A 209,122-nucleotide genomic window follows, 5' to 3' on the forward strand; every position below is an offset into this window, starting at 1 on the left:
CAGACAACTTTACTTCTGGTCAGTTTAACATGGCAGATTACAAAAGAAATTCTCTGGATGATCAGGAACAGGTCACGGCAAATACTCCTGCCTACAAACGGATTGACAGTGAAAAATGGAATATTCTGTTGCCAGTATCAGAGGATATGGCAGAACAGCTAAAAGATAATGAGTATATTAAAATCCGTTTCTGCAAGGATGATTTTACACTGACAGTTCCTTATTCCCTGACCAAAAAAGACGGAAGTTATTATGTAAACCTGAGTTTAAAAACGGCAATGATCCGTTATGTAAATGATCGTTTCGTCGATGTGGAACTTGTCGTATCTGAAAAAACCGGTCTGAAAATTCCGAATTCGGCCATTACAAAAAAACAGTTTTATACGGTTCCAAAAGAGTATTTTACACAGGGAGGCGATTCATCCGTTCCCGGACTTATGATAGAAAACCATGCTGGAGATACCGGTTCGGTAACACTGGTTCAGCCAACCATATACTACGAAACGGATGATTTTTACTATATTGATGATGAAACCGTTTCTGCCGGCGATGTTGTGGTAAAAAACAATTCTTCCGGGACGTATACCATCGGCAGTGATGTGGACAAGCTCACCGGTGTTTATAATATCAACAAAGGATATGCCGTATTTAAACAAATTGATATTCTTACACAAAACAATAAATATACCATCGTTGATACAGGCACTTCCTACGGAGTCGCCCTGTATGACCATATTGCCTTAGACGGCAGTAAAATAAAAGAAAACCAGCTGGTTGTAAAATAAAAGGAGTGTATACATGATGGATTTACAGGAAAACCTGCAACAGGTAGAAGCAAATATATGCAAAGCATGCGAAAACGCAGGAAGAAAACGCAGTGATGTGACATTGATCGCTGTCAGCAAAACCAAGCCAATCGAAATGCTTCAGACAGTATATGATCTGGGGCCGCGTGATTTTGGAGAGAATAAAGTTCAGGAAATGTGTGAGAAAATGGAAGTTCTTCCAAAAGATATCCGCTGGCATATGATCGGACATCTGCAGACGAACAAAGTGAAATATATCATTGGAAAGACAGAACTCATCCATTCGGTGGACAGTCTGCATCTGGCAAAAGAAATTGAAAAACAAGCTGCAAAACAAAACGTAACCGTCTCGATTCTTGTCGAGGTCAATATTGCAGAAGAGGAGAGTAAATTTGGTATTCATAAGGAAGAAACCATTTCCCTTATCCGCCAGATTGCCGCTTTGCCGCATATTCAAATCCTTGGGCTGATGACGATTGCACCATTCGTGGAAAATCCGGAAGACAACCGCACTTACTTCCGGCAGATTCGCCAATTATCTGTTGACATTGACGCACAAAACATAGATAATGTACGTATGGATATTTTGTCCATGGGAATGACCGGAGATTATATGGTTGCAATTGAAGAAGGTGCAACCATGGTTCGTGTTGGAACCGGAATTTTCGGCGAAAGACATTATCAAAAATAAGGTGGTAAAAAATGAGTATTATTGATAAATTTCTCGATGTCATGCGTTTAAATGATGATGATTACGAATTTGATAACGAAGATTACGATTACGATGAAGAAGAGGATTATGAGGTAAAAGAAAAAAAACCTTCCCGTAGAGAACGCAAAAAAGAAGAGGAACAGCAACAGACCGCAGCAACTTTTGATATTTCCGAAAAGCAGAGGCAGAAGCAGCAGAATAAAATTACACCAATCAACCGAAACCGCCGACAGGGACAACCGGGAATGGAAGTATGTGTGATCAAGCCAACTACCATTGAAGATGAGATTGAAATAACAGAAACCTTATTAAATGGACGTACCGTTGTAATCAACATGGAAGGACTCAGTGTAGATATTGCACAGCGGATCATCGATTTTACTTCCGGTGCTACCTTTGCCATGCATGGAAATCTACAGAAGATCTCCAATTACATCTTCCTTGCAACTCCAAATGGTGTTGACATTTCCGGAGATATTCAGGGACTTATGGAATCTTTTGATTTACCAGGATTAAATTAATAATATGAACGAACAGGAATTATGCCGGAAGCGTCTTTTGGATCTTTCCAGACAGGCGGACCGGAAAGGAATTGTATTATTCAGTGATTTTTTAAATTTAAATGAACAGAATATTTTTCATAGTCTGCAGAAGGAACTGTATACTACAGCAGAACTATCCGGTGGCTATGAGCAGGCAGAGCGTCAGATGGTTGCATTTATCCCTGATGCTCTTTGTTATGAATGGTCTTATCCGTTTGTTTGTATCCATGCGGTTCCCCAGTATCCAAAATATGCGGAAAAACTTACGCATCGCGATGTACTGGGGGCACTGATGCATCTTGGACTGGACCGGAGTAAAATCGGAGATATTGTTGTGCTGGAAAATGACATTTATATCTTTTGTTCAGAAACCATCTCCAGTTTTATTATGGATCAGTTTACGCAGATCCGCCATACCATGATCCGGAGTTCGATTATCGAAGATGTCAGTACCCTTAAAGTCCATCCCGTTTTTGAGGAACACGATGATATGGTTGCTTCTAACCGCATTGATGCCATTATTGCGCGGGCATATCATTTATCCCGGTCGGAAGCTGCCGCATATCTTACCGCTGAGAAAGTTTTCATTAATGGACGTTGCATTACAAACTGCAATCAATCCTGTGACAACGGAGATATTGTTTCGGTTCGCCAAAAAGGGCGTTTTGTTTTTGAAACCGACCAGTCTCTCAGCAAAAAAGGAAAACTTCGCGTCCGGTTTATGATTTATAAGTAAGGAGAGAACAATGAATCAGAGAAAGACAAAAAAATATATGGGATACAGCGGTCTGCTTGTTATTCTTTTAATTGCCATCGACCAGTTTACCAAATGGCTTGCCTATACCCATCTGTACCAGAAACCGGATGTGTCTGTGATTGATGGGGTATTCCAGTTAAAATATCTCGAGAATGACAGTGCTGCATTTAGTCTGGATCCGGTTTCTATTCTGCAGCGGATTTTTCATTTTACTTATTTTGACAGCCATCCGGAAGCTTTTTTGATGGCAAAAATGATCTTTTTTGCCGTACTGACCATCGTTGTGCTTGTTTTACTGGCTATTGTGTATCAACGAATTCCATTGAACCGCCGTTTTCTTCCGCTGAATATCATAGCCGTCGGAATCTTTGCAGGGGCGGCAGGAAACCTGATTGACCGTGTAATACATCACTATGTCATTGATTTCTTTTATTTCAGCCTGATCAATTTTCCGATTTTTAATGTCGCAGATATTTATGTAACACTTTCTGCAGTCGCATTGATCATTGCTGTGCTTTTTTATTACAAGGAAGAAGATTTTTCTTTGATTTTCACTGGAAAACTGTAAGATGAAAAGGAGTCCTAAAACCGTGCAGGAAGAATCATTTGAAGTACAGTACACACAGGAAGGGGAGCGTCTGGATAAAGTTCTTTCCGAAATTTATCCGGATTTCTCCCGTTCTTTTTTTCAAAAACTTATCAAAAACAAACAAATTCAGGTAAACGGGGCAGTTCAAAAGGCCAGTTATCCGGTACATACAGAAGATCTCATACGTGTCACCATTCCGGATGCTGTCGAAACGACCATTGAACCGGAAAACATTCCGTTGGACATTCTGTATGAAGACAATGATGTCCTGATTGTGAATAAACCCAAAGGGATGGTTGTACATCCATCGGCAGGACATTATTCCGGAACACTGGTAAATGCTATCATGTATCACTGCAAAGATTCATTAAGCGGCATCAACGGACAGATACGTCCGGGAATTGTTCATCGTATTGATATGGATACCACCGGTTCCCTGATTGTATGCAAAAATGATGAAAGCCACATAAACATTGCAGAGCAGATCAAAGAACATACCGTCAAACGCATCTATGTTGGCATAGTCTGTGGAAATGTAACCGAAGACGAGGGAACCATCGAAGGCGCAATTGGAAGGCATCCGGTTGACCGAAAAAAAATGGCCATCAATGAGAAAAACGGGAAACCGGCAATCACCCATTATAAAGTTCTTGAACGTTTTGGAAATTATACTTATATGCAGTTCCGGCTTGAAACCGGGCGAACTCACCAGATCCGTGTACATATGGCAAGCATCGGGCATCCGTTACTTGGAGATACTCTGTATTCCAGTGGCAGATCACCATTTAAACATCTGCAGGGGCAGACGCTCCACGCAAAAACAATAGGATTCGTTCATCCAAAAAGTGGAGAATATATGGAATTTTCTGCTCCGTTGCCGGAATATTTTGATAATTTACTAAAATTGTTGAAATCCAGATCCTGAATGTTGTATAATATGTATATACTTTAAGAGATTACTTAAAGAATTTATGACATCGGAGGTAACGGGTATGGGTAATCATATTTATACAATCGGAAGAGAACTTGGAAGTGGTGGATACACAGTTGCAAAACTTTTAGCAGAACGTCTTGGAATCAGGCTATATGATAAAGAGCTTTTGGCACAGGCAGCGAAAGATTCTGGCTTTTGCGAAGAAATTTTCGAAAATCATGATGAACGTCCAACCAATAGTTTTTTGTATTCCCTGGTAATGGATACATATACCGGTGGAAATTATTCTGCAGCACCGTTTTTGGATATGCCGCTTAACCACAAGGTATTTTTAGCGCAATTTGATACCATAAAAAAGATTGCATCCGAGGAGTCCTGTGTAATTGTCGGCCGCTGTGCAGATTACGCACTGGCTTCTAATCCGGACTGTCTGAGCATCTTTGTACATGCAGATATGGACGATCGTATCAGGCGTGTCAGCAAACGTGAGGATGTCACGGAATCAAAAGCCAAAGATATGATCCAGAAAAGAGATAAGCAGCGTTCCAGCTATTATAATTATTACACCTGTAAGAAATGGGGAGACTCCAGAAGCTATGATCTGACACTTAACACAAGTAAGATCACACCGGAGGCGTGTGTCGACATTATTCTGGATTTTCGAAAGAAAATGGAACAGAAGAAATAAAGCAATTCAGCTCTGAAAAAAGGAACCGGTCTTAAGGTCCGGTTCCTTTTCTTGTATACTTTAAAAATCTATTGAAAATATTAAGAGGAATTAAATCCATGCGATTTGTAATACAACGTGTCACTGAAGCAACATGTGAAGTTGATCAAGAAATTACCGGACAGATAACAAACGGCTTTTGCGTCCTGATCGGAATTGCAGAAACCGATACCAAAAACATTGCCGATAAAATGATTCGAAAACTCCTTGGGATGCGCATCTTCGGTGATGAAAACGGAAAAACAAACCTGTCTTTACATGATATCGAAGGCTCCCTGTTATTAATATCACAGTTTACATTATATGCGGACTGCCGGAAGGGAAACCGTCCATCTTTTATCAAAGCCGGAAATCCGGAACTTGCAAACAATCTCTACGAATATATTATTGCAAAATGCAAAGAAGAAATTCCGGATGTACAAACCGGAATCTTTGGTGCAGATATGAAAATTTCTCTGGTAAACGATGGGCCTTTTACCATATTGCTGGATTCTGAAGATCTTGCATAATGGCTTGCAAAGGCATACGCGGAGTGATATCCTGATTTTATCAGGAGAACTATTCGTTAAACTTAGGTTTTGCGAATAGTTGCATGGATGCCGCTATTGCCGTTTCCGCGTAAGAAATGATTTATCATAAAGCAAAGGAACCATTATATGAAATTACAACAATTATACAGTTATGTCCGTCAGGCAATCGATGATTACCAGATGATTGCAGATGGTGACCAGATTGCCGTCGGCATTTCCGGAGGAAAAGATTCTCTGACACTTTTATATGCATTATCCGGATTACGCAGATTTTACCCAAAGAAATTTGAATTGGCAGCTTTGACCGTTGATCTGGGATTTGATCATTATGATCTGTCCGAAATCCGGCAGCTTTGTAAAACGCTCGATGTCGAATATCATGTAATCAAAACCAAAATTGGCGAAATTGTTTTTGAAGAGCGAAAAGAAAGTTCTCCATGCGCGCTATGTGCAAAAATGCGAAAAGGCGCATTAAATGACTATGCGAGGCAAATTGGATGCAATAAAGTTGCCTATGCGCATCACATGGACGATATCATAGAAACCATGTTTTTATCAATGTTTTATGAAGGACAGTTTTATTCGTTTGCCCCTGTCACCCATTTAGACCGCAGCGGAATCACTGTCATCCGGCCACTGATGTATGTTCCGGAAGCAAATGTCATCGGATTTCTTCATAAATATCATCTTCCCCTTGTGAAAAATCCATGTCCGGCAGATGGGGAAACCAAACGTGAATATGTCAAACAACTTGTCCGGCAGATTAATTTAGAAAACCCCGGTGTCAAAAAACGCATTTTCCATGCAATATGCACCGGCAGAATAGAAGGGTGGAATATCAATGGAAAACAATGAAAAAGCATATTACGAAAAAGTAGATATTGATAATGAATTAAAACTGCGAAAGCAGCTTGCTGCTCTTCCACCCTACTGCAAACAGTATTTTATAGCAATCGAATCCAAAACCCAGTCACGGACAAGACTTGCCTATGCCTATGATCTTTCCTGTTTTTTCGATTATCTGCACGAAAACAACCCAATTTGCAAAAAAATGAGCATTACGGAGATTCCTCTGAGTATTCTGGAAAATCTAAAACCCATGGATCTGGAAGAATATCTGTATAATTTAAAGGTATATGAAAAGGATGGTATGGCACATACCAACGAGGAACGGGGAATCAAGCGGAAACTCTCCTCTCTCCGCTCCTTTTATAAATATCTGTACAAAAATGAGTTTATACAGTCGAATCCAGCATCCAAAGTAAGTACCCCGAAAATCCACGACAAAAATATAATCAGGTTAGATGCGGATGAAGTTGCCAATCTGCTTGACGAGGTCGAATCTGGCGAAAATTTAACCAAAAAGCAGCAAATGTTCCATGACCGCACAAAAGTACGTGATTTGGCTCTTCTGACGCTTATGCTGGGGACAGGAATCCGTGTCTCGGAATGTGTCGGTCTGGATCTGGATGATGTCGATTTAAAAAACAACGGAATCAAGATCCACCGGAAAGGTGGCGCAGAAGTTGTTGTATACTTCGGAGAGGAAGTCAGAAATGCCCTGTGCGGATATATGGAAGAACGAAAACTGATCACTCCGGTTTCCGGGGATGAAAACGCACTGTTTTTATCTATGCAGAAACGAAGAATCGGAGTCCGTGCAGTAGAAAATCTCGTAAAGAAATACGCAAAACTTGTCACAAACTTAAAGAATATTACCCCACATAAACTGCGAAGCACCTATGGCACCTCTCTTTACCGGGAAACAGGTGATATTTATCTGGTTGCAGATGTCCTTGGTCATAAAGATGTCAATACAACAAAAAAACATTATGCTGCCATTGAAGAGGACAGACGCCGCAGTGCCGCAAAATATGTTCATCTTCGTGAAGACTAAACGTAAAAATCTTTTTAAAAAGGTCAAAAAAGAGGTAAAAAATTTTTAGAAAAAATAAAATTCTATGAAAATATAAGGAGGACAAAAAGAAATGGACTTATTATGGAAAGAACGAAAAAGAATCTGGTGCGGACTTCCGCTTACCTTCACTGTGTACAGTTATGACAACGAAAGATTCTATGTAAAAAGCGGTTTTTTAAATCAGCGGCAGGATGAGGTCCGTCTGTACCGCATTCAGGATCTGACCGTGACCAGATCACTGTCTCAGCGGATTTTCGGAATGGGAACCATTCTTGTAAATTCTTCCGACAAAACCCTTGGCGATTTTGAAATTAAAAATATCAAAAATGTCATGCATGTAAAAGAACAGCTCTCTGCGCTGGTTGAAATACAGCGAGATCAAAAACGGGTATATACCAGAGAAAATATCTCCGGGAATTCCGAAGCCGATCATGATGATTATATGTAATCAGAATGTAAAATTTCCTGTATCCATTGAAAAAGGATACAGGAAATTTTTTACCTGTGTGCCTGCATTTCCTGTTGTATTTTTTCTTCAATCCGGATTTTTACCAGATCGGCAATCTCCTGCGTTTTCATTCCCTTATACTCTTCGTAACAGATCGGTTTTAAATAATGCACATATGTTGTGATCGGCCCGATATGAAAACTGTTAAACACCTTATACGAATCAATCAGTGCAATAGGAACGATCGGTGCATGTGATTTTAAAGCGATCTTAAAACTTCCTGCTTTGAAATCGCATACCTTATTTTTATTGTTAAATCGGTATCCGCCCTCTGGGAAAAGAATATACTTTTTTCCGGCAGCCACCTCTTTTGCCACCTGGTTGATAATGGTGATTCCCTGCCTCGGATTATCTTTTTCCAGGCGCTTGGCCTGCACAAGATCACAGAACTCCCGTACAAGTATCGTATGTGACTTGCGTTTGTCCATCACAAAAGAACATGGAGACTTATGGGTATACATAATACCCAGCACATCATATTTGCCCTGATGGTTCGGATACATCATGTATCCTCCCTGCTTTGGCAGGTGTTCCGCACCGGTCTCCACAGTGTTAATTTTTCCCGTCTTGTTCATCAGATAAATGGCATGCTGCACGAGCGAATAACGCTGTTCTTCCGTATAGCGCTGCGGATGATCTGCTTCTGCCCGCATTCTAGGAATCATATATGGTGCACGATGCAGATTCATAAATATAACATAAAATAATTTTAACATGGTACTTGTATCCCTTATTCGGTATTCAATCATATTTTAAAGGTTTGATATATATATATATTCTAGCAAATAATACGGATTTTCTGGTTCTGCGTGTCTTGAAATGACACAAATTTTCACTGATTTTTAGAGATTTTGCTGTATTCTCTCAAAATTGCTAAATTATTCTATAATTTCAAAAAGGAACTTAAATTGCCTGGGAGACATATTCTCAATCTAATTTCATTGATTGTGGTGAATCTAAAGTGTCAAGCTCCTTAAAATAATTGGCATCTTCATTGGTAGCATACATAGCTGACTTTATACGATATAAAATGTCATCAATAGACTTAATATCTGAAACCATATATTTCTCATTCAAAAGCTCAATTAACTCTTTCTTTTGATTTTCTGTTAATTTTAATGACTGCGCAAATGTTACTAGAGCAAAGTCGGCTGTTTGCTTACTAATGCTATCCTGCTGAATGGCAATTGAATCAATCAGCAATGAAAGCGATGAGAAAGTATCTCTACCATAACTTGTAAAACTTATCTGCTGTAGCATAGAGAAAACTTCTACCTGATCAAAGTCAAGTTTCAAATTGCTGGTATAAAGATCCCGAATATACTGGTTACAATAATCAAGAAACTGACGATCAATATCTCCTTCGCGCACAATAAAAACATCTTTACATTTAAAGCCAATAACATCTATAGGCAAGGTTTTCATTCCACGCTGAACAAACAGCTTTACGGATACATTGCCATTCTCCCTGTTTATACTACCATAACTGTCTGCAATTACGGGAACCAAGCGATCTTTAGTATTTTTAATAAGACTATTTGTTTTAGCAACTCCCCTAATATTATCTTCATGAAACGATATGATCATTTCATCACCAAAAGAATTATCAGCCTTAATATATACAGATATACGATACATATTATCAACTACACAAATAAAGGATGCTTGCTTTTCTTGATCTTTTCGTCTTTCTATCATGTATGGTTGCAAATTGGACAAATATTCCTTAATATACTCAAGTGGAGATAACCCGCAATACTTGATATATTTAAACAGATGTAAATTTAAATTATTTCGATGCATTGTTTCATCTAGTTGCAAGCGATCAAGTTTTGCTAGTTTACGTAATTTCTTGCAGACCCCGACATAAGTAAGATCTACACCAATTTTTCTTGCTTCCTCCGCAGAGATTTCCCTCATTCCAAGTTCGTTTATTATCATTGTCTTCTCCTAATCAAATCATCCCTACAGTATTATGCTACAGAAAAAGTTACTTTTCTTCTCAATCACAAAAGCAACTTTAACAACCAGTGATAGCATGGTTTAAAATTTTTTTCATGATTTTTCCGGTTTTTTCATTCTGACTTGCACGCTTATTTTTACCGGAATAACCGGAAAACCCCAAACACTTTTCCGAGAATCTTACAGTCCGGAACTATGATCGGATCCATCGCATCATTTTCCGGTTGCAGCCGGATATGCCCGTCTTCTTTGTAAAAAGTCTTGACCGTTGCGGAATCATCGACTAAAGCAACAACCATTTCTCCATTCTGTGCAGTACTGCAGCGCTCCACAATGATATTGTCCCCGTCAAAAATACCTGCATTGATCATGCTCTCGCCCTTTACCTTCAGCATAAAGGACTCTGCATTTGGCATATACTCTGCAGGAATCGGGAAATAGGCATCAATATTCTCAACGGCAAGCATCGGCTGACCGGCGGCTACCTGCCCGATCATAGGGACATTCACCACTTCACGCCGTGTCAGATTGAAGTTATCATCCACGATTTCGATTGCACGCGGCTTTGTCGGATCACGACGGATATATCCGTTTTTCTCAAGTGTCTCCAGGTGGGAATGGACGGATGATGTGGACTTTAAATGGACCGCTTCACAAATGTCACGGACTGTTGGCGGATATCCTTTGTTTAAGATTTCTTTTTTTATATATTCCAGAATTTCTCTCTGTTTATCTGAGATTTTTCCATATGCCATAATGCGTTACCTCCGGGCGTATTTCTTTATGATCTTAGTTTATCATACTACAACATAGAACGCAAACGTATATTCCGAAAATTTGTTCGTATTTTCTATTGACAAACACATGTTCGCGTATTATATTTATCTCATACAAACAAATGTTCGGTTTCGGATAAAACAGGAGGAATTTATTATGAAAAGGGTATATAATGAAAAAATCTCACCTCGTGCAAATGAAAGCCTCACCCGAAGAGAACATACCGTTCAGACCCAGAAACGTGTGATTGTTCTGGTCTGTGTTCTTGTCATCTTCGCCGTTATTCTGATTGGAAACAGTATTATTACATTTGCCGGTTCCAGAGCCGAACAGCCGGTTCATAAATATTACACAAGTGTCCAATTACAAAAGGGAGATTCTTTGTGGTCTCTTGCCGATCAATATGCTGCCTCTGACCGTACCTCCCGTGCGCAGTTTATCGATGAGGTGTGCGAACTGAACGGAATCTCGGAAGATAATACACTGCACAGCGGCGAGTATCTCGTAGTTTCCTATTACTCTCCGGAAATTCGGTAGCTACTTATCTGTTCTATTAATATTTATAACCTGCTATATTATTTTGTCACAAAAAAAGAGAATAACCTTCTTCCCTTTCATATCCGTAGGAAAGAAGTTATTCTCTCACTTTTCATTTATAATCACTCTTTATAATCAATCATGTCTGTTACACAAAATACCTGTTGGAATTACATCTCAATGATCTTTCCATCTCTCCAGATGCGTTCGAGATCATAGAACAGACGGTCTTCTTTGGAAAACAGATGCACAATGATATCCTCATAGTCCATCAGAATCCATGTCGACTTATTATTTCCTTCAATCTGCTTTGCATGCAGCCCTGCTTTGTATAATGCTTCATCTACAGCATCCTGCATTGCAGTCAGCTGATTCTGGTTGTTTCCGTTTGCAATAATAAAATAATCGGCGATAGAGGAAACTCCTGTAATATCAATAACGGTTACATCCTCTGCCTTTTTATCTCTGAGCGCTTCTACGGCGGTCTTTACGATTTCTAATGTTTCCATGGCTGATCCTTTCCATACGGTTCATAAAATTGATAGGTTAACTGGGTCGTTGGGTCTACACTGCCTTTTCTCCCGCTTAAATAATGCAGCGTATCATATAAGATTTCTGCCATACACTGATTCAGATCCGAAAAGGCAATCTGTCTTATGATCGAAAGATGGGGAGCTTCACATCTTAAAGGTTCAATATAATCGGCAATGTAGATAATCTTATCCAATGTATTCATATCCGGCTCTCCGGTTGTATGCACCTTGATGGCATGAAGGATCTGCGGGTCCTTTACTCCATATGCTTCCTCTGCCAAAACCATACCTGCTTTTGCATGGAGAAGTCCTGGATTTTCACGCTCTACTTTAGAAACCAGGATATCGTTTTTTTCACAGAGAGAAATCTTTTTCTCTGTCGGGAGGCATTTGGCGCAATCATGCAGAAGTCCTGCGATCATCGCCTTCTCATAATCATATCCATATGCCATGGCAAGGCTTCCTGCCGTATACATAACCCCAAGCGTATGCTCATAGCGGTTTTTATCCAGTTCTTTTTTCAATCTCTTTTGTATTTCTTCTCGTTCCATACATTTTGCTCCACTTCTTTACGATTGATACAGATGATGCCTGCGAATATACGCAGATACTTCTTCCGGAAACGCATGTTCCGGATGTTCTCCTCTCATCAGTGCCTGGCGGATCTTTGTGGAAGACATCAAAAAACGTTCACAGGGAACGATCCGGATATCACAGGGAAATTGTTCCTGCAACAAACGGATCTTCTTCTCCAGTGCAGCGATGGTAAAAAGATCCCTCGGGATCACCAGAATGGTAGCCAGTTTGGCAATTCGTTCCGGTTGTTTCCATTGTTCAAAATAGTCCAGAGAATCTCCACCCATAATAAAGAAGAAACGATGCATCGGAAACTGTTCCGACAATTTCTCCATGGTGCGGTATGTGTAGCTTCTCTCGGCACTGTCAAGCTCCAACCGGCTGACCGTCATCCAGGGATACGGCTGTGCGGCCAGTTTACACATTTGAAACCGGTCTTTGGCATCGGTCATCCCATGCTCATCCTTATTTGGAGAGTGTCCGGCGGGAATAAGCCATACCTGATCCAGTGCATAAGATTCGTATGCACATTTTGCCATATGAAGATGTCCGTTATGAATTGGATCAAAAGACCCTCCTAATATTCCGATATTCATGTGTCTTATTCCGGAAGTTTAATCTTTGGATTCTTCTTTGCCTTGCGGTAAAAGATCATTTTCTTTCCGATTACTTTTACGACATTGGAATGTGTACGCTCTGCAATGACAGAAGCGATCTCCTTCGGATCATCAATACAGTTTTTCAATACAGAGACTTTAATCAGTTCTCTCTTTTCCAATGCGGCATCAAGTGCTTCAATGATCTCCGGTGTCAGAGATGCTTTTCCAATCTGAAAGATCGGATCTATATTGTTGGCAAGGCTTCCCAGATAGGCGCGCTGTCTGCTGTTCATAGCGTTTCCTCCTGTTACTTATAATAATCAAATTCGTTATAATACATACGGACAGTATCTCCATCCTGTATGCCCTGTTCTTCCAGTTCCTTTAAGATGCCCTGTTCCCGAAGGAATTTCTGGAAGAATAAAAATCCTTTTTCGGAATCCATGTTTGTATATCCAAGCATTTTTTCAATCTTTGGACCCTCTACAACAAAGGCACCGTCTTCTGCACGGGTAATTGTATATGGTTCATCCTTAAAGAAGCCAAGTGCCGGATCAAATTCCTGCTCATAGACAACGGCTTCCTTCGGACATTTTGCCAGAAGTTCACGTACATGAAACAGTAATTCCCGAACACCCTGACCGCTCACCGCAGAAATCGGATACACTTTAATGCCTTCTTTTTCCTCAAATTCTGCACGAAGCGCAGAAATAATTTCGTTTTCATTGCCATAAATTGCATCAATCTTGTTTGCTGCAATTACCTGTGGTTTTTTCAACAAGTCCGGATTATATGCATCCAGTTCCCGGTTAATGGCATGAATATCCGCAATTGGATCACGTCCTTCGGTTCCGGCCGCATCCACAATATGGATAATGACTTTGGTTCTTTCGATATGCCGGAGAAATTCATGTCCCAGACCGACACCATCGGAAGCACCTTCAATCAGTCCCGGAATATCCGCAATCACAAAACCGTTTCCGTCTTCCATGTCAACAACACCCAGATTTGGCTGTAATGTCGTAAAATGGTAATTGGCGATCTTTGGCTGTGCATTGGTCACACGCGATAAAAAGGTGGATTTTCCGACATTCGGGAAACCAACCAGTCCCACATCCGCGATCACTTTAAGTTCCAGCTGAACTTCAATCTCGATGGCTTCCTGTCCCGGCTGCGCATATTTTGGAGCCTGCATGGTGGAAGTTGCAAAGTGCTGATTGCCAAGTCCTCCACGGCCGCCATGCAAAATGACAGAACGCTTATTTTCCCCTGACATATCGGCAATTACTTTTCCGGATGCCGCATCTCTTATAATTGTTCCCTCCGGAACTTTTAATATCAGATCTGCACCATTTTTTCCATGGCAGTTTTTCTTGCCACCTTCTTCGCCCGGTTCTGCTGCGAATTTTCGTCTGTGCCGATAGTCTGCAAGCGTATTGATTCCCTCGTCTACTAAGAAAATGACATCTCCGCCTTTTCCTCCATCGCCACCGTCCGGACCACCGTTCGGCACATATTTTTCACGACGGAAGGACACATGTCCGTCTCCGCCCTTTCCTGATTTGATAATAATTTTTGCACGGTCTGCAAACATAATCTCTCTCCTACATAACGATAAAACCCCGGCTCAAAAAGTCGGGGTTTTGTAAACTACTCGTTGTCTACTGGATATACAGAAGCCTGCTTCTTATCTCTTCCTACTCTCTCGAAACGAAGAACACCATCTACTTTAGCAAATAATGTGTCGTCTCCACCGATACCAACATTCACACCTGGATGAATTCTTGTACCACGCTGTCTATAGAGAATATTGCCAGCCTTTACGAACTGTCCGTCTGCTCTCTTTGCTCCTAATCTCTTGGACTCGGAATCACGGCCGTTCTTTGTAGAACCAACTCCCTTTTTATGAGCAAAAAACTGAAGGTTCATATTCAACATGTCCTACACCTCCTTGAAATCAAGAATGATATACTCATTCCCATAATCATTTTGTATTCCTTGTAAGCCCAGAACCATGGACTTCATCAGAAGCTGTGTATCATGACCGGCTTTCTGATCAAGTCTGAAATCAATCAGCCCGGATGTCTCTTCTGTATCAATATGATAAGAATCCTCTGTGAAAGTCTCTATGGAATTGATCGTATTTATCACAAGTGCCGAAACACCTGCACAGATAATATCACTTCCTGCTTCCGCATATCCGGAATGACCGATGCAGTGAAATCCCACTGCATCTTCATGATCCTGTAAAATCGTTATAGTAATCATATAACAATTCCTATCGATTATCCATTAATCTTTTCAATCTTAACCTGGGTGAACGACTGTCTGTGTCCGTTCTTCTTGTGATAACCGGTTTTTCTCTTGTACTTGTAAACGATTACTTTCTTTGCTCTGCCTTCTTTGATGACAGAAGCTTCAACAGTTGCTCCGGCTACTGTTGGGTTTCCAACCTTCATATCGTCTCCGGATACTGCTAATACCTGATCAAAAGTAACCTTCTCACCAGCATCAACTCCAAGCTTTTCAATGGTAATGATATCGCCTTCGGATACTTTGTACTGTTTACCACCTGTTGCTATAATTGCGTACATATGGCACCTCCTATTTATCATTACTCGCCAGTTACGGTGTTGCCAATAAGCAAACTTTTACCTCACTGTGCGGCATACTAGTGTATAATAGCACATGACCACCTGTTCGTCAAGCTGTTTATGATAAAATTTCACGCAAAGATTTGTATACTTTTTTCCGGGTCAGTTCCACCAGACCAAGTCTGGTAATATCGATAAAATTTGCGGGAACCGAATCTTTTTGTAATTCCTCCCGAATAACGGAAATCAGCTTCTGCTGCTGTTCTTTCTTTTTCAGATTGATGAAATCCACGAGGATCATCCCTGAAATGTTGCGCAGACGAAGCTGCCGTGCAATCTCTTTTGCCGCTTCAACATTGATCGCAAATAAAGCCTCTTCCCGGCGGGACCGGTTTTTTCCGCTGTTGACATCAATGACCGTCAGGGTTTCAAGAGATTCAATGATAATATTGGCTCCGGAATCAAGCCATACTTTGGAAGAAAGCAGTTCCTGCATATTGCCCCGCAGATGATATAAAGTCGAAAGACTGACCGCATCATCCCGGTAAAGCTGCACTTTCTTTTCTTCCACAAGATGGGGAAGGTATGCACAGATCTCCTGATACAGATCCTGACCATCCGTAAGAACCAGATCTGTTTTTTCAAAATTTTCTGCTTTTAACCGCGCCAGATAGCCGGGGAGATTCCGGTACACCAGATCTCCGGCGTTCTGATGTGTACCGGTCTTCTTTAAAGCCCGGTATTCTTTCTGCACCAGCTCGATATCTTCGCATAATTCGGTTTCCGGAACCGCCCCTGCATTGGTTCTGAATACCAGCCCGTACCCTTCTGCTTCATGATCCTTACACGTGTTCTCTAAAAGAGCCGACAGTCTTTTTGACTCCTCCTGGGATAATTTTTTAGAAACGCCAAGACAGGTATTCTCTGTCGAAAGGAAACAGTAATGTCCATGCACTACAAGCTTGGTGCTTACGACCGGATCTTTGGTTTTTACCGCATCTTTTACAACCTGCACCAGCAACTCATCCCCTTCACAGAGCGCTTCTTTTTTGGATAATTTTCTGGTATACACCGGGTTTTTCACATCATTCAGCGGAAGATAGCATTTCTGTCCATCCGCAATGCGCACAAAAGCGGCATGAATATTGGGCACAATCTTCTCTACATATCCTACATAAATATGATCCAGCAGAGTATTTTCTTCCGGTTCAAAAACCTGAAGTTCCTGCAGCTTCCGGTTCTCATCCAAAACCAGATAAGCAAGATACTCTGTCTGATGATGTTCCAGTTTTGTGACAACGATCCGATTCATTTAAACAATTTCCTCTCCCATGCCGGAAAGCCCAACCAGCTGCCCCTGTTCATCCCTCGCATAAACTTCGAGCCGGTGGATCTGGATTGCGGATTCACAGTATTCCAGTCCGCAAAGCTGATAAACCGATGAAAGTACCAGTTCCGGTTTGATATTATCCACACTGCCCGTAGAAACCTGCAGGAAAAATGCCGGGCATCCCTGCTCCTCTTCAACGGAAAACGCGTATACCAATGGTTTTAGGTCCACTTCCCGTTCACTTTTTTTCGTCTTTTTGATAATGGTAAACTGTGGGCTGTCCAAAAACCGTTCTTTGACGATTCTTTTCCATTCTTCCGTTGAAAGCGGACTTTCGTACCCTTCTTTATAGCTCAGCCGGTAATCCGCTGCTGCCACAATTGACATCGCGGTTTTCGCTTTATCCGGCAGTTTCACATAGGAAGTAACCTCCACACCATCTACCATGGTTTCATTCAGTGCAGCGACTGCCTCCTTAGATGTCATGGATTCATTGACTTCAATATCAAAATATTCGCCATCGCTTGTGATTCCGACTCCAAGCGGCGCCGCAAAGGACATAATCTGATGCGGAGAATATCCTTCTGAATAACGGATATCAATCTTTGCACGCCGGACCGCTTTCTGAAAATAGCGCATCATATCCAGGTGTCCGATGAATTTCATGACACCCCATTTTCGAAATTTAATTCTGATTTTCAAAGCAGACACCTCCTCCAAATTGTCTTGCACCACATCCGGAGCAGCGCATCCGGCAGTTTGGCGTCACCGTCTCACTGAGCGCGGTTTTCCATTCACGCAGCATAAATGCCTTTGTCACACCGACATCAATAAAATCCCACGGGAAAATTTCATCGTCGCTTCGTGCTCTCTTGGTATAAAAATCAATATCAATGCCACATGCAGCAAATGCCTCCAGCCACAGATCATAGTGAAAAAATTCCGACCACGCATCGAAAAATTCGCCGTGTTCATACACATAAAGAATAGCTTTTGAAATCTTACGGTCTCCGCGCGCAAGGATTCCTTCCAATACCGTCACATCGGCTTCATGCCAGTTGTAACGGATACTCTTGTGGTTTAACTGTTCCTTTACATGATCATTGACAATCTTTGCACGCGCCAGATAATCTGATGGGTCTAACATAGTAGCCCACTGGAACGGGGTAAAAGGTTTCGGTACAAAAAAGGAAGTACTGATCGTAATCTGGCATTTTCCGTTTCTCTGTTCCTTTGGCACGGTGTCATAATACAAAGCGGCAATCTCGTTTGCCAGTTCCGGGATCGCCCGCATATCTTCTTCTGTTTCCGTTGGAAGTCCAAGCATAAAATAAAGTTTGACCTTATTCCAGCCGCCGACAAACGCATCATGGGAACCGGTCAGAATATTGTCAACTGTCAGACCTTTATTGATGACATTTCGCAATCTCTGGGAACCTGCCTCCGGGGCAAATGTCAGACTGCTTTTTTTGATGTCCTGCACTTTCTGCATAATATCAAGGGAAAAGGCATCAATACGAAGGGATGGCAGGGAAATATTGACATGTTTTTTGTCACACTCCTCAATCAGGAAATTGATCAGTTCCTCCAGATCGGAATAATCCGATGAACTGAGAGAACTTAAGGAAATCTCTTCATAGCCGGTCGACGCAAGCATGGTTTGTGCAAGTTCTTTCAGTCGTTTTACGCCCTTTTCCCGGTTTGGCCGGTAAATCATGCCGGCCTGACAAAAACGGCATCCGCGGATACAGCCCCTCTGTATTTCAAGCACCACGCGATCCTGTGTTGCTTTGATAAATGGAACCACCGGTTTTTCCGGATAAACCGAGCCGGTCAGATCCATATCCACCTGCTTTTTGATGGTTGCCGGAATATCATCATAAACAGGAGTAAATGCCGCTATCGTGCCATCTTCTTTGTAACGGACTTCATACAGCGACGGGACATAAATGCCCTCTATTTTTGCCGCCTCATGCAGAAATGCCTTTCTTGAATACTGTCCGGATGCCCGCATCGACTTATAGAGATTTAAAAATGTATCATACTGTGTCTCCCCTTCTCCAATATAAAAACAATCAAAAAAGTCTGCAATCGGTTCCGGATTATAAGAACATGGTCCTCCACCTAAAATAATCGGGTCTTCGTCCCCACGGTCAGCCGAAAGAAGCGGAATCTGTGCCAGATCCAGAATCTGTAAAATATTGGTGTAGCACATCTCATACTGCAGAGTCAGACCGACAAAATCAAAGTTTTTGATCGGTTCCTGGGACTCAAGTCCGAACAGCGGAATATTCTGCTCCTTCATAATTTTATGCAGATCCGGCCATGGGGAATAGACACGTTCACACCAGGTGTCCTCTCTGCGGTTAAACATGTCGTATAGGATCTGAATTCCAAGATGTGACATACCAATTTCGTATACATCAGGAAAACACATCGCAAAACGAATCTGCGATGTGTCATCTTTTACTACAGAATTCAGCTCATTACCGATATAGCGTGCAGGTTTTTCAATCTGCATCAGAATCTCGTCACTTAAAGCTAGTTTTCTCATAGATACCTCTTAACATTTATTTTTTATCGCTGGGCAAGTTCATTGGCAATCTCTTCCCAGGTAATGCCTTTTTCCACCATAAGCACCATACAGTGATACAGAAAATCGGAAATCTCGTATTTGATGTTTTCCGGTTCCGGATTTTTCGCTGCAATTACAATTTCCGTACACTCTTCCCCAAGTTTCTGCAAAATTTTATCGGTTCCTTTCCCAAACAGATAATTGGTATAGGAACCATCCTGCGGATGTGCTTTACGTTCCTTGATAATATCATACACGCTCTCAAGTACCTTCAGCGGATTTTTCTCAACATACTCTTTTTGTACGATGCTATTGAAAAAACAGGTACGGTTTCCGGTGTGACAGGCAGCCCCTACCTGGGAGACTTTTGCCAGAATCGTATCAAAGTCGCAGTCAGCCGTCAGGGATTTCACATACTGGAAATGCCCGGAAGTCAGGCCTTTGGTCCAGAGTTCATCACGGCTTCTGCTCCAGTAAGTCATTTTCCCGAGATTAATTGTCGTATCAAACGCCTCTTTGTTCATGTATGCAAGCATCAGCACTTCATCTGTACGGTAATCCTGCACAATGACCGGAACCATTCCGTCCGAATTCAGTTTCAGATCCTCCCAGGACAGATCCGGTGCAAAATTATACATATTGATGCCTTCCTGAAGCAGAGAAGACTTTAACTTCATAATATCCGTTGAAGTATCATTGATGAACGGACCCGCAATTCCTCGGATTTTTTCCCGCTTCAGCAGCCTTACGATCTCGTCAAAATTATAATCCGGAAGTTCCACCACATACGGAATGTTGGTCAGATTTTCCAGTGCATCCAGAATTTCCGGATTTAACACCAGTGCTTCATGGAATGTATTTTCAATCGAATCCTGATTCTTAAAAATAAAATCCACATTGTTGATAGAGAGCAGAATCCGGTCTTTGCCAAAACGTGCACTGGCTTCCTCCGCCAGTCCGATGCTCGAAGGCTTAGAAGCATTTAAAATCACCTGCAGGCATCCCGCAAACAAAAGTTTTTTGATGTCTTCCAGACGGTTAATGTTTCCTCCTGCGCATACTTTAATATCAATGTTGCGATTGATGTTTCGAATCGTATTGACATTCTTTTCATGCTCATCATCGCTGGTAGACAGGTCAAAAATAATGATCTTGTCAACTCCACTGTCGTTGTATAACTGGCACAGTCGATAAACATTCGCATCTACCGGCGTAAAATCGGTCATGGATCTTACTGCATGACCATCTTTTAAATAAAGCGTCGCGACAATGTTTTTTTGTTTCATGTATTACAAACTTCCTTTCGTTGACAGAATTCCTTTTACTCTCGGATCATGGGAAACCGCTTCATCCAAAGCTCTGGCAAATGCCTTAAACATCGCTTCTGCCATATGATGATTATTTCCGGGGCTTAACACCTTAATGTGCAGATTCATGCCCGCACTGTAGGAGACCGCATAGAAAAATTCACGGATCATTTCGGTATCAAGTGTTCCCAGACGCTCCGTAGTAAATTCGCCGTCAAATACAAGATATGGACGTCCGGATAGATCTACCGCACACAAAACAAGTGTCTCATCCATCGGAAGGATACAGCTTCCAAATCGTTTGATTCCGCTTTTGTCCCCCAATGCCTTTTTGATCGCATCTCCAAGTACGATTCCGCAGTCTTCGATCGTATGATGGCTGTCGACCTGAAGATCTCCATCACATTCCATATGCAGATCGAAGAAACCGTGCTTGGAAAATCCCTCCAGCATATGATCAAAAAATCCAATGCCTGTCTCAATATGGGAAATACCGCTTCCATCCAGATTTAAAGTCACCTGAATGTCCGTCTCTTTTGTTTTGCGTGTTGTGCTGATCTGTCTTTTTTCCATAATCTGCTCCTTTTAGACTTTCTTTCCCATATACTACTCAAACCGAACGCGGATGGAGTTTGCATGTGCGGTCAGTTTCTCACATTCTGCAAACTGCTCAATATCTTTATGTACTTTTTCAAGCGCTTCCCGTGAGTAAGAAATAATGCTGGACTTTTTAATAAAATCATCCACGGAAAGTGCGGAAAAGAACTTGGCCGTTCCGTTTGTCGGAAGAACATGGTTTGGTCCGGCAAAGTAATCGCCAAGCGGCTCGGAGGAATACTCTCCGATAAAGATAGCACCGGCATTGCGGATCTTTGTCATTACGTGGAACGGATCTGCTGTGACGATTTCCATATGTTCGGATGCAATCGCATTTACGGTATCAATTGCTTCTTCCATATTATCTGCCACAAGAATATATCCGTAATTGTCCAGGGACTTCTGGATGATCTCTTTTCTGGAAAGTTCTGCGACAAACTGATCAATCTCTGCAGATACTTCTTCTGCAAGTTTCTGGCTTGTGGTGATCAGAATTGCAGATGCCATCTCATCATGTTCTGCCTGGGATAACAGATCCGCTGCAACATAGCGTGGATTTGCAGTCTCATCCGCAAGCACTAAAATCTCACTCGGTCCTGCAATGGAATCAATGCTGACATAACCAAACACTGCTTTTTTGGCAAGTGCGACATAAATATTTCCCGGTCCGACAATCTTGTCAACCTTTGGCACACTTTCGGTTCCAAATGCCATGGCAGCAATTGCCTGTGCTCCACCGACTTTATAGATCTCATCAACTCCGGCTTCTTTGGCTGCAACCAGAGTAGAAGGATATACTTTTCCATCTTTACCTGGTGGCGTACACATTACAATACGGTCTACTCCCGCAACTTTTGCCGGAAGAACATTCATCAGTACGGAAGAAGGATACACGGCCTTTCCGCCCGGAACATAGACACCAACCGTCGCAAGTGCGGTAACTTTCTGTCCAAGAATGATACCGTCCTCTGTCGTAAACCAGGAATTCTGTACCTGTTTTTCATGATATTTTTTGATATTTACAAGAGACTTGCGGATCACTGCAAGCAATGTCGTGTCAACCTGCTCATAGGCCTCGGCAATCTCTTCTTCTGTTACAAGAATATTGCCGGCATTAATGTCCGCACCGTCAAACTGTTTGGTATAATTAAAAACTGCCTGATCGCGGTTATTTCGCACTTCTTCAATAATGGCGTTTACACGGCCTTCAAACTCACCGTAATTATTCGGGCTTCTTTTTAAGAGATTCTGCAGAATATCTTTTCTGGTATCCTCTGTAAGTTTTAAAATTCTCATGATGTCCCTCCTAAATGACTTTTTTCAAATCGCGGATCAGTTTTGTGATTCGTTCATTTTCCATTTTCATACTTACCTGGTTTACGACCACGCGTGCAGAAAGCGGACAAACTTCCTCTAACACCGTCAGCCCGTTTTCACGCAAGGTCGTACCTGTCTCTACTATATCACAGATTACCTCTGATAGTCCAACGATCGGTGCAAGTTCGATGGAACCATTCAGCTTGATAATCTCAACCGTCTGATGTTTTTTGTTATAAAAATAATCTTTGGCAATCCGCGGATACTTGGTTGCCACACGGATCTGTTCATGATGCTGCAAAAGTTCCGCAGCACTTTCCGGTCCACAGATGCACATTTTGCATTTTCCGAATCCAAGATCCAGCACTTCATAAATATTTCTCGACTCTTCTAAAATCGTGTCTTTTCCGACAATTCCAATATCGGCTGCACCATACTCTACATATGTAGGCACATCCGGTCCCTTGGCAAGGAAAAACCGAAGTCCAAGTTCCTCATTGACAAAGATCAGTTTACGGGTATCCGGATCACGGATCTCATCACAGGTGATTCCTATTTTTTCAAACAGTTCAAGTGTCTTTTTTGCCAGACGTCCCTTTCCCAGTGCAAACGTCAGATATCTCTTTTCTTCCATGATCTCCTCCTATGCTTCCTCTATAAATTCTACTTTTGAAACGTGATCCTTCATGGCATAGCTCAGATAATCATCTTTGCTCCGGCCTTCCTGCATCTGGATCAGAGAAACCGAAATTCCCTGAGCGCGAAGTTCTTTCGCTTTTTCTACTGCTTCCGCAATCTTACTTTCCGCGTAAACGATCATCTGATTTTTCTCTTCGGACGGAAGTGTGATCTTTTGTCTGGAAAGAGCGGAAAGAAGCTGGTCCACAACAATGGCAAAACCAATGGCCGGTGCTTTTCTTCCGAAATATGTAAGCAGCCTGTCATAGCGTCCTCCCTTTACCACAGGTTCTCCTGTTCCAAACGTATATCCTGCAAAAATAATACCGGTATAATAATGGTAATTGCTGATGATTCCGAGTTCAAACGAAACGTATTTTTCAATTCCGTATAACCGCAGAAACGATCCGAGTTTTTCCAGATCAGTAATTGCGGAAAGAATGTTCGGGTAATCCGAAGCAAGAGACTTTGCCTCAGCAAGTTCTTCTACCTGTGTCTCAAAACTTCCGAGAAGGGAAAACAGTTTCTTTAACGTGTCATTTAAATGCATTCCCTCTACCATTTCTTCCACACCGAAATAATTTTTATTGGCAAGCAGTTCTCTTAATTCCTGCTGCTGTTCCTCATCAAGTCCTGCCGCCTCTGCCAGCCCGCGGAAAAACTGTGCATGTCCAACCGAGATCTGAAATTCTTTCAGTCCGCTCGAAAGAAGGGACTCCACTACCATGGCAAGTATTTCTGCGTCAGCGGCAACCGTTCCGTCTCCGATCAACTCCGCACCGCACTGTGTCGTTTCCTTTAAGCGTCCCTGATACGCGTTGGAATTGATAAACGTGTTTCCCATATAACAAAGTTTTACCGGCATATCATCCTCGGTATAGTACTTTGCAGCACTTCTTGCAATAGATGGAGTAAAATCCGGACGAAGTACCAGCGTGCTTCCGTCCTTGTCAAAAAACTTATACAGATCTTTGGATGGTGTTGTACCGATTTCTTTTCCAAAAATATTAAAAAATTCAAACGTTGGTGTCTGAATATCACGATATCCATATTGACGCAATACATCGTGTAATCTCTCCTGCAACAGTAGTTTCTGTTTGCACTCTCCGTTATAAATATCCCGGACTCCGTCCGGCGTATGTAACATCTGGTCTGTCATAATCGAACCTCTCGCTTTACTATTTTAAAGTGATACCGTGATAATTTGGTAGCACATGAAACAACGCTATTATAAGAAATATTCCAAAGATTGTCAATCCCTGTCCTCTAAATCCTTCTGGAGAACCTGAAGATAGGGAATCAGTACCCCTGATACTTTTGGCAGAAAATAGGCCGGATTCAGCTCCTCATACCGAAAGCTTTTCCGTCCACCATCCAGAGCCCGGTTCCAGAACTTCTCCAGATCGGAAAAACGCAGATAATAAAATTCCTCCCTGTGCGTAAAAGATATCAGAAGAAACGCTATTCCCTCCTGCTTTTCAAACTGCTCCATAAAAGCCACCTGATGCGGATGAACATTGGCAAGCGGAAAGGTGTCGGTGTTGCATTCTTTTGCATCGAAACACACCGGAATTCCCTGTACAGCTCCAATATAATCCACGGTACTTTTCTGTTCAAAATAGGCAAGCGTGATGTGTCTGGTTTCTTTATCAATATTAATAGGAGTAATCGGTGTCGGGATCTTCTGGATCAGCGCCAGACCGTTGTGTGCATATTTTTCGTTTGTACGGTTTAAAAGATCCTCCAGTGTCGATCCGCGCAGTCCCCTTGAATTCCAGGTCGGCATCTGCTATCCACGCTCCTTTTCCATAATTTCTTTAAATATTTCGGGCATCGGAGCAGTAAAAACTCTTCCGTCCGGAAATTCCAGACGATACGCATGAAGCAGCTGATGATCCATATGAAAGGTACCATAAAATTTGTGATTCACTGACGGGTCCCCATACTTGCGATCTCCGATAACCGGATGACCGACAGATGCCAGATGTGCACGAATCTGATGTGTTTTTCCGGTAATCAGGCAGATTTCCAACAGACTGCATGTTCCTTTCGCCTGTACGGACGTATAAGAAGTCTCAATCCGTACAGCATCTTTTTGTTCCTGTGTCAGAATCTTTACCTGATTGGTATGTTCGTCTTTGATAAGCCATCCGGACAGATGTACCGGTTTTGTAACGTTCCCGGATACAATGGCACGGTAAAATTTATGAATGGTACGTTCCCGCAGCCCCTCGGAAAGCATCTGTGCGCCGGCAAGCGTTTTGCCCATCAGAAGAAGTCCTGTCGTATTGCGGTCCAGCCGGTTGCACACTGACGGACGAAACGTGCCGAATGTCTCCAGAGAAAGTGTCCCGCTCCGGATCAGATAGCCGAGCAGATATTCATTGGCAGACAGATCCTGTTCTTTTGCTTTCTGGGAAAGCATATTGTATGGCTTATCCGCGATGAGAATATCCGTATCTTCATAAATGATGAAAAGCCCCTTCATTGGCAGACGCTGCAGCATGTGAAACTCTTCCTGCAGTTTTTTTGTATCCTGCATAAATTTATGCAGTGTTTCATCACTGAAAAACACTGCTACCTGCGCGCCTTTTTGCAGCGTCTCCTTCCCGGTCGCTTTTTTTCCGTCCAAAGTAATATTCTTTTTTCGAAGCATCTTATATAAAAAACTGACCGATGCATTGGGCAGCAGTTTTTTTAAATATTTATCAAACCGCTGGTTGGCATCATTCGTGCCGATGGTAAATGTTTTCATAACGTTTCCTACTTCTTTTTATGGATGTTGCGGATGGTTTTCTTTTTGTGTTTTGCGGTCACCATCTTTCCGGCAGCAGCCTTGCCTGCCGGTGCCTTCTTTCCCTGTCTGGATGACCGGTAGGAAGTACCCGCGTCTTTTTTCGGCCGGCGTGGACGGATCAGACATTTGGAATCAAATCCGATCAGATCCTGACGTCCTGCTTTGATTAATGCTTCATGTACCAGATCGTAATTTTTCGGGTTGCGATACTGGATCAGTGCACGCTGCATGGCTTTTTCATGCGGATTGGTTGCCACATATACAGGTTCCATCGTCCGCGGGTCCAGTCCTGTATAATACATGCAGGTAGAAATCGTTGACGGTGTCGGATAAAAATCCTGTACCTGTTCCGGCATGTAACCTAAATCCCGCAGATACTCTGCCAGTTCAACCGCTTCTTTCAGCGTCGATCCCGGATGGGAAGACATCAGATACGGCACAAGATACTGCTCTTTTCCGATTTTTTTATTCATATCTTTATACGCTTTTACAAAACTGTTATATACTTCCACACTTGGCTTTCCCAGTTTCTGTAAAACGGTATTGCTGATATGTTCCGGTGCCACCTTCAACTGCCCGCTCACATGATGCTCGCACAGTTCCCGCAAAAATGTACGATCCTTATCATACATCAGATAATCAAAACGGATACCCGAACGGATAAATACTTTTTTCACACCCGGAAGCACCCGCAGCTTTTTCAAAAGGGCAATGTAATCCTTATGGTCTACTTCCAGATTCTTACATGGTTTCGGGAACAGGCACTGTTTCGTCGGACAGGCTCCCTTCGTCATCTGCTTTTTGCATGCCGGTGCACGGAAATTCGCCGTAGGTCCCCCGACATCATGAATATACCCTTTGAAGTCCGGTTCCTGAATGATCTGTTTTGCCTCATCAATGATCGACTCGTGGCTTCTCGTCTGAATAATTCTGCCCTGATGAAACGTCAGCGCACAGAAACTGCATCCACCAAAACATCCGCGGTTGCTGATCAGGGAAAACTTAATCTCCCGGATCGCAGGAACCCCTCCGTCTTTTTCATATGACGGATGATAATTCCGCATATACGGAAGTGCATAGACTTCATCCATTTCCGTCTGTGTCAATGGCTTTGCCGGTGGATTCTGCACAACAAATGTGGTTCCACCGTAAGGCTCAAACAGGCGCTTTCCGGAAAATGGATCTGTATTACAGTACTGCTTATAAAAACTCTGCGCAAACGAACGCTTATTTTCTTTGATCTCATCATAATCCGGTAACTCGATGGCATCATAGATCAGATCACGGTTTTTTGTTTTAAATACGGTTCCGTCAATAAAGGTAATATCATGCACATCGATTCCGGCATTCAATGCATCTGCGATTTCAATGATACTGTGTTCTCCCATTCCATAAGAAATCAGATCTGCACCGGAATCAAGCAGGATCGAACGTTTCACCTTGTTGGACCAGTAATCATAATGTGCCAGACGGCGCAGGCTGGCTTCGATTCCACCGATAATGATCGGGGTCTTCTTGTATGTATGCCGGATCAGATTACAGTACACCACGGTAGCATAATCCGGTCGCTTTCCCATTACGCCTCCCGGGGTATAGGAATCGGTTGCACGACGTTTTTTGGATACCGAATAATGATTCACCATAGAATCCATATTTCCGGCAGAAACCAAAAAGCCAAGTCTTGGAACGCCAAGCACGGAAATAGAAGCATCATCCTTCCAGTCCGGCTGCGCAATGATTCCCACCGTATAGCCATGTGCCTCCAGCAGTCTGGCAATGATTGCATGACCAAAAGACGGATGATCTACATATGCGTCTCCGCACACATATACAAAATCCAGCTGTTTAATCCCGCGTTCCTGCATATCCTGTTTTGAAATCGGCAGATACCCTTCGTACATAATTTTATACTCCTGATGATTGTTTATTTTCCGCTTCTTTTTTCAGGGAAGCCAGTTCCTGTTCCGTAAGTTTACGGTAAGTTGCCTTTTCTAATGTTCCAAGTGTAAGTGTTCCCATGGAGATCCGTTTCAGATATGTCACCTTACATCCAACCGACGCAAACATACGCTTCACCTGGTGAAATCTGCCTTCCGAAATCGTAAGTTCCGCCTCACGGTCCCCAAGGATTTTGAGATCTGCCGGAAGTGTGCGCTTCTCATCGCCGATGTCCACGCCCTCTGCAAATTGTCCTGCCGTCGTATCCGGAATTTTCTGATCTACCTGTACAAAATACGTTTTTTTGACATGGTATGCCGGTGACAGCAGGCGATGCGTGAGTTCTCCGTCATTTGTAATCAGCAAAAGCCCTTCCGTATCCTTATCCAGTCTTCCGACCGGTGCAAACTCTTTTCGCATGGACTCCGGGAAGAAATCCATAACCGTCCGGTTTAACCGGTCGCATCTTGCCGTCACACAGCCCGCCGGTTTATGAAAGAGATAATAGGAATACTTCTCATAAATCACCGGACGATGATCAAACAGAATCTGATCCTGTTCCGGATCAACCTTAAGATCCGGTTTCTTTGCCACCGCATCATTTACCGTAATTCGTCCCTCGCGGATTCGTTTTTTCACATCGGTGCGTGTGCCGACGCCGGAATCCGCCAGGAATTTGTCCAGGCGAATCATACGTTTGCCTGCTGCAGAAATGCAACAAGGAAATCCCATACTCTTGCGGTAGAAGAAATGGATAAATGCTCTTTTGGCGTGTGAATGTCAAAATTGTCCGGTCCAAAAGAAACGCAGTCGAGATCCGGAATTTTTTCAGAAAGAAGGCCACACTCCAGCCCTGCATGAATCGTGGAAAATACAGGTTTTTTATGAAACAGCTCTTCGTATACTTTTTCTACCTGCGGACGCAGCGCAGAATCCATGCGATACTCCCACGCCGGATAATCACCTTCCACTTCTGCTTCTCCTCCAAGCATCTCCACAAGCATCGTAACACGTGCACACAGATCTTCTTTGCGGGTTTTTACACTGCTTCGGATCGAAGTAAGCGACGTCAAGGCATCTTCTTTTAATTCCAGAATTCCAAGATTTAAGGAAGTTTCTACCTGACCGTTTAACAGCTGGCTCATATGCTGAATTCCGTTTGGCACATTGCGCAGATAAAAAATCACACGGCTTACCGAATGATAATCTAATATTTCCGCTTCAGCATTGCCCTGTTCTTCTATCAGCACCTGCACGCCCGGATCTGTTTCCACCAGTTCTTTTTTTAATATTTCATTCAGTTCTTTTACATATTCACAGACAATCTGCGTATTTTCTGCCGGAATCAGGATTTCTGCCTCACATTCTCTTGGAATTGCATTGTCCTTTAACCCACCATGCAAAGTGAGGATTCCAAACGGGGAACGCGAAAAGATTCCATACAGCAGGCGTCCCATCAAAAGATCTGCATTTCCATGTTCTTTATCGATCTCACTGCCGGAATGTCCGCCGGAAAGCCCAGTCACAATAAGAGAAAGTTTCTTTCCCGTCTGTCTGACACGGGTTACGGGAATGGAAACATTTAATGCCATACCGCCCGCACAGCCGGTCAGGAAAATTCCCTCTTCATCACTGTCAATATTTAACATGGTATGTCCGGTCAGCATAGACAGATCCATGACAGCCGCCCCCAGCATTCCGATTTCTTCATCCACGGTAATCACAACTTCTAATTTCGGATGGGAAATTTCATCTGATTCCAAAATTGCCAGCGCATATGCCACTGCAATTCCGTCATCTCCGCCAAGCGTTGTCCCTTCTGCCTTCAGGAAATCTCCATCTACATACAGGCGCAGTCCTTCTTTATCCATGTCAAGAGCACAGTCTTTTTCTTTTTCACAGACCATATCCATGTGTCCCTGAATGATGATCGCCGGAGCCTTTTCATAACCTTTGGATGCTTCCTTGACAAGAACCACATTGTTTGCTTCATCCTGATACCAGGTCAGTGTGTGTTCTTTTGCAAATTTTACCAGGTAATCACTGATCGCTTTGGTGTTTCCCGATCCATGTGGAATTGCTGCGATCTGCTTGAAATAATAAAATACCCTTTCCGGATATAAATGCTCTAATGTACTCATATACTCCTCCTGTCTCACATAAACTGTATCATGAAAAAATTTGTATTTATTTTTCTCTGTTGCATACTGTTTTTGTTTTTTATCTGTTTCCCCCACGCAGCAGTTTCGGCATCAAAACAAGGACTGCGGCTGTGGTTTACGCAGATTCTTCCGACGCTGCTTCCTTTTTGTGTCCTCTCGTATGTCATTCTGCGCAGTGAAATTCTTCCGAAAAAATTTTCTACCTGCTACATCGTATTGTGTGGTTTTTTATTCGGATTTCCCATCGGCTGCAAACTGACTGCCGACTTTTACAGCAGTAAATATATTTCCCAGGAAAAAGCCTCTGCTCTATGCTGCTTTACAAACAACTTAAGTCCCGTATTTGTCATAACCGCCATCCAGGAAATTTTGCAGCTTCCGTTATCTCCTGTATACGTTTTTCTGATCTATGGCATTCCGTTTTTGTATGGAATGAGTATGCTGTTATTATATCACAGAACCCCTTCTTCTACACAAAAAGAAACGGCATCAAGATTTCATATGGATATGCAAATCATTGATGCCGGCATCATTCACGGATTTGAAACCCTGATCAAAATATGCGGCTATATCATCCTGTTTTCCATTTTCTGCGAAATGTTGCAGACACTGCCGTTTCCGGCGCATTGGTTTTCGCTGGCCGCCACCGGATTCTTAGAAGTTACAAACGGTGTTGCGCTGCTTTCCACCTCTGCCTGCACCAGACAGATAAAATCTCTTCTGGCAGTGTTATTCCTATCATGGGGAGGATTGTCCGGCATTTTTCAGGTCTCTTCCATCCTTCACCAGACCGGCCTCTCGCTCCGGAACTATGTATTACAGAAAATAATCCTCTTACTGTTAACCGTTGGATGCTGTATTCCTTTACTCTTCCTGGGCATCCTCATCTGAAGCTGAAATATTGGTAATCTGCGGCTCCTCTGCAGACTCTGCTGCCTGTCCGGCAGAAGCGGCTGCCTCCTCTGCTGCTTCTGTCTGTGGAAACAGCTGTGCCCGGTTCTTTGTCACTACATCAAGGAAACCCTGCAGTGAAGAAATCAGACTGTCATACCGCGCCTGAGAAGTCTCGATGGAATTAGACAAAACCTCCTCGATCTCATGCAGCTGGTCATCCGCATATCCCATGGCACTGACACGCAGACTGTTTGCCTCATTGGTAGCATTGTCTAAAATTTCCTGGGCCTGCTTGGTTGCGATCATAACAACTTCATTTGCCTGTGCATATGCCTGCTGCATAATCTGATGCTCGCTGACAAGTTCGTTGGTCTGCACCTGTGCCTGTGCAATGATCTGATCCGCCTTCGCCTGTGCATCTGCTAAAATTGCTTCCTTATTGCTGATAATCTTCTGATAACGCTTTACTTCTTCCGGTGTTTTGGCGCGAAGTTCCGCAATAAGTTCTTCTAATTCTTCTTTGTTGACAATAATCTTTGTACTTGAGAGCGGCTGGAATTTACAGCCATCAATATACTCTTCGATTTCCTCAATAATCTGTTCCATCTTACTGCTCATAGTGAAAATCTCTCCTATCTGTTCTCATATTTCTTATAAATCCGTTCAATAAAACGTTCCGGTACAAAGTTGGAAATATCTCCACCGTAGGACGCAAATTCCTTGACAATTGTCGAACTTAAATAGGAATAAGAAAGATCACTTGTCAGGAAAATGGTTTCAATATTAGAATCCTGCACATGGTTCGCCTGTGCGATCTGCAGCTCGTACTCAAAATCTGTCACTGCACGAAGCCCACGCACGATAATGGTAGCATCTATTTTATTCATAAACTCTACCAGCAGACCTTCAAAGGACGCCACCGTAACGTTTGGAATATCCTTTGTCATTTCTTCTATCATACTAACACGTTCTTCTAAAGAAAACAACGAATTTTTTGCGCTATTGTTGAGCACTCCGACGACCAGCTCATCCACAATTCTTGAAGCACGGTTGATGATGTCCATATGTCCGAATGTCAGTGGATCAAAACTTCCCGGATAAATTGCTTTTTTCATGTTTGTTATACCCTCTTCTGTTGAATAAAGACATGCATGTTTGTCTTATATTTTTTGAACTTTATCACGGAAAATCCCAGCTCATCCAGATAAGAAAAATCCGTATCCAGCGATGCTTCCACAATAATCATGGTGTCAGGTTTCAACACACTTGATTTTGAAAGGAAACGCAGCACATCTTCTTCAAGACCCTGCCGGTATGGCGGGTCCATAAAAATAATATCAAATGTATATTTTCCCTCCAGATTGCTGATTCCGCTGATCACATCCGTGGTAAGCAGTCTGGATTCCTTCGTAAATTTTGTGAATGCAATATTATCTTCAATGCATTTGGCCGCTTTCCGGTTATTCTCAATAAAAACCGCATACAAAGCTCCGCGGCTGATTGCTTCTAACCCGATCTGACCGCTGCCCGCAAACAGATCCAGGAAATAACATCCCGGCACATCATTCTGCAGCATATTGAATAATGTCTCTTTGATCTTGTCTGTTGTCGGGCGCGTTTCCAGCCCCTCAATTGTTTTCAGCGGCAGGCTGCGCGCTGTTCCTGCTATGATTCGCATAAGGTTCCTCCATATGTTTTGATGATACACCGCTCCAGAAATGCAATGGCATATGCCGCAGCCGCATGTCTTATTTCACTTCTTGTACCGGTAAAATGTTCTGTCCCGGAAAATATCTTTCCCTGCACAAAACATCCAAAACAGACCGTTCCAACCGGAGTCTTTAAAGTTCCTCCCCCGGGTCCGGCAACCCCCGTTGTAGCCACCGCACATCCCGCGTGTGCCTGTTTTGCAGCACCTTCCGCCATCTCCTGTGCGGTCTGTTCACTCACGACACCATAATTGGAAATGGTCTCCGGCAATACTCCCAGTATCTTTTCTTTTGCTTCGGGAGCATAAGTGATATATCCCTCTTTAAAATAATCGGAAATTCCCGGAATATCTACCAGTGCAGACGCTACCAGTCCTCCGGTACAGCTCTCGGCTGTCGTCACCAGCAGCTGGTGTTCTGCCAGAAGTCTGTCAATTTTCATTAGTTCTGATCCTTTAATACTTCTTTGTTTTTTGCGATATAATCAATCAGAGATACGACGGTAAGTACCAGGGAAATATAAATAAATACCGTTCCGAGTACTGTAAATACCGTATTTTGAATATTCAGTACCAGAAGAATCACGGTGACCATCTGGGATGCGGTTTTAAACTTGCCCCAGTAGCTTGCAGCGATCACTACACCATTGTCTGCAGCAATCAGACGGAATCCACTGATAATAAACTCGCGGGAAATAATCACAATAACAATCCATGCCGGAATTCTGTCAAGTGCAATCAAACAGATCAGTGCAGAGCAGACCAGAAGCTTGTCTGCCAGCGGGTCCATAAACTTTCCGAAATTTGTTACAAGATTGTACTTTCTTGCAATTTTTCCATCCAGAAAATCCGTCAGGCTTGCGACAATAAAAATAACAAGCGCAATGTAATTTCCGTATCCTTCAAAGTATGGAGCTAACAGGAAAAATACAAAAAACGGAATAAGAATCACACGGAAAGTTGTTAATTTATTTGGTAAATTCATAATTGTTCCTCCTATTTTACGATCGTAGCGATCAGGTCATATTCATACGCACCGGTAACTTCCACCTTTACAATATCTCCGGTTAAAAGTTCTTCGTCCGTATTGATAAAAATATATCCGTCTACATTTGGCGCATCCCGGTAGGTTCTGCCGACGTAGGTATTATTTTCATCCGCAACCTGTCCTTCAATAAACGCATACAAAACCGTACCTTTCATGGCTTCATTCTTGTCAAAAATCACTTCTTCCTGAAGTTCCATGACGTCTGCCTGCCATTCCTCTTTTTGTTCCTGCGGCACCTGATCCGGCATTTCCGCTGCCGGTGTTCCTTCCTCCGCGGAATAAGTAAACGCTCCGAGACGATCAAATTCCATATCATTGACAAACTGCATCAGTTCTTCGTGCTGCTCTTTTGTCTCCCCCGGGAATCCGCAGATCAAAGAGGTTCGCAAAGTGATATCCGGGACACGTTTTCTCAAATAATGGATTCTCTCGATCAGTTCTTTTTTATTTGTTTTTCTTCCCATGCGCTGCAAAATTGTATCGTTGCAGTGCTGGATCGGCATGTCCAGATAGTGACAGACCTTTTTATCCTTAATCATGGAATTGATCAGTTCCTCATAGATTTCCTCCGGATAACAGTACATAATACGAATCCAGAACAGACCGGAAATCCCGTTCAGGCGGTCTAACAATTCATGCAGGCATTTTTTCCCATACAGATCCACACCGTAAAGCGTTGTCTCCTGCGCAACAAGGATCAGTTCCTTTACGCCTCCTGCAACCAGTTCTTCTGCTGACGTAACCAGCTCGTCCATCGGAACACTGCGGTAACGTCCGCGCACAGACGGGATCACACAGTAGGTGCAGTTTTTGTTGCATCCCTCTGCAATTTTCAGATATGCATAATGTCCGCCTGTCGTAACCGTCCGTTTGGTCGACAGCTGCGGCAGTCCGCTGAGCGTATGAAAATTTTTATAAAATTTATGCTGCAGGGTCTCCTCGAGTGCCTCTACAATGGAATCATAGGAATTGGTTCCTAAAATAGCATCTACTTCCGGTATTTCTTTTTTCACTTCATCCTGATAACGCTGTGTCAGGCAGCCGGTGACAATGAGTGATTTACAGCAGCCTGTTTTTTTCTGCTCTGCCATTTCCAGAATGGTGTTAATGCTTTCTTCTTTTGCATCGCCGATAAAACAGCAGCTGTTGACAATAATGATATCCGCTTCCGTTTCATCATCCGTCAGTTCAATTCCATGACTGGTAAGCATACCGATCATGTACTCGGAATCTACCAGATTTTTGTCACATCCGAGTGAAACAAATAATAATTTCATATAACCTCTCACTTGAAAAAGGGAATGACAGTTGTCACTCCCTTTTGGTATTTCTTAGTTTTCGTCCTCTCCAGGTACAATCTTTACTTCTCCGCGGTATAACTCTTCCACGGCAATGGAAAGTGGCTTGTTGCAGACCGGATCATCAATCAGTGGTTTTGCTCCGGCAATGATCTGTCTTGCACGCTTTGCTGTGGCAAGAACAATGGAGTAACGGCTGTTTACCACCGGTTCTTCACCGATTTCGCCCTCGTCATTTACAACTTTCATTAATTCAACATAAGATGGATGTATCATATTCATTCTCCTTTCGAAAAGCTTTTGAGATTTTCTCTCATTTGATTAATAAAATCTATATTAGCAGATACCCGATACTCCTGATCCCTTCCGGTATTTTGTGACTGCTCATCACAGATCAGCTGATCAATCAAAGCCGATGCGTGATCCACCGTATCGTTTACCACTAAATAATCATAATTTTCAATTCCTTCGGATTCCTCACATGCACGTGCAAGCCGTGCCGCAATGACCTCCGGAGTCTCTGTACCGCGTCCGACCAGACGGTCACGCAGTGTCCCGGCATCCGGTGCCGTAACAAACATCAGGACAGCATCTTTTATTTTTTCTTTTACTTTTAATGCTCCCTGTATCTCAATCTCTAAAATTACATTCTTTCCGAGATTTAAATTTTCCTCCACATAAGAACGAGGAGTTCCATAAGAGTGGCTGACATATTTTGCATATTCCAGAAACTCATCCTTCTGAATCATGGAATCAAACGTTTCGTCCGTCACAAAAAAATAATCCACACCATCTTTTTCTCCCGGTCTCGGATCTCTGGTAGTTGCGGAAACCGACAGTGCATACCTGTCCGGATGTGCTGCCAGCAGTGCTTTCATCAGAGTTCCTTTGCCCGCTCCGGAAAATCCGGAAATAACAACTAACTTTCCTTTCTGTTCCATAACGCGCTTCCTTTATTCTATATTTTGGATCTGTTCGCGGATCTTTTCGATTCCGGTCTTCAGATTAATTCCCACATCTGAAATTTCAATATTATTTGCCTTTGAGAGAATCGTATTTGCTTCACGGTTCATCTCCTGTGCAATAAAATCGAGTTTGCGTCCTACCGGACCGCCCTCTGAAAGTGTCTCCTTCATCGAGGTAATATGGCTGCGCAGACGCACGGTTTCTTCATCCACACACACCTTGTCTGCATAGATCGTAACCTCTGTCGCAATTCTTCCCTCATCGATCTGGGTGTCTCCCAAAAGTTCCTGGATCTTTTCCGTCAGATGGCTGCGGTATTCCTGCATAATCTGCGGAGAACGCTCCTCAATGAAATCCACTCCGGCAAGCAGGTCATCTAACTTCTCACAGAGATCCTTCTTTAAGTTCTCGCCTTCCCGGATACGGGTCTCAACGAATTGTTCACATGCTCCGCAGATTGCCTTCTGCAATCCATTCCAGAGCTCTTCTTCGTCCATTTCCTGTTCTTCCATAACAAAGACATCCGGATAACGGGACAGTGTGCTTACCCGCACATCATTTTCCAGATGGAATGTTTCTGCCATGGCATTCAGATATTTTAAATACTCACCGGCAAGTCCCTCATTATACTTAAGTGCATAATTATCCTCCGTATAGTCCTCATAGGAAATATACAGATCCACTTTGCCTCGTTCCATATATTTTTTTAACAGACTGCGGATCGCACTCTCAAAAAAATTTAACTTTTTCGGCATCTTCATGTTTACATCAAGATACCGGTGATTTACGGATTTCAGTTCCACGGTAAATTTGCGTTTTTCATCTGCAATCTCACAGCGCCCAAATCCGGTCATGCTTTTAATCATTTTACTTTCTCCCAAATATCATGCACATATCTATGCATAGATAAATGTATTATAATGCTTCTTTGCCGTTTCGTCAAATGTTCTTGCAAAAAATGTATACAAAAGATATCCACTTTCTGCATATAGACAAAAGACGTGGAAATTACTATAATGATTCATGAGTTTGAAAAACACTATAATCATGAACAGGAGAATTTCCATGGCTTTTGACGGAATCGTAATCGCAGGTTTAGTCCATGAACTGAACCAGACGATTTTAAATACAAAAATCAGTAAAATTGCGCAGCCCGAAAATGACGAGCTGCTTTTGACATGCAAAGGAAGCAGCGGACAGTTCCGTGTATCCATTTCAGCAAACGCTTCCCTTCCTTTTTTATATCTGACGGACACCAACAAGACAAGTCCCCTGCAGGCGCCTACATTTTGTATGGTTTTACGCAAACATATCGCAAACGGGCGGATCATAAGCATTACCCAGCCCCATATGGAGCGCATCATCCATCTGAAGATTGAACACCTGAATGAAATGGGGGATATCTGTCATAAGACCCTTGTCATTGAACTGATGGGAAAACATTCCAATATTATCTTTTGCGATGAGGACGGCACCATGATCGACAGCATCAAGCATGTCTCTTCCGCCGTAAGTTCCCTGCGCGAAGTACTTCCGGGCCGCCCGTATTTTATTCCTGCCACACAGGAGGACAAATTCAATGCCATGACTATGGATGCCACACAGATCTGCGATGCCATTAAGGCAAAACCGATGTCCATCTGCAAAGCGATCTATACAACATTTACCGGTGTCAGTCCGCTTGTTGCATCCGAACTGGCATACCGGGCCGGGATGGATGCAGATCAGTCTCTTTTGGCCTGTACCGATGATGAAATCCACCATCTTGCAAACCACATTGCATGGTTTTTTGATGAAATCCGCCACAACGAATTTCATCCGGTGATTGTAAGAAAAGACAAACGGCCGATCGAATTTTCTGCAATTGAACTGACCATGTATCAGGATTATGAGATGGAACATATGGAAAGCATCTCGCAGATGCTCGAAGTTTTCTATGCAGAGCGCAATATTTACAACCGTATCCACCAGAAATCCGCAGACCTGCGAAAAATCGTCACAACTGCGTTAGAGCGCAACCAGAAAAAATACCAGTTACAGCAAAAACAGCAGAAAGATGCCGAAAAACGGGAAAAATATAAACTATACGGAGAACTGATCAATGTATACGGTTACAATCTGCAGGACCAGGCAAAAGAACTGGTCTGTGAAAATTTTTATGACAACAATAAAGAAATCCGTATCCCGTTAGATCCGCAAAAGACCGCACGTGAAAATTCCCAAAAATACTTTGATAAATACGGAAAACTGAAACGGACTTCCGAAGCTCTTGAAGTCCAGCTTGCGGAAACCAAAGCGCAGATTGACCATCTGGAGTCCATCCAGAATTCTTTGAACATTGCACTCTCCGCCGATGATCTGGTGCAGATCAAAGAGGAATTGATGGAATACGGTTTTATCAAAAAACACAAACACGGCAAAAAACAGAAAATCAAAAGCAAACCTTTCCATTATATTTCATCCGATGGCTATGACATGTACGTCGGCAAAAATAACTATCAGAATGATGAACTGACCTTTAAATTTGCAACCGGAAACGACTGGTGGTTTCACGCCAAAAAAATGCCGGGTTCCCATGTAATTGTAAAAAACAAAGGGGGAGAAATGCCGGACCGCGTATTTGAAGAGGCCGGAAAACTTGCCGGTTACTATTCCAGCGGACGTGACAGTGACAAACTTGAAATTGATTATCTTCAGAAAAAAAATGTAAAAAAACCGGCCGGAAGTGCACCCGGATTTGTCGTATACTATACGAACTACTCTCTCACGATTCATCCGGACATCAGCGGCCTGACACTGGTGGAATCATCCAATACATAAGTTTCCAGCATAGGCTTTCTGCTTAGCGCATATACTAGAATCGTACCACAAAGTACAACCGCAAAGGAGGAAGAAAAGCATGGCAAACAGAAGTACAAAAAAATCATTGGAACGTTTTAAGTATGAAGTTGCAGATGAGCTTGGAGTCCCACTTAGCAACGGATACAACGGTGATCTTACCGCAAAACAGAATGGATCTGTCGGCGGTTATATGGTCAAAAAAATGATCGAAGCACAGGAAAGACAGATGGCTGGCAAAGGAGAAAACATCCAGTAACCCACTTGTCCCAATGTACAAAAGAAAAAAGCAGGTCTCTGTCACGGAGACCTGCTTATTCTTTTGCTGGAATCTACAAATTCATTTTTGAAAGCTGTTCTTCCTGAAACTGCATCATTTTCTTTTGCAGAATGTGATGTCCGGGTTCTGTCAGTTCCGGGTCTTCCTCAAGAATTGTTTTTACTTCTTCCGAAGCCTCCTGCAGCACCGCCGCATCCTGGTAAATATCCGCCAGCGCAAATACCAGATCTCCACTCTGCCGGATACCGAAAAAATCTCCCGGTCCGCGTAATTTCAAATCCTCACTCGCAATAAAAAAGCCGTCGTTTGATTTATTTAATATTTCCAGACGTTTTTTTGCCGTCTTGGCCGAAGAGGCATTGATCATAATACAATAAGACTGTGCATCTCCTCTTCCCACACGTCCACGCAGCTGATGCAGCTGTGCTAAGCCAAATCGGTCCGCATTCTCGATCAGCATCACGGTTGCATTCGGTACATTAACCCCCACTTCCACTACCGTGGTGGATACAAGCACCTGAATTTTATTTTCCGCAAATTCCTGCATAATTTCATTTTTCTTACTGCTCTTCATCTTTCCGTGAAGCACGCCCACCTGGATGCCGGATGGCAGTTCCTCCATAAGCGTTTTCGAGTAATCAATTACATTTTCTCCCTGTGTCTCTTCGCTTGCCTCCACAAGCGGACAGATCACATATGCCTGATGTCCTTTTTTCACCTCATCTGCAACAAACGCATATGCTTTCGGCCGGTATGCCGTATTAACCACACAGTTTTTGATCGGAAGCCGTCTTGCCGGCACCTCATCCACAACCGAAATATCCATATCTCCGTAGATAATGATCGCAAGGGTTCGCGGAATCGGTGTTGCACTCATAACAAGAATATGCGGCATATCCCCTTTTTGCGCAAACTCCTCTCTCTGCCGCACGCCAAAACGATGCTGCTCATCTGTGATCACAAGCGCAAGATTTGCATATGTCGGTTTTTCCTGAATCAGCGCATGCGTTCCTACAATCAGGGCATTCTCATACAGTTCTAACCGTTCATACGCACTGCGTTTTTGTTTTGCCGTCATGGACCCCGTCAGAAGGATTACCGGAAAATGCAGTCCAAACTGCTCACAGAGTTTCTGGAATGTTTCATAATGCTGCTGTGCAAGTACTTCCGTCGGTGCCATGATGGCAGACTGATATCCATTCTGTGCGCACCACGCCATTGCCAAAAAAGCCAGAATCGTTTTACCGGAACCCACGTCTCCCTGAATCAGACGCTGCATGGCATACGGTCCCTGCATATTTTCCGTCACATCATGCAATGCTCGTCTTTGTGCTCCCGTCAGTTCATACGGAAGCTTCTGAATCAGATCTTCCACGAACTCCGGATGTTCCATCACAAACCGGTTTTCCTGTCTGGTTCTCTTTTCTTTCTGGTACTGCATGCCCATGATAAATAAAAAGAACTCATCAAAAACCAACCGCTTTCTCGCCTCGATCAAACGTTCCATCGTATCTGGAAAGTGGATCTGTTTGACCGCATAATTATACTCACACAGTTCCCTGCGCGTACGAATTTCTCCCGGAAGAAAATCCGTAAGCAGTTCTTCCTCATCCAATGCCTGCCGCATCGTTTTTATCATGAGATTGTTGGTGATCCCGCTGGTCAGCGTATACACCGGAAGAAAACAGTTTTCGATTTCCTGATAGGCCTCCGGCGTATACACCACCGGCTGTTCCATCACAAATTTGCCATCCTTAATGTGAACATTTCCGTAAAAAACAAAATATTTGCCATGTGTCAATGTATTCCGTATATAAGGCATCCGATACCAGATCAGCTGGATCTGATGTCCAGGGCTTCCAATCACAAGAAGTGTCACCTGCATATGTCTGCCACTTCTCGTTACCGGTGTACGCTCAATCCGTGCAACAATCGCAAGCTTATCCTCTGTCTGCATATGTTCCGCTGTCATCTCATCGATCGGCACCGGATGGGGATACTGTATATAATTTCTGGGAAAATGAAGGAGTATATCACCTACGGTGTATACTCCCATTTTTTCGAATAATTTTTTTGTTTTTTCACCAATGCCTTTGATTTCCGTGATTGATGAATCCTGACGCATATCTGCTCCTTATTCGTTTCTGTGCTGCATAAATAGTAACTTTTATTCTACAGAAATAACAAAATAGTAAATCGGCTGACCACCACAGTTGATCTCTACCTCAACATCCGGATACTTTTCTTCGATCATTTTTCCGATTTCCTGTGCATGCTCTTCTGTCTCATCCGCACCATAATAAATGCTGACAATTGCAGAATCCTCATCTACCATCGCATCAATCATCTTCATGGTTGTCTCTTTCAGATCCGTGCCGACCGCAAGAATTGCCTTATCGCCAATTCCCATATAGTCATTCTGTCTGATCTGCATGCCATCAATTTCAGTGTCGCGAACCGCATAGGTCACCTGACCGGTCTTTACACTATCGAGTTCTGCCAGCATGGCTTCCTTATTTTCCTCCGCAGTATAATCCGGAATATAATTTACCAGAGCCACAATTCCCTGTGGAATTGTCTTGGTCGGAAGTACAATAATATCTTTATCCTCTGTCAGCTCCGCTGCCTGATTTGCCGCCATAATGATATTTTTATTGTTTGGCAGAATAAAGATATGATCTGCATTTACATGATCAATCGCTGCAAGCATGTCTTCTGTGCTCGGATTCATGGTCTGTCCACCCTCGATCAGATAGTCTGCTCCCAGTCCGCGGAAAATCTCATTCATTCCCTCACCGATGGAAACGGCAATAAATCCCATTGGCTTGCGGGGTTCCTCTTTCTCTGCCTCCTGCTCCTTCTGCCGGGCAGCCGCTTTTTCGGCATCCTTAATCAGCTTTTCCTGATGTTCCTCACGCATATTGTCGATCTTGATCTTTGTAAGAGAACCATGGGTCAGTGCCTTTTGAATGGCAAGTCCCGGATCGTTGGTATGTACGTGAGTCTTTACAACCTCATCGTCTGCTACCACAACAATCGAATCTCCGATAGATTCCAGATAAGATTTGTATTCCTTTTCTTCTTTTTCAGACAATGGACGTGTTAATACAATAATAAACTCCGTGCAGTAACCATATTTAATCTCCTGCTCAGCCGGTTCTGAAACTTTTGCCGTGCCTGCAGATGCCGGAGTCTCCTCAATGGAATAATCAATTTCTTTTCCGAGAAGGGAATCATAGGCTCCCTTTAACACCTGAACCAGTCCCTGTCCGCCGGAATCCACTACCCCTGCCTGCTTTAAGACCGGAAGCATTTCCGGAGTCTGACTTAAAACATACTCCGCATGTTTGATCACTTCATCGCAGAAATAAACCAGATCCTCTGTCTCCTGTGCCAGATCAAGCGCTTTGTCTGCCGCACCCTTTGCAACGGTAAGAATCGTTCCCTCTTTTGGCTTCATAACTGCTTTGTATGCTGTTTCTACCGCTTTCTGGAATGCATCACATAAAACAGAAACATCTACCTCATCATACTCTTTGATAACTTTACAGAAACCGCGGAACAGCTGGGATAAAATAACGCCGGAATTACCTCTTGCCCCACGAAGGGAACCGGAAGAAATTGCTTTTGCAAGTTCTTTCATTGTCGGATTGGACAACGCACCGACTTCACGTGCTGCTGACATGATCGTCATTGACATGTTTGTACCGGTATCTCCATCCGGAACCGGGAAAACATTCAGTTCATTGATCCATTCCTTTTTTGCCTCCAGATTCTTTGCACCTGCAAGGAACATTCTGGACAAACTCTCCGTATTGATACTTGTAATCTCCAATTTCTTATCCTCCCTAGTCAATCACGCGGACGCCTTCGACGTAGATATTGATCTTATTGATCTTCATGCCCGTAAATGACTCCACTTTATACTTTACAGTCTCGATCAGGTTGTCAGAAACTGTGCAAATGCTTACGCCGTAAGCGACAATCACATGAAAATCAATATTGATCAGATTTTCATCTTCAATTGTGACACTGATACCATGTGTCAGATAATCCCTTTTCAGCAGCTTCACCAGTCCGTCTTTCATATTAACAGCTGCCATACCGACAATACCAAAACATTCTACCGCAACAGAACCTGCGTAAGTGGCAATGACATCATCTTCCACCAAAACCTTTCCATATTGGGTATCTATCTGTCCCTTCATACTTGTACCTCCAATATTCGTAAACCATCTCATAGGTATTACATCATAGTTACTCGTATTATAACCATTTTTCCTGCAAATGTAAACCAAATGTAATTTATTTCATTTTTTTATAAGTTTTTCTTGCATTTACAGAAGGAATCTGTTAATATATCTTATGTTGTGAGCTTGAAAAAGCTTAGTGAAATGCAAGGAGGTGCAAAATCATGGCAAAGTGTGCAATTTGTGAAAAGGGTGTACATTACGGAAATAATGTCAGCCATTCTCATAGAAGATCTAATAGAGTTTGGAAATCAAACATCAAACGTGTAAGTTGTAAGGTAAACGGAGTACCACAGAAGTTATATGTTTGTGCTTCCTGCCTTAGATCCGGAAAAGTTGAGAGAGCTTAGTAAGCAAATATAAGAACCGTTGTATGACGGTTCTTTTTTTGTGCCGCAATCAGCAGGAAAACAACAGATAGGAAACAAGCATGGTTCCGGCAATCAGCAGAACCCCCAGCAGCCCGCCACCTACAAAAAACATGATCAGCATTCCGATTCCCATCCAGAACAATGTATATCCCCATACCCGTTTCATTTTTCCCACCAAAAAAGCATATATCATTTCTAATATATGCTCTCCCGGTTTTATATGATTCTGTTTTTTCTATTCATTGTCCGTATCATCCGAAACAACATCGTCAATGATATCATCCGTATCTTTTCCGGATGTAAATTTATTGATAAAATCCGGAACCATGTCAAGGATCTTTGTCATTCCATCCTGATTTTTGATATTCACAAGTTTTGTTACTCCATTCTGGATGACAAGAACCGCACTCGGATTGATTTTTCCACCCATACCTCCGGCACCGTTATTTTTCTTTTCCTGTGAAAACGCTCCTGCCGCAACACCAAAAGATACATCTACCAGAGGAAGAATAATCGTATCTCCGATATGAATTGCATCTCCTACTACGGTCTTTGTTGTGATAAAGCTGTCCATTCCTTTAAATAAGGATTCTACTGTATTATTAAAACTGTTATCTGCCATGGTAAAACCTCCTTACCCATTCTACTTCATATGCTTAAATCTATTATATAGTCTCCGGCAATTCTTATCAAGAATTATTCGCAGTGCCAGAGCAAGAATCTGAACTCCGAAAATCCTGCCGTGTACTGTAAAATCTGCTTCTGCATAAAATTCTTCTGCCGTAAAATCCGGAATAATATTCCAGTGATTCCGGTATCCGACCGGAAATATTGCAAGAATACCAAGCACCTGCCCGGTAGTATCCGGCGATCCGGTAGAATATTTCAGCCAAAGCTTCAGCCGTTTCGGCAAAACTGAAACAACCAGGTGTTCCAGCTGTTTCCAGATATTAGAAAACGCTTTTTTATTTTTCTCGTCATTGAAAAAACGATACCATTTCCGGCACGTTCGCGTTCCTTTTTTCCAGAATGTCTGTATATTTCTCAAAAAATAAAGAATCTTTTGCAAAATATTCCGGATCTTTTCCGGGAACTTCCAGATAAAACCTGCAATCCTGCCCGGAAAAAACGTTTTCTTTTTTTTGTCCGGATGACAGAGAATTGTCTCCTCCGGATCTGTCAATTGCTGCGCAGATGTTTGGGATGTATTTTCCATTGCCGTAAGAGACGGTGCCACTTCAGTCTCCCGGTCTTTTGTCCCTTCCTGCGGAGAGTCTTCCTGCACCGGCTTATTAAAATCCGCGGAATCTTCTTTTTCTTTCTGCAGATGCAGTTCCTTTCGAAATCCAAAAATCCGCGCATACGTGTGGAATCCCTCTTCCGCGGTATCTGCACAGAGCCCCAGCAGACGGCCAAGCCACCAGATCCGGACCTGCAGTTGCAGATTTTTTTCATGGTAGGAACCTTTCACACGATACACGAATGGACAAAATAATGCCAAAAGAGCAATGACAACAATCAGTCCTAAAATCACCAGCAAAACAATTCCTATGATTTTCAGAATCAGAAGGAAAACACTCATACCTGTCTCCTCCGTTTCCGGCCCCGTAAATAAGATTTTACATCCACATCCCCTGTATTCTGATATACTTCCTCTATAATACTGCACACCAGCTCCAGAGCTTCCGCATAACCTTTTGCCAGACCGATGATCTGCATTTGTTTTTTCCCCGGATAAGATTTCTGCATCAGTTCCCACGCCGGTATAATATCCAGCAGATTCTGCCGGTTGGATGCAAACGCAATCACATAGATAGAGACTGTTCCTGCATGATGGTTAATCTTCCACTTTATTCGATTGGCTTTGTCCGCAATGGAATCGCCGACATAAAGATCCTCATACCATTTCATGCAGATTATCCTTTCTAAAAATACTTATGTGTTCCCCATAAGTTACTTTTTTTCAGATCCAGATACTCATTATAAGCTTTCTCCAAAATCTGTTTTTCATTCGAAAATTTCAACAAATGATATGCTTCATGGTATTTATAATACCCGGAATCTGTAAAATATTCTTCTCTTTGCGGCTTACTATAATAACTTTCGCCCATCATCAGATACCAGTGAACCGATTTCTCGACCGTATCCTCAGGAATGGTAAATGAATACTGGCTTTTTCCCACGTACTGAATAATGGTTGCAGTTGCTCCGGTTTCTTCCAAAACCTCGCGAATTGCCGTATCCTTATACTCTTCTCCCTGCTCCACAGTTCCTTTTGGCAATACCCAGCCTTCATATCTGTTTCTGTAATTCTTGTACAAAAGCAGAATCTTGCCACGAAAGATTACCACTCCGCCACAGCTTATTGCTTCAATCATTGCAATCCTCCCGTGTGCGAAAACTGCACATATATGTGCAAACATTCATTATTTTCATAGCAAGTATATCATCTGTTAAAATATACGTCAAATACGTTCTTTGCAACTGGAACCGCGTACGTACTGCCCGCACCACTGTTCTCCACAACGACTGCGATTGCGATATCTTTATAGCCATCCTTCTTTGCATATCCCACAAACCAGGCATTTGTCTGATCCGACGTGTCCGATACCTGCGCCGTTCCTGTTTTGCCGGAAGCTTCATAAGACTGTCCGGATAATTTTCTTCCCGTTCCATCTGTAACAACTGCACGCATATACTGCTGTAACAAACCGGCTTCCGTCTCCGTCATCAGTGTCGCATAAGTTTTCGGTTTATTGCTGCTTACTTCAACCCCGGAATCATTTTGTATATTATTCACCAGATACGGACGCATCAGAATTCCATCATGATCCACGGCACTTGCTATCAGCGCCATATGCAGTGGCGAAACCAGTGTTTTTCCCTGACCGATTCCCGTTTCCATCGCCATTGCATTGCTGTCATTTTTATTTAAAGAAAAACTGCTTTTCCCGGACTCAAAAGCAATCGGAAGATTTTGATTAAACAGCATGCTGTCACAGGTCTGTTTAAATTTCTCTCGGTTCAGTGACAGTGAAATATTGGCAAACGAAGAATTGCAGGAATTAGAAAAGGAACTCTTTAATGTTTCCTGACCGTGATGCTTATTTCCCGCACAGTGAATGGTCTGCCCGTCAACCGAAATAGAACCACTGCAGTCAAACGCATACTGGTCATAGGCAGAAGGATTCTCACGATAATACTCCAGGGTCGTTAAGATCTTAAACACCGATCCCGGCGCATATTTTCCCTGCGTGGCGCGATTGTAAAGCACCGTGCTTCCCTCCGCCGTCAGACTGCTCCAGTCCTTTTTTACCGTATTGGGATCATAGTCCGGTTTTGACACCATTGCAATGATTTTTCCGGTATCCGGTTCCATAACAATCACAGCTCCCTGATAATTTCCAAGAGATTTGTATGCCACCTGCTGAATCTGTGCATCCAGCGTCGTGACAACCGTATCCCCCTGTGCCTTCTTATCTGAAATATCATCTGCGATTCTCTTAAGGAAAAACTCATGGGAACGCAACAAAGAAAAATTTTCCTGGTTTTCCAGTCCCGCTTTTCCATTCACCGCATAACCAACTGCATGGGCAAACATGCGTCCCTGCGGATAGCTTCTGGTCTGTGTTCCGTCTGCGGATACTTTTGTTGTGGCAAGTACTTTGCCGTCTGCAGATACAATATCCCCACGGATCACATGATCCGAAAACAGATCCTGCAGGGAATTATACGGACTGTTGATAAACGATTCACTCTTACATACCTGAAAATAGACAAAATAAATCATCATAGACAGAAACACTGCCAGGAACAGATACATAATAACAAGAAATTCTTTATTACTTTTCTTTATCTTTTTCTTTTTTCTTCTCATTCTTTTCTGCCTCTTCTTCGTTTCTGTTCTTTTTTCTGCGTCCGGCCGTCAAACTGCATGATGTATAGTCCCTGTATAATGCCAAACACAATCATAGTCGATAACAGAGAACTGCCTCCATAGCTGACCAGTGGAAGTGTCACTCCGGTTGACGGAATAAATTTGATGACCCCGCCGATGGTCAGAAACACCTGCAAAGCATACAGTGTTCCAAGTCCGACCGCTGTCAGACGATAATAATTGTCCCGAAGTTTCATGGCAACATTCATGATCATAAAAAAGCAGCTGACACAGACCATGATCAGACACAGTGCAAAGACTCCCCCGAGTTCTTCCGAGATTGCCGCAAAAACAAAATCCTTTGTCACGACCGGTATTTTTTCCGGCAGTCCCTGTCCCAGACCAAGTCCAAACCAGCCTCCGGTACCGATTGCAAACAGAGACTGGCATACCTGATACCCCGCCCCGTCAATGACTGCAAGCGGATTCGACCATGCCTGCACACGTGCCTGTACATGGTCAAACAGCCGGTACCCAAGCAGACTCGCCACGATCATTGCCAGTATTCCACCTCCGAAATACACAAATCTGCGCGTCGCCACATAAACCATAACCAGGTAGGTAAAAAAATACAAAAGGGCTCCGCCGAGATCTTTGGATGCAACCAGCATCAGTACAAAAACAGCCGAAAAAATGCTTGTCACCATGACCTGATGAAAATCCTGACGCTGGTACAGCATGGATGCAATAAACATGACAAAAATAATTTTTACAAACTCCGAAGGCTGGATGGTCAAAGGTCCGATCGACAGCGACAGTTTTGCCCCATAGCTTGTCTGTCCGGCAACCGCAACAACACCAAGTGCACCGATGCCTATAATCACATATACCCATGTCAGTTTACGGAACAGCGTCATATTCTGCAAGACCATGGGAATCAGCAGGGAAATCACAAAACCCGCGCACACAAAGATAAACTGCCGGAATGCCTTTTCAAAAGAAATACGTGTCAGGATAACAAATCCAATCGTAAGTAACATACACATATTATTGAGAACCAGCTCGGATGCATGCTTGTAAAACAGATGATATGTTCCGATGATTGCCGCAATGATAATCACCTGCATGAGATAAAATCCGATCAGCTGAAAATTTTTTGTTGTAATATACAAAACAAGAAAGGCATCAAAATGAAAAAGAAACAACAGTGTTCTCTGCACATGGTAAATATGTTTTTGTTCTTCTTCCTCTCCCTCAAATTTAAACACATGAAAACACTCAAATGTATAAACCAGGAACAAAAAGATCATCAGATATTTTGAAGCCTGAACAATCAGATGGATCATTATTCCACTCCTCTTTTATAGTGTCCGTTGGTATAACGGTTTTCCCATTCTTTCGGATACTGTCTGCGGCTGCCGGCTGCAAACTCTTCATATAATTTCAGAATTGCTTTGGTTTCTTTTGCAGATTCCATGGTAAAATCCATCCGGAAATCACGGATGCCTGCTTTTTTTAATTCCTCTAAATTGGAAAATAATAAAACCGGCAGGGAATTATAAACAACATTATAGCAGTACGTGCAGAAATTTTTTACCGGAAACTGTACCTGATACCGGTCTTTCAGATAAGAAAGCCCCCGTTTTTTGTCACAGCCCCTGGTATTGGCATGTACGCACTGTGCACTTGTCATAAGCGGATAATATCCGTAAAGCATCATCGTACTTTCTTCGTTATATCTCCGTTTTATTTCGCTGCGGTTTAGTTCCAGCGGAACCGTATTTTTTGTCACTCCCTGCCCAGCAAATGCACGAACCGCCTGATCGTTATAGCAATACAGATTGTGATCCGTTATGATTTCACTTCCCAAAAATGTTTCCTTTGCCAATGCCATCTCTTCATAATTTCTCACAAGAACTCCGGCAAATCCCATTCTTTTTATATCCGGAAGTATCTGCCGCACCCATTCTGCCGTTCCGGCACGGAAGATACGCGGCATCGCCAGATAAACCTCTTTATCCTTTTGCATAACAGCATTTGCATCTTCTTTTAATTCTTCCATAATTGTGCTTCGGTCATAAGCTTCCATATCCAGACAGACAGAAGTGACACAGGAACTTTCCAGAACCGGTGCAAGCTGTCTGCGCTCCCCGGTCACTGCAAAAACACATTCCTTTCGTTTTTCCCGTTTCTCACATGCCTCCGGAAGTTTTTCCTCTGCCGCCTTCTGCGGATGCTCCTGTCTCTGGTAAGGTTTCAGCATCTTTTTTTGCAGTTCTGCCAATGCCTCCCTGCGCAGCTGATTGAGCGCTCCGTTTGGAAGAAACACCCCGTCTTCTATCCTTATGGATAAATCTTCCATAACAAACGGGGTATCTCCGGTCTTTTCCATACGACTTTTTACGTCTTCTGCCAGAAGTGGTTTCTTTTGCGCCTGCATAACTTCCATGCCGGAAATTTCCGCAGACACCGTTTGCGTCTTTACCCGGTAATGTGCAGCCTGTCCCTGATGCAAAACCAGCTCTCCCCGGACAGGGATTTTGGCAGCACCATTTTCATAGGTTCTTAAAATTTGCTGCTGCAGGGCTTCATTCGTTTTTTCGTAATTTGGCTTTGTAAAAGTCACCATATCAGAACCATTGTGCCTGTGGTAATATCCGTCGGTAAATCCACAGCGGTTTCCCAGCGCAAGCACTGCCCGGTAGTCTCCTTCCGAAACCTGTGTCTCCTGTCCCGATAAAAAGAGGTCAATATATTTGCGGTAATAAGAAACCACACCGGCAGCATACGGGATCTGTTTCATGCGTCCCTCAATTTTCAAGGAATAGACTCCTGCATCTGCCAGCCCACGCAGATCCTTTATTCCACACATATCCTTGAGGCTTAAGACATAAGCATCTTTTTTGTATTCCCTGTGCTTTTCATCCATCACTGCGTAAGGAAGCCTGCATGGCTGCGCACATCTGCCGCGGTTTCCGCTTCTTCCTCCAAGCATACTGCTAAACAAACACTGTCCGGAATAACAGTAACACAGCGCCCCGTGTACAAATGCTTCCAGTTCCATACCGGTCTCTTCACGGATCCGTTTCATTTCATTCAGGGAAAGTTCCCGTGCCATGACCATACGGGTCACTCCGTATCCTGAAAAAAGCCGGGCCGCCTCCACACCGGTGACTGTCATCTGCGTACTTGTATGAATCGCAAGATCCGGAAATCTCTCGTGGATCGCTGTCAGGACCCCAAAATCCTGTACAAGTACCGCATCGAGACCGTGTTCATAAAACGGCTGCAGATACGCACAGACCTGTTCGATCTCACTGTTTTTTAAAAGCGTGTTGACCGTAAGATAGACCCTGCGTCCATACAAATGTGCATAGTCCAGTGCTTCTAGTAATTCTTCATCGGAAAAATTATCTGCATATGCGCGGGCTCCAAATTTGCTTCCCCCCACGTAAACGGCATCTGCGCCGGCCGCGACAACCGCCTTAAAAATGGCTAACGATCCAGCCGGTGCAAGCAGTTCAAATGTATTTTGTTGTGTCGTATGATTGTTTTCTTTCATATTCTTTCCTTATGATGAAAAAACACAAAGGAATACCTTCCTTTGTGTTTCGAAACCTCTTATTTTTTCTTTATGTTCTCTTTTTCAGACTCTTTCGGGCTGTCTTTTCCATCCAGAAGCTTGTCCTCAAGTGCTGCCTCTAACCGCGCCTTGTTCAGGAGAAGTTCTTTATTGTCCCGTTCCAGTTTCTTCAATGATTCTTCTGCCGTCTCCGTCTTTACCTGATTAGAGATCAGATCGTGCTTTAAATCGTAAATTTCTTTTTCTTTATTTTCAAGGTCCCGTTCTAATTTTTCCACCTGATCCTTTGCTTTAAAATAATCATCCGCAATATTCAGCTGGATCAGTGTATTTTTCATATTGAGAGGAATGTGCCGGTATTCTTCAATGGAAGTAAACTCATTGATCTTTCCGTTAATATAAGAAGCTACTTTCTGGAGATATTCCTCTCCTTCATAGCCGCTTAACGTATATACCTTTCCATCAATTACCACTTCCGCACTTGTCTTTGCTGACATAACCTATCCTCCCGTTTTGGACCATCCTCTTTGCTGTCATATTTTTTATTATAATATTCCGCAGTAGGAAAAGCAACCTCTTATTCGGATTTTGGTGTTCTCCCGAAATGTTCATAGGCAAATGCCGTTGCAACGCGCCCCTTCGGTGTCCGGTTGATGAAATCATTTTTGACCAGATACGGTTCATAAACATCTTCGATGGTTCCGGAATCCTCACCAAGCGAAGCTGCCAGCGTATCCAGTCCCACCGGACCGCCGTCAAACTTGTCGATAATCGTCAAGATAATGTTCCTGTCGTTCTGATCCAGTCCCATCTTATCTACCTCAAGCAGATCCAGTGCAAACGCCGCCACCTCATAGGTAATCTTCCCGTCATACTTTACCTGGGCAAAATCACGCACCCGCTTGAGCAGACGGTTTGCCAGACGGGGAGTTCCCCTGGAACGGCGGGCAAGCTCGTAAGCGCCTTTTTCATCAATTTCCACATCCAGTACCTGTGCCGACTGCAAAATAATCGTGCGAAGTTCCTCCACCGTATAATATTCCATGTGGCTGACGACACCAAAACGGTCGCGAAGCGGTGCCGAAAGCATTCCGGCCCGTGTCGTAGCCCCGACAAGCGTAAACTTCGGAAGATTCAGCCGGATGGAACGGGCGGATTCTCCTTTTCCGATCATCACGTCAATCACATAATCTTCCATTGCCGGATACAGCACTTCCTCCACCTGACGGTTCAGCCGATGAATTTCGTCCACAAACAAAATGTCACCTTCTGCAAGGTTATTCAGGATCGCCGCCATCTCTCCCGGTTTTGCAATTGCAGGTCCCGAGGTCACTTTCAGGTGGGTACCCATCTCATTTGCAATGATCCCTGCAAGCGTTGTCTTTCCAAGTCCCGGTGGTCCATAAAACAGTACATGGTCCAAAGACTCCTGCCGGGCTTTTGCCGCCTCAATGTAGACTTTCATATTTGATTTTATTTTTTCCTGTCCAATGTAATCCTCCAGCCTCTGCGGACGAAGGGACGATTCAATCTTATAATCTTCTTCCTGCAGCTGCGTGGAAATCACGCGTTTTTCCATACCAAATCTTCTTTCTCGAAACTACAACAACGACATATGTTTCAGTGCTGCCTTCAGCACTGCTTCCACATCCATTTCTTCTGTGATCTCCACCGCGGATACAGCCTTTAAACTTTCCGCCGAGGAATATCCCAGTGCCGTAAGTGCCATAACCGCATCATTTCTGACCTGACCATTTCCGGAAATCTTTAAAGTCTGTACATGCTCACTCTTCTTTTCAAAAGCATCTTCCAAAGACATCTTATCTTTTAATTCCAAAATCACACGCTGGGCTGTCTTGGCTCCTACTCCCGGAGCTTTCGAGATTGCCTTGGAATCTCCCGACAATACTGCAAACCGCAGATCATCTGCACTGAGCGCAGAAAGAATTGCAAGTCCTCCCTTTGGACCAATTCCGCTGACAGAAATCAGAAGTTTGAAAAGCTCCAGATCGTCTTTGGTCAGAAATCCATAGAGAATCATGGCATCCTCGCGCAGATACAGATACGTATACACTTTAATCTCCTCACCGACTGCCGGAAGATACTCAAACGTCTGTCCGGAAATAAATACCTGATATCCAATTCCCCCGGTCTCTATCACAATATGATCTGGATTGGTTTCTGCAAGCTCACCTTTGATATATGCGTACATAAAACATTCTCCTCATTTTCGTTCGTTCACGATATTTATCATAACACAGCAGATACAATTATGCAAACAGATGTTCTACTCGTGATATTTTTCTGTCAGAAAACGCAGACGCACGATCAGTTCCTGTGCAAGAAGCCCGATCAGAAATCCCGTAAGAAGTCCGGCAATCAGAAGTACCGGAAAATAATACAACACATAATGGCTGGACACAACAAGCGCCGCTATAAGGATCTGCCCGATGTTATGAGCAATTCCTCCGGCCACACTGACGGAAATACAGCCTAGGTGGTTTCCTTTTTTTAAGAGTGCCATCACAAGAAAACTGAGGATTCCCCCGCCTAAGGAATACAAAATTCCGATCAGATTGCCAAACAAAATGCCGACAATGAAAATTCTTATGACAGAGACACAAAATGCCTCCTTCGTTCCAATCGAATACAGCATTAAAACAACCACAATATTCGTCAGTCCGAGTTTTACTCCCGGAATTCCAAAATCAAAGGGAATCAGCATCTCTATATAACTGCAGATCATGGCAAGTGCGAGAAACACTCCCATAAACGCCGTTTTTCTCCAAAGCTGTTTACTGTGCAAATCCATCCATCCCTTCTTTTTTCGAATTCGTTACGGTCACTACCACATGATTCGGCAGACAGACAATGCTTTCATTTTCCGCGGAAATCGCTTTCTGATGCACACACAGTTTGTCCGGACAGTCCGCTTCTTTCATATCTGCTTTTCCATCGCGGATCACCAGAACATTCGTGGTTTTTCCTTTGGAATTTTTAATTTTTACAGTCTGCGGCTGTGACAGGGAATAGGTTCCATACACTTCTCCCTCTCTCGTCACCACCACCAAAGCTCCCTGTTTCCCTCCGGCAAAATACCAGACGCCCAGTACAATAAGACAAATACCAAGAAGCACACCGATAAAAATCACATCTTTTTTGCCAAATTTTCTATGCATTCTCTGCGATCTCTCCCAGATAATAAAAACCTTTACATTCCGTAAGTTTTACCATAAACAGTTTTCCAATCATATCCGGGGTTCCCGGAAAATGCACCACCGAATTGTTTGAAAGCCGTCCGGTAATCAGGGAAGCATCCTGCGTATTCTGTTCCTCTGCCAGCACTTCCATCACTTTTCCTTCCAGTGCCATGGCTTTCTTTGCGCTGATCTGCTGTACTTCCTTTAACAACAGATCAAAATGCCGTTTCACTTCGGCCGGATCGCACTGATCTTCCATGGCTGCGGCCGGTGTGCCGGTCCGCTTGGAATATATAAACGTAAACGCACTGTCATATTCCACCTGTTTTACCACTTCAAGCGTTTCCTGGAAATCTTCTTCTGTCTCTCCAGGGAATCCGACAATAATATCGGTCGTCAGCGCAATATCCGGAATTGCCTCCCGAAGTTTCTTTACAATCGTCAGATACTGTTCTTTATCATAATGCCGGTTCATGATTTTTAAAATCCGTGAGCTTCCGGACTGCAGCGGCAGATGCATATGCTTGCATACCTTATCACATTCCTTCATGGCAAGGATCAGATCATCCGACAGATCCTTCGGATGAGAAGTCATAAACCGGATTCTCTTTAATCCCTCGATCTTGTTTACTTCCCGGAGAAGCTCTGCAAACGTAACTGGCTGCTCTAAATTTTTCCCGTAAGAATTAACATTCTGTCCAAGCAGCATGACTTCACACACACCATCTGCCACCAGTCCTTCAATCTCACGGATGATATCTTTCGGTTCCCGGCTGCGCTCGCGGCCCCTGACATAAGGAACGATACAGTAACTGCAGAAATTATTACATCCGAACATGATATTGACACCGGATTTAAAAGAAAACTTCCGCCGGATTGGAAGATCTTCCACGATTTTATCCGTATCCTTCCATATATCAATGATCATGGAATCCGATTCCATACGATTGCATAAAAGCTCCGCAAATTTATAAATATTATGTGTCCCAAATACCAGATCCACAAAACGGTAGGATTTGCGGATCTTCTCCACTACCGTCGGCTCCTGCATCATACAGCCACAGAGTGCTATCATCATATGCGGATTTTTCTTTTTAAAGTTTGACAGATACCCCAGGCGTCCATACACCTTATTGTTTGCATTTTCACGCACCGTACAGGTATTGTAAATCACAAAGTCCGCGTGCTCATCCTCTGTCTCCACATAACCGATGTCCGTCAGGATTCCTAAAAGTTTCTCCGAGTCCCTCGCATTCATCTGACACCCAAACGTATGGACACAGCAGGTCAGTTTGCGCCCCGCTTCTTTTTCCTTTTGTGCCACATACTGTCTGGCTTTTTCTATGTATTCGTACTGCCGTCTGGTTTCTTCTTCCCCGGTTAATCCATTTATTTCTAAATCTCTCATAATCCTCTTATTTTCCTGCTCTTCTTTTATGGACGTACCTGACCGTTTCCATAAATAATATATTTATAACTGGTAAGTGCCTCAAGTCCCATCGGACCTCTGGCATGTAATTTCTGTGTGCTGATTCCGATCTCTGCGCCAAGACCAAATTCATTTCCATCGGAAAAACGGGTGGATGCATTCACATAGACACAGGCGGAATCAATTTCATTTAAAAATCTCTGTGCCACATCATAATTTTTGGTTATAATTGCCTCAGAATGGGAGGTATTGTACTTATTGATATGCGCGATTGCCTCGTCCAGGCTGTCTACAATCTTTACCGACATAATATAATCCAGATACTCCGTTCCCCAGTCTTCTTCTGTCGCATCTTTTACCAGTGGCTGATCCGGTCCCAGACATTCGACGGCATAGGAATCACCGCGCATCTCCACATCATACTCTTTTAATGCTGCATACAGCTTTGGAAGAAACTCTTTTGCAATTGCCCGGTGCACCACAATGGATTCGCAGGCATTGCATACACCGATCCGCTGTGTCTTTGCATTTTTAATGATATTGACCGCCATCTCCTGATCAGCAAACTGATCCACATAAACATGACAGTTTCCGGTTCCGGTTTCAATAACCGGAATCGTCGCATTATTTACCACACTCTGGATCAATCCCCTGCCGCCTCTTGGAATCAGCAGATCCACATAATCCTTCATTTTCATAAACGCATTGGTGGTTTCCCGATCTGTGCTCTCGATCAGACTGAGTGCCCCTTTTGGAATATTCATCCTGCGAAGTGCCTCCTGCATGGCAGAAACAATCGCAATGTTCGAATGGATGGCATCACTTCCACCCTTTAAAATTGCACAGTTTCCGGACTTAAAACACAGACCGAACGCATCGGAAGTAACATTCGGGCGGGCCTCAAAGATAATGCCAACGACACCGATGGCTACACGCACTTTTCCAATGATCAGTCCATTCGGCCGTTTTCGCATGGACATCACTTCCCCGATGGGATCTTCCAGTTTCGCCACCTGCCGGAGTCCGTCTGCCATTCCAAGAAGACGGTCATGATCCAGCTTCAGGCGGTCTAAAAGTCCCTGTGGCATATTGCGCTCACGTCCCCGCTCCATATCTATTGCATTGGCCTCTAAAATTTCCTGCTCATGTGCCATAAGCGCATCCGCAGCCAGTTCGAGTGTTCTGTTTTTTGTATCGGTATCCAGCATTCCAACCCTGATCCGGTCTTCATGTGCCTGCCGGCACAGTTCCTGCAGTTTTGCATCCATTGTCATTCTCCTCCTGTTGTCCGTTTCGGACGATACCATTGTTGTTCTGTAATCACATCATCCATAGGATGATCATGTATTTCCGTTGGAATTCTTTTGACGATCTGTTCTCCAAACGCAATTCCTGTCCTGTGCAGATTTTCTTTCTGCTTCAGGTAACGATCGTAAAATCCTCCTCCGTATCCGAGCCGCATCCCCTTTTCGTCGAATGCAACACCGGGGACAAGAATCCATGCCTCCCCATTCTCTGCAAAAGAAGAAAGCGGATATTGTTTGACATCCGGTTCCGGGACAGAAAACATTCCCTTTTTTAACTGTCCGGGATTCTCAATCCGGTAAAACTCCATTTCCTTCCCGCACACCTTCGGGAAAAAAATCTGCTTTCTGTCCCGGAGTGCCTGATCGCAGAAAAGCTGCAATTCGACTTCGCTTCTAATCGCGGCATAAACCAGAATTTTCTGAAATCTGGCATACTCCGGTGCCGACAGCAGCCGCTCACAGATTTTTGCGCTCTTCTGCCGCCTCTCCTGCGGAGAAATCCGGTCTCTCTTTTCCTTCATCCGTTTACGAAGTTGTTGTTTTTGATCCATATTTTTCTCCAAGATTTTCCACAGATCCATCTGCATTCATCATGTCAATATTGTTAAGCTGATTGCGCAGATTTGCCTTTACCGAAGCGACATATTCCTGACGCAGCAGTGCCTGTTCCTTCTTTTCTTCTTCGCTCAATCCTTCTGCTTTGGATTTTTTGTATAATTCATTGATGCGTGCAATTTTTTCGTTTGTCATCAGCCTATCGTCTCCATAATATAATTTGCAAGGTTAAAGTTTGCATTTTCATTAGCCGTAAATAACGTTCCCACATAATCATTTTCGAAAATATCCTGCAGGATGCGGACATCCCCGCCATTTGCAATGATCATATCCGTTCCGGATAATGTTGCAATCTTTGCTGCGGCAAGTTTTGTTGCCATCCCGCCGGTTCCGACATTGCTGCCTGTAGATTCTTTTGCCATTCCATAAATGTTTTCATCAATAGCATCCACGACTTTAAGCAGCCTTGCCTCCGGGTTTTTGTGCGGATCATCTGTATAAAGTCCGTCAATATCGGAAAGCAGGATCAAAAGATCTGCCCCCACCATGGAAGCGACCAGTGCCGACAGCGTATCATTGTCACCAAACTGCATCTCATAGGTACTGACCGTATCGTTCTCATTCACGACCGGAATCACCCCGAGATGGAACAGTTCGTCAAATGTATTCTTTGCATTCGCACGGGATACCGGATTTACCATTGTATTTTTTGTCAGCAGAATCTGCCCTGCGGTCTGTGAATATTCCGCAAACAGTTTCTGGTAAACCATCATCAGTTTTGCCTGTCCCACAGCCGCACACGCCTGCTTTACCGATGTCTCGGACGGACGTTCCTTCACGCCCATGGCAGCCCTTCCCACGGCAATCGCACCGGAGCTTACCAGACAGACATCCATTCCCTGATTGTGCAGATCACTCAGCTGCCTGACCAGGTGTTCCATTTTGGCAAGATTTAAACGGCCGGTCTCTGCGTGCGTCAGAGAGGAAGAACCGATTTTGATCACAATACGTTTATAATTCAGTTTACTGTCCATTGTACTTTATTCCTCGATTTTCTTTACTTATGCATACCTTTAAATACTTTACCATATCTTCCGAAAAAAAACAACAAAGCTTGCCGCCTGCCATAAAATGGAGTATATTAATCTGTATAAAATTTTACGGAGAGGATTTTTATGAAACAACAAAAATACATCAGATACATTCTGTTGCCAACAACGCTTCTTTGCCTTATTGCATCACTTTTTTGTGGCTGCTCTGCCAATTCCGGGAAAATATCCAAAACGGGATTTTATTTTGATACGATGATCACGGTTACCCTCTATGGAACCCGTGATGAAAAGATATTGGATGATTGCTTTTCCCTGGCAGGAAACTATGAAAAGAAACTTTCAAACACCATCACAGACAGTGAAGTTTCAAAGATTAACGAGGCAAACGGCCAGTTTGTGACAGTCAGCAGCGATACCCTCTCCCTGATCAAAGATGGTATCCGGTATGGAAAAATCAGTGATGGAACATTTGATATTACCATCGGTACCCTCTCGGATCTGTGGAATTTTTCAGAGATTGCAGAAACCGCAAAATCCGATGAGAACGAAGTCGATGCATCGGTTGTCCCTTCCCCGGAAAAAATTGAAGCGGCACTGGCACATGTCAACTATAAAAATATTGAGATCAAAGGAAATCAGGTGCGGTTGAAAGATCCGCAAGCCAAAATTGACCTTGGCGGAATTGCGAAAGGTTTTATTGCGGATGAAATGCGAAGTTTCCTGAACAAAAAAGGAATCACCTCCGGCGTGATCAGCCTTGGGGGAAATGTCCTGACTCTTGGGAAAAAGGCAGATCACTCTTCCTATACCATTGGTATCCAGAAACCATTTTCCGAAACCGGTACGTCACTTGGCACCTTAAACGTATCCGATGCTTCGGTTGTTTCTTCCGGTATTTATGAGCGCTATTACCGGGTCAACGGCAAACTGTATCACCATATTTTAGACACCTTGACCGGATATCCGGTCGAGAACCATCTCTATCAGGTAACCATCATCAGTGACATCTCCATGGACGGGGATGCACTCAGCACAACCTGTTTTTCCCTCGGATTAAAAAAGGGAATGCAGCTGGTGGAACAGACCGATGGCGTGGAAGCCATCTTTGTCTCCGATGACGGAACAATTACATGCAGTTCCGGAATCAACCGGGATGATTCCATACAGTTTCATGCCTCCTGATTTTCGTGTTCTGAAAAACTCTGCATAAAAATACCCCATGCAGGCTGACCCTGCATGGGGTTATTTCTTGTTATAAAATAATCTTTTTCGGACACTTTTCTGCACAGATTCCGCAGCCTGTACATTTTTCCTGATCGATGTATGCAATGTTGTCTACCACATGAATCGCATCGGACGGACAGTTCTTCTCACAGAGATGACAGCCGATACATCCAACGGAACATGCACTCATGACATCCTTGCCCTTGTCTTTGGAACTGCACTGTACGAGGTGCATTGCCTCATATGGTACAAGTTCAATCAGATGCTTCGGACATGCAGCCACACATTTTCCGCAGGCCTTGCAGACCTTTGGATCGACTTTTGCAATACCATCTACGACATGGATCGCATCAAACGGACATGCTTTCACACAATTTCCAAATCCCAGACATCCATAATTGCAGGACTTTGGTCCGCCATTTGGAACAAATGCCATTGCCGCACAATCTTCCACTCCGGTATACTCGTAATCCTGTTTTGCTTTCTCACAGGTTCCGGCACACTTGACAAAAGCGACTTTTTTTACCGAAGCCCCGGCAGAAACACCCATGATCTCGCCAACCTTTGTGGCAACCGGCTCTCCACCAACCGGACACTGATTGACCGGTGCCTCTCCCTTTGCGATTGCCGCAGCAAGTCCGGAACATCCGGCATATCCACAGCCACCACAGTTATTTCCCGGGAGAACTTCTAAGATCGCATCCTCTCTCGGATCAGTCTCTACCTTGAACTTTTCTCCAGCGATTCCGAGGAAAAATCCAAGAATAATTCCTACGCAGCCGACAACAACAGCTGCGACAATAATTCCAGTTATCATACGTCTTTTCCCTCCTAAATCATTCCTGAGAATCCCATAAAGGCAATGGACATCAGGCAGGCAGTGATCAGAACAATCGCTGTACCCCTAAATGTCTTCGGGATATCATTGTACTCAATTTTTTCACGGATTCCCGCCATCAATACGATTGCGATAAAGAAACCAAATGCTGTGGAAAATCCGTAAACAACACCCTCTAAGAGATTGTAATCATAAGTAACACAGTTTAAGGCTACACCAAGTACCGCACAGTTTGTAGTAATCAGCGGCAGGTAAACACCCAGTGACTGATACAGTGATGGCATGCTCTTCTTTAAAAACATTTCTACAAACTGTACCAGTGCTGCAATAACCAGAATAAATACAATGGTCTTTAAATAGGTCAGATCAATTCCCTTTTTCACGAGAAACGGATTGGCCAGAATAAATTTATAGATCAGTCCGGTAATGAAAGAAGAGATCGTAATAACGAAAATTACGGCGCCTCCCATACCAGCAGCTGTCTCTGTTTTCTTGGATACACCAAGGAACGGACAGATACCAAGGAACTGACTCAATACTACGTTGTTTACGATCGCAGAACCTACCGCGATCAAAACCAGTTCAGCTAATGTACTCATCGTCTCTCTCCCTCCTTATGCCTGTTCCTGATCAGAAGCTCCTGCACTCTTTCCTGTACAAAGTGCGGACTGACCACAGTGTGCACAGTCTCCGGATAAACATCCTGCCGGCTCTGCAAGCGGTTTGCCCTTTGCTTCCATCTTTTTACGGATAATATTCATTCCGGCTACAAGGAATGCCAATACAAGGAATGCTCCCGGTGCCATGATGAAAATCGTGATCGGAGTAAATCCTTTGATTGCGGAAAGGAACGGAAGTCCGAAAAAGGTTCCGGCACCAAGGATCTCACGGATCAGTCCGATGATGGTCAGACCCATGGTAAATCCAAGTCCCATACCGATTCCATCAAAAATAGATTCGATTGGTCCATTCTTGGATGCATAGCTTTCTGCACGGCCAAGAATGATACAGTTTACAACGATCAGCGGAATATACACACCAAGTGCCTTGGAAAGGCTTGGAAGATATGCCTGCATCAGAAACTGTACGACCGTAACAAGTGATGCAACAATCACGATATAGGCCGGCATACGCACGCCGTTTGGAATCACCTTACGGAACAGTGAAATCAAAAGGTTGGAAAATACCAGTACCACAAGGGTAGAAAGTCCCATACCAAGTCCGTTGATCGCTGAAGATGTAACCGCAAGTGTCGGACACATACCAAGCATCAGGACAAAGGTAGGATTCTCTTTGATCACACCATTGTACAAACGTTCTACATACTTGTTCATTACTGAGCACCTCCTAACGCATTCTGGAAGTAATAGATGGCTGCATTACAGCCATTTGCCATTGCCTTTGAAGTAATGGTAGATCCGGTAATTGCCTCAATCTGATCATCCGATGCCGGTTTTTGTTTTACAACCGTAAACTTGTCTACCGTTTTGTTTTCAAACTGGCTGTAGAAATCTTCCTCTTCTGCTTTCATACCAAGTCCCGGTGTCTCGGAAATATCGGTAATCGAATATCCGTTGACGGTTCCATCATTTTTGATACCAACGGAAAATGTAATACTTCCCTGGCTTCCGTCTTTCGCGGTAACGGTAATGACATATCCCAGTGCATTGCCATCTTTATCTACGGCCTGCTCGACATCGTCAATCGTATCGTCATATCCTGCATCTGCAACCATTTTGTCTGCGGCATCCGCATCATACTCCTGCTGGTTGAACCCAGAGGCATCCGCAAACACTGCCTGATACGCTTCTTTTTTGGTCTGCTCGTTGGCTTTGTCAATCGGAGCCTTTGTAATTCCATATACCGCCCCTAAAATCACGCCGATCACAAGGGTAAAGGCTGTCAAAACCAAAGCGTCATGTATAATCTGTTTATTCATTCTTCTTTGCCTCCTTTGCCAGTCCAAAAGCTCTCGGAATTGTAAACTTCTCAATAATCGGTACTAAAATATTGCTCAGGATGATTGCAAAAGAAACACCCTCTGCATTTGCTCCGAAACAGCGGAAAATACCGGTTAACAGACCACAGCAGATACCGTAAATAATCTGACCGCCCGGTGTAATCGGTGAAGTCACATAATCGGTTGCCATAAAGAATGCACCAAGCATCAGACCACCACCGCACAGTTCTGCAACCAGATAATTGGCATTCATCGGTTCCTTGCCAAAGATCAGCATAAATACCGCAAATGTAATCAGGTAAGCAGCCGGAATCCGTAATGTGATAACGCCCAGAAGAATCAGGATCATCGCACCAATCAGGATTGCGATCACGGATGTCTCACCGATGGTTCCCGGAATCTTTCCGGTCAGCATATCCATGACATTGATGGAAGAAAGTCCTTCATTTCTGATCATGGCAAGCGGTGTTGCCCCGGAATATGCCTCAAACTTAGAACTCTTGAAATTTGTCATGTCTGCGGCAAAGGCAATCAGCAGAAAACATCTTCCACCCAGTGCCGGGTTCATGAAGTTTTGTCCCAGTCCGCCAAACATCATCTTTACAATGACAATGGCAAATACACTGCCAATCACAGCCTCCCACCATGGAAGTCCTGCCGGCAGGTTCAGTGCCAGAAGAAGTCCGGTGACAACCGCACTCAGATCCGGCAGGCTGTTTTTTTTATGTACGATCTTATCAAAAATCCATTCGGAAGCCAGACAGCTTGCGATGGTAACTAAAATCAAAAGTAATGCATGCATTCCAAAATTCCAGATACCAAACAGGGTTGCCGGCAGCAACGCGATGATCACATACAGCATAACTCTGCTTGTGGAGTCCTTGGCACGCACATGTGGTGAAGACGAAACCTGATATTTCTCACTCACAACAATCCACCTCTTTCTCTTATTTTTTCTTTCTCTTATCTGCTAATACGAGTTTCTTCATTGTCTTGACGGACTGTGCCACCTGCCTGCGGGAAGGACATACATAACTGCAGCTTCCGCACTCGATGCACTCTAATCCATGCCAGCGTTCAAACTCATCCTTTTGTCCGTGCTCACTGAACTTTGCAAGCCTGCTTGGAATCAGTTTTTCCGGACACGCTTCCACACACCGGCCACAGCTGATGCATGCGAGCGGTTCAAACTCTGCCACCTCATCTTTTCCAAGACATAACAGAGAAGAAGTCGTCTTTGTGGTAGGAACATCCAGTCCAAAAATGGCAAATCCCATCATAGGACCGCCGGATACCAGTTTCTGTGGCTGTACTTTAAATCCTCCGGCAGCTTCCACCAGCTGCTCGTATGGTGTACCCATACTGTACAAAAAGTTTGACGGGGTGGTAATTGCGTCTCCGGTGATTGTAGCAATTCGCTTCATCACAGGCACTCCATCTTTTACTGCATGCTTGATTGCAATCATGGTTTCTACGTTGTCCACGATACAGCCTGCATCTGCAGGAAGCATTTTGGAATTGATTTCGCGTCCGGTCACTGCGTAGATCAGCTGACGCTCTCCTCCCTGCGGATACTTTGTCAGCAATTCACAGACCTCCATCCGGGGCTCATCCTTAATCAGTTCCTTTAGTTTTGCAATTGCATCCGGTTTGTTATTTTCGACGCCAAACACACCTTTTGCATGGTCAAACAGCTGCAGTATGATCTTCATACCTGCAACCAGATCTTCCGGAGTTTCGATCATTCTGCGGTAATCTGCAGTCAGATATGGCTCGCATTCCGCGCAGTTTGCAATGATATACTCGATTTTTCCCGGCTCTTTCGGAGACAGTTTTACATGTGTCGGGAAACCTGCGCCTCCCATACCAACCACACCGGCCTCCTTAATCCGTTCAATGATTTTCTCCCTGGATAAGGATGTCACATCATCCACCGGTGAATACTCACACTCCGTAAACTGATCGTCACTCTCGATTACAATGGAATTCACCATATCACCGACTGCCACACGCCGTGGTTCAATTTTCTTCACTGTACCGGATACCGAAGAATAAATCGGAGAAGATACAAAGCCGCCGGCTTCTGCAATCTTCTGCCCTTTCTTTACGCTATCCCCTACAGCGACAATTGGAGTGGCTGGTGCACCAATATGCTGTGACAATGGAAAAACCAGTTCTCCTTTGGGTAGAACTTCTTTGATTGGCGCATCCTTGGCAAGTTCTTTGCCTTCATAGGGATGTACGCCGCCTATAAATGTTTTCAAACCCATCCTTGTGCCCTCTTTCCTTATTTTTTTGTCTAAACCATATAGTTTATAACATAATTCACATTAAATTATAGCACTTTTTAACCATATATGTAGTAAAATTTTTAATTTTTTCTGAATATTTTGTATTCTTTTTAATACAAAGAAACATGACGAAAAATGAGATTTATGGTATAATCCAGACACACAGACAAAATCCAAACATTATATAAAGGAGAATTTATGAAAACGTTTCATGAAGAAATCCCCGATCTCTGTCAGGACGCTCTCACCGACCAGCTTTTTGATGAACACTCTATATTTTTTGACATAGAAACTACCGGGTTTTCACCTGCAGCTTCCACACTCTATATGATTGGATGTGCCAGACGCAAAAGCAACCGGATCTGTATTGACCAGTTTTTTGCTGAAAAACCGGAAGAAGAAGCTGAAATCCTCGCCGCATTTTTTCAGATGCTGTCACCATATACCACCATCATTACGTTTAACGGTGTGGGATTCGACATTCCTTACCTGAAGGCAAAAGCAGACCATTATAAGTTTCCGGAACATTTTCGGGATTTTGAATACCTGGATATATTTAAATCGGTTTCTTCGATCAAATTTTTATTGAAACTGGAAAACTATAAGCAAAAAACCATAGAATCCTTTCTGGGTCTTAAAAGAGAAGACGAAAAGACGGGAGAGGATCTGATCCATGTATATTTCACGCATGTGAAACATCCGACAGAAGAAACGATGCATCTTCTTCGTATTCATAATTACGAAGATGTTCTGCACATGATTGATCTGCTCTCTGTTTTATCTTATCTGGAAGTATTAAACGGTCAGTACACCATCCTCTCCCACCGGATCGACCATTACCACACATATGACGGAACCGAAGGGGAGGAATGGATCATCACCATGCAAAACGACTATCCCGTTCCGCGCCAGCTTTCCTGTAAACAGGATTGTTTTTATCTGATGATCGGAAAAAACCGCACTTCTCTTCGTATTCCGGTCTACGAAGGTGAACTGCATTATTTTTATTCCAATTACAGGGATTACTATTATCTGAAAAAAGAAGATATGGCAATACACAAAAGTGTTGCCTCATTTGTAGACAAAGAATACCGGGAAAATGCAAAAGCAAGTAACTGTTATACGCGCAAATCCGGCAAATTTCTTCCGCAATACAACAATGTTATGCAACCGGAGTTCCGTAAAGAGTATAAGGATAAAATCAGTTATTTTGAGATGACGGATGATTTTTGTACCTCTGATATCATGTTGCGCCGCTATATTGATCACATCTTAAAAAATATGATGGGAAAAAAATAATAATTTAAGACTGCAAAAATGCATGTTCTTATGTTTCAGGCATAAAAACATGCATTTTTATTGGTTTAAACATTCTTTTCAAAATAAAAACTGCTGAGTCTGTCAAATCCAAGTTCTTTATAATTGGTAATCTGTTCTGTACTTCCGATAAATAAAACCCCATGACTCTTCAGTGACTGATGGAATTTTTGATAAATCATATCTTTCGCATCATCTGTAAAATAGATAACCACATTTCTGCAGAGAATCATATCAAAATCCCTTGGATACGGATCTTTTAACAGATTGTGTTCTTTAAACGTCACGCAACGCTTGATTTCATCCGAAATCTGAAATGATTTTCCGATCTGTTTAAAATACTTGCATTTAAATTCCGGCGGCACATTTGCAATGCTCTTTTCATTGTACAGACCAACCTGCGCTTTCTGAAGAACCTGCTTGTCCAGATCGGTTGCCGTAATATGAATGTTGGAAAGCGGAATATGTTTGGATAATGCCATGACAAGAGAATACGGTTCATCTCCTGTCGAACAGGCTGCACTCCACACATGCAGATTTTTTCCATGCTGTTTGATAAGTTTCGGAATAACATTCTCATCCATCAGCTTCCACTGATCCGGATTACGGTAAAACTCAGAGACATTGATTGTAAGAAAATTGACAAATGCCTCAAATTTGTCCTTGTCTGTCTTCAGCACACGAATATACTCATCATAATTGCTGCAGCCATGCTTTGTCGCAATCGTATCAATTCGTCTGCGCATCTGTTTTTCTTTGTAATAATTCAGATCGATTTTTGTCAGAGCATAGACGTCTTTTTTGAATTTTTCATAATTGTCAAACATAGACTTTTACCCCCTATAAACAATAAGAAGCTGCCCGAAGGCAACTTCTTACCTATGAAAATTTACAGTGAATTATTCCTCTGTCTCAGCATCTTCAGCCGGAGCTGCAAGAGCCTTAATGCTTAAGCTGATCTTCTTTTCTTCTTCGTTGAAGTCTACGATCTTTGCTTCAACTTCCTGACCAATCTTTAATACATCAGAAGGCTTCTCTACGTGTTCCTGGGAGATCTGTGATACGTGAAGTAATGCATCAACACCAGGAGCAAGCTCTACGAATGCACCGAAATCTGTCATACGTGCAACTTTTCCTTTTACAACGTTGCCAACGGCATACTTCTCTGCAGCACCATTCCAAGGATTCTCATCCTCAAATTTCATGCTGAGTGCAATCTTGGTATCTGTAATATTCTTGATAAATACGCGAACTTTCTGTCCAACAGTAAATACTTTCTTAGGATTCTCAACTCTGCCCCATGACATCTCTGAGATATGAAGTAATCCGTCTACTCCGCCCAGGTCGATGAATGCACCGAAATCTGTAACATTCTTTACAGTTCCTTCGATTACATCGCCGACTTTGATCTTTGCAAACAGTTCTTTCTGAAGCTCTGCCTTCTTTGCAAGTAATAAAGTCTTGCGGTTACCAATGATTCTTCTCTTTCTAGGATCAAACTCTGTGATAACAAACTCGATTTCCTGATCCTTGAACTTGCTTAAGTCTTTCTCATATGTGTCAGATACAAGGCTTGCCGGGATAAATACTCTTGTCTCATCTACATTGACACATACACCACCGGTAAGTACCTGGCTGACTTTTGCCTTTAAAATTTCCTGATTTTCGAATGCTTCCTCTAATCTCTTGTTTCCCTTCTCTGCTGCGAGACGCTTGTAAGAAAGGAGAACCTGTCCCTCACCATCGTTTACTTTTACAACTTTGGCTTCTAAGGTATCGCCGGCTTTTACGACTGTAGTAAGGTCTACATTTGGCTCGTTTGTATATTCATTACGTGTAATGATTCCATCTGATTTGTAGCCGATATTCAGGATGATTTCATCTGGCTTAACATCAATAACGGTACCCTCTACCACTTCTCCATTTCTTATTGTTTTTAAAGATTCTTCCAACATTTGTTCAAAGCTCATTTCTGACATTCTTTGAAACCTCCTCGATGATATTGTTTGGGGTTGAAGCCCCTGCGGTAATACCTACGTTATTGATGGATTGTATCTGATGATAATCCATATCTTTACTCGTTTGTATATAGTAAGTATTTGCACATTCCTTTTTAGATATTTCATACAATTTTTGCGTATTGGAGCTATGCTTGTCACCAATGACAATCATGAGATCCGACTCCGCAGCAATTTTGCGTGCTTCCGTCTGTCTTTCCTCCGTTGCATTGCAGATTGTATCTAAAACACTTATATCATAACCTTTTTTCTTTATAATTTCAACTAATTCTTGAAATTTATTGTAGTTAAATGTCGTCTGTGCCACCAGACAGACTTTTTCTCCCTCTTTTAACGGTAATTTTTCAATATCTTCCTGACTTGTGACCGTATAGGCAGGCTGTCCTTCCACCCATCCGAGAATTCCTTCCACTTCCGGGTGATGTTCGTTTCCGGCAATCACAATCCGGTACCCTTCTTTGCTGTACTTCTCCACAAGCCGGTGAATTTTCAGGACAAACGGACAGGTTGCATCCAGCACTTCAAATCCGCATGCCTTCATTGCTTCATGTTCTCTGCGGCTGATACCGTGTGAACGGATGATAATCTTTCCTTTTGGAAGATTCTCAAGTTCTTTGAGCTCCCTGACCACATGAACTCCACGCTGTTTAAGGTCTCTGACTACTTCTTCATTGTGAATGATCGGCCCATACGTGTATACCGGAACTTTTGCCTCTTCTGCTTCCTGATATACCATATTTACTGCCCGTTTCACGCCGAAGCAATACCCGGCACTTTTTGCAATCGTCAGCTTCATTTTTGTCTATTCCGCCTTCTTGATTATTTTTTTCATTTCTTCAACAACGCCGTCAATATCCAGATCCGATGAGTCTAAAAGGACAGCATCCTCCGCCTGTTTTAACGGGGAAGTTTCCCGGTGCATATCCCGGTAATCGCGCTCAATAATATCTTTTTCTATCGCATCCATATCACAGGATACACCTTTTGCTGTCAGCTCATCAAAGCGGCGCTTTGCCCGCACTTTCGAGCTTGCAGTGAGATAAATTTTCACATTGGCATCCGGAAGGACAACCGTACCGATATCTCTTCCATCCATAATCACATTTTCCTTTGCGGCAAGCTGTCTCTGCAATTCTACCAGTTTTGTACGAACCACTGGATAAACACTGGTCGCGCTGGCCATGTTGCCGACTTCCTCTTTCCGGATAACGCCGTTTACGTTCTCTTTGTTTAAGATCACCTGCTGTTCTCCGCCCGTATACTGAATGGTCACGTCTACCTTCGGGCAGGCAGCCGCAATCGCCTGCTCATCGGAAGCATCGATATGATTCTGTAAAAAATAATATGCCATCGCGCGGTACATTGCACCGGTATCCACATACACATACCCCAGATCCGCCGCAAGTTTTTTGGCGATTGTACTTTTTCCGGCTCCTGCCGGTCCATCAATTGCAATATTAAATGCCATTTTCTATTCTCCTTTGAAATAAATTATTTATCTTTGAAATTACAAAACGGATATTCCCGCCAGGTGTCCGGTGGACCAGGCAATCTGAAGATTATAGCCACCGGTAAGTGCATCCAGATCCAGCACCTCGCCGCAGAAATACAGCCCCTGCACAAGTTTTGACTCCATCGTGGAAGGATTGATATCTTTCACGGAAACACCGCCCTTTGTTATAATTGCCTCTTTAAAATCGCGAAGCCCTGTAATTGTAAGCGGCATATTTTTAAACAGATGTAACAGATTCTGTCTCTGTTCCCTGGATATTTCATTCACCTTTGTATCCGGATCAATGCCTGATAACGCAATCATAACGGGTATCATTTTTGCCGGGAGCAAATGCCCCAGAGAATTTTTAAACTGCTTATTTTTCATTTCATCAAATTCCCTTAAGATCCGGTGATCAAGCTGTTCCACATCCAGTGCCGGTTTCAGATCAATCGTCATGGAAAGCTCCTGGTCAAATGCTTTTGCCGGGATACATCCGCTTGCCGACAATACCAGCGGACCGCTGACGCCGAAATGCGTAAAAAGCATCTCTCCAAAATCCTCATACAGTTTTTTCTTTCCCCGGGTAACCGACATACGGACATTGCGCAGCGAAAGGCCCTGCAGATCCCTGACCCACGGTTCTTTCATTTCCATCGGAACCAGTGCCGGAGTCGGCGATACCATCTTATGTCCGCTCTCTTCTGCCATGCGGTAACCGTCCCCCGTTGCCCCTGTTGAAGGATAGGAAATTCCTCCGGTTGCAACAATCACTGCGTCCGCATGCATTTTTGTATGATCAGCCAGCTCAACACCGGTAACACGCTTTTCTTCATCCCTCTTTTCAAGCAGCAGACGCTTTACTTTTGTATGCAGGAAAACTTCCACATGCTGCCCCCGCAATGCGGTGGATAACGCCGCAATCACATCGGAAGAATGATCCGACACGGGAAATACCCGGTTCCCACGCTCTGTTTTTGTAGGCATTCCATGACTCTCAAAAAAAGAAATCACCTGCTCATTGTCATAGGAGTAAAAAGCACTGTATAAAAATTTACGGTTGCTGACTACATTGGCAAACAGCTGTTCCATATCACTGGCATTCGTCAGATTGCAGCGCCCTTTTCCCGTAATAAACAGCTTTTTTCCGAGTTTTTCATTCTGTTCTAAAAGCGTCACTGCATGTCCGCTCTCCGCTGCCGCATACGCAGCCATCATTCCCGCCGGTCCTCCACCGATCACGATTACTTTACTCATTATCGATATCCCCTAATTTTGCATAATGTACCTTAATCGAATCATCAATATAATTGATCTCATCGTTTTCATATACCTGATACTCATCCCAGATGTCTTCTAACATCGTCAGTGTTCCCGCCACTTCTTTCTGTTTCTTCATGCACAGAGCCACTACCAGCGCATTGATAACGGAAAGCGGTGCGACAAGGGAATCCACAATGGATGCCATATCACTGTCCGCAATGAGATTGCAGGAAGAATACAGATTCATCGGTGAATGTATGCTGTCAGTAATTGTAATTACTTTTGCACTCCGGTTATTTGCAAATTCCAATGCCTTTAATGTCCGCATGGAATATCGTGGGAAACTGATTCCGATAATAACGTCATTTTCCTCGATTCTTACCATCTGTTCAAACAGTTCACTCGAACTGTTTGTCGTAAGCAGACGCACATTATCAAACATCAGATTCAGATAAAATCCTAAAAAACTTGCAAGCGGCGCACAGCTTCTGATCCCGACAATATAAATATTTTTTGCCTCAAGGATTGTCGAGACGGCCACCTCAAACGCACTGTGATCAATTTTTTCCAGTGTCGTTTTGATCTTGTCCGCGTCTGCCGATAAAACTGTCTCTAAAATCTTCGACTGGCTGATTCTTCCGTAGGTTACCTCCATGCGCTGTACGGAGTTTAATTTATTGCGCACCAGTTCTTCTAAGGCACGCTGAAATTCCGGATATCCTTTATATCCAAGATATGTTGCGAAACGTACAACAGTCGACTCACTGACACCAACCGTTTCCCCCATTTTGGCTGCTGTTAAAAATACCGCTTTATCATAATTATCTGTAATGTAAGTTGCAAGCAGTTTCTGTCCCTTGCTCATCGAACTGTAACAATTATTAATCCGGTTTAACAGATCATTGGTATTTGACATCATATTCTCCTCTTTATCCCATAAAAGCTGTGCCACAAACAGCACTTTTGATTGTATCACTTTAACCGGAAAATGCAAGATTTCATGCAAAAAGAATTTTTCCCATCAAAAAAAGACGCACCAGATCTGATGCGTCTTTTTCGTAGAAACCGGATATGACTATACCGGATATGCTCCGTTCTTTGTATCAGCAGTCTTTGCGTCTACGCCAGTCTGCTGTGCCTCACGGTATTTGAAGAAATCAGTAGCAACCTGTGGGAACAATGCATAGGATAATACATCCTCATCCTGCTGCTTGTACTGTTTCATCTCAGCTTCAATCTTATCAAGCTCCGGCTCAAGAAGATCTGCCGGACGACAGGTGATTGCATTCTTTTTATCCTCTCCGAGAACCTTGTCAACAACTTCCGGATTGAATGGTTTAACGGTCTGGCCGTACTTACCAAGAAGAATATCCTTTGTCTCCTTTGTTGCGACTTTATAACGCTCTCCCATCAATACGTTAAATACAGCCTGTGTACCAACGATCTGGGAAGACGGAGTAACAAGCGGTGGCTCACCAAGGTCTTTACGTACACGCGGAACCTCTGCAAGCACTTCCTCGTACTTGTCCTCTTTTCCCTGCTCCTTGAGCTGGGAAATCAGGTTGGAAAGCATACCACCCGGTACCTGATAACGAAGAGTGTTGATGTTTACACCAAGTACCTTCGGGTTCATCAGACCGCTTGCAAGTGCCTCTTCACGTAACGGACGGAAGTAATCTGCGATCTCACTTAACAGATTCAGATCAAGACCGGTATCGTATGGTGTGTTCTTGAAAGCCTCTACCATAACCTCTGTTGCAGGCTGGCTGGTTCCAAGAGCAAATGGAGACATTGCAGTATCAATGATATCTACACCGGCCTCTACTGCCTTCATATATGTCATGGAAGCTACACCGGAAGTATAATGTGTATGAAGTTCTACCGGAAGAGAGGTAGAATCCTTCAGTGCCTGTACAAGCTCTGTAGCCTTAGCAGGAACTAAAAGACCTGCCATATCCTTGATACAGAGAGAATCAGCTCCCATATCCTCTACACGCTTTGCCATCTCCATCCAGTAATCCAGAGTATAAGCATCTCCAAGGGTGTAGGAAAGAGCTACCTGTGCATGACCTTTTTCCTTGTTACATGCAGTAACTGCTGTCTGCAGGTTACGGATATCATTTAAGCAGTCAAAAATACGGATGATGTCAATTCCGTTTGCAATTGACTTCTGTACAAAATACTCTACCACATCATCTGCATACGGACGATATCCTAAGATATTCTGTCCACGGAACAGCATCTGCAGTTTTGTATTTTTAAATCCGTCTCTTAATTTACGAAGACGATCCCATGGGTCCTCTTTTAAGAATCTCAGGCAGGCATCGAATGTCGCACCACCCCAGCACTCTACAGCATTGAATCCAACCTTATCCATCTTTGGGATAATCGGAAGCATCTGCTCTGTTGTCATACGTGTAGCGATCAGTGACTGATGGGCATCACGCAAAACAGTTTCTGTTATTTTTAATGGTTTTTTTACCACTTCTGACATGACTTTTCCTCCTTATTAAATTCCAAATATAGCCATGAAACATCCCGCAGCTACCGCAGTACCGATAACACCGGCAACGTTTGGTCCCATTGCATGCATGAGCAGGAAGTTTGTAGGGTCCTCCTCTGCACCAACCTTCTGGGATACACGGGCTGCCATAGGCACGGCAGATACACCGGCAGAACCAATCAGAGGGTTAATCTTGCCCTTGGTAATCCAGCATAATAACTTACCAAATAAAACTCCGGCAGCAGTACCAACCATAAATGCAACAAGACCTAATACAACGATCTTTAAGGTGCTTGCATTTAAGAAAGCTTCTGCACTGGTAGTTGCACCAACAGAGGTACCCAGTAAGATAACGACAATGTACATAAGTGCGTTACTTGCAGTCTCCTGCAGCTGACGAACAACGCCAGACTCACGGAAGAGGTTTCCAAGCATCAGCATACCAACAAGTGGTGCTGTGGTAGGAAGCAGTACGCAGACAACAACGGTAACAACGATTGGAAAGAGGATCTTCTCCAGCTTGCTGACCGGACGAAGGTTCTGCATCTTGATCGCACGTTCCTTCTTTGTTGTAAATAACTTCATGATAGGTGGCTGAATGATCGGCACAAGTGCCATATAGGAATATGCAGCCACGGCGATCGGTCCCATCAGACCGGTCTGTCCCAACTTACCAGCCAGGAAAATGGAAGTAGGTCCATCCGCTCCACCGATGATAGATACGGCAGCGGCAGCCTTGTCATTAAATCCAAGTATAATTGCAAGGAAGTATGCGCTGAAGATACCAAACTGTGCGGCAGCTCCCATAAGGAAACTGACCGGGTTTGCAATCAGCGGACCAAAGTCTGTCATTGCACCTACACCCATAAAGATCAGAGATGGTAAAATAGACCACTCATCCAATGTGTAAAAGTAATAAAGTAAACCGCCCACGCCGTTGCTGGTCTGTTCCGGGCTTGCGATGATATCCGGGTAAATATTTACCAGAAGCATACCAAATGCAATCGGAACTAACAGTAATGGCTCAAAACCTTTCTTAATCGCAAGATACAGGAAAATAAATGCCACTAAAATCATAACATAATTTCCCCAGGTCAGATTGAAAAAGGCTGTCTGATGCAGGAGGTTCGATAATGTTTCACCTACATAACTCACAGTGTTTTCCTCCTTGGATTAGTTTAATGTAGCGAGTAATGCACCAGATTCTACGGCATCACCAACTGCTACATCGATACTTGCAACAGTTCCGTCTTCCGGAGCAACGACTGGTGTCTCCATCTTCATGATCTCAAGAACCAGGACGGCATCTCCCTTCTTTACAGCATCGCCGACTTTCTTCTCAATCTTGAATACCTTTCCGGCAGCTCCTGCTTCAATCTTAATGCTTCCGGCTCCTGCTGAAGCAGCTGGTGCTGCTGGTGCTGCAGCTGGCTTTGCAGCTGTACGTCTCGGTGCTGCTGCGCCGGATGTGCTTCCGGTCTCTTCTACTGTAACATCATAAACGTTACCATTTACGGTAATTGTATAATTCTTCATGAATATGTTCCTCCTAAATTTTCTTTCTATCCTATCTACGATTGATGGAACGAACTACGAAATCACTGGTAGAAGTTCCGGTACTTGCAGCGATTGCAGCTGCAATAACTGCGATAAGTTCAGTATCATCTGTCTGTGCTGCAACAGGGGCAGGTGCCGGTGCTGCGGCTGGTGTCTCTTCCTGCTGTGGAGCCTGTCCGGCTGCTTTGGCAGCTTTCTTTTTCTCCAGATAAGGGAAGATCTTAAAGCAGGAAATAAGAAGACTGATCAGAATCAATACAGCAAATACAACTGCCATAGAAATTACAGTATTCAGTCCTGCCTTTTCCATTTTCTCACCGAGTGTATAAATCGGATCTACCGAAATGCCGGTAACATCCATGGAATAGTAATCATATACTACTTCGAAATTCACATCTTTCTTCGCGAACTTGATGGTCATATCTGTGGTAAGTGTCTTACCGGATTTGGTAACCTTAAAAGTATCGTCTTCGATCTTTTTCATTTTACCAAACTCATCCAAAGTATCCTGCCACTTTGCAGCTGCCTCAATCTGTGCCTCTGTGACACCGTAGCTTGAAGTAAGCTGATCCTTTACATCGTCCGGAAGAGTATCTGCTGTCAGTTTGTTTTCTTTGAACAACTGAGCCAGACTCTGTACCATGCCCGCATTGGTATCCATTTCAGACTGAAGATCTGAATAGGACTTTCCATTGTAATCCACGGTAGTCGGGTCTGTTCCACATGCACCAAGCATCAGAACCATCAGGATCATGCAAAGTGCAAAAGCAATTCTCTTTTTCATAAAACTTCACCTTTCTACTTGGTACCGTGTTTCTTTTCTGGCTCGCTTACATACTTTGTATAAAGCATTTCAAAAGCAGCTACAAGGTATTTTCTGGTATCTGCCGGATCAATCAGACGATCCACATATCCTCTTGCAGCAGCAGATGCGGCAGAATCCTGAAGTTTTTCATAATCAGCAGCTTTCTGCTTGATCTCATCTGCACCAGCTTCCGGATACATAATCTTTGCAGCCAGAGTAGAATCCATCGCACCGATCTTTGCTCCGCTCCATGCGTATACAAGATCTGCTCCGACAGACTTGGAATTCATAAATACATAAGCACTTCCGTAAGCCTCTCCTGTGATCAGGTTTACCTTTGCACAGGTTGCATTGGAAAATGCGTAAGTCATTCTCGCAAGTGCCTTTGCAAGTTTCTTCTCAGAGCACATGCAGTTTTTCAATCCATTCACATTTGTAATGGTAAGTACCGGGATTGAGAATGCATCACAGAACTGAACAAATTCAGCTGCCTTGTTGCATCCCTGCGCGGTCAGGGACTTGTCAAAGCTCTCTGCTTTCTTGCCTTCTGCATCATATACTTCGCTGCAGTTTGCCACAGCACCGACTGTCATTCCGTTTAACTTGATCAGTCCGGTTACCATATTCCTGGCATAATCTGCCTTTGTCTCGAAGAATACGTTATTATCTGAAATCTGGGATAACAGATATCTCGGATCTCCCTTCATATTCTCCATACTCTCGCAGGCACGATTTAAATCATCTTCACAGTCATCTGTATAGACATCTCCCTCATTGTTGCTTGGAAGCATACATACCAGCTGACGGATCTGTTCCATGATTTCATCTTCTGAACCAACGAAATCCACACATCCGTTGTTTTCACTCTGGAATGCTGCGCTGGCTGTATCACATTTTTCTGTGTTATTGCCTTCGATTGCATCCGGAGCATTTACAAACATGCGTCCTTTCTTCTCTTCAATGAACGCGAAATCGCAAAGTGCCGGGACAACGGAAAGGCCGCCGCCACAATTGCCAAATACACCACAAATCTGAGGTACAAGACCGGAAGCTGCTACTTCCTTCGCATAAATAGTTCCAAACCCATCCAATGCATCAACCGACTCCTGAAGACGAATACCGCCACAGTCAATCAGACCGATGACAGGAGCTCCCATCTTCATTGCCATGTCATACACAGACGCAATCTTCTTTGCGTGCATCTCTCCGATGGTACCGTTTAATACGGATGCATCCTGGCTGTAAATAAATACCAGATTGCCGTCGATCAGTCCATGACCGATTACAACGCCATCTGAAGGGGTCTTTGCAGCGGTAAGATTAAAATCTGTGCTACGTGCTGTTACGAGAGAACCGATTTCCATAAAACTGTTCTCATCGACCAACTTAGCAATACGCTGAATTGCCAAGTTTTCATTGTTACTACTCATTTTATGCCCTCCATCTATAAAAAATAAAAATTTCCGCTAGTTTGTATTGTATCTCATTTCCCACTTCTTTTCAACATAATTTGTTAATTTTTTCACTAATTCTTTGTGACTAATTTCCTATTTGTCCAACAGTGCCTCTTTCCACATAATTTGAAAAAACTTTTCAGGAGACCATTTTTTTACGGAAACCTCTGCTTTGATTTTTCCGGAGTAAATTTTCCTGCCGTTCATACAGTAGGAAACACGTCCAAGCGTCTGCCCTTTTTTGACCGGAAGGCTTATCGGATCAGACCATACTTTCTTTATTTCAGCGGTATCCCCGTCTTTTTTCAAAAACGTCAGTTTTGTGATATCCGTATCAACATAAACCGGCAGTTTGGCATGGGTAGCCCATTCCTCGAGTGTTTCTTTCCGACAGCCCTGCGCAATCTCTATATCCGGCAGCTCCATGGATGCTTCCGATCCCCGATACAGATGATAGGCATCCATTCCGTATTGAAACAGTGTCTTTGCATCGGACCACTTATAATTTTTGTGGTTCGGCCAGCCGCAGGCAAGAAGTGCGATTGCATAATGTCTCCCCCCTTCTTCAAGTGCAGCCACATAGCAATATCCGGCTTTGGACGTATATCCGGTTTTTCCGGTAATCACATGATCCATCATATCCAGCAGGGCATTTTTATTGGAAACAGCATATCCGGTTCCCTCCAGGCTCTGAAATGTATGTGACCGGGTCTGCGTCACTTCCAGAAACTGCTTGCTTACCGGAGACTTCCATGCGCAATAACTCATAATCCTGCACAGATCATATGCTGTGGTATGGTGTTCCCCCTGCTCATCCTTTGCATCCAGACCGTTCGGTGTCACAAAATGGCTGTCGGTGCACCCGATCTTCTTTGCTTTTTCATTCATAAGTGCTGCAAATTTTTCCGCAGATCCCGCCACATGTTCTGCTATTGCATATGCACAGTCATTATAGGATTCCAGCATCAGCCCATACCACAGATCCTGCATATAGAACTGTTCTCCTTTTTTCGCCCCGAGATGTACCTTCGGCTGTGATGCCGCTTTTGCGCTGAATGTGACCACTTCATCGGGCTTACATTGTTCCATCGCCACGATACAGGTCAGAATTTTTGTGGTACTTGCATTCGGCAGTGCTGTCTGTGCCTCTTTTCCATACAAAAGGCGCCCACTGTCACCATCCACCATGGCGCAGGATTTTGAATACAGTGTCTGCGCTTCGGGTTCTTTTTGCTTTTCTGCCAAAACCGATTCGCTCATCAGACATCCGATTACCAGCAACAGACTTACTATTTTTGTGCAGATTCTTTTTTGAAACATAAAAAAATAACCATATACATTTTTATTCTATGTATATGATTATTCCTGCTTCTTTTATACGTCCAGTTTCACATGCATCTCTTCTTCTGCTTCCTGCTTAAACTCTTCCACCTGTACCGGACTGAGTACCGGCAGATCATCGATTGAATGTACGCCGAAACTGCGTAAAAATTCTTCTGTTGTTCCGAAAAGTAACGGACGCCCCGGTGCATCAAGTCTTCCAAGTTCACACACCAGATGATATTCCACCAGTTTATTTACCGCATGATCCGATGACACGCCACGTATTTTTTCTATTTCCATCTTTGTCACCGGCTGCTTATATGCAATAATGGAAAGCGTCTCCAAAAGAACATCGGTTAAAACCCGGCGTTTGGGCTGCTTTGCAATTTTAATCAGATATTCGTAAATTTCGGGTCTGGTGCACATCTGGTAGGCTCCATCCAGTTCCGTGATGGTAACGCCGCGTTTCTGTTCTTCCCACTCGTTTCTCATTTCATCGATCAGGTCCTTTGTTTTCTTCTGATCAAGTCCAAGAGTTCCTGCAATTTTTTCCAGTTCTACGGATTCTCCCATAGAAAACAGAATTCCTTCTATAATTGCCTTGTATTTTTTTTCTTCCATATTTTCCGTCCATCCTGCAATACATGATAATCTATGCTGCAACTTTCGAATCAATCTGGATATCATCAAAAATATGTTCCTGCGAAATCCGTATCGTTCCCATTTTCATCAGCTCCAGAATCGCAAGAAACGTAACGATCACTTCCACTTTCGATGACTGTGCCGTCAAAAGTCCCCGGAAACTGAAATGTCTGTGTCCGGCCGCATATTTTTTCAAATCCTCCATCTTGTCTTCTAGCGATACCTCTTCTTTTTCAATCTTTCCGAATTTTGACCGCAGAGGATCAATTTTATCCTGCTGTTTTTTCATAATGCTCTCAAAAATTTCATGCAGGCGTGAAAGCGTAATGTCCGATATCAGTTCGTGGATATCAACCGGCGGTTCATACGCACGCACTTCCTCCGGAATCGTCGGCTTCTTATACATAACACGACCGGCATCCATCTGCCGGTCTTTTAGTTCATACGCCATACATTTGTACATCTTGTATTCCAGAAGCTGCTGTACCAGTTCCGCACGCGGATCTTCTTCTTCCTCTTCGCTGTCCGGATTCGACGGGAGAAGCATGCGTGATTTGATATCGACCAGTGTTGCAGCCATAACCAGAAACTCACTGAGCACCTCCAGATCCTGCCGTTTCATTTCCCGGATATACTCCATATACTGTTCCGTGATCTCCACAATCGGAATATCATAGATATTCACTTTATTCTTTTCGAGCAGATACAAAAGCAGATCCAGCGGTCCCTCAAATACCTGGAGTTTAACGGTCAGTTCCATCCCTCTCGTCCTTTCTGTCATAATCTATATTTTATCTTTATGTTGTAGAAAATGCAAGGACAATTTACTATATTTAGTGTTTTACAGAAGAGGGGCAAACAATTTCAATGCTCCCATAAATGTACGCACAAGAAACGATTTTCTTTGAAATTCCTCCAGGGTCACTTCGTGGCTTTCCGCAAATGTTTTTAACGCATCTTCTTTTACCTGCAAAACTGCCCGGGTACGATACATCCAGACGCCACATTCAAAATGCAGACACAGACTGCGGTAATCCATATTTACCGTTCCCACGGTTGCCTGTACATCATCCGACACAAAACATTTTGCATGGATAAAACCTGGCGTATATGTGTATATTTTCACTCCGTTTTTGATCAGATACGGGAAATTCGACTGTGTCAGGAAATACACCAGTTTCTTATCCGGAATTCCCGGTACAACCAGACGCACATCCACGCCGGATTTTGCCGCATTTACAAGTGCCGTACGCATCTCGGATCCGATGATCAGATACGGAGTAAAGATGTAAAGATATTTTTTTGCCCTGCTGATGATATTCAGATATACATTTTCGCCGACATCTTCGTGATCCAGTGGAGAATCGGTATACGGCTGGACGAATCCTTTTTCATCTGCATGGATTTTTTCCTGCAGCCTGTGTTTTTCCATGGAAGTTGCCCGATAAAATGTATAATCACTTTCTATTTTCAAAATATAATCCCACAGTTCCAAGAACATGCTTGTAAAACTCCAGACACATTCTCCGGTCAGACGGATTGCCGCATCCTTCCAATACCCAAAACGCACTCTGGCATTGATATACTCATCCGCCAGGTTCATTCCCCCGGTATAGGCAACCTTTCCGTCAATCACCGTGATCTTCCGGTGATCCCGGTTATTCTGGATAATTGACATCAGTGGGCGAAATGGCTGGAAACAGGCACATTTGATTCCCTTTTCCTGCAGATAACAATAATATTTATTCGGCAGTGTCTGGATACATCCGATTCCATCGTACATAAATCGCACATCCACACCCTCTTTTACTTTCTGTGCCAGAATTTCAACAATTGCATCCAGCATCTTTCCAGGCTCTGCAATAAAATACTCCAGAAAGATATAAGATTTTGCTGTTTTTAAATCTTCCAGAAACTGCGGATACATCTCTTCTCCGCAGCAATAATACTGTGTATCCGCCTCCCTGTACACCGGATACCCCGCATAACGGGTAAGATACTGCGCCTGCTGTCCGGCAGAATCATCCTCTGCCCTTAAAGCAGACATCACATCATCAGAAGGAGAACTGTATGCCCGTATCCTGCTGCTGACCACGTCCATCTTCATACGGGTCCGTTTTGTCAGTCCCGGACGGCCAAATAGATAGTATGCCGGAATTCCGAACAGAGGAAGTGCCAGTATCAGAAAAATCCAGGAAGTTTTATATGTGGAACGCATATCCCTGCTGGAGACAAACAATGCAAGCACAATGGATGCAATTTTAAACAATGCATCTACCATGGAACTGTATACGGTCGCACTGTACAACAGATAGACAAACCAGCTGAACTGCAATATAATAATCAATCCTCCAAGGACAAGTTTACTGAAGAGTTTATTTAATATTCGTTTCATCTGTCTCCTCCTTTGGTTCTCATAAAATGTCACCGACAGGCTTTTAGAGAGTATTTTATACCAATGCCAGCAAATTATCAACATCAAGAACGCCCCACGCCATGGACATTCCCGTTTCTTTCCGCGCCGATTCATATAATTTCAGTTTCAGTTCTTCCGGCCGCAGCTTTGGATTTTTCTGTAATGCAAGTGCCAGCGCCCCGCATACGACAGGGGTTGCCATAGAGGTACCACTTTTTCTGGAATATAGTGCTCCGTGATGATCCAGACTTACAATATTCGTCCCCGGTGCTAAAATTTCCGGCTTCATAATACAGCATCCGGTCGGACCACTGCCACTGTAGCCACCACGCCTTTCCCCCGGAGAACTCCGGTCATCACTTGCCCCCACCGTAATCACTTTTCTCGAAATACCGGGAGCCGTGACTGTCCCGGCTCCCGGTCCATTATTTCCGGCCGCTGTGACAACCGTCACGCCATCATCCCACAGCTGTTCTAAAAGTTCCATAATCTGCTTCTGCTCACGGTCGAGTGCCCCCGGAAGAAATCCTACGGAAAAATTCAGAATCCGAATTCCCAGTTCTTTATGATGTGCAAGCACCCATTGCAGGCCACGAATCACCCGCTCCGTCTGTCCTCCTCCATCCTTCCCGAGGACTTTCAGCGCAATCAGCTGTGCCTGCGGTGCCATTCCCTTCATTCTGCCATTCGCACACAAAATTCCGCCAACATGTGTTCCGTGTCCATTGTCATCATAACAGGCTCGTTTCATTGCCACAAAATCCAGAAATCCAACCACATTCTGCCGCAGATCCGGATGCAGATAAACGCCTGTGTCCAGTGTCACCACCCGGATATTTTTCCCCGTGTAACCCATACGATATACATTCTCTGCATGTACAAGCTGTTTGACACGATTCATATTTCAACTCCGAACTTTTCGAATCATCGCCTTTTTCTTTCATGGTATGAAAAAAGGGCCGCATGGTGCGGCCCCTGAAGTACATCTTTCATGGATCTTAATTCTGTACGGTATTTTATTTCTGGTCTGCCGGAACGTCCTTAATGGAAAAACTGATTCTTCCCATCTTGTCCTTTCCAAGACAGACAACTTTCACAACATCTCCAAGCGTCAGTACATCCTCGACATGCTCAATGCGTTCCTTGGCAATCTTTGAAATGTGAACCATTCCTTCCTTGCCTGGTGCAAACTCGATAAAAGCACCAAACTCTTTGATACTTACAACTGTACCGGTAAAGATCTGTCCTTCCTTAAAATCGGTTGTGATGATTTTTATCATATCAATGGCCTTTGCGATTGCCTCCTTGTCTGTTCCACAGACAGAAACCGCACCATCATCTGTAATATCAATCTTGACACCTGTACGGGCAATGATCTCATTGATTGTCTTACCCTTCTGTCCCACAACATCTCCAATTTTATTCGGATCAATGGTGATCTGTTCAATCTTCGGTGCCCACTGATTTACTTCTTTTCGTGGCTCTGCAATTGCCTTGCTCATAACTTCATCCATAATGTAGACGCGTGCCTCACGGGTACGGGCAATGGCTTCTTCTACGATTGGACGGGTCAGGCCATGGATCTTGATATCCATCTGGATTGCAGTGATACCATCATGTGTACCGGTTACCTTGAAATCCATATCTCCGAAGAAATCTTCAAGTCCCTGGATATCTGTCAGTACCAGATAATCATCATCCGTCTCTCCGGTCACAAGACCACAGGAAATACCTGCAACCATCTTTTTAATCGGAACACCTGCAGCCATCAGTGACATACAGGACGCACAGGTAGATGCCATGGAAGTAGATCCATTGGATTCAAATGTCTCGGAAACTGCACGGATTGCATACGGGAACTCCTCCACAGAAGGAAGAACCGGAAGTAATGCACGCTCTGCAAGCGCACCGTGTCCGATCTCACGACGTCCCGGACCTCTGCTTGGCTTTGTCTCTCCAACAGAATAGGACGGGAAATTGTACTGATGCATATAACGCTTGGTTGTCACGTTCTCATCAAGTCCGTCAATCTTCTGTACTTCCGAAAGCGGTGCAAGTGTAACAACATCGCAGATCTGTGTCTGTCCACGGGTAAACATGGCAGAACCATGTACACGAGGGATCAGATCTACTTCTGCAGCCAGCGGACGGATCTGATCGATCGCACGTCCGTCTGGACGCTTATGATCCTTTAAGATCATCTTACGAACAGTCTTCTTCTGATACTGGTAAACGGCCTCGTCAAGAACAGCAAGCCACTCCTCGTTCTCTGCAAAAGCCTCTGCAAATTTATCTGTGATTTCACGGATATTCTCTTCTCTCTGCTGCTTTTCATCGGTAAATACCGCTTCTTCCATCTGCTCCGGAGTGACGATTTCCCGCATAGCTGCAAACATTTCTTCCGGAATCGCACAGCTTGTATACGCATGCTTCGGTTTGCCAACCTCTTCCCGGATCTTATTGATAAATGCAATGACTGTCTGGTTGACATCATGGCACTTATAAATAGCCTCAATCATCTTTGCTTCCGGAATCTCATTGGCACCGGCCTCAATCATGATGACCTTTGTTGCTGTAGATGCAACCGTAAGCTTTAAATCTCCCTCGTCCCAGTCTTTCTGGGATGGGTTTACAATAAATTCACCATTCTTCATTCCCATCTGGGTCATGGCACATGGGCCGTCAAACGGAATATCGGAAATGGTAGTAGAAAGTGCTGCACCGATCATGGCAACCAGCTCCGGACGACACTCCGGATCTACAGACATAACCATATTATTTAAGGTTACATCATTGCGGTAATCTTTTGGAAACAGAGGTCTCATCGGACGGTCAATGACACGTGCGGTAAGAATAGAGTTCTCTGATGCTTTTCCTTCACGCTTGTTAAATCCGCCAGGAATTTTTCCAACCGAGTACATTTTTTCTTCAAATTCCACGCTCAGCGGGAAGAAATCAACGCCATCTCTCGGCTTGTCGGAAGCAGTAGCCGTAGATAATACGGTAGTCTCTCCATATTTTAATAATGCGGCACCATTTGCCTGTGCACATACTCTTCCGATATCAACGGTCAGTGTTCTGCCTGCCAGTTCCATTGAATAACTTTTGTACATGTATTCTCTCCTTCAAAATTTAATACGGTATGTCAAAACCCCGAAACTACTGAACAATACAAAACAGCGTTTTGTCCTCTTCAGTGGTCCCGGAAAAAAGTTCTGCCATACAACAAAAAGAAGAGCGGAATATAAAACTCCGCTCTTTGTTTACAATTATTTTCTGAGTCCTAAACGCTCAATTAAAGAACGATATCTTTCAATATCAATGCTCTTTAAGTATGATAATAATCCACGTCTCTGACCGATCATCTTAAGCATACCTCTTCTGGAATGATGATCCTTTGGATTCTGCTTTAAGTGCTCAGTAAGCTCCTGAATTCTTGCAGTAAGAACAGCTACCTGAACTTCTGGTGAACCAGTGTCGTTTGGTGTTCTTCCATACTCATTGATAATTGCCTGTTTCTTTTCTTTTGCGATCATTTTATGATCCTCCTTAAAATATTTTTGCACCCGATACTCAGCAAAAGGTCGGAGTGTCCATTCACCGAATATGGGTTAAACCATACTAATTTAATGTATCATAAATCCGTATCGTTGTAAACAGTTTTTTAATTTAAATACGATATGACACAGATTGGTGTCCGGTAATAGGCACTGGAAATTTTAATTCCGGTACGTGCATTGCTGGCATGCACAATCTGACCGTTTCCGATATAAATTCCCACATGGCTGATGCTGCTTCCGCTTCCATAGAAAAAGAGATCTCCCGGTTTTGCCTCAGATGCACTGATTCGATTTCCGTATGCCGGCTGACTTGCCGCATGATGCGGGAGGCCGACTCCGTATCTCGCATATACCTGCATCGTAAATCCGGAACAATCAATTCCATTTGTCAGGCTTGTTCCACCCCAGACATAACGGTTTCCTACAAACTGTAATGCAAACTGTACTAAAGAAACGCGGGAATCCGTGTATCCCTCTCCGTATTCCAGTTCTTTTACCGTCGATGCTGTCGGAAGTTTTTCTGTTACCTCTACATAATCTCCGGAAATATATCCTTTCTGATCATCCACTTCCACTTTATACCAGCCGTCTTTTGTATCTTCCACAACAAGATCCTCTCCCTCTCCAACCAGAGAAAGTATTGCAGAATCTTCAGAAGCCTTTTCTCTTACACGAAGGGTTGTGGTATTTACTGTAACAACTTTTGTAATTTCTTTCTTTGCTACATTTTTTGCCGCATCTCCTGTCAGAAGATACTCTGTCTTTACATAACCTTCCACCTTGCCGGAGGTGATCTTTGCCCAATCTCCCTTGACCGAGACAATCTCACAGGCATCTTTATCCGTCATTTTTCCAACAACTTTACTGTCTGTGGATGCCTTTTTTCGCACATTCAGGCTTCCCTGCACCTGCGCGATTCCAAGATTTTTATACCCACAGATGCTGGTATCCTCCGTGGTATTTTCCGAAACCGCTTCTTTTGTCTGCGTATCTTCGATTCCCTGTGCAACCATCTGCTTTTCATTCGCAGCCACCGCAACATCTGTTTTATCATACAGCTGACTAGTTACTCCTGCCGTCACATCCAGCGCCTCCACTTCGCTTGCATTCAAAGATGCGGAAACACCGGCTGTGAGCGATCCGGCCGCCTCTGTTTTATCTGTATTTCCCTGCTGTATCCCGATATAGGCTGCCGCACCGGTCAGTGTCAGAGAAAAAGCAAGTACCATTCCAACTCTCTTTTTTGTCATACGATTCATTTCACAGATTCCTCCCTCATGTCTCATGAAATCTCATAACAAAACGAGTATAACAACAAATAATTACAATGTCAACATATTTTTGTAATATTTATGTAATATGTTTACATGTCGCCGTTTATCGACATCATACGACTGCGGCTCGTTTCAATGTCTCTTTCCATCTGTTCTTTTAACATCTCTACAGACGAGAATCTCTGTTCCGGACGTATAAAAGAATAAAAGCTGACCTTTAGTTCATATCCGTACAGATCACCGGAAAAATCCAGTATATGCGTCTCCACATTTACTTTATTGGAGTGATTGACGGTCGGTTTGCATCCGACATTTGTCACACCTGTGTAACATTTTCCACCAATCTCTACCGCAGTTGCATATACACCTTTCGGTGGAAGAAGTTTTTCGGCCACAAGTTCCATATTGATCGTCGGAATTCCAAGTGTCCTTCCAAGCTGTCTTCCATGAATCACTTCACTCTTTACAAAAAACGGATATCCAAGCAGATCATTTGCCTTTTCCATATTGCCTTTTATGATCTGTTCCCGCACAAACGTACTGCTGATGTCCCGTCCCTCATACTGGATCTTGTCTACCACCCTAAGGGTATAGCCATATGTCGCGGACAATTTTTCCAGCAGAATATGATCCCCTTTCCGGTTATGGCCAAACCGGAAATCCGATCCGACTACCATGCTCTTTACATGCAGACTTTTTACAATCCATGCAACAAAAGCCTCCGGCTCCATGCACATGACTTCTTTGGTAAACGGACATTCCAACAGGTAATCAATTCCACGCTCTTTGAGAATTTCCTGCTTTTCTTTATTGGTCGAAAGGACACGGTAATTATTATTCTCCGTAAGTTTTTTCGGTGGAATATCAAACGTAAAAACAACGGCCTTTAACCCTTCTTTCTTCTTTTCCAGAAGGTGTTCAATCAGTGCTTCGTGTCCACGGTGTACTCCGTCAAATTTTCCCAGCGACAATGCCGTTGGTTCTTCTATATGAAAATCTTCTATCTTATTCCAGCAAATCATATTTATGCACCAAACATTTTCCGGACTTTATAGTCCTTTGTTTCTCTCTCATACTGATATACAGCGTAAAAATGTCCCATCGGATCATAAACCAGTACCTGCTCACCATCCGCAATTTTTTCCGGAACATCCGTAAAATTTCCATCGTTTAAACGGTTTCCATTCTGAAGAAAACGAAACGCTTCCGGTACAACCGTCAGTTTCGTCTTTCCCTCAAACACGCGGTCCACCGGAAGAATCAGTTCTTCCAGCGTTCCTTCATCCCTTATCTTTTCAATTTCTGCCAACGTGTGTGCCTCTTCCAGAGGAAAAACACTCACTCTTGTCCGGACCAGGGATTCCATACACGCGCCTACGCCAAGCGCCTCTCCGATATCCGCACACAGCGTACGGATATAAGTTCCCTTGGAACAGTGCACCTGCATCGTCACATAAGGAAGATTGATTTTTTCAATTTCTATGGAAAAAATTTTAACCGTGCGGGCTTTCCGCTCTACCTCAATTCCGGCGCGGGCCAGATCACATAACTTCTTTCCGTTGACTTTGAGTGCCGAGTACATTGGCGGAATCTGCTCATAATCTCCAACGAACTGCAAAATAGCCGCTTCCACGGTCTGTTCTTTCAGCAATGCAGCCTCTCTGGAACGATCTTCTTTCACCGTTCCGGTCATATCCTGTGTATCGGTTGTAATGCCAAGATGCATCACCGTACGATACACTTTATCCTTATCCGTCAGAAGTTCACATACCTTTGTTGCATTTCCGATGCATATGGGAAGTACTCCGGTCGCTTCCGGATCGAGCGTTCCGGTATGTCCGATTTTACGCTCATGTAAAATGCCGCGGAGCTTTGCTACCACGTCAAAGGAAGTAAAGCCCCGCTCTTTATAAACATTTATAATTCCGTTTATCATATTATAATCTCTTCTCAACCTCGGCAAGAATACGCTCAATTGCCTCTTCTGCCGGTCCTTCCACGGTACATCCGGCAGCCTTGACATGTCCGCCGCCGCCAAAATGCATCGCAAGCGATGCCGCATCAAACGCACCGTTTACACGAAAACTTACTTTAAACGTATGATCCTCATTCTCATAAAGGAATACTGCAAGTTCCACATCTTTGGTATTGCGCATCTGCTCCACGATTCCTTCCATATGTTTCGGAAGAACTTCGAGTGCATGCATCTCTTCGAGCGTCAGAAAAGAAGTCACTACTCTGCCACCCAGACGAAGTCTGCTGGAAAGCAGTGCCTGTCCCATGGCACGATTCTGGTTGTATGTTTTCTGATTAAAAGCTTCATCCACAATTTTTGTGAAATCAATTCCTTTATCCATCAGCATGCCCGCCATATTCATCGTGGAGGAAGACGTGCAGGAATACTGAAACACTCCAGTATCGGTAACCATTCCGGTATACAGACATTCCGCGATTTCTTTTGTGATCTTCTCCGTATCTAACAGTTCACAGATCAGCTCACAAGTGGAACTTGCATCCGGGAAAATATAATTTTCCTCTGCAAAACTCTGGTTACTGACATGGTGGTCAATACAGGCTGTATGCTTTGCTTCCTGAAAATAACGTGCAGCATTCCCCAGACGTTTCTCATCTCCGCAGTCCATGGCGATAAACAGATCAAACACCACGGATTCCTCATAGTCACTGCGGATTTCCGATGAAAAATTCAGGAATTTAAAGATATTGGGAATCGGCTCAAGATACAATCGCACATCCACATCCGGATAATATTTCCGGATATAGTTGTAAACTCCGAGTGTGGAGCCCACACAATCCCCATCCGGGCGTACATGTCCGGCAAGACCTACCGATTTTTTCCCTGCAAGAATCTCATCAAGCTTCTTCATCCGGTTTCTCCTTTATATCTTTGGTCACTTCATCAATCATTTTTGACATATGGATTCCATATTCAATCGACTGATCCAATACAAATTTGATCTCCGGTGTGTTGCGCAGATTTACGGACTTTGCCAGGCTTCTGCGAATAAATCCTTCCGCAGAGCGAAGACCTGCAATCGTATCCTGCTGTGACTTTTCATCCCCCAGCACACTGATATAGGCTTTTGCCGTTTTCAGATCCGGAGCAACTTCCACTGCAACCACGCTGGTCATCGGATTGATCCGCGGGTCTTTGATTTCCCCGCGGATAATATTGGAAAGTTCACGCATCACTTCCTCATTGATCCGAATATTTTTAATACTGTTTTTTCTCATATTCTATCCTATCTTGGTACTTCTACCATCTTATAAGCTTCTACCTGATCAAGTTCCTGAATGTCATTAAAGCCGTCGAATACAAGACCACACTCAAATCCTGCCTTAACTTCCTTGACATCATCCTTGAAACGTTTCAGGGATCCTAAATCTCCTTCGAAGATCTGCTCGCCTTCTCTGGAAATACGAACTTTACATCCACGTTCCATCACGCCGTCAAGTACATAAGAACCGGCAATATTACCGACACCGGATGCCTTAAAGATCTGACGGATTTCTGCATGACCGATAACTTTCTCCTCAAATACAGGATCAAGCATACCCTTCATGGCAGCCTCTACATCCTCGATCGCATTGTAAATAACCTTGTACAGACGGATATCTACACCCTCATTGTCTGCGGTAACTTTTGCAATCGGGTCCGGACGGACATTAAATCCGATGATGATCGCATTGGATGCGGAAGCAAGAATAACATCAGATTCGTTGATTGCGCCGACACCACCATGGATCACTTTTACAACCACTTCTTCATTGGACAGTTTCACAAGTGACTGTTTCACTGCCTCAACAGAACCCTGTACATCCGCTTTTACAATAATATCAAGTTCCTTCATATTTCCGGACTGGATCTGGGAGAACAGATCATCCAGTGACATCTTTGCCTTGGTATCTTCGATCAGGCGGTTCTTTTCCTCTGAAATATAAGTATCTGCAAATGATTTTGCTTCCTTATCGGAATCGCAGACAACAAATGTCTCTCCAGCTGCCGGTACACTGTTTAATCCGAGGATCTCTACCGGTGTGGAAGGAGTTGCCTTCTTCACGCGCTGTCCCTTGTCGTCGATCATGGCACGGACTTTACCGTAGCTGCTTCCACAGGCAATGGAATCTCCGACATGAAGTGTTCCTTTCTGAACCAGAACCGTTGCTACCGCACCACGTCCCTTATCCAGCTGTGCCTCAATGACCAGACCTCTTGCATTACGGTTTGGATTTGCTTTCAGTTCCATCACTTCTGCAGTCAGAAGGATCATTTCCAGAAGATTGTCGATACCTTCCTTAGTATGTGCAGAAACCGGACAGAAAATCGTACTTCCACCCCAGTCTTCCGGAATCAGTTCGTATTCGGAAAGCTCCTGCTTTACTTTTTCAATGTTTGCACTCGGCTTATCAATCTTGTTGACAGCAACGATGATTTCTACACCGGCAGCCTTTGCATGGTTGATTGCCTCGATGGTCTGTGGCATAACACCATCATCTGCAGCGACAACCAGGATTGCAATATCGGTAGAATTTGCACCACGCATACGCATTGCGGTAAATGCCTCATGACCAGGAGTATCCAGGAACGTGATCTTCTGTCCATTGATGGACACCACAGATGCACCGATATGCTGGGTAATACCACCGGCCTCGCGGTCTGTCACACGTGTGGAACGGATCGCGTCCAGCAGGGATGTTTTACCATGATCGACATGACCCATAACACAGACAACCGGTGGACGTGGGACCAGATTCTTCGGATCTTCTTCATCCTCTTTTAAGAGTTCCGCGATGACATCAATCTTCTCCTCCGGCTCGCAGATAAAGTTAAACTCCAGTGCGATTTCTTCCGCTGTCTCAAAATCTACTTCCTGATTTACCGTTACCATTTCACCCTTCATAAAGAGTTTCTTTACAATGGCAGATGGCTGCAGTTTCATCTTGTCTGCCAGATCACGGATTGTCATCTTTTCCGGAAGTGTGATCGTCTTGATTACATTTTCATCTTCCTTCGGCTTCGGCTGCTGCTGTGGTTTCTTTCTGCCGCCGTGCTTCTCAAGGTTTACATAATTTTCCTGTTTCTTTCCGCCGAGTTTATCATGATCTTTCCGATGATTATTGTTGTTATTGCGGCGGTCATTATTTCCACGGGAGTCCTTTCCGCGGATTTCTTCCGGTGCTGCAACTGCTGCCGGCTCTTTACTGAAACGGTTCTTCCTGCCGTTATTGTTTCTGTCGTTCTGTGGACGGCTGTTGTTTCTGTCTCCGTTCGGACGATTGTTATTGTTTCTATCTCCCTGATGACGGTTATTATTTCTCTCCCCGCCTCTGTCATTGTTTCTGTCATTCTGCGGTCTGTTGTTTCTCTCGCCACCGGAATGATTATTGTTTCCACGGTTTTCCTGGCTGTTGCGGGTATTTGTGTTTTCTGCCGGTTTATTGTTTGCCGGCTTACTTACTTCAAGATCCGCTGTCGGCGAAGGCGTACGCTCACTGATCGGACGCATTGCACGCTCCCCGACCGGACGCGGACGAATGATGCTGTGCTGTGCCGGACGCTTATTGTCCTCCCGTCTTCTGTTATTACCGTTTCCATTTCCGTTTCCACGGTTGTTGTTATTTCCGTTTGCCGGCTTTCTGGACTGTTTGCTGTACTGTGCATTAAATACGGCTGTGATGCTGGATTTCTTCTTTGGACGTTCTTTTCCATCCGCAGTTTTTGTTGCACCTGCCTTTGCAACTTCTGTTTTTTTCACATCTGCTGCCGGTTTTGCTTCTTTCGAAAAAGCACCGCGGACCAGTGCCTGTGCTTCTTCTTCCATATTGCTGGAAGCACTTTTTCCGTCAAACTTTGTATTTTTTAATTTATCTAAAATATCCTGTGATTTTATATTTAACTCTTTCGCGAGTTCATGAACTCTCATTTTTGCCATAAATGAATTTACCTCCGTTATTCAGTTTTATATTTTTATACGGTGTGCTCTTTGAGCTTCTTTTCTACGGCCTTCGCCAGATTTTCATCTGTCACGGCAAGTGATGCACGGAATTCTTTTCCGATGCAGCGTCCAAGTGCTTCCTTACTTCCGTAACAATAGCATGGCACATGGTAAAAATCCGTCATATTACAAAAACTCTTTTTTGTGTTCCCGGATGCCTCTGCAGAGACAATCACGAGATAGGCATGACCTGTTTTTACTGCTTTTTCTGTAGAAAACTCACCGCTTACAACATTTCCCGACTTTGCGGCTATGGAAAGCATGGATAATACGCTATCATGCAAGTGTACTCATCTCCTTTTCCAGACTCTCATACACTTCCTGTGGAATTGCAGTCTTTAAGGAGCGCTCAAGTCCCTTGTTTTTTCTTGCCAGGCGAAGACACCCAGGATCTGCACAGATGTATGCTCCACGGCCGTTTTTACGACCGGTGGCATCCAGCATAATCTCATTTTCCGGTGTCTTAATTACCCGGATCATTTCTTTTTTTTCCTTCATTTCATTACAGGCGACACACTTGCGCAATGGAATTTTTTTATTTGCCATAATTACTCCTCAAAAGAAGTCTCATCTGCTGATGTTTCTTCTACCGGCGCTTCTTCTGTTGATGCTTCTGCTTCGGTAGGAATTTCTTCTGTGGCATCCGGATCTTTGTAATATCCTTCCTCATCATACTCATAATTATCATCATACTCATCGTCTTCATAATCATTTTCGTAATCAAGGAAATCTCCGGACTCTCTTGCCTGCGTCTCACTCTTGATATCAATCTTAAATCCAGTCAGGCGGGCTGCCAGACGGGCATTTTGTCCTTCCTTACCAATAGCAAGCGATAACTGGTAATCCGGAACCACAACTTTTGCTGCTTTCTCGTCAGCGTCCGCAATAACGGAAATAACCTTTGCAGGACTTAATGCATTCTGAATCAAAATTGCAGGATTCTCATCCCATGTAATGATATCAATTTTTTCTCCGCGCAGCTCATTAACGATCGCATTGACACGTGCTCCGTTCATTCCGACACATGCGCCAACCGGATCTACATCCGGATCGTTCGACCATACCGCGATTTTTGTACGGCTTCCTGCCTCACGTGAGATTGCTTTAATTTCAACGATACCATCCCGCACTTCGGAAACCTCTGACTCAAAAAGTCTCTTGACAAGCTCCGGATGTGTTCTGGAAACAAGAATCTTCGGTCCCTTTGAGGTTGCCTTCACTTCCAGAATATATACCTTAATGCGTTCGGTTGGCTGGAAGGTTTCCCCCTTGATCTGCTCACTTTCAGTCAGGAGTGCATCTGCTTTTCCCAGATTAATGCTGACATTGCGTCCGACATAACGCTGAACAACACCTGTTACGACTTCTTTTTCCATGCTGAAATACTCATCGTAAATCACTTTTCGTTCTTCTTCACGAATCTTCTGTAAGATCACGTTCTTGGCATTCTGTGTTGCAATACGGCCAAATTCCTTGGATTTTACTTCTACCTGAACGATATCGCCCAATGTATATTTTCCATTGATCATCTGGGCATTCTGCAAAGAGATCTGCTCAATCGGATCTTCCACGGTCTCTACCACTGTTTTTTCCTGATAACAATGATATTCGCAGGTATCCGGATCAATCACAACTTTTACGTTGTCAGCCTTTCCAAAGTGATTTTTGCAGGCAGTTAAAAGGGAATTTTCAATTGCCTCCAGCAGCGTTTCTTTACTGATGTTTTTCTCCTTCTCCAGTATCGTTAACGCATCCAATAACTCATTATTCATGATTTTTATCCTCCATATATATTGATCGTATTTTTAAGTCATTGTTCTAAAAATCAATTGCCTGTCGGATCAGTGCAATATCTGTTTTCAAAAAGGTGGTCTCTTTGTCGTTCTCATCCGCAATTGTTACCGATGTATCATCATATGCTTTCAAAATCCCTGTAAACTCTTTGCACCGGTCGATCGCGCGATAGGTACGGATTTCAATTTTCTTCCCCATATTGCGCACATAATCTTTTTCTTTTTTGAGCGGTCTGCCAAGTCCCGGAGAACTTACCTCAAACGTATACGAATCTGAAATAAAATCTTCCTGATCCAGCAGTTCATTCATCTCACGTGCTACCGCTTCACAATCATTGATTGTAATGCCGCCTTCCTTATCAATATACGCCCGCAGATAATACGTGCTGCCTTCCTTGACATATTCTACATCTACCAGTTCAAACTGCATCCTCTCCAAAATTGGAAGGATCAACTGTTCTGTCTTTGCTTCATAAGTACTTGCTTTTGACATGTTACCACCTCTTTTCTTCATCATCGCATTTTTCACAAAAATTTGAGAGAGGACATCTGCCCTCTCTCAACCTTAGTTTCTATGCTACTTTTGTTATCATATCACTCTTTTCCCCTGATTTCAAGGGATTTTATATTTTTATTTTATAAAACAAAAAAGTTCCTACCATATCTGGTAAGAACTTCAGCAGTCCGTACGGGAATCGAACCCGTGTTTCCGCCGTGAGAGGGCGGCGTCTTAACCGCTTGACCAACGAACCGTGTATTATACTATCATAGCACAGGCCATGCGTCAAGTACTTTTTTCAGAAGCCTGGTTATTGTTCCCCTGCAAGCAGTAACAAGACTTGTACTTTCTTTCCCATATGTATATAATTTGTATAAAAGCAACTCAGGAGGACATCAGAAATGAAACTTATCTCATGGAACGTTAACGGGCTGCGCGCCTGTGTACAAAAAGGATTTCTCGATTATTTTCATGCCGCAGATGCCGATTTTTTCTGCATTCAGGAATCCAAGCTGCAGGAAGGACAGATCGCACTTGATCTGCCGGGCTACCACCAGTACTGGAATTACGCCGAGAAAAAAGGCTACTCCGGCACGGCAATCTTTGCAAAACACGAACCTCTTCAGGTCACACGCGGCATCGGCACCGCAATCTGCGATACCGAAGGCCGGGTGATCACCCTCGAATATGACAGCTTCTATCTTGTTACCTGCTACACTCCAAACTCCCAGAATGAACTGGCACGGCTTTCCTACCGCATGGAATGGGAAGATGCTTTCCGCGCTTATCTTCTTCAGCTTGACAGCAAAAAGCCGGTCATTCTCTGCGGCGATTTAAATGTTGCACACACGGAGATCGATCTGAAAAATCCAAAGACCAACCGCAAAAATGCCGGTTTTTCCGATGAAGAACGGGAAAAAATGACCGAACTTTTAAGCGCCGGTTTTACGGATACCTTCCGTTACTTTTATCCGGATGCCGAGGGCATTTATTCCTGGTGGTCCTACCGCTTTAAAGCCCGCGAGAAAAACGCCGGATGGCGGATCGATTATTTCATCACTTCCAGACGGCTGGATTCCAGTCTCACCGGAGCAGCTATCCATACCGATGTATTCGGTTCAGATCACTGTCCTGTGGAACTGACCATTGAATTGTAAAGAAGTTTATTTCGTAAAAATCCAGTGTTTTCACGGATGATTCCATGAAAACACTGGATTTTTCATTATGCGTACATCAATTTTCCTTTTGGCACTGGAATTTCCCGCCCAATAGCCTTTGCCGTCTCTATCCATTCGGAAATAACTGTTTCCACATTTTCCAAAGCCTCTGCCGCCGTTTCTCCATCATAAACTTTATTTCCGCGAGGATGCGCAGCTCGCGGAGCGTTATTTAATCATAGGAAGGAATTTCCTATGATTAAATAAAAAAAATGCTGTCATACGACAACATTTTTTCGGGTTGGGCTATTATATTTATAATAGTAACAGTCCGTACGGGAATCGAACCCGTGTTTCCGCCGTGAGAGGGCGGCGTCTTAACCGCTTGACCAACGAACCGTGTATTATACTATCATACACAATACTCTTTGTCAAATACTTTTTTCATATTTTTATCTTTATATTTCCAGAGTTAGAAGAACTTGCCTTCGACTTAGGCGATATCGTGCCATCCTTTATCGTTCTGGCCTCTTTCTTGTTATTTCTTTATTTTTGCAAGTGTCTTATAAAATGGCTTGAATATCTTGTTAAGTTGCGTTCCATTCTTTGGATATTGCTTTGTGATTTTAGCACTCATAGACTTCTTATCGCCTACTATGTTATTTGATAGATACCCTGAAAACGATTCTGGAACATCAATATTAGCTGTATTCGTGTGAATCAAGATAAGTTCAATAAATTTCTTTAGTTTAGTATCTTTCTTCCATCGAACCGCAGGTGCTTCGAATTTCTCTTTTTTCAAAGCCTTGTAAATATTCTCACCATTTTTGTTGCCATAAAAGTGTACAAGCGCAAGATGGATATATGATGGTTCATTTTTCCAACACAGTTTATAATGGTATAGAGCTCATTTTTTATCTACACCACTTATCTTTTCTGTCACTTTTACTGATGAAGAGTTGACAACATTCTCTTCAACAGATACAGGCACTTTCTATAGGTTTGAGTTTGATATATTAGAGCGCGGTACTCTACTTCGGTACGTTTTCTATCAATTTCCTGCTCACGATTCTTAAATCTCTTGATGATATCAGTGATATCATTTTCAGACACAACAGCTCTCTTATCATCAAGACTGAAGCCATCAGCCTTCATATCATAGAACCACACATTATCCGTTCCACCATGCTCTGTTTTAGTAAATACCAGAATAGCGGTAGATACACCGGCATATGGTTTAAACACACCGGAAGGCATGGAAATAACAGCCTCCAATCTCTGATTTTCTACAATCTCTGTTCTGATATCCTTATGCGCTTTAGAAGATCCAAAAAGCACTCCATCCGGTACAATACAAGCACATCTTCCACCAATCTTTAAGATACGAAGGAACAAGGTAAGGAATAATAATTCTGTTTTCTTTGTCTTACATACCTTAAGCAAATCTCCGGAAACTGACTCTGCATCCAGACTTCCCTTAAAAGGTGGATTGGCAAGTACCAACGAATACTTGTCCTTATCCTGATTTTGATCAGACAGACTGTCTCTATATTCGATAGATATTTCCATCTATTATAATAATTCCTGTTCTATACTAAAGACATCTGGAAAAATCAGCTTTGCGCCCTTTCTCTGCAACACTAATACTTTCCCTGCCTTATCCTTCAATTCCTTTTCCAATCTACCATCAACACGAACTGGTATATTGGCAGCAGAGTCCAAATACTCATTTTTCATATATTTTTCTGTAATCGGACACATATTTTGAATCAAAAAAGCCTTCTCATGACCAAGTACTTCTCCAAAAACAATTGTATCGCACCTATGGTACTTTTGCATTTTCTTATTATAAATCCCCTTAAATTTAGAAACCTGTGACGAAAACGGAATCATCCAAAATAGCTGAGTATTACTATCCTGGAATGCGTAAAAACATGGTCTGTCATGCAACTGTCCATTTACTTTTTCCTTATTCTGCATCAAATAAGGATCTGGAAAATCCTTAAAGTACTGATCATCAATATAATAAAAATGTCCTATTTCCATTTCTTCTCCTATCGTTAAAAAGAGGCCCCATCCTCTCGAATGGAACCTCAAAACATTTGAACTCGACCTTTTCTAAGTCGCATATCGAGTAGCGACAAACATTTGAACTCGACCTTGTTTGAGTTGCATATCGAGTAGCAACAAACATTTGCAGTAATCTCTTACTGTACTTAAAATATACATCCAAATGAGCCGCTTGTCAATGTCAAAATAAGTTCAAATCGCAGCTTATGGCTGCATTAATATTATATGTTCATATCCAATTAGATATTCATTTTACACGATACTGCTGAACATTTCAACGATTGCACACTATATAACGATAGCCCTTACATTCTAACGATTGCTACTACCGTTAAAATTTGTACTTCTACATCGGCTTGTTTGCATTCCCTCATTCGTAGTATTACCGTAGTCCCTTACTACTACACTTGCCACGATATACCCAAGTAATGCCCCCTAAAGCCTTGATTTTACTGACTTTCCATAGCCCTGCCGTGGCATACGAATAAAACACGAATTGATGTCATAATATACCTCCTGCTGACAAGAAATGCCCTGTTTTGCAAGGTTTCTTGGGTATTTTGTGAATTACTCTGAAAATGCAGAAGGATCTTTCATCCAATCGTAGAATCGTTTGCGAATTTTTTTCAATTCTTCTTTAGCACCAGGAATCTCTTCCAATTTTACTAAGTGCATAACTTTTATCCCCATCATCTCATAGGTAATCTTGTTTCGACATTCTAACCCGACGTTTCGGTTTCATATATGACCATATAAGAAAACAAAAAATCCAGTGCCTACAACAGCTTCCTAAGAATCTGTATAAACACTGGATTTATATCTCAGCAGTCCGTACGGGAATCGAACCCGTGTTTCCGCCGTGAGAGGGCGGCGTCTTAACCGCTTGACCAACGAACCGTGTATTATAATAGCATACACTCCACGCTTCGTCAAGCATATTTTTCATATTTTTCAAAAATATTCAAACAAATTCGAAAATAAGACTTTTCCCTCTTTTTTAATTAATCCTCATAACCGTTTGGATTGTTCTTCTGCCATCTCCAGGAATCCGCACACATTTCCTTAATTCCGTACTGCGCTTTCCAGCCAAGTTCACGTTCTGCCTTGCCCGGGTCACAGTAACAGGTTGCAATATCGCCAGGACGGCGAGGCTTGATGCTGTATGGAATCTTAATGCCGTTTGCTTCCTCAAAATTCTTTACGATATCAAGCACGCTGTAGCCGTGTCCGGTACCAAGGTTGTAAATGCAAAGTCCGGCGTTCTCTTCGATCTTCTTTAATGCCTTTACATGTCCGTTTGCCAGATCAACAACGTGGATATAATCGCGCACACCGGTTCCATCCGGAGTATCATAATCGTTTCCGAATACACCGAGTTCTTTTAACTTGCCAACTGCGACCTGTGTAATGTAAGGCATCAGGTTGTTCGGGATGCCGTTTGGATTCTCCCCCATGGTTCCGCTTGGATGTGCTCCGATTGGATTGAAGTAGCGAAGCAGGATCACATTCCACTCATTATCTGCCTTGTAGATATCTGATAAAATCTGCTCCAGCATGGACTTTGTCCATCCGTAAGGATTGGTACACTGTCCCTTCGGGCAGTTCTCGGTAATCGGAATTTCTGCCGGATCGCCGTATACGGTTGCAGATGAAGAGAAAATGATGTTCTTGCATCCGTTCTGACGCATCACATCAACCAGTGTTAAAGTTCCTGCAATGTTGTTATTGTAATACTCCCAAGGCTTTGCCACAGACTCTCCGACAGCCTTCAGTCCTGCAAAATGAATACAGCTGTCAATCTTCTGCTCTGCAAAAATTTTATTTAAGATGTCACGGTCAAGGATATCTCCTTTATAAAATGTAACTTTCTTTCCGGTCAGTGCCTCCACACGATCCAGTGACTTTTCTGAAGCGTTTGACAGATTATCCAGAACAACGACATCATATCCTGCATTCTGCAGTTCCACACAGGTATGACTTCCGATATAGCCTGCTCCACCAGTAACTAAAATTGCCATAATTCCACTCTCCCTTTCTGTTCTTTTGTTTTCTTCTGATACCCCTATTCTATCGCTCCCGGCTCTTAATGTACAGAACCAAATGTAGAAAAAACATGTAAAAATGTTGCATGTGCATAAAAAAACGTATAAACTCAATACTAGAATCGTGTAAGGAGCATTTCCAATGAATGATCAATATAAAAATTCCTACAAAGCAACTGCAAAAGAACTCGTTTCCCTGTCGGTCTATAATGTCGGATACCAACTATGCGATGCCGGCTATCAGTGGGGTCCCGGAATCCGCGACCACTACCTGATTCACTATGTGATCTCGGGAAAAGGCACATACGAAGTCAACAACGAAACCCATTTTCTTTCTGCCGAAGATGCCTTTCTTGTGTATCCGAATACGGAGATCATCTACCGTGCCGATGCAAAAACGCCATGGGAATATGCATGGGTCGGATTTACCGGAAGTGACGCTGCCACAATTCTGCAGGCAACCGATTTTTCCCGCAAACATCCATGTATTCATGCAGTTCCCAACGGCGAAGAAGTCAAACGTCAGCTTCTGCATATCTATGATGCCAGAGGAAACGGATTTGAACATGCCGTTGAAATGACCGGCCGGCTCTATACCACGCTGGCGCTCTTTCTAAAATCTTCCACCCAAAAAGAAACGCAGCTGACAGCCGCAACCTACGTCCAGAAAAGTATCGAATATATCAGCGCCAATTACTCCTACCCGATCACAGTGGAAGATATTGCCGCCTACGTCGGTTTAAGCCGCAGCCATCTGTTCCGTTCCTTTGAACTGGTGCTGCAGCAGTCCCCAAAAGAATACCTCACGGATTTTCGCATGAAACAGGCATGCTATCTGTTGGAACACTCAAATCTTTCGATCACCGCCATTGCAAATTCCGTCGGATTTGATAATGGGCTGTATTTTTCAAAAACCTTTCATAAGAAAAAAGGGGCCTCTCCCAAAGCTTATCGCATAAAAATAAGAGGGACAGAATAATTTTTGCCCCTCTTTTCTTCTAATGCCACGGAAACGTGAACATTCCATAAATATAAATAAATAAAATCCCTACAGGCACAAAATAACAGAACAGCGGTTTCATCCATGCCTTGATTTTTAAGCCTTTTCCCGCATTGGCCTCCTGCAGGAAATTGTTCCACCCCCATCCCCGGCGTGTACAGCAAAACAGCGCCAGTATCAGTGAGCCGAGCGGCATCGCATTGTTAGACACAATAAAATCCCACAAATCCAGCCATGCCGTGCCTTTTGCAAACGGCTGAAAACGAATCAGACTGTACCCCAGCGCCGTTGTCAATGCCACAAGAAACGTCCCAATCCCGCAGGCAATACATCCCACCGGACGTGACCAGCCCGTCAGTTCCCGGATCATGGCAAGCAGATTCTCACATACTCCAAATACCGTTGACATGGCAGCAAACACCATGAACAGGAAAAACAGCGCACCCCACCAGCGTCCGCCCTGCATATGGTTAAACACACTCGCCATCGTATCAAACAAAAGGCTTGGTCCCGCAGTCACTTCAAGATTATAGGTATCGCAGGCAGGAAACATAATCATGCCTGCAACAACTGCTACAAACGTATCTAAAACAATGATATTTACGGATTCTCCCAAAAGGGAACGCTCTTTCCCGATGTAGCTTCCAAAGATCGCCATGCCACCCATACCGACCGACAACGTGAAAAACGCCTGATTCATTGCTTTTACAATCATTGTACCTGATATTTTGGAAAGGTCCGGAATCAGATAAAAAGCCAGCCCATCCTTTGCGCCGGAAAGCGTAAAACTGTGGATCGCCAACACCAGCATCAGCACCAGAAGCGCCGACATCATATATTTGGTAATGCGTTCAAGGCCTCCCTGCAGCCGGAAACTCAAAATCACAAATGTAATCACAACCGTGATCAACAGGTAACCAACATTTACGGATGGTGTTGTGATCATTTTTTCAAATCCCAAATCCGCATTCTGACCGGTAAGAAACTTCACAAAATAATAAATAATCCAGCCTGCAACAACGGAATAAAACGCGATCAGTGCAATATTTCCAATCAGACACACAATCCCCGGAATTTTCCATTTGCGTTTTCCGGAAAGTTTCTCATACATATACAAGGGACTTGTCTGTGCCGCACGTCCTACGGAAAGTTCCATCACCATTGCCGGAAGCCCTAAAATGAGCAGACAGATCACATAGACAAGCATGAAACTGCCACCGCCGTTTTGTCCGCACATCCAGGGAAACTTCCATACATTTCCGCATCCGATTGCACATCCTGCCGAGAGCATAATAAACCCAAGTCTGCTTCCGAGCTGTTCTCTTTTTTCCATTGTTTCCAATACCTTTCCCCGTATATTTTTCAAAAAACTCCGGACAAACAACTTGTCCGGAGTTTTCTACCCAACATTTTTCCGATGACTAAGCTAATGCTTTCTTTGCAACTTCTGCAAGCTTTGCAAAACCTGCTGCATCTGTAACAGCCATGTCAGCTAATACCTTACGGTTTAAATCAGCTCCAGCTACCTTTAATCCGTGCATGAACTGGCTGTAAGAAAGTCCGTTCATACGAGCTGCTGCGTTGATACGAGCAATCCATAACTGACGGAACTGTCTCTTTCTCTCTTTACGTCCAGAATAAGAACTTGTTAAGGCTCTCATTACGGACTGCTTAGCTACACGATACTGCTTGGAACGAGCTCCTCTGTATCCCTTTGCTAACTTTAAAGTTCTGTTATGTCTTTTCTTAGCGCCTAATCCGCCTTTAACTCTTGCCATTTCCTATATCCTCCTTAACAAATCTTAGATGTATGGTAAAATCTTCTTCATGTTCTTGATGTTTGTCTGATCCATCATTGCTGCTTTTCTGAGATTTCTCTTATTCTTTGTTGTTTTCTTTGTTAAGATATGTCTTCTGTAAGCCTTGTTTCTCTTTAACTTTCCGGTTCCGGTTGCTTTGAAACGCTTTGCTGCTGCTCTGTTTGTCTTAATTTTTGGCATTGTGTATTCCTCCTTAATAAATGTTATCTCTTCTCTGCCAACACCATACCGATGCTTCTTCCCTCGATCTTCGGTGCTTTTTCCACTACTGCGATATCGGAAAGCTGCTCAGCAAGATCATCTAAGATGTGCTTACTGCTGTTCATATGTGCCATCTCGCGACCACGGAAACGAAGTGTGATCTTGACTTTATTGCCTTTTGCGAGGAACTTCTTTGCAGCGTTCATCTTGGTGTTCAAATCATTGGTGTCAATGTTTGGTGACAGGCGGATTTCTTTTAATTCCACTGTCTTCTGCTTCTTCTTTGCATCCTTTTCCTTACGTGCAAGATCATAACGATACTTACCGTAATCAATTACCTTGCATACAGGCGGCTTTGCATTCGGAGCAATCTTGACAAGGTCAAGACCGGCTTCATCTGCAATTTTCTGTGCCTCTCTGGATGAGACAACACCAATCTGCTCGCCATCCGGTCCGATCAGACGAACCTCTCTGTCTCTGATCTGTTCGTTAATCATTAATTCGCTAATGGTTTTGTACCTCCAATAAAAAATAGTGGATAGGCAGACTATCCACTATTACATCTAACATTCATATAACATGCTAAAAGTATGAACACTAAGTCGCCCGATTGCGCTTAGGTGAGAGTGGATACTCTACTTGTTTCTTAACAACCATTTGACTATACCACCTGATTACGGTATTGTCAACTGTTTTCTGTAAATTTATTCCGCCGGTTCTGCCGGAATAAACAGCCGCTGGTTATTTCCCGGATTCTGATCCGGCACTGCTGCTTTTGCCTCCGCACAAAACTGCTCCTGTGAGTTTATCAGAACCTTGCCCCGCTTGTCAAGTTTTTCATAAGTACCATCCGGCTGCATCACACGCGCTTTCACATTATCTTCCAGTTCCACATGCAGAATATGCAGTGCTTTTTCTTTGAGTTCCTCCTCAATCACCGGGAAAACAATCTCTACACGCCGGTCAAGATTTCGCGGCATCCAGTCCGCACTTCCCATAAATACTTCCGGATTGCCGTCATTATAAAAATAGAAAATACGGCTGTGCTCCAGGAAATTTCCCACAATAGAACGCACGGAGATATTCTCACTCACTCCCGGAATTCCGACGCGCAGACAGCAGATTCCGCGCACGATCAGATCAATCTTTACACCGCTTGTAGATGCCTCATACAGCGCCGCAATAATGCCCGGATCACAGAGAGAATTCATCTTTGCCACGATACGGGCTTCTCTTCCCTGCTGCGCGTTTTTTGTTTCCCTGCCGATCAGGCGCAAAAATTTATCCCGCAGCCAGTATGGTGCCAGCACCAGTTCATTCCATGCCAGCGGTTCGGAATATCCGGATAACATATTAAATACCGCTGTGGCATCCTCCCCGATCGACTCTTTGCAGGTAAAGATTCCACAGTCCGTATATAATTTTGCCGTCGAATCGTTATAGTTTCCGGTTCCCAGATGAACATAGCGGCGGATTCCGTCCTCTTCCCGGCGGACCACCAGTGCGATCTTGCTGTGTGTTTTAAGGCCAACGAGACCATAGATCACATGACAGCCTGCCTGTTCCAGTTTTTTCGCCCAGACAATGTTGTGCTCCTCATCAAAACGGGCTTTCAGCTCAACCAGAACCGACACCTGCTTGCCGTTTTCCGCTGCCTGTGCCAGACTGCTGATAATCGGGGAATTTCCGCTGACACGATACAGTGTCTGTTTAATCGCCAGGACATCCGGATCTTTGGATGCCTGCCGGATGAAATCCACAACCGGATCAAAGGTTTCGTATGGATGATGCAGAAAAATATCCCCTTTGCGGATTGCGGCAAAAATGTCACTTCCCGGTGTAATTTCCGGCACCTGCTGCGGCGTATACGGTTTATAGCGGAGATGATCGTACCCGTCGATGCCATACATTTTCATCAGAAAAGTCAGATCGATCGGACCTGCAATCTGAAAAATATCCTCATCCGACACTTTCAGCTCCGTCTTTAAAAATTTCAGAAGCTTTTTATCTACCTTCTCTTCAATTTCCAGACGGATAACTTCTCCCCACTGACGCATCTTTAATTTGTTCTCAATCTCTTTCAGCAAATCCGATGCCTCATCCTCATCAATCGTCAGATCTGCGTTTCGCATGATCCGGTACGGATACGCACACAATACCTTGTAATTGGAAAACAGTATGCCTATGTTGCGTTCTATAATCTGCTCAAGCAGAATGAAAGACTTCGTTTCCCCTTCGCTTGGAATCTGTACCAGACGCGGCAGAACACTTGGCACCTGCACGGTCGCAAACACAGTCTCATCCTCCGTTTTCTTTCCGGTCAGAAGTGCTGCAATATTCAGTGTCTTATTGCGAATCAGCGGAAACGGACGCGACGCATCCACTGCCATCGGGGTGAGTACCGGATATACATTTTCCATAAAATAGCGATCCACAAAACGCGCCTGTTCCTCGTTCAGATCCTCATGTGCATCCAGAAGATAAATTCCTTCTTTGTGCAGAAGCGGCATCAGGGAACGGCTGAAAGTACTGTACTGGATATTGACCAGTTCCCGCGCCTGTTTATTGATGGCGGAAAGCTGCTCCGTGGCGGTCATTCCGGCGATATCACGCTTTTTATATTTTGCGTGTACCATATCCTTTAAGGATGCCACCCTTACCATAAAAAATTCATCCAGATTGGAAGAAGTAATACTGACAAATTTCAACCGCTCCAAAAGCGGAATGGATTTATCTCTTGCTTCACTTAATACACGCTGGTCAAACTTAATCCAGCTGAGCTCACGGTTTTCATAATATGCCGGATCTTTAAAATCTATTTTTGTGTCCATAAAAGCCCTCCGATCTAATAGTTATAAATACGCTTTTCTTTTAAAACAGGTTTCATGCTGTATACATTTTCAAAATAAGAGGTCTTTGCGTCAAACAATGCCTGTTCCAGCGCAATATCCTCAAATGCCTCGACCGTAATCACGAGTTTTCTCTCCCTTACCGCGATCCGGATATTTTTAAACTTCTGTTTATGACTCTGATCCAGCGCATTTGCCACACGAAGAATTGCCGAAAGTTTTGCCACGCAAAGATACTCTTCCTGACTCAGCACATCGGCGACTTCCTCATACGGGTCCAGAGGAAGGGTATTGTAACGCACGATCTGTGCAACAATCTCGCGCTCCTGATGGGTCAGACCGATAATCTCTGAGGACATGATAATATGATACGTACTCTCCGACGCTTCCGCAAAGCTGACATACTTTCCACAGTCATGCAGGATTGTAGCCACCTGAAGCAGCAGACGCGCTCGCTTTCCAAGTCCGTGTTCCTGTTTCATCGCATCAAAAATCTTAATGGATAGCTTGGAAAGTGTCTGAATGTGTGGAGAAAAACTGTGGTAATGCTCCGATAAAAATGTGGCCGCCGAAATGATATCCGCATCAAAATCATGTGTCGATGCCAGCAGTTTATTGTGCTGTGCATAATCAAATGCCATACCATCCTGAATATTTGCGCCCGGAACCCATACCTCTTTCGGATTCACATTCTGTGCCATCATTTTATACAGCACAAGTGCCGGAATAATTAACGGTTCCCTCTCATCTGAAAGATTTAATTCCGCTGTGATCTCCTCCAGCGTTTTTTTGAGCAGTTTATCGATAAATTTAGAGAATTTATCCAGCTTTACCTGACGGCTTTTTCCGCCTTTTTCCTCAATTTTTTTGACCAGGCCGCCGGCATAGTCACTGATCAGGATCAGATAATCCACCGGCGTATTCATGTACATGGAGCGAAATCCCTCGAGTTTTTTATTGACATATTCCTCAATCTGGTTTTCATACATTTTCAGGGAGTATCCGCGGTCTCCAAGCAGATTCCGCAGGCGCATAATGCCTGTTTCCATGTGTTGTGTCGTGATCATTTTCCCGTCACGGAATAATGTGATCTGCACACTCGCCCCGCCGACATCCACGACTGCTGCACTCGTCTTTATCATCTCCTCAAACACCGGACTGCCAGCCACCGCTTTATAACTGATAAAACGGTGTTCCGAGTTGCTTAACACCTTTACCCGGAATCCGGTTCTAAGATAAATCTGGTCAAGGACAAATATCTCATTTGTGGTATCCCGGAGTGCGGCTGCTGCACAGACTTCATAACTGTCTACCTTGTAGCTTTCCATAATCTCTTTAAACTGCGCCAGTGTTTCACAAAGTTCTTCCACCTGCTCATATCCGATTGTCCCTGTGCCATAAGTGCCTTTTCCCAGTTCCTGCCGGGACCGGATGTGATCCACCTCATGAAACTTTTTTCTGTTTGTAAACTCAAATACCTTCAGGCTCACATCGTATGTGCCAATATAAATTGCTGCAAATGTGTGAATTGCCATACGCCCACCTTCTTTCACCAATTCTGACTAATACGTACCAAGAATCCGGAATGCAATTGTTTCGTCCCGAAGTCCGCGCAGCGCATTCTGCACTGCATGATCCTCAAATCTTCCCTCAAAATCAACAAAGAAACGATATTCCCAGTTTTTATTCTGTAACGGACGTGACTGGATATTTGTCATATTCAGTCCATTATAAATAAAATGCGACAGTGCATGATATAAAGCACCGCTTTCGTGATTGATCTCAAAACAGATGCTGATCCGGTCTGCCTGATCGGTATATACTTTTTTCCCTGTCACAACAATAAACCGGGTCGAATTATTTTTATTATTCTGAATGGAATTGCGTAATACTTTCAACCCATAAATCTGGGCATTTTTTGCACTGGCAATCGCCGCCTGGGAAATCTCCCCATCCTCTTTGACCTTCTTGGCTGCAACGGCATTATTGCTGACACTGAATTTTTCCCAGTCCGCATGACTGTCCAGAAATTCACTGCACTGCATCAGTGACTGTTTGTGCGAATACACGGTACGGATATCTCTCTCATCCGCATCTTCCAGTCCTAAAAGTGCATGATCAATACGGATGATCTGCTCCCCGACAATATAATTATCATATTCCACCAGAAGATCATAATTTTCCGAGACAATTCCTGCCGAAGAATTCTCGATCGGGAGTACCGCATAATCCGCTTCCCCGTTCTTAATGGCCTCCATGGCATCTTTCCAGCTCTCCACATGGAAATTATTGCAGTTTTCTCCAAAAAACTGTTCCATGGCAAGCTGGCTGTAGGCACCTTCGAGTCCCTGAAAAACAATCCTTGCATTGGAATAATCCAGCGTGTGAATCGGCTCAAACTCCTGCGGAGGCATAATTCCATGCTCCGTCAGCAGTTTATACTGTTTCTTACGGCTCATCGCCATGATCTGCTCAAAAAGTTCACGGATTCCGTGTCTGGTAAAATCACTTTCCGCTTTTTTCTGCAGCGTTGCCAGCTTGGATTCCTCTCTCTCTTTGTCAAAAACCTGCTTGCCGGTGTTTATTTTGTATTCAGCCACATCCGAGGTCAGTTTCATCCGTTCCTCATAGAGTTTTACGATCTGTTCGTCAATTTTATCAATATCTTTTCGGATATCTAGTAAATCTTTCATATAGCGCTCCTTCATGATTTATGATAAAATTTTATAACACAAAGGTATAAAAGGCAAGATACAACTTACCAAGGAGGACTCGATATTATGAAAAAACGTTTGCCCATAATTATAATTGCTGTTCTGGTCGTAGTATTTGCAGGACTGGGATTTTACAGCCATCAGAAAAGTAAGATCAAATACAACACAAGCTATGTCAACGGAAATACTGCCGGAAACCTTTACAATGCCGGCTTGTTTTGTGAGAAAAACGGAACCGTTTATTTTGCCAATCCGGATGACGATTACCGGCTGTATTCCATGGATACAAACGGCAATCATCTGAAAAAACTCAGTTATGACCGTGTCATGTATATCAACGCCGATGACCATTATGTATACTATGTACGCAATAATGAAAATAATGGAACCGGATTTGATTTCTTCTCCTACGCAAGAAACAGTCTGTGCAGAATTGACCAGAATGGAGAAAACACTAAAATTTTAGACAAAGATCCCTGCCTGTATGCCTCGCTTGTCGGAAACTACATTTATTATCTGCACTATGATGACAAGGATGCTACAACGCTTTACAAGATCGGAATCGATGGCAAAGGACGCAAAAAAGTATATTCGCCTTACATTTTTACATGCAGCACGCTGGGTCAGTATATTTATACCAGCGGAACCGAAAGTGACGGTGCCATCTATCAGCTGGATACCGCCAGTGACAGTTTAAGCAAAGTCTATGAATGTAATTCTTTCAAACCGATTGTAACCAGTGATGACAATGTCTATTATATGGATGTGGATCAGAACAACGCCCTGGTACATACCAATATGAAATCCGGTCATCCGGTTACACTTACCAAGGACAGTCTGGATCTCTACAATGTATACGGAAGCAGTATTTTTTATCAGCGCTATTCCGAAGACAATCCGGCCCTTTGTATGATCAAAAATGACGGCAGTGGATATCAGGAACTGGCACAGGGCAATTACTCCAATATCAACGTCACTTCCAGTTACATCTATTTTACCGATTTTAAGACAAAAGAAATGTTCTGTACACCGACCGATCATCCGGGAACACTCACCGCTTTCCATCCCGGCGTTATCAAAAAATAAATTTATAAGACTGTAAAAGAGGAGGAACCCAAAAATGCGGTTCCTCCTCTTTTGTTTTTCAAAACTTCCATAACATTACGCGCCAAAATCAAACAGGGAAAGCTGATTGGATTCCGGCATATCGCCAAACAATCCCAGATCACTCATCAGTTCTATTGTTGTCTTTGATACTTTTGTCCGTTCCCTAAAATCATCCTTGGAAAGAAAAATTCCGTCTTTTGCCGCTTCTGCAATCGCAACTGCCGCATTATCGCCAAGTCCGTCAATCGTATTGAGCGCCGGCAGCAGTTTTCCATCCACAATCTGAAAATGATGCGGTTCTGACTTATAGATATCCAGCGGAAGAAATTCAAATCCTCTGGCATACATTTCCTGTACCAGACGCATATCTTTGTAGGTATCCTGCTCTTTTTTGGAGAGCTCGTCCTTGCGCTTTTCGTACTCATGCATATATCCTTCCAGTTTTTCTTTTCCCTGACACATCAGCTCATAACTGAAAGCGGTCGCACGGATAGAAAAATATGCTGCATAGTAAGCCAGCGGATAAAACACTTTACAGTAGGCAATGCGCCATGCCATCATAACATACGCGGCTGCATGGGCTTTCGGGAACATGTACTTAATCTTCTCACAGGACCAGATATACCAGTCCGGTACATTGTGATCAATCATATCCTGCTTCCATTCCGGCCATTTGTCGCATTTTCCTTTTGCCACAATTCCCTTCCGGACATTCTCCATAATCTTAAACGATTCCTCGGAATCCAGTCCCATGCCAATCAGATAGATCATGATATCATCCCTTGTACAGATGGCGGTAGAAATCGTTGCCTTCTTTTCCTGAATCAATGTCTGTGCATTGCCAAGCCATACGTCCGTACCATGGGACAGCCCTGCAATACGCACCAGATCCGAAAATTCTTTTGGCTGTGTGTCTATTAACATGCCCATGGCAAAGTCTGTACCAAACTCCGGGATACCCAATGCTCCCAGCTGACAGTTCACCAGATCATCCGGCGTGATGCCAAGTGCGGAAGTATCCTGAAACAGCGACATGACAGCCTTATCATCCAATGGAATCTGCGTCGGATCTACACCCGTCAGATCCTGCAGCATACGGATCATGGTAGGATCATCGTGCCCGAGAATGTCAAGTTTTAAAAGATTATGGTCAATCGAGTGATAATCAAAATGTGTGGTCGTAATATCGACCGTCATATCATTTGCCGGATGCTGAACCGGGGTAAATGTATAAATCTGTTCCCCCATCGGAAGAACAACGATACCACCCGGATGCTGTCCTGTAGTACGGCGCACGCCGACACATCCAAGTACAATCCGGTCAATTTCACAGTTTCTCTTATGTACACCGCGCTCTTCATAATAATTTTTGACATAACCGAATGCCGTCTTATCTGCCAGCGTACCGATCGTTCCTGCCTTAAAGGTCTGTCCCTCCCCGAAGATAACTTCGGTGTATTTATGTGCCTTACTCTGGTACTCTCCGGAAAAGTTCAAGTCGATATCCGGCTCTTTATTTCCCTTAAATCCCAGGAACGTCTCAAACGGAATATCAAACCCTTCTTTGGAAAGCGGTTTTCCGCAGCGCGGACAGAGCTTATCCGGCATATCACATCCACTTCGGCCGGAAAAAGATTTTACCAGATCCGAATCAAAATCGCTGTACTGGCAATGTTTGCACAGATAATGCGCATGCAGCGGGTTCACCTCCGTAATACCGGACATTGTCGCAACGAAAGAACTTCCGACCGATCCACGCGATCCGACCAGGTAGCCGTCTTCGTTGGATTTCCAAACCAGCTTCTGCGCAATGATATACATCACAGCATACCCATTGCTGATAATGGAATTTAATTCCCGGTCTAAACGTTCCTGCACAATTTCCGGCAGTGGATCTCCATACATTTTATGTGCTTTGTTGTAACAGATGTCACGCAGCATCTGGTCCGAATTTTCAATGACCGGCGGACACTTATCCGGACGAACGGGAGAAATTTTTTCGCACATATCCGCAATCCGGTTTGTGTTTGTAATAACAACCTCTTCTGCTTTTTCACTTCCAAGATAGGCAAATTCTTTCAGCATCTCTTCCGTCGTCCGCAGAAAAAGGGGAGCCTGCTCATCCGCATCTTTAAATCCCTGCCCTGCCATGATAATTCTCCGGTAAATTTCATCCTCCGGATCTAAAAAATGCACATCACAGGTTGCCACCACCGGCTTATGGAACTGTTCACCGAGCCGGACAATCTTTTTATTGATCTCAATCAGATCATCATTGGACGCAACCGGAGAATCTTCATCTCTTACAAGGAATGCATTGTTTCCGAGCGGCTGGATTTCCAGATAATCATAAAAGTTTACCAGTCTAGAAATTTCTTCCTCCGGACGGCCATTTAAAATTGCCCGGTACAACTCTCCCGCTTCGCAGGCAGACCCGATCAGAAGTCCATCCCGGTACCTGATAAATTCACTCTTCGGAATCCTCGGACGCCGGTGATAATATTTGATATGCGCCAGCGAAATCAGCTTATACAGGTTTGTCCGCCCCTGATCGCAGGTGGCAAGAATGATCGCATGATAAGTCGGCATCTTTTGTACATTCTGCACCGATGAGGTTCCCATTGCATTCACTTCGTCCAGGGTAGACATACCGCGCTCCCGGAGCATCTCAATAAACTTCACAAAAATCTCTGCCGTACATCCGGCATCATCCACTGCACGATGGTGATTTTCCAGGGATACGCCCAGCGCTTTTGCAACCGTATCCAGCTTAAAACGGTTCAGATTCGGAAGCAGGACACGCGCCAGGGCAACCGTATCCACAATCGTCGGCTTGCATGGAATATCCAGCCTTTGGCAGTTTTTCTTGATAAAACTCATATCGAAATCGGCATTATGGGCAACCATAACACATCCCTCGCAGAATTTCATAAATTCCGGAAGAATGTCTGCAATGACAGGTGCATCAATCACCATGGAATCATTGATCGACGTCAGCTGCTCAATCCGAAACGGAATCGGCACTTGTGGATTGACAAACGTTGAGAATTTGTCCACGATCTTTCCGTTCTGCACCTTCACCGCCCCGATCTCTATAATGCGGTTGGTCTCCGGACTAAATCCGGTTGTCTCCAAATCGAATACCACATAATCTGCATCCAGATCCTGGTTCTGGCTGTCCGTCACCATCCCCTTTAAATCATCGACCAGATATGCCTCCACGCCGTAAATGACTTTAAAATCCGAATCGGACGGTACGGTATGATTGGCATCCGGGAACGCCTGCACATCCCCGTGATCGGTAATGGCAATCGCCTTATGCCCCCATTTCATGGCACGCTTGACAATATCCTTGACATCTGAAACGCCATCCATATCACTCATTTTGGTATGGCAGTGCAGCTCTATGCGTTTTTCTACGCTGGTATCCATACGGACCGTTGTAAAATCGGCGCATTTCTTGATTCCGACGATAGAACCGATGGTAAGTTCACTGTCGAACTTATCAATGGTTGCAACACCTTTGACACGCACAAACTTTCCCCCGCTGATTTCTTTTAACAGCTCCGGTACATCATCATTTCTCGCAAAAATTTTAAGAACAATCGTATCGGTAAAATCAGTCACGGAAAAAATAATGATGGTCTTTTCATTGCGGATCTCACGGGTATCTACCGACAGAATCTTTCCGCGGATCACAACCTCTCCGATCGGTCCGTCAATCTTCTCAATCTCCATGCTCTCTTCTTCGAAGTCTCTTCCGTATATTACATCCGGATTCATGGATTTTTTGCCGTTATCCGACTCGAATTTCCGGCGGAACTCTCCCCGCTTTTCAAACTTCTGCTTTGGTTTTGCATAATTTGTACCATTTTTTGAAGTGTCTGCACGATTTCCTGCCGTTTTTGCAATTGTCTTTGTTTTTTCTTCTGTTTCGACAGTTTTCTCTTTTTCTTCCGTTTCCTGGGATTTTCCTTCCATAACCAGCTTCGTCCGCGCAACAATTCCTGCCACTTCCTGCCGGATCTGTTCTTCGGAATTTTTCCGGTATTTGCTCTCCTGCGGTTTCCGGTATTGTGGAAATATTTTCAGATTCATTCCACAGCGCTCACAGATCACTTTCTCTAAAAATTCGATAATCTCATCCGTACGGGTTTTGGCAATAATAGTCTCATCCATCGTCAGAATCAGACGGTCCTCTTCCGGAAATTCCATGTCCGCCGTCCGCAACAGATTGTATTCGAGCACACTGTAGGCATTCAGTTCATCTAAAATACTGTCCTTATACACCTCTATCAGAGACTTCGGGGTATACTGTTCGGAAAGCTCATAAGACTCTATGATCTTTACCTGTATGGCCCGGTTCTGAAAAATCTGTTCGGTAATCGCTTTTTCAAGTTTCCATATGTTTTTTTTGAAAATAAGTCTTTTTGCACGCAAATAAATGCGAATATGAGTATGTTCATGATTCGCACTTATTTTTGTCACTTCAGTTGTATCTAACAGCCCTTCGAGTTCTTCCTCCAGTTTCAGTGTCGGAAAGGCTTCACGAAATGCTTTTGACATCAGTCTTCACTCCAATGTTCCAATTCATAACGCAGTGCCGGCAGAAGTTCTGCTTCCGGTACTTTTTTGTAAATTTCTCCATGTTTGATAATCAGACCCTCGCCGACACCTCCGGCAATCCCGATATCGGCTTCCTTTGCCTCTCCCGGTCCGTTTACCACACATCCCATTACCGCCACTTTGATATCAAGCGGAAATTCCGAAACCATCGTTTCTACTTGATTGGCAAGCCCGATCAGATCAATGCGGGTTCTTCCGCAGGTCGGACAGGAAACCACTTCCACGCCCCCTTTGCGAAGTCCGAGGGTACGAAGAATCAGTTTTGCGGATTTAATCTCTTCCAACGGGTCCCCGGTCAGAGAAACACGGATAGTATCCCCGATTCCCTGGTTTAAAATCAGTCCCAGACCGATTGCGGATTTGATATTCCCGCTGATCAGTGTTCCCGCCTCTGTGATTCCCACATGCAGCGGATGATCCGTCTGTTTTGCGATCAGCTCATGTGCTTTGACACACATCATGACATCCGAGGATTTGATACTGATCACAAGATTATCATAGCCCATATCTTCGATCAGTTTCACTTTATCCATTGCGCTCTCCACAATTCCCTCTGCGGTCACACCATGGTATTTTTCCACGAGACCCTTCTCTAAAGATCCGCTGTTGACGCCCACACGGATAGGAATCCGGCGCTCTTTTGCCACATCCACAACCGCTTTTACACGCTCACGACTTCCAATGTTTCCGGGATTGATACGAATTTTATCCGCACCGTGCTCCATGGCTGCAATCGCAAGCCGGTAATCAAAATGGATATCCGCAACCAGCGGGATGGTAATCTGTTTTTTGATTTCCGTCAGCGCCGCAGCTGCCTCCTGGGTGGGAACCGCGCAGCGGATAATTTCACAACCGACTTTTGTCAGCTGCTTAATCTGTGCCACCGTTGCCGCAACATCCTCTGTCTTTGTATTTGTCATAGACTGAATCGCAATCGGATGATTTCCTCCAATCCATCTGTTTCCAATCTGTACTTCCTTTGTGATATGTCTCTCCATCATAACGCCTCTAGCCTCTTAGATAAATAGTTTTCGAATGTCATTGAACATAACAATAAACATCAGTCCAAACAACAATACAATACCAACCAGATTTACCATGCCTTCTTTGTTTGGATCAATCCGCTTTCTGCGGATCGCCTCAATAATCAGAAATAACAGCCGGCCTCCGTCCAGTGCCGGAAGCGGCAGCAGATTCATAACGCCCAGATTCGCAGATAAAAGAATCGTCCAGTTGAGCATATTCAAAAGTGCATAGTAATACCCGTCATTTTTTACAGACTGCTGATAGGTGTCTCCGATTGATTTTACGATACCGACCGGTCCGCTCAGTTCGTTTGGAGATACCTGACGTGTCACAAGCATTTTCAGACTCTGGATAGTGGTATAAATCCAGTATCGCACCTCGTAAAAACTGTTTTTTAAGTTTGTGAGCACGTTTCCCTTTACCCGGACATTTCCCATGGTCTGAAATCCGTACAGATATCTTCCGGTCTCTTTATCCAGTTTCGGAACCAGTGTTGTCGTATGTTTCTGCCCATCCCTTGCATAAGTGACTTTAATGGTTTCCCCGGAATGAAATGTTCCGTATGCAGTGATTTCTCTGCTGAAATGAACCGAAAAATGATTCATCCGGATAATCTCATCCCCTTCCTGAAGACCTGCCTCTTCTGCGGCATATCCTTCCATTACCCCGGAAAGAACCGGCTTATCATATCCCACACAGCTCATCAGGATAAACGCGAAAATAAATGCAAGAATAAAGTTAAAAAAAGGCCCTGCAAATACGACGCTCATACGTCCCCATACCGGCTTTTTACCAAATGCGCGATTGTCCGTCGAATCTTCGTCTTCCCCTTCCATCATGCAGGCTCCTCCAAACGGAAATGCCTTAATGCAGTATTTGGTTTCGCCTTTTTGTATCCCACAGATAGTCGGTCCAAGGCCGAAACAAAATTCATTTACCCGGATTCCGTTTGCCTTTGCAAGCAAAAAATGCCCCAGTTCATGAAATAAAATTACAATACTAAATATTACAAATGCGATAAGAAATGATACAATTTTCATTTTTTTTACCACCTGCCCCCTATATATTCATATGTTGCCTGCTCTGTCTCTAAGATCTGCTCTAAATCCGGATGTGCGATATAGCTGACTTCTTCCATTGCAGCTTCAATCATTTCCGTAATTTCCGGATAAGCGATTTTTCTGTCCAGAAACATTGCCACTGCCTTTTCATTTGCGGCATTAAAAACCGTTGGGATATTTCCTCCCCGTCTGGCAGCATCATATGCCAGGGAAAGCCCACGGAAGGTATCCGTATCCGGGCGCTCAAACGTAAGGTCACAAAGAGCAAAAAGATCCAGACGCTTCCCGGATAAATGTTTCCGCTTTGGGTAATACAGTGCATACTGAATCGGCAGACGCATATCCGGCGTTCCAAGCTGCGCAATCACTGCACCATCCTCATATTCCACAGCAGAATGAATGACACTCTGCGGATGCACGACAACTTCAATCTGTTCGAGTTCCACACCAAACAGCCATTTTGCTTCCATAACCTCAAGCCCTTTGTTCACAAGTGTCGAAGAATCAATGGTCACCTTGTGTCCCATGGACCAGTTCGGATGCTTTAATGCATCTTCCACCTGTATATGAAGCAGATCCTGCTTCTTTCTGCCCCGGAACGGTCCTCCGGATGCGGTAAGAAGGATTTTACTGATCGGATTTTCTTCGTTTCCCTGCAAAGACTGGAAAATGGCACTATGTTCACTGTCTACCGGAAGAATGGACACTCCATACTCCGCTGCAAGCGGAATAATCAGATGTCCTGCCGTAACTAACGTTTCTTTGTTTGCCAGGGCAATCGTTTTCTTTGCCTTTATGGCTGCAATGGTCGGCCGGATTCCGAGCATCCCGACAATCGCCGTCACCAGAATTTCCGACTCTTCATAAGTTGCAACCGCAAGTAATCCATCCATTCCGGTTTCCACAGGAATGCCCAGATCCGCCGTGCGGACCCGAAGGGAAGCTGCTGCCTCTTTGCTCCACACAGCAACAAGCTTTGGGCGAAATTTCCGCATTTGTTCTTCCAGCAGACGGATATTGTTTCCACAGGCAAGTGCGGTCACTTCGAAATCATCTGCATGTTCTTCAATCACAGAAAGTGTCTGTGTTCCAATGGACCCTGTCGATCCCAAAATTGCTATCTTTTTCATCGTTCACCTCTTACAGCATATGAAGCGCCAGGAAATAAATGATTGGTGCAGTAATAATCATGCTGTCAAACCGGTCGAGAATTCCTCCATGACCGGGAATCAGCTTTCCGTAATCCTTGATATCATAATTTCTTTTGATGGCAGAAGCTGTCAGATCCCCTACCATGGAAATCAGTCCGGCAATTGCCGCAATCACAGCAAGAATTACAATTTCTCCACGTTCCAGATGCATCGGGCTACGGAAAATAAAACAATATAAAGCGGTCAGAAGCGCAGCACCTGCCACACCTCCCACTGCACCCTCTACCGATTTTTTCGGACTGAGTTTCGGCGACATCTTGTGCTTTCCGATCAGCATTCCGACGCAATATGCACAGGTATCGCATCCCCACGAACATAAAAATACAAGAAAGGCAAGATATAACCCTCTCTCCAGCGTACGGATCTGATATACATAAGAAAGCATGACCGCTACATAGAAGAATCCAAAAAATGCTGCCATCACCTGATCTGCATGAAATTTCGGATATGCAAATACAAATACAAACATTAACAGAATCAAAAATGCCATAAATAAAATCATAAGATCCGGCAGAAACTTCCACTGTAAATTACAGTAATAAACGATTGCCGCCAGATATCCAACGCCTGCCAGAACGGTCTTTTCCATCTTGAACACGCGATATAATTCAAACATTCCGATACAGGAAATGGCAAGTGTTGCAAATAATAAAATTTCATGGCCTGAAATAATCAAAAACAGAGCCAGAATTACCAGCACGATTCCGCTTAACAGTCTCGTTTTAAACATCCTATTCTTCCTCCTTAAGTCCGCCAAAGCGTCTGTCTCGTTTATTATACGCTTCCACAGCTAATTCCAATTCTTTTTTATGAAAATCCGGCCACGGAACATCCGTAAAATAAAATTCGCTATACGCAAGCTGCCACAGCAGATAATTGGAAAGCCGCTGCTCTCCACTTGTACGAATCAGTAAATCCGGGTCTGGAAGTTCCCTTGTATCCAGATATCCGGAAAAGATTTTCTCATTGATTTCCTCCTCCGTGATTCTGCCATTCTTTATATCAGTAAACATATGCTTCATGGCCCGAAGCATCTCATCCCGGCTTCCATAATTGATGGCAATGGTCAGATTCAGTCCCGTATTTGCCGCGGAAACTTCTTCCAGTTCCTGAATCTTTTTCTGAAAACTTTCGGATAATCTGGAAAGTTCCCCAATCACACGTACCCGCATATTATTTTTATTTGCCGTGCGGATACAGTTTTTCAAATAACTCTCCAGCAGTTTCATCAGTGCAGCCACTTCGCTGTCCGGACGATTCCAGTTTTCCGTGGAAAATGCATACAGTGTCAGGTACTCAATTCCAAGCTCATCTGCAGCCTGACAAACCGTTTCTACATTCTTTGCGCCAACGGTATGTCCATAATTGCGTGGCATACCCTTGCTTTTTGCCCATCTTCCATTCCCATCGAGTATAATCGCCACATGTTTTGGAATTTTCATCAATCTTGTTCCCCTCTTTCCTGCAAGTGAAAAAGGGACATAGCCACAGGCTTATGTCCCTTAAACATCTTATACTGTAAGAATTTCATCCGACTTGGCATCCACAGCCTTGTCAATCTGTGCAACATACTGATCGGTCAGTTTCTGGATTCCGTCTTCGAGATCCTTGATCTCGTCCTCAGAAATATCCTCCGCCTTGCCTACTTTTTTGAAATGATCCATCGCATCTCTGCGGATATTTCTCACAGCGACCTTGGCACCCTCACCTTTTTTCTTAATATCTTTTGCCAGCTCTTTTCTTCGCTCTTCGGTCAGTTCCGGAAATACCAGACGAATCAGTTTTCCGTCATTCGTCGGGTTAATTCCCAGATCCGAACTGAGAATGGCTTTTTCAATTTCTTTTACCATAGATGCTTCCCATGGCTGAATCTGAATCATTCTCGGCTCTGGAACACTGACATTTGCAACGCTCTGAATCGGAGACGGTGTTCCGTAATAATCAACACGAAGTTTGTCCAACACATGCGGATTCGCACGTCCTGCGCGGATTCCCGCGAACTCCTCATTTAAATTGGCAAGGGATTTCTCCATTTTATCCTGAAAAATCTGTAATCTCTCGTCCATATACTATATCCTCCTAGTCCACAGTAACGACGGTTCCGTTGAACTGGCCGTTTACCGCGTTTACAATGCTGTTCGTTTCACCAAGTCCGAATACATACATTGGAATGTGGTTTTCCATGCACATTACGGATGCTGTCAAATCAACGACCGCAAGTTTTTTATCAATGACTTCCTGAATGGAAACCTGATCATATTTCTTAGCGGATGGATTTACTTTCGGATCGCTGTCATATACACCATCGATTGCCTTGGCAAGATAAATTCCATCTGCTTCAATCTCTACCGCACGAAGTACCGTTGCCGTATCAGTTGAGAAATATGGATGTCCGGTACCACCTGCAAAAAATACAACCATGTTATGTGCAAAATATTTATTTGCACGATCCTTGGAATATAACTTTGTGATAGATCCGCACTCAAACGGGGTAAGCACGGAAGTCATCATTCCAACGGAACGGAAAATTTCTGACACATAAATACAGTTCATAACCGTAGCAAGCATACCGATCTGATCGGCTTTTGTACGGTCGATCGTCTCACTGGTACGTCCTCTCCAGAAGTTTCCTCCTCCGATGACAATACCAACCTGTACCCCTGCATCTACCAATTGCTTTACCTGCTTTGCAACAACCGTAACTGTCGGCTCATCAAATCCATGATGCTTGTCCCCGGCCAGTGCCTCTCCACTGAGTTTTAATAAAATACGTTTCATCGTATCTGTCTCCTATGATTAATTTTACTTTCCGTCAAAAAGTCCCTGTACATCAATATCAGCATAACACTGAGAGCAGAAACCTTCGATTACTGCACCGTTATTAATCTGTACGGAACGGGATTTGATATTTCCCATGACTACTGCAGATGTATCAACAACAACAGGTCCCTGTACATCGATATCACCCTTGATTGCACCTGCAATAACTGCAGAAGCTGCTGCAATATTACCAATGATCACAGAACCGGCTCCAATCTTAACTGTACCGGAACTTACAACTTCTCCCTCAACTTTTGCCACATCAGCAAAAAACTCTGAAGCTGCACTGTTTCCGTTAATGGTTCCGGTTACAACCAGCTTACCATTACAGGTTACATTTCCGTTGATGGTTCCCTGAATATCAAATGATCCGTCAGACGCGATATCACCGGTCAGAACAGTTCCTGCGGTTATAACAGATGTCTCATCTGAAACTGCATCCGGATTCACTTTGTTATTCATCACTGGTGCTGTTGGCTTTGGGGTTTCCATTGTTGTGTCGCTCATAATTTTTTTCTCCTCATTAAATGTATTGATTACCGGGTCCACAGCTGGTGTGATCACCGGTTTTTTATCCTCTTTGTGAATTGGTGGAAGCTCCGACTCTAACTTTTGTGTATCAGACCCGTCATCCTTCTGTACCTGCTCCAGTAAACCATCCAGTTTGGATAATTCGGATTTCACATCCACATCTTCTCCCAGAGTGTTAACTACCAGATCTTCTGCTTTGTTTTCTTTTTCCGGAGCGTCTGCTCCCGGCATCATTTCATTGACCGCCTGAGAAAAATCATCCTTAAAATCTTTAAATAATCCCATCGTGCTTCCTCCACTCATACTACTTATTCAACACTATCTGCCTTGATATATTGAATGACTTTTGTATTTTCATCAATCGGCAGAATCTCAGCTTTCATCTGTTGCAGTTTCTGAATCAAAGGTTCCAGAGCCTCTACCGTTGTTGACTTGTCATCTCCGTCGTGTAATAACACAACCGAGGTTTTGTATCTTTTTACTCCTTCTGTCACATTTGTCACAACATCATCCACCGTATAATCCGATGAAGTATCTCCTGCGGAAACGTTCCAGTCAAAGTATGTAATTCCCTTTTCATTTAAGACACGAACGAATTCAGCCATATTTACATTGCTGATCTCATTGCTGCTTCCTCCCGGAAAACGATAATAGAGACTATTGACTCCCGTAACGTCTTTCAGATATGAGGAAATCTTATCAAAATCCTGTTCAAATGCCTCTGTGGAGGCATATATTGTACTGTATTTGTTGGAAAAGGAATGCATTCCAAGTGTATGTCCGTCTTTTACAATCCTCTTATAGACCTCCTGCATATCCTTGGAATCATCCCCTACTACGAAAAAAGTTGCTTTTACTCCGTATTTATCCAATACGTCGAGAATCTTGTCCGTATTTTCATCTGGTCCACCGTCAAAAGTAAGATATACTTTATGTGCATCTCCCTCTTTTGCCATATTGTCCCCGGAATCAATCCCCGTCACAACTTTATCGTAAGCAGATTTCTGTGTCTCCTGCCCACTGCTTTCTGTATCCGCAGCCTGCACATTTTCAGAATCCGGAATATTTTGCGAAACGGTTGTCTGTCCCGCTTTCTCCAGTCTCTTTACATGGCTGCTCAAACGTGCTACCTGCACCGTCAGAAGGATAATTGCCAACAGTGAGACAAGCATCCATACCGTAATCGTCACAATGATTCCCGTCTTCATACGGTTGATGCGATTTCTCCTCTGGCGCTGCTGCTCCAAAGCTTCTGAATCTTTTGTACTCATCCTGTTCCTCCACCGGGAAATATCCTTTTCTATTTTAACATATTTTGAAAACTTGTAAAGATTTAATTCCCTGTTGTTGTAAAATTGTTATAAAAAAGGAGCCACGGTTTCTTTATTTTTCCAAAACCACGACTCCTTTTGTGTTTTCACACAGCTTGACTCTGTGAACGGATTATGCGTTCATCTGTGCAGCAACTTCTGCTGCGAAATCTTCCTGTTTCTTTTCCATACCCTCGCCAACTTCGAAACGAATCATCTTGGTGATTTTAAAATTCTTGGAAACAGACTCAAGATACTTAGCTACGGACTGCTTGCCATCTTCCGCCTTAACGTATGTCTGATCAAGAAGGCAGATCTCCTTTAACTGCTTGGATACACGACCTTCTACAAGACCGCCGAACATCTTCTCAGCAGTGATAGATGCCTTATCTGCCATAGCCAGCTCACCCAGCTGAACCTTTGCAGCATCGGAAAGGAAATTCCAGACATAATTCATATTGCTCTTATGCTCTTCGAAGTTATTGATATCCTCATCACTCCATACCTTCTCGCCGATTGCCTTGTCCAGTAATTTGTTTAAGATAGGCTTTGGAAGAGTTGTTGCATCGTTTAATGCGCTGTCAATTGTGATCTCTTTGATCTTTGCAAGTTCCTCAGCGGAAATATCGTTTCTGCTGATATACTGTGGGTTCATTGCAGCAACCTGCATAGCAATGTTTGTAAGAGCCTCTTTTGCAGCATCATCAGATGCACCGTCTGCAGCGATAACAACACCGATTCTTCCGCCACCGTGAATATAAGAAGCAACAGCATCACCGGTTACCTTTGCGAATCTGCGCACAGATAACTTCTCTCCGATTGTTGCTGTCTTCTCAACAAGCAGATCACTGAGTCCGTTTGTAGCAAGAAGTGCCTCGATATCTTCGCCGTTTGCTCCACCGTTTAAATCAGAAGCAAGTGCTGTATCTGCAACTGTCTGAACAAACTCCTGGAATGTTTCATTTTTAGCAACGAAATCTGTCTCTGAGTTAACCTCAGCTACAACAGCAACATTTCCGTTTACTGCAACTCTTGCGATACCTTCCGCAGCGATTCTGCTCTGCTTCTTTTCCATCTTGGCTGCACCGCTTTTTTTCAAAACGTCAACAGCGGCATCCATATCTCCGTTTGTCTCTGTCAGAGCTTTCTTACAATCCATCATGCCTGCGCCTGTCATCTCACGCAGTTCCTTAACCATAGCAGCAGTAATTGCCATCTTTTTTTCCTCCAATTCTCGAATGATTATGCAAAAATTATTCTTCTACTGTCTCCTCAGCAGCTTCTGCAGCAACTTCCTCAGTTCCCTGCTTTGCCTCGATAACAGCATCTGCCATCTTGGAAACGATAAGCTTAACGGCTCTGATTGCATCATCATTACCTGGGATTACATAATCTAACTCGTCCGGATCACAGTTTGTATCAGCAATACCGATCAGTGTGATTCCTAAAGACTGTGCTTCCTGTACGCAGATTCTCTCCTTCTTAGGATCTACGATAAAGATAGCGTCAGGAATTCTCTTCATATCCTTGATTCCGCCAAGGTTCTTCTCTAACTTATCCCACTCTTTTTTCAGTGCAATAACTTCCTTCTTTGGCAGAACATCAAATGTTCCATCTTCAGACATGGTCTCGATTTCTTTCAGACGTGCAATACGGCTCTGGATGGTTCTGAAGTTTGTAAGCATTCCACCTAACCATCTCTCATTTACATAGTACATTCCGCAACGCTCTGCCTCAGTCTTAATAGCATCCTGTGCCTGCTTCTTTGTACCAACGAAAAGAATGGTACCACCCTGAGCAGCGATATCGGAAATTGCATCATATGCCTCATCTACCTTGCCAACAGACTTCTGTAAGTCAATGATGTAGATACCGTTACGTTCTGTGTAGATGTATGGAGCCATTTTAGGGTTCCATCTTCTTGTCTGATGTCCGAAATGAACACCTGCCTCAAGTAACTGTTTCATAGAAATTACGCTCATTTTAATTACCTCCGTTTGGTTGATTTCTTCCATGTACTTCCTATTAGTCTGCCACCGGAAAAGCGTAGATCCGGCACCGGCAGCTTCCATACATGTGTTTAATAAAATTTAAAGCCTTTGGCATTATATCATACCAAAGGCTTTCATGCAAGCTTTATTATACTATTTTTTTGTCAGTACTTTCGCAATCTCGCTATAGTTCATTCCCTTTTCCAGCGTAAATGTCCCCACACGGATATATCTTGCATAATTGTGATCCTGCATATATTTGCGGAAATCTTCCGCATCCTTGACAAGTCCTTTCTCCTGCAGATCCTGTGCAATCTCCCTGCACACTTCTCCGCCTTTTATTGTAATGGAGACTTTTTCCTTTTTTGTTTCTTCCTTCTCGGTCTCCTGCGCTTTTTTCTTCTCTTCTTCTTTCTTTTGAGAGTCCTGTGTTTTTTTCTTTTCTTCCGCCTTTTTCTCCGACTCTTTTGATGTGTCATTCTGTTCCGAAGAAGTATCACGCTCCGTCTGTTTTTGTGTATCGTTCTGCGGAACCTTCTGTGTCACTGCCTGTGTCGTTCTTTGTGTATCCGGAAGATTCGTTTCCTTTACCGGAAGTTCTGTTGTCTGCGTTTCTGCTTCCTGCGTCTGTGTGTCATCCGGCATGATCATTCCAAGTTCCGAAGCTCTCTGCATAGCTTTTTCATCCGACATTGCTCCGCCGTGTGCATGTAACGATACAATAAATACCAGCGAGGCAACCAGAATTCCAAGTCCGCAGCCACGTAAATAATATTTAAATCTCACTGACATCTTCCCCTTTGTATAATCCGATCACCAGCTTCACTTCTCCAAGCCCCCGTCCCAGCTTACGGGCAATTTCCACATCAGACACTCCGTTTTGATGAAGTGCAAGTACCTGATCGTTGAAGCTTCCGTTATCGGTTTCCTCTGCCACAGATGCTTTTGGTGAAATCTGCTGCGGCTGTTCCTCCACAGGCTCTGACACTTCCGTTCTTGCCGGTTCAGGCTCTTTTACCGTTTCCGTCAGATGTGTCATCATTTCATCCTGTGTATGTTTTACCTGCTCCGAAAACTGTTGTAGCTGCGATGCAAGCCCGGTCAGTTCCGTATGCTTGTCATTGAGCATATTATATAAAAAGAGAATTTCATTATGCGTTTTATTCATTGATTCAATCACCGTATTGGAATATTCGTTGATTGCCATAATTTTCTCATTCGTTTCTTTTTCCATCAGACGCTTGGCATTCTCCTGGGACTGTTCTACCACTGCATCGATTGCATCTTCTACCTTGTCATTTGCATTTTTCAGTTCCCGCTCGACAATAATCTTTAATTCCTTCTCACTTAATCTGGTTATCTCCTGTACATCTTTCGGGGTAAGTTTTTCCTGAACAAAAAAGCTTACGAGAACAAAAATGATTCCAACCAGAATCAGTGTAATTTCCACACCCGTCATATATTTTCCCTCAGATTTTCATATCAAAACTGCCGCCAACCGGATTGCCACCCGTCCGCTTCGTTTCTTTGTTTGTTTTTTTTCTCACAGATCCCTGTTTTTTATATTTGTTTTTTCCTTCTTCCCTGGCATCCGTGTGATTATCCAGCTGCTCATTTTCTTCCGGATGGATGACCTGATGATGCAGAACATCCTCCCTGTGATCCACCTGCACCTGAATATTCTGCTGATCCACCATCGGTTTTGTATCCTGCTGGTTTTTAAATGTCTCGATGTCTGCGGTACGCTGTATCGTAGCATAATTGATTGGTGCAATTGCCATAGATCCGCTCCTACTCCGTCAGAATATTCATATAAACACCCATTTTTTTACGCATCTTGTTTAATGCTTTGGTATGTAACTGGGAAATACGTGATTCTGACACTTCCAATATTTTACTGATTTCTTTTAGGGTCATATCTTCATAATAATAAAGTTCAATAACGCGCCGCTCTTTCTCCGTCAGAAGTTCCAGGGATTCCGCCAGTTTTTCTTTTAATTCTGCTTCCTCCACCACTTCTTCCGGCTGTGAAAACCGGACCGGATGCGCCGAATCAATCATTGGCTCCGAACCGTTTTCTTCAAATTCATTCAAAGACACAACATTGGTCACCTTAAGCTGTGTCTGCCAGCTGCACAGTTCCTCATCCGTCAGCCCCAGCTGCTTTGCAAGTTCTTCATCCGAAGCTGTTTTACCGGTCCTCATCTCGATCTGTTTCATCGCTTCATCAATTTTGCGCTGTCGCTGTCTTACGCTTCTTGGAATCCAGTCCATTTTACGAATCTGGTCTAAAATAGCACCACGAATCCGCAAACTCGCATATGTTTCAAATTTTACATTTTTTTCCAGATCAAATTTATCAATTGCGTCAATCAGTCCGAAAATCCCATAACTGACCAAATCATCATATTCCACATTGTGTCCAAGATACATGCTGAGTCTTCCCGCTACGAGTTTTACAAGCTGCGCATATTCAATTATCAGCTGTTCTCTGGTCTCCTGCGTTTTCTTCTGACGATACGCATCCCAGAGTTTTTCTTTATCCGCAGTTTTCATCTACATCATTCCGCCCCGGTTAATTACTTTGTTTGTTGTTCCTCCTGAACCTCCGGCTGCTCCTGCGACTGCTCCTGTGCATCTTTGGCCTGTTCAGTTTTTTCCTGTTCCTCAGAGCTTTCCGCTTCCTGCTCCTCTTTAGACTCTTCCGTTTCTTCCCCGTTCTGGTCATCTTCCATATCCTTGAAGTTTCGGTCAATGATCATTTTTACCACACAACCGATCACATAAAACAGGACAAGTACCAGTAACAGCTGTCTTGTAAAATTCCAAAGTGACATGTGCGTAAGAATTGCAATCACACAGTCAATAAACCCTGCCGCCAACATAATAATAGCCGGTACACCATTGGTTTTCATCTTCTGCCCCTCTATATTACTTTAATTTCTTTTCCCACCGATTTAATTCTGAAATCTCCGGTCTCACAATCCAGTTCTACCGTACGTCCGTAATTTAAACCGGTATCCTCCGCGATCAGCGGGATCCTTAATTCTTTCAAAATAATTTTTGCTTCTTCCGCATTGCGTGCGCCTACATTTCCCACAGACGAAAGTCCGCTCATTTCAAACATGCATGCGCCCCCCGCGATCTTTGCCACAAGTCTTCTCTGATTTGCTCCCAAAGCCAGAACCTGTCTTAAAAGTTCACGGATTCCGGTATCCCCGAATTTTGCAATATTGGTATTATTTTTTAATTTTGTGCTGTCTGGCAGCATATAATGTACCAATCCACCGATTTTCGTCACCGGATCATAAAGTGTTAATCCGATACAAGAGCCCAACCCCAGTGTCGTGAGTGTATTCGGAGCTTTTGCGGTTTTCAGGTCTGCCATTCCAACCTTGATCACTTCTCCCATATTCTACGATCTCCTCTATAGCTGAATTCCAAGAGAGGATAAAATCTTTGCATAGGACTCTTCCTCAGGCATCAAGATAAAATATCCATTAATCATACGTTCATCGCCAAATTCTGTTTCAATCAGCAGCGCATTATTTCCGTACTGTCCAAACTGAATTGCCGGAACACTAAGAATCGCTCCCGCCATATCCACCGCAATATATGGAACGGATGGTAAAATCGTAAGATTTGTCATACTTGAAAGTGCAGACAGATACGAAGCCGTAATAATATTTCCGATTTCCTTCATGGCAGATAAATCCATCTCATCAAAAGGTGCATCGTTTTCCGGGTCTCTTCCCATCAGTTTGTTCACAAGATAATGGGCGGAATCCATGCGCATTAAAAACATCATGCTTCCTGTAATATCATGTGTTACTTCCAGAAAAATTCCGACAATAATCTCGTCTTCCGGACAAATTGCGGAACTCAGCTTAGAAGCTTCCATCAATTCTACTTTCGGAACATTCATATCAATCTGTTCATTGATCATGCTTGCCAGAGAAGTTGTTGCATTTCCCGCTCCGATATTTCCAATTTCGCGCAGTACGTCAATATACATTTCATTTACATTATCCAATGTAAAATCGTTCATCTTTTTCCTCCAATAACCATGTATAGTGAGGCATAGCCTCACTATACTCAGTTGTCTTATGTGTTATCTTTTTCGTCTACAATCGCATTGATTTCAAACAGGGAAATCAGCTGATCTCCGCTTGTTCCAATACCATTGATAAAAGTATCTTTTACATGATTTGAATTGATATTGTTATTTTCGATCTGATCCTCAGAAAGATTTACAACCTCACAAACCTCATCTACAATCACACCTAAAGACCCTTTATCTTCGATCTTTAAAATAATGATCCGGGATGCCGAAGTAAAGGTATCATCCTCAAGTCCCATTTTCAGACGGATACTCATAACCGGCACAATTTCGCCTCGAAGATTGATGATTCCCTTGAAATACTCCTGTGCCTTTGGCACACGGGTAATTTTCTGCATACGCACAATATTATCGACATAGCTGATATCAATTCCGTACTTTTCAGAACCGATCTGAACTACGATATACTGCTTTACTTCTTTTTCTTTATTTTTATTCTCATTTGTTTCAATCTGATTGTTTGCAATAGCCATCGTCATTCACCCCCATTACATCAGTGTGTTTGCATCCAGAATCAACGCAACTTCACCATCACCGAGGATTGTTGCACCGCTGATCAGCTTATTTCCATTGATATACTTGCCTAAAGACTTAATAACGATCTCCTGCTGTCCCATCAGATCGTCAACAACAAGTCCTACCTGACTGTCGCCTTTCTTTACAATAACAACGGTAAGGCTTTCCGGTTCTTCTTCTCTTGGTTCAATATCCAGAAGTTTGTCCAGACGAACAAGCGGAATAACGCTTCCACGCAGATGAATAACCTCTTTTGCTTCCACATACTTGATGCTGCTGACCGGTACACTCTCAATATTTGCAATGGACCCAAGGGCAATGGCATATTTTTCATCGCGGACTTCAACCATCAATGCCTGAATAATGGCAAGTGTCAGAGGAAGACGAACGGTAAATGTTGTTCCTTCCCCAAGTTTTGTCTTAACTTCCACATCACCGCCAAGCTGCTCAATGTTAGATTTTACAACATCAAGGCCAACGCCTCTTCCGGAAATATCCGTAATCTTCTTTGCCATGGAAAAACTTGGCATAAACAGGAGATTTATGATCTCTTTCTGTGTCATGACTTCGGCCTGTTCCGGTGTAATAATATTTCGCTCGATTGCCTTTGCTTTTACCGCTTCGGTATCAATTCCGTTACCGTCATCACCCACCTGGATAATAACGTTATTTCCTTCCTGATATGCATTCAGGAAAATATTTCCGACTTCCGGCTTTCCTCTCTGGATACGAAGCTCGGTGTCTTCCAGACCATGATCCGCAGAATTACGAAGCAAATGCTGTAACGGATCACCGATCTGATCCACTACGGTACGATCCAGCTCGGTATCTTCACCGGTCATAACCAGTTCCATCTTCTTATTCAATGTACGGGACAGATCACGAATCATACGTGGGAATTTATTTACAACGCTCTCAATTGGCACCATCCGGACTTTCATAACAGATTCATGAAGGCTTGTGGTGATTCGCTCCAGATATTCAATCTGTTCATGGAATCCCTGATTGGTAAAGCCTCCCTCTTCCGTTGAGCTGATGGATACCAGACTGTTCTTTGCAATGATAAGCTCGGATACCTGGTTCATAAGAGCATCCAGCTTTTCAATATCCACACGGACCGTACGGCTTGTCGCCGGTTTTCCTACACCGTTTTTCTTTGCCGGAGCCTTTTTCTTTTCCGGCGCTTTCTTTGGTTCAGCCTGTACTTCCGGTTTTGTCTCTGCCGGTTTTTCTTCTTTCTTTTCTTCCGTCTCAGTTTCTGTTACGCGTGGTGAAAAATCAGTCAGTTCTTCTCCAACGGCATCTTCAATCTCGGAAACATTCTTTGCAGCGTTCTGGATCTTGTCAAAGCTTTCCGGTGATGCGACATAAAAGCTGAATTCCTGTTCAAACTTTTCATCTTCAATATCCTGAGAGCTCGGACGATATACAAGAATCTCTCCAAAAGCCTCCACTTCGCGGAATACCAAAAATGCTCTGGCCGCTTTTAAAAGGCACTCTTTCTGGATCATAACCGTCATGCCGTAAATATGCATTCCGCTGTCTTTTGCAGTCATAATGGCATCCCGCTCCTGATCCGTCAGATCAATCTGAAGATACAGTTTGTGGTCTCCATTGTCTGTCGGCGCCGCTGCTTCTTTTTTTTCTGTTTCTGCAGGTGCTGCCTCTGCGGCAGCAGCCTCTCCGTTTGCTTTTGCGAGGAAATTGTTCAGTTCCTTGATAATGACTTCATTGTCTTCTTCCCCTTCATCAGAGGTTGCCTTAATATTTTCAAGATATCCGTCAATTGCATCCAGACACTTGAACAGCAGATCAATCATCTGACTGTCTACCTGGATTTTCTCGCTGCGGACTTCCTGGAACACATTTTCCATATCATGTGTCAGGTGCTGCATTCTCTTAAATCCCATTGTGCCGGCCATTCCTTTTAAAGAATGGGCTGCACGGAAGATTTCATTGATAACATCCTTGTTATCCGGTTCTTTTTCCAGTTCCATGATGCAGTCACTTAACGTCTGTAAATGTTCTGCACTTTCATCGATAAAGATTTCAAGGTATTGGCTTACATCCATGTTATTTTACCCCCACGTTTTTTGTGATTGTCTGTGCAACTTCATCCAGTGGTACAACTTCATCTACCACACCTGCTTCATAGATTGCTTTCGGCATTCCGTATACCACACAGGTTTCTTCGTTTTGTGCAATTACGCGAATCGGTTTTGATCTTCCCAGCGAAAGGATTCCATTGGTTCCATCCGCTCCCATTCCTGTCAGGACGACACAAACGATCTCATCATAGCTGCTTGCTGTCAGTGAATCATACATAAGATTGGCACACGGCTTGAGTCCTCCGATTGCCGGCGTTGCATCATCAAGTACAATGCTGTTGTTTCCGTCTGCGGTTTTTGTAACTTTTAAGTGCTTTCCACCCGGAGCAATATAAACGCATCCTTTTTGCAGCCGTTCTCCATGCTCTGCTTCCTTCACCCTGATTTTGCTCAGGTCGTCAAGCCTGTCAGCCATGGATTTGGTAAATCCCGGCGGCATATGCTGTACCAGTACAACCGGGGCATCCAGTTCCTTTGGAAGAAACGGAATCACACTCTGTAACGCTTTCGGTCCGCCTGTGGAGCACGCCAGTGCAACCAGTTTGTTCTTTCCACCTGCAGCTTTGCGCATCATCGGTGCCTTTGCTGCCGGTTTTGCTGCCACACGGATACCTCCTGCTGTTTTTTGTGTTGCAAGGACAGCATCCAGAACACCCAGAAGCTGCCTTTTGAATGCCTCTCCTTTTGCCTCTATGATATTTGTCGGTTTCGCCACAAAATCTATTGCTCCGCGCTCCATGGCCAAAATGGTAACATCTGCTTCCCTGCTGTCAGTAAGCGTACTTACCATCACCACATTTGCACGTATGCCTTCTTTTTGTAACTTTTCGAGTAACTGCAGTCCATCCATGCGTGGCATATTCACATCCAGAACCACACCGTCATAGCTGGTATGCTTCAGTTTCTCATATGCCTCAAGACCATCTCTGCAATAGTCCGTTGCCTGAAATTTACTGTCTGAATTGATTATATCACACATGACCCTTCTCATGAGTGCAGAATCATCAACTACCAAAATGTTTTTTTTCATATGAGTCACCCAACTTCTTTCCTGCGAATTCTTCTCTCTTCCTCAAAAACGAAGCGTACAATTTTTTCCCGGTCCCGGAGATCCCGGAACAGAAATTTTACCCGGTGAATGTACATTTCCTCTATCGCTGGATGTTTTTCTGTTGCAATCACCTGTCCCGGAAGATAAAAAGTTTCATCCGAATATTCATTTGTCAGTCTGATCACCAGAAGAATATTTTGGTTCTGTTTTATCCATTGTCCGGAGACAAAGCGGATTCCACCGCCACTGATATTCTGAATCGTTCCCTCACGTACCTGATCAATATATTCCGGCTTTTGAATTTCCGCAAACAATTCTTCCGTTGTCTGCATCTGTGCCGTCTGTTCCGATATTTCGTAATATTTTAACGGTGTCGTATAAGGAATCCGGAAAAATTCCCGGCGCTGAAATTTCTGTAATCCGGAAGTAATCACAATTCTAAGCAGATACAGATTTTCTTTGCGATAACGTTTCTTCACAACTGCTGTGCAGTTATACATACCGCCTTTTGTATAAAAAACAATGCTGCACTCCCTCTCCAGTTGAAATAACACCATTCTTCCACCACTTGTCGGCATAGAAATTTCCAATTCCTGATCCGAAAAAATGTCGCTGACCGCACTTTGATAGATTTTCGCGATCTCTCCTCCATTATCTTCCTGGTTCGCTTCATGCAGCATTTTAATATCAATTTTGTCTCCCGGAGTAATCACATCTGAAAGTTTCATAATTATTCATCTCCCTATTTTCGGTTTGATAAAAAACTGGAAAACATCTGTGCTATTCCCCACCGTACCGGTGCCTTCTGCTGGGTGCCGTTTAACAGATGATCTGTAAGGCAGGAAATTGCCTTTGCGGATTTTGCATTCGGATCACTCATGGTAACTGTCTTTTGCTGTCTTACTGCCCGTTCCAAAGCAGCATCCTGTGGAATCATCCCCAGATAATTCAGACTTCCATGTAAAAACTTAGACACTACGGAATTCACTTTCTCATAAATTGCCTGTCCCTCGTCCCGGGAATTTACCCGGTTGGTTACTATGTGGATGGTTGTCTCTTCCTCCACAAAATCGGGATTGCAGTACAATGCTTTTAAAAGCGAATACGCATCCGTCAGGGAACTTGGTTCCGGTGTGGATACCAGTAATACCTCAGGACTTGCCATAACAAATTCCAGAACCTGATCCGAGATTCCTGCACCCGTATCAATCAGGATAAAATCTGCCAGTTCATTCAATGTGTCAATCGAATTTACGATATATAAAATCTGTTCTTTTGTAAGATTGTTCAATCCTATAATCCCGGATCCGCCGGATATAAAGCCGATATCCATCGGTCCCGGTGTGATTATTTCACGAATTGACTTTCCACGGTATATAAAATCAGACAAATTGTACTGTGGAATTGCGCCAAACATTACCTCAACGTTTGCAAGACCAAAATCAGCATCAAAAATAATTACCCGCTTGCCTGCTTTTCTGAGACATACAGCAAGATTTACCGCAAGATTCGACTTTCCGACTCCGCCTTTTCCGCTGGTAATTGTCACTACGCGTGCATTATTCTGATTATTCTGATTGTGCAGTTTTATTACATTTCGCAATTGTTCTGCCTGATCCATCACGAATTGCCCCCTAATAATTGTTTCACGATCTTTTGTGTATCGAATAATTCAATATCATCTGGTACATTCTGTCCATTTGTCGTATAAGACAGTTCCGCATCTGAATACAGCTTAATATTGAGCAAATTTCCATACGTTGATGTCTCATCCAGTTTTGTAAAAATCAGTTTAAACTCTGATATTGTGCGATAGGTATCTACAATATCAAGCAAATCTCTGTATTTCGTTGTAGCGCTGAGAACCAAATATACTTCACTTGTATATTCAGGGCTGACTCCCTGAATCAGGTTTCTGATATCTTCTTTCTGTTCCTCATTTTTATGGGAAAATCCAGCAGTATCAACAAAAACAAGATCGTATTCCGCATATTTTTCAATTGCTTCATTCAGTTCCTCTTTAGAATACACGATAGACATAGGTGCGTCAAGAATATTTGCATACACCTGAAGCTGTTCTGTTGCTGCAATCCGATAGGTATCTGCAGTAATAAACGCTACTTTTTTTTCATAATCCACTTTATATTTGGAAGCAATTTTGGCGATTGTTGTTGTTTTTCCGACGCCGGTAGGCCCGATAAAAAATACAACATGCGGTTTTGCTCCGCTTAAATCCAGTGATTTCGGCTGACCGAAACGCAGAATCAGTTTCTGGTAAACATTGGAAAGAATCGTATCCACACTGTGTCCCGGGCGGATAAATTTTTCAATTTCGCCAAGGATCTGATTGACATACTGTTCACTCACCTCGTTTTTCAACAGCGTGCTGTAGAGAATCCGGACAAAATTGAGTTCCTCCGAAGACGGACCCTTTGGTGTCTCCGGCTCCTTCGGATTTTTCCCGCCAAGAGATTTTTCCAGACGGTCAGATAAAACCTCAAGTCTTTCTTCTAATTTTTTCTCTTCATTTTCCTGTACCAGATTCTGTGATTGTGGCATACGTGCTGGCTCCTGTCTGGTCGCTTGTGCGTTACCTTCCTGTTCCTGCAGTTTCGGAATGGTAATCGGTTCATCCGCCGCAAGATTGATCATGTCGTGCAGTTTTCCTTCTTTTGCCATACTCTGTGTCATCTGTGCTGCCTGCATGGCATTGGAAAAATGTTCTTTTTCCTCCATTGCCGCAGTCACTTCAAATGTTGAATTCTTAAACGCACGAAACAGCCCCTTCGGTTTTACCTCACGGATGTTCATAATGACCGCGCGTTCTCCAAATTCTTCTTTTGCCTTTGCAATGGCTTCTTCCTGTGTTTTTCCCTGAAATTTATTAATTGTCATTTATGCTGTCACCATCCCTACCGATTGCAGCTCCACATCAGATTCTACTTCATTGTAAGAGACAACAATCAGATCTTTGAAATAATCTTCTGTGAGTTTTTTAAAATACATACGCACAATTGGCGATGTAATAATGATCGGATTCTTTCCAAGGCTTTCGAGTTTCTCGGTTTCTGTCCGCACGGAATCCATAATTGCTTTTGTTTTCTCCGGGTCCATCGTCAGATATGCACCCTGCTCTGTCTGCTTGACCGAAGACATGATCTCCTGTTCCACTTTCGGATCGAGCGTAATGACACTGGTCGTTTCGTTCGACGGGAAATATTTGCTCGAAATTGCACGCTTCAGACTCTGCCTTACATATTCCGTCAGCACATCCGTATCTCTGGATGTCTGTGCATGATCTGCCAGCGATTCAAAAATAGACAAAAGATCCCTGATCGAAATGCCTTCCCGCAAAAGATTCTGCAGTACTTTCTGAATCTCTCCAAGGCCAAGAAGTTTCGGCGTGAGCTCGTCCACAAGAACCGGATTGGATTCTTTTAAGTTGTTGACCAGGTTCTGTACATCCTGTCTGGTCAGAAGCTCTGCGATGTGGCTTCGGATTACTTCTGTCAAATGCGTCGCAATGATAGACGGTGCATCAACTACGGTGTATCCAAGACTCTCTGCACGTTCTCTCTGCGCTTCCGTAATCCAGATGGCCGGAAGATGGAAAGACGGTTCAAATGTAGGAATACCTGTAATTTCTTCCTCCACATATCCCGGATTCATTGCCATATAATGGTCAAAAAGGATTTCTCCTTCCGTTACCTGTACGCCTTTGATCTTGATAATATACTGATTCGGATTTAACTGGATATTATCCCTCAGACGGATAATCGGAACAACCGTACCAAGTTCCAGTGCAATCTGCCGCCGGATCATTACCACACGATCCAGAAGATCTCCACCCTGGTTTACATCTGCCAGCGGAATAATACCATATCCGAATTCGAGTTCGATCGGATCGACCTGAAGCAGGGAAACCACATTCTCCGGTTTCCGGATCTCTTCCGCCTCCGTCTCCGCCTGCTGTACTTCTTCCTCAATATTTTCTTCGCCGATATTCTTGCTGATATTTTTGCCGGCGATGATAAACACCAGACCAAGTGCAATAAATAAAACCGGATTTAACGGAGTAAAAATTCCGAGGAAAACCAGCACGGAACCTACAATATAAAGTACCCTCGGAATTCCAAAAAGCTGCTTGACCAGAATTCCGGAAAAGTCTGCCTCGTTTGATCCCTTGGTAACAAGTATACCGGTTGCAAGAGAAATCAGAAGAGACGGAATCTGGGACACCAGACCATCACCGATTGTCAGCAGACCATACTGCTGGATGGCATCTGCAAATCCAAGTCCCTGATTCATAACTCCCATAATGGTTCCGCCGATCAGGTTAATAAAGGTGATGACCAGACCTGCCGTAGCATCTCCCTTTACATACTTTGTGGCACCATCCATCGCGCCGAAGAAACTAGATTCTCTCTGAATCTTTTCCCGTCGTTCCTTTGCCTCCGCATCGGTGATCGCACCGGTATTTAAGTCCGCATCAATCGCCATCTGTTTACCAGGCATGGCATCGAGTGTAAATCTGGCGGTTACTTCGGATACACGTTCCGAACCTTTATTGATAACAATAAACTGAATCAATACGAGGACAATAAATACAATGGAACCGACCACCATATTTCCTCCACCGACGAACGAACCGAATGTCTTAACAACGTTACCAGGATCTCCCGTCAGAAGAATCAGACGGGTGGAAGATACGTTCAGAGAAATTCGAAAAATAGTCGTAAACAAAAGTAATGTCGGGAAGAAAGACATATCCAGTACTTCCCGAACAAACAATACATTAAATACAATAATTAAGGCGATGGAAATGTTAAATGCAAGCATCACATCCAGCAATACGGATGGAATTGGAACAATGAAGAAAACTACTGCCGCCAAAAGATATAAACCTACACCAATATCCGCTTTCTTCAGCATCCTGCACAACCTCCTTTCGCACCTGTTTGTTGTATAACTGCACTACTGTATATTTTTGGCCTTGTATACGGCAGCAAGAACTTCTGCCACAGCCTGGTAAAGCTCCGGCGGAATTTCTGCTCCCACATCAACATTGTGATAGAGCATACGTGCCAGAGGCTTATTTTCAACAATTTCAATTTTATTCTCCCTCGCCACTTCCTTAATCTTTTGCGCAAGGTAATCTTCTCCTTTTGCAAGGACAACCGGGGCAGAACTGACTTCCGCCTCATATTTCAATGCTACGGCAAAATGCGTCGGGTTCGTGATGACTACATCCGCCTTGGGAACATCCTGCATCATTCGCTTCTGGGATACCTCCTGCATTTTACGGCGCTGCCGTCCTTTGATCTGCGGATCTCCCTCTGTATTTTTGTATTCATCTTTTACTTCCTGCTTGGTCATCTTCATATCTTCATTAAACTTATGTTTCTGATAGATAAAGTCAGCCAGACCAATCACAAGATAAACAATACTGATTTTTATTCCCGTATTGATAATCAGAGTCCCCACAAGCGCAACCGCCTGATTCAGTCCCAGATCATACAACGCAAACAGATCATTTGCATTATCTTTTATGGAAGTATACGCGATATATATGATAATCACAATCTTTAAAATGGATTTTACCAGTTCAAAGAGCGAATCTTTCGAAAAGATACGTTTGAATCCGTTCAATGGATTCAGCTTGGAAAGTTCCGGTTTCATTGGTTTTGTGGAAACTTTCCATCCTACCTGCACAATGCTGACCAGAAGCGTAACAACAAATCCAAACGCCATAAACGGAAGCATAATGAGCAGGCTTTTTAAAGTAACGGAGGCAATCAGGCCTGCCACAGCCTGTACCGACAATCCGCCCTCATTTATTTTAACAAAATCCGGCATATTTTCATAGATGTAAGAAAAAATATCTATGAATTTCTCTCCCACAAAGGAAACAAAAATTTTCAGACAGAGAAACAAAACGATCAGATCAAATGCCGAATTCAGTTCGCGGCTTTTTGCAACCTTACCTTCATCTCTGGCATCTTTTAATTTCTTGGCGGTTGCAGGTTCTGTCTTCTCGCCGCCTTCGCCGTCTTTTGCAAACCATTGCAGATTATAATGCAATATTCGATTCTGATTTTTTTCGTCAATACAAACCTTCTGCAACAAGCTTCACCATCGTCTTTATTTCATCAAAAATATAATTTGCCACATTCGGCAACAGGAACACGATCAGATACAAAACAACAAATCCAACCAGAATCTTCAGCTGCATACCGATCGAAAACATATTCATCTGCGGTGCCACACGTGCCATAATTCCAAGTACACAGTTCAAAACCATAATACAGGCAAAAAACGGAAGAAAAATCCGAAACCCTATGATGAATGAATCTCCCATATAGCGTGTGATTGCAGATAACAGATGATCCCATGCAAATTTCTGGTGGGCAATCGGAATTACGGAAAAAGAATCCGTAACCGCACGTACCAGATAGGTATAAAAATCAGATGTAATCAAAAGAAGCAGAACCAGATAATAATACAGATTTCCTGTCAGTGTGGTTTCTGTTCCCATGTCCTGATTAAATTCGGTAGACATGGACAGACCAATATCCATATCTATAATATTTCCTGCAAACAAAACAATGGAATTACAGATGCTTGCCGCATACCCAATCAGCAGTCCCGTAATTCCCTCTTTGATCACAACTACCGCATACCCGACAACACTTGCGTATGTCAGCTCCGGCCGATCTACTACATTGTATAAAAGCAATGAGACAAAAAATGAAAATCCGATTTTAATCTGATTGGGAATTCCCTGCTGCCCCAATAACGGGGCCACATACACAAAACAGGTAACTCTTACCAGAATCAGCAGAAAATATTCAAAATTTTCAAGTGTAAATACATAATTAACCATATCTTTTTATCAAATCACATACTCAGATAGGTACTGAAATTCGACCACAGACGCTCCACCAGTTCGGTCATGTTATTTAACATCCAGGAGCCGCAAAGGATCATTGCAGCAAATACCGCAATAATCTTTGGAACAAACGTAAGTGTCTGCTCCTGAATGGATGTAACCGTCTGAAAAATACTGATAATCAGACCAACCACCAGAGAAACCAGAAGCAGCGGTGCCGACGTGATCAGAATGGTATAAATTGCATCTCTTGCAATATCAAGAACTGCACCCTGTGAAATCATACGGTATCCTCCTAATAAAATGTCTGGACGAGGGATTTTATGACAAGATCCCATCCATCCGCCAGAACAAACAACAAAATCTTAAACGGCAACGAAATGGTTGTCGGAGGAAGCATCATCATACCCATGGACATCAGTACGGATGACACCACCATATCAATTACAATAAACGGAATATAAATCAAAAATCCCATAATGAATGCTTTCCGAAGCTCGCTCAGAATGAATGCCGGAACCAGTGTGGTAAACGGAACATCCGACAATTCCTTTGTATCTTTATACGTTTCTCCGGAAATCTCCGCAAAAAGATTCACATCCCTTATCTGGATCTTTGCATCTTTGATCATAAATTCACGAATCGGCCCTTCTGCTTTTTCAAAAAATTCCGACTGTGTGATTTCTCCCTTATCGAGTGGCTGAATTGCCTCTTTGTTGATCTGCTGGAACGTTGGCCACATGATAAAAAATGTCAGAAACAATGCCAGACCGATCAAAACCTGATTGGGTGGTGTCGTCTGCGTTCCGATCGCAGTCCTAAGGAAATGAAGTACAATGATAATTCGTGTAAACGAAGTCATCATAATCAGAATCGATGGTGCAAGTGATAGAATTGTCAACACCAGAAGCATCTTGATCGGTGTGGAAACCGATCCGGAATCATTGTTATATGTAATTGACAATCCATTGGCATTGTCTGTATTATGATCTGCTCCCTGTGTATCTTTCTGTGTAATCTTTGTAATACTGTCCGGGTCCATGGAACTTGCATAGACACGTCCCGGATGCATCATGCATAATGTAATTGTAAGTATTAAAACCGCACACGCAAACGCAAAACTTGCAATGCAGTATATCTTTTTCCCTTTGCTCATCTTTATCCTTGCTTCTTTGGTAACTTGTCTTTTAACTGGTTGAGAATTTCCGCAAAAGAATCCTGCTTTTTCCCACTCTGTTCCAGCTCAAAAGAGAAATCTTTTAATTGATCCCTCGTAAGCTGTGCCAGAAGATGTACTTCCTCTTTTCCAACAGAAACAACCAGATAGACACTGCCGACTTCCACAATACTGATCATCTTGTTATTGCCGACACTGATTGTCTCTATCACATGCAGATTCTTATTATTCTGGCGTCCACGCTGCATACCTCCCATCCATCTGGTGGTAAGATATGTAGCAGCCAGAACAACAGCAAAAATAAACAGTGCACCCAAAAGTTGTATAAAGCTTTCCAGAGAACCTGTCAGTAACACATTTGTCATGTCTGTTTCTACTTTCCGCCTGTTCTTGAAGCATTGACAATTTCCGTGATTCGAACACCGAAACTTTCTTCAATGACGACAACTTCGCCCTTTGCGACATATTTTCCATTGACAAGCACATCAATCGGCTCGCCTGCCAGTTTATTCAACTCAATAATTTTTCCCGGTCCCAGATCCAGAATATCTGAAATGGATTTTGTTGTCCTTCCAAGCTCAACTGTCACCTGAAGCGGAACATCCATAATCAGATCAATATTTTCCGGCTGGTAATTTCCAAGGTTTCCACCCGCAAATGCGCTAAATTGTGCCGGCTGAACATTAACCGGCTGTCCCATGTTCTGATTCATCATAGTATTTCCCATCATCGTCTGTCCCATCGGCTGCCCCATCGGCTGCCCCATTTGTGCTGTATTCTGTGAAGCCATCTGCTGTGACTGCTGTGCTGCGGCAGATGCAGCTGCTGGCTGTGCCCCTGCCGGATTGCCGGAATTTGCTGCTGAGGAATCGGCCGTCACACTCTGACTGTCCATTTCCATCGTTTTTGCCACTCCATCACACATATCCTTTGCAAATGAAATCGGATACAGCTGCATAATTGTACTGTCAACCAGATCCCCGATTTCCATATGGAAAGAGATCTTAACAAACTTTCCGGTAAGGAAGGAATCAATCTCCGCTTCATCGATGTCTTCCTGCAGATTAATCACCGTTGCATTTGGCGGGCTGATATCAATCTTGCGGTTTAACATGGAAGAAAGGGAAGTTGCCGCAGAACCCATCATCTGGTTCATAGCTTCACTGATTGCGGACAAATGCAATTCGCCAAGTTCGCCATCTGTATTGGTTCCATCTCCTCCCATCATCAGATCCGTGATGACTTTTACATCATGTTCCCTCAGGACAAGAATATTACTTCCATCCAGTCCTACGGTATATGCAATGCGGATAAACACGCAAGGTTTTTCGTATTCCTGTACAATATCATCCCATGTGCCGTAAGAAACAACTGGAGTTGAAATTTCCACCTTATGATTAACGAGCGAAAACAACGTTGTCGCCGCAGTTCCCATACTTATATTGGCAATCTCTCCGATCGCGTCTTTTTGTGCATCAGACAGTTCATTTTCCGCAGAATCACTCGCTTCTGCTCCAGGTTCATTCAGCAGTGCGTTAATTTCTTCCTGCGATAATACTCCATCCATAGTTTATTGCTCCTCTCTGATCACCGAAGTGACCCTGACTGCATATTTATCCCCCGATGATCCGGGAAGTGCAGTAAATTTCCGAATATTTCCAACATAAATATCCAATTCATCCTCCACCTTGCGATCCAGCCGGATAATATCTCCCGGCTGCAGCATGGCAAAATCATTTACCGATATCATACTGTTTCCAAGAACAGCTTTGACCGGTATCTGTGCGCGCCGAATCAGGGTCTCAATGGATTCCGTGTAATCGGTATTGTCCTGATTCTGCAGATTTGAATACCAGTACTTCGTATTCAGCTTATCAATGACATCCTCAAGGGTCAGATACGGAAGGCAGACATTCATCAGGCCTTCCACTTCCCCGATCTTAAGGTTAATTGTCACAATCGCAATCATTTCACTCGGAGAAATAATCTGTGCATACTGGGAATTGGTTTCAATTCTCTCTAACCGGGGATGAATATCCGCCACGTTTTCCCATGGTTCCCGCAAAAGGTTGACGCACACAATCATAATCCGTTCGATAATCAAAAGTTCGATTTCCGAGAACTCACGGACTTTGTCCATAGGATCTCCTCTGCCACCGAGCATACGGTCAACAATCGCATACCCCAGATTCGATGCCATTTCCAAAATAATATTTCCCTTGAGGGGTGCAAAATTCACAATTCCCAAAAGAACCGGATTTGACAGTGCATTGGAAAATTCAGAATACGTAACCGCTTCTGAATTCACCACCTCTACCTGAACATTTTTCCGTAAATATACGGGCAGGTTCGTAGATAAAAGTCTGCCATAATGTTCAAATATCATTTCCATGGTACGCAGATGTTCCTTGGAAAATTTGGAAGGACGGGCAAAATCGTACTCTTTTACCTTTTTTTCATTATTGTCTTTTATTTCATCCACATCCAGCTCACCGGTACTAAGTGCCGCCAGCAAGTTGTCTATCTCATTTTGGGATAATACGTCACCCATCAGTCTTTCACCACCTGTAAAAATCCTATTGTGCTGTCAGTTTGGAGAAGTTTACTCCGATCACATAATCTTTGCCGAATAAATTCTGCATATCTTCAAGGATCGTGTCCTTAATTGCATCTGAATTCTGGTTAAACTGCTCAAATGTATATCCACTTACCACTTTGATAATATCATTTTTGATTGTATCATCCTGATTTGTCAGGAAATCCTGTGTGTATTTCTTGTAATTGTCGCTCTTCTTGTTCAGAACAAGTGATACATTCAGTACTGCATAATGAGTCTTTCCGTCTTTTCCTTCTGCAAGGTTTGTTGTCAGGTCTTCCCCTTCGCTGACTTTATAAATTTCCTGATCATCAATGGAAATATTGCTGGTTCCGGTAGCCGCACCACTGTTTAAATCCAGATCAATTGCGGAACACACTTTTTCGATCAGCGTATTTGCTTTTTTTGTCTCCGGTAATACCGAAAACATCAAAAGTGCTGTCAAAACAAAATTTGCAAACACAAGTGCCAGAATTACGACTGAAATTAAATTCTTCTTCATTGCTTACTCCTCTTAGTTATTTTCTTTCACATTTGAATTGAATGAGTTATAAATTTTTATTTCTACGCGCCGGTTCTGCGCACGTCCCTCTGCGGTACTGTTGTCAGCAACCGGTATGTAATCTCCTCTTCCCGCAAACTTAATGTACTTGGGATTTAAGTTTTTATTTTTTCTGAGCTGATCCGTGACAGCAAGTGCACGGTACACCGAAAGAACCTCGTTATTTTCATATTTTGCAGAATAGCGGATCGGAACATTATCGGTATGTCCTTCTATCTCTATCACATTCTTGTTATATTTTTCAAGAATCTTTCCAAGCTTGTTTACAATCGGGACTGCCTGTTTAACGAGATCAGCCTTACCGGATGCAAACAAAATGGAACCATTCAGATTCAGTTTTACATACTCTGCATTGAAATCCACATCCACCTTTCCGGACAGCTGTGAATTATCAAGTTCCTGTTGGATTTCATCTGCCATCTTTTCAGATTCCGCAAGTTGCTGCTGCTCGTACTGTTCCTGTGCAGACAGTTTGCCATCTGTCTGCTCATCGGTATTCTCTGCTTTGGAATTTGCCATCTCATTGTAGTAAGAATCCAGAAATTCCAGCTGGCGGACACCGGCAGAAATCATCTCTCCCTCTCCAATGCTTGTGCCTCCGGTCGGAAGAATGCTGATGGCGTTCTGCAGTGATGCAACAACCGCCTCTAACTTGTCAGTATCTACTGTCGACATGGAAAACAAAAGTACGAAGAAGCAGAGCAAAAGATTCATCAGATCCGAGAAAGTATTCATCCATGCCGGCGCTCCTTTTGGCGGATCTTCCTGTTTCTTTTTTGCCACTACTCTTCACCTCCTCCGCCGTTTTCAAGAACACCCTCTCTTACAGACGGTGAAAGGAATGACTTTAATTTTTCCTCAATAACGCGTGGATTTTCTCCTGCCTGAATGGACAGCAAACCTTCAATGGTGATCTGACGGTTTACCACTTCCATATCATTGTTTACGGAAAGTTTTCCGGCAATCGGGGCACATAACCAGTTTGCAATCAGGGAACCGTACAGTGTCGTAACCAGTGCTACAGACATCTGTGGTCCGATCGCAGACGGATCGGAAAGTTTATTTAACATGGCGATCAGTCCGAGCAGGGTACCAATCATACCCCAGGCAGGACCCATCTCGCCCCATTTTTCCCAAAACTTAATCACATCCTTGTGACGGGTTTCCAGACACACCATATCCGTTTCCAGAATCCCACGAACCAGCTCCGGATCGGTGCCATCTACTACAAGCATGATTCCTTTTTTCAGGAATTCGTCTTCAATTCCGTTTGCAGCTTCTTCAAGTGCAAGCAGACCTTCTTTTCTTCCGACATTTGACATGTCAATAATTGTCCGGATGGTCTGTGACGGATCATATGTTTTATCCTTGAACGGGAGTGAAATTGACTTGAATCCGTTGATTCCATCTGCAAGCTTGAAACACCCAATCGTACTACAGATAGATCCACCAAACGTAATGACAACAGATGCCGGATCAATGTACATCTGCATCGCAGTGATGTCAAAACTGTTACTACTGAGGACGCCAAAGATAACCATGGCAATTCCGCCGATAATTGAAAGCAGTGATGCTATATCCATGAACTACACCTTCCATTTTCTAAAATTAGGAATTCCGATGGATCTTCCGACAAAATCCATCAAAATACCCTTTTATATGATTTTACTAAACTTTCTCTCTCTTGTCTACTTCCTTTTTGTTAAAAAGGGTATAAAATCACAAAAAAATGTTGGGAAACAGTCAAAAAACCATTTCCCAACTATTTTTTCAAACTATCTCTTTAAGTTGATTAATTCTTCCAGTAATGTGTCGGAAACTGTGATAACACGCGAATTTGCCTGAAATCCACGCTGCGTAATGATCATATCGGTAAACTGTCCGGAAAGGTCAACGTTTGACATTTCCAGCTGTCCGGAATTGATCTTGCTTCCATCCGCATCCACAGCTACACCCACACCGTCAAACTCGCCGGAGTTTAAGGTTGTCTGATAGCAGTTATCACCAATTTTTTCAAGACCGGAAGCATTGGCAAACTGTGCCACTGCGATCTGTCCGAGAAGTTCGGTGTTACCATTGTCATAGCTTGCATAAATCTTACCGCTCTGGTCTACAGCAAGTCCGATCATTGCACCATTCTTCTTACCGGTTTCTTTTCCAACAGAAGTTCCTTTTTCTACTTTCAGTGTTGACTTTCCGCCATGGCCTACATTGGTGGAAGTGGAAAAATCTACATTGATGTCCTTAAAATTGGATTTTTGTGTCGTTCCGTCTGCATTATTTGTTGTATACTGTGTTCCCAGGGCAGAAAGTTTTAAGGATTTCGCCGTTACAGCCTTCGTACCAGCTGTTGTATTCGAACCATCGCCAATACTTACAAATGTACCCTTATTGGAATCATATTTCATATAATAGCCCTTCGGTCCATTCGTATCATCCTGTTTCCCGTCATCTCCCCAGATCGAATCAAGCATCTTACGCTTACCAGCTTCGTCTTTTATTGCATTTCCATTTTCGTCTTTTGTGACAATAGAATTTCCCTTCGAATCAATAATATCCGTTAAACTGATAAAATAATTATTTCCAGTGCCTAATCCCTGAGTTGTCTTCGGTGTCGATACCGCAAACTTAGCCGTATAGGAATATCCCAGATCATCATAAAATCCAAGAGTCATAACATAGCCGTCTTTTCCGGTGACATCGGTATCTTCCTTATCCAGAATTCCATGCACATGAGCCTCTGTCGTTGCCTCCGGAGCGGATGTCGTGTTGGACGGTGACATCACCTGCAGGGGAGAAACCGTATCTTTGTGGATCTCACCTGTCGTTTTGTCTACCTGCCATCCCTGTACCGTATATCCGGTAGAACTCATACACAGGTAGCCGTTTCCATCTACATAGAACGAACCTGCACGGGTAAACATGGTATTTGTTCCATCGCTGACAATAAAGAAGTTTGTGGTCTGGCTGTCGCTGAGTTTTAAATCAAACGGGTATCCGGTTGTCTCGGAAGAACCTGCCCCGGTAATATTGATCATGGTAGATGCCGTGCTTACACCAAGACCAACCTGCTTGGCATTGACACCACCCGTACCGGTTGACGCATCCCCACCGGATGCGGTGGACATTGTCTGGTACATCAGTTCACTGAATCTTACGCTGGAAGCTTTGAACGCTTCGGTATTTACATTGGCAATATTGTTACCAATTACATCCATTCTCGTCTGGTGTGTCTTAAGACCTGACACAGCAGAGAATAATGATCTCATCATAGTACATTGACCTCCTTAGATGGCAATATGGTTTTGAAATCCTTCTGTCAGTCGGGATTCCTGTAACCTCCATAAGGTCCGGTTACATAATAACTGCGCCATCTATATTTGTAAAAGTATTTGATTGTGTTTCCGTCTGATCCATTGCGGTAACAACGGTTTTACTGGGCACATTCACAATAAAAGCAAGCGAATCTACCAGAACAAGGGAATCCTTAATCCCCTTGGCATGTGCCTGTTCCACTCCGTCTTCGAGTCTGGCATTCTGTTCCTCGGATAAGCTGATATTTCTGCTTTCTAACCGCTGCGAGGCATGCTTTGAAAACTTTAACTGTTGCTGTTGCCGTAAGACATCTTCGAATGAAACATCCGACGTCTTTGACGGACTGGTTACGTTTTTCTGTTTTAAATACTGGCCGGTTACCTGTTCGATCGACGAAAACTGTTTGCTGATCGGGTTCATCTTTTTTCTCCCCTTTCCTATGCACCTGTTGTCTCGTCACTCTTCTGATCGGAACCATTCTCTGTCTTCGAGTCATCCGTTTTTGTGTCATCGGTCTTGGTATCCGTATCAGTCTTGGTATCATCGGTTTTCGTATCCGTATCTGTTTTGGTATCATCCGTCTTTGTATCGTCTGAGGTATCTCCACCCAGATCTTTGATCTTCTGCTCATACTTCTTCAGTTTTGCAAGATCAGACTCACTTACAAAGCTCTTCTGATAATCCGTCATGCCATCGTATACCTTACGGATCTGTTCTATCGCACCGGAATACTTGGTCGTAATATTTTCAATATCCGGAAGCTGTGCCAGCATGTTTGAAATGGTCTTGGCATAACCAATCGCTTCATAGTAATCACTGTCGGCCACCGTATCAAGCGTATCGATGGAATACAGCTTATTGTTGACACTGAGCATCTGTGATCCGTCTTCCTGATACATGACATAATCTACTTTACCGTCCACATAAGAAGTTTTTCCGGTTGTTTCGTCCGAAACCTTTAAGATTACATATTTTCCAACCAGATTGTTTGCCATCTCGTTTTTCTGTGTATCCTGCATGCCAAGCATTGCCTCTAACTGTGAGAACGTTGCAAGCTGTGCCACATATTCGGTATTGCTGGTAGGCTCGAGCGGGTCCTGGTACTGCATTTCCGCACAAAGTAATGTAAGGAACTGATCATATCCCATGGTTCCGTTGTTGGACTCATCGCTTTTTTTCGATGTTGTCGTTTTTACTTTTCCGTTTTCCACAGTTGCCCAATTCAGTGCGGAAGTTGTCGTATCTGCCATTTTTTCTCCTTTCTATGCGGTTACATCCATGGAATTTCCATTCTCCCGCATCATTTGTGCTGCAAGAGTTTCTTCTTCTGTCATCAGTCCTGACAATCCATCCAGTGAGGACAGATTTAAGTTTCTTCTTCTGCCTCCGGACTGCTCCTGCTGTCTTTCTCCCTGCTGCTTTTCACTCTCCTGGTTCTGTTCCAGATTCTTTTCGAATTCATGAGAAGCAACGGTTACTTCTACGGCGTCAACTTTGACACCTGCCTGATTTAAATTCTGCCGCAGATCTGCCACCTGCGTTTCAAGGGCTGCACGGACTGCTTCATTAGAAGCTGCCAGCTGTGCATGAATAACGCCTTCCTTGGAAGAAATATTTACATACACTTTTCCGAGATTTTCCGGATTCAGCTGCATCTCCATCGATGAAGTTCCCTCCGAAACATTCACGCGGATCTGTTCTGCCACCTGTTCAAGTAAATCCATTGTATCAATGGAAACATAAGATGTCTCCGGCGTTATATCTGCCACGGTATCCGCTGTCGGTACCCCGGCGGTATCCTGCATCTGCACGACCGTCTGTGTCTTTGCCACATCGGAACTGCTTCGGTCTGCCGTCATTTTTTCCGGCTGTGCCGATTTCATCTGATCTCCGGTCTGCGCATCTGCATCCGCATCTCCGGTATCCGTCTGCTGTTCTGTCGTCTGCTTTGTATCCTGTGCCTGTGGCTGCTGTGTGCGTACTTCATCCGATTTTGGTTCTTCCTGAAATACATCCGCCTGTTTATCCATCGGCTGTACCTCATCGGTCTGCGCAAGCTCCGGCATAATATCTGTCGAAACAGTATCTGCTGTTGTCTGCTGTCCTGCCGCATCGTTCAATATCTGCATTTCTTCATCGGTCAGAGTTTCCGGTGTCTGCAGAATATCCATCTGCGCAATTAGTTCATCCATCTGTGCCGGCTGAAGTTCCAGCTCATTTGCAAGCTGTCCTCCCAGCTGGTCAATCTGCTGCATCAGCCCCTGAAACTGGTCATTCATCAGTAAATCCATCGGAGAAGTCTCTCCTGTCAGCTGCATTGCAAGCTGTGCAAGATTTTCCGGATTCAGGAGATCAAAAGCTGTAAGTCCCAGCGACTCCATCATATCTTTTACAGAATCTTCCGAAACACCCAATTGTTCGGCCACCGTCCTGACAACATCACTCTGGAACTGATCCAAAGTATCTGCCGAATTGCCAATCACGTCTGTGACAACATCTCCGGCTGCCTGACGGATGGTATTATCCTGATACTGATACCGGTCGTAATTATCTGCCGCATTTGTCTGCTGTAATACATTGTTGTTTATTTTTGTATCCACGGACGGCATATTAAAATTTGTAGAGTAGTTACTGCCCATCAGTGAAGCAAACACGCCTGCCGCATCCGGATTTTCAGCTTTTGATCTGCCTTTTGCAGCATTTGCATTTAATACCTGACCCTGCTTTACAGAATTCAAATTAAATACATTTGCACTTGTCAAACACGTTCCTCCTTTCTGTCATTTACAGATTTCCTACTTTTTCTTGCTAGGTTCCATGATCTCTGTCAGCTTCGCCGCAGTCGTTGCATCCATCTTGCCAAGAATATCCGCCCTCTGCTGTGTTCCCATATTCATGAGAATGTCAGCCACAAGCCCCAGATTGTCCGTCATCGTATCAAAGATGCTGGCCGCCTCCTGAGGCTTCATGTTGGAATATGTCTTTGCGTAATCTTCAACCTGACTATCGTAGGTAATCTGTTCAACCACTTGTTTGTATAAGACTTCGGCATTTTCTGGATCAATGCTCTCATAATATGTCTTATACTGCTGTATATCGGGTGCCTGATCGGAAAAAACAACCTCCTCGTAGTATTTTTCCTTCTCCTTTTCAAAGGCAGCCTCATCCTCTTTGTATTTTGAAAGATCCTTGATCTGTGCCTTCAGATCCTTGATCTTTTTTTTGTCATTTTTATTTGTACTGCTGGCTTCATCGAGTTCTTTTTCCAGTTCTTTAATCTGGCTGATGGCCTCGCTTAAAGACCCATACTGATGCTCTGTGCCCTCGGTCTGCTCCACCGTTTCTTCCGGCTGTGGGAGGATTTTATTAACATAAGGGACATCTTTCAAAAGCGGATATAACACCGTTGATCCAAATCCTCCGACATCGGTTTTAATCAGAATTCCTATAATTCCCATCCATATCGCAATGATTAAAATGGTTGTCAGGACAAGAATCAGCCTGCCGCCTCCCTTTTCATCCTCATCTTCTCCCGGTTCCGGTGCGTTTCCTTTGGCATTCTTTTTTTCTTTTTTTTCTTTCTTTTCCCGTTTTTTCTTTTCTCTTCGATTTTTTGTGCTGTTTTCCTTTACCGCGTCTTCCTCGTCGACAAGGTTTCTTTCGTCTGCCATATCATTCTCCCTGTTCACCCTTGTTATAGGTATAACTTACAAGTTCATCGATTTCTTTCGTTTCTGCTTCTGCAAGTTCCTGCTTAAATTCTTCAAATGCCTTTTCCCTCAATTTTTCCTGAACCTTTCGTTCCTGCATCACGGTTTTTAAGCGGTTTCTGGCATCTTCCAGTTCTTTTTCCGCCTTGTGGACTTCTACCATCTGTCGTCTGACAATCGTTTTCATGGCATTTACATCTGCCCGCGCATGTTCGACTTCCTGCAGATTTAAATTTCCCTGCATCAGTTTCTTCCAGTGCTGCTCATATCCGACTCTGCGCACCATATATTCCTGCAGAATCTTCTGCTGCTCCAGATATTTCTGGTTTGCCAGGCTGTATGTCATTTTCGCCTGTGTCTCCAGTTTCTGTTTAATGTTCAGTATGTTCTGCATACGATAAACAAATTTTGCCATTTAAAACCTCTGTCCATTGATCAGTCGTCAAACACCTTTTTTAAGAGTTCCACTTCTTCATCAAAAGCAAACTTTTCTTCCGTATCCTGACACAGAAATTCATTTACTTCTTTATTCTTTCGGATTGCATAATCAATATCCGGATTCGATCCGTTTTTGTAGGCTCCGATATTAATCAGATCCTCTGCTTCACTGTATGTGGCAAGCACCTGTTTTAATTTTCCGGCAAGTGCCTTATGTTCCTTTGTTACGATGGAATTCATAACACGGGAAATACTCTGTAAAATATCAATTGCCGGATAATGGTTTTTATGTCCCAGCTTACGGTCGAGAACAATATGTCCATCCAGAATGCCCCGCGCCGTATCCGTGATTGGCTCATTAAAATCATCTCCATCTACCAGAACCGTATATAGTCCGGTGATCGATCCTTTTTCATTTGTACCGGCACGTTCCAGAAGTTTTGGCATCTGTGCGTACACACTCGGCGGATACCCTCTGGTAACCGGTGGTTCCCCGGATGCAAGTCCGATTTCTCTTTGTGCCTGGGAAAATCGTGTCATGGAATCCATCATAAGCAGTACATCTTTTCCCTGATCACGGAAATATTCCGCCACAGCCGTTGCAGTCTTTGCACACTTATTACGGATCAGTGCCGGTTTATCTGACGTTGCGACCACGACAACAGACCGTGCCATTCCCTCCGGACCAAGGTCACGTTCAATAAATTCCCGGACCTCTCTGCCGCGCTCACCGATCAGTGCGATTACATTGATGTCTGCCTTCGTATTTCTTGCAAACATGCCAAGCAGGGTACTTTTCCCGACACCGGAACCGGCAAACACACCGATACGCTGTCCTTTTCCAACCGTAATCAGTCCGTCCACCGCTTTTACGCCAAGCGGCAGTACCTCGCTGATAATCCGGCGATCCATCGGATCCGGCGGCGTATTTTCCAACGGATAATACGAACCGTGAATTTCTTCCGTTCCATCCGTCATGCGTCCGATTCCATCCAGCGTATGCCCAAGCAGTTCTTCTCCAACCAGAACTGACAGGGGATGTCCGGTATTTTCCACAATGCATCCGGTTCCAACCCCTTCCACGCTGTCAACCGGCATCAGGATCAGTCTGGAATCCTGAAAACCGACCACTTCCGCGATAACATATTCCTCTTCCTTCTCGTTCGGGTAAATTTTACACAAATCTCCCATACGTGCCTTTGGTCCGACAGATTCAATGGTAAGACCTACTACCTTGACTACTTTTCCATAACTCTTATAATACTGGCGGTCCATCAGCTGTAAATACTTTTCCGCTTCTTTAACCAAATTCGTCTCCCGTTTATACCAGTGAACGTATATCCTTCAGCAGTGCAGACAACTGTGTGTCTACCCCACAGTCAACCACGCCATACGGGGTTTCTATTTTGCACTGTCCATCCGATAATTTATTATCCTTTACAAATTCAATGGCAACATCTTTTCCTACAATATCCTGCATCTGTGCAAGATGTTCTTTGAGGATTTCCTCATCGCTCCGGTTCGTGTGAATCCGTATTTTATCTCCCGGGTCAATGTCAAGTAATGCTCCATTTACCAGCTGAAGTAAAAGTTCACGTTTCTCTTCAAACTGAATCTTAAACACTTTATCAAATACCTGAATCACAGCGTCCACAATGTCTTTTTCCATCACCGACATTTTTTCATGATACTGTTCTTCCAGTTGTTTTTTCTGTGCATGAAGAGACTCCATCGCCTTCTCATGTTCCCTGTTTAATTCTTCTTCCCGGCATCTGGCACCCTCTTCGTATCCGAGTTTCTTTTGTTCTTCATACAGGGTACGGGCTTTTTCTTCCGCTTCCCCACGGATACGTTCTGCATCTTCTTTTGCCGTGGAAGTAATCTCATCTGCCTCCACAGCTGCCTTTTCAAGTGCTTCCCTGCGCAGGGCTTCCACATCAATCTGCACGGTTTTTGCCTGAATCCCCTGTGAGAAACCAGCCGGTGCATTCTCCTGTCCGTCCTCTGCTGATACATCTACCTGTTCCGGAGCCTGTTCCTGTTGCAGTTCTTTTAATTTCTGGCGTACCCCGTCATTGGAATTGATAATTCTTGTACCAGTTCCCGAACTGACGACATAACATTGTTTCAGTAAATTAGACAACGATATCGTCACCTCCGCCACGTGAAATTACAATCTCTCCGGCATCTTCGAGCTTACGGATCACAGCAACAATCTTCTGCTGTGCCTCCTCAACATCCTTCATACGAACAGGACCCATAAAGTCCATATCCTCCTTGATCATTGCAGCCAGACGTTTTGACAGGTTCTTGTAGATCACATTCTGTACTTCTTCCGTTGTATTCTTAAGCGCAAGCTCCAGATCTGCATTTTCCACATCACGCAGCACACGCTGAATTGCACGGTCGTCGAGCAGAAGAATATCCTCGAACACGAACATCTTTTTGCGGATCTCGTCTGCAAGTTCCGGCTCTTCGATTTCCAGGGATTCCATAATATGTTTCTCTGTTCCACGGTCGACACTGTTCAAAATGCCAACAATTGCATCAATACCGCCGACGATGGTGTAATCCTGATTTACAAGAGATGCAAGTTTCCGCTCCAGTACGCGTTCTACCTCCTTGATCACATCCGGAGAAGTACGATCCATAGTTGCAATACGTTTTGCAACATCAGCCTGTTTTTCCGGTGGCAGAGCTCCCAGTACCTGGGACGCCTGTGCCGGAGCCAGATACGAAAGGATCATCGCAATCGTCTGCGGATGTTCATCCTGTATAAAATTCAGCAGCTGTGCCGGATCTGTCTTTCGGATAAATTCGAACGGACGAACCTGAAGAGATGCTGTAAGTTTTGCAATAACTCCCTGTGCCTTGTCGTTTCCGAGTGCTTTTTCCAGAAGTTCTTTTGCGTATCCGATACCGCCTTCCGCAATATACTGCTGTGCGAGGCATACCTGATAAAACTCTTCCAGCACTTCCTCCTTGGTCTGTGGCGATACGCTTCTTGTATTCGCTATTTCCAGCGTTAATTCTTCAATCTCATCTTCCTTTAAATGTTTGAAAATGGTTGCCGCCTTTTCCGGTCCCAGCGTAATCAAAAGAATCGCTGCTTTCTGTACTCCAGTATATGAGTCGTTGTTCATAAATTACTCCCAATCATCATTTAACCAGTTGCGAAGCAGAAGTGCTGCCGCATCCGGATTTTCATCCACAAATTTTTCAATAAGTTTCCGGGTTTCTGATTTTTCCGAATACCCGATATCTTCCAGATTTTCATCGTCGTTATCTGAAGTAGCCGCCAGCAGGGCATCGACAGACAGTTCCGGCTCCGGCTCTTCCACTTTCTGTTTTCTGGTACTGCGGAATACAACATACCCCAGCAACGCAAAAATCAGCACCGCAAGCAGAATCTGTAAAATGTCGGTGAGTCCGAATCCCTTCTTCTGGGATTCCACAAACTGCGGTCTTTCATAACAGACCAGTTTGATTGCACTAGACTGAATTCCGGTAGCTTTTGCGATAAGGTCAATTTCATCCTGCGTTGCATCCACCTGTACCGGATCACTGTGTGCGCTCTTAAACTTTTCAAACGTTGTCCCTTTCAGCTGCCCGGAATCTTTCAGTTCGTCCTCATCATAAACAACCCAGCGTGTGGCAGTCACGGCAATGGAACTGTTATCATAGTTGATTGCTCCACCGTTTGAAATAGTTTTTATAATTTCCTCATTCGGCGAATATTTTTTATCCACATCCGACACGGAAGATTCTGTAATCTCGCCATCCTGTGTCACATAGGTTGGCGTATCATCATTGGAATCCGTTCCCGGAGTGGCAGCCTGTCCACCTTTTGCCTCTGAATTATACTCAGAGCTTTCTGTCAGTTCTCCCTGATCCTGTCCATCATTGTGTGAATAATTGTGAACCGCCTTTTCCACCTTTGACATATCAATATCAAGATTCGGTGCAACCTGCACGTCCGAATACATACCGGATTTGACCATTACATCCTTGATACCATTGACCACGGAATTCTTAATGCGGTCTTTGATGTCCAGACTGTCGGAAACAACCGTGGCATCATCATCCTGGTCTGCTCCCGAAAACAAGATTTTGGATGTCTTCTGATCCAGAATGGTAATTTTGTCTGTGGAATCATTTCCAAGGGCGGTTGCCACAAGGCGCGCCACCGAATACGCCTGATCCGAATCCATAGAACCATTCAGGGCAAGCGAAACGCTGGCAGAGCTTTCCTGCATCCGCGAAATCAGTGTACCGTCATCATCCGGAATATCCAGTGTAACTTTTGCGGAATCAATCAGGTCATTCGCAGCAAGCACATTCTCCAGTTTATCTTCCATATAGCTTTTGGCAAGTTTCTGTTTATCTGCCTCCGTGGTAGAAAAACTTCCGTCGATATAATCCTTGATGTTCGGATCTGACAGGTCAAATCCCGTTGTATCAATATTATTGGATCCCAAAAGCCAGTTTGCCTTGTTCTCATCTTTTTTGTTTACTTCAAAATGTGTGGTATCCGTTACCTTATAATCAATATCACCTTCGCCGTCTAACAGATCTTTTACCTGACTGGCTTCTTTTGCGTTCTGGCAGTCAATCAGTGTTGTGTAACTCGGTCTTGATACAACAACTCCCAGTATCACCAGCGCAAGGATCACCACTGCGGTAAGGCTGATCAGCAGCATTCTTTGTTTATTGGAAAATTTTTTCCACCACTCAACCACACGGTCAAGGATTTTCTGTAACTGTTCTGGCATGTTTTCGTTCCTCACTTACTAGATTGACATCTGCATAATCTCTTTGTATCCGTCAATCAGTTTATCCCGCACTGCAACCGTATACTGCAATGCTACATTTGCTTTCGTCTCTGCAATCAGCAGATCATGTGGATTTTCGGCTTCCCCAAGTGCGAACCGTACTTCTTCCGACTCCGCAGTATTTTGCAGGTCATTGGTTTCATCTACTGATTTCATCGCTGTTGAAAGCACCGCGCTGAAACTGTCATCGTCTCCCGGAACAAGTGCCTCTTTTTTTGCGAATGTATTCAGATAGTCAGAAGAAACTCCAGACAATTGTGTGATATCCATGCTTTTGTCCTCTCTCGTATAACTTACTTTTTATTATTGTTTTCCTATGGAAAGTCCCGTGGTTGCCATACTCTTTGTGGCATCAAACGCAGTCGCATTTGCCTCATATGCACGGGTAGAATCGATCAGATTGGTCATTTCCGTGACCGTGTTTACATTTGGATAGGATACATATCCGTCCGCATCCGCATCCGGATTGGAAGGATCATATTCTTTCACGAAATCTGTTTCCGTATCTTCCTTTACGGAAGTTACTTTTACACCGTTTCCGATTGCCGGATTCTGCGATGCAGTTGCATAATATTGGGAAAACGGGGTAACTTTCCGTTCTGCAAAATTTACAATTTTGCGTCGGTACGGACCGCCGCTCTCTGTTGATGTTGTATTTACATTTGCAATGTTCTCCGCAATGATATCGGTACGGAACCGTTCTGCGGTCATGCCTGACGCGCTGATATTAAACGCCTGAAATAAAGCCATTTATCTTTCCCCCTTACTTAATCACGGAACGCATACGGTCAAACTGTCCGTTAATTCCGGCTGTGATTCCCTGATAGCGGATCTGTTCGGATGCCAGCTCCACTTCTTCTGTATCAATATCTACATTACTTCCATCCAGCCGATAGGAGTAATTGGAACTGTCCACATAAATCGATGGATTCAGTCTGGAAAGATCCACGTCTTTCATTTTCGAATCCAGGGACTCATGCTTGCAGCGGCCCAGTTCTGTTTTTAATGTATTTTCAAAATTTAAGTCTTTTCTCTTATATCCCGGAGTGTTTACATTTGCAATATTGTTAGTCAGAATGTTCTCCCTGCTCCAGCTCGCATCGGCAGCTTTATCCAGAACATTCACATAATTGAAAGCATCTGTACTCAGCAATTTTGTGCCTCCTTATCTAGTATTCCCTATTATCGTATCATACTAATTATAGTATAAATCAAGCAAAATACAAGTAGTTTTTTACATAAAATGACAAAAAAGGACTTATATTTACATACAAGTCCTTTTGCTGTCCGCTCGGTTCCATCCTTTATTTTGCATTTTTTCTTTTCAGTTCTGCAAGTTCATCGAAAACCACGTCATTGACAACCTTTATGTAAGTTCCTTTCATGCCGGAAGAACGCGATTCGATCACGCCCGCACTCTCAAACTTACGAAGTGCATTTACAATCACGGAACGGGTAATTCCCACGCGATCCGCAATTCTGCTTGCAACAAGAATTCCCTCATTGCCATCCAGTTCATCAAAGATGTGGGTGATTGCCTCAAGTTCCGAGAAAGAAAGTGTGCTGATCGCAGATTTTACGATTGCAACCTTTCTCGCTTCCTCTGCGCTCTCTTCGTTTACAGAACGCATCATTTCCAGCCCTACCACCGTTGTTCCGTACTCTGTCAGAATAATGTCATCAATGTCATATTCCGTTTCGCACCGGTATTCAAATAAGGTTCCCAGCCGCTCCCCGGCAATATCAATCGGGGTAATGATGGCCCGGTACTTTTTGGATTCATCTCCGAATCCGAGCGTTTCCAGATTTACGTTCTCTTTTGTGGAAAGTATTCCCAGAAGACGCTCATTGAGTTCTGCATCAATATATCCGCCGACTTCATCCACGATCAGTTCCTGCAGTTCCTCAACCCCTTTGCATACACTGGAACCTAAAACCTTTCCCTTCTTGCTTATTACAAGGATGTTGGAATCAAGAATTCCCGTCAGGACTTCACAGATATCGTTAAATACCACCTTGGACGAATTATTGTTATGAAGCAGTTTATTTATTTTTCTTGTCTTGTCTAGAAGTTGAACACTCATGTTTTTCCTCCTGTCTTTATCACAGATATCATGAGTGTAGCACTATTTATCAGACAATTCAATATTTTTTGAAAAATTTACGACTATTCTGTTTCTTTTTCTTTTGCTTCCGTGTAACCGCAATGTTCATCCGCACATGCAAGCTTGTTTCCTTTTTCTACCATATAGCCTCCACAGCGCGGACATTTCTTTTCCACCGGACGCCCCCAGCTCATGAAATCACATTCCGGATAATCAATGCATCCATAGTATCTTCTGCCCTTGCGTGTCATTTTGATGACCACGTCTTTTCCGCATTTCGGACATGCGACACCAATCTTTTCATAATATGGCTTGGTATTCCGGCACTCCGGGAATCCCGGACATGCCAGGAACTTTCCATGCGGTCCATACTTGATTACCATATTGCGGCCACACACTTCACAGATTTCATCCGTCACTTCATCTTCAATGGTAATCTTTTCGAGATCTTTTTCCGCGGCCTCCACAGCCTCTTCCAGATCCGGATAAAAATTCGCAACAACCGTTTTCCAGTTTAAATGTCCTTCCGCAACACTGTCTAAAAGAGATTCCATATTTGCAGTAAAATGTTCGTCTACAATAGTCGGGAAAGATTCCTTCATAATGGAATTGACAACGGAACCGATCTCTGTCACATAAAGGTTCTTATTTTCCTTTGTGATATAACGTCTGGCAATGATCGTTGTGATGGTCGGGGAATAGGTGCTTGGGCGTCCGATTCCGAGTTCTTCGAGTGTTTTTACCAGCGAAGCTTCCGTATAATGTGCCGGTGGCTGTGTAAAATGCTGCTTCGGATCGAATTCTTCAAGTTTTAATTTTGTATCTTTATCAATTGATTTTAAAAGTACCTGTTTTTCCTGCTTTTCATCATCTGCTTCCGTATAGGCCAGCATAAATCCGTCAAAAGCTACTTTGGAAGTAGAAACGCGGAATGTATAATCTCCCGCTGCAATGTTAACGGTTGTTGTCTCATACTTTGCGTTTGCCATACGGCTTGCGGCAAAGCGTTTCCAGATCAGCTGGTATAAACGGAACTGATCCCGGCTTAACGACTCTTTAATCTCGGACGGAATACGGTTAATATCGGTCGGACGGATCGCTTCGTGCGCATCCTGAATCTTTGCATTGCTCTTCTTGCTTCCTTCTCCGTCAGACAGATATTCCTCTCCGTAGCTTTCGGAAATAAAGGCACGCGCTGCTTCATCCGCCTCTTCCGAAATACGAACGGAATCCGTACGCAGATAGGTGATGATACCGACCGTTCCCTGTCCTTTGATATCCACACCTTCATACAGCTGCTGTGCAATCCGCATCGTCTTCGAGATCGGGAAATTCAGCGCTTTGGAAGCTTCCTGCTGCAAAGTACTGGTTGTAAAAGGAAGCGGCGCTTTTTTTGTGCGCTCTCCCTTTTTCATATCGCAGACTTTAAATTCTTTGCCTTTTAATTCCGCAAGCACCTGATTCATCTGTTCCTCGGAAGAAATCTCAAACTTTTCGCCGCCTTTGTCCAGCAGCTTTGCTGTAATCGGTTTTTTCTCACCTTCCGGCAGGAGGCTTGCCTCTAAAGACCAGTACTCCTCCGGAATAAATGCATCAATTTCTTCCTCACGGTCACACACAATCCGTAAAGCAACGGATTGTACACGACCGGCACTCAGCCCTCTTTTTACTTTTGCCCATAACAACGGGCTGATCCGGTAACCAACCATACGGTCCAGCATACGTCTCGCCTGCTGTGCATCAACCAGATCCATATCAATCTCACGCGGTGTCTTTAAGGATGCTTTTACCGCTGTTTTTGTAATTTCGTTAAAACTGATTCTGCTGACATCTTTGTCGTCCAGTTTCAACGCCTTGGTTAAATGCCAGGAAATTGCCTCTCCTTCACGGTCCGGGTCAGTTGCGAGATAAATTTTATCCGCTTTCTTTACTTCTTTTCTCAGCTTTGCAAGAATCTCTCCCTTTCCACGAATCGTAATATATTTCGGTTCAAAATCATTTTCCGGAGAAAATCCGAGCTGACTCTTCGGAAGATCTCTCACATGCCCGTTACTTGCCATGACCTCATAATTTTTTCCCAGAAATTTTTTAATCGTCTTCACCTTTGCCGGTGACTCCACGATTACCAGATACTTTGCCATTTGGTGCTCCTTATATCATCTAAATTGTTTTTATATAATAATTCGGAATGGTCTCCTGAATGAACCCTTTCTGTTCCAGCCTCTCTAAAACCGGCAGAATTTCTACCAGACCATAGGGACTTTTTTCGATCAGGGTTCCAAGACCCACCGGATAAAAATCTAATAAAGCATACACCAACGATTCGTCTTTTTCAAGAAGATTTTTTCTAAAGTCTATTTGTGTCGTTATATTTTTGGGCTGTAATTGCAGTTCCTGCAGGAAATCTTCCACACTTACAAAAATGCCGGCGCCCTGCTGGATCAGATGGTTGGTTCCTTCACTCAGGGCATCCGTAACTCTCCCGGGAAGGGCATACACTTCCTTTCCCTGTTCCATGGCATAGTCCGCAGTAATCAGCGATCCGCTCTTTTTTCTTGCCTCCATCACAATCACGTAATCCGCAAGTCCGGCTATGATACGGTTTCTTTGCGGAAAATATCCCGGCAGCGGCGGTGTGCCCGGCGGATATTCCGACAAAATACCTCCCCGATCCTTCATTTTTTCATATAAATACCGGTTTCTTTTCGGATAACACACATCCACGCCACAGCCCAGTACCGCATAGGTATCCCCGTTTTCTTCCAGTGCTCCGCTATGCGCATCAGCATCAATCCCCATCGCCATGCCGCTGATGATATCCATCCGGTTCTGCGCAAGTGCCCTCGCCAGTTTCCCCGTAATCTGGCTTCCATAGGCACTTCTTGTCCGCGCCCCGACAATTGCCACACTCTTTCGTGTTTCTTCCGGCAGCCTGCCAATATAATACAGCGCATAAGGTGTTGCAGAAATCCGGCGGAGCTTTTGCGGATACCGTGCTTCTTCCACGCAGACAAAACCGATTCCTTCCCCCTGCAGTTTTCCCCAGTGCTCCTGTACATCCCAGTGCCGTCTGGATTGTGTGATTTTTTCCACATCCTTTTCATCCAGAACCCGGATTTTTTTCATTTGGGACTCCTGCAAGGCATACAGTTCTTCCGCACCGATCCCTTCTGTCATAAGCCCCGTCAGTTTATGTACGGTCAGTCCGGTATTTGCAAGCCAGTACGCATACATGCTCATTCTTCCATACCTCCCCAGAATTTATCCCCGATACTCCGGTAACACACAGCTTCTGTCAGATCACAGACACGGATGTTTTCCGCCTTTTGTGTATCGGCAATTGTTCGTGCCACCCGGAGGATTTTATGGTAGGTGCGCGCAGTAAGTGACAGTTTATGAAACATTTTTTCCATATACCGCTGCTCCTTTTCTCCCAGCCGGCAGAACTGGTTTAATTTTGCGGCCGGAATTCCACTGTTGTGAGAAAAATTTTCGTCTTTGAATCGAAAAATCTGGCGTTCCTGACACTCACACACCCGGTCCCGGATGGTCTTTGAACTCTCATTATTACCGTTTCCCGTCAGTTCTTCATACGTAACCATCGGCGCTTCCACACAAAGATCCATGCGGTCAATCAGCGGCTGGGAAATCCGGTCAAAATACCGCTGCAGGGATGCCTGTGTGCATCTGCACCGATTCCGGTCCGGATAATATCCGCAATTGCATGGATTCATAGATGCCAGAAGTAAAAAATCCGATGGATAGGTCACACTGCCGACCGCGCGCGTCAAATGAATCTGATGTTCCTCCAACGGTTGACGCAGCACTTCCATCGTTGATTTGGAAAATTCCGGGAGTTCATCCAGAAAAAGCACACCATGATGTGCCAGTGAAATCTCTCCCGGCCGGATACTTCGTCCACCGCCGGCAAGCCCTGCCATGCTGACCGTATGATGCGGACTGCGAAACGGCCGTTCCTGCAACAGTGTCCGGGAGTCTGCCAGCAGACCGCAGACACTGTATATTTTTGAAACCTCCAGCTGCTCTTTTTTTGTAAGTGGCGGCAGGATTGTAGCCATTCGCTCGGAGATCATGGTTTTTCCGGCTCCCGGCGGCCCGACCATAAGCATATTGTGCATTCCGGACGCTGCGATTTCCGCTGCCCGTTTCAAAAACTGCTGCCCGTTTACTTCGGAAAAATCCGGCACCCCATGGGATCTGTTCTGCCGCCGGCCTGCATATGCAGGCTCTTTATAACCGCCATCCTGCAGATAGCCGATCACCGATTCCAATGCAGGAAATCCGCAGACATCCGCCCCCTGCACCAGACGGCTTTCCATAAGATTATCCGCCGGAACAACAAATTTATGAATTCCTTCCTTTACTCCATCCGAAACCATCGGCAGAATTCCCCGGACCGGCAGTAACTGTCCACTTAAATTCAACTCCCCGGAAAAAATCGTGTCCACGCACTTCTCCGGTTTTACCAGCCCCATGGCAACCAGCAGTGCAACCGCAATCGGCAGGTCAAATCCGGTTCCGGTTTTCCTTATATTTGCCGGAGAAAGATTTACGGTAATCCGCTTTGCAGGCAGAAGAATTCCGCAATTGTGAAGCGCCGTACGCACTCGTTCCTTCGCCTCCCGCACCTCCGGAGAAAGATATCCTACCATATCAAACACCGGCATTCCCATGCTGATATCCACCTCTACCTGTACCGGCATTGCGCAGATTCCATCCAGCATGGATGTCCTGATTTGGCTATACATATTCACCTCATTCCAACAAATGGGAATTTTGCACAGACACATGCATGAAAAAAGATGCATTTACCTTATCATAAAATGCATCTTTTTGCAACGACTTTATTCGCTTATCACTTTTTTAAGTTTTTCCAGTGCTCTCTTTTCAATCCTGGAAACATAGGAACGGGAGATTCCAAGTGCCCGCGCGATTTCTCTCTGGGTCAGTTCCTGATTTCCTCCGATTCCATATCTTCGCCGAATGATAAATGCTTCTCTCTCGCTTAACACATCATTCATAAAGGTACAGATTTTTTTCATCTGCTCCCTTTTTGTCACTTCATCTGCTACATTTTTATCATGAAACTCCAGCACATCGACAAGCTGAATCTGGTTTCCTTCTTTGTCTGTACCAATCGGTTCAAACATAGAAACTTCTTTGCGCTGTTTTTTCTTTGATCGCAGATGCATCAGCAATTCATTGTCCACACACCGGATGGCATACGTTGCAAATTTATTTCCGTATTCCGGCCGGAAACTGTCTACTGCTTTCATCAGTCCGATCGTACCGATGGAAATCAGATCCTCCTGTTCTTCTTCCGAACTGACATATTTTTTTGCGACATGGGCTACCAGGCGCATGTTGTGCAACACCAGTTCTTCCTTTGCCCCTTGCTCGCCATTTTTTAATCTGCACAGACAGTCTGTTTCCTCTTCCTGTGTCAGGGGAACCAAAAATGTTTTCACACAGCACCTTTTCCAACAGCTTTCTAATATTCTATGTCAGCAGAAGGCATTCTGTGCTTTTCCCTTTTATATTTTTTCTTCCGGTGCCAGTTCCTGTATGCGCCGGATCAGGCTTTCCCTCTCATAAGGAACGTTTCCTTTCAGTACCTCATTCTTTACAAATGCAAATGTTTCCTTCTCCCCCCGCACTGCCAGCATCAGTAAAAGATAGTGGATCAGTGCCTCGGTATCCGGATGGATCAGATAATGCGATCTGCCGTGCATATAGTAATCGAGTGCACTCCGATCCGTGTATTTGTCTTTCTGGTAGTTTTTGGATGCACTGATCCTGTCAACAAACATTTCCGCCACGTAGCACACCGGCATTTTCATTCCTGCCATCCCCGAATGTTCTTTCCCCGGTTCTTTTGAAATATCATAATCAATCCAGTACTCGAGATGGTGTTTATTGCGTCCTTTGTGATGCAGCCACGCCAGGGAATACCCCTTTTCCTTCCGCTCTGCATTGTTCGGACTCATGGTTCCCTGATAATATTTGCAACCGACCAGAAATTCCGTCGGAGAATATTTTGAAAGATCATGCAGCAGCCCCTGCCTGTATAGTCCGATCTTAAAGCAGCCGGCCAGCACCAGATTTTTGTGATGTGTAATTGTGCAAAAATGTTTCCATGCATTACCCATGTTTTTTCATCTCCCTGCTCTCCAGCACACAGATGGTCTGTGGCCGGAGAATGATTTTTCCTCCGCTTACGGGCTTTGGTGCGTCCAAAAACGCAGCATCCTCTTCTCCGCTGTCAATACAGACAACCCATTCTTTCCCTTTTCGCGGTTTAGGCAAAGCCAGTTCCGTTGCCGCGGCAAGAAAATTATAGGCGACATAGACATCCGGCTCTTTTTCGTTTTGGGCATAAGCCCCGCAATAAAGCATTCCTAGGCATAGATGATCCGGTGTCGGTTCTAAAATCCACGCACTTGTCCCGTGATAGGAAAGATCCGGATACCCCAGCGATTTATAATCCGAAAACTGGAATGGCATCGGATTTGAAAGCACGGTATGTTCTTTTCGAAACGCAATTACCTGCTGCAGAAATTCGATCTGTCTGCGATGAGACTTTTCATTCTTCCAGTTCACCCAGCCGGTGGGATTATCCTGACAGTATGCATTATTATTTCCGTTCTGGGAATTTCCCATCTCATCACCGCTCCACAACAGAGGAACCCCCTGCGCCAGCATAAGCATAAGAACCGCATTTCTCCAGTTTAATTTCCGGAGCGCATCGATATAACGCTTTCTGGTCGGTCCCTCCACGCCGTAATTATTGCTGAAATTCCAGGAACTCCCATCGAGATTTTGCTCTCCGTTTTCCTCATTGTGTTTATCGTTGTACATAAACAGATCTGCAAGCGTAAACCCGTTGTTGCTTGCTATATAATTGATATAGCCTAAAAAAGCCCCCTGTTTTCTCTGCTGATCGGCAAAATCACGCATATTTCCATTGATATGATTTAAGACCTGCCGGATCGGATACTGATACTCCTCTTTGTAAATATACAGATTCGGATACTTCCGGCTTGCCGCACATGCTTTTTCCTCAAAATCCACATAAAAGATCTTTGTGCGGCTGAGCATTCCATCCTGCACGATCGCTGTAATGGGCAGATGTTCTCCAAGCAGATGGATTCCGTCCACATGGTATTCCCGCACCCAGTAACGAAGCGCTTCTAAAATCAGATTATGATTCACTTTCTCCGGAAAATACATCTCCATCACACATTCCATGCCGTTTTCGTGTAGACGGCGGATCAGCATCCTGAATTCCCGGGAAGCATGCAGCGGATCGGCAGCATACGATGCCTTCACCGCAAAATAATTTCCGGGCTCATATCCCCAGTAATTCACTTTGCGCGGAACCTTTTTTATTTTTTCTGCCGGGCGGATCTGATCCGTCTGTTTTTCTTTCCAACGGATATATTCCGGAAGTTTCTGCTGCTTTGGCAGTTCAATTTCCTCAAACTCATACACCGGCATAAGTTCAACTGTTGTCACACCGAGTTTCTTCAGATAGGGAATCCGGTTCATAAGCGCACGAAATGTCCCCGGAACACTTCTGGTACCGGAATCCATCGTAAAACCACGCACATGCAGCTTGTACATAATCATCTGTTCTCTCGGTATTTCCGGACATACATCCTCCCCCCAGTCAAACTCCTGCACATCAAATGCCCCATGCACCTCATACTGCTGCCGGCTGCGTGAACTGTCATTCCAGACCTGCCGCCCCATGATGGCGTGTGCGCACGGATCCATTACCTTTTTTCCATTGATCTTAAAATCGTAAATCAGATGTTCGAGATGCAGATCTGCCACTGCGATAGAGCGCACCGATCCCATGCAGTATTCTGCCGGAACAGCTATCTTTTCTTCTTTTTCGGTCTGTATATCCTTAAGTACCACAAAACAGCTGTCCTCTTTTTCCGCATCAAACGTAAAAGTGGTCCATTCTCCCTGAATCGTCACTCCCGGTTTTGCGTAATCTCCTTCTCTGATCCTTCTATTGTCTGTTCGTTTTTTCGTATCTCGTATTTTCATGTTTTTCATTATACCCTTTTTAAAAAACTTTGTATATCACTTTTTCGAATTGACAAGCTCCTTACTCCTCGCTTATAATGATAAAAGACACAAAAACGATTAAGAAAAGAGGTATCTTATGGAAGATAAAGAAAAAGCAACACCCGTTACCCCGGATGAGATTGAAGATATTCGTGTAACACTTGATTTGGATGAAGGCGAAGTAGAATGTAAAATTCTCACTATTTTTGAGGTAAACAAACAGGACTACATCGCACTGATGCCACTCAATCCGGACGGCTCCGATCCGGATGAAGGCACCGTTTATCTCTACCGCTATGCGGAGGATGAGGATGGCATTCCACAGATCGACAGCATCACGGATGACGACGAGTACGAAGCCGCTGCTGACCGCTTCGATGAAATGCTCGATGATGACTACTTCAATGCACTCGAAGACGAGGAATAACTTTTATAAAAACCTGCATCGAATACCCGATGCAGGTTTTTTACGGCTCTTTACCGACTTCTTTGATAAAACGCGACAGTTCCACCTCTTTGCCACGCATTTTTTTTACCGAACAGATTGTCAGGGATTCCTTTGCTCTGGTCATTCCCACATAAAACAAACGCCGTTCTTCCTCGACATCCTGCTTTAATACTGCTTTCTTATAAGGCATTACGCCCTCGTTGACGTCAATCAGATACACTTTTGTAAATTCCAGCCCCTTGGCGCTGTGCAGTGTTGCAAATGTCACAGCATTCTGATTCCTGCGCTTTTCCTGCGCCAGTCTCTTTAACTCCTGCCGGTATTCTTCTATATGTGCAAACCATTCCTCAAATGTACGGTACCCTTTGGCACTCGCAAGGATTTCATCTGCCACTTCATAAAAATCTTCTTTATTCGCATTCCGGTATTCGGCATACTCTGCCAGATAATCATCGTACCCGATTCCCCGCCGGATATAGTTGATTGCCGCATAAGGGCTCAGACGGGATAAATGTTTCAGATCATACCACAGCTTTTCGATCCGCTCCGCGATCCACGGCTGCTCCTCATATAATTTCACCCACTCATCAAAACATACCGTTTCATCGGGCAGGCTGTCCCTGCCGATATACCGCTTCGGCCGGTTCATAATAGAAAGGAAATCGGCTCTGCTGTCACTTCCCTGTGCGATGCGGATATAAGTGAAAAAATCACGGGCAATCCAGTGCTCATAGATATCCGGAATCCGGTCTTTCGTCTGAAATGCCAGATTGGCAGAAACCATATATTCCATCAGGGCACGCGGCTGCATGTTTGTCCGAAACAGTACTGCGATTTCCGAAAGCGGAACCCCATTTTGCACAGTCTGCCGGATATCTTCTGCCAAAAATGCATTCTCTTTATAGCAGTCCTCAAAGTACTGAAAACGCACCTTCTGTTTCCCGGCTTTTCCGGCACGGATCTTTTTCGGAAAACGTTCTTCATTGTGTGCGATCAGGCGCATAGCTGCCTCCACAATCGGCGGCTCACACCGGTAATTTACTTCAAGATTCACAATCTTTGCCTGCGGGTATATCTTTTGAAATCCCAGCATAATTTCCGGCTTCGAACCGCGGAACCGATAGATGGACTGGTCATCATCTCCCACTACAAAGAGATTATTTTCCGGTGCGGCAAGCATACACATGATCTTCCACTGGATCAGATTGATATCCTGAAATTCGTCGATCAGAATATAACGGTACTTTTTCTGCCATGCCGAAAGAATATCCTTCCGCTGGGAAAACAGGTCATATGTGTATGTCAGCATATCATCAAAATCTATCAGGCGGTTTCTTTTGAGCCGCTCATCATATTCCCGGTAAATCTTCCGGAAAATCTCCTCCCCACAGCTGGAAGAATAAAAATGTTCCAGCGGAATCTGCTCATTTTTCACACGGCTGATCTCCGTTAAAACATCCCCGATAAATTCCCCTTCATCCCGGTATTCCAGATGATGATAAGACAGAATCTCCCGCATAAACTGATATCGCTGCTCCTCCGATATAATATTTCCGGAATCAAAATGATACGCCAGCTTCAGCACCATGAAAAATATGGCGTGGAACGTACCGAAGGTCACTTTCGTTCTCTCTTCTCCTGTCAATGCAAGAAAACGCTGCTTCATCTCCTGTGCCGCCGCTCGCGTAAATGTAATCACAAGAATATTGGACGGATCTATGTTCTCATATTCAATTAACTGTTTCGTTCTTTGGGTAATTACCGCAGTTTTCCCGGAACCGGGACCTGCCAGAACAAGCATCGGGCCATCCTTATGGCGGATGGCCTGCTGCTGGGATTTATTATAGTTCATTCGTTCTCCCGTGAGAATGTTCTACTGTGCCTGAGAAAGGAGCTCGATTCCTTTACGGATACGGGCAAGAGACTCTTCTTTTCCAAGAACCTCCATAAGCTCGGTGGCACCGCCCGGTGTCATCTGCTTGCCGGATACTGCCGTACGGATCGGCCACATAACATATCCGTTCTTGCAGCCTTTCTGCTCTACATACTTAAGAAGTGTCTGATACAATGCATCGTTGCTGTAATCTTCCTGAGCCTCTAAGACCGGAAGGATCTCCTGCAACACTTCAAGAGAAGTCTGTGCATTTGTCTTCATTTTCTTGTGCGTGTACATTGCCACATCATATTCCGGAAGTTCCTCAAAGAAATCAATGTGATCCCTGATATCCGGGAAGATCTCGATACGGGTCTGTACCATATGTGCAATCTTCTTCAGATCATAATCTTTGGTGATCACTTCTTTGATATACGGAAGTGCCATCTCGTAGAACTTGTCAAAGTCCATTTTTTTGATGTATTCCCCGTTCATCCATTTTAACTTGGTATAGTCAAAGACTGCCGGTGATTTATTCATATGATGGTAATCAAACTTTTCTACCAGTTCTTCGAGTGTCATGATCTCCTGGTTATCTGCCGGGCTCCATCCAAGCAATGCAACAAAGTTCACGATCGCCTCTGTCAGAAATCCCTGCTCTACCAGATCTTCAAACGAAGAATGTCCGCATCGTTTTGACAGCTTCTGATGATTTTCATCCGTAATCAGCGGACAATGGATATATACCGGTACTTCCCAGCCAAATGCCTCATACAGACGATTGTACTTCGGGGAAGAGGAAAGATACTCGTTTCCACGGACAACATGGGTAATTCCCATCAGATGATCGTCTACCACATTTGCAAAATTGTAAGTCGGATATCCATCGGACTTGATCAGAATCATATCGTCCAGCTCCGCATTGTCAACGGTAATATCCCCGTAAATCTCATCCTCGAACGTTGTCGTTCCCTCCGTCGGGTTATTCTGGCGGATGACATACGGTACGCCTGCGGCAAGTTTTTCTTCTACTTCTTCCTTGGAAAGATGCAGACAGTGCTTGTCATATACATGAATTTCTTTTCCTGCAACTACTTTTTTGAGTCCCTCTAAGCGTTCCTTGTCACAGAAACAATAATAGGCCTCGCCTTTATCGATCAGCTCTTTGGCGTATTTTAAATAAATGCCCTGTGCCTGACGCTCACTCTGTACATATGGTCCACAGCCGCCATCCTTGTCCGGTCCCTCGTCATGGATCAGGCCTGTTTTCTGCAGGGTGCGGTAAATAATATCTACAGCGCCTTCCACATAACGCTCCTGATCGGTATCTTCTATTCTTAAGATGAAATCTCCGCCCTCATGCTTTGCTACGAGGTAAGCATACAATGCCGTACGAAGATTTCCTACATGCATTCTTCCTGTCGGACTTGGTGCAAATCTTGTTCTTACTTTACTCATTGCGTTTCTCTCCTTATTCTGTCATGTGTTTTATTATATAACAAATACACACATAACGCAAACGAAACATATCATACAGTATATGCTGATCAGAAAGGAAAAAGAAATCCATGAATGCAACTATTAATACTATGCCGGAAACAGACAATGGCAGCCATCAGGTACCTGGCATGTGCTACGTTCCCTGGCAGACCTTCGGCAAAACCTACGATCCTATGCGCGGGCTTGCCGCAGGCACAATTTTTCCGGAACTGGATAAACCATTTACCGGAAAATGCAATATGAATATGATGCAGGGAGGGCGGCGGCGATGACAAGACCATCTTCTCAGCCAATGAACCGGTCAGAATTGTACCGCTGGGTTATGGCACTGGGCTTTTGTGCCTATGATATGCTTCTTTATCTGGACACCCATCCGGATGACGCACAGGCACTCTCTTATTACAATCAGTGCAACGAATTATACAATTCAGCTAAAAAGACATACGAGGAACGTTTCGAACCGTTGTCCGCATTTGGCAGCCAGCCGCTGGAGGACTGGGACTGGAATGACGGTCCAATGCCATGGGAAGGAGTGAAATAAGCTATGTGGAATTATGAAAAAAGACTGCAATATCCGATTTCCATTTCAACACCAAATGCTAAGATGGCATCTTTTATTATAAGTCAGTACGGTGGTCCCGATGGCGAAATGGGAGCTTCCATGCGCTATCTGGCCCAGCGGTTTTCTTTTGCAAATCCGCGGATTGCCGGTGTACTTACCGACATCGGAACCGAGGAACTTGCTCACCTCGAAATGATTGGTGCGATTGTCCGCCAGCTGACGCGCGGACTTTCCGCCAAAGAACTGGAAGCTTCCGGATTTGCACCATATTATATTGATCACACCGCAGGTGTCTGGCCGCAGGCTGCGGGTGGAGTTCCATTTTCCGCTACCGAATTTCAGTCAAGTGGTGATGCCATTGCTGATCTGGTGGAAGATATGGCAGCAGAGGGTGCGATTGTATAAAGACAACATTGAGGTTTTAAAAGAAAGTTCCCGATAATCTGGCATACTAGCTGCCAGATATGAGAACCCTAGAAATTCCAATGTATTTCAATAGGTACTTCCTTAGTTACAGGGTCTTTTTTGCCAACCAATACATAATCAATCAGCTTTTCAACCGTTTCCCTGTCTAAGTGTTCAAGATTTGTATATTGCTCGATTAACTGTCGTCTGTTGTCGCCAATCAGCATTTTTCTTTCAATAACATCAAGCTGTTTCTGCGTATCAATCATCAGTTTTTCGAGCCTTTCTTTTTGTGTTGAGAAGTCTTTGGATAAATCCAAGTAATCAAGTTCGGAAAGAATACCCTTTACCTTATCTAAATATAATTCTCGGATTCCTTTTGTATATTCCGCAATCTTTTTTTGATAAGCAGCAATCTCCGTTTCCAGAGCTTCTTTTTGACCTCGCAAGTCATTGTTGAATTGCACATTTTGTTCAAGCTCATCTTTGTCAAGATATTCTGCGGATAACTTATTAAGTTCATCAATCACAGCTTTTTCTAATTTGTCTACTGAAATGAAAGAACCTATACAAGCGTCCTTTGCTACATGGCGGTTAGAGCATTGTAAATAATGCTTACCATGATTCTTTGACGAACGCATTGTATAACCACAATTCATACAGCGAGCTTTTCTGGCAAATAAACCGATTGTGCCAACTGTGAAAGGTTTTGCCTTTTGAGCTACCAATGCTTGAACCCTATCCCATAACTCACGGTCAATAATCGGCTCATGTGTACCCTCAACTCTGTACCACTCGTCTTTGGGTCTGGGTTTGTTTTGCTTTGTCTTATAAGAAACGCTGCCATATTTCCCTTGAACCATATTCCCGATATAGATTTCATTCACCAACATATCTGATATGGCAAAATATTTCCATAGGGTACTGTTTTTCGTTTTAGGCTGCTTGTAACGCAAACCATGAAGTCGTTTGTATTCCGTAGGGTTTGGTATTCCTCTGTCATTCAGCATACGGGCAATGGCGGTCTTTCCATATCCCTGTGAAAACAGTGTAAAAACTTCTCTGACAACTTCCGCAGCTTCTTCATCAATAATCAAATGCCCTTTTACGTCAGGGTCTTTTTTGTAACCATACAGAGCAAAAGCACCGATATGGTGTCCGTTCTTTCTTCTGTCAGTGAGAACGCTTTTAATGTTCTCTGACATATCCTCCAAGTACCACTCATTCACCAGACCGTTAATCTGTCTTGATTTCTTATTTCCTTTATTAGCGGTATCTGCATTATCAACAATGCTGATGAAGCGAATACCCCAAATAGGAAAAAGACCGTGGATATATTTTTCCACTAATTCTAGTTCTCTGGTAAATCTGGATTGTGTCTTACAAAGGACAATATCAAATTTACGATTCTTTGCGTCCTCCAACAACCTGTTAAATTCTGGTCGTCGTCTGTCAGAACCAGTGTAATCATCATCACTGTATATGTTGTAGACTTCCCAACCATGCTCTAATGAGTATTGAAGTAACATTGACTTTTGATTCTGAATACTGTTACTGTCGTCTGTTTCTGATTGTTTGTTTCTATCTTCCTCTGATAAGCGGCAATAAATAGCAACTCTTGATTTTGATTCTATCATGCTTCGTTCTCCTTTTTGAGAAGACGAAACAAACTATCTCTACATAATGTTATTATAACATCTTGTAGGATAGTTTGTCTATCATCTGGCAGGAGTTGCCCTTCCTTTATTTTTTTCATATTGATTTATCAACTCTATCCATTTTAGAGTAAATGCTTTTGTAAACGCCGCTTTATCACAATTTTTAAAAACATTCTTGCAAACTACCTTTGCGTCATTTGCCATTGAACCACCTCACTACAATATATTTACAAAGTATGCAAAAATGCTTGTACATTATGAAAGAATTTGTCTATAAAGTAAGAAGTAATCAGATGGCTTTGGAAAGCTCCACTGGAATTTCACCATTCCCATTCTGATGGGTGAACCGCACCATGCGAGTGTATCATTATTCTGATATACGGGTCATGGCAGCAACTTTTCCAACAGTCGCTTACGGATCACTGGCGTGGTCGCTCGCTTCTTTATCCCTCCTTTTCATGGGTCATGGCGTTCCAGTCCGTCGGCTCACCGCATATCAAACGTATCTGATTACTTTATTCAATTTTCAAAGAACACTTGTAAAACGGAGCTGGAATGAGGTGGTATCACACTCCGTATATATTCGCTTATTTCACTCTGACTTCAAAACCTAGAATTGCTTTAATAAGGGCAGCTCTAATTCTGCCTTTCAGTTCCATATCGACCACAATATACATATTTCCGTGTTCATCATAGAACGGGCGTAAACTTGCTTTTGATATGTAAGCGTCATAGTGATTTAAAATTTTCTCTATTGCCACTTCGTCGCCATCAGCAGCTAAACTGATTGTGGAGAATAGAGGACACTTTTTTGTAGACTTCATCATGTTATAATTCCTCCTCGTACATATCTCTAATGAGCTTTAGTGAACACATTCTGTTTCTATAAACAGAGTTTCTGGAAATATCCAAAATCTCTGCGATTTCTGCGTCTGGTAATTCCAGAAAGTAGAACATCAACACAACATTGCGTCGTCTTTCACTTAATTTTTTGATTGCTTCACATAATTTCTCATCATAGACACGAACTTCTGTACCGAACACATCAAAGGAAGTAAATTCAAGCGAGTATTCGTCCGATACACCCAACTGGTTTAATTCCAGCTCTGGTATTTCACAGAAAGATATTTCATGCTTTGCACGTCTGGCAAGTTCTTTGTTGTAGTTCTTTACAGTTCTGCCAATCACCTTACGAGCCAGACAGTCAAATTGAAGTCTTATAGCGTTCTCAAATGAAGAAGGTTTCATAATCTCACCTCCTTTCAAGTTGAAGTTGCTAAAGCGAAAAGGCTTTTTACCTCTTTCCGCACTAACACTCAACACGGAGGGGTGATTTGTAACCCGAATCAGAAAAAAATCAAAAAATTTTTTAAAGTAGCAAAAAAGCACAAGAGCAATACTGACGTGCTGTTCTTGTGCCTTATAAATTGTTCCTGCTATGTGATGTGAAAAACCATATACAAGAGCGATATAATCCGCAAAAGTTAAACGGATTTTTTTAACAAGCTACCAATGGTCGAATGTTGTTGAATGTATAGGCATTCCATGCGGCTACCTCCTGAAGCCGCTAAAACAAAACCAACCAGTAGTTTGTCCACCGTTGGACAAAAATAAAACGGCGGCTGTATGAACCGTCGTTCTATCTAAAAGGACGTATAAAAGCATTACTGCTGACAACGGTTTTTTTTTACCGCCAAGCAGCATATATTGTTATTTACCTGTTCATAGGAACTGATAAACCTTGCAATACGTTTTACTGTACCTGTTACAAATTCTTTAGGAACAGTAAAATGTAGTGAGGTGATTAATTATGCGTAAAACAGAAGATAAATACGATTTCAGAGCCTTTGGTCTTGCCATCAAAGCGGCAAGGATGAAACAAGGTCTGACCCGTGAACAGGTGGGAGCAAAAATTGAAATTGACCCACGCTATCTGACGAATATTGAGAATAAAGGGCAGCACCCAAGTTTACAGGTGTTTTATGACCTTGTAACTCTACTTAATGTGTCTGTTGATGAAATTTTCCTGCCGACCAGTGACAAAGTAAAAAGCACTCGCCGCAGACAGTTGGAACAACAGCTTGATACTTTCGACGACAAAGATATGGTTGTCATGGAGAGCGTCGCTGCTGGTATCATCAAATCAAAGGAAGTGGGGGAAGATTAGTTCCTCCATTTTTATTTGCCTGCCAATCATACGGGATATGGTGATAGGTAATAAAAATGAGCCGATAATCTATGAGATATGAAATCCTCTGAATTATCGGCTCTGCATCTAAGTGTCTGGCTCTTTGATTACTGTTATTTTTAATTTGCTGGCATTAATTAGGTTTTCCTGTTTGCATTTTGGACAATACAGTGGAAAATTTATCAACTTAGTATCCGTTCTGATTTTTGTTCTTGTTTTATTCTTGCATATAGGACAGTATATCCATTTTGCTGTTCCCATTTGTTTCCTTTCTGATATACTATTTTAATGTAAATTCACATGCCAAATAATAAGTGTCATAATCCCAATCTTTAGGGGATTCGAAATAAGAAATACTTACTATTATTCTATAGTGCCCTGATGGGAGTTCGCCATAAACCGAGGAAATATCAAATGGTAAACTTAATCTTTCGGTGGGATTTATAACTGCATCATCTTCGTTATCTTTTGATGGGTCATAAAGTTGAGTTAATTGATACCATGTTTCTGATTGCTCCGCTTCAATTTCAAAATAGGCTTTAGAATAATGATACTCTTTGTTGGAGTTATTTTCTAAAAAAAATTTTGCGTTTTCTAAGTCAGAATACTCTTTTTCACTTGATGTAAGCTCAACATCTGATAAAGTATTAATTTTTTCCTCAGTTCCATAGGACGAAACCTCATAATTCTCTTTGAAATCCTGTGATGATATTATTTCTTCATCTGATGTTGAATTGCACCCGGACAAAATGCTTGTGACAGTTATTAAAATAATACAGATAATTTTTTTCATAATCGAAACCTCCTTTATAAGTGCTTAATGCAATTATATGGGGAAAATGTCTATTTTTCATCAACATATGCAATTTTTATACAAGCTGTAACACAGGCTCCCCCCTTATGATTATTTGAAATTTTTATTGTACCTCCATGCCTTTCACATAATATTTTACAAATGTTTAATCCCAGACCTAGATGTTCAGACGTAGTATCTTGCGATGGTTTATAAAATGGTAATGTTACACGTTCTATATCCGTACTTTTGAAACCACAGCCATCGTCAGAGACCGTAATCAATAAAAATTCCTCCTGTTTATTTACATCAATAGCTATCATCGACTTAGCATATCTAATGCTATTAGACAACAGGTTTTCATAAATTTGTATGATAATTTCAAGATTGATAAATAGAGTTTGCTGTTTATTACAATTTGTTTTAATCGTATATTCTATATCAGAACAGAGCATTTCCGTTGTATTTGATAAGGTTTTTAATAAGAAGTCAAAGTTTATGTTTTCTTTTTCGATTTCTATATCTTCTAAACGGTATAAGTTTGTCATAGCACTAACGTATTTTTCAAGCCGTTCCACATTGTTGCGTACTGTTGATAATTCGTCGAGTACCTCCTGTTGAGAAACTAATCCTTTGGGAATAAATGATAACAACATTGTGGTATGTCCTTTTAGTATTGTTAAAGGCGTGCGTAAATCATGTGAAAAAGCAGCATTTAATCTCCTTTGTTCAGTAAATTGCCGTATCATTTTTTGGTTGTTTTGATATAAACAATTTTTCATCTTCTCAAATGCAAGACACAGCCTCCCCATCTCGTCTTTATAAGGGTAAGGCAACGTAAAATCCAGTTCGTTGTTTTCGACTTTTCTGTATGCATTCGTCAGTAACTTTATGGGTCTTACTAATTTTCGGTTTACAAAGATAGTCACACAAAGAATCATGCTAATTGAAAGAACAATAGGAATGGTGACAATATTAACCACACCTAGAGCAGAATCCACAATTCTATCATGTTTAGTAAACTTTGGTGAAACTTCAATGTAAGAAACATGATTAGGATAAATATATTCTTGTACTGGACGTTCCTTTTGATAGTCTACAACAAAATTACATACTTCCTTTTCACTTGCATTATATATTGTGTATTCTGTTTGGTCTTTGTTATATTTCGCTGTAAATGAACCATTTTCAGGTATATCATACCTTGTTGTCATGTCCTCATATTTATAGTTAAGGTTTATTCTGTAATCATCTACAAGAGTAATAGATATAACACCTATTACAATACCAATCACTAAGGAAATAAGAGCATAAAAAACAAACGAATTTTTAATACTCATGTTGTCAATATAATGCCTTGAATTTTTTCGCCTTACTTTTTCCATTTATATCCGCACCCCCAGACAGTTTCTATATAAGGATTGTCGCCTATAGAAAGGAATTTTGTTCTTATCCGGCGTATATGTTCTGTAATAACAGAATTGTCGCCAGAACCATCTAAGCCCCATACTTTTTCATAAATTGTCTCACGATCAAAAATAATCCCCTTGTTTTGTGAAAGAAATTCAATAATATCAAACTCTTTCTTCGTAAAATTTATTTCAGCATTTCTATAAAAAACAACTCGTGATGAATAATCAATTACTATATTATTATCGAACTGAACTATTGCGGACGAACCATGTCTTTTTTCTCTCCGCAAATGTGCAGCAACTCTGGCTTCTAATTCATCAACGGAGAAAGGCTTTACAACATAGTCGTCACCACCGACAGCAAATCCTTTGATTTTATCACAGTCCTCAATCCGAGCTGTTAAAAAAATAATAGGACAGGACACAAAATTCCTGATTTTTTCACAAATTGTAAAACCATTCATATCTGGCATATTTATATCTAATAAAATAATATCTGGATGTTTTGTGATTGCATTCAGTGCTTCTTTTCCGTTAATTGCTGTGTATACTACATAACCAATTTTGCAAAAATATTGATTTAGCATTGATACAATATCTCTTTCGTCGTCTACAATCAAAATGCTCTGTGCCATATCTCGTTCCTCCTTAGAAATATATCTTATCATTGAAAAAGCAATTTTTTATCAACTATGTCCACATACTACTGTTAAAAATTGATAGATTTTAGCTATTTTAATTATTATAATCTCTTAAACGAAATGTAACAACTATATTAATCAGCTTGCAAATCATACCGAAATGAGGCTTGCGGAGCATACTATACGGTTTATGACGCAAGCCTTGATTATTTATTCTACAATCTTCCAGTTATCGTCCTTATGAAGCATAAGCTCATACTGTGAGATTTGTGTCATTTTCGACTTGTTATCCAGATACTTCACAGACACACTGACCTTGAGGTTATCGCCGTCTTTGGTAAAGACAGGGTTTACCAGTTCCGAAAATACATAGTCGCCGGAAACAGGAGCAAGCACACCGTCTTTGACGTAATAGGCAAGTTCTTTTTCCGTAGCTGTCGGATACAGCTTAAAGAATGTTTCCAAGAAAGCGGTAGCGTCCTTGACTGTGTCGGAACTGACACTGACATCTGCTTCCTGTACTTTCGGTTCATACTTTGATTTCTGTACCGCCGGAGCAAGGGTTGGATTCTGGGTAATGACCATTGCACCGTCCTTATCCACATGAACGGTCACGGTGTAGTTTTCTGTGACTGCCTGTGTCTGTTCTCCCTCTTTTACCTGCTGATCTACTTCGTAGGCAACGGTAAAATCGTTCATTCCAGACTGTTCCACATTCCAGACCAGCACATTTGTAACCGTAACACTGGTTGGTATGTCCGTTCTGATGGTATCAGCGTTCAAGTCCTGTAATTCTTTGGTAAGGTATTTACTGATTTCTGTTGTCCTTGCTTCAATGGCTTCCTTGCTGGTATCCCATGAGTAGTAGGCTTTCGCAAAGTTCTTGACGAAATTCTCAATACCGTTGGTATCGTTCAATCTTAGCTGAATGATTTCTTTTTCATGTACCGTGTGGGTGTCAATGGCGGTAAAGTTCTTATACACACCAAAACTGGTGCTTGCCAGAAGCACCGCCCACAACAACAGGACAGATTTCTTATGTGTCCCGACTTTCATGGTACGCACTTTCTTATTCTTAGGTGCTTTCTCTGTTTTTTCTTTCTTCTTAAACATATTTCAAGTCCTTTCTATTGTTTGATTCTTCCGACACAAATGATGTGCTGTTGCCAGTAGGCAGAAGTCAAATCGGTATAGCCGATTGGATTTCCGGCATGATACATCTGATTGTTTCCCACATAGATTCCTACATGGGTTACATAGTCGCTGGTATTGTAGGTGGAATGGAAAAAGACCAAATCGCCAGCCTGTGCCTGTGACAACGGGATATGCTGGGTTGCGTCATACTGTGCCTGTGCGGTTCGTGGCAGGCTGATTCCGGCTTTTCCGTAGCACCACTGGGTAAGACCAGAACAGTCAAAAGAGGTGTTTGGGTTACTGCCACCATAGACATATTTCCAGCCTTGATACTTCAACGCTTCATTCATAACCGCCTGTACCGTTTCGTTACTGAACTGCTTTATATTCAGATATTGGTTGACCAGCTCCACATAGAACATATTCCCGTAGTTATAACGCCAGCCACCATTTTTGCTGACCGCTATCGGGTTCGTATAGGTCACTTTTGTACCGCCGGATTTATTCTTTGCGAAATTCTCTGCAAGGTTGAAGCTGTGCTTTTTCCCGTTCTTCGCCACATAGTCTGCATAGCCACCACCATAGTTATAAGATTGAATGACCACGTTAATGTCATTCATGCCTTTTGCTTTACAGGAAGAAAGCAGGGACGCAAAATATTTACACCCCTGCTTAATGGATTCTTCTGTACTTAATGAGTTTGGCGGTAGTCCCAGACTTTCGCTGGACTGCATGACATCGGTAGCCGTACCGCCACTTTCCACCTGTATGATGGCAAGCAGGACGTTCACATACTCCGAGATACCGTTTTCTCTGGCGTATCTTTCTACCATCGGCTGATGTTTGAGGACATCGGCTGACAGGTTCATGCCAGAATAGACAGGCGAATAGCTGTTTGAACTGTCGTCATCTTCGCCGGAAATCAATATCCCGAAAAAGAGGACGATGGAGAAAAGGACTGGAAATATCGTACCTATGATAAGGATACGTTTTAATCTCATTTCTTCCGTCCTTTCTCTGGTTGCTTCGTAACAGTCTTACGATTTTGTTTTTGGTTGACCTGTTTCTGTACGGTTGTTTTCTTTTGATTACTTCTGGATTCCGCTACGTTTGACTGATTCGTTCTGGCAACAGATTTGATCTGTTGTTCCTGTCTGATATTGGTTCGGACATTTTCTTTTCCAGCCTTGACTTCTGCATTTTTTATCACAGAAGAAGTAACAGGACGTTTCATATCCGGCTTAGTAACTGTATCGGTCTGTGCAGGTTTTGGAACAGGTGTGGCAACAGGGCGTTCATGGCTTCTGGTAGCTCCGGCTGTCGCTGATCCATTCGCATGAACTGTCTGTCTTGCTTCCTGTGCTTTCTGTAATTCCTGCTTTTTCTGTGAGATATTTTCCCTGTGCTGATTGCGTTTCTGTGTACGCTGTTCCTGTCGGTTTTCCCGTTCTTCCACAACGCCACGCTTAAAGTCAGATACGTTATCCTTTGCTTTCTGTTTTGCAGAGTGGACAGCATAACCAGCCTGTGTCGGCAGGTCTTTCACATTTTCTTTCAGTGAGGAAGCACTGTCACGGACTTTATTTTTCGTATCCATCACAGCACCTACCGCAGAACCGACACGGCTTCCCATCGAAACATCATTATTCCTTTGTGGTCTGGCTGGCGTATTTTTATGTGTAGAACGAGAGTGATTATAAGCAGAACCAGCGACTGCACCAGCACCAGCTCCGACCATACTTCCTGTACCAACAGCCCTTGCAATTCGGCGTTCCATACGTCTTGCCCTGTGTCGCATGAACACCATCGGTCTACGGAATATCCGACGACCTATCTGCTGGCTGTCATTCGCATTAAGGCTGAACATACTCATTAGTTCTCCGAGCTTCATATAGATTCCGGCAAAGCAGATTATCTGCAAAAACGCCACCATAAAGAACGGATAGTCCGTGGAGATGTTGTAGAACATACTGGAAATTGAAAATGCCACGGTCACAATCAGCGTGATTCCAGCTCTTGTCATAATGGCGTTGAATACACGGACAACTGCCTGTTTCGCCATGTTCTCATAGGTCGGTATCATGGACAGTAAAAAGCTGACAGGCAAAAACATGGCATATATGATAAAAAGTATCTGGGAAAATAACATCATGCCGGTAAGCAGAAAGATAAAGATTGTGATACCGAGATTGAAAATGAGCAGGAAGAACACCATACCCAGACGGTTGACGACCTGTGGAATGGTAAGGTTGTCATTGTCGTTATCTTCAATCTCTGTTTTGACAACATTTTCCCTTGTTTCTCCATCTTCGTCTGACGGACTGGCAGATACCAGAGCTTCCACACGGTCAGCCCCGATTTCTTCGGTATCACTGTTCCCGAACTGCAATAACAGCCACGGTTTTTCTACCTGTATCGAAAACAGGCTGTCACGGATAAGGTCTACGCTGTCTTTCCCTTTGCTTTGTGAATCGGGGAGCATGATTTTTGTCCCCAAGTCCAGAGAAGCGGTGCTGATGTCCGAACTGAAATCATTGATTTTCTGGATATAGTTGGGAGCATAAGCAATAAAGGACGCAGACACAATGAACACCACCACAAAGTTGATAACAGCGTGAAGTGCCTTGCTTGTTTCCCGTTTGAGAAGCCCTGTATAGGCGGTATAAACACCTACAATCAGAATGATAATGAGCAGGAATCCCACATAGAATCCACTGCTGGAAAATCCGTTTTCGGTTACTCCGGCAAGTGTCTGGATACTTTTCCCGATACTGTCAGCCATGTCATTGATAAAGTCCAGCTTATACGCCTGTTGCACCACATATCCTGTGGCATTGCTAAGATACAGGCTGATTGTCCAGACAAAATTTGTGATACAGTAAAGCCCGTACTGCACCGATTTTCCAATGCCGTCCAGCCAGTTCCACGGAAGCCAAGACCAGCTATTGTCCACATAGAAATCAAGCTGATAATTGGAAAGCGGATACTTTGAATACAGGTTGTCTGCATTGACCGTATCATCGACCAGTCCAGACGCATGAGCTACCGTCCCAAGCAGGGACAGCAGTACCAGCATGACGGTCACGGCAAGCAGAACCAGTTTCAGTACATGGAATACCTTTTCTTTTGTGACAGATTTCATCATTCCAAATCCACCTCACTTTTTATCGGCGGTCTGGTATCAAAGGCATGGAGCAGTTCTACAAAGACAGGGTGTATCTGTACCACGCCGACACGCCCGTATAAATCCTGCATTAAGCATTGTCCGTTCTCCAAATCCCTCAAACGTTTCTGGTTGTTTTCGTCCTCACTGTCCAGTCCGAAAAACTCTAAGGTCTGTTTGATTTCATTGGTATCTGTGGAGCGGAACGCAAACTTTAAACCGATGTTATTTTTTAGGCTTTCTTTCGATACGTCCCCAGAGGATTGTGTTACGAAATAAACTCCGGCGTTCATGGCTCTACCAGCACGCACCAGCTTATTTGAGAGTGTTTCACCCTGTGCCACATTTAAGAACGCCCATGCTTCATCAAGGTCTACAATCTTAAAAATGCTTCGGTCTGAATGGATAAAGTCTAAGGCAAAGGTAGATATTACAATCAACATTGCCACCGATAATAATTCAATGGTCGTGTATTCGTCAAAAGTAGTATCTTTATCCGGCAGAACCAAATCTGCAACCTGTATGATATTGAGCTGGTTATCCAGACTGATAGTGTTTTTCGCTGTTCCGTCTGAAAAGAGCAGGTGTGCAAAATCATAATTTGTAAAACTGTCAATATGATTTGCGATATGGTTTGCAATAGGCGTATTTTCTTTCCGTAATTCTGTGATAACATTTAGCAATCCTCTGTGTTCACTTTCTGATACTTTGCTGATTGCACTGATAAGCACAGGGAACTTGTCTCCATCACGGGTTGAGATACCTGTTAAAAATGTTAAAATTTCTTTTGCCAGTGTAGCTCCGTCCTCTTTATCTTTCATAATTACAAACGGGTCAAGAAGCCCTGCATTTTCCTTGTCGCTGGTAAGATTTACAATGTTGATTTCCTCTGCAATCTCCGGCAGTGTTTCTTTCCAGTTCCCACGCTCACTTTTCGGGTCTAGGATAACTGCCTGTCCACCGAACAGAACGGAATAATATACCAGCAGGTTATTACAGAATGATTTTCCACCACCAAGCGAACCGACAAAAGCAGAAGCCAACGCATTTGTGACCGTACCTTTTACCCCTTGACTGGCAAGGGACGGTTGCAAGTAGACATTTCTTCCCGTATCCACGGAATATCCGATATAGATTCCTGTGTTTTCGCCCAACATCTGGGTAGCACCAAAACCAAGTCCGGCTAAAAAATCAGATTTTACATACTGGATATAATCATTGATATAACGCTTGCTGGCTGGAAGAAACTCTCCATGCAGTCCCATCATATCTCCGGCAGGACGTACCAGCTTCACGTTCAAATCATCGTAAAAGTCCTTGACTTCATCACAACGGCGTTTCAGTTCGTCAAGATCGGGTGCAGATACCCGTATGACGTAACTTAACTTGTACATACTTTCCTTGCTCTGGTCTAAATCTGTTTCCAGTTCATCGACACTATCCAAGGCTTCCACCACATTTGAACTTGTTTCGTTTCCGGCTTGATAGGCGTGATTGTCCAAGTCCTTTAATTCCTTTTTCTTGTTACGGACAGTGGTTAAGGCTTTCTTATTCCCGACAATCTCAACATTCATGGACGTATCCACAGGGAATGTGAACTGCTGTTGCTGGAAATAAAAGATTTCCGATGATGGGAAGTCCAGCTCCCCGACAATGGCATTGACCGTAAAGTAGGATACATAGCTTTCGCTGTCCTCATGTTCCAGACGCAAATATCGCTGGCTTTCTTCCACCACGCAACGGGTAGGACGGATAAGGTCATAATACTTAATCAGTGTTTCTCTTTTTAATTTTCTTTTTGGAAGAGGATACACATAATCTTCATAAGCTATCCCGTCCCTGCCGTAGAGGTGTTCCATCAGATAGGCAAAATCTTTGGCTTCCAGTCGGCGGATTTTGAATCTACGGGAGATTTTGTTTTCCAGCAGTTTTTCCATCTTCGCATAACGGTTGATTTCATCATTGCTCATGGAAACAAAGTCATTCATCAGCGTGTGCCTTACCTCATTCAAAAACTCACGGAATGTCAGAAATACCGATTTTTTGATGTTCTTCAGATTGACTTCGTCCTCTGTGACCATGAGCTTGAATCCCAGAAAGAAACGGTAATCCACTTGATTGTCGCCTATCATAGATACAAGGGCTTCGGTCTGGTCGTCTATTTTCTGATAGGCGACTTCCTTTAATTTCCCCGTTACCAGCTTCTTTGACTGTTCCTGTATGCTTCGGATTGAGCTTTCGGTTGCAATCTGCAACGCATGAATCTTTCCCTCACGGGACTGTGCGATAAGCTGACGGAAGCTGTCATGCACAAGGTATTTCTGTTCTGGGGATAAGAATGAATAATTGTACGGTATCAGCTCATAGTAGGCGAACACCTCATTGTCCTTATTCCAGACAAGGTTATTGTCGATATATTTAATCGGGAACATAGGTCACACTCCTTACTGCCGTGATAGTTTCCTCAAATTTCTGCTTATGCAGGTTCACGGCTTTTCCGGCATAAGTCACTTTGGGACGCAGGGCATACAGAACCATCGTCTTGATGTAACTGTATGGCTTTTTCCCGTCAAAGGTTTTCTGTGACATAAACCATGTAAGAGCAACGGGAATCCCGAAATATTTTAAAAATGCTCCCTCAATCATGGAAAGTGGCGGTACATCTGCAAACAGAATGATGATAAATTCCGTCAGTACAAACCATGTAATCTGGGTAAAGGTCACGGGGAATGGCAGGTTTACATCATTGATGGCATACAGTACCTTTTCCACGTTCCAGATACTTGTATAACTTCGGATTTTCTTCACTTGTAAATGCTCCTTTCTTCATTTTCATAACAACAGGGACAGCCGGATTTTCCAGACTGCCCCCAAGAGAAAAGCTGACAGTAGCACCAGTGGCGGTGCTGATCTGCCAGCCCTTAACGCAGTACCTCACAGATACCAGCGTTTGTTGCAATAAATGTCCCCTCTATATCGAGGTCACGCCCGTAGGCTTCATAGTCGATATAGTTCTGTAAAGAGGACGGGATTTCTCCGAGTATCTGTTCTTCATCAATCAGATAGTAGGCTAAATCGGTCATCGTTTCACAGCCGGAATACAGAATGATGTCGTCCTTATGTTCCACCAGTTCTTCCAGACTTCCATAGCAGGATATAAAACTGTCCAAGTCGTCCAGCAGGTAATCCGGTAATTCTTCCAACTGCTCATAGATACGGTTCAGTTCTTCGATGGAAATGTATTCGCTAATCTCCATCGGGAAGTTGTCCGTATCATGGATTGCGTATTCTTCGTACTCTGCATTTAAGCCGATACGTTCTGCAATCACTTCTTCGTCCAACGGAAAAGAGAACCAGTCCCCGACCAGTTCTCCCTCATTGTACTTGCCAAGATTGGCTATATAGACTTGCATATCATCAAGCATAAACGGTCACTTCCTTTCACTCATTGTATTCATAAAATCTGCCATGCACACACAGGAAATGTTCTGATGTTTCTTCCATATCTGAACAGTTCCGATGGTATGTAATATTGCAAAGTCCGGCTTCCAGCTCTTGCAGGTTTGAAAACCATTCTCTTTGAATTGCAGGTATATCTTCGGGTGGGATTTCACTCTCTGAAATTGCAAGGCAGACATTATTTAGCAAGTCGAGGTCTGTATCTTGCAGGATTTCAAAAGGAAAATCATAATCACTGATAAGATAACGGTCACTGTCCGGCGGTAAACCAATGGATTGTTTTAATGCTTCTATGTTGCAGGGAAGTGTAAACCACGCACAGCATGTATCTTTTTCCTGTTCATCAAGATTGATAACAAATACTTTCATTTCTGCCATAAGCAATACCACCTGTCAAAGTTTGAACATACCGTTGTTGCAGAGAGCATAACGTCCTTTTTCTTCCAGTTCATGGGCGTAGGCTTCCAGATTAAAATATTTCTTTCCTTTTTCGGAAAGAGCAGAAAATTCAATGTTATGCTCCAAGCGGTAACGGGCAACGTCCATGATGTTGTGACACTCTGGATAAAACAAAAATTCTTCGGATTCCTGCAATAAATCCTCTACACCGCCACAATAAGGAATCAACTCTTTGTATGCCTGCTGAACTTCTGGCGATAAATCCGTGTAAGCAAAGTATAGCTTGTTTAATCGTCTGACAGAAGTTGTCCTTACAATATCGCCAGCAAAGGGGAGCTTCATATCTGTGATTTGATAGTCTTTGCTGTCAGCTTCCACACCGAGCAGGTCACGGAACAGCTCATAATCAATGGGTAAATCAAACCAGCGAGAGGTTTTATCCTCTGCTGATTTGGTCGTTTCAATCAATACGCTACATTCTTCCATCGTAATTCAGTCCTTTCTTCTAATTTTGAGTATGAAAAAAGCAGTCGATCATAACTGAAAGACTGCTTAACTCTAAAACAATATTAAAGCGTTTCTTCTTTTAAATTCTGACTCAAAAGGGATTTTAACTCTTTTACATCATTTTCAGACAAATCATTTTGATTAACAAGAACCATTTCATTTTTTATTGTTCTGATATATATGTAATTTCTGAAAATCCCCCAACATTTAAAGGCGTTCCAATGATTAGTCCCGTTACCAATATCAGAACTAACTGCAACTCCATCGGTATCAAAACAATATTCACGTTTTCCCGAAGTCAGTTTATTATCCATCTTTGAATGAACAATATTTATTACTTTTTTCTGAAATGTGTTAGCTCCGTTTATGATAATCCAGATAAAGAAAACTGAAAATAATAATCCAATAATACCATAGCCAATACGACTATTCATAAAGCAAAGAATCGTGTATATTAACATTATGACAGCCATCACAGACGATAACCCTGTTGCAAATTTACGTTTCTTTACATTTTTATCACTGGCTAAAACGATTTCTTTTAAAATATCTTGTTCTTTCTGTCCGATTTCAATACTGTATCTAACCATAATAAGAATCTCCTTTAAACATTTTAATGATATTAGTATATTACCACAAGTTTGTGTTCAAAATGTGGGATTCTTAATTTTACGCTCCAATAATCTTATTGAATAACTGTAACAATACGTCTTTTACGCCGGATGCATTGAATACAAGACCAACGGCTACTAAGGCAACTACCAAGAATCCGATAAGTTTGGAAAACTCACGCTTGAATCCCAAGTAGATTCCGATAACAACAATCGCCATCAGCACAAGGCTCTGTGCGTTGCTTAAAAACCAGTTATAAAGGTTCTGTCCAAAATTCATGCTTTCTTTTCTCCTTTCAGTTCCATCATTTTTCGGTCAGACTGTCTGCCAGCCTGTAAAATACACATGGCAATCACGCCAACTGTTCCACCTAAAGAGAAGAGCAGGAAGTCAAATAATAATCGTTGCATTTTTCAATTCTCCTTTTCTAAAATCACATCTTCGGTAGATGTGGTCTGTTGTTCGATTATCTTGTAGTGCTTTTCCGTCAGTTTTGTGGATTTACGGATTTCTTTCAGATAATCAACGCCTGTTTTTGCTGTGATTGTTTCCAGCATTTTAAGTGTCGGGTCAACCTGCCGTTGAATCCAGCGTAGAGTTCTGTCCAGTGTGTAGGGTTCGGGTTTGGTCGTGAGCTTTAACGGCTCTCTGTTTTCCCCGATGAACCACGCCCAGCGGACAGATAATTTCCAGTCGCTCCGTTTCTTGTCTGCTTCCTTATCCACAAAGCGTACATAACGGTTGATAATAGAAAATGCCGTCCGTTCAGCGTCATAGTAAGTCAGCAGGTCACGGACAGCATAATAAGCACGTTCATTTTTCAACCGTATTTCAAATCTGTTTTTTATGGGTGCTTCCTCAATGGGAATCCCAAGTTTGATGTACTGCTCATAGCTTTTTTCATAGACACAGAAGTACACCTCACTTTTCAGTGAACCGATATAAAGCGTATACCCCATACCAGCCTTGTCCTGTTCCTCATGCTTGACCAGTTCGCCGGAAGCATAGGACTTAAAGGAACGGAACACCGATACACATTCCTCATTCCGGCATTTTTCGGTTAGTTCTGGAATATCTAACATTCCCGTATGGTCATTGATGGCAAGGTCAAGGCGTTTCATCACACCACCGTCCACCAGAGCGTCCATAAGAAAATCATACCAGCTCCGTTCCTGTGCCAGCAGATAACTTTCAAACTGGCGACAGCCTTTTCCTTTCAGTTCCAGCAGGACACCTTTTTCTTCATCGGGAGAAGTATATACGAAAATATCTCCGATGTAGTAGTGTTCTGTATAACTGTAATGCCCGAAGTCCTCATGTATCATGTACTGAATATTGAGCTGTAAAATATCTTTGATGATGTGTCCAATATCCAGTGTCGGAAACCGTATCCTCACATAATCAAACAGCATGGTAAGCGGTGCTTCTGGATTGAATTTTTCCAGAGCTTCCAAAAGTTTCACTTTCATTTCTTCTGTGACCGCCACCTTGCCGGATTCGATACGGCTTAAATGTTCACGGCTGATTCCAGCCATGACCGCAAGTTTCGTCTGGGATACACCGTACTGCAAACGTCTGTCTGCAAAATCCTGTATCCACTCTGTATCATTCAGTGCGATACCCCCTTTACGAAAAAACTGTGACATTTTTTATCCGATGTCACAGCAGTAAAAAAAGCTACCAAACGCTTGATTTCAGCCAAGAATCGGTAACTTTTGTGTATGTTTCCTTGTGATTTGTGCCCCTCTGTTAGATACCGAGGGGCTTGATATATGCTGGCGTGGCTACCGCCACACCAGCAAGGCTAGTCCGTACCTGTGGCTTTCGCTTCGCACGCCACCTGTCCGTCCTGCCTTATGTGTATAAGTTCCCCAATCGTACCTAAGAAATCATAACCTTTGGGTACAAGGGGAGTGTAAAATTCAGATATGACGCTTGTTCCCACATCACAGTATCCACGCCCTTTGATTCGCTTCTGGAAAAACTGCTTTTTTACATCACTTCCAAAGAGCATACCGTAGCCGAGTTCACTCATGCGACCAAGCCCCACACGGAAGTTAAAGTTATCTCTGATACCGTCCCCGAAATACTTTGCGTCTGGACGCTGGCAAGCCACAATCAGAAAGTATCCAGCCTGTCTGCCGAGCATGACGATTTTCTTTAGCTGGCTTAACAGGGCTGTGCTTTCTTTTGTCGTGAGCATTTCCAAGAACGCCACATATTCATCAAAGATAAGGAACTGTGGAGCAAGCCCCAGATAGGTATAGTTTTCCCCTGTGCGGTAGTTCGGGTGCAGTTTCATTTCCTCCGAGCGTGTGACCATGCCCTCATAAAAGGCATTGACGCACTCAATCATATCGTCTTTGGTGTGGTAGACATTTCCCATGACGGTTCCTAAGTCTGCAAGGTCAGCGTTTTTCGGGTCAAGAATGTATAAATCCGTATTGGTTCTAAGCAATGCTTCAATGATGGTCAGCAGAAAATAGGTCTTTCCACCACCTGTACCACCGCAGATAAGGGCATGGGGAAGTGAATCATATTCCCACACCAGATTTTTCATTAACCGCAGACCGCCGTTTTCGGCAATCACTTCATCAATCGAAATACGGTTCGCTATCATATCATAGAGCAGGGTGTATTCGATATAGCCGTCATGCAGTGTCTTATCAGTCAGCTCACAGTACAGCCCCGATTCCAATTTGTCCTCTAAGGACAGAAGCTGTTCTTGATATTTTCCCATTGTGATTTCACACAGGATATGGAGCAATCCATTTTCCATCTGGTAATAAATTTTCGGAAACCACACGATTTTTTCTCTTGATCTGCTTTGCAGGTCAGTGAAAAAAACGCTGTCTTTGGTGTTCTCCGCTTCATACCATTTATTTTCCAGCACCATGCGAGCCAGCTTTTGTCTGTGTAGCAACCGCTTGATACGGTCATATCCGTAACGGTAGTAGAGGAAAGCGACCAATGCACAAACACCAGTCGCTATCAGAACCGTAATGGAATTGTAGGCAGTCCAAGTAATTCCGGCATGGAGCAGGTTAAAATCTTTCCAGTCTATAACAAGGAGCTGTCGCAGATTCAGTAGCAGGAACACCTCAACGAACAGGAGCAACAGCCAACCGATACAGAAGTGATAGACCAGCGATTTGTCACTGGCACGAATCCTGTTACCTTTCTTTTTCCACGTCATACGCTAACACCTCTTATTTCTTCGGCGGTTGCTGTGGAGCATTGTTCTGTGGATTTCCGGCATGAGTGCCTTTGTTCTTCAAAACAATATCGTCTGCTTTTACATACCAGTCCACATCTGCACCACGGTAATTTGCATTGGCTACCGTATCTGCAACAGGATTGATAAGTTCCACTTCGGCGTTGTAGTCATAGTCCTTTAACGGAACAGTCGCCGGAACGGATACCTGTATCATGCGTCCCTGTGTGTTGCACTTCAAATCGTAAGTACGCTCCTTGATTTCTTCACTGACCGTTCCATCTTCATTCTGTACATGAACCTCACGGCGTAATGCGGAGAACTTCAACACTCCGAATGTCTTTTCTTTATCAATGACGATTCCATTTGCTAATCTCATAATCTGAATACCCCCTTATTTATTTTCTACTGGTAACATATCGTCTGCAAGTAAGATGTAATTGACAAATCCACGTTCCCCGATTTTATAACCATCGGTAGTGATTCGTGGGTTGATAAGTTTTACTTTCTGCTCCGGCGAAAAATGTTTTTCGCCAGCTTTGGCAGGAAGTGTCACAACTACATCATCGGCTCTCTGTACATCGGAATACAGGTTGTAGCTTCTGTTAATGACAGCTATACGCCCGTTGATTCTCTGCTGTTCCGTAGTATTTTCTCCGGCAAACTCCAAGTTTCCGAATGTCTTTTCCATGTTTGGTACGACAAATCTTAATTCCATAAATGATTGACCTCTTTTCTTTCTGTTTTATTTTCTTTCCTGCTGTACTTTGTGGGGAGCTACACTCCCCACGCCCCTAGTGGACTTCACGCTCCCGTAAACCAAGTGCTTCACGGGAGCGTGAAGTTGCAAAAAGGGTGGCGACCTTGAACGCTCTACCAACCACTACCTTACCGCCTTACGATTTCTTTCTACGGCGTTTGAAATAAAGCATACCGCCAAGCCCTACGCAGGAAAGACCAAGCATGGCAAGGTAAGCATAGATATTGGTATTGTCGCCTGTTTTTGGGCTGTCACTTGTCTTAACCGTAGATGGTGTATCCGGCGTGTCAGTATCCTTTGGTGTGTCTGGGACTTCCGGCACTTCCTTGATTGTCACAGTCTGTCCATCGTCTGTGATGTCCTTATGTTCTGTCACTTTCTTTGGTTCGTCTGGATTGGTCATATCGTATAATTCCTCAAATGTAACAAGGCTCTTTCCACCAAGAGAAGAACCATCAAAGGTAAATGCAATCTCAACCGTCATTTTTTCATTGTCGGCTGTAAACTCATAACCATTGGATACTTTCTTTCCATCAATCAGAAGTTCTGCATTTTCCTCTTTTAACATCTGCCAGCCGGAAAGTTTGTATTTTGTTCCAACTTCCAGCCCATCTAATGTGACTTTATCCACAATCGTTACATCTTTTCCGGCTTCGATTTCTTTCTTGCCGTTCTTGTCCGTAGCGGTCGTATGGATTTTGATGATACGTTCTGTGATAAGAACAGTCTGTCCATCATCGTTGATGTCTTTATGTTCGGCAACCTTGACAGGCTCTTTCGGATTGCTTATATCATACAATTCCTCAAAAGTAACAAGGTTCTGACCGTCAAGAGCTGAACCGTCAAAACTGTAAGTAATCTCAACCGTCATTTTTTCACTGTCAGCAGTGAAAGTATAATTACTGTCTACACGTTTCCCGTCAATCAGAAGTTCCGCATTTTCTTCCTTTACCATCTGCCAGCCGGAAAGTTTATATTTTCTGCCTGTTTCCAATCCATCAAGTGTGACTTCGTCCACGATCTTGATGTCTTTTCCGGCAACAATCATCTTTTCGCCTGTTTTCTTGTCGGTAGCTGTGGTATGGATTGTGATTTCTTTTTCGTATTCATCGGTAAGCGTACCTAAATCAATGGTCACTTTATTTCTGGATACGACTATTTCAAAAGCTGGAATCAGCTTAAATCCGGCGTTGGAATCACACTTTAATTCCTCAATCACATAAGTATCATAAAGTAATGCACCTTTGCTGTCGTCTGGTTCAGATGTACCAAACCATACACCGTCCTCACTGGATTTTCCGGCATTGGTATTGACCTTGTGGGAAGCCCAGCTTGAAGCAGTGGAGAACTGACCGTTTTTGTCAGTAACTACAATATGGGATTCTCCCGTTGTCTTGCTTGTGATTCTGAATGGAACACCTGCAAGGCGTTTGTGTGTACCTGCACCGATTTTTACACCCTCAATATCGCCACGCTTAATCTGGTTGTAGACAGAGTGAGATTTGTCAGTCAAGTCCACGATTTTTCCATCTTCCGTGATAGAAAAGTCGATTGCTTTTGCACCGTCTGCCAAGTAGCCCTCTGGTGCTTTACTTTCTTCTAATCTGTAATTTCCGTAAGGAAGCAAGTCAGCAGAAGTAGAAGCAATTCCATCAATGCCTGTCTGAATCTTCTTGACAGTTTCATTCTTGTTGTATAATTTTCCCTCTACCAGTACAGGACTGTCATTTAAGGAAATGATATTAAATTCTGTGTACTGTAAGGTCGCACTTCCCTGTGCTTTGGTATCCTTTGTTTCAAGGTCACGTTTCTGGATTTTTACACCGCCACGGATAACCTTGTCAGATACAGAATACTGGTTACTTCCAGAAAGTACGGCAAGTTCGCCATCTTCGGAAATCTGTGTAAGGTACGTCCCCTTAATCTGTTCAGAACTTCCGTCAGCCTGCATATATGCACCATCTAATAAGTAGCCGTTTGGTGCTTTTGTTTCTGTGACAGTGAGTGTACCAAGTGGCAGTACATTCTTACCGTCCTGTGTATAGAAGCTGTCGCCGGATACTTTGTAGCTGTCGGCAAGTCTGGATACATAATGGATAGTTCCGTCACGGTCTTTTTCTGCAACGGTTTTAGTTGTCCATGTACGGGTAGCCTTTGCAGGAAGATTGTCTGCATTGTAGTAACCGTCATAATAGCTCCATGTGAACTCTGCACTCTCTAAAGATGCATTTCCCTGTGGAGTGGATTTTCCTGTTTCCATGTCGATTTTGAATAAATCAATCAAAGTTTCTGTGACCTTTGGAGTGTCAGCAACAGTTAATGTCGCTGTTTTTCCAACTTCCACATTTAAGGCATGGACAGTAGAATCCAGCTTGTAACCCTTTGGAGCAGAAAGTTCTTTGATGTAAACTGTTCCGGCTTTTACCTCAACTTCTCTGGTATCGCCATTTCCATCGGCAGTAAGTGTGGCAAGCTGGCTGTTACAGCCCTTATCAGAATAGACACCAAATGTCGCACCCTCAAAGGAATAGTTGGCGTTTCCATCTGTGACCGTGGGATTGGAAGAAGTCTTTTTAACCTTTGCATTTCCCACATTTAACTTCGCCCAGAACTGTCCAATGTCCTGTCCTTCGCCAGTGTAGATATAACCACCACATTCATAGCGTCCTTTGTTTTCTTTCACAAATGCTTTCGCACCAGTGTACACTTCATTTTGTATTGTCTGTGAGATTTCATTATAAGAAGCTCTGACGTTGTCACACTGCCAGCCAAGCTGTTCGCTCAATCTCTGCCAGACAACACACTGTTCCAGCAAGTATCCCTGTTTGTAATTCAAGTTGGTATGAGAAGCGGTATATTGCTTGACGTACTCTAAGGAAAGAGCAACGTCCGCAATCTGATCGCTACTCATACGGGTGCTTGCGTCAGAACGTATTTTATATCCATTCTTGAAATTGGTGTTGATGTCCACACAATAGGCAGTTTCGCCCTCAACTTTCATGTGTCCCTCATTGAATGTAGATTTGATAGAACCATCATTCATAACGTGTTCAATGTAGCCGACACGTTCTGCTGATTCTGTCCAGTATTGATTGCCGGAAGCATGAACCGCCGTCACTGGTAATGCTGTGAGAATGGTTGCAAAAGCAAGCGTTCCTGTCAGCAATCGCTTTACTAGCTTATTCATATTTTCTCTTTCTCCTTTCGATTTTGGGTAAAAAAATAGACGCTCATTTCTGAACGCCTAAAAATTATAAAATTGTTACATCATCAATATTCTTAAAGATTTCATCTTGTAACAAAGATAATGTTTCAAAAATTGCAGTATATTTGTTTTGATAATTTATGCCTTTTATAAATTCAACTAAAGGACTAGTAAATTTCCTAAAATTTTCAAATTCATAATCAAGGACATCTAAGCCTAGTTCTTGTTCTGGGGATAATCCAAATTCTTCTCGTTGTCTACCATATTCTTTTATTTGCAACCATACCTCATAATAGAAATCCTCAGAACCATAAGTCATGTCTGTAGAAAATGTATTTGAATAATCACCTCTTACAAAATCAACATCATATACCTGTCCAAACCATATTATACCTTTTTGGGTTAATATTCCTTCTTTTATCTCTTGAGGAAAAGTTGTTCTAATAGCTATTTCACAATCAGTACAATTATTATTTTTATATACTGAAAATTCCTTTATCATAGCATAATATTGTTTGCGAAAGATATTTAAAATAGATCGTACATCATCATTTACTGCTGTCTCATAAATTTCTATACTTTCGTTTAATAAAGTTAATATGTTTCTTGTCCTTTCATAAAAGTAAATTCTTTTATCAGCTTGAAGATATTTCAGTAATTCCTGAAGTTCCTGCTCACAACTATTTTCACCTTGAAAGGTAACATAACAATTTTCTTTTTTTGTTAATTCAACTATTTTTTTCTGCAAATTTGAAATTGCAATAGAACATGGTATCCAATATTCATCTCTTGCCTTAGTTTGTGCATTTACTTTTAATTCACTTTTTTTACTCGAAACAGTAACAAAATATGTAATATAAGCTCCTAATAATGTTGAAATTAAAGGCAATATTTTATCCAAAAATTGAAATAAATTATCCATCTACTAAATCCTCATTTGTTATTTTTTTATAGTATAAATCACTTCCTCCCTTTTTTAAAGTTTATTCTATTAAAAATACTAGAACTATGTAGGATAGCTTGTTTTATCTTCATATTATATTGTGTAATGTTGTTCTTACGAAGTCGCCCCAGAACAAAAAGCAAGAAAAACGTATGACAATATACTGCGTCTGGCAAAAGATCAGGAAGTTGCTGATCCGATCCGCTTTTTGCGCGAGCGTGAAATTGTGCATTTCCAGCGTTTTGGCGAGGCTCTTCGCCTGCTGCAGGAAGAACTGGACAGCAAAAACTACTATGCTTTCAATCCCAATTTTGACTGTATGCAAAACACTACACGATAGGACAAAAGATAGCCGCCCCTTTCACACTGGGCGGCTATCTCAAAAAAAAACGCAATAAATCACTATTATTTTTACTTAAATACCGGATTCATCGCCTCAATCTTGCGGATGATCTGCTCCAGCTGATAAGCATTGTTTCCGAGCTTGCTCATATTTTTGAGAGCCTCACCCTTCATCTCATGGATACTTCCCACACTGTACTCCATACGTGCCCGCAGTTTCTGCCGCCTTGTCAGCAGTTCATGCTTCAGCTCTACCATCTCCCGGCTGTCGACCAGCGCATTTGCATGTGTCAGCCATACACGGGTATCATACATCCGCAGCCGTGTCAGATACTGCAGAAGATTCTGCGTATAATAATCCAGATCATCACTGGTTTTACGGAATGTTTCCTTTTCCCGCGCTTCCTCCTGATACTGTCCATATAAAAATTCCAGTTCTTTCGCATTGCGGACATGATATTTTTCACAGATGAAATCCACCGCGTTTTTCGTATTGACATAGCGGATCTTTACCCGGTTCTCCAAAGTAATCGCCTGATTGCGGTTGACATCCGCCTGACGGATCTCTCTTGTAGAATCCTGATAACGGATCAAAATAAACGCGCCCGCTCCCACAGCTGCAAATCCCATAATGGTGAAAACCAGCTGCAGATCCCTGTTCAGATACCAGGAAAGTATTCCCACAAAAGCAAACAACGTAATAAACACAGCTAACAGATAGCATGCTGCGGTACGGGTTACTTTCTGTACCTTTGCGGAATCTGACCGCTGCATGGACCATTCCAGTTTTTTTCCTTCCAGATATGCCATATTTCTCTTGATCGCATCCAGATCTGCCTCATTGGCTTTCAGCCGGCGGATCACTCCCGGAAGATTCTCTTCTTCCTCCTGCATCTGCGCAAACTGCGTATCTGTCAGCCGGCGTTTGGTTTTCAGAAAATCGGTTCTTTGCTTTTCCAGCTTTGCGACCTGTGTGGCGCACTCAAGAATCGGTTTACGCTCTGCGTCCGTCAGGTCTTCGAGAATCTGAATATCTGTCAGATAATTTGTCACCAGCTGATATTCCGATTTACTGTCTTCAATATCCTTAGACGCCTGAATCATCTGCTTACACAAATCCACTACATATTTCTTTGCCTGCGCCGCGTCCGACAGATTCAATTCTTTTACAATGTTCTTTGTCTCAAGCTTTGCATACTCGCTCTGATCATATTGTGAGAAACTTCCTGTCTCACTTTCTTTATTCTTTTTTCTATGAAATAAATTTGAAAAAATCATATGTTATACCTTGCAGCTCCTTCGATACTCTTTCTTCCACTGAACAATCACATCCATTACTTCTTTCCTTGCCTTCACCTTTTGGGCACCCCCGGTCCGCTGCGCCAATTCTTCCAGATGGGATTCAAACTGTTCGAGTTTTTCGCTCTTACATGCGATGGAAATTTCATTTCTGATTTCCTGCTGATTTCTCTCCTCCACCTGATATCTTTTTGCAATTTCCGCAAACGCTTCCTCATCATGCCGGCAGCGGCAGCACATCAGGCACTCCCGGAGAGATTCCTTTTGTTTATTCAATGCATATGCCTTCTCAAAGCAGCGCCCCGCCTCTTCAAACAAAAAGAGACGTGCATACGCCGTTCCGAGGTTATGCCAGATATTTCCCCGCAGAACCTCACTAGTTTCTTTCGTATCTGCTTCATCCAGCAGATGTTTATACCGGTAAATAGCTGCCAGATATTTTTCCTTCTCCATCAGCTGGTCTGCCCGGATCTTGTCACATTCAAAATCCGACTTCTGTTCCATCTGCCGGACCGCAAAAACGATCTCCTGCATTTCTTTCATGGTACAGTATGCCGTATCCTGCAATATGGCAAAAACAAAATCGGACAATTTTCCTTCCGTGCGGATATTCTCCCTGAGTTTTTGTGCGAGTTCGACACGATGCATCTGTTTTTCCACCCATGTACATAAACTCTCGCACATGAAGGAATGATCCAGAAGATACACATTTCCGGAAATATAATAGCTTAGTTCTTCCATGGAATATATGTTTATCCCGGTTTCCTCTATATAATAGGGCAGAGCCGCAATTGTTTCATGACAAAGTAATAATTCACCCATACGTTTATCCCATCATTATGATACTTTTCCATGCCCGGCCGGTAGCCGGGAAAAATTCACCAAATCCCAGATCCCGGATTTCCACTTCAATCTTATCATTTGCCACCGGACTGGCCGTAATCCGGAGTCTTGTCGTGCGGTCCGGACGAACCGGAAGATCCTCAAGTTCCACCGTCTGTATCTGGGGAGTACTGCTGCTTGGAAGCTGCTTTAAAAATTCCACCTGCGGCGTGCCGCTTAGGATCACCTCACATGTATTTTTTATCTCAAACCAGTTTTTCCCGGCACTGACAAGATTTAAAACCTTCTTTTTTTCTTTTTCCACGACACTTAAACTCAGATTAAATTTCATCTCGTTTTCGCCCATGTAAATGAATGGCCAGTTTTCTCCCATTTCACGGATGCGGGCCATATAGCACGCCCCTTTGGAAAAAAGATTCTGTCCCAGAAACGCGCGCCGTCCCCGGCAGAGAACTGCCAGTGACTGTTTCATCCATTCTCCGTCAAACCCGTCCCCGACCAGATAAACCGAAGATACCGAACGGTTTGCAAAACAGTTAGTCAGAAGCCTTGCAAACGCCTCATCTTTCTCCTCTCCCAGTTCCTGTGCCCCGGTTGCGTGAATTGTGATCATCTGCGGCTTCGTATGCATATCCCTCGAAAGGTCATAGGAACTGACGGCATTCTTCCCGCAGGAAAACAAAAACACATCGTGCATCCACAAAGATTTCTCCTGGTTCATGGCAAACGCATAGAAACTCTCCTTGTCATCAATCACCGCAAATGTTTCCTGCGACAATCCTAAAAGTTCTGCCACATGCCGGAAAATGCCGATCAACTCTTTCGTCAGATGATCCACCGTCAGGACAATTCCGGTCACATGCGAAGTATTTCCCAGTTTCTGCGGCAGTTCAATCACTTTTTTAATAAACAGTGCCAGCAGATCTACTGCATCATAACTCTCTTTTGCAATGGTAATCACTTCCGATGCAGCGGCACGGCGAAGAAGGGAATCCACACAAATCACCTCACTGGTTTTTGCCATCCTTCCGGCATCTTCCCCATAATACCACATGCCGACATTTTTGCGTCGGGCAAGCAGCGTGGGAATCCGGTAATTTTCACTGCCGGCAATCGTGCTGACCGTCTCCGGTTCTTCCATATTCGGTTGCATATAACTTACCATGGCATACGAGTCGTTCAGTTCGATGCCAAGATAACAGGTATTGGCTTCCATCTCTTCTCCCATCCTGCTTACAAAAGCTTAAATACTTTTTTCGTCACCTCATCATATCCTGCGTACTGTTTCATCGTCTGAAACATGGAAACTTCATCGGATAAAGTCTCTGAAATCAGCATCTGGTTGATCAGATTGTACCTGCTTTCATCTTTCTGTGCATAGATATCGTTACAGGTCAGACGATTACTTTCCGTCGAGACGACCTTATTTTTATATTCTTCGGTGATGTAATACTGGATCTCCTCCCCGAAAAATACCACAAATGTTTCCACAAAAATACCGGCATAGACATTCGGCATATCCACTTCGTGAAACTGCTCCCCGTCCTCATCCCGGCTGTAGTGCAGCACGACATGTTTCTTGGGGTTTGTCCGGTGTTCCACATAAATTTTGTCATACAAATGATATTTCTGTACCAGCCGCCGGTCCAGTCTTTTATAAAATGAAAAATTCATATTTCTTCCGGTGAACTCTGCCAGCAGCACATCTGCGGCTTCATACTGTGCCTCCTGCAGAGAGGACATCCCGGAAAACGATTTGAGCAGGGCAAGTTTACAGGCATCATTTAGTTTCTTTCCGCTCTGATACCGTCTCCGTATTATGGCAAGGATTTGTTTTGGCAGCGCGGCTTCTTTTACAAAATAATTCTGCGCAAATACCGTAATGACCGCAAGAACAATCAGTTCCTGCCCACCGCTTTCATAATAATGCGCAAATACCTCCAGTGCCTGCATAAGATCCATATCCGTATACAGCATCTGCTCAAGAATCCGTTCTTCCAGATCTCTTGTCCGAAGTTCAAAATCCTGTGCCGCTCTCCATAAACGAAGCATGGTCTCAACCGGTCCGGAATAAAAATCACTCAGATACTGCAGAATCCTGTCATTGTATTTTTTGTTTAAAAACGCACTTGTACACAAAAGCAGCAGTTCCTCGTCCTGCTCCCTCTCTTCCATCGCATCCAGCAGATAGGTGGCAACTGCAACCTTTGCCGATGATCCGATCTGATCCAGCCCATATTCCTGCATCTGTTCATACAACCGGTCATACATCCGCCAGTCCGCAAGGGATTCCATCATATACTGACGCACCGCCTGCGGCATCTGCTCATAATCTGCCTGTTCCAGATATTGTTCCACCAGGGGTTTTTGCTCTTTTTTCTGATAATAACGCACAATCTCCCTGGAAAAATACGACTGGTATTCCGTATCCAGCTCCTGTGCAAACAGCACTCTCCGGAAAAATTTTTCCTCTTTGGCATCAAACATATGATGATCCGGCTTTTCCCCAAAATGGGAAACAATATACGGAAGTTCCTCCGGTGCCAGTGCCGTACATTTCTCCAGATACGATCCGGCATCCATCAGGGAATCCAGCCGGTACGGGACACTGTGGATATATCTTTGACCTTTCCCATCTTCAAACAAAATGGCATATTCCCTGCAGAAAAGGGACACGTAGGCACATCCGTTTACAATCGGAACGATCTGCGGATCTTTCATCTGCTTCTGGTATACAATCGCGCGGACCATATGCGGCTGCATAATGACCAGCTTATGCGCAAACAGAATATTGGAAAGACATTTTGCAAGTTCTTCATTCACCAGCCCCAGTTCAAGCATGTCCTCATAAACCACCGCCAGATTATCGTCCACATGTTCCTGCTCGATCTGTTCCATGGCAAAACGGCTCATCACCCGGCGATACTGTTCATAAATTTCCGGTTCGCTTTCCTTTGACGCAATGATATTGTTGTAAAGAATTGCCATCTTCCGATAGGGAAGATTACTGTCATACTGAAAGTACATCCGGATAATTTTCGGAACCGATGCAATCTCCCGTTCATCCAGTGACATCAGATAAGCCTCATATAATCCAGTAATCCGAAGTTCAAGCTCGATTCCCTTTTCATACCAGTGGTGAAATTTTGTATCAAACTGCTGGGTTCTTATCAGGTAACTGCAGATCTGTCCCACATATTCCGGTTTTTCCTCTGTCCCGTAAGCTGCCTGCATCAGTTCAAAATGAACCGGATGAAATCCCTGATTCATTTCCACCACTTCAAAAATCTGTGCTGCCAGTTCCTTTGTCAGAACCTGATGACGGATTGCCCAGCGCAGAATCCGCACTTCAAATCTTCCCAGTTTTGTGAGCAGATACGGGTCATGGCTGATCAGATCGTATGCCTCCAGATACAGGTACGGGGAAACACAGCCACTCATCACCCAGTGCGCAATTGCACGCAGTTTGTGCGCACTGTTGTTGTAATATTCCTCTTCCAGAAACGAAAGAACCCAGAATAACAAAGCAGAATCCGGATTTTCATGAAAAATCATTTCAATCTCATGCGTCATGCGGTCCACATATGCCGGTTCCCGTTCCAGAAGTGTCATAATATAAAGATAATAGCCCCACTCCGGTGTATGGTGATCGGGCCATTCCCGTTTAAATTCCTCAAGAATCCACTCCGCTTCCTGTTTCTGGTGATTGATCACCAGTGCCTGTGCTTTCATCAGCGGATACATCACCTGATCCGGAAGCATGGCATGCAGCTGGTTTAAACGTTCTACCGACTCATTTGCCCACACACCTGTCACAATTTTTTTCAGGCGGAATGCCTCATACAGTTCTACCAGCCCGGACTGACATTCCCTGATTTTGGCATGTTCTTTTTGTTCTTTGGACTTTTGTTTTTCCCCTTTGTGCGCATAAATCTCCAGAACCTTTGTCTCATATACCGAGGAAAAAGTAATTTTGGCATAATTGTTTCCGGCATGCATCCGGTCATAGTCCACGATGTATTTCAGGACAAACGTACTCCCCAGAAAATCCTCCGAAGTAATCTGCGTCTGTGCCGGCTGTACAAACGCGGCATCGGAGGTGATGGCAAGTTCCAAATATCCCCATTCGCTCTTTTTGATTTCGATCTTCTGCTGCTGGCTTTCGGTAAGCGCATCAAACCGGCAGTCTGTCTCAGAAATTGTAAAATGGATCTGTTCTTTTCTGCCGGCTGCCACCAAAAATTCTTCCAGATTCTGCGACGATGGTTTTGCCGCAAGAATCCCCTGATAGTACATCTTTTCTTTTGTCTCTTTTGCTTTTAGAATATTGGGAAAACTCTTGTGATAAAAGAGCTGATATGCTTCCTGCCAGTTTTCCTTTGCAAGTGCCGTAAAATCCGAAAGACTGCGAATCGCACCTGTGGCAGTCTGCGCATATAAACGGGATATGGATACACAAAAAGAAAGGCTGTGTACACTCTGATTGCAAAGAATCACAAACGCACCCTTTTCCTCCTGCCCCTCAACGAGACCCTTACTATGAAACTGATACCGAATCCGTATATTTTCGCCTTCAAACTGGGGAGTCAGGCACTCCATCCTTGGGTGGGTGGAGTAGACAATGCCCCTCACCGGAATATGGTTTTCACTGGTAATTTCAAATTCCCCGGTATATTCCTGTCCTTCTGTAACCGTAAGAAACAGTTCCTCGTCCGAAATAGAAAGTGAAGGCTGATCCGATTCGAATTTTCCTGCGGCTATCTGCCTGATTCTCTTCTGCACATCCACACCTGCTTTTCTACTAGTATGTCTTTTATTATATACGATTCCTTATATGCATGCAAGAACCAGCCCCACTTTTACGCCCTTGAAAAACGGGCATGGATCATGCGGCATCTCGCAGAAATCCACTCAACAATCAGACTCAGATACCGAAGAACCGGTTCCGTAATAATTGCAAAAATTACCATCAGCATTTCACACTGTTTGGAAATTTCCGTAATTCCGAAAAAGCTTCTGCCAAACAGCATGCAAAGAATCCATCCTGCAATCACACCGACCAGCATTACAATATGTCCGGTATTCATCGGTCTTGCAATGCGGTGCAGAATCATAAAACCAACGATTGCAACCAGAATGGTACATGATGTAGACAGACAATCCAGATCTACCTGAAATTCCCGGCAGAAAATCACCAGACCACTTACTACGATAAAATCCGTCAGTCCTGCCGGAAGTGCCCGCACGAGTACGTTGGTCAGAAAATGTCCGCGGATCAGCTCCTTATTCGGCTCCAGTGCCAGAACAAACGACGGAATACCAATCGTAAACATACTGATCAGCGATACCTGTGATGGTTCCAGTGGATAATCCAGCATCAGAATCACAGAGAAAATGGCAAGCAGCATGGAGAAAATGTTTTTTACAATATACAATGCGGCGGTCCGCTCAATATTGTTTACCACACGGCGTCCCTCTGCGACCACCGATGGCATTCTGGAAAAATCGGAATCTAAAAGTACCAGCTGTGCCACATTAGAAGCGGCTTCGCTGCCGGAGGCCATCGCCACGCTGCAGTCTGCATCTTTAAGTGCCAGCACATCATTTACACCATCTCCGGTCATGGCAACCGTTTTTTTATGTTCTTTCAGTGCCTGTACCAGCATCCGCTTCTGGCTCGGGGTCACACGGCCGAATACCGTATACTCTTCCACCGCGCGATAATAATCTTCTTTTTCTTTCAGAGTCGATGCATCGACAAAACGCTCCGCACCCACAATCCCCGCCTCTGCCGCAATGACGGAAACCGTCAGCGGATTGTCACCGGAAATCACCTTGATATCAACATCATTTTCCGCAAAATAAGTAAAGGTTTCCTTTGCCCCTTTGCGGATCGGATTGGCAAGCATCACAAAACAAAGCGGAAGTACCGGCTCTGTCAGCGGTTTCCGGTCAAGCGTCCCTTCATATTGCGCAAATACAAGCACACGGTAGCCTTTGCTGCTGTAGGTGGCAATCTGTTCCTGATACTGGGCAAACTGCCCCCGCAGAACAAATTCCGGTGCTCCGATCACATAAGATTTCCCATCGTTCATCACGGCTCCGGAATACTTTGTTTCCGAAGAAAACGAATACACTTCCCTTGCCCGCATACCACTTCCGTTTGAGAAATGCGCTTTGAGTGCTTCCATCGTCGCATTGTCTTTTTCCTGCGCTGCCACAAAATCTGCCAGCAGCTGGGAAATTTCCAGCTGATCTGCCCCATCCAGAACAGAAAAATCATAGACATGCATCCCCGGCTCGGTGATCGTGCCTGTTTTATCCACACAAAGAACATTGACTCTCGCCAGCGTCTCAATACATTTCATATCGTGGATCAATACCTTCTTCTGTGCCAGCCGCACGGAACTAACCGCAAGTGCCACACTTGTCAGCAGATACAGCCCCTCCGGAATCATTCCGATGATAGCCGCCACCATACCGGTGATACTGTCATGAAACGTTCCCTCATTGTAAATAAACGACTGCACGAACAGGGCAATCCCGATCGGGATGATAATAATTCCCATCACCATGATCAGATAATTCAGGGAGCGGATCATTTCTGACTGCTCTCCCTTTTTGCTTTTCGTTGCCTGCAGGGTCAGCTTTGAAATATAAGAATCTTTTCCGACCTTCTCAAGACGTGCACATGCCTTTCCGGATACCACAAAACTTCCGGAAAGCAGGGAATCCCCCTCCCGTTTTTCAATTTCATCCGACTCTCCGGTGATCAGGGATTCGTTCACCTGCAGCTCTCCGGATACCACTTTCGCATCCGCCGGAATCTGGCTTCCCGCCGAAAATTCCACAATATCATCCAGCACCAGCTGATCTGCCGGAATCTCCTGCCTCTTTCCGTCACGGATGACAACTGCATGCGGCGCATTCAGAATGGATAATTTATCCAGCACCTTTTTGGAGTGTACCTCCTGGATAATACCAATACAGGTATTTGCCACAATAATCGGAAGAAACAGCATATCCGACCATGCACCCACAATAGCAAGCAAAACCGCAATCACAGCAAATACAAGATTAAAATATGTGCAGACATTTGAACGCACAATTTCCGAAACCGACAACGTGGAAGACTCTACTTTATAGTTGTTTTCTCCCTGTGCAAACCTTCTTTTTACCTGCTCTGCAGACAGCCCGGACTGTGGATCTGCTGCAATTCGTTCCATTCTGACTCTGTTTTCCTGTTCCATGATAATAATTCCATCCGCTTCCTATGTATTTTTCGTTAAATTTTCAGATGAAATTATTATAACCGATTCTTTCACAAAAGTTGTCCATTTTCCAAATATTTTTCAAACATTTAACAATTGTTTATAAATAATGCCGTAGCATGAGTTTCTGATCCCTGATCACTTATACCATTTTTACCACCCAGACGTTGCTTCGTACCATGCAGTATCCAATCACGACCTTGATCAGCTCCGTGGCCTGTACCAGAAAATAAACACTTACAATTCCAAGTCCCGTACCGTGTGCCAGCAAAAATGCAACCGGCACAACAACCACCCAGGTAAACACCGAATCAAATAAAAACGTAACCATCGTTTTTCCACCGGAACGAAGCGTAAAATAAGACGCATGACTAAACGAACAAAACGGCATGATCAGCGCAGAAACGGCGATAAACTTTGTAGCCAGATCCTTAATTTCCGCTGTCGTATTGTAAATATCAGGGAAAAATCCCCCCACGAGAAACATGATTGCTGCCATAATCACACAGCAGAAGACACTGAAAACAATCATCTTGTTGTCTGCGTCTTTTGCCTTTTCCAGTTCTCCGGCTCCCAAATACTGTCCCACAACAATACTGATACACGCTCCCAACTGTATATAGACAATGTTAAACAAATTGGTAATCGTCGTGGCAATATTCAGCCCTGCCACCACATCAAGTCCGCGCACAGAATAGCACTGGGTCACGGTGGTCATGCCCGCCGCCCATAAAACCTCATTGAACATCAGGGGAAGCCCTTTGATCAGTATCGTTTTCAGTTCGCTCACCGGGATTCCAAATCCGCGATAAGCCCCTTCCAGATACCGGTTCTTCTCCCGGTTTCTATGTGCCCAGAAGACAACAATAACCGCTTCCACATACCGGGCAATCACAGTGGCAAGTGCCGCCCCTGTCACCCCAAGTTCCGGAAATGGTCCCACACCAAAAATCAACAGATAATCCAGCACTGCATTGGTTCCCACCGCCACAAAACTTGCCAGCATCGGAACGAGCGTCTGTCCCGTTTCTTTTATATTAGTGGCATATGCCTGGTTCACTGCAAACGGAACCAGTCCCACCAGCATAATCACCAGATACTGCTTTCCATATTGAAGTGCCACATCGGTTGCTCCATTTCCCACAGTATCCGTCAGATACAGGGAAATCAGATCCGATCCCTTCGTAAGCAGCAGCAACATGGTAAGTCCTGACACAAGCAGCGTCGCATAAAGCTTAAAACGAAACGAATGCATATGTCCCCTGTGATCCCCATTGCCAAAATACTGCGCACCAAAAATACTTGCCGCCGACACCGCTCCAAAAATTGCCAGATTGTACACAAAAATCAGCTGGTTTACGATTGCAACACCGGACATCTGTTCCGTTCCCAGCTGTCCCACCATAATGTTGTCCAAAAAGCTGACCAGATTCGTGATGGCATTTTGCAGGATCATTGGCACTGCCAGCAATAAATAATGGCGGTAAAACGCACGATCCCCCATATACTTCTTTTTAAATTTTTTCCAATAACTCATAAAAAACCTCTTTCATATTATTTTTCAATCCTCTTTTCGAAATCCCTGGTTTAAAAATTCATTCCATTTCGCATTTGTATTCTCCCATTCATGCTTCTGCATAATCCGGTTCCGGTCACTTAGAATTGCCAGCATCTCGTCCACGATTTCCGCCATCGGAAGTTTCCTGTAATGTGACAAATAGCCAAGCATCCTCTGTGCCGTCCAGTCTGTGTTCAGATTCAGTGAAATCTGCTCACAAAACTCCTGTGGAAAGCCACGGTTCAGGAGGGTGTTATATAATTCCATTGATTTTTGTGTTCTGGGTTTCATGTCTTCTCCATTCTGCAGTAATCTTTTACGTCAATTCAATTAAAAACATCTCGTACAGATCATCCTCTCCCTGCAACAGCGGCGAATTCTCGCCGCCTCCATTCGTGGAGCGACGCATTGCTGCGTAAGAATCCTCACCGGCAGAGACCAGATCCATAGCGGAAAAGGTGCATCCATACTCCTGTGCAATACGACAGAATGCGGAAACCGGATTTTTCATTTCCCGCGTGGCTAACAACGCCTGCGCAAGTTCCGGATTGGAGCGAGCCCTGACTTTTAAATTTTCCAATTCATCATATATGTTCATCGTGTTTTCCTTTCTCATCCATCTGTAACCTTGTTATGTCACACATCTTTCTTACCTATTCTTTTAAACTCACAAAAAAATGCTCTCCTGCCGGTCAGATTACCTCTGCGCCAAATGGCATCAGGGATAACTTTGCAATTTTGAAAAACTGCTTTCCAAAAGGGATTCCGATGATGGTTATACAGCATATCAGACCCACCAATGCATTTCCAACCGCCATAGGAATTCCTGATACAATCAACCATATGATATTTGCAAGGAAACTGATCGTGCCTCCGCCATATACCACCTCTTTCCCAAATGGGAAAAAGGCCAATCCTGCAAACTTAAAACACTGCAAGCCTATTGGAATTCCTATGATAGAAATGCACCACAGGCATCCTGCCACAATCCATGACAGGCCACTTAACAACCCACCACAAATAAACCAAAGTATGTTTCCTAATATGCTCATATCAATACTCCTTTTCTATCTCACCATCTATTCCATACATTTTTTTAAACCAGTCAAGATCCGCCTGACTTTTAATCAGCATAACCTCTTCGATCTTACCTGTATGGATGTCCTTAAAACCGGCAACCTGCTCACCGTTACAGATGCTTGCCTTAATTACCGGCTTCTTATTTTCTTTATCATAAGTCTTTATAACTGTCTTTTTCTTAAATAGTCCCACTCTGAGCACCTTCTTTTGATTTTGCCATCTGTATGAGTTTTTCAAAAGACTGAGCAAAGCGTACATCATCTTCCTCTGTACGCTTTCTTGGTCCCTTCATATGATTCTTATGCGAGCTGCGTCTTGCCTTCTTGTTAAGATGCCGCTCCATAAGCATCTGGTCAATATTTTCATTTGTGTACCACTTACCGGATTGGTGAATGGCATACGCTTCTTTTCCAAGTGCCATAGCAGCGACACCATAATCCTGAGATACTACGACATCCCCTTTATGACAAATGCTAATCAGCTTGTAATCTACAGCATCTGCTCCTGCACCAACTACGATCACTTCGCTATAGTCTGAATATAATACATGATTCGTATCACACAGCAATGTGGTTGGAATACTATATTTCTCTGCTATTTCTTCTACAATGCCTACTACAGGACACGCATCTGCATCTACAAATATCTGCATTTTCATAATTTCTTTTTCTGCCTTTCCAGTTCTTTTTGAATCCATGTCATAATTATATCTACAAGATAATCCTGCTGCACCTGACTCAGTTCCCTGCCCGGCTGCATTTTGTGCCACTTCCGGATACACTCTCTGCAGCATGTTGCAGTTGCATGTTGGGCAATAAATACCGGATGGCCCCTCATAGGAGTCTGTTTGCCATCATTTGCTATAAATGCGGGAGCTTCTCTCTTTGCAATAAAGTCCTCTGCATGTTGTCTGATCGTATCAAGTCCCTTTTGGTTTATGTAATCTATGTCTTTCTGCTTCAAATGAAAGCTGCTTCGAAATTTGGAATTGTCCAGTCTCTCGAACAACTGCCTGTACCACTCGTCCTTTGTCATCAGAACTTCACTACTTCCGGATCATGCGTAAATGATGAAAATGTTGCTGTAGCATTTTTAAAATAAAATACCTCTGTGTTTCCATCGTCTGCTGAGTACATCTTCTGTAATGATGGGTAAGCATCAAGCATCGACTGTCTGGCTTCTCTTCTGTCATCTTCCACAAGTTCTCCTGCTACACGGAGCCACTCTCCATTTTTAAATGCACAGATTTCTACCTTTGGATTTGCATGAATCTGTTTTGATACCTCTTTCACCTTACCTGTCTGAATATAAAGTTTCCCCTCAAAAATGTGGGCTGTACCAAAAGGTCTGACTCTTGGCTGGTTGCCTTCTACGGTTGCTAAATAATATGTTTCTGCTTCTTTTAAGAATTTTTCTACTCGTTCCATGATGTAAGCCTCCTGGTATTTATAATGTAATTTTTATTTTCAGTAAGTGTCCGATAAATGGTCACTACTTTTCATTGGCTAAGTTATATGGTTCTATGTCAAGATTTAGTACAAGTTAAAATGAGAAATTTCTCCCCATTTTAACCTGCCAGAAGCTCAGCCTCAGTGTG

219 protein-coding genes, 3 tRNA genes and 3 pseudogenes (1 of these 225 only partly in view) are annotated in these 209,122 nt (G+C 43.4%); 27 read left to right on the forward strand and 198 right to left on the reverse strand.

What is annotated here, in order from left to right; translation table 11 throughout:
- The 11 genes from M72_RS07930 to M72_RS07980 all read left to right on the forward strand — a co-directional run.
- A protein-coding gene (locus M72_RS07930; protein WP_261291804.1) for a biotin/lipoyl attachment domain-containing protein crosses the window boundary here: on the forward strand, positions 1-785 show its 3' portion. 607 nt of this gene lie to the left of the window's left edge; only the last 785 of its 1,392 coding nucleotides appear in the window; its start codon lies off the left edge, out of view; it ends in the stop codon at positions 783-785.
- 13 nt (positions 786-798) lie between these two features.
- Complete coding sequence (locus M72_RS07935; RefSeq protein ID WP_243275875.1) at positions 799-1,497, forward strand: YggS family pyridoxal phosphate-dependent enzyme; 699 nt, start codon at positions 799-801, stop codon at positions 1,495-1,497.
- An 11-nt stretch (positions 1,498-1,508) separates the two neighbouring features.
- Positions 1,509-2,039 (forward strand): cell division protein SepF, encoded by a 531-nt coding sequence (locus M72_RS07940; RefSeq protein WP_055067831.1) that lies wholly within the window; start codon positions 1,509-1,511, stop codon positions 2,037-2,039.
- 4 nt (positions 2,040-2,043) lie between these two features.
- On the forward strand, positions 2,044-2,796 hold the full coding sequence (locus M72_RS07945; RefSeq protein WP_055067832.1) for a YlmH family RNA-binding protein: 753 nt from the start codon (positions 2,044-2,046) through the stop codon (positions 2,794-2,796).
- 10 nt (positions 2,797-2,806) lie between these two features.
- Entirely contained in the window at positions 2,807-3,385 is a 579-nt protein-coding gene (locus tag M72_RS07950) for a signal peptidase II (RefSeq protein WP_055067833.1), read from the forward strand.
- Between the two features lies 1 nt (position 3,386).
- A complete protein-coding gene (locus M72_RS07955) occupies positions 3,387-4,331 on the forward strand; it encodes an RluA family pseudouridine synthase (protein ID WP_055067834.1) in 945 nt (314 codons plus the stop codon).
- A gap of 67 nt (positions 4,332-4,398) precedes the next feature.
- Complete coding sequence (locus M72_RS07960; protein ID WP_055067835.1) at positions 4,399-5,028, forward strand: cytidylate kinase-like family protein; 630 nt, start codon at positions 4,399-4,401, stop codon at positions 5,026-5,028.
- A gap of 98 nt (positions 5,029-5,126) precedes the next feature.
- Positions 5,127-5,576 (forward strand): D-aminoacyl-tRNA deacylase, encoded by a 450-nt coding sequence (gene dtd, locus M72_RS07965; protein ID WP_055067836.1) that lies wholly within the window; start codon positions 5,127-5,129, stop codon positions 5,574-5,576.
- A 147-nt stretch (positions 5,577-5,723) separates the two neighbouring features.
- Positions 5,724-6,452 (forward strand): tRNA 2-thiocytidine biosynthesis TtcA family protein, encoded by a 729-nt coding sequence (locus M72_RS07970; RefSeq protein ID WP_055067837.1) that lies wholly within the window; start codon positions 5,724-5,726, stop codon positions 6,450-6,452.
- Complete coding sequence (locus M72_RS07975) at positions 6,439-7,494, forward strand: tyrosine-type recombinase/integrase (RefSeq protein WP_055067838.1); 1,056 nt, start codon at positions 6,439-6,441, stop codon at positions 7,492-7,494. Before M72_RS07970 ends, M72_RS07975 begins: the two co-directional genes overlap by 14 nt.
- A gap of 91 nt (positions 7,495-7,585) precedes the next feature.
- Entirely contained in the window at positions 7,586-7,963 is a 378-nt protein-coding gene (locus M72_RS07980; protein ID WP_055067839.1) for a PH domain-containing protein, read from the forward strand.
- Positions 7,964-8,013: 50 nt separating this feature from the next.
- Here M72_RS07980 and M72_RS07985 read toward each other — a convergent pair whose 3' ends face one another.
- The 3 genes from M72_RS07985 to lexA all read right to left on the reverse strand — a co-directional run bounded on the left by M72_RS07985 (position 8,014) and on the right by lexA (position 10,740).
- Complete coding sequence (locus M72_RS07985; RefSeq protein ID WP_055067840.1) at positions 8,014-8,739, reverse strand: lysophospholipid acyltransferase family protein; 726 nt, start codon at positions 8,737-8,739, stop codon at positions 8,014-8,016.
- A gap of 211 nt (positions 8,740-8,950) precedes the next feature.
- On the reverse strand, positions 8,951-9,964 hold the full coding sequence (locus M72_RS07990; RefSeq protein WP_055067841.1) for a hypothetical protein: 1,014 nt from the start codon (positions 9,962-9,964) through the stop codon (positions 8,951-8,953).
- Between the two features lie 158 nt (positions 9,965-10,122).
- Complete coding sequence (lexA, locus tag M72_RS07995) at positions 10,123-10,740, reverse strand: transcriptional repressor LexA (protein ID WP_022046548.1); 618 nt, start codon at positions 10,738-10,740, stop codon at positions 10,123-10,125.
- A 178-nt stretch (positions 10,741-10,918) separates the two neighbouring features.
- Between lexA and M72_RS08000 the strand changes: the two genes are divergently transcribed.
- Positions 10,919-11,299, forward strand: coding sequence for a LysM peptidoglycan-binding domain-containing protein (locus M72_RS08000; protein ID WP_022046549.1), 381 nt, complete (start codon positions 10,919-10,921; stop codon positions 11,297-11,299).
- A gap of 170 nt (positions 11,300-11,469) precedes the next feature.
- Here M72_RS08000 and rsfS read toward each other — a convergent pair whose 3' ends face one another.
- From rsfS to M72_RS08105, 21 genes are all read right to left on the reverse strand, one after another.
- Positions 11,470-11,808, reverse strand: a complete 339-nt coding sequence (rsfS, locus tag M72_RS08005) for a ribosome silencing factor (RefSeq protein WP_022046550.1) — start codon at positions 11,806-11,808, stop codon at positions 11,470-11,472.
- Positions 11,796-12,383 carry a bis(5'-nucleosyl)-tetraphosphatase (symmetrical) YqeK gene (gene yqeK, locus M72_RS08010; protein ID WP_055067842.1) on the reverse strand — a complete coding sequence of 196 codons (588 nt, stop codon included), beginning with the start codon at positions 12,381-12,383 and terminating at the stop codon, positions 11,796-11,798. Before yqeK ends, rsfS begins: the two co-directional genes overlap by 13 nt.
- 18 nt (positions 12,384-12,401) lie before the next feature.
- Positions 12,402-13,004, reverse strand: a complete 603-nt coding sequence (nadD, locus tag M72_RS08015) for a nicotinate (nicotinamide) nucleotide adenylyltransferase (protein ID WP_055067843.1) — start codon at positions 13,002-13,004, stop codon at positions 12,402-12,404.
- A 5-nt stretch (positions 13,005-13,009) separates the two neighbouring features.
- Positions 13,010-13,300 (reverse strand): ribosome assembly RNA-binding protein YhbY, encoded by a 291-nt coding sequence (gene yhbY / locus M72_RS08020; RefSeq protein ID WP_022046553.1) that lies wholly within the window; start codon positions 13,298-13,300, stop codon positions 13,010-13,012.
- Positions 13,301-13,314: 14 nt separating this feature from the next.
- Positions 13,315-14,601 (reverse strand): GTPase ObgE, encoded by a 1,287-nt coding sequence (gene obgE / locus M72_RS08025; protein ID WP_022046554.1) that lies wholly within the window; start codon positions 14,599-14,601, stop codon positions 13,315-13,317.
- Between the two features lie 56 nt (positions 14,602-14,657).
- A complete protein-coding gene (rpmA, locus tag M72_RS08030; protein ID WP_022046555.1) occupies positions 14,658-14,945 on the reverse strand; it encodes a 50S ribosomal protein L27 in 288 nt (95 codons plus the stop codon).
- A 3-nt stretch (positions 14,946-14,948) separates the two neighbouring features.
- Positions 14,949-15,275 carry a ribosomal-processing cysteine protease Prp gene (locus M72_RS08035; RefSeq protein WP_022046556.1) on the reverse strand — a complete coding sequence of 109 codons (327 nt, stop codon included), beginning with the start codon at positions 15,273-15,275 and terminating at the stop codon, positions 14,949-14,951.
- A gap of 17 nt (positions 15,276-15,292) precedes the next feature.
- Positions 15,293-15,601, reverse strand: a complete 309-nt coding sequence (rplU, locus tag M72_RS08040; protein ID WP_022046557.1) for a 50S ribosomal protein L21 — start codon at positions 15,599-15,601, stop codon at positions 15,293-15,295.
- 118 nt (positions 15,602-15,719) lie between these two features.
- Positions 15,720-16,913, reverse strand: coding sequence for a ribonuclease E/G (locus M72_RS08045; protein WP_055067844.1), 1,194 nt, complete (start codon positions 16,911-16,913; stop codon positions 15,720-15,722).
- Positions 16,914-17,633: a TIGR03936 family radical SAM-associated protein gene (locus M72_RS08050; RefSeq protein WP_055067845.1), complete on the reverse strand. Its 720-nt coding sequence runs from the start codon at positions 17,631-17,633 to the stop codon at positions 16,914-16,916.
- The gene (locus M72_RS08055) at positions 17,617-19,485 is read right to left on the reverse strand and encodes a TIGR03960 family B12-binding radical SAM protein (RefSeq protein ID WP_022046560.1); all 1,869 of its coding nucleotides are present in this window, start codon (positions 19,483-19,485) and stop codon (positions 17,617-17,619) included. Before M72_RS08055 ends, M72_RS08050 begins: the two co-directional genes overlap by 17 nt.
- Before the next feature lie 23 nt (positions 19,486-19,508).
- Positions 19,509-20,792 carry a bifunctional phosphoribosyl-AMP cyclohydrolase/phosphoribosyl-ATP diphosphatase HisIE gene (gene hisIE, locus M72_RS16375; RefSeq protein ID WP_022046561.1) on the reverse strand — a complete coding sequence of 428 codons (1,284 nt, stop codon included), beginning with the start codon at positions 20,790-20,792 and terminating at the stop codon, positions 19,509-19,511.
- 3 nt (positions 20,793-20,795) lie between these two features.
- Positions 20,796-21,386: an imidazoleglycerol-phosphate dehydratase HisB gene (gene hisB / locus M72_RS08065; RefSeq protein ID WP_022046562.1), complete on the reverse strand. Its 591-nt coding sequence runs from the start codon at positions 21,384-21,386 to the stop codon at positions 20,796-20,798.
- Between the two features lie 33 nt (positions 21,387-21,419).
- Entirely contained in the window at positions 21,420-22,706 is a 1,287-nt protein-coding gene (hisD, locus tag M72_RS08070) for a histidinol dehydrogenase (RefSeq protein ID WP_022046563.1), read from the reverse strand.
- A gap of 10 nt (positions 22,707-22,716) precedes the next feature.
- Positions 22,717-23,361, reverse strand: a complete 645-nt coding sequence (gene hisG / locus M72_RS08075; RefSeq protein WP_022046564.1) for an ATP phosphoribosyltransferase — start codon at positions 23,359-23,361, stop codon at positions 22,717-22,719.
- 9 nt (positions 23,362-23,370) lie between these two features.
- The gene (hisZ, locus tag M72_RS08080) at positions 23,371-24,564 is read right to left on the reverse strand and encodes an ATP phosphoribosyltransferase regulatory subunit (RefSeq protein WP_055067846.1); all 1,194 of its coding nucleotides are present in this window, start codon (positions 24,562-24,564) and stop codon (positions 23,371-23,373) included.
- 93 nt (positions 24,565-24,657) lie between these two features.
- On the reverse strand, positions 24,658-25,191 hold the full coding sequence (locus M72_RS08085) for a Holliday junction resolvase RecU (protein WP_022046566.1): 534 nt from the start codon (positions 25,189-25,191) through the stop codon (positions 24,658-24,660).
- A 3-nt stretch (positions 25,192-25,194) separates the two neighbouring features.
- Complete coding sequence (locus M72_RS08090) at positions 25,195-26,160, reverse strand: RluA family pseudouridine synthase (protein ID WP_055067847.1); 966 nt, start codon at positions 26,158-26,160, stop codon at positions 25,195-25,197.
- Between the two features lie 8 nt (positions 26,161-26,168).
- Entirely contained in the window at positions 26,169-28,103 is a 1,935-nt protein-coding gene (locus tag M72_RS08095; RefSeq protein WP_055067848.1) for a YgiQ family radical SAM protein, read from the reverse strand.
- Positions 28,104-28,107: 4 nt separating this feature from the next.
- A complete protein-coding gene (locus M72_RS08100) occupies positions 28,108-28,833 on the reverse strand; it encodes a pseudouridine synthase (protein ID WP_176694774.1) in 726 nt (241 codons plus the stop codon).
- Positions 28,830-30,281 carry an aminoacyl-histidine dipeptidase gene (locus M72_RS08105; RefSeq protein WP_055067850.1) on the reverse strand — a complete coding sequence of 484 codons (1,452 nt, stop codon included), beginning with the start codon at positions 30,279-30,281 and terminating at the stop codon, positions 28,830-28,832. Before M72_RS08105 ends, M72_RS08100 begins: the two co-directional genes overlap by 4 nt.
- Before the next feature lie 72 nt (positions 30,282-30,353).
- Between M72_RS08105 and M72_RS08110 the strand changes: the two genes are divergently transcribed.
- The gene (locus M72_RS08110; protein ID WP_141652709.1) at positions 30,354-31,193 is read left to right on the forward strand and encodes a hypothetical protein; all 840 of its coding nucleotides are present in this window, start codon (positions 30,354-30,356) and stop codon (positions 31,191-31,193) included.
- Here the strand turns inward: M72_RS08110 and M72_RS08115 are convergent.
- From M72_RS08115 to M72_RS08155, 9 genes are read right to left on the reverse strand one after another with little or no spacing between them, the layout of a single operon-like run.
- The gene (locus M72_RS08115; protein ID WP_022046572.1) at positions 31,167-31,814 is read right to left on the reverse strand and encodes a hypothetical protein; all 648 of its coding nucleotides are present in this window, start codon (positions 31,812-31,814) and stop codon (positions 31,167-31,169) included. The genes M72_RS08110 and M72_RS08115 overlap by 27 nt on opposite strands.
- Positions 31,815-31,828: 14 nt before the next feature.
- Positions 31,829-32,311 (reverse strand): pantetheine-phosphate adenylyltransferase, encoded by a 483-nt coding sequence (coaD, locus tag M72_RS08120; RefSeq protein WP_055067852.1) that lies wholly within the window; start codon positions 32,309-32,311, stop codon positions 31,829-31,831.
- Between the two features lie 5 nt (positions 32,312-32,316).
- Positions 32,317-32,874, reverse strand: coding sequence for a 16S rRNA (guanine(966)-N(2))-methyltransferase RsmD (rsmD, locus tag M72_RS08125; RefSeq protein ID WP_055067853.1), 558 nt, complete (start codon positions 32,872-32,874; stop codon positions 32,317-32,319).
- Positions 32,862-33,347, reverse strand: a complete 486-nt coding sequence (locus M72_RS08130; protein WP_055067854.1) for a CinA family protein — start codon at positions 33,345-33,347, stop codon at positions 32,862-32,864. Before M72_RS08130 ends, rsmD begins: the two co-directional genes overlap by 13 nt.
- On the reverse strand, positions 33,347-33,889 hold the full coding sequence (gene pgsA / locus M72_RS08135) for a CDP-diacylglycerol--glycerol-3-phosphate 3-phosphatidyltransferase (protein ID WP_022046576.1): 543 nt from the start codon (positions 33,887-33,889) through the stop codon (positions 33,347-33,349). Before pgsA ends, M72_RS08130 begins: the two co-directional genes overlap by 1 nt.
- Positions 33,890-33,900: 11 nt before the next feature.
- Positions 33,901-35,229, reverse strand: coding sequence for a 30S ribosomal protein S12 methylthiotransferase RimO (gene rimO, locus M72_RS08140; protein ID WP_055067855.1), 1,329 nt, complete (start codon positions 35,227-35,229; stop codon positions 33,901-33,903).
- 54 nt (positions 35,230-35,283) lie between these two features.
- On the reverse strand, positions 35,284-35,526 hold the full coding sequence (rpoZ, locus tag M72_RS08145; RefSeq protein WP_022046578.1) for a DNA-directed RNA polymerase subunit omega: 243 nt from the start codon (positions 35,524-35,526) through the stop codon (positions 35,284-35,286).
- A gap of 2 nt (positions 35,527-35,528) precedes the next feature.
- Positions 35,529-36,191, reverse strand: coding sequence for a guanylate kinase (gmk, locus tag M72_RS08150; protein WP_055067856.1), 663 nt, complete (start codon positions 36,189-36,191; stop codon positions 35,529-35,531).
- 12 nt (positions 36,192-36,203) lie between these two features.
- The gene (locus M72_RS08155; protein WP_055067857.1) at positions 36,204-37,082 is read right to left on the reverse strand and encodes a YicC/YloC family endoribonuclease; all 879 of its coding nucleotides are present in this window, start codon (positions 37,080-37,082) and stop codon (positions 36,204-36,206) included.
- A 199-nt stretch (positions 37,083-37,281) separates the two neighbouring features.
- On the opposite strand from M72_RS08155, the gene M72_RS08160 reads away from it, so the two are divergent.
- Entirely contained in the window at positions 37,282-39,036 is a 1,755-nt protein-coding gene (locus M72_RS08160; protein WP_055067858.1) for an Rqc2 family fibronectin-binding protein, read from the forward strand.
- A 79-nt stretch (positions 39,037-39,115) separates the two neighbouring features.
- On the forward strand, positions 39,116-39,313 hold the full coding sequence (locus M72_RS08165) for an alpha/beta-type small acid-soluble spore protein (RefSeq protein ID WP_055067859.1): 198 nt from the start codon (positions 39,116-39,118) through the stop codon (positions 39,311-39,313).
- Between the two features lie 73 nt (positions 39,314-39,386).
- On the opposite strand, the gene recG is transcribed toward M72_RS08165, so the two are convergent.
- From recG to M72_RS08180, 3 genes are read right to left on the reverse strand one after another with little or no spacing between them, the layout of a single operon-like run.
- Positions 39,387-41,459 carry an ATP-dependent DNA helicase RecG gene (recG, locus tag M72_RS08170; RefSeq protein WP_055067860.1) on the reverse strand — a complete coding sequence of 691 codons (2,073 nt, stop codon included), beginning with the start codon at positions 41,457-41,459 and terminating at the stop codon, positions 39,387-39,389.
- A gap of 42 nt (positions 41,460-41,501) precedes the next feature.
- Positions 41,502-43,169 (reverse strand): DAK2 domain-containing protein, encoded by a 1,668-nt coding sequence (locus M72_RS08175; RefSeq protein WP_055067861.1) that lies wholly within the window; start codon positions 43,167-43,169, stop codon positions 41,502-41,504.
- 13 nt (positions 43,170-43,182) lie between these two features.
- Entirely contained in the window at positions 43,183-43,542 is a 360-nt protein-coding gene (locus M72_RS08180) for an Asp23/Gls24 family envelope stress response protein (protein ID WP_022046585.1), read from the reverse strand.
- Between the two features lie 206 nt (positions 43,543-43,748).
- Here M72_RS08180 and rpmB point away from each other — a divergent pair, with 206 nt between their 5' ends.
- Positions 43,749-43,934, forward strand: coding sequence for a 50S ribosomal protein L28 (gene rpmB / locus M72_RS16380; RefSeq protein WP_022046586.1), 186 nt, complete (start codon positions 43,749-43,751; stop codon positions 43,932-43,934).
- Between the two features lie 49 nt (positions 43,935-43,983).
- Here the strand turns inward: rpmB and M72_RS17130 are convergent, their stop codons facing one another.
- From M72_RS17130 to proB, 18 genes are all read right to left on the reverse strand, one after another.
- Complete coding sequence (locus M72_RS17130; RefSeq protein WP_022046587.1) at positions 43,984-44,121, reverse strand: hypothetical protein; 138 nt, start codon at positions 44,119-44,121, stop codon at positions 43,984-43,986.
- A 69-nt stretch (positions 44,122-44,190) separates the two neighbouring features.
- Complete coding sequence (locus M72_RS08185; protein ID WP_022046588.1) at positions 44,191-44,577, reverse strand: GerW family sporulation protein; 387 nt, start codon at positions 44,575-44,577, stop codon at positions 44,191-44,193.
- 21 nt (positions 44,578-44,598) lie between these two features.
- Positions 44,599-45,537 carry a hypothetical protein gene (locus tag M72_RS08190; RefSeq protein WP_055067862.1) on the reverse strand — a complete coding sequence of 313 codons (939 nt, stop codon included), beginning with the start codon at positions 45,535-45,537 and terminating at the stop codon, positions 44,599-44,601.
- Entirely contained in the window at positions 45,534-45,866 is a 333-nt protein-coding gene (locus M72_RS08195; RefSeq protein ID WP_055067863.1) for a hypothetical protein, read from the reverse strand. Before M72_RS08195 ends, M72_RS08190 begins: the two co-directional genes overlap by 4 nt.
- A gap of 14 nt (positions 45,867-45,880) precedes the next feature.
- Positions 45,881-46,333: an NUDIX hydrolase gene (locus M72_RS08200; protein ID WP_022046591.1), complete on the reverse strand. Its 453-nt coding sequence runs from the start codon at positions 46,331-46,333 to the stop codon at positions 45,881-45,883.
- A 68-nt stretch (positions 46,334-46,401) separates the two neighbouring features.
- Positions 46,402-47,832, reverse strand: a complete 1,431-nt coding sequence (locus M72_RS16795; protein WP_261291805.1) for a penicillin-binding transpeptidase domain-containing protein — start codon at positions 47,830-47,832, stop codon at positions 46,402-46,404.
- A complete protein-coding gene (locus M72_RS16800; RefSeq protein ID WP_055067864.1) occupies positions 47,829-49,178 on the reverse strand; it encodes an FtsW/RodA/SpoVE family cell cycle protein in 1,350 nt (449 codons plus the stop codon). The genes M72_RS16795 and M72_RS16800 overlap by 4 nt, the downstream gene beginning before the upstream one ends.
- Complete coding sequence (locus M72_RS08215; RefSeq protein ID WP_055067865.1) at positions 49,178-51,394, reverse strand: U32 family peptidase; 2,217 nt, start codon at positions 51,392-51,394, stop codon at positions 49,178-49,180. The genes M72_RS16800 and M72_RS08215 overlap by 1 nt, the downstream gene beginning before the upstream one ends.
- A 59-nt stretch (positions 51,395-51,453) precedes the next feature.
- Positions 51,454-51,912: a cell division protein ZapA gene (locus M72_RS08220; protein WP_055067866.1), complete on the reverse strand. Its 459-nt coding sequence runs from the start codon at positions 51,910-51,912 to the stop codon at positions 51,454-51,456.
- An 80-nt stretch (positions 51,913-51,992) separates the two neighbouring features.
- Positions 51,993-52,994 carry a Holliday junction branch migration DNA helicase RuvB gene (gene ruvB / locus M72_RS08225; RefSeq protein WP_022046596.1) on the reverse strand — a complete coding sequence of 334 codons (1,002 nt, stop codon included), beginning with the start codon at positions 52,992-52,994 and terminating at the stop codon, positions 51,993-51,995.
- A 21-nt stretch (positions 52,995-53,015) separates the two neighbouring features.
- Positions 53,016-53,627 (reverse strand): Holliday junction branch migration protein RuvA, encoded by a 612-nt coding sequence (gene ruvA / locus M72_RS08230; protein WP_022046597.1) that lies wholly within the window; start codon positions 53,625-53,627, stop codon positions 53,016-53,018.
- A 75-nt stretch (positions 53,628-53,702) separates the two neighbouring features.
- Positions 53,703-54,227, reverse strand: coding sequence for a Gx transporter family protein (locus M72_RS08235; protein WP_055067867.1), 525 nt, complete (start codon positions 54,225-54,227; stop codon positions 53,703-53,705).
- Positions 54,211-54,594 (reverse strand): NusG domain II-containing protein, encoded by a 384-nt coding sequence (locus M72_RS08240; protein ID WP_055067868.1) that lies wholly within the window; start codon positions 54,592-54,594, stop codon positions 54,211-54,213. Before M72_RS08240 ends, M72_RS08235 begins: the two co-directional genes overlap by 17 nt.
- Positions 54,587-56,023 (reverse strand): tRNA (N6-isopentenyl adenosine(37)-C2)-methylthiotransferase MiaB, encoded by a 1,437-nt coding sequence (gene miaB / locus M72_RS08245; RefSeq protein WP_055067869.1) that lies wholly within the window; start codon positions 56,021-56,023, stop codon positions 54,587-54,589. The genes M72_RS08240 and miaB overlap by 8 nt, the downstream gene beginning before the upstream one ends.
- Positions 56,024-56,049: 26 nt before the next feature.
- Positions 56,050-57,312 carry a glutamate-5-semialdehyde dehydrogenase gene (locus M72_RS08250; protein WP_022046601.1) on the reverse strand — a complete coding sequence of 421 codons (1,263 nt, stop codon included), beginning with the start codon at positions 57,310-57,312 and terminating at the stop codon, positions 56,050-56,052.
- A 2-nt stretch (positions 57,313-57,314) separates the two neighbouring features.
- Complete coding sequence (locus M72_RS08255; RefSeq protein WP_055067870.1) at positions 57,315-57,902, reverse strand: 5-formyltetrahydrofolate cyclo-ligase; 588 nt, start codon at positions 57,900-57,902, stop codon at positions 57,315-57,317.
- A complete protein-coding gene (locus M72_RS08260) occupies positions 57,877-58,101 on the reverse strand; it encodes a DUF896 domain-containing protein (RefSeq protein ID WP_055067871.1) in 225 nt (74 codons plus the stop codon). Before M72_RS08260 ends, M72_RS08255 begins: the two co-directional genes overlap by 26 nt.
- Positions 58,101-58,940 (reverse strand): glutamate 5-kinase, encoded by an 840-nt coding sequence (gene proB, locus M72_RS08265; protein ID WP_055067872.1) that lies wholly within the window; start codon positions 58,938-58,940, stop codon positions 58,101-58,103. The genes M72_RS08260 and proB overlap by 1 nt, the downstream gene beginning before the upstream one ends.
- A gap of 141 nt (positions 58,941-59,081) precedes the next feature.
- Between proB and M72_RS08270 the strand changes: the two genes are divergently transcribed.
- The gene (locus tag M72_RS08270) at positions 59,082-60,140 is read left to right on the forward strand and encodes an FAD:protein FMN transferase (protein WP_070103566.1); all 1,059 of its coding nucleotides are present in this window, start codon (positions 59,082-59,084) and stop codon (positions 60,138-60,140) included.
- Positions 60,141-60,210: 70 nt separating this feature from the next.
- On the opposite strand, the gene rnfB is transcribed toward M72_RS08270, so the two are convergent.
- From rnfB to rsxC, 6 genes are read right to left on the reverse strand one after another with little or no spacing between them, the layout of a single operon-like run.
- Positions 60,211-60,999, reverse strand: coding sequence for an RnfABCDGE type electron transport complex subunit B (rnfB, locus tag M72_RS08275; RefSeq protein WP_055067873.1), 789 nt, complete (start codon positions 60,997-60,999; stop codon positions 60,211-60,213).
- A 14-nt stretch (positions 61,000-61,013) separates the two neighbouring features.
- Positions 61,014-61,619 (reverse strand): electron transport complex protein RnfA, encoded by a 606-nt coding sequence (locus M72_RS08280; RefSeq protein WP_022046607.1) that lies wholly within the window; start codon positions 61,617-61,619, stop codon positions 61,014-61,016.
- Positions 61,620-61,634: 15 nt separating this feature from the next.
- Positions 61,635-62,354, reverse strand: coding sequence for an electron transport complex subunit RsxE (gene rsxE, locus M72_RS08285; protein ID WP_022046608.1), 720 nt, complete (start codon positions 62,352-62,354; stop codon positions 61,635-61,637).
- Positions 62,354-62,959, reverse strand: coding sequence for an RnfABCDGE type electron transport complex subunit G (locus M72_RS08290; RefSeq protein WP_055067874.1), 606 nt, complete (start codon positions 62,957-62,959; stop codon positions 62,354-62,356). Before M72_RS08290 ends, rsxE begins: the two co-directional genes overlap by 1 nt.
- Positions 62,952-63,908, reverse strand: coding sequence for an RnfABCDGE type electron transport complex subunit D (locus M72_RS08295; protein WP_055067875.1), 957 nt, complete (start codon positions 63,906-63,908; stop codon positions 62,952-62,954). The genes M72_RS08290 and M72_RS08295 overlap by 8 nt, the downstream gene beginning before the upstream one ends.
- Before the next feature lie 19 nt (positions 63,909-63,927).
- Positions 63,928-65,250 (reverse strand): electron transport complex subunit RsxC, encoded by a 1,323-nt coding sequence (gene rsxC / locus M72_RS08300; RefSeq protein WP_055067876.1) that lies wholly within the window; start codon positions 65,248-65,250, stop codon positions 63,928-63,930.
- Between the two features lie 219 nt (positions 65,251-65,469).
- On the opposite strand from rsxC, the gene M72_RS08305 reads away from it, so the two are divergent.
- Positions 65,470-66,570, forward strand: coding sequence for a ribonuclease H-like domain-containing protein (locus M72_RS08305; RefSeq protein WP_055067877.1), 1,101 nt, complete (start codon positions 65,470-65,472; stop codon positions 66,568-66,570).
- 65 nt (positions 66,571-66,635) lie between these two features.
- On the opposite strand, the gene M72_RS08310 is transcribed toward M72_RS08305, so the two are convergent.
- From M72_RS08310 to M72_RS08450, 29 genes are all read right to left on the reverse strand, one after another.
- Positions 66,636-67,415, reverse strand: coding sequence for a CheR family methyltransferase (locus M72_RS08310; protein ID WP_022046613.1), 780 nt, complete (start codon positions 67,413-67,415; stop codon positions 66,636-66,638).
- A gap of 72 nt (positions 67,416-67,487) precedes the next feature.
- A complete protein-coding gene (gene rpsA / locus M72_RS08315) occupies positions 67,488-68,567 on the reverse strand; it encodes a 30S ribosomal protein S1 (protein ID WP_055067878.1) in 1,080 nt (359 codons plus the stop codon).
- Positions 68,548-69,402 carry a 4-hydroxy-3-methylbut-2-enyl diphosphate reductase gene (gene ispH, locus M72_RS08320; protein ID WP_022046615.1) on the reverse strand — a complete coding sequence of 285 codons (855 nt, stop codon included), beginning with the start codon at positions 69,400-69,402 and terminating at the stop codon, positions 68,548-68,550. Before ispH ends, rpsA begins: the two co-directional genes overlap by 20 nt.
- Positions 69,403-69,408: 6 nt before the next feature.
- Positions 69,409-70,074 carry a (d)CMP kinase gene (gene cmk / locus M72_RS08325; protein ID WP_055067879.1) on the reverse strand — a complete coding sequence of 222 codons (666 nt, stop codon included), beginning with the start codon at positions 70,072-70,074 and terminating at the stop codon, positions 69,409-69,411.
- A gap of 39 nt (positions 70,075-70,113) precedes the next feature.
- On the reverse strand, positions 70,114-71,355 hold the full coding sequence (locus tag M72_RS08330) for a BaiN/RdsA family NAD(P)/FAD-dependent oxidoreductase (protein WP_022046617.1): 1,242 nt from the start codon (positions 71,353-71,355) through the stop codon (positions 70,114-70,116).
- Positions 71,348-72,277, reverse strand: a complete 930-nt coding sequence (locus M72_RS08335) for a MurR/RpiR family transcriptional regulator (protein ID WP_055067953.1) — start codon at positions 72,275-72,277, stop codon at positions 71,348-71,350. The genes M72_RS08330 and M72_RS08335 overlap by 8 nt, the downstream gene beginning before the upstream one ends.
- A gap of 159 nt (positions 72,278-72,436) precedes the next feature.
- Positions 72,437-73,855 carry an oxaloacetate decarboxylase subunit alpha gene (locus M72_RS08340; RefSeq protein ID WP_055067880.1) on the reverse strand — a complete coding sequence of 473 codons (1,419 nt, stop codon included), beginning with the start codon at positions 73,853-73,855 and terminating at the stop codon, positions 72,437-72,439.
- A gap of 15 nt (positions 73,856-73,870) precedes the next feature.
- Entirely contained in the window at positions 73,871-75,019 is a 1,149-nt protein-coding gene (locus M72_RS08345; RefSeq protein ID WP_022046620.1) for a sodium ion-translocating decarboxylase subunit beta, read from the reverse strand.
- Positions 75,020-75,037: 18 nt separating this feature from the next.
- Positions 75,038-75,400 carry a biotin/lipoyl-containing protein gene (locus M72_RS08350; protein ID WP_055067881.1) on the reverse strand — a complete coding sequence of 121 codons (363 nt, stop codon included), beginning with the start codon at positions 75,398-75,400 and terminating at the stop codon, positions 75,038-75,040.
- Positions 75,401-75,431: 31 nt separating this feature from the next.
- Complete coding sequence (locus tag M72_RS08355; protein WP_055067882.1) at positions 75,432-76,205, reverse strand: OadG family protein; 774 nt, start codon at positions 76,203-76,205, stop codon at positions 75,432-75,434.
- A 14-nt stretch (positions 76,206-76,219) separates the two neighbouring features.
- Positions 76,220-77,656, reverse strand: coding sequence for an acyl-CoA carboxylase subunit beta (locus M72_RS08360; RefSeq protein ID WP_022046623.1), 1,437 nt, complete (start codon positions 77,654-77,656; stop codon positions 76,220-76,222).
- Between the two features lie 117 nt (positions 77,657-77,773).
- The gene (locus M72_RS08365; RefSeq protein ID WP_082413836.1) at positions 77,774-79,000 is read right to left on the reverse strand and encodes a D-alanyl-D-alanine carboxypeptidase family protein; all 1,227 of its coding nucleotides are present in this window, start codon (positions 78,998-79,000) and stop codon (positions 77,774-77,776) included.
- A 54-nt stretch (positions 79,001-79,054) separates the two neighbouring features.
- Positions 79,055-79,624 carry an SMC-Scp complex subunit ScpB gene (gene scpB, locus M72_RS08370; RefSeq protein WP_022046625.1) on the reverse strand — a complete coding sequence of 190 codons (570 nt, stop codon included), beginning with the start codon at positions 79,622-79,624 and terminating at the stop codon, positions 79,055-79,057.
- Positions 79,625-79,655: 31 nt separating this feature from the next.
- A complete protein-coding gene (locus M72_RS08375; protein ID WP_022046626.1) occupies positions 79,656-80,405 on the reverse strand; it encodes a segregation and condensation protein A in 750 nt (249 codons plus the stop codon).
- A gap of 81 nt (positions 80,406-80,486) precedes the next feature.
- Entirely contained in the window at positions 80,487-82,040 is a 1,554-nt protein-coding gene (gene cls / locus M72_RS08380; protein WP_055067884.1) for a cardiolipin synthase, read from the reverse strand.
- A gap of 55 nt (positions 82,041-82,095) precedes the next feature.
- Positions 82,096-82,962: a S8 family peptidase gene (locus M72_RS08385; protein WP_055067885.1), complete on the reverse strand. Its 867-nt coding sequence runs from the start codon at positions 82,960-82,962 to the stop codon at positions 82,096-82,098.
- 115 nt (positions 82,963-83,077) lie between these two features.
- Entirely contained in the window at positions 83,078-85,174 is a 2,097-nt protein-coding gene (locus M72_RS08390) for a polyribonucleotide nucleotidyltransferase (RefSeq protein ID WP_022046629.1), read from the reverse strand.
- Positions 85,175-85,330: 156 nt separating this feature from the next.
- Positions 85,331-85,597, reverse strand: coding sequence for a 30S ribosomal protein S15 (gene rpsO / locus M72_RS08395; RefSeq protein ID WP_022046630.1), 267 nt, complete (start codon positions 85,595-85,597; stop codon positions 85,331-85,333).
- Positions 85,598-85,725: 128 nt separating this feature from the next.
- Positions 85,726-86,880, reverse strand: coding sequence for a C40 family peptidase (locus M72_RS08400; protein WP_055067954.1), 1,155 nt, complete (start codon positions 86,878-86,880; stop codon positions 85,726-85,728).
- A 104-nt stretch (positions 86,881-86,984) separates the two neighbouring features.
- Positions 86,985-87,917, reverse strand: coding sequence for a bifunctional riboflavin kinase/FAD synthetase (locus M72_RS08405; protein WP_055067886.1), 933 nt, complete (start codon positions 87,915-87,917; stop codon positions 86,985-86,987).
- Positions 87,918-87,919: 2 nt separating this feature from the next.
- Positions 87,920-88,831 (reverse strand): tRNA pseudouridine(55) synthase TruB, encoded by a 912-nt coding sequence (gene truB, locus M72_RS08410; protein ID WP_055067887.1) that lies wholly within the window; start codon positions 88,829-88,831, stop codon positions 87,920-87,922.
- A gap of 1 nt (position 88,832) precedes the next feature.
- Positions 88,833-89,780, reverse strand: a complete 948-nt coding sequence (locus tag M72_RS08415; RefSeq protein ID WP_022046634.1) for a DHH family phosphoesterase — start codon at positions 89,778-89,780, stop codon at positions 88,833-88,835.
- Positions 89,767-90,147 (reverse strand): 30S ribosome-binding factor RbfA, encoded by a 381-nt coding sequence (rbfA, locus tag M72_RS08420; protein ID WP_022046635.1) that lies wholly within the window; start codon positions 90,145-90,147, stop codon positions 89,767-89,769. The genes M72_RS08415 and rbfA overlap by 14 nt, the downstream gene beginning before the upstream one ends.
- An 8-nt stretch (positions 90,148-90,155) precedes the next feature.
- Positions 90,156-92,846: a translation initiation factor IF-2 gene (gene infB / locus M72_RS08425; RefSeq protein WP_082413837.1), complete on the reverse strand. Its 2,691-nt coding sequence runs from the start codon at positions 92,844-92,846 to the stop codon at positions 90,156-90,158.
- 35 nt (positions 92,847-92,881) lie between these two features.
- Positions 92,882-93,172: a L7Ae/L30e/S12e/Gadd45 family ribosomal protein gene (locus M72_RS08430; protein ID WP_055067956.1), complete on the reverse strand. Its 291-nt coding sequence runs from the start codon at positions 93,170-93,172 to the stop codon at positions 92,882-92,884.
- 13 nt (positions 93,173-93,185) lie between these two features.
- Complete coding sequence (gene rnpM / locus M72_RS08435; RefSeq protein ID WP_022046638.1) at positions 93,186-93,455, reverse strand: RNase P modulator RnpM; 270 nt, start codon at positions 93,453-93,455, stop codon at positions 93,186-93,188.
- A gap of 2 nt (positions 93,456-93,457) precedes the next feature.
- Positions 93,458-94,681, reverse strand: coding sequence for a transcription termination factor NusA (gene nusA, locus M72_RS08440; protein ID WP_055067888.1), 1,224 nt, complete (start codon positions 94,679-94,681; stop codon positions 93,458-93,460).
- Between the two features lie 46 nt (positions 94,682-94,727).
- Positions 94,728-95,195 carry a ribosome maturation factor RimP gene (gene rimP / locus M72_RS08445; RefSeq protein WP_055067889.1) on the reverse strand — a complete coding sequence of 156 codons (468 nt, stop codon included), beginning with the start codon at positions 95,193-95,195 and terminating at the stop codon, positions 94,728-94,730.
- Positions 95,196-95,382: 187 nt separating this feature from the next.
- Positions 95,383-95,454: transfer RNA gene (locus M72_RS08450), tRNA-Glu, on the reverse strand.
- A 148-nt stretch (positions 95,455-95,602) separates the two neighbouring features.
- On the opposite strand from M72_RS08450, the gene M72_RS08455 reads away from it, so the two are divergent.
- Positions 95,603-96,358, forward strand: a complete 756-nt coding sequence (locus M72_RS08455; protein ID WP_055067890.1) for an exodeoxyribonuclease III — start codon at positions 95,603-95,605, stop codon at positions 96,356-96,358.
- Positions 96,359-96,685: 327 nt separating this feature from the next.
- On the opposite strand, the gene M72_RS08460 is transcribed toward M72_RS08455, so the two are convergent.
- The 6 genes and pseudogenes from M72_RS08460 to galE all read right to left on the reverse strand — a co-directional run bounded on the left by M72_RS08460 (position 96,686) and on the right by galE (position 100,446).
- Positions 96,686-96,757: transfer RNA gene (locus M72_RS08460), tRNA-Glu, on the reverse strand.
- Positions 96,758-96,896: 139 nt separating this feature from the next.
- On the reverse strand, positions 96,897-97,160 hold the full coding sequence (locus M72_RS17350; protein WP_055067891.1) for a hypothetical protein: 264 nt from the start codon (positions 97,158-97,160) through the stop codon (positions 96,897-96,899).
- Between the two features lie 224 nt (positions 97,161-97,384).
- A pseudogene (locus M72_RS08470) lies at positions 97,385-97,915 on the reverse strand (HsdM family class I SAM-dependent methyltransferase); the annotation flags it as partial.
- Positions 97,916-97,930: 15 nt separating this feature from the next.
- Positions 97,931-98,404, reverse strand: a complete 474-nt coding sequence (gene cptIN, locus M72_RS08475) for a type III toxin-antitoxin system CptIN family toxin (RefSeq protein WP_055067892.1) — start codon at positions 98,402-98,404, stop codon at positions 97,931-97,933.
- Positions 98,405-99,253: 849 nt separating this feature from the next.
- Positions 99,254-99,325: transfer RNA gene (locus tag M72_RS08480), tRNA-Glu, on the reverse strand.
- A gap of 104 nt (positions 99,326-99,429) precedes the next feature.
- A complete protein-coding gene (gene galE, locus M72_RS08485; protein WP_022046644.1) occupies positions 99,430-100,446 on the reverse strand; it encodes a UDP-glucose 4-epimerase GalE in 1,017 nt (338 codons plus the stop codon).
- Positions 100,447-100,612: 166 nt separating this feature from the next.
- Between galE and M72_RS08490 the strand changes: the two genes are divergently transcribed.
- Positions 100,613-101,449, forward strand: coding sequence for an AraC family transcriptional regulator (locus tag M72_RS08490; RefSeq protein ID WP_022046645.1), 837 nt, complete (start codon positions 100,613-100,615; stop codon positions 101,447-101,449).
- A 19-nt stretch (positions 101,450-101,468) separates the two neighbouring features.
- Here the strand turns inward: M72_RS08490 and M72_RS08495 are convergent, their stop codons facing one another.
- The 7 genes from M72_RS08495 to pheA all read right to left on the reverse strand — a co-directional run bounded on the left by M72_RS08495 (position 101,469) and on the right by pheA (position 109,033).
- On the reverse strand, positions 101,469-102,803 hold the full coding sequence (locus M72_RS08495) for a sodium-dependent transporter (protein WP_055067957.1): 1,335 nt from the start codon (positions 102,801-102,803) through the stop codon (positions 101,469-101,471).
- 88 nt (positions 102,804-102,891) lie between these two features.
- Positions 102,892-103,248 carry a 50S ribosomal protein L20 gene (rplT, locus tag M72_RS08500; RefSeq protein ID WP_055067893.1) on the reverse strand — a complete coding sequence of 119 codons (357 nt, stop codon included), beginning with the start codon at positions 103,246-103,248 and terminating at the stop codon, positions 102,892-102,894.
- 24 nt (positions 103,249-103,272) lie between these two features.
- On the reverse strand, positions 103,273-103,470 hold the full coding sequence (gene rpmI, locus M72_RS08505; protein WP_022046648.1) for a 50S ribosomal protein L35: 198 nt from the start codon (positions 103,468-103,470) through the stop codon (positions 103,273-103,275).
- Positions 103,471-103,493: 23 nt separating this feature from the next.
- Positions 103,494-103,988, reverse strand: a complete 495-nt coding sequence (infC, locus tag M72_RS08510) for a translation initiation factor IF-3 (protein WP_022046649.1) — start codon at positions 103,986-103,988, stop codon at positions 103,494-103,496.
- Positions 103,989-104,195: 207 nt separating this feature from the next.
- Positions 104,196-106,322 carry an RNA degradosome polyphosphate kinase gene (locus M72_RS08515; protein ID WP_055067894.1) on the reverse strand — a complete coding sequence of 709 codons (2,127 nt, stop codon included), beginning with the start codon at positions 106,320-106,322 and terminating at the stop codon, positions 104,196-104,198.
- 14 nt (positions 106,323-106,336) lie between these two features.
- Positions 106,337-107,875, reverse strand: coding sequence for a Ppx/GppA phosphatase family protein (locus tag M72_RS08520; protein WP_055067895.1), 1,539 nt, complete (start codon positions 107,873-107,875; stop codon positions 106,337-106,339).
- Positions 107,876-107,902: 27 nt separating this feature from the next.
- Positions 107,903-109,033 (reverse strand): prephenate dehydratase, encoded by a 1,131-nt coding sequence (pheA, locus tag M72_RS08525; protein ID WP_022046652.1) that lies wholly within the window; start codon positions 109,031-109,033, stop codon positions 107,903-107,905.
- 87 nt (positions 109,034-109,120) lie between these two features.
- On the opposite strand from pheA, the gene M72_RS08530 reads away from it, so the two are divergent.
- Entirely contained in the window at positions 109,121-110,140 is a 1,020-nt protein-coding gene (locus M72_RS08530) for a DUF5050 domain-containing protein (protein WP_055067896.1), read from the forward strand.
- A gap of 75 nt (positions 110,141-110,215) precedes the next feature.
- On the opposite strand, the gene M72_RS08535 is transcribed toward M72_RS08530, so the two are convergent.
- The 56 genes from M72_RS08535 to M72_RS08810 form a co-directional block, all read right to left on the reverse strand.
- Positions 110,216-114,727 (reverse strand): PolC-type DNA polymerase III, encoded by a 4,512-nt coding sequence (locus tag M72_RS08535; RefSeq protein ID WP_055067897.1) that lies wholly within the window; start codon positions 114,725-114,727, stop codon positions 110,216-110,218.
- Positions 114,727-115,785 carry a flavodoxin-dependent (E)-4-hydroxy-3-methylbut-2-enyl-diphosphate synthase gene (gene ispG, locus M72_RS08540; RefSeq protein WP_055067958.1) on the reverse strand — a complete coding sequence of 353 codons (1,059 nt, stop codon included), beginning with the start codon at positions 115,783-115,785 and terminating at the stop codon, positions 114,727-114,729. The genes M72_RS08535 and ispG overlap by 1 nt, the downstream gene beginning before the upstream one ends.
- 18 nt (positions 115,786-115,803) lie before the next feature.
- Positions 115,804-116,853 (reverse strand): RIP metalloprotease RseP, encoded by a 1,050-nt coding sequence (gene rseP, locus M72_RS08545; RefSeq protein WP_055067959.1) that lies wholly within the window; start codon positions 116,851-116,853, stop codon positions 115,804-115,806.
- 5 nt (positions 116,854-116,858) lie between these two features.
- Positions 116,859-118,004 (reverse strand): 1-deoxy-D-xylulose-5-phosphate reductoisomerase, encoded by a 1,146-nt coding sequence (locus M72_RS08550; protein WP_055067898.1) that lies wholly within the window; start codon positions 118,002-118,004, stop codon positions 116,859-116,861.
- Positions 118,005-118,014: 10 nt separating this feature from the next.
- On the reverse strand, positions 118,015-118,815 hold the full coding sequence (locus M72_RS08555; RefSeq protein ID WP_022046658.1) for a phosphatidate cytidylyltransferase: 801 nt from the start codon (positions 118,813-118,815) through the stop codon (positions 118,015-118,017).
- A 1-nt stretch (position 118,816) separates the two neighbouring features.
- Complete coding sequence (locus tag M72_RS08560; RefSeq protein WP_055067899.1) at positions 118,817-119,527, reverse strand: isoprenyl transferase; 711 nt, start codon at positions 119,525-119,527, stop codon at positions 118,817-118,819.
- Positions 119,528-119,596: 69 nt separating this feature from the next.
- Complete coding sequence (gene frr, locus M72_RS08565; RefSeq protein ID WP_022046660.1) at positions 119,597-120,151, reverse strand: ribosome recycling factor; 555 nt, start codon at positions 120,149-120,151, stop codon at positions 119,597-119,599.
- 13 nt (positions 120,152-120,164) lie between these two features.
- Complete coding sequence (gene pyrH, locus M72_RS08570; RefSeq protein WP_055067900.1) at positions 120,165-120,863, reverse strand: UMP kinase; 699 nt, start codon at positions 120,861-120,863, stop codon at positions 120,165-120,167.
- A gap of 24 nt (positions 120,864-120,887) precedes the next feature.
- A complete protein-coding gene (locus tag M72_RS08575) occupies positions 120,888-121,721 on the reverse strand; it encodes a bactofilin family protein (RefSeq protein WP_055067901.1) in 834 nt (277 codons plus the stop codon).
- Between the two features lie 23 nt (positions 121,722-121,744).
- Positions 121,745-122,707 (reverse strand): polysaccharide deacetylase family protein, encoded by a 963-nt coding sequence (locus M72_RS08580; RefSeq protein WP_055067902.1) that lies wholly within the window; start codon positions 122,705-122,707, stop codon positions 121,745-121,747.
- A gap of 172 nt (positions 122,708-122,879) precedes the next feature.
- Positions 122,880-123,962 (reverse strand): translation elongation factor Ts, encoded by a 1,083-nt coding sequence (gene tsf / locus M72_RS08585; protein ID WP_055067903.1) that lies wholly within the window; start codon positions 123,960-123,962, stop codon positions 122,880-122,882.
- A 37-nt stretch (positions 123,963-123,999) separates the two neighbouring features.
- A complete protein-coding gene (gene rpsB / locus M72_RS08590) occupies positions 124,000-124,728 on the reverse strand; it encodes a 30S ribosomal protein S2 (RefSeq protein WP_055067960.1) in 729 nt (242 codons plus the stop codon).
- Between the two features lie 162 nt (positions 124,729-124,890).
- Positions 124,891-125,523 carry an endolytic transglycosylase MltG gene (locus tag M72_RS08595; RefSeq protein ID WP_055067904.1) on the reverse strand — a complete coding sequence of 211 codons (633 nt, stop codon included), beginning with the start codon at positions 125,521-125,523 and terminating at the stop codon, positions 124,891-124,893.
- Positions 125,513-126,196: a DUF6115 domain-containing protein gene (locus tag M72_RS08600; protein WP_055067905.1), complete on the reverse strand. Its 684-nt coding sequence runs from the start codon at positions 126,194-126,196 to the stop codon at positions 125,513-125,515. Before M72_RS08600 ends, M72_RS08595 begins: the two co-directional genes overlap by 11 nt.
- 10 nt (positions 126,197-126,206) lie before the next feature.
- On the reverse strand, positions 126,207-126,518 hold the full coding sequence (locus M72_RS08605; RefSeq protein WP_022046668.1) for a hypothetical protein: 312 nt from the start codon (positions 126,516-126,518) through the stop codon (positions 126,207-126,209).
- 10 nt (positions 126,519-126,528) lie between these two features.
- On the reverse strand, positions 126,529-127,293 hold the full coding sequence (locus tag M72_RS08610; RefSeq protein ID WP_055067906.1) for a FliA/WhiG family RNA polymerase sigma factor: 765 nt from the start codon (positions 127,291-127,293) through the stop codon (positions 126,529-126,531).
- A 23-nt stretch (positions 127,294-127,316) separates the two neighbouring features.
- Positions 127,317-127,652, reverse strand: a complete 336-nt coding sequence (locus M72_RS08615) for a hypothetical protein (protein ID WP_176694775.1) — start codon at positions 127,650-127,652, stop codon at positions 127,317-127,319.
- An 11-nt stretch (positions 127,653-127,663) separates the two neighbouring features.
- Positions 127,664-128,149, reverse strand: coding sequence for a chemotaxis protein CheD (locus M72_RS08620; RefSeq protein WP_055067907.1), 486 nt, complete (start codon positions 128,147-128,149; stop codon positions 127,664-127,666).
- A 15-nt stretch (positions 128,150-128,164) separates the two neighbouring features.
- Positions 128,165-128,785, reverse strand: a complete 621-nt coding sequence (locus M72_RS08625; RefSeq protein WP_022046672.1) for a chemotaxis protein CheC — start codon at positions 128,783-128,785, stop codon at positions 128,165-128,167.
- A 56-nt stretch (positions 128,786-128,841) separates the two neighbouring features.
- Positions 128,842-129,330, reverse strand: a complete 489-nt coding sequence (locus tag M72_RS08630) for a chemotaxis protein CheW (RefSeq protein WP_172679179.1) — start codon at positions 129,328-129,330, stop codon at positions 128,842-128,844.
- A gap of 15 nt (positions 129,331-129,345) precedes the next feature.
- Positions 129,346-131,445, reverse strand: a complete 2,100-nt coding sequence (locus M72_RS08635; protein ID WP_055067908.1) for a chemotaxis protein CheA — start codon at positions 131,443-131,445, stop codon at positions 129,346-129,348.
- Position 131,446: 1 nt separating this feature from the next.
- On the reverse strand, positions 131,447-132,511 hold the full coding sequence (cheB, locus tag M72_RS08640) for a chemotaxis-specific protein-glutamate methyltransferase CheB (protein ID WP_055067962.1): 1,065 nt from the start codon (positions 132,509-132,511) through the stop codon (positions 131,447-131,449).
- A 5-nt stretch (positions 132,512-132,516) separates the two neighbouring features.
- On the reverse strand, positions 132,517-133,260 hold the full coding sequence (locus M72_RS08645; RefSeq protein ID WP_022046676.1) for a flagellar brake protein: 744 nt from the start codon (positions 133,258-133,260) through the stop codon (positions 132,517-132,519).
- Between the two features lie 14 nt (positions 133,261-133,274).
- Entirely contained in the window at positions 133,275-134,153 is an 879-nt protein-coding gene (locus M72_RS08650) for a MinD/ParA family protein (RefSeq protein ID WP_022046677.1), read from the reverse strand.
- Positions 134,153-135,427 (reverse strand): flagellar biosynthesis protein FlhF, encoded by a 1,275-nt coding sequence (gene flhF / locus M72_RS08655; protein WP_022046678.1) that lies wholly within the window; start codon positions 135,425-135,427, stop codon positions 134,153-134,155. The genes M72_RS08650 and flhF overlap by 1 nt, the downstream gene beginning before the upstream one ends.
- A complete protein-coding gene (gene flhA / locus M72_RS08660) occupies positions 135,428-137,464 on the reverse strand; it encodes a flagellar biosynthesis protein FlhA (protein WP_022046679.1) in 2,037 nt (678 codons plus the stop codon).
- A 42-nt stretch (positions 137,465-137,506) separates the two neighbouring features.
- Entirely contained in the window at positions 137,507-138,655 is a 1,149-nt protein-coding gene (gene flhB / locus M72_RS08665; RefSeq protein WP_243142404.1) for a flagellar biosynthesis protein FlhB, read from the reverse strand.
- Entirely contained in the window at positions 138,636-139,415 is a 780-nt protein-coding gene (gene fliR / locus M72_RS08670) for a flagellar biosynthetic protein FliR (RefSeq protein WP_022046681.1), read from the reverse strand. The genes flhB and fliR overlap by 20 nt, the downstream gene beginning before the upstream one ends.
- A gap of 14 nt (positions 139,416-139,429) precedes the next feature.
- Positions 139,430-139,705, reverse strand: coding sequence for a flagellar biosynthesis protein FliQ (gene fliQ, locus M72_RS08675; protein ID WP_022046682.1), 276 nt, complete (start codon positions 139,703-139,705; stop codon positions 139,430-139,432).
- Between the two features lie 11 nt (positions 139,706-139,716).
- Positions 139,717-140,577, reverse strand: coding sequence for a flagellar type III secretion system pore protein FliP (gene fliP / locus M72_RS08680; RefSeq protein ID WP_022046683.1), 861 nt, complete (start codon positions 140,575-140,577; stop codon positions 139,717-139,719).
- A gap of 2 nt (positions 140,578-140,579) precedes the next feature.
- Entirely contained in the window at positions 140,580-140,963 is a 384-nt protein-coding gene (locus M72_RS08685) for a flagellar biosynthetic protein FliO (RefSeq protein ID WP_055067910.1), read from the reverse strand.
- An 8-nt stretch (positions 140,964-140,971) separates the two neighbouring features.
- Positions 140,972-142,165 carry a flagellar motor switch phosphatase FliY gene (fliY, locus tag M72_RS08690; protein WP_022046685.1) on the reverse strand — a complete coding sequence of 398 codons (1,194 nt, stop codon included), beginning with the start codon at positions 142,163-142,165 and terminating at the stop codon, positions 140,972-140,974.
- Between the two features lie 3 nt (positions 142,166-142,168).
- Entirely contained in the window at positions 142,169-143,149 is a 981-nt protein-coding gene (gene fliM, locus M72_RS08695; protein WP_022046686.1) for a flagellar motor switch protein FliM, read from the reverse strand.
- A 25-nt stretch (positions 143,150-143,174) separates the two neighbouring features.
- Positions 143,175-143,696: a flagellar basal body-associated FliL family protein gene (locus tag M72_RS08700; protein ID WP_022046687.1), complete on the reverse strand. Its 522-nt coding sequence runs from the start codon at positions 143,694-143,696 to the stop codon at positions 143,175-143,177.
- Between the two features lie 12 nt (positions 143,697-143,708).
- Complete coding sequence (locus tag M72_RS08705; RefSeq protein ID WP_022046688.1) at positions 143,709-144,539, reverse strand: OmpA/MotB family protein; 831 nt, start codon at positions 144,537-144,539, stop codon at positions 143,709-143,711.
- Positions 144,539-145,339, reverse strand: coding sequence for a motility protein A (locus tag M72_RS08710; RefSeq protein ID WP_022046689.1), 801 nt, complete (start codon positions 145,337-145,339; stop codon positions 144,539-144,541). Before M72_RS08710 ends, M72_RS08705 begins: the two co-directional genes overlap by 1 nt.
- 192 nt (positions 145,340-145,531) lie before the next feature.
- Positions 145,532-147,028, reverse strand: coding sequence for a flagellar hook protein FlgE (locus M72_RS08715; protein WP_055067911.1), 1,497 nt, complete (start codon positions 147,026-147,028; stop codon positions 145,532-145,534).
- A gap of 82 nt (positions 147,029-147,110) precedes the next feature.
- On the reverse strand, positions 147,111-147,491 hold the full coding sequence (locus tag M72_RS08720; RefSeq protein ID WP_055067912.1) for a TIGR02530 family flagellar biosynthesis protein: 381 nt from the start codon (positions 147,489-147,491) through the stop codon (positions 147,111-147,113).
- Positions 147,492-147,508: 17 nt separating this feature from the next.
- Complete coding sequence (locus M72_RS08725) at positions 147,509-148,321, reverse strand: flagellar hook capping FlgD N-terminal domain-containing protein (RefSeq protein ID WP_055067913.1); 813 nt, start codon at positions 148,319-148,321, stop codon at positions 147,509-147,511.
- Positions 148,322-148,333: 12 nt separating this feature from the next.
- Positions 148,334-149,833 carry a flagellar hook-length control protein FliK gene (locus tag M72_RS08730; RefSeq protein WP_055067914.1) on the reverse strand — a complete coding sequence of 500 codons (1,500 nt, stop codon included), beginning with the start codon at positions 149,831-149,833 and terminating at the stop codon, positions 148,334-148,336.
- A 33-nt stretch (positions 149,834-149,866) separates the two neighbouring features.
- Positions 149,867-150,742: a MotE family protein gene (locus M72_RS08735; protein WP_055067915.1), complete on the reverse strand. Its 876-nt coding sequence runs from the start codon at positions 150,740-150,742 to the stop codon at positions 149,867-149,869.
- A gap of 1 nt (position 150,743) precedes the next feature.
- Positions 150,744-151,196 (reverse strand): flagellar export protein FliJ, encoded by a 453-nt coding sequence (gene fliJ / locus M72_RS08740; RefSeq protein ID WP_022046694.1) that lies wholly within the window; start codon positions 151,194-151,196, stop codon positions 150,744-150,746.
- 20 nt (positions 151,197-151,216) lie between these two features.
- Positions 151,217-152,527 carry a flagellar protein export ATPase FliI gene (fliI, locus tag M72_RS08745; RefSeq protein WP_022046695.1) on the reverse strand — a complete coding sequence of 437 codons (1,311 nt, stop codon included), beginning with the start codon at positions 152,525-152,527 and terminating at the stop codon, positions 151,217-151,219.
- A gap of 13 nt (positions 152,528-152,540) precedes the next feature.
- Positions 152,541-153,362 carry a FliH/SctL family protein gene (locus M72_RS08750; protein ID WP_055067916.1) on the reverse strand — a complete coding sequence of 274 codons (822 nt, stop codon included), beginning with the start codon at positions 153,360-153,362 and terminating at the stop codon, positions 152,541-152,543.
- On the reverse strand, positions 153,355-154,362 hold the full coding sequence (gene fliG / locus M72_RS08755; protein ID WP_022046697.1) for a flagellar motor switch protein FliG: 1,008 nt from the start codon (positions 154,360-154,362) through the stop codon (positions 153,355-153,357). Before fliG ends, M72_RS08750 begins: the two co-directional genes overlap by 8 nt.
- 3 nt (positions 154,363-154,365) lie before the next feature.
- Positions 154,366-155,991, reverse strand: coding sequence for a flagellar M-ring protein FliF C-terminal domain-containing protein (locus M72_RS08760; protein WP_055067917.1), 1,626 nt, complete (start codon positions 155,989-155,991; stop codon positions 154,366-154,368).
- Positions 155,992-156,009: 18 nt separating this feature from the next.
- A complete protein-coding gene (gene fliE / locus M72_RS08765; protein WP_022046699.1) occupies positions 156,010-156,321 on the reverse strand; it encodes a flagellar hook-basal body complex protein FliE in 312 nt (103 codons plus the stop codon).
- Between the two features lie 33 nt (positions 156,322-156,354).
- Positions 156,355-156,801 carry a flagellar basal body rod protein FlgC gene (gene flgC / locus M72_RS08770; RefSeq protein ID WP_022046700.1) on the reverse strand — a complete coding sequence of 149 codons (447 nt, stop codon included), beginning with the start codon at positions 156,799-156,801 and terminating at the stop codon, positions 156,355-156,357.
- 13 nt (positions 156,802-156,814) lie between these two features.
- Positions 156,815-157,204, reverse strand: a complete 390-nt coding sequence (gene flgB, locus M72_RS08775) for a flagellar basal body rod protein FlgB (protein ID WP_055067918.1) — start codon at positions 157,202-157,204, stop codon at positions 156,815-156,817.
- Positions 157,205-157,355: 151 nt separating this feature from the next.
- Positions 157,356-158,135: a GTP-sensing pleiotropic transcriptional regulator CodY gene (codY, locus tag M72_RS08780; protein WP_055067919.1), complete on the reverse strand. Its 780-nt coding sequence runs from the start codon at positions 158,133-158,135 to the stop codon at positions 157,356-157,358.
- An 83-nt stretch (positions 158,136-158,218) separates the two neighbouring features.
- Positions 158,219-160,297 carry a type I DNA topoisomerase gene (gene topA / locus M72_RS08785; RefSeq protein WP_055067920.1) on the reverse strand — a complete coding sequence of 693 codons (2,079 nt, stop codon included), beginning with the start codon at positions 160,295-160,297 and terminating at the stop codon, positions 158,219-158,221.
- 19 nt (positions 160,298-160,316) lie between these two features.
- Complete coding sequence (gene dprA, locus M72_RS08790; protein ID WP_141652710.1) at positions 160,317-161,396, reverse strand: DNA-processing protein DprA; 1,080 nt, start codon at positions 161,394-161,396, stop codon at positions 160,317-160,319.
- Positions 161,393-162,925 (reverse strand): YifB family Mg chelatase-like AAA ATPase, encoded by a 1,533-nt coding sequence (locus tag M72_RS08795; RefSeq protein WP_055067921.1) that lies wholly within the window; start codon positions 162,923-162,925, stop codon positions 161,393-161,395. The genes dprA and M72_RS08795 overlap by 4 nt, the downstream gene beginning before the upstream one ends.
- 96 nt (positions 162,926-163,021) lie before the next feature.
- Positions 163,022-163,645: an RNA polymerase sporulation sigma factor SigK gene (sigK, locus tag M72_RS08800; RefSeq protein WP_055067922.1), complete on the reverse strand. Its 624-nt coding sequence runs from the start codon at positions 163,643-163,645 to the stop codon at positions 163,022-163,024.
- 66 nt (positions 163,646-163,711) lie between these two features.
- On the reverse strand, positions 163,712-164,326 hold the full coding sequence (locus tag M72_RS08805) for a DUF5662 family protein (RefSeq protein WP_055067923.1): 615 nt from the start codon (positions 164,324-164,326) through the stop codon (positions 163,712-163,714).
- The gene (locus M72_RS08810) at positions 164,319-166,235 is read right to left on the reverse strand and encodes an alpha-amylase family glycosyl hydrolase (RefSeq protein ID WP_055067965.1); all 1,917 of its coding nucleotides are present in this window, start codon (positions 166,233-166,235) and stop codon (positions 164,319-164,321) included. The genes M72_RS08805 and M72_RS08810 overlap by 8 nt, the downstream gene beginning before the upstream one ends.
- Before the next feature lie 118 nt (positions 166,236-166,353).
- Here M72_RS08810 and M72_RS08815 point away from each other — a divergent pair, with 118 nt between their 5' ends.
- Entirely contained in the window at positions 166,354-166,683 is a 330-nt protein-coding gene (locus tag M72_RS08815) for a DUF1292 domain-containing protein (protein ID WP_055067924.1), read from the forward strand.
- A gap of 40 nt (positions 166,684-166,723) precedes the next feature.
- On the opposite strand, the gene M72_RS08820 is transcribed toward M72_RS08815, so the two are convergent.
- The gene (locus tag M72_RS08820) at positions 166,724-168,556 is read right to left on the reverse strand and encodes an ATP-dependent helicase (RefSeq protein ID WP_055067925.1); all 1,833 of its coding nucleotides are present in this window, start codon (positions 168,554-168,556) and stop codon (positions 166,724-166,726) included.
- A 21-nt stretch (positions 168,557-168,577) separates the two neighbouring features.
- Positions 168,578-170,035, reverse strand: a complete 1,458-nt coding sequence (gltX, locus tag M72_RS08825) for a glutamate--tRNA ligase (RefSeq protein ID WP_022046711.1) — start codon at positions 170,033-170,035, stop codon at positions 168,578-168,580.
- A 110-nt stretch (positions 170,036-170,145) separates the two neighbouring features.
- On the opposite strand from gltX, the gene M72_RS08830 reads away from it, so the two are divergent.
- From M72_RS08830 to M72_RS08840, 3 genes and pseudogenes are all read left to right on the forward strand, one after another.
- The gene (locus tag M72_RS08830; RefSeq protein ID WP_082413849.1) at positions 170,146-170,349 is read left to right on the forward strand and encodes a spore coat associated protein CotJA; all 204 of its coding nucleotides are present in this window, start codon (positions 170,146-170,148) and stop codon (positions 170,347-170,349) included.
- Positions 170,346-170,618: a spore coat protein CotJB gene (locus tag M72_RS08835; protein ID WP_022046713.1), complete on the forward strand. Its 273-nt coding sequence runs from the start codon at positions 170,346-170,348 to the stop codon at positions 170,616-170,618. Before M72_RS08830 ends, M72_RS08835 begins: the two co-directional genes overlap by 4 nt.
- Positions 170,619-170,621: 3 nt before the next feature.
- Positions 170,622-171,029 (forward strand): annotated as a pseudogene (locus M72_RS08840) (manganese catalase family protein); the annotation flags it as partial.
- Between the two features lie 83 nt (positions 171,030-171,112).
- Here M72_RS08840 and M72_RS08845 read toward each other — a convergent pair.
- The 4 genes from M72_RS08845 to M72_RS08855 form a co-directional block, all read right to left on the reverse strand.
- A complete protein-coding gene (locus M72_RS08845) occupies positions 171,113-172,681 on the reverse strand; it encodes a recombinase family protein (protein WP_006857572.1) in 1,569 nt (522 codons plus the stop codon).
- An 81-nt stretch (positions 172,682-172,762) separates the two neighbouring features.
- Positions 172,763-172,906, reverse strand: coding sequence for a hypothetical protein (locus M72_RS17135; RefSeq protein ID WP_006857573.1), 144 nt, complete (start codon positions 172,904-172,906; stop codon positions 172,763-172,765).
- A 383-nt stretch (positions 172,907-173,289) separates the two neighbouring features.
- Complete coding sequence (locus tag M72_RS08850) at positions 173,290-173,529, reverse strand: helix-turn-helix domain-containing protein (protein ID WP_006857574.1); 240 nt, start codon at positions 173,527-173,529, stop codon at positions 173,290-173,292.
- A 1-nt stretch (position 173,530) separates the two neighbouring features.
- Positions 173,531-173,950, reverse strand: coding sequence for an RNA polymerase sigma factor (locus tag M72_RS08855; RefSeq protein WP_008704153.1), 420 nt, complete (start codon positions 173,948-173,950; stop codon positions 173,531-173,533).
- 562 nt (positions 173,951-174,512) lie between these two features.
- Here M72_RS08855 and M72_RS08860 point away from each other — a divergent pair.
- Positions 174,513-174,869: a helix-turn-helix domain-containing protein gene (locus tag M72_RS08860; protein ID WP_006857575.1), complete on the forward strand. Its 357-nt coding sequence runs from the start codon at positions 174,513-174,515 to the stop codon at positions 174,867-174,869.
- A 108-nt stretch (positions 174,870-174,977) separates the two neighbouring features.
- On the opposite strand, the gene M72_RS16395 is transcribed toward M72_RS08860, so the two are convergent.
- From M72_RS16395 to M72_RS08955, 21 genes are all read right to left on the reverse strand, one after another.
- Positions 174,978-175,151, reverse strand: coding sequence for a cysteine-rich KTR domain-containing protein (locus tag M72_RS16395; RefSeq protein WP_008704154.1), 174 nt, complete (start codon positions 175,149-175,151; stop codon positions 174,978-174,980).
- 19 nt (positions 175,152-175,170) lie between these two features.
- Positions 175,171-175,683, reverse strand: coding sequence for a membrane lipoprotein lipid attachment site-containing protein (locus tag M72_RS08865; protein WP_006857576.1), 513 nt, complete (start codon positions 175,681-175,683; stop codon positions 175,171-175,173).
- 50 nt (positions 175,684-175,733) lie between these two features.
- Entirely contained in the window at positions 175,734-177,023 is a 1,290-nt protein-coding gene (locus M72_RS08870; RefSeq protein WP_008704156.1) for a HAMP domain-containing sensor histidine kinase, read from the reverse strand.
- Between the two features lie 32 nt (positions 177,024-177,055).
- Positions 177,056-177,730 carry a response regulator transcription factor gene (locus M72_RS08875; protein ID WP_020994080.1) on the reverse strand — a complete coding sequence of 225 codons (675 nt, stop codon included), beginning with the start codon at positions 177,728-177,730 and terminating at the stop codon, positions 177,056-177,058.
- A 216-nt stretch (positions 177,731-177,946) separates the two neighbouring features.
- On the reverse strand, positions 177,947-178,849 hold the full coding sequence (locus M72_RS08880) for a conjugal transfer protein (RefSeq protein WP_006857581.1): 903 nt from the start codon (positions 178,847-178,849) through the stop codon (positions 177,947-177,949).
- A gap of 14 nt (positions 178,850-178,863) precedes the next feature.
- Positions 178,864-179,871, reverse strand: a complete 1,008-nt coding sequence (locus M72_RS08885) for a bifunctional lytic transglycosylase/C40 family peptidase (RefSeq protein ID WP_055067926.1) — start codon at positions 179,869-179,871, stop codon at positions 178,864-178,866.
- Complete coding sequence (locus tag M72_RS08890) at positions 179,868-182,015, reverse strand: CD3337/EF1877 family mobilome membrane protein (protein WP_141652712.1); 2,148 nt, start codon at positions 182,013-182,015, stop codon at positions 179,868-179,870. The genes M72_RS08885 and M72_RS08890 overlap by 4 nt, the downstream gene beginning before the upstream one ends.
- A complete protein-coding gene (gene tcpF / locus M72_RS08895; protein ID WP_055067927.1) occupies positions 182,012-184,465 on the reverse strand; it encodes a conjugal transfer ATPase TcpF in 2,454 nt (817 codons plus the stop codon). Before tcpF ends, M72_RS08890 begins: the two co-directional genes overlap by 4 nt.
- Positions 184,452-184,841: a conjugal transfer protein gene (locus tag M72_RS08900; RefSeq protein ID WP_005611098.1), complete on the reverse strand. Its 390-nt coding sequence runs from the start codon at positions 184,839-184,841 to the stop codon at positions 184,452-184,454. Before M72_RS08900 ends, tcpF begins: the two co-directional genes overlap by 14 nt.
- Before the next feature lie 113 nt (positions 184,842-184,954).
- Positions 184,955-185,458 carry an antirestriction protein ArdA gene (locus M72_RS08905; RefSeq protein ID WP_055060389.1) on the reverse strand — a complete coding sequence of 168 codons (504 nt, stop codon included), beginning with the start codon at positions 185,456-185,458 and terminating at the stop codon, positions 184,955-184,957.
- A gap of 16 nt (positions 185,459-185,474) precedes the next feature.
- Positions 185,475-185,870, reverse strand: a complete 396-nt coding sequence (locus M72_RS08910) for a hypothetical protein (RefSeq protein WP_055067928.1) — start codon at positions 185,868-185,870, stop codon at positions 185,475-185,477.
- A 15-nt stretch (positions 185,871-185,885) separates the two neighbouring features.
- On the reverse strand, positions 185,886-186,359 hold the full coding sequence (locus M72_RS08915; protein WP_261291806.1) for an antirestriction protein ArdA: 474 nt from the start codon (positions 186,357-186,359) through the stop codon (positions 185,886-185,888).
- Between the two features lie 101 nt (positions 186,360-186,460).
- The gene (locus M72_RS08920; RefSeq protein ID WP_055060386.1) at positions 186,461-186,988 is read right to left on the reverse strand and encodes a YcxB family protein; all 528 of its coding nucleotides are present in this window, start codon (positions 186,986-186,988) and stop codon (positions 186,461-186,463) included.
- 79 nt (positions 186,989-187,067) lie between these two features.
- On the reverse strand, positions 187,068-187,289 hold the full coding sequence (locus M72_RS08925; RefSeq protein WP_004844214.1) for a hypothetical protein: 222 nt from the start codon (positions 187,287-187,289) through the stop codon (positions 187,068-187,070).
- Positions 187,286-187,420, reverse strand: a complete 135-nt coding sequence (locus M72_RS16405; protein ID WP_082413842.1) for a DUF3789 domain-containing protein — start codon at positions 187,418-187,420, stop codon at positions 187,286-187,288. Before M72_RS16405 ends, M72_RS08925 begins: the two co-directional genes overlap by 4 nt.
- A gap of 3 nt (positions 187,421-187,423) precedes the next feature.
- Entirely contained in the window at positions 187,424-188,656 is a 1,233-nt protein-coding gene (gene mobT, locus M72_RS08930; protein WP_055067929.1) for a MobT family relaxase, read from the reverse strand.
- 158 nt (positions 188,657-188,814) lie between these two features.
- The gene (locus M72_RS08935; RefSeq protein WP_055067930.1) at positions 188,815-190,206 is read right to left on the reverse strand and encodes an FtsK/SpoIIIE domain-containing protein; all 1,392 of its coding nucleotides are present in this window, start codon (positions 190,204-190,206) and stop codon (positions 188,815-188,817) included.
- 13 nt (positions 190,207-190,219) lie between these two features.
- Positions 190,220-190,603 carry a YdcP family protein gene (locus tag M72_RS08940; RefSeq protein ID WP_005423181.1) on the reverse strand — a complete coding sequence of 128 codons (384 nt, stop codon included), beginning with the start codon at positions 190,601-190,603 and terminating at the stop codon, positions 190,220-190,222.
- 15 nt (positions 190,604-190,618) lie between these two features.
- Entirely contained in the window at positions 190,619-190,942 is a 324-nt protein-coding gene (locus M72_RS08945) for a YdcP family protein (RefSeq protein WP_055060381.1), read from the reverse strand.
- A gap of 178 nt (positions 190,943-191,120) precedes the next feature.
- Positions 191,121-194,171, reverse strand: a complete 3,051-nt coding sequence (locus M72_RS08950; RefSeq protein WP_055067931.1) for a VaFE repeat-containing surface-anchored protein — start codon at positions 194,169-194,171, stop codon at positions 191,121-191,123.
- A 64-nt stretch (positions 194,172-194,235) separates the two neighbouring features.
- Positions 194,236-195,111: a hypothetical protein gene (locus tag M72_RS08955; protein WP_055067932.1), complete on the reverse strand. Its 876-nt coding sequence runs from the start codon at positions 195,109-195,111 to the stop codon at positions 194,236-194,238.
- A gap of 139 nt (positions 195,112-195,250) precedes the next feature.
- On the opposite strand from M72_RS08955, the pseudogene M72_RS18105 reads away from it, so the two are divergent.
- Positions 195,251-195,472: pseudogene (locus tag M72_RS18105) on the forward strand (manganese catalase family protein); the annotation flags it as partial.
- A 71-nt stretch (positions 195,473-195,543) separates the two neighbouring features.
- Here the strand turns inward: M72_RS18105 and M72_RS08960 are convergent.
- The 13 genes from M72_RS08960 to M72_RS09020 form a co-directional block, all read right to left on the reverse strand.
- On the reverse strand, positions 195,544-196,752 hold the full coding sequence (locus tag M72_RS08960; RefSeq protein ID WP_055067933.1) for an AAA family ATPase: 1,209 nt from the start codon (positions 196,750-196,752) through the stop codon (positions 195,544-195,546).
- Between the two features lie 3 nt (positions 196,753-196,755).
- The gene (locus M72_RS08965) at positions 196,756-197,595 is read right to left on the reverse strand and encodes a hypothetical protein (protein ID WP_055067934.1); all 840 of its coding nucleotides are present in this window, start codon (positions 197,593-197,595) and stop codon (positions 196,756-196,758) included.
- 4 nt (positions 197,596-197,599) lie between these two features.
- Positions 197,600-198,844, reverse strand: coding sequence for a DUF5716 family protein (locus tag M72_RS08970; RefSeq protein WP_055067935.1), 1,245 nt, complete (start codon positions 198,842-198,844; stop codon positions 197,600-197,602).
- 5 nt (positions 198,845-198,849) lie between these two features.
- A complete protein-coding gene (locus M72_RS08975; RefSeq protein WP_055067936.1) occupies positions 198,850-202,398 on the reverse strand; it encodes a DUF5717 family protein in 3,549 nt (1,182 codons plus the stop codon).
- 77 nt (positions 202,399-202,475) lie between these two features.
- Positions 202,476-204,842, reverse strand: a complete 2,367-nt coding sequence (locus tag M72_RS08980) for a cation-translocating P-type ATPase (protein WP_261291807.1) — start codon at positions 204,840-204,842, stop codon at positions 202,476-202,478.
- 187 nt (positions 204,843-205,029) lie between these two features.
- Positions 205,030-206,424: an MATE family efflux transporter gene (locus tag M72_RS08985; RefSeq protein WP_055067937.1), complete on the reverse strand. Its 1,395-nt coding sequence runs from the start codon at positions 206,422-206,424 to the stop codon at positions 205,030-205,032.
- A gap of 24 nt (positions 206,425-206,448) precedes the next feature.
- The gene (locus tag M72_RS08990; protein ID WP_172679152.1) at positions 206,449-206,736 is read right to left on the reverse strand and encodes a hypothetical protein; all 288 of its coding nucleotides are present in this window, start codon (positions 206,734-206,736) and stop codon (positions 206,449-206,451) included.
- A 25-nt stretch (positions 206,737-206,761) separates the two neighbouring features.
- On the reverse strand, positions 206,762-207,061 hold the full coding sequence (locus M72_RS08995; protein WP_261291808.1) for a hypothetical protein: 300 nt from the start codon (positions 207,059-207,061) through the stop codon (positions 206,762-206,764).
- Positions 207,062-207,137: 76 nt separating this feature from the next.
- Positions 207,138-207,497, reverse strand: a complete 360-nt coding sequence (locus M72_RS09000) for a YccF domain-containing protein (RefSeq protein ID WP_055067939.1) — start codon at positions 207,495-207,497, stop codon at positions 207,138-207,140.
- A gap of 1 nt (position 207,498) precedes the next feature.
- The gene (locus tag M72_RS09005) at positions 207,499-207,717 is read right to left on the reverse strand and encodes a hypothetical protein (protein WP_055067940.1); all 219 of its coding nucleotides are present in this window, start codon (positions 207,715-207,717) and stop codon (positions 207,499-207,501) included.
- Positions 207,704-208,177 (reverse strand): YaiI/YqxD family protein, encoded by a 474-nt coding sequence (locus M72_RS09010; protein ID WP_055067970.1) that lies wholly within the window; start codon positions 208,175-208,177, stop codon positions 207,704-207,706. The genes M72_RS09005 and M72_RS09010 overlap by 14 nt, the downstream gene beginning before the upstream one ends.
- Before the next feature lie 2 nt (positions 208,178-208,179).
- The gene (locus M72_RS09015; protein WP_055067941.1) at positions 208,180-208,560 is read right to left on the reverse strand and encodes a DUF4186 domain-containing protein; all 381 of its coding nucleotides are present in this window, start codon (positions 208,558-208,560) and stop codon (positions 208,180-208,182) included.
- Positions 208,560-208,952 (reverse strand): pyridoxamine 5'-phosphate oxidase family protein, encoded by a 393-nt coding sequence (locus tag M72_RS09020; RefSeq protein WP_055067942.1) that lies wholly within the window; start codon positions 208,950-208,952, stop codon positions 208,560-208,562. The genes M72_RS09015 and M72_RS09020 overlap by 1 nt, the downstream gene beginning before the upstream one ends.
- Positions 208,953-209,122 lie beyond the last annotated feature (170 nt).

Source organism: Roseburia faecis (assembly GCF_001406815.1).
Classification (GTDB): Bacteria; Bacillota; Clostridia; order Lachnospirales; family Lachnospiraceae; genus Roseburia; species Roseburia faecis.

Bases quoted from the DNA above. Each gene is read 5' to 3' on its own strand.
- M72_RS08365 (WP_082413836.1), bottom strand. From the start codon at position 79,000: ATGTTTCAAAAAAGAATCTGCACAAAAATAGTAAGTCTGTTGCTGGTA.
- M72_RS08385 (WP_055067885.1), bottom strand. From the start codon at position 82,962: ATGAATCGTGTCAAACAGCTTGTACATGCAGAGAATGTATATCGTATG.
- M72_RS08650 (WP_022046677.1), bottom strand. From the start codon at position 134,153: ATGGATCAGGCAGAACAATTGCGAAATGTAATAAAACTGCACAATCAG.
- M72_RS08360 (WP_022046623.1), bottom strand. From the start codon at position 77,656: ATGAGTAGTAACAATGAAAACTTGGCAATTCAGCGTATTGCTAAGTTG.
- hisIE (WP_022046561.1), bottom strand. From the start codon at position 20,792: ATGAAACAAAAAAACATTGTCGCGACGCTTTATTTAAAAGATGGTCAT.
- M72_RS07960 (WP_055067835.1), top strand. From the start codon at position 4,399: ATGGGTAATCATATTTATACAATCGGAAGAGAACTTGGAAGTGGTGGA.
- M72_RS08405 (WP_055067886.1), bottom strand. From the start codon at position 87,917: ATGATTTGCTGGAATAAGATAGAAGATTTTCATATAGAAGAACCAACG.
- fliP (WP_022046683.1), bottom strand. From the start codon at position 140,577: ATGAGCAAAGGGAAAAAGATATACTGCATTGCAAGTTTTGCGTTTGCG.
- fliE (WP_022046699.1), bottom strand. From the start codon at position 156,321: ATGGATATCACACAATTGTCTGGAGTTTCTTCTGACTATCTGAATACA.
- M72_RS08130 (WP_055067854.1), bottom strand. From the start codon at position 33,347: ATGAAAATTGACAGACTTCTGGCAGAACACCAGCTGCTGGTGACGACA.
- M72_RS08260 (WP_055067871.1), bottom strand. From the start codon at position 58,101: ATGACAAACGAAAAAATTGCACGCATCAATGAATTATACAAAAAATCC.
- M72_RS08970 (WP_055067935.1), bottom strand. From the start codon at position 198,844: ATGGGAGAAGAGATGGAAGCCAATACCTGTTATCTTGGCATCGAACTG.
- M72_RS08855 (WP_008704153.1), bottom strand. From the start codon at position 173,950: ATGAAACCTTCTTCATTTGAGAACGCTATAAGACTTCAATTTGACTGT.
- M72_RS08045 (WP_055067844.1), bottom strand. From the start codon at position 16,913: ATGAATCGGATCGTTGTCACAAAACTGGAACATCATCAGACAGAGTAT.
- M72_RS08155 (WP_055067857.1), bottom strand. From the start codon at position 37,082: ATGATTAAAAGCATGACCGGATTTGGGCGCTGTGAGATTGCAGATGAA.
- M72_RS08085 (WP_022046566.1), bottom strand. From the start codon at position 25,191: ATGCCGACCTGGAATTCAAGGGGACTGCGCGGATCGACACTGGAGGAT.
- M72_RS07935 (WP_243275875.1), top strand. From the start codon at position 799: ATGATGGATTTACAGGAAAACCTGCAACAGGTAGAAGCAAATATATGC.
- M72_RS08600 (WP_055067905.1), bottom strand. From the start codon at position 126,196: ATGACGGGTGTGGAAATTACACTGATTCTGGTTGGAATCATTTTTGTT.
- rimO (WP_055067855.1), bottom strand. From the start codon at position 35,229: ATGAAATTATTATTTGTTTCACTCGGATGTGACAAAAATCTGGTAGAT.
- recG (WP_055067860.1), bottom strand. From the start codon at position 41,459: ATGCGTCAGGATTCATCAATCACGGAAATCAAAGGCATTGGTGAAAAA.
- M72_RS08105 (WP_055067850.1), bottom strand. From the start codon at position 30,281: ATGAGTACATTAGAGCATTTATATCCGGAAAGGGTATTTTATTATTTC.
- M72_RS08390 (WP_022046629.1), bottom strand. From the start codon at position 85,174: ATGTACAAAAGTTATTCAATGGAACTGGCAGGCAGAACACTGACCGTT.
- nadD (WP_055067843.1), bottom strand. From the start codon at position 13,004: ATGAATATCGGAATATTAGGAGGGTCTTTTGATCCAATTCATAACGGA.
- M72_RS08940 (WP_005423181.1), bottom strand. From the start codon at position 190,603: ATGAGATTAGCAAATGGAATCGTCATTGATAAAGAAAAGACATTCGGA.
- M72_RS08610 (WP_055067906.1), bottom strand. From the start codon at position 127,293: ATGAAAACTGCGGATAAAGAAAAACTCTGGGATGCGTATCGTCAGAAG.
- M72_RS08310 (WP_022046613.1), bottom strand. From the start codon at position 67,415: ATGTTTGACAATTATGAAAAATTCAAAAAAGACGTCTATGCTCTGACA.
- M72_RS08635 (WP_055067908.1), bottom strand. From the start codon at position 131,445: ATGGATGTAAGCCAATACCTTGAAATCTTTATCGATGAAAGTGCAGAA.
- M72_RS08980 (WP_261291807.1), bottom strand. From the start codon at position 204,842: ATGGAACGAATTGCAGCAGATCCACAGTCCGGGCTGTCTGCAGAGCAG.
- M72_RS08515 (WP_055067894.1), bottom strand. From the start codon at position 106,322: ATGGACACAAAAATAGATTTTAAAGATCCGGCATATTATGAAAACCGT.
- M72_RS08645 (WP_022046676.1), bottom strand. From the start codon at position 133,260: ATGAAACTTTCAGATGTGATTACTCCGGGAGACAAAATTGATATTAAA.
- M72_RS08200 (WP_022046591.1), bottom strand. From the start codon at position 46,333: ATGATTGAAGCAATAAGCTGTGGCGGAGTGGTAATCTTTCGTGGCAAG.
- M72_RS07955 (WP_055067834.1), top strand. From the start codon at position 3,387: ATGAAAAGGAGTCCTAAAACCGTGCAGGAAGAATCATTTGAAGTACAG.
- M72_RS08430 (WP_055067956.1), bottom strand. From the start codon at position 93,172: ATGCTTTCCATAGCCGCAAAGTCGGGAAATGTTGTAAGCGGTGAGTTT.
- M72_RS08845 (WP_006857572.1), bottom strand. From the start codon at position 172,681: ATGATAGAATCAAAATCAAGAGTTGCTATTTATTGCCGCTTATCAGAG.
- M72_RS08495 (WP_055067957.1), bottom strand. From the start codon at position 102,803: ATGGAAAAAAGAGAACAGCTCGGAAGCAGACTTGGGTTTATTATGCTC.
- ispG (WP_055067958.1), bottom strand. From the start codon at position 115,785: ATGGAGAGACATATCACAAAGGAAGTACAGATTGGAAACAGATGGATT.
- M72_RS08330 (WP_022046617.1), bottom strand. From the start codon at position 71,355: ATGAGTAAAGTAATCGTGATCGGTGGAGGACCGGCGGGAATGATGGCT.
- M72_RS08190 (WP_055067862.1), bottom strand. From the start codon at position 45,537: ATGAGTGTTTTCCTTCTGATTCTGAAAATCATAGGAATTGTTTTGCTG.
- M72_RS08455 (WP_055067890.1), top strand. From the start codon at position 95,603: ATGAAACTTATCTCATGGAACGTTAACGGGCTGCGCGCCTGTGTACAA.
- M72_RS08185 (WP_022046588.1), bottom strand. From the start codon at position 44,577: ATGGCAGATAACAGTTTTAATAATACAGTAGAATCCTTATTTAAAGGA.
- M72_RS08090 (WP_055067847.1), bottom strand. From the start codon at position 26,160: ATGAAAACATTTACCATCGGCACGAATGATGCCAACCAGCGGTTTGAT.
- M72_RS08180 (WP_022046585.1), bottom strand. From the start codon at position 43,542: ATGAAGGGACAGATAGATACCCAATATGGAAAGGTTTTGGTGGAAGAT.
- codY (WP_055067919.1), bottom strand. From the start codon at position 158,135: ATGAGTGTTCAACTTCTAGACAAGACAAGAAAAATAAATAAACTGCTT.
- cmk (WP_055067879.1), bottom strand. From the start codon at position 70,074: ATGGCATTTAATATTGCAATTGATGGACCGGCAGGAGCCGGAAAAAGT.
- M72_RS08990 (WP_172679152.1), bottom strand. From the start codon at position 206,736: ATGAAACCCAGAACACAAAAATCAATGGAATTATATAACACCCTCCTG.
- M72_RS08305 (WP_055067877.1), top strand. From the start codon at position 65,470: ATGAAAACGTTTCATGAAGAAATCCCCGATCTCTGTCAGGACGCTCTC.
- M72_RS08095 (WP_055067848.1), bottom strand. From the start codon at position 28,103: ATGTACGAAGGGTATCTGCCGATTTCAAAACAGGATATGCAGGAACGC.
- fliY (WP_022046685.1), bottom strand. From the start codon at position 142,165: ATGGATGGAGTATTATCGCAGGAAGAAATTAACGCACTGCTGAATGAA.
- rbfA (WP_022046635.1), bottom strand. From the start codon at position 90,147: ATGAGAAAAAACAGTATTAAAAATATTCGGATCAATGAGGAAGTGATG.
- pheA (WP_022046652.1), bottom strand. From the start codon at position 109,033: ATGAAAGATTTACTAGATATCCGAAAAGATATTGATAAAATTGACGAA.
- obgE (WP_022046554.1), bottom strand. From the start codon at position 14,601: ATGTTTGCAGACCGTGCAAAAATTATTATCAAATCAGGAAAGGGCGGA.
- M72_RS07970 (WP_055067837.1), top strand. From the start codon at position 5,724: ATGAAATTACAACAATTATACAGTTATGTCCGTCAGGCAATCGATGAT.
- M72_RS08550 (WP_055067898.1), bottom strand. From the start codon at position 118,004: ATGAAAAAGATAGCAATTTTGGGATCGACAGGGTCCATTGGAACACAG.
- dtd (WP_055067836.1), top strand. From the start codon at position 5,127: ATGCGATTTGTAATACAACGTGTCACTGAAGCAACATGTGAAGTTGAT.
- M72_RS08965 (WP_055067934.1), bottom strand. From the start codon at position 197,595: ATGGGTGAATTATTACTTTGTCATGAAACAATTGCGGCTCTGCCCTAT.
- rnpM (WP_022046638.1), bottom strand. From the start codon at position 93,455: ATGGCAAATAAAAAAATTCCATTGCGCAAGTGTGTCGCCTGTAATGAA.
- rpsB (WP_055067960.1), bottom strand. From the start codon at position 124,728: ATGAGCGTAATTTCTATGAAACAGTTACTTGAGGCAGGTGTTCATTTC.
- fliQ (WP_022046682.1), bottom strand. From the start codon at position 139,705: ATGATTTCACAGGGTGCAGTTCTTGATATTGCAAGAGATGCAATTTAT.
- M72_RS08555 (WP_022046658.1), bottom strand. From the start codon at position 118,815: ATGTTTAAAACGAGACTGTTAAGCGGAATCGTGCTGGTAATTCTGGCT.
- M72_RS08890 (WP_141652712.1), bottom strand. From the start codon at position 182,015: ATGATGAAATCTGTCACAAAAGAAAAGGTATTCCATGTACTGAAACTG.
- cheB (WP_055067962.1), bottom strand. From the start codon at position 132,511: ATGAAAAAAAACATTTTGGTAGTTGATGATTCTGCACTCATGAGAAGG.
- M72_RS08850 (WP_006857574.1), bottom strand. From the start codon at position 173,529: ATGATGAAGTCTACAAAAAAGTGTCCTCTATTCTCCACAATCAGTTTA.
- M72_RS08625 (WP_022046672.1), bottom strand. From the start codon at position 128,785: ATGAACGATTTTACATTGGATAATGTAAATGAAATGTATATTGACGTA.
- hisB (WP_022046562.1), bottom strand. From the start codon at position 21,386: ATGGAAAAAAGACAGATCAGCACAACACGCAAAACAAAAGAGACGGAC.
- M72_RS09010 (WP_055067970.1), bottom strand. From the start codon at position 208,177: ATGCAGATATTTGTAGATGCAGATGCGTGTCCTGTAGTAGGCATTGTA.
- M72_RS08905 (WP_055060389.1), bottom strand. From the start codon at position 185,458: ATGCTTGATGATATGCAAGTCTATATAGCCAATCTTGGCAAGTACAAT.
- proB (WP_055067872.1), bottom strand. From the start codon at position 58,940: ATGGACAGTAAACTGAATTATAAACGTATTGTGATCAAAATCGGTTCT.
- M72_RS08870 (WP_008704156.1), bottom strand. From the start codon at position 177,023: ATGAGTATTAAAAATTCGTTTGTTTTTTATGCTCTTATTTCCTTAGTG.
- truB (WP_055067887.1), bottom strand. From the start codon at position 88,831: ATGATAAACGGAATTATAAATGTTTATAAAGAGCGGGGCTTTACTTCC.
- M72_RS08920 (WP_055060386.1), bottom strand. From the start codon at position 186,988: ATGGTTAGATACAGTATTGAAATCGGACAGAAAGAACAAGATATTTTA.
- yhbY (WP_022046553.1), bottom strand. From the start codon at position 13,300: ATGAACAGCAGACAGCGCGCCTATCTGGGAAGCCTTGCCAACAATATA.
- M72_RS08760 (WP_055067917.1), bottom strand. From the start codon at position 155,991: ATGCCAGAACAGTTACAGAAAATCCTTGACCGTGTGGTTGAGTGGTGG.
- rsfS (WP_022046550.1), bottom strand. From the start codon at position 11,808: ATGGAAACATTAGAAATCGTAAAGACCGCCGTAGAAGCGCTCAGAGAT.
- M72_RS08995 (WP_261291808.1), bottom strand. From the start codon at position 207,061: ATGAGAAAGGAAAACACGATGAACATATATGATGAATTGGAAAATTTA.
- M72_RS08375 (WP_022046626.1), bottom strand. From the start codon at position 80,405: ATGGAACTGACCGTTAAACTCCAGGTATTTGAGGGACCGCTGGATCTG.
- rpmB (WP_022046586.1), top strand. From the start codon at position 43,749: ATGGCAAAGTGTGCAATTTGTGAAAAGGGTGTACATTACGGAAATAAT.
- rpsO (WP_022046630.1), bottom strand. From the start codon at position 85,597: ATGATCGCAAAAGAAAAGAAACAGGCAATTATCAATGAGTATGGAAGA.
- M72_RS08195 (WP_055067863.1), bottom strand. From the start codon at position 45,866: ATGAAATGGTATGAGGATCTTTATGTCGGCGATTCCATTGCGGACAAA.
- M72_RS08335 (WP_055067953.1), bottom strand. From the start codon at position 72,277: ATGTCAAATACCAATGATCTGTTAAACCGGATTAATAATTGTTACAGT.
- M72_RS08560 (WP_055067899.1), bottom strand. From the start codon at position 119,527: ATGAAAATTCCAAAACATGTGGCGATTATACTCGATGGGAATGGAAGA.
- coaD (WP_055067852.1), bottom strand. From the start codon at position 32,311: ATGAAAAAAGCAATTTATCCGGGAAGTTTTGATCCACTGACATTCGGA.
- M72_RS08700 (WP_022046687.1), bottom strand. From the start codon at position 143,696: ATGAAGAAGAATTTAATTTCAGTCGTAATTCTGGCACTTGTGTTTGCA.
- M72_RS07950 (WP_055067833.1), top strand. From the start codon at position 2,807: ATGAATCAGAGAAAGACAAAAAAATATATGGGATACAGCGGTCTGCTT.
- M72_RS08270 (WP_070103566.1), top strand. From the start codon at position 59,082: ATGAAACAACAAAAATACATCAGATACATTCTGTTGCCAACAACGCTT.
- M72_RS08160 (WP_055067858.1), top strand. From the start codon at position 37,282: ATGGCTTTTGACGGAATCGTAATCGCAGGTTTAGTCCATGAACTGAAC.
- M72_RS08925 (WP_004844214.1), bottom strand. From the start codon at position 187,289: ATGAATTTTGGACAGAACCTTTATAACTGGTTTTTAAGCAACGCACAG.
- M72_RS07940 (WP_055067831.1), top strand. From the start codon at position 1,509: ATGAGTATTATTGATAAATTTCTCGATGTCATGCGTTTAAATGATGAT.
- M72_RS08805 (WP_055067923.1), bottom strand. From the start codon at position 164,326: ATGGGTAATGCATGGAAACATTTTTGCACAATTACACATCACAAAAAT.
- M72_RS08000 (WP_022046549.1), top strand. From the start codon at position 10,919: ATGAAAAGGGTATATAATGAAAAAATCTCACCTCGTGCAAATGAAAGC.
- galE (WP_022046644.1), bottom strand. From the start codon at position 100,446: ATGGCAATTTTAGTTACTGGTGGAGCAGGCTATATCGGAAGTCATACC.
- M72_RS08035 (WP_022046556.1), bottom strand. From the start codon at position 15,275: ATGATTACTATAACGATTTTACAGGATCATGAAGATGCAGTGGGATTT.
- M72_RS08415 (WP_022046634.1), bottom strand. From the start codon at position 89,780: ATGAAGAAGCTTGATGAGATTCTTGCAGGGAAAAAATCGGTAGGTCTT.
- M72_RS08960 (WP_055067933.1), bottom strand. From the start codon at position 196,752: ATGATTTTTTCAAATTTATTTCATAGAAAAAAGAATAAAGAAAGTGAG.
- M72_RS07975 (WP_055067838.1), top strand. From the start codon at position 6,439: ATGGAAAACAATGAAAAAGCATATTACGAAAAAGTAGATATTGATAAT.
- rnfB (WP_055067873.1), bottom strand. From the start codon at position 60,999: ATGATAACTGGAATTATTGTCGCAGCTGTTGTTGTCGGCTGCGTAGGA.
- M72_RS08830 (WP_082413849.1), top strand. From the start codon at position 170,146: ATGAATGCAACTATTAATACTATGCCGGAAACAGACAATGGCAGCCAT.
- M72_RS08115 (WP_022046572.1), bottom strand. From the start codon at position 31,814: ATGAGCAGTAAGATGGAACAGATTATTGAGGAAATCGAAGAGTATATT.
- nusA (WP_055067888.1), bottom strand. From the start codon at position 94,681: ATGAATAATGAGTTATTGGATGCGTTAACGATACTGGAGAAGGAGAAA.
- yqeK (WP_055067842.1), bottom strand. From the start codon at position 12,383: ATGGAACGAGAAGAAATACAAAAGAGATTGAAAAAAGAACTGGATAAA.
- M72_RS08535 (WP_055067897.1), bottom strand. From the start codon at position 114,727: ATGTCAAAAGCATTTCGTGAAGCCTTTCCGACACTGAAACTGGAGGAA.
- rpmA (WP_022046555.1), bottom strand. From the start codon at position 14,945: ATGTTGAATATGAACCTTCAGTTTTTTGCTCATAAAAAGGGAGTTGGT.
- M72_RS08985 (WP_055067937.1), bottom strand. From the start codon at position 206,424: ATGAGTTATTGGAAAAAATTTAAAAAGAAGTATATGGGGGATCGTGCG.
- gltX (WP_022046711.1), bottom strand. From the start codon at position 170,035: ATGAGTAAAGTAAGAACAAGATTTGCACCAAGTCCGACAGGAAGAATG.
- topA (WP_055067920.1), bottom strand. From the start codon at position 160,297: ATGGCAAAGTATCTGGTAATCGTGGAGTCACCGGCAAAGGTGAAGACG.
- M72_RS08910 (WP_055067928.1), bottom strand. From the start codon at position 185,870: ATGGCAGAAATGAAAGTATTTGTTATCAATCTTGATGAACAGGAAAAA.
- M72_RS08290 (WP_055067874.1), bottom strand. From the start codon at position 62,959: ATGAATAAACAGATTATACATGACGCTTTGGTTTTGACAGCCTTTACC.
- infC (WP_022046649.1), bottom strand. From the start codon at position 103,988: ATGATTAACGAACAGATCAGAGACAGAGAGGTTCGTCTGATCGGACCG.
- pgsA (WP_022046576.1), bottom strand. From the start codon at position 33,889: ATGAATTTACCAAATAAATTAACAACTTTCCGTGTGATTCTTATTCCG.
- M72_RS08255 (WP_055067870.1), bottom strand. From the start codon at position 57,902: ATGGATCAAAAACAACAACTTCGTAAACGGATGAAGGAAAAGAGAGAC.
- M72_RS08810 (WP_055067965.1), bottom strand. From the start codon at position 166,235: ATGAAAATACGAGATACGAAAAAACGAACAGACAATAGAAGGATCAGA.
- infB (WP_082413837.1), bottom strand. From the start codon at position 92,846: ATGGCAAAAATGAGAGTTCATGAACTCGCGAAAGAGTTAAATATAAAA.
- rsxC (WP_055067876.1), bottom strand. From the start codon at position 65,250: ATGGGTTTGAAAACATTTATAGGCGGCGTACATCCCTATGAAGGCAAA.
- M72_RS08710 (WP_022046689.1), bottom strand. From the start codon at position 145,339: ATGGATATAGCATCACTGCTTTCAATTATCGGCGGAATTGCCATGGTT.
- flhA (WP_022046679.1), bottom strand. From the start codon at position 137,464: ATGCTGAAGAAAGCGGATATTGGTGTAGGTTTATATCTTTTGGCGGCA.
- M72_RS08860 (WP_006857575.1), top strand. From the start codon at position 174,513: ATGCGTAAAACAGAAGATAAATACGATTTCAGAGCCTTTGGTCTTGCC.
- M72_RS16795 (WP_261291805.1), bottom strand. From the start codon at position 47,832: ATGAGAAGAAAAAAGAAAAAGATAAAGAAAAGTAATAAAGAATTTCTT.
- flhF (WP_022046678.1), bottom strand. From the start codon at position 135,427: ATGACAATTAATAAATTTCAGGGAAAAACACAGGAAGAAGCCATTGCA.
- M72_RS08520 (WP_055067895.1), bottom strand. From the start codon at position 107,875: ATGGCAATTCACACATTTGCAGCAATTTATATTGGCACATACGATGTG.
- M72_RS08685 (WP_055067910.1), bottom strand. From the start codon at position 140,963: ATGACAAATGTGTTACTGACAGGTTCTCTGGAAAGCTTTATACAACTT.
- fliG (WP_022046697.1), bottom strand. From the start codon at position 154,362: ATGAACAACGACTCATATACTGGAGTACAGAAAGCAGCGATTCTTTTG.
- M72_RS08530 (WP_055067896.1), top strand. From the start codon at position 109,121: ATGAAAAAACGTTTGCCCATAATTATAATTGCTGTTCTGGTCGTAGTA.
- M72_RS08575 (WP_055067901.1), bottom strand. From the start codon at position 121,721: ATGGGATTATTTAAAGATTTTAAGGATGATTTTTCTCAGGCGGTCAAT.
- M72_RS08950 (WP_055067931.1), bottom strand. From the start codon at position 194,171: ATGAATAAGCTAGTAAAGCGATTGCTGACAGGAACGCTTGCTTTTGCA.
- M72_RS08235 (WP_055067867.1), bottom strand. From the start codon at position 54,227: ATGGATTTGCACAGTAAACAGCTTTGGAGAAAAACGGCGTTTATGGGA.
- M72_RS07980 (WP_055067839.1), top strand. From the start codon at position 7,586: ATGGACTTATTATGGAAAGAACGAAAAAGAATCTGGTGCGGACTTCCG.
- M72_RS08215 (WP_055067865.1), bottom strand. From the start codon at position 51,394: ATGAAAGAAAACAATCATACGACACAACAAAATACATTTGAACTGCTT.
- fliR (WP_022046681.1), bottom strand. From the start codon at position 139,415: ATGGTTAATTATGTATTTACACTTGAAAATTTTGAATATTTTCTGCTG.
- M72_RS08580 (WP_055067902.1), bottom strand. From the start codon at position 122,707: ATGAGTACAAAAGATTCAGAAGCTTTGGAGCAGCAGCGCCAGAGGAGA.
- tcpF (WP_055067927.1), bottom strand. From the start codon at position 184,465: ATGTTCCCGATTAAATATATCGACAATAACCTTGTCTGGAATAAGGAC.
- rseP (WP_055067959.1), bottom strand. From the start codon at position 116,853: ATGAAAATTGTATCATTTCTTATCGCATTTGTAATATTTAGTATTGTA.
- frr (WP_022046660.1), bottom strand. From the start codon at position 120,151: ATGGACGAGAGATTACAGATTTTTCAGGATAAAATGGAGAAATCCCTT.
- M72_RS07945 (WP_055067832.1), top strand. From the start codon at position 2,044: ATGAACGAACAGGAATTATGCCGGAAGCGTCTTTTGGATCTTTCCAGA.
- gmk (WP_055067856.1), bottom strand. From the start codon at position 36,191: ATGGAACAGAAAGGAAAGTTAGTTGTTATTTCCGGATTTTCCGGAGCG.
- M72_RS08055 (WP_022046560.1), bottom strand. From the start codon at position 19,485: ATGAGAAAACTAGCTTTAAGTGACGAGATTCTGATGCAGATTGAAAAA.
- M72_RS08885 (WP_055067926.1), bottom strand. From the start codon at position 179,871: ATGAGATTAAAACGTATCCTTATCATAGGTACGATATTTCCAGTCCTT.
- M72_RS08340 (WP_055067880.1), bottom strand. From the start codon at position 73,855: ATGTCAGAAGTGGTAAAAAAACCATTAAAAATAACAGAAACTGTTTTG.
- M72_RS16405 (WP_082413842.1), bottom strand. From the start codon at position 187,420: ATGCAACGATTATTATTTGACTTCCTGCTCTTCTCTTTAGGTGGAACA.
- M72_RS08605 (WP_022046668.1), bottom strand. From the start codon at position 126,518: ATGGCAATTGCACCAATCAATTATGCTACGATACAGCGTACCGCAGAC.
- hisD (WP_022046563.1), bottom strand. From the start codon at position 22,706: ATGAGAATTTTAAAACTTACAGAGGATACCAGAAAAGATATTCTGCAG.
- rsxE (WP_022046608.1), bottom strand. From the start codon at position 62,354: ATGAACAAGTATGTAGAACGTTTGTACAATGGTGTGATCAAAGAGAAT.
- M72_RS08865 (WP_006857576.1), bottom strand. From the start codon at position 175,683: ATGAAAAAAATTATCTGTATTATTTTAATAACTGTCACAAGCATTTTG.
- M72_RS08250 (WP_022046601.1), bottom strand. From the start codon at position 57,312: ATGGATGCAAAACTGCAGGAACTGTGCCGGCAGGCACATGAAGACCGG.
- M72_RS08875 (WP_020994080.1), bottom strand. From the start codon at position 177,730: ATGGCACAGAGCATTTTGATTGTAGACGACGAAAGAGATATTGTATCA.
- lexA (WP_022046548.1), bottom strand. From the start codon at position 10,740: ATGGCATATGGAAAAATCTCAGATAAACAGAGAGAAATTCTGGAATAT.
- ispH (WP_022046615.1), bottom strand. From the start codon at position 69,402: ATGAAGCTGACGATTGCAAAAAGTGCCGGGTATTGCTTCGGCGTGAAA.
- fliM (WP_022046686.1), bottom strand. From the start codon at position 143,149: ATGGGTGACGTATTATCCCAAAATGAGATAGACAACTTGCTGGCGGCA.
- M72_RS07985 (WP_055067840.1), bottom strand. From the start codon at position 8,739: ATGTTAAAATTATTTTATGTTATATTTATGAATCTGCATCGTGCACCA.
- rpsA (WP_055067878.1), bottom strand. From the start codon at position 68,567: ATGTCAGAAATGAGCTTTGAACAAATGTTGGAAGAATCTTTAAAAACA.
- M72_RS08350 (WP_055067881.1), bottom strand. From the start codon at position 75,400: ATGAAGAATTATACAATTACCGTAAATGGTAACGTTTATGATGTTACA.
- M72_RS16395 (WP_008704154.1), bottom strand. From the start codon at position 175,151: ATGGGAACAGCAAAATGGATATACTGTCCTATATGCAAGAATAAAACA.
- M72_RS16800 (WP_055067864.1), bottom strand. From the start codon at position 49,178: ATGATCCATCTGATTGTTCAGGCTTCAAAATATCTGATGATCTTTTTG.
- M72_RS08880 (WP_006857581.1), bottom strand. From the start codon at position 178,849: ATGTTTAAGAAGAAAGAAAAAACAGAGAAAGCACCTAAGAATAAGAAA.
- M72_RS08835 (WP_022046713.1), top strand. From the start codon at position 170,346: ATGACAAGACCATCTTCTCAGCCAATGAACCGGTCAGAATTGTACCGC.
- M72_RS17135 (WP_006857573.1), bottom strand. From the start codon at position 172,906: ATGGCAAATGACGCAAAGGTAGTTTGCAAGAATGTTTTTAAAAATTGT.
- M72_RS07990 (WP_055067841.1), bottom strand. From the start codon at position 9,964: ATGATAATAAACGAACTTGGAATGAGGGAAATCTCTGCGGAGGAAGCA.
- miaB (WP_055067869.1), bottom strand. From the start codon at position 56,023: ATGAGAGATTTAGAAATAAATGGATTAACCGGGGAAGAAGAAACCAGA.
- scpB (WP_022046625.1), bottom strand. From the start codon at position 79,624: ATGGAAGAAAAAAAATACAAGGCAATTATAGAAGGAATTCTGTTTTCT.
- M72_RS09020 (WP_055067942.1), bottom strand. From the start codon at position 208,952: ATGGAACGAGTAGAAAAATTCTTAAAAGAAGCAGAAACATATTATTTA.
- M72_RS08955 (WP_055067932.1), bottom strand. From the start codon at position 195,111: ATGGATAATTTATTTCAATTTTTGGATAAAATATTGCCTTTAATTTCA.
- M72_RS08945 (WP_055060381.1), bottom strand. From the start codon at position 190,942: ATGGAATTAAGATTTGTCGTACCAAACATGGAAAAGACATTCGGAAAC.
- rplU (WP_022046557.1), bottom strand. From the start codon at position 15,601: ATGTACGCAATTATAGCAACAGGTGGTAAACAGTACAAAGTATCCGAA.
- M72_RS08165 (WP_055067859.1), top strand. From the start codon at position 39,116: ATGGCAAACAGAAGTACAAAAAAATCATTGGAACGTTTTAAGTATGAA.
- M72_RS08400 (WP_055067954.1), bottom strand. From the start codon at position 86,880: ATGAATCGTATGACAAAAAAGAGAGTTGGAATGGTACTTGCTTTTTCT.
- M72_RS08725 (WP_055067913.1), bottom strand. From the start codon at position 148,321: ATGGCAGATACGACAACTTCCGCACTGAATTGGGCAACTGTGGAAAAC.
- M72_RS08355 (WP_055067882.1), bottom strand. From the start codon at position 76,205: ATGAAAAAGAGAATTGCTTTTGCACTTTGCATGATCCTGATGGTTCTG.
- rimP (WP_055067889.1), bottom strand. From the start codon at position 95,195: ATGTCAAAAGCAAGTACTTATGAAGCAAAGACAGAACAGTTGATCCTT.
- M72_RS09000 (WP_055067939.1), bottom strand. From the start codon at position 207,497: ATGAGCATATTAGGAAACATACTTTGGTTTATTTGTGGTGGGTTGTTA.
- rpoZ (WP_022046578.1), bottom strand. From the start codon at position 35,526: ATGATACATCCATCTTATGTTGAATTAATGAAAGTTGTAAATGACGAG.
- M72_RS08620 (WP_055067907.1), bottom strand. From the start codon at position 128,149: ATGGGAGAAGTGATCAAGGTTGGAATGGCAGACCTGAAAACCGCAAAA.
- M72_RS08735 (WP_055067915.1), bottom strand. From the start codon at position 150,742: ATGGCAGACGAAAGAAACCTTGTCGACGAGGAAGACGCGGTAAAGGAA.
- M72_RS08795 (WP_055067921.1), bottom strand. From the start codon at position 162,925: ATGTATAGCCAAATCAGGACATCCATGCTGGATGGAATCTGCGCAATG.
- dprA (WP_141652710.1), bottom strand. From the start codon at position 161,396: ATGAGCATGTATGCGTACTGGCTTGCAAATACCGGACTGACCGTACAT.
- cptIN (WP_055067892.1), bottom strand. From the start codon at position 98,404: ATGGAAATAGGACATTTTTATTATATTGATGATCAGTACTTTAAGGAT.
- cls (WP_055067884.1), bottom strand. From the start codon at position 82,040: ATGAAACGAATATTAAATAAACTCTTCAGTAAACTTGTCCTTGGAGGA.
- ruvB (WP_022046596.1), bottom strand. From the start codon at position 52,994: ATGGAAAAACGCGTGATTTCCACGCAGCTGCAGGAAGAAGATTATAAG.
- flgC (WP_022046700.1), bottom strand. From the start codon at position 156,801: ATGGCTTTATTTCAGGCGTTTAATATCAGCGCGTCAGGCATGACCGCA.
- fliJ (WP_022046694.1), bottom strand. From the start codon at position 151,196: ATGGCAAAATTTGTTTATCGTATGCAGAACATACTGAACATTAAACAG.
- M72_RS08815 (WP_055067924.1), top strand. From the start codon at position 166,354: ATGGAAGATAAAGAAAAAGCAACACCCGTTACCCCGGATGAGATTGAA.
- M72_RS08100 (WP_176694774.1), bottom strand. From the start codon at position 28,833: ATGATTCGCCTGGACAAATTCCTGGCGGATTCCGGCGTCGGCACACGC.
- hisZ (WP_055067846.1), bottom strand. From the start codon at position 24,564: ATGACAGACCAGATGTTACATACGCCGGACGGAGTCCGGGATATTTAT.
- M72_RS08220 (WP_055067866.1), bottom strand. From the start codon at position 51,912: ATGTCAGCAAAGACAAGTGCGGAAGTGGTAATTGATGGAAAGGTATAT.
- M72_RS08280 (WP_022046607.1), bottom strand. From the start codon at position 61,619: ATGAGTACATTAGCTGAACTGGTTTTGATCGCGGTAGGTTCTGCGATC.
- rplT (WP_055067893.1), bottom strand. From the start codon at position 103,248: ATGGCAAGAGTTAAAGGCGGATTAGGCGCTAAGAAAAGACATAACAGA.
- M72_RS08820 (WP_055067925.1), bottom strand. From the start codon at position 168,556: ATGAACTATAATAAATCCCAGCAGCAGGCCATCCGCCATAAGGATGGC.
- M72_RS08715 (WP_055067911.1), bottom strand. From the start codon at position 147,028: ATGATGAGATCATTATTCTCTGCTGTGTCAGGTCTTAAGACACACCAG.
- ruvA (WP_022046597.1), bottom strand. From the start codon at position 53,627: ATGTACGCATATATCAAAGGTGAGCTTGCAGAAACCAATCCAGATCAT.
- M72_RS08935 (WP_055067930.1), bottom strand. From the start codon at position 190,206: ATGACGTGGAAAAAGAAAGGTAACAGGATTCGTGCCAGTGACAAATCG.
- M72_RS08615 (WP_176694775.1), bottom strand. From the start codon at position 127,652: ATGAAAACCAATGGTGTACCGGCTATTATTATGTTGGCGGCAGGGTTT.
- M72_RS09015 (WP_055067941.1), bottom strand. From the start codon at position 208,560: ATGACAAAGGACGAGTGGTACAGGCAGTTGTTCGAGAGACTGGACAAT.
- tsf (WP_055067903.1), bottom strand. From the start codon at position 123,962: ATGGCAATTACTGCTGCTATGGTTAAGGAACTGCGTGAGATGACAGGC.
- mobT (WP_055067929.1), bottom strand. From the start codon at position 188,656: ATGTCACAGTTTTTTCGTAAAGGGGGTATCGCACTGAATGATACAGAG.
- M72_RS08240 (WP_055067868.1), bottom strand. From the start codon at position 54,594: ATGCATAGAAAATTTGGCAAAAAAGATGTGATTTTTATCGGTGTGCTT.
- hisG (WP_022046564.1), bottom strand. From the start codon at position 23,361: ATGGAAGAAAAGAGATATCTGACGTTTGCACTGGGAAAGGGACGTCTG.
- rsmD (WP_055067853.1), bottom strand. From the start codon at position 32,874: ATGCGAATCATAGCAGGAACAGCGCGCAGCCTGCCGCTGAAAACAATT.
- rpmI (WP_022046648.1), bottom strand. From the start codon at position 103,470: ATGCCAAAAATTAAGACAAACAGAGCAGCAGCAAAGCGTTTCAAAGCA.
- M72_RS08720 (WP_055067912.1), bottom strand. From the start codon at position 147,491: ATGAACCCGATCAGCAAACAGTTTTCGTCGATCGAACAGGTAACCGGC.
- M72_RS08490 (WP_022046645.1), top strand. From the start codon at position 100,613: ATGAATGATCAATATAAAAATTCCTACAAAGCAACTGCAAAAGAACTC.
- pyrH (WP_055067900.1), bottom strand. From the start codon at position 120,863: ATGAAACGTATTTTATTAAAACTCAGTGGAGAGGCACTGGCCGGGGAC.
- M72_RS08630 (WP_172679179.1), bottom strand. From the start codon at position 129,330: ATGGCTATTGCAAACAATCAGATTGAAACAAATGAGAATAAAAATAAA.
- M72_RS17130 (WP_022046587.1), bottom strand. From the start codon at position 44,121: ATGAAACGGGTATGGGGATATACATTGTTCTGGATGGGAATCGGAATG.